Source organism: Thermaerobacter litoralis (assembly GCF_054654595.1).
Genome location: NZ_BAAIES010000004.1, coordinates 1 through 230,686, shown reverse-complemented (window position 1 = coordinate 230,686; position 230,686 = coordinate 1). Strand labels below are relative to the sequence as shown.

The following is a 230,686-nucleotide window of genomic DNA, read 5'->3' as shown; positions in this document are numbered from 1 at the left end:
AGGACCGGCCGGTGGGGATGCCGGGGCGCCAGGAAGGGGCGGGGTTGCGTGGACATCAAGCTGGTCAACATCGGCTTCGGCAACATCGTCTCGGCCCACCGGATCGTGGCCATCGTCAGCCCGGAGTCCGCGCCGATCAAGCGGATGATCAGCGAGGCCCGGGACGACGGCCGCCTCATCGATGCCACCTACGGCCGCCGGACCCGGGCGGTGATCATCGCCGACAGCAACCACATCATCCTCTCGGCGGTCCAGCCCGAGACCGTGGCCCACCGCCTGCTGTCTGCCCGGGAGGGCGAGTGAGGGATCCCATGGACGGTGGACAATCCGAAGCAACCCGTGCGGCCGGCGGGCGCCAGGCCGCGCCGGCGGAGCCGGCGTCCTGGCCGGGTCTGATGATCGTCCTCTCCGCGCCCTCCGGGGCGGGCAAGGGCACCATCCGGGAGCGCCTCCAGCAGCGGCTGCCCCAGCTGGTGTACGCCGTGTCCGTCACGACCCGCCCCCGCCGTCCCCACGAGGTGGACGGGATCGACTACCACTTCGTCTCGCCGGAGGAGTTCCAGCGGCGGGTGGAGGCGGGGGAGCTGGTCGAGTGGGCCCAGGTCTACGGCAACTACTACGGCACCCCCCGGGAGCCCATGGAGACCTGGTTGCGGCAAGGGCGGGACGTGATCTGCGAGAAGGACGTGCAGGGCGCCCTCAAACTCATGGACATCTACCCCGAAGCCGTGTATATCTTTGCCATGCCGCCCTCCCTGGAGGAGCTGCGCAGGCGCCTGGAACGGCGGGGCACCGAGTCGGAGGAGGCCCGCCGCCAGCGGCTGGCCAGCGCCGACTTCGAAATGGCTTGCGTCGACCGTTATGATTACGTGGTGGTGAACGACGACCCCGACCGGGCGGCCGACGACATCGTCGCCATCATCCGGGCGGAGAAGCTGCGGACCCGCCGCCGGCGGCACCTGGTCGAACGGGTGCGGGCCGGCGGGCGCATCGGTGGCTGACGCCGCCGACGGGGGAGAGGCTCAAGGGGGCGAGGCACATGGAGCAGCAGAAGCGGAGCGAGGCGCCGCGGGTCACCCTGGACGTCCTCCTGGACAAGGTCGACAGCAAGTACACCCTGGTCGTGCTGGCCGCCCGCCGGGCCCGCCAGCTGGTCGACGGGGCGGAGCCGGTGATCGAGCCCCGCGCGGCCAAGCCCGTCACCGTGGCCCTGGAGGAGCTGGCGGCGGGCAAGCTGGCCTATGTGCCCGGCAAGGCGGGCATCAAGTGACATGACCCTTGCTCCGACGACGCCGGCCCCGGGCGGCCCCCTGGCGGGCCGCACCGTGATCCTGGGGGTCTCCGGCGGCATCGCCGCATACAAGGCGGCCGAACTGGCCCGCCGCCTGGGGGAGCGGGGGGCCCGGGTGGTGACGATCCTCACCGCCGGGGCCGCCCGCTTCGTCACGCCCCTGACCTTCGCCGCCCTCACCCACCAGCCCGTCTACACCGCCGACGACCTGTGGACGCCCCGGGCCGGCGTCGAGCACATCCGGCTGGCCGACTCGGCGGACCTGGTCGTCCTGGCGCCGGCCACGGCCCACCTGCTGGCGCAACTGGCCGGCGGCCTGGCGGGCGACCTGCTGACCACCGTGGTGCTGGCCACGGGGATGCGGGTGCCGGTGCTGGTGGCCCCGGCCATGAACACCCACATGTGGCGCCACCCGGCGACCCAGGCCAACGTGGCGCGCCTGCGGGGCTGGGGCTACCACGTGCTAGAGCCCGCCACCGGCCCCCTGGCCGAAGGCTACGCCGGGATCGGCCGGCTGCCCGAGCCGGAGGTCATCGCCGCCCGGGCCGAGGCCCTGCTGGCGGGGCGTCACACCCTGGACGGCGTCACCGTGCTGGTCACCGCCGGGCCCACCCGGGAGCCGCTGGACCCCATCCGCTTCCTCAGCAACCGTTCCTCGGGGAAGATGGGCTTCGCCCTGGCCGAGGCGGCCCGCGATCGGGGCGCCCGGGTGGTGCTGGTCACGGGACCGGTCCACCTGCCTGACCCCTTCGGCGTGGAGGTGGTCCGGGTCGAAACGGCCGCGGAGATGCTGGAGGCCGTCCTGCGGCGGGCGGGCGAGGCCCAGGTGGTGATCAAGGCGGCAGCGGTGGCCGACTTCCGCCCCGCCCGGCCGGCGGGCCAGAAGATCAAGAAGGACACCGCCGCGCCGGTGGTGGAACTGGCCCCCACCGTGGACATCCTCCGGGAGCTGGGCCGCCGCAAGCGGCCGGGACAGATCCTGGTGGGCTTCGCCGCCGAAACCCACGACCTCCTGGAGAATGCCCGCCGCAAGATCGAGGAGAAGAACCTGGACTTCATCGTCCTCAACGACGTGACCCAGCCCGGCGCCGGCTTCGAGGTGGACACCAACGTGGTCACCCTGGTCTATCCCGACGGGCGGCGGGAGTCCCTGCCCCCCATGTCCAAGCGGGCGGTGGCGGAGGCCATCCTCGACCGCCTGCCCCTGCCGGGGCTGCCGGGTTCCGCCGGCGCCGCGGCGGAACCGGGCGAGCGGGGGGACCGGGCTGCGGACGAACCGGCCGGGCGGCCGGAGGCCACCGGGCCGGCGGCGCCCTCCCGCCCCCGGGGAGGCGACGGCCTCCACCGCGGGGGCGAGGCCGGATGAGCGGTGGCGGTGCCCGCCGGCCGGGCTCCGGCGGCACCGCCGCCAGGGCCGGCCGCCCCGGCGGGCAACCCGCCGCCCCGCCGGCGGGGCCCTCTGGTCCCCGCGGGGTGCCGGCCGGCCTGCCGCCCGGCGCGTCCGCGGGAGCCGGTCCCGGCGGCCGTGCCGCCGGCCTGCCGGTGGCCGGGGTGATCGTCGACATCGTCGCCCCGGACGTCGACCGGGTCTTCCACTTCCTGGTGCCGCCGGAGCTGGCCGGCCGCCTGCAAGTCGGCCACCGGGTGACCGTCCCCTTCGGACCCCGCCGGGTGGAGGGGACGGTGGTGGAGTTCACCGCCCAGCCCGAGGTGCCGCCCGAGCGGTTGCGGCCCATCCTGGCCCTGCACGACCCCATCCCCGTCCTGACCCCGGCCCTGATCGACCTGGCCCGCTGGATGGAAGAACGCTACCTGTGCCTGTTCGTCCAGGCCCTGCGGGCCATGCTGCCGCCGGGAGCCCGGGGCGGGCGGGTGCGGCCGGCGCCCCGGCGCTGGGTGCGGCTGGCCATCGAACCCGCCGAAGCCCGGCGGCGGGCCGCGGAGGTCGCCCGGCGGGCGCCGCGGCAGGCGGCCCTGCTGGAGCGGCTGTGCCGCCCCGAGGCCCAGGACGGGTTGCCTCAAGCGGTGCTGCTTCACCAGGCGGGGGCGGGGCCCGAGGCCGTCAAGGCCCTCGAGCGCAAGGGATGGATCCGGGTCGAAGAGCGGGGCCCGGCCCTGGACGAACCGGCGGCCACGGCCGAACCGGCCAGCCCCCCGCCGCCCTTGACGCCCGAACAGGCCCGGGTGTGGGAGCGGCTGGAGCGGGTCCTCGGCGACCCGGGTGCCCCGGCTTCCGGCGCGCCGGGGTCCATCCCGGGCGTACCTGCGGCTGAGGCCGTCCCGGGCGGGCCCGCGCCCCGGGCCGTCCCGGGCGCGCCCGCGGCCGGGGCCGTCCTGCGCACGCCCGCGACCGGGGCCGGGGATGCCGTCACCGCGGGTTCCTCCCCGCGGGCCTTCCTGCTCCACGGCGTCACGGGCAGCGGCAAGACGGAGATCTACCTGCGGGCCATCGACGCCGTGCTCCGCCGCGGTCAGGGGGCCATCTGCCTGGTGCCGGAGATCGCCCTCACCCCCCAGACGGTGGCCCGCTTCCGCGCCCGCTTCGGCCACCGGGTCGCGGTGCTGCACAGCGCCATGACCCCGGCCCAGCGCCTGGCCACCTGGCAGGCGATCCGGACGGGCCGGAAGCCGGTGGTGGTGGGGGCCCGCTCGGCCATCTTCGCGCCGGTGCCCCGCCTGGGGCTGATCGTGGTCGACGAGGAGCACGAGACCAGCTACAAGCAGGAGGAGACGCCCCGTTACCACGCCCGGGAGGTGGCCCTGGCCCGGGGCCGGTTGGAAGGGGCGGTGGTCATCCTGGGCAGCGCCACCCCGGCCGTCGAGACCTATCACCGGGCGCTGGAGGGAGCGTTGGGCCTGCTGGAACTGGCCCGGCGGGTGGGGGAGCGGCCCCTGCCGGCGGTGGAGCTGGTCGACATGCGGGAGGAGTTCGAGGCGGGCCACCGCTCCATCTTCAGCCGGCGGCTGCTGGAGCTGATGCGGGGCCGGCTGGAGGCCGGTCAGCAGGTCCTGCTCTTCCTCAACCGGCGCGGCTACCACACCGTGCTGCTGTGCCGGGAGTGCGGGTTCGTCCTGCGCTGTCCCCACTGCGACGTGTCCCTGACCTTCCACCAGCTGGCCTCGGGCCGGCTGGTCTGCCGCTGCCACTATTGCGACCACCGCCAGGTGCCGCCGGCCACCTGCCCGCGGTGCGGCGGCATCGCCCTGTACCCCTTCGGCCTGGGCACCCAGAAGGTGGAGGAGGCGGTGCGGCAGCTCTTCCCCAGCGCCCGGGTCCAGCGCATGGACGCCGACGTCACGGCCCGGCGAGGCGCCCACGAGGCGATCTACCGGCGCTTTGCCGCCGGCGCCATCGACGTGCTGATCGGCACCCAGATGATCGCCAAGGGCTGGGACGTGCCCGGCGTGACCCTGGTCGGCGTGGTCTCCGCCGATACCGCCCTGCACATGCCCGACTTTCGCCGCCAGGAGCGGACCTTCCAGCTGCTGGAGCAGGTGGCGGGCCGGGCGGGCCGCGGGGCGGAGCCGGGCCGGGTGGTGATCCAGACCTACAGCCCGGAGCACCCGTGCCTGCAGGCCGTGGCGGCCCATGACTACCGGGCCCTCTACGACCTGGAGGCCGGCGAGCGGCGGGAGCTGGGCTTCCCCCCCTTCGGCCACCTGATCCGGGCGATCGTGGTGGGGCCGGAACGGCCGCCGGTGGAACGGGCCGCGGCGCGGCTGGCGGCCACCTGGCGGGCGGCCGTGGAGGCGGCCTCCGTGCAGGGCGGGGCCGTGACCCCCGCGGCGCCGGCGCCCATCGAGCGGCTGCGGGGCCGCTGGCGGTGGCATGTGCTGGCGCGGGCCGCCGACGGCGCCGCCCTGCGGGAGGCGACGCGGGCGGCCCTGGCGACCTTGCGCCCCCAGTGGCCCCGGGACGTCCAGGTCCAGGTGGACGTGGACCCCTACGGAATGCTGTAGGGGGTGGCGTGGCCCCAGCCCGGGGTGGCGTAACCCCAGCCAGGCGCGGCGTGGCCCAGGCCCCGGCGGTCCCCGGGCGCCGCCGGCTGCCGCGGGGGGCCGCCGCCCCGGCCCTGCCGGTTCGTCCCCGCGGCGGGCGTCCCGCGGCCGGAGGCGCCGGCGCCGGTCCGGCTGCTGGGCCGCCCGCGGGCCGGTAAAATGGTACATAGGACGACGGGAGGGATGCCGATGGCCGACAACCCCCGGCGGCGAGGCCGCAGAGACCGGTCCTCCCGGGACGCGGCCGAACCGCTGCCCATCGTGAAGGGGGCGGACGAACCGGTCCTGCGCACCCCGGCCCAGCCCGTGGCCCGGGTGACCCGGGAGATCCGGCAGCTGCTGGACCGGATGGCCGCCACCATGTATGCCGCCGATGGGATCGGCCTGGCGGCACCCCAGGTCGGCGTATCGAAGCGGATCATCGTGGTCGACGTGGGCGACGGTCTGATCGAGCTGATCAACCCCGAGATCGTCCGCCGCGGCGAGGAGGTGGAGGCGGCTTACGAGGGATGCCTCTCCCTGCCGCGCCTGCTGGCGGAGGTGGAACGGCCCACGTCGGTGCAGGTCACGGGCCTGGACCGGCGGGGCCGGCGCATCTGGATCGAGGGCGACGGGCTGCTGGCCCGCTGCCTGCAGCACGAGATCGACCATCTCGATGGCGTGCTGATCACCGACCGGGCGCGCAAGGTGGTGGAGCTGCCGCCGGAGAGCGACCTGCGGGTGGTCTTCATGGGCACGCCGGCCTTCGCCGTGCCCAGCCTGGAGGAACTCCTGCAGCGGCAGGTCCGGGTGGTGGGCGTCATCACCCAGCCCGACCGGCCCCAGGGCCGGGGGTTGGAGCCGGCGGCGCCGCCCGTTAAGGCGGTGGCCGCCGAGTACGGCATCCCCGTGCTTCAGCCGGAGCGGCTGGACGAGGCGGTGGTGGAACAGCTGCGGGCCTGGCGGCCCGACCTGCTGGTGGTGGTGGCGTACGGGAAGATCCTGCCCGCCGCCGTGCTCCAGGTGCCGCGGCTGGGCGCCATCAACGTCCACGCCTCCCTGCTGCCCCGCCACCGCGGCGCCGCCCCCATCCAGTGGGCCATCCTGGCGGGCGACGCCGTCACCGGCGTCACCACCATGTGGATGGATGAGGGGCTCGATACCGGCGACATCATCCTCCAGCGGTCGATCCCGCTGGACGACCAGGTCACCGCCGGCCAGCTCCACGACCGGCTGGCCCGGCTGGGCGCCCAGCTGCTGGGCGAGACCCTGCGCCTGGTGGCGGAGGGCAAGGCGCCGCGCCGGCCCCAGGATCCGGCGCAGGCGACCATGGCGCCCAAGCTGTCCCGCGACGACGAGTGGATCGACTGGAGCCGGGACGCCACGGCGGTGGCCCGGCAGATCCGGGCCCTGGATCCGCGACCGGGCGCCCGGACCACCTGGCGGGGCCAGGTGCTCAAGGTCTTTGGCGCCTCCACGACGCCGCCGGCGGCGGACGAACCGGCGGCGGCGGGGGCCGCGGCCGCACCGGGATCGCCGGCTTCGGACGAACCGGCCCGGCCGGCCGCGGCGAAGCCGGTGCCGCCGGGCGGGGAGGCGCCGGCACCGCCGGGGACCGCAGGCGCCGGCCAGGCTGCCCCGGCCGACCCCGGCCCGGCGGGCGAGCCGGCGGCCCGGAGCGCCGCCGGTGCGGCCGCGGCCCCAGAGGAGGCTGGCGGGGCGCCGGTTCCACCGGGGACCGTGGTCGCCGTCACCCGCGGGGCGGTGGCGGTGCGCTGCGGTTCGGGCGTGGTTTGGATCCGCCGGCTGCAGCCGGCGGGGCGGCGGCCCATGACCCCCCTGGAAGTGGTCAACGGCTACCGGCTGGCCGTCGGCGAGCGCCTGGGTACCGGCGCCGGACCGGGTGGGGAGGCTGCCGCGGCCTCGGCGGCCCCCGCGGCCGCCCCGGTGCCGGCCGTCACCCGGGCAGGCGGGCGCCGGGGGGATCCCGGTCCAGCCGGGGCGGACCCGGGACCAGGCGACCCGGGACCGGGTGCCGAAGGATGACGGCTGCACCCGGCAGGATCAGGTCGGCTCCATCCGGAGGGTAGGGCGAAGGGAGGGCGACGCGATGTTCTACATCGACCCGCTGTACCTCTTGTTCGTAGGGCCGGCGCTGCTGCTGGCGCTGTGGGCCCAGAGCAAGGTGAGCGCGGCCTATGCGACCTACTCCCAGGTCCGGGCCGCCAACGGCCTGACGGGGGCCGACGTGGCCCGGCAGATGTTGCGGCAGGCGGGCATCGACGACGTGCGGGTCGAGCCCATCGGCGGGCGGCTGACGGACCACTACGATCCCCGCACCAAGGTGGTGCGCCTGTCCGAGGGCGTCTACTACGGCTCCACGGTGGCGGCCCAGGGGGTGGCGGCCCACGAGGTGGGGCACGCCATCCAGCACGCCACGGGCTACGTCTGGCTGGGACTGCGCAACGCCATCATCCCGGCGACCCAGTTCGGCTCCCAGCTGGCGTTCCCCCTCTTCTTCCTGGGGCTGATCATGAACTGGGCGCCCCTGCAGAACCTGGGCATCCTGCTCTTTAGCCTGGCCGTGCTGTTCCAGGTGATCACCCTGCCGGTGGAGTTCAACGCCTCCAGCCGCGCCCTGGCGACCCTGGCGGGCGGCGGCTACCTCCGCGGGGAGGAGGTGCGGGGCGCCCGGGCGGTCCTGCAGGCGGCGGCCCTGACCTACGTGGCGGCCATGGTCATGGCCGTCATGCAGCTGCTGTACCTGCTGGCCTTGCGCGGGCGCCGGGACTGAGCCCATGGACACGACCGGCGAGCATCCACAGGGGGCGCCGCCGGGGCGCCCCCTTTCGGTTCCGGACCGCAGCGGGGCGGCCGCCGGCCGGCCGCGGGAGCGGCGGGGCCGGGACGGCCGGCCGGGTCGGCCCGGTCATGGCCCCCCGCGGGACGGGCGGGAGGCCGCCTTCCTCGCCCTGCTGGCGGCCGAGACCGGGCCGGTGTACGTCGACCAGGCGTTGGCGCGGCTCCTCGACCGGGCCGCGCTGCCCGCGCGAGAGCGGGCCCTGGCCACCGAGCTGGCCTACGGCGTGGCCCGGCGCCAGGGGACCCTGGACTGGGCCCTCGGCCGGTGGGCCCGGCGGCCTGCCCCGCGGCTCGACCCGCCGGTGCGGGTCGCCCTGCGGCTGGGCGCCTACCAGCTCTGGCACCTGGACCGCATCCCGGCCCACGCCGCGGTGGACCAGTCGGTGGAGCTGGTGCGGCGGCACGGCCCCGGCTACGCCGCCGGGTTCGTCAACGCCGTGCTGCGCCAGGCGGCCCGCCACGGCTTCCCCCACGGGGCCATCCCCGCCGCGGAGGAGGACCTGGCGGAACACCTGGCCCTCACCCATGCCCACCCGCGCTGGCTGGTGGAACGCTGGCTCCGGCGGCTCGGGCCGGAGGAGACCCGCCAGCTTCTCGAGGCGAACAACCGGGTACCGCCCCTGTCCGCCCGCGTCAACCGCTTGCGGGCCGATCCCCAGGCCCTGGCGGCCTCCCTGGCCGCCGCGGGGGTGCCGGTGGAACCCGGCCGGTTCCTCCCGGAAGCCCTGCGGCTGGGCCATGGGGTGAGCCCGGCGGAGCTGACCGCCTTCCAGCAGGGCGCCTTGACCTGGCAGGACGAGAGTTCCATGCTGGCGGTGCACGTGCTGGACCCCCAGCCGGGGGAGCTGGTGCTGGACGTGGCGGCCGCGCCGGGCGGCAAGGCGACCCACATTGCCGAGCGGATGGGCGACCGGGGTCGGGTGGTGGCCTGCGACGTGGACCCAGGCCGGCTGGAGAAGGTGCGGGCGGCAGCCCGGCGGCTGGGTCTGGAGGCGGTGGAGCCGCTGGCCCTGGACGGGCGGCGGCTGCCGGAGCGGTTCGCCGGGCAGGCGGACCGGGTGCTGGCTGACGTGCCCTGCAGCGGGCTGGGGGTCATCGCCCGGAGGCCCGACCTGCGCTGGCGCAAGGAGCCCGGCGACCTGGCTGCCCTGGCCCCGCTGCAGGGGGAGCTGCTGCGGGCGGCGGCGGCCTGCCTCAGGCCCGGCGGGATCCTGGTCTACAGCACCTGCACCACCGAACCCGAGGAGAACCAGGCGGTGGTGGAGGGGTTCCTGCGGGAGGCTGCCGGCGCCTTCGTCCCGGTGGACCTGCGGCCCCGGCTGCCCGCCGGGCTGCGGCAGGAGCCCTCCGCTCCGGACGGGTGGATCCAGCTCTGGCCCCACCGGCATGGGGTCGACGGATTCTTCATCGCGTGCCTGCGGCGCGCCGAGGGGAGGTGAGGGCGGTGGCGGAGGAGCACGAGGGCTTGATGAACCCGGCTGCAGCGCCGGCCGCCGCCGGGCGGGACGAAGGGACCGGTGGCGGGGGCGCCGGTCCCGCCGGGCCGGCCGTGCCAACCCGGGAGTGGGCCGGTCTTCTGCCGGAGGAACTGGCCGCCCAGCTGGCCCCATGGGGTGAGCCGGCCTACCGGGGGCGCCAGATCTTCGCCTGGTTCCACCGGCGCGGGGTGACCCGCTTCAGCGCCATGACGGACCTGCCCCGGGACCTGCGGGAACGGCTGGAGGCCCTGGGCGATCCCATGGTGCCCCAGGTGCGGCGGCTGCAGGTTGATCCCGAGGACGGCACCCGCAAGTACCTGCTGGAGCTGGACGACGGCCAGCTGATCGAGACCGTCCTGATGCGCCATCGCTACGGCCTCAGCCTGTGCGTCTCCAGCCAGGTAGGCTGCGCCATGGGCTGCCGCTTCTGCGCCTCGACCCTGGGCGGGCTGGTGCGGAACCTGACGGCGGCGGAGATGGCGGGCCAGCTGCTGGTGGTCAACCGGGACCTGGCCGCGCGGGGCGAGCGGGTCAGCCACCTGGTCATCATGGGGATCGGCGAGCCCCTGCAGAACCTGGACGCCACCCTGCGCTTTCTGCGGGTCGCCCATCATCCCCAGGGCGCCGGGATCAGCTACCGGCACATGACGGTGTCCACCTCGGGGCTGGTGCCCAAGATCCGCCAGCTGGCCCGGGAGGGGCTGCCCATCACCCTGGCGGTCTCCCTCCACGCCCCCAACGACGCCCTGCGCAGCTGGCTGATGCCCGTCAACCGGCGCTGGCCCATCGCCGAGCTGATGGACGCCTGCCGCGAGTACGTGGCGGAGACGGGCCGCCGCATCACCTTCGAGTACGTCCTGATCGCCGACGTCAACGACCAGCCCGAGCACGCCCGGGAGCTGGCCCAGCTGGTGGCACCCCTGGGGGCCCACGTCAACCTGATCCCGTGGAACCCGGTCAGCGAGCGCCCCTTCCGGGCGCCGTCCCCCGAGCGGGTCCAGGCCTTCGCCGCCCAGCTGCGCAGCCTGGGGGTCAACGTGACGGTGCGCCGGGAGCTGGGCCAGCGGATCGAGGCCGCCTGCGGGCAGCTGCGCCGCCGGGCCCTGGCCGAGGCCGGGGCCGGTCCGGAGTAGGCGCGGGCGGCTGGGGCGGGGCGGCCTGGGTCCGGGGGACGGGGCGGAGCGGCCCGGGTCTGGGGGACGGGCCCGGGCGGGATCGAACCGGCTCGGCCGCCCGGGGCCATCGGCCCCAGGGGCGGTCGCCGGTCGCCCGGACGGCGGCCGCACGACCAGGGAAACCCGCCGGGTCCGGCGAATTCAATCATGTTTTAGATTGGGCGAAAAGGTCGCCGCAGGTCCTGGGATCGACGAGGCCGGCGGAGGGACGGGGCCCCCAAGGCCGCGGGCTTCGCGAGCCGGTGTCGCGGCGCCGCAAGCCATGGGGCCCTGCGGGCCTACCGCCAGGCCCGCGCCCCGCCGGGCGTGGGCCCGGGGCGCCGGATCCGGCCGTGGGCCGGGGCGGACGCCGAGAAGGGGCTGTGCCCGTGGCGATGGCGCTGGCGAGGGCGCCGGCGAGGGCCGGTGCGGCCCCGACCGGGCGGTCGTGCCGGGGGGCCCGCCGGCGGCGCGGAGGGAGAGGAACATGCCGGTCTTGCGCCTGGCCGCCCGCACCCACCCCGGATGGGTGCGGGAGAACAACGAGGATGCCTACCTGGCCGAAGCGCTGCCCGGCGACGGTGGCTGGCTGCTGGCCGTCGCCGACGGCATGGGCGGTCACCGGGCGGGGGAGGTGGCCAGCTGGCTTGCCCTGCGCACCCTGCGGGAGCGGGTGATGGCCGGGGCCCCCCTGGCGGAGGCCGTGGTGGCGGCCAACCAGGAGGTCTTCCGGCGCCAGGCCGGCGACCCCGACCTCAGCGGCATGGGCACCACCCTGACGGTGGCGGTGATCGGCCGGGGTGGCGCGGTGGAGCTCTGCCACGTGGGCGATTCCCGCGCCTACTTGCTGCGCCAGGGGCAACTGGCCCGCCTGACCCAGGACCACTCCCTGGTGGAGGAGTTCGTGCGCAACGGGGCCCTGACCGAACAGGAGGCCCGGCACCACCCCCAGCGCAACCTGCTGACCCGGGCCATCGGCACCGACGTCTCGGTGCCCGTCGATGAGACGACGGTCCAGCTGGAGCCGTCGGACCTGCTGCTGCTCTGCAGCGACGGCCTGAGCGAGGCGCTGCCCGATGCCCGCCTGGCCGACCTGTTGCGGGCCGCCGAGCCGGCCGACGTGGCGGTGCGGGTCGACGAGCTGATCGAGGCGGCCCTGGCGGCGGGCGGCTCGGACAACATCACCGCCGTGCTGGCCTGGTGGGACGGTGGGGCCCCGTGATCGGCACGGTGCTGGCCGGTCGCTACCGGGTCACCGGTCTCCTGGGCGGCGGGGGCATGGCCGTCGTCTACAAGGCCACGGACCAGGTGACGGGTGAGACGGTGGCCGTTAAGGCCCTGCGCTCCGAATACGTGTCCGACGGCGCCTTCCTGCGCCGGCTGCGGCGGGAGGCCGAGGCGGTGCGCCGCCTCTCCCACCCGGGGGTCGTGGCCGTCCTGGACGTGGGAGAGGACGCCGGCCATCCCTTCCTGGTGCTGGAGTACGTGGAGGGGATCACCCTCAAGCAGTACATCCGGGAGAAGGCGCCCCTGCCCTTGCGGGAGGCGGTGCACATCGCCTCGCGGGTGCTGTCGGTGCTCCAGCACGCCCACGAGAACGGCGTGATCCACCGGGACGTCAAGCCCCAGAACATCCTGATCACCCCGGACGCCCGGGTTATGGTGACGGACTTCGGCATCGCCCGGGCCAGCGGTACCACCACCACGGTGGTCGACCAGGGCGCCATGGTGGGCACCGCCCAGTACTTCGCGCCCGAGCAGGCGCGGGGCATGCCGGCCAGCGAGCGGTCGGACGTGTACGCCGTCGGCATCATCCTCTTCGAGATGTTGACGGGCCGGCTGCCCTTCGACGGCGACACCCCGGTGGCCGTCGCCATGCAGCACCTGGGACAGGAGCCGCCCCTACCGTCGGCCCTCAACCCCCGGGTGCCCCGGGCCCTGGAAGCCATCGTCTTGAAGGCCCTGGAGAAGAACCCCGACCGGCGCTACCCGTCGGCCGGGGCGATGCTGGAAGACCTGGAGAACTTCCTGGCGGGGCGACCCGTGGCGGCCCTGGCCCGCCGTCCCCTGGAGGATACCCTGGTGGCGGGTCCCTCCCTGCCCGGTGGCGCGGCGGGCAAGGGCGCCGCCACCAGCCGGAACCGCCCGCGCTCCGCGGCCGGTCCCCGGGATGGGGCCGGGCCTGCCCATCCCGACGGGAGGCGGGGCTCCGGCGTTGGGGCCGGCGGGGTCGCCCCCGCCGGGTCCCTGGCGGCCGGTTCGACGCCTGCGGCGGCGGGCGCCGCCGCGCGGGCCGGGGCCGGAGGGGCGGATCCTGGCGGGATCGTGGCCGGAGGAGCCGCGGCCGGCGCCGGCGGCGGGACGGCCTCCAGGCCGGCGCCAGAAGGGCTCGCCCCGGGCGCCGGCAACGGCCGGGTGCGGCGGCCGGGGTGGCCCGGCCAGCGGGAAGCCAGGCCGGACCCCGGCCGGGACGACCCGTTCCCGGCGCCGGGGACCGCCGGGGACGGCGGGAAGGGGGAGCCGGCGGTCCCCGGCGGGATTCCCGGCCGCCGGGTGGCCTCGCCCGCCGGCGGGACGCTGCCGGTGCCCGTGCAGCGTCCCCGGGGCGCAGCGGCTGAGGGGGAGGCGGTCGTCCTGGCCGGGGCGGCGGTTCCCGCGCCGGCCGGCCCCGCCGGGTGGACGCCCGTCGGGGCCGGCGACGACGACCCGGGTGGGGTGCGGGTGGCCCGGCCGGGCCGGCCCCCGCGCCGGTCCGGGGCGGGGCGGCCCCGGACCGGCGCGGCGGGCGCGGGCGGGCCTGGCCCCGGCGCCGGCGCGACGCCGGGCCGCGGCGTCCCGCCGGCGCCGGTGGCCGGCGAAGGCGGGCCGGAGGGGCCCGCCGCAGGCGCCGGCGCCCGGCGGCGCCGGCGCCTGCGGGTGGCGCTGGCCGTGTTCCTCCTGCTGGTCCTGGCCATGGGGGCGGGGGCGGCGACGCGGCGCTGGCTGCAGCCGCCGGTGGTCACCGTTCCCCCCGTGGAAGGGCTGCCCCTGATCGAGGCCCAGAACCGCCTGGAACAGGCCGGGTTGCAATGGGAGATCCTCGAAGAGCGGTATGACAACAGCGACGTCAACACCGTGATCGAGCAGCGGCCGCCGGCGGGCGAGCAGGTCCGCATGGGGCAGGCCGTCCAGCTGGTGGTCTCCAAGGGGCCCCAGTGGCTGTCGGTGCCCGACGTGCGCGGTCTGGAGGAGCGGGACGCCCGGCTGCGCCTGGAGAACCAGGGCCTGGTGGTGGAGGTCCGCTACCGCCACGCCGACGAGCCCGCGGGGGTGGTGGTCGACCAGGATCCGGGACCGGGGAGCCCGATCCAGGCCGGGATGACCGTCTACCTCACCGTCTCCCAGGGGCCGGAGAGCCGGCCGGTCCTGGTGCCGTCCCTCTTCGGCCTGACGGTGGCCGATGCCCGGGCTGAGCTGGAGGCCGCCGGGCTGGCGGCGGGCCAGGTCCAGGAGGAGTACAGCCCCTATCCCGCCGGCACCGTCATCGGCCAGGACCCGGCGGCGGCGGCCTCGGTGGAGAAGGGAACCGCCGTCAACCTGATCGTCAGCCGGGGGCCCGAGCCCGCCCCGCCCGCGGCGGAGACCTACCAGAAGACCCTGGTCATCCCCGTCCCGGGCGACGGGCCGCACCAGCTGCGGGTCGAGGTGGAGGACCAGGCCGGGCGCCGCGTGGTCTACGAGCAAACCCACCAGGGCGGCGAGCGGGTGGAGGTGCCCGTCACCTGGCAGGGGAATGAGGCCCGGGCGTTGATCTACGTCGACGGCAAGCAGGTCGACGAGCAGCGCCTCAAGGCGCCGGGCGGGCGCGGCAAGGGCAAGGACAGCGGCGGGGACGAACCAGCCCCCGGCGACGGCGCGGGCGGCGGGGAGGCGGGGGGCGAGGGGGACTAGGCGAGGGGCCGCAGTCTCTGATGGCGAGGCGATCCGTCATCCCGGGGCGGAGGTGAGCCCTTCACGCCGATGGCGCTGCGGACGGGAACCGTCGTCAAAGCGCAGACGAACCTCTACGAGGTGCGCCTGGACGGCGACGGGCAGGTGGTCCTGTGCGCCTTGCGGGGACGCCTGCGGCGCCAGGCCGGGGACGTGTTGACGGGGGACCGGGTGGAGGTCACGGTCCAGGAAGGTGGCGCCGCCATCGAGCGGGTGCTGCCCCGGCGCAACCGGCTGATCCGGCCGCCCGTCGCCAACGTCGACCGGGTGTTGCTGGTGCAGTCCCTGCAGGAGCCCGATCCCGTGCCGATCCTCATGGATCGGATCCTGGTCCAGGCCGAGGCGTTGGACCTGCCGGTGGTGATCGCCTTCACCAAGCTGGACCGGCTGGTGGCGGCCGCGGGCGACCCGCTGCCGGGGTGGGCGGCCCGCCTGGTGGAAGGCTATCGGCAGGCGGGCTATCCCGTCCACCGGGTGGCCGCCCCCAAGGGCTGGGGCCTGGAGGCACTGGCCGCTGCCTTGCGGGAGGGCATCACCGTGGTGGCCGGCCCCAGCGGGGCGGGCAAGTCGACCCTGCTCAACGCCCTCAAGCCGGGCCTCAACCTGGCCACGGGCGACGTCAGCCGCAAGCTGGGCCGGGGGCGGCACACCACCCGCTTCGTCGAACTGCTGCCGTTGACCGGCGAGGGCTGGGTGGCCGACACCCCGGGTTTCAGCCGGCTGGAACTGCCCGAGCTGGAGCCGGAGGAGCTGGGTGATCTCTGGCCGGAGATCCGCCGCGAGGCGGCCGGCTGCCGGTTCCGGGGCTGCCTGCACCGCAGCGAGCCCGGGTGCGCGGTGCGGGCGGCGCGGGATGCCGGGCGCATCGCCGCGTGGCGCTACCAGAACTACCTGGTCCTGCTGGCCGAGCTGGAGGAGCGGCTGGCCGAGCGCTATCGCTGATGGGCACGGCGACGACGGGCGGCGAAAGGGGATGAGCATGGGAGCGGGTTCAGCCCAAGGAGCGGTCCAGGGCCCAGGGGCGGTTCAGGGAGCCGCCCACCCCCAGGGCGAACGGTCCGGGCGCGGCAGCGGCGGCGGGAAGGGGGCGCCCAGCCCTACGCCGGCGGCCCCTTCCGGGAGCGGCTCCCGCCCCGGGCCGGCCGGCGCCGGGGGTCCCGGCCGGCCCGCCGGCGGGCCCAGCCGCGGGGGGCGGTCCCTCCCCTGGCCGGCCCCCGGGACCGGACCTGTCGTCCTGCCCTCCCTGCTCTCGGCCGACTTCACCCGCCTGGCCGACGAGGTGCGGGCGGCCGAGGCCGGCGGCGCGGCCGGGTTGCACCTGGACGTGATGGACGGCCGGTTCGTCCCCAACCTGACCTTTGGCCCCATGATCGTGGCGGCCGTGCGGCGGTTGACGCGGCTGCCCCTGGACGTCCACATGATGGTCGAGCGGCCGGAACCGCTGCTGGCGGCGGTGGCCGAGGCGGGCGCCGACGTGATCACCGTCCACGTGGAGGCGACGCCCCACGTCCACCGGGCGGTCCAGATGATCCGGAACCTGGGCTGCCGGGCCGGGGTCGCCCTCAACCCCGGAACGCCGGCGGTGGCGGTGGAGCCCCTGCTGGGGGAGGTCGACCTCATCCTGGTGATGAGCGTCAACCCCGGCTTTGGGGGCCAGGCCTTCTTGCCCCTGGCCCTGGAGAAGCTGCGGGCCGTGCGGGCCATGCTGCCCGCCGCCGGACCCCGGCCGTGGCTGGAGGTCGACGGCGGCATCGACGTCCAGACGGCGCCCCTGGCGGTGGCGGCGGGGGCGGACCTGCTGGTGGCGGGGTCGTCGGTCTTCAACGGCCGGGCCCCGGTGGGGACGAACCTGCACCGGTTGCGCCAGGCCGCGGGAGCGCGGGGGGCCGGGGCGGCGGCCCCAGGGCCGGCGGGGGGCCAGGCACCGGGCGGCCCCGCCGGGGAATAGGCTGGGGCGGGAGGGAACGCCCATGGCCGTCCGTGTCATCGTGGTGCGCCTGCCCGGCTTCCTGGGCCGCATCCTGCGCCTGGGACGGCGGGGCAGCGGGCGCGGGTAATCCGGCAAGCAGCGGCGAGGAAGGGCCGAAGCGGGGCGAGGCGGAGAAAGGGCGAGGATCGGGCCATCGTCGCCGCCCAGACCGGAAGCCGGCCCCCGGTTCGCCGGGGGCCGGCTTCCCTCTTGGGCCCGGTTCCGGCGGCCGGTTGCGGCCGGGCCCTGCCTGGGCAGCGGGGGCCGGCCGGGTCCGGCCGAAAGCCCGGCCGGCTGGGTCCGGGCGAAGGCGTGCCCGAGGGTCCTGCCGCAGGCCCGGCCGGCCGCGTCCGGCCAAATGCCCGCCCGAGGGTCCGGCCGAAGGCGCGGCTGGCCGCGTCCCGCCGAAGGCCCGCCCGAGGGTCCGGCCGCGGGCCCGCCGCCGCGGCGACGGCGTGGCGCCCCAAGCCGCCGTCCAACGGGGTGCCCCGGGGCCGGGGCCGCGCCCATGGGGCCGCCTGCGGTTTCTTGCGCAGGCGGCGGTCGCCGCCGCTCCCCGCTCCTCTGGCGTTGTGGCACGATAGGTAGCGTCGGCGGGATGGGACGCCGGAGGACTTGGCCGGCGGTGCCTGGCGCCGGCTGGCGCGGGTTGCCGGTGCCCGCCGGGCGCCAGCGCGCGTAGCGCATCAGGGCGACAACGCCGGGTCCAGGGCCCGCCGAACCTGAAACCGGGATGGTGGCGATGGAACAGGTTGTGCACCAGGTTTTGCACGCGGACGACGGCCGGCGCCTTGGCCATGACCCCTGCGCCGGGCCCGGTGCCTCCGCCCATGGCCGGGGATCCGCCCATGGCTGGGGGCACGCCGGCGGCGCCGGTCATCCAACCAGCCATGACCAGGGACCGGGAGGGGACGGCGGCCGGGCCGAGGCCGAGGGCGGGGAGGGCGCTCGGGCCGGGACTGTAAGCGGGGGGGATGCCGGGCCCGCAGGGGACGTGGAGGCGCACGGCGAGCCCTGGGCGGAGGGCGGCGACTACCTGGTGCGGGCGGTCGCCGGGGACGGGCTGGTGCGGGTGCTGGCCTGCCGCACCACGCGGCTCGTCGAGGAAGCCCGCCGCCGCCACGACACCTGGCCGACGGCCACGGCGGCCCTGGGCCGGGTCCTGACGGCCACGGCTCTTCTGGCGGCCCAGCTCAAGGACGACGCCACCGTGACCGTGCGGGTGGCGGGCAGCGGCCCCCTCGGGGCCATCCTGGCGACGGGCGAGGCGGGCGGGGCCGTGCGTGGCTACGTGCGCAACCCCCACGTGGACCTGCCCCTGCGCCCCGACGGCAAGCTGGACGTGGGTGGAGCCGTGGGACTGCCCGGCTTCCTGCACGTCACCCGGGACCTGGGCCTGGCCACGCCCTACACGGGCAGCGTGCCGCTGGTGTCCGGGGAGATCGGCGACGACGTCACCGCCTTTCTGGTCCAGTCGGACCAGACCCCTTCGGTGGTGGGCCTGGGCGTGCTGGTCAACCCCTCGGGGGAGGTGCGGGCGGCGGGGGGCTTCATGCTGCAGCTCTTGCCGGGTCATCCCGAGGACTGGGCCCAGGACCTGGAGGCCAACGTCCGCAACCTGCAGGGGATCAGCCGGCTGATCGACGCCGGGCTGACGCCCGAGGCCATGGTGGAACGGGCCCTGGCGGGTTTCGAGCCCCGCATCCTCGACCGGCAGCCCCTGGCCTTCCGCTGCCGCTGCGACCGCCAGCGGGTGGAACGGGCCCTGATCAGCCTGGGGCCGGAGGAACTGGAGACCATCCTGCGGGAGGACGGCGGCGCCGAGTTGCGCTGCCACTTCTGCGGGGAGACCTATCGCCTTTCCGGCGCGGAGCTGGAGGCCCTGGTCGTCGCCGCGCGGCAGGGGAGGGAACCGGGCGATTCGAACGGAGCGTCCTAGGGCCGGTTCCGAGGGCCGGCGGCGAGGGAGAAGAACGCCGCCCGGCTCGGCCTTGCGCACCGGCCCGGGGTGGCCGCGTCTTGGGGCCGGCGGCGATGGCGAAAGACGCCGGGGCCGGCGGCTTGGATGCCGCCGGCCCCGGCGCAGCCGGTTCGTCCCGATGGGCGTTGCAAATCTCGAACGTCCGGATCCTGAGACCTCGTCAGACCGCCCGCACGACGCGGCCCGACTTCAGGCAGGTGGTGCAGACGCGGATGCGGCGCACGCCCTGGGGCGTCACGGCCCGGACGCGCTGCAGGTTGGGCACCCAGATGCGGCGGGACTTGCGGTTCGAGTGGCTCACCTGGTTGCCGTAGTCGACGCCCTTGCCGCAAATCTCACAGCGACGAGCCATGGCGATTCTCCTCCTGATCATCCAGTGGGGCGACTTCCTTTGCGCATCGGTGATGCCGTCCCGGGCATCGTGCATGGGGCGCAAGTCACGCAGCCGATTCTACCACAGGCCCCGGAAGGCGGCAAGGAATGGGGCGGCAGCCGGCGAAGGGGAGAGCCGGAGACCCGGCGGGCCAGGGGTGGCCGGGGGGCCGGGCCGCAGGGACGACCCGGCGGCGCCCGCGCCACGGCCCGCGCCACGCCGGAACGGGGAAGCGGGGGGCTTGGGTTGCTGGAGTTCGACACCGAACACGGCCGGATCGCCATCAGCGAAGACGTCATCGCCGGCATCGCCGGCGCGGCCCTGGCGGGATGCGAGGGCGTGGTGGGCACGGTCCCCCGGGGCTGGCGTCAAGGTCTGGCCGGCCTGCTGGGCACCGAGGCCCACGGCCGGGGGGTCGAGGTGGCGGCCGCCGAGGGCGGCGGCCTGGAGGTGACCGTCCGCATCGTGGTGGCCTACGGGGTGCCGATCCCGGAGGTGGCCCGGACGGTGATGCGGCGGGTCGGGGAGGCCGTGCGCCGCGCCGTCGGCGAGGACCGGGTGCGGGTCCACGTCCACGTGGCCGGGGTCCGGGTGCCGGCGGGTGCCCTGCCGGGGGCGGGAACCGGGCCGGGGACCTCGGGGCAGGTGCCGGGACCGGGCGGCGAAGGCCGGCGGCGGCCCGCCGCGGACCAAGGGCCGGGATCCGAGGGGCTGGGGGCCGGCCGGGAACGCTTCCCGGAGCGCGGGTGAACCATGGCAGGTCGCAGGGGCATGGCCGAACCCGAAGGTTGGGACGGGACGGGGGCACCGCCGGCCGGCCGCGAGGCCGGCTCGGCCTGGGCCGAGCTGCTGGCGGCGCTGCAGAGGGCCGGCGACCTGCCGCCCCTCTTGCCGGCCGGTGAGGCCGCCGCCGCCGTCCGCCGGGCCCTGGAGGCGGTGGCGCACGCCCTCCCCCCCGACGGGCGGGAACCTTTGCGGGAGGCGTACCGGCTGTTCCGGGACTTCGAGCGGCTGTCGCCGGCCCAGCGGGCCGAGCGGGTGCGCCGGGCCCTGGAACTCCTCGGCGCAGCCCCGGCGGCACCGGCCAGCCGCCGGGCGTCCCCGGGGGCGCCGGGTGGCCCGTCCCCGGCGTTCCCGGGGGCGCCGGGTGGCCCGCCTCCAGCGTCGCCGCGCGCACCGGGCCCGGGAACGCCAGCCCGCCTCCCCGGGGCGCCGCCGGGTGTGCCGGGCGGCGCATCGCCCGCCACGCCCGCCCCATCACCGGGGGCCGCATCAACGGCTGCACCCCAGGGGGGCGCATCCAGGGACGGGCCTGGGGCTTCCCCGCCGGCGGTGCCGCAGGGCGTATCGCGGGCCGGGCCCGCGCCTTCGCCGTCAGCCCCAGCCCAGGCCCCAGCGCCGGCCCTGCCGCCCGCCCCGGCTCCGGTGCGCCGCCGCAGCGGGGTGACGGTTCCTCTGACCCCGGATACGCCCCTCAGCCGGCTGCCGGGGGTGGGCCGCCGGCAGGCCCAGCGGCTGGCCCGCCTGGGGCTCCATACCGCCGGCGACCTCCTGTGGCACCTGCCGCGCCGTTACGAAGACCGCTCCACCTGGAAACCCATCGCCCGGCTGGTACCCGGCGAGGTGGCCACGGTGCAGGGGGTGGTGGTGGCGTCCGAGCGGGTGCCCACCCGTACCCACCGGCCGGTGGTGCGGGTGACCGTGAGCGACGGCACCGGGCGCCTGGACGCCGTGTTCTTCAACCAGCCCTTCCGGGTCCAGCAGCTCCCGCCGGGACGGGCGGTGCGGCTCAGCGGCCGGGTCGACCCGGGGTACCGCGGCTGGCAGATGGACCATCCCGAGGTGGAGGTGCTGGACGACGGCGACGACGAGCCCGTCCACACGGCCCGCATCGTTCCCGTCTACCCGGCCACCGAGGGGTTGAACCAGCGCTGGCTGCGCCAGCTGACCTGGCAGGTGGTCGGCGCCCTGGCGGGCCAGGTGCCCGAGATCCTCCCCGACGGGCTGCGCCGGCAACTGGACCTGGTGGAGCGGGGCCAGGCCTTGCGGGACATCCACTTCCCCGCCGACGCCGCCGCCTGGCAGGCGGCCCGCCGCCGGCTGGCCTTCGAGGAGTGGTTCGTCATGCAGGTGGCCCTGGCCCGGGTGCGCAGCCAGCAGGCGCAGGAGCCCGGCCGGGCCCACCGGCCCGACGGCCCCCGGGTGGCCCGCTTCCTGGCCGGACTGCCGTTTGAGCTCACCGCTGCCCAGCGCCGGGTCCTGGACGAGATCCGGGCCGACATGGAAGCGCCCCGGCCCATGCGCCGGCTGGTCCAGGGCGACGTGGGCTCGGGCAAGACGGTGGTGGCCGCCTGGGCCATGGTCAAGGCGGTGGAAAGCGGCGCCCAGGCGGCGCTGATGGCGCCCACGGAGATCCTGGCCGAGCAGCACGCCCGGCGGCTCCAGCAGCTGCTGGCCCCGGCGGGGATCCCGGTGGTCCTGCTGGTGGGCAGCCAGCCCGCCGCCGACCGGGAGCGGGTCCTCAAGGGGCTGGCGACGGGCCAGTGGCCGGTGGTGGTGGGCACCCACGCCCTGATCCAGGAGGGCGTGGCGTTTCGCGACCTGAGCCTGGTGATCATCGACGAGCAGCACCGCTTTGGCGTGCGCCAGCGGGCCCTGCTGCAGGGCAAGGGGCGGGTGCCGGACCTGCTGGTCATGACCGCCACGCCCATCCCCCGGACCCTGGCCCTGACCCTGTACGGCGACCTGGACGTGTCGGTCATCGACCAGCTGCCGCCGGGCCGCCAGCCGGTGCGGACGGTGTGGCTGCGCGCCCGCCAGCGCCGGCGGGCCTACGACCTCCTGGCCGCCCGGGTGGCGGCCGGAGAACAAGGGTACGTGGTCTGCCCGCTGGTGGAGGACCCGGCCGGCGGGACCGAGGGACCGGGCGGCGCAACCAAGGGGCCGGGCGGCGGCGAGGCGGAGGCGAAGGCGGTGACCACCTGGGCTGAGTACGTGGCCCGTCGCTACCCTCGCCTGCGCATCGGCGTCCTCCACGGCCGCATGCCGGGCGCGGAGAAGGAGCGGGTGATGCGGGCCTTCGAGCGGCGGGCCCTGGACGTGCTGGTGGCCACCACGGTGATCGAGGTGGGGGTCGACGTCCCCAACGCCACGGTGATGATCATCGAGGGCGCCGACCGCTTCGGCCTGGCCCAGCTCCACCAGTTGCGCGGCCGGGTGGGTCGGGGCACCCGGGAGTCCCTCTGCATCCTGGTCGCCGATCCGTCCTCCGCCGAGGGGCGGCTGCGGCTGGAAGCCCTGTGCCGCAGCCAGAGCGGGTTCGACATCGCGGAGTTCGACCTGGAGCTGCGGGGGCCGGGGGACTTCTTCGGCACCCGCCAGCACGGCCTGCCCTCCTTGCGCATCGCCGATCCCGTCCGCGACGGGGAGCTGCTGCGCCAGGCCCGGGAGGCCGCCCGCCGGCTGCTGGAGGCCGATCCCTCCCTGGACGAACCGGCCCACCGCGCCCTGCGGCAGGAGGTGGTCGCCCGCTACGGGTCCTTCCTGGCCGAGGCCCAGGCCCTCTGGAGCTGAAGGGAAAAGGAGCCGGCGCTGCCGCCCGGGCGGCCGGGACAGGTACCCGGCGCCCCACGGCGAGCCGGCGTCCGGCGCCCCACGGTGAGACGGCGCCCGGCCGCCCCGGCGCATGGCGCCGGCCCGGCCCGCAGCCCGGCTCGGCGAGCCTGAGCGGCCGAACCGGGCGCTGTCAGGGAGCAAGGACGGTGGCCCGGGCGGCAGGTGCCGGGCCGGCGGACGCCGTCCGGCGGGAGCGGGGGGCGCTCCGCGGCCGCAGGCACGGGGGCGGGCCATGGCCGGCGTGCAGGGTGCCCGGTCAAGTCGCCCGGCGCCGCACGGTAGCCCGCCCGGTGCCCAGGCCCAGGCCGAGCCCGACTAGGCCGGCAACCGCCAGCACCCCGTACATCCCCCCAAAACCCCAGAGTTCCAGGACCCACCCCAGCACGGCCAGCCCGGCGCCCACCCCGAGATCGATGGTGTTGGCCAGCCAGGCGGCGACCACGCCCCGCCGGGAGGCGGGAGCCCCGCCCACGGCGGCGGCGACCAGGGCCGTGTGGGCGATCCCGTACCCGGCGGCCAGGACGACGGCGGCGCCGTAGGCTACGCCCGGGGAGGAGGCCAGGGCCAGCAGGGTCTCGCCGGCGGCCATCAGGCCGAAGCTGGAACCCAAGAGGCCCCGGATGCGGCCGCCCGGGCCGGTGGCCGTTGTCGTGGCGCCGCCCCCGGCCGATGCCGCGGCCCCGCCCCCGGCGCCGCCCGCGGCGGGCCGGTGGCCGTCCCGGTCGATGATCGCGCCTGTGGCGTACCGGGCGGCCATGGCCACCAGGGCGAAGACGGCCAGCCACCCGCCGGCGCGAAAGCCCGCCGCCTGGGCGTGGAGGACGGTCAGGTTGAGGGCGGCACCGAAGATCATCCCCGTCAACGTCCCCAGGATCAAAAAGGGCACGGGAAGCGGCCAGCGGCCCGCCTCCCTTCCGCCCAGGGGCGGTGGCTCGGCCGGTTGGGGCCGGCCGGCGTCGTTGGGCGGCGCCGGGTCTTCCAGGGCCGCGTCCGCCGCACGGGCGATCCGGCGCCGGGGGCCCCGCTCCCCCGCCGGCAGGCGGGGCCAGGGCCGGGCCGCCACCGCCACCAGAAGGGCCAGGCCGACCACGGCCGCCGTGCCGCCGAACAGGCCGGTTCGTCCCAGGTGATTCCAGGCCCACTCGCCCAGGTTGGTCCCGGCCAGGACGCCGCCGGTGTCGGCCAGCCCTTGCAGGGCCAGGGCGCGCCCCCGCCGGGCGGGCGGGGCCAGGGCGGCCATCAGGGCCTGGCTCGACACCACCAGGCCGGCCAGGGACGTGCCTTGCAGGGTGCGGGCCACGAGCTGGGTCAGGGGATGCGGTGCCGCGGCGAAGAGCAGGGCGCCGGCCAGGTTGGCCGCCAGGCTCAGCAGCAGCAGCGGGCCGTGGCCCCGGCGGTCGCCCCATGCGGCCAGCAGGGGGCGCTGGATCATGGCCGCGAGGCCCATCCAGCCCGCCAGGAAGCCAATCCACCCGCCGCCCGCACCGGCGGCGGCCAGGGCCAGGGGCAGCCCGGTGGCCAGCATGTCCAGGGAGACGAAGTAGAGCCAGGCGACGACGGCGACGACGTAGACGGCGACGGGCAAGGTGGCCACCTCCGGCAAACATCCGCCCTGGTTCGCCCCGCCGCGCCCCTCTTCCTGCCGGGCCGATCCGGCGGGGCCGGCGCGGCTTCCTGCAGGGCTGACCCGGCGCGGCCGGCGGCGGGCGGCGGGTGCCGGCTCCGGCCGGCCGTCGCACCGGCGCTGCAGGGCGGGCCGTCCGTCCGCGGGCCCTTCCCGGGACGCCGGTCCGGTGGCAGGGGCGACGACCTACCGGGACTCCAGCTCGGCCAGCCACCGGCGGGCGGCGGCCAGATCCTCCACCAGCCGGGGGAACAGGGCCGGCCGGCGGCGGGCAGCCAGCGGATGGTAGCTGACCAGGGCGGGGGTGCCGAGGGCCCGCAGCCTCTGCCCGCGCAGGGGGCGGACGGCGGCGTGGGGATCGCCCAGCACAGCCCGGACCACCACGTCGCCCAAGAGCACCAGCAGGAGGGGCTGGCCGTCGGCCACCTGGCGGGCCAGGTGGCCGATCCCGGCGCGCTGAGCCCGCTGCCGGTCGTAGGCCCGCCGGGGCCGGCACTTGACGAGGAAGGTCAGGAAGGGGAGCCGGTCCCCCAGGCCGGCGGCCCAGAGGGCCTGGCGCAGCGTGCGGCGGGTCCCGCAAACCCAGGGACGGCCCGCCGGGTCCTCCCGGGCCCCCGGGTTGTCGAGGACGAGCCAGAGGCGGGCGCCAGGATCGCCCTCGCCCCAGACCAGCCGCCCGTGGCCCTCCAGGCCGAACTGGGCGCAGCTGGCGCCCCGGGGGGCGGGCACCTCGGGCCACGGTTCCTCCAGGTCGGGTCCCCCGGTGGGTGCGGGGCCGCACCTGCTGACCACCGCCGGGGCCGGATGGCGCTCCGATCCGGCCCGCGGGGGACCTGGCGTACCCGGGTCCCGGTCGCCCGGCTGGGCGGCAGCGTTGACCTGCCGGTCCCCCGGGAGGGGCCCCCGGGGGGGCCGGTTCGTCCGGGAGAGGGGGCGCGGGCAGCCGGGGCCCGGCGCCCGGCGGATCAGGCGAAGACGGGGGAGAGGTCGATCTCATCGAGCCGCGGGTGGAGGGCGGCGTTGAGGCCGCTGGCCACCACGGTGGCCATCTCTTCCACGAAGACGTCGATCTCCTTGGGGGTCACCATCAAGTCCCCCACCGCCGGCCCCAGGACCTCTTCGATCAGGCGCCGCTTGTCGGGCTCGGGCATCTGGCCCAGGGTGCGGAAGAGGGTCGACTGGGACTGGAGCGAGCGGGTCAAGGCGTCCAGGGTGTCGTAGGCGATGGTATGGGCATGGACCACCGTGGGGACCCCGATGGCGATCACGGGGATGCCCAGGGTTTCCCGGGTCACGGCCGCCCGGTGGTTGCCGACGCCCGATCCCGGGTAGATGCCGGTGTCGGCGATCTGGATGGTGGTCATGATCCGCTCGATGTTGCGGGCGGCCAGGGCATCGACGGCGATCACCATGTCCGGCCGGATCTGCTGGACGATCCCCCGGATCACGTCCCCGGTCTCGATGCCCGTCAGGCCCAGGACGCCGGGCGCCAGGGCCGCCACCGAGCGCAGGCCCCCCTTCAGGTCCTCGGGCACGTAGTCCTGGAGATGGCGGGTGACCAGCAGCCGGTGGACCACCTCGGGCCCCAGGGAGTCGGGCGTGGCGTTCCAGTTGCCCAGCCCGACGACGAAGAACGAGGCGTCGGGCCGGTCGGGCAGCATGGCCGCCAGCTCCCGCGCCAGGACGTTGGCGACCCGCTCCTGCAATTCCCGGTCCCGCTTGCGGAAGCCCGGGGATTCGATGGTGACGTAGCGGCCCGGGGGCTTGCCCAGGCGGCGGGCGGCCTCAGGGCTGGTGACGGTCACCCGGGTGACCACGTACCCCTGGCCCCGTTCCTCCTGGACCTGGACGCCGGGCAGGGGCTGGCTGGTGCCGATGGCCTCCAGGGCCAGGTCCGTGCGCACCAGGCCCGCGGCTCCCGCCGCAGCGGCGGCGGACGCCATGGGCACGGCAGGCCCGTCCTCGGGCGGCGCCGCCGCGCCGCGGGTCCCGGCATCGGCCGCCCGGTGGGGGGCGGCATCGCCCGCGCCGGGGCCGGGCCTGGCCGCCACGGGGGGCGGGCCGCCTCCGGGCCGCAGCGGCTCCCAGCCGCCGAGCCGGACCGGCCGCCGCCCGCCGCGGCGATGCTCATCGGGGAGGCGGCCCAGGTTGCCGCGCGCGCCCATTCCGTCCCGGGTTCCGTCCCGCGGTCCCGTCACCGGCACATCCCTCCGTTTCCGCCTCCTTAAGGTCTCCCGCCCGGCCGCCCGCTTATCCTCGCCGGGGCCCCGCCGCGGCCTTCCGGCCAGGCCAACCGTCCCGCCACCGGCTCCAACGGCCTGCAAGACCGCGGCTTCCCCGGGCCCGGGCGGCGCGAACCCCCGTGGCTTCCCCGTCCCCGGGACATCGGCTTTGCCGCACCGGCTTTGCTGCGCTCGGGACGGCTCGTTCCCCGTTCACCCCAATGTCCAGCGCCCGGGAGATCCCGGCCTGCCGCGCGGGGCTTCCGGCCGGACGCCCTGGTCTTGCCGCCCGGCGCGTCGCGGGCGCCACGGGTGTCCCCCTCTGGACGGGGTGCCAGAGGGTGGCGGGCCGCCGGCTGACGGGGCCGGGCAGACTATGCCCGTTGGCGTGCCGCGGGCGTGGAGGCCCCCGCAGGGAGCGCCTCCGGGACCCCGCAGGGACTTCCTGGGCGGGGCGATGGGGGACGCGGCTCCGCGCGCCGGGGCCGTCGCCGGGAGAACGTGCCGGGGGAAGGGAGGTGGACCGGTGCGGAAGCGACTGGGATTGCCCTTTGCGGTCCTGTGCAGCGTCCCCTTCGTCATGGTCCTCAGCAACTCGATGCTGATCCCCGTGCTGCCGATGATGCGGGCGGCCATGGACCGGACCCTGTTCCAGATCGGCCTGATCATCACGGCCTTCTCGGTGCCGGCGGGCCTGTTCATCCCCATCGGCGGCTATCTCTCCGACCGCTGGGGGCGCAAGCCGGTGATGATCCCCGGCCTTCTGGGCTTCGGCCTGGGGGGGCTGCTGGCGGGCCTGGCGCCCCTGTTCACCCGGGACCCCTACGGGTGGATCCTGGCCGGGCGCGTCCTCCAGGGCCTTTCTGCGGGGGGGATGTACCAGGTCGCCCTGGCGGCGGCCGGCGACATGTTCGAGGGCGGAGCCCGCACCCGGGCCATGGGCATCATGGAGGCCAGCAACGGCCTGGGCAAGATCGCCAGCCCGATCCTGGGATCGGCCCTCGCCATGGTGGCCTGGTACGTGCCCTTCTTCGCCTACCCGGCCCTGGCCGCCCTGTCGGCCCTGGGCCTGTGGCTCCTGGTGCCGGAACCCCGGCGGGAGGCGGAGGCGCCGGCGCCGGGACCGTACCTGCGCCGCATGGGCCGGATCTTCCAGGCCAAGGGCGTGTCGCTGGCCGTCTCCTTCCTGGCCGGCTTCACCGCCCTGTTCATGCTCTTCGGCCTGCTCAGCGTCTACTCCGACCTGTTGGAACGGCCCTTCGGCATCCGGGGCTTCGTCAAGGGCCTGGTGGTGGCGATCCCGGTGGCGGTGGCCACCGTGACCGCCTACCTCAGCGGCATCGTCCTCCAGGAGCGGCTGGCCCGGTACCTCAAGGCGGTGGTGGTGACGGGGCTGGCCATCCTGGCCGCCGGCACCGCCGCCCTGTTCCTGACGCGCCAGCTGGTGCCGATGGTGGTGGCCATCAGCGGCATGGGGCTGGGGTACGGCCTGGCCCTGCCGGCCCTCAACACCCTGATCACCAGTTCGGTGGGATCGGCGGAGCGGGGCGGCGTCACCGCCCTCTACGGCACGGTCCGCTTCTTCGGCGCCGCTCTGGGGCCGCCGGCCTTCGGCCTGCTCCTGCCCCTGGGCCGGGGGGCCATGTACCTGGGGAGCGCGGCAGCGGTGGTGGCCGTCCTCGCCCTGGTGGTGGTCTTCCTCCGGCAGGACGTCCTGCTGCAGCCGGTGCCCGGTGTGGGGGACGAACCGGCGCGCCGGTCCGCGGCCGCGGCGCCCCGGAGGGCCGCGGGAGAGCAACCCGGCGGGCGGCGGGTGCCGGCGCAGGCGGACGCCGGCGGAGCGGGGATGGCAGCGTCCGGGACGGCTGGGGAAGGCCGGGCCCGACCGGCCGGGGCCGCGTGGGCGACGGCGGGTGCGGCGCGGGATGGGACGGTTCCCGCCGGCGGAGCCCTCGGCACCCTGGTGGGCCGGGACGGTGTGGCCGCCTCGTCCCCGCCGCCCGCGCCGGCCGGTTCGCGGCCGGCTGGCGCCGAACGGGAGCGGGCCGGCGGTTGGGGGGAAGGGGGTGGGAGCCCGCTCATCCCCTTGGGGCCGTGGAGCCGGGTGCGCAGTTCCTTCCCGCCCCGGGAGGGGATGAGCCCCGCATCCTAACCGCCGCTCGAATCACGGTCAACGTTCACATCCACGGAGGGATGGTTCCATGCTGAGCCAGAAGGAACTGCTCAACCTGCCCGAGCTCCTGAACGCCCACGCGGCGATGATCGAAAAGGCCGAAGCCGAACAGGCCATGTGCCAGGACGACCAGCTGCGCCAGATCCTGCAGCGGCACGGCCAGGTCTACCGGCGCCACTACGGCCAGCTGCAGTGGATGCTGGACCGGGCCCGGGGGCAGGGGGCCGGCCAGCCTCCCGCCGGCCACTACCACGGCGACGCCACCTGGCGGAACGGCAACTACACCCAGGGGTTCGGGAACTTCGAACCCTACCGGCCGGCGGCGCCCCAGGGCCAGCGGGTGAGCGACCGGGCCCTGGCCGTGGGTTGCCTGGAGATGAACAAGCACGCGTGCCTGACGGCCACCTGGATGGCCCTGGAAGCGGCCCACCCCGAGGTGCGCCGGACCCTGCTGGATGTGGCCCGCGATCACGCCGAGATGGCCTTCGAGCTCTTCCAGTACCTCCAGCAGCGGAACTGGTACGCGGTACCCTCCGCGCCCGCGGACATGGCCCGTCAGGTCGCCCAGGGCTTCCCCGGCGGCTACGCCGGGGCGGCGGCGCCCGGGGCGCTGCAGCCGACCGGCGCCTGGCAGCGCTGAGGCACCGTCATCTACACAAGGGCGGCCCCGGCGATTCACCACCATGCACACGAAAACGAAGGTCGGAGGGTTGGGGGGCGGGCGGGCGATCCCAGCGGTGCCCGCCCCCGGCCCTGACCCGTTCCACGATGGTGTGGGTGGCAACGTAGCCGGTGTCCCGCGGCGCCCGCACCGGTCCCGGCACAAAGCAAACGGCGGGGCGCTGGCGCGTCCCCGCCGCTTGCCGGGAGAGGAGAAACCGGAGGAAGAGCCTTGGGGAGGATCCGTGACGGATTGGCCTCCGCAGCTCTTGCAGTCGATAATATGGAGGAGCCGGGCGGCCCCTATGCGTGGGCGACGGGGGCCCGCCCGTGGTAATTTCAGGGAGGCCCGGCGGTGCGGGTGACGGGAGGCCGGTGGCGGGGCCGGCGGCTCAAGGTGCCGGCGGGGCGGCAGGTTCGTCCCACCACGGACCGGGTGCGCCAGGCCTTGTTCAACATCCTGGGGCCGGCCGTGGAAGGGGCCCGGGTGCTCGACCTGTTTGCAGGCACGGGCAGCCTGGCCATCGAGGCCCTGAGCCGGGGAGCCCGTTCGGTCCTCTGCGTGGAGGCGGACCCGCGGGTGGTGGCCGTCTTGCGGGAGAACCTGCGCACCGTGGGCGCGGGCACCGAGGAGGCCGCCGTGTGGCGGCAGGATGTCTTCGCCGCCGTTGCGAAACTTGCGGGCGGTTCGCGGGTGTTCGACCTGATCCTGGCCGACCCGCCCTATCGCCAGGGTCTCGCCGCCCGGGTGGTGGACGCCGTGGCCGAAAGGGGCCTCCTGGCCCCGGGCGGCTGGCTGGTGGTCGAACACGATCCCCGCGAGGCCCTGCCCGAGCAGGCCGCGGGGCTGGAGCGCCAGGCGCCCCGCCGGTACGGCGACACGGCCCTCAGCCTCTACCTGGCGCCCGCGGTGGAAAGGAGAGTCCCATGACCATCGCCCTTTGTCCGGGGAGCTTCGACCCGATCACCAACGGGCATCTGGACATCATCGAGCGGGCCAGCCGGCTGTTCGACCAGGTGCTGGTGACGGTCTTCGTCAACTCGTCCAAGCAGCCCTGGTTCACCCCGGAGGAACGGGTGGAACTGGCGCGCCGGGCCACGGCCCATCTGCCCAACGTCACCGTCGACGCCTATGACGGCCTCCTGGTGGAGTACGCCCGCCAGAAGGGGGCGCGGGTCATCGTCAAGGGGCTGCGCGCCGTCTCCGACTTCGAGTACGAGTTCCAGATGGCGCAGATCAACAAGCACCTGGCCGGGGAGCTGGAGACCCTGTTCATGATGACCCGGCCCGAGAACGCCTACCTGAGTTCCAGCATCGTCAAGGAGCTGGCCCGTTACGGGGTGGACCCGGCCGGCCTGGTGCCGGAGCCCGTCCGCCCCGCCTTGGCGGCCCGGGCGGCCGAGCGGAGGAGGCGATGACGGTGGCCGAGCACGAGCCCGCCCCGGAACGCGACCTGTACGTGCTGATCCGGGACTTCGAGCAGTTCGTCCACCACGCCAGCCGGGTGCCCCTGACGGGCAAGGTGATCCTGGACGAGGACGACGTCTACTCGTTCCTCGACCACCTGCGCCGCCTGGTGCCGGAGGAGATCGACCGCGCCCGGCGGCTCCTGGCCGACCGGGACCGGCTGCTGGAGCAGGCCCGGGCCGAGGCGGAGGCGATGGTCAAGCAGGCCAGCGGCTACGTGGAGCGCATGGCCCGCGATTCGGAGATCACCCGCAAGGCGGAGGAACAGGCCCGGCGGCTGCTGGCCCAGGCCGAGGCCCGCTCCCGGGAGGTCCGGGCCTCGGCCAACGCCTACGCCGCCGACGTGCTGGACCGGCTGGAGGGCATCCTGCGCAAGGCCCTGGCGACCGTCAGCGAGGGGCGGCAGGAGCTGCAGGCCATCCTCCGGGCGGCGGGCGCCGCGCCGGGCCAGGCCGCAGCGGCCGCCCGGGAGGCGGCCTCCGCCCAGGACGACGAGCCGGGCCCCGGCGGGCCCGGCTCGGAACCGTGGGAGGCGGAGGACGCCGATTGAAGCGGGGTGGCCGGGCCGGGACCGGAGCGGCCCACCGGGACGCCGGCGCCGGCGCCCGGGCCGGGACCGGAACGGCCGGTTCGTCCCGACCGGACTGAACCTACCGGGCGCTCGACGCGGGGCGGGCCCGCAACAGCTGGGTGACCGCCGCTAGGGCCGCCAGCCCGCCCACCGCCACGACGAAGTGCACGGTGCCCGAAAGGAGCCGCGCCAGCCAGGCCCCCGGCCCCGTGGCGGCCCAGGCCAGGGCCGGCAGGAAGGTCGGCGCGGCCACGGGGAACCAGGCCAGCCAGAGGGCGGTGAAGGCGCCGGCGGCCACCGCATGGAACACCCGGGCCGCGATGTAGGGCCCGATGCTCAGGTCGGTGCCCTGGATGATCGCTGCCACCTGGGCGTGCACCGAGAGCCCGCTCCAGGCGATGACGGCGCCGGCGATCACCAGGCGGTCGAACAGCGGGGCCGGCGCCTGGGCCGCCGCCTGGGTGCCCAGGGTGAGCTCGAAGAGGCCGCTGATCAGGGACCGGGTCAGGGACGGGTCCAGGCCCAGCGGGTGCAGGACCAGGAGGAACAGGCCGCCGACGGCCGCCAGGATGCCCGCCCGGTCGAGCACCTGGATGACCACCGACATCAGGATGATCAGCCCGCCGACCAGCAGCAGGGTGTTGATGGAGTCGCGCACCGCATCGCCCAGGACCTGGCCGAAGGGGCGGCCGTCCTGGCGCCGGGCGTCGACCATGGCCCGCCAGGCCCGGGCCAGTAGCCAGCCGTCTTGCTCGCCCAGGGCTTCGCTGCGGTCGGCGCCGCTGCGCCAGAAGCGCAGGACCAGCCCGGTCGCCAGGGCGCCCAGGTAGTGGCCCGCCATGATCGGCCCGCCCACGGCGGCGGTGCCGAACATGCCCACGGCCACGGCGCCGGCCATGAACAGCGGGTCGGCGGTGTTGCTGAAGCTCATGAGGCGCTCGGCCTCGGTCTTGCTGAGCAGCCCCTGCTTGCGCATCCGCGTGGTGATGACCGCGCCCAGGGGATAGCCGCTGGCCAGGCCGACGGCCACGACGAAGGCGCCGGCGCCGGGGACGTTGAACAGCGGGCGCATCAGGGGCTCCATCAGCACGCCCATGAAGTGGACCACGCCCAGGGCCATCAGGATCTGGGCCCCGATGAAGAAGGGGAGCAGGGCGGGAAAGACCACGTCCCACCAGACCTTGAGGCCGGCGACGGCGGCGGAGAAGGCCGTCTCGGGGTAGACGACCATGGCGACCACCAGGCCGACGACGGCCGTCACCAGAAGATGGGTGAGGGGTGACTCGCGCACGGGCACTCCCCCGTAGCGAACCGGCCCCATCCGGGACACCGGATGCGGACCGGCCGGGTCCCGCCGCTCCGGGCCGGTCTCCATGGGTGGGCAGCCGGCGCCGGCGGGTCATCGTCCCGGCGACCGCCCGGCGGGCCGCCATCCCGGCGCGGCCCGGCCCGATGCCGGCCGGTCGCGTGCCGCCCGGCCGGGCGGGCCGGAACACCGGCCCGGCGGGCGGCCCTCGCATGCCCGGTGGTGGGGCGCACCAGCATGTATATGGACGGCCCGGACCCCGTATACCGGCGGCCCAGGGGGAACGGCACCGCACCGGATGCGGGTCGTTGGCCGGGGAGGTGGCAGGCCCCGATGGCGGCGTACGGGGGTAGGGAAGGAGGATCGCCGGCGGGCGCCGCGGGCCCGCGGGATCGGGGCCGGGGCACCGCCACCGTCACCGGCCGCCGTGGCCGCGGGGTCGCCAGACCCTGGCCGGTGGCGTGGCGGGGCCCGGCGTCCTTCCTCCTGGCCCTGACCCTCGCCGCCGCCCTGGGGCTCGGGGCTGCGCGCCTCCCCGTACCCTGGCTGCTGATGGAGCCGGGCGTGGCCCTTCCCGTGCCGGTGCGGGTAACCAGACCGGCCGGCGGGGCCCATCTGGTGGAGACGTCTTTTTGGCTGGTCACCGTGGCCGCGCGGCCGGCCCGGCTGGGCGACGCCTGGTTGGCCTGGCGGGATCCCCGGCGGGCGCTGGTAGCCAGGGCCGCCCTGGGCGGGGAGACCCTGGACCAGGTGGTGGCCGCCCAGCGGGCGGCCCTGGCGGCCAGCAAGGCGGCCGCCGGTCAGGCCGCCGCCAAGCTCCTCGAGATCCGGCCCGCCCCGTCCGTCGACTTCGTGCTGCCGTCCGACGTGGCCGGCCCCTCCGGAGGCCTGGCGCTGGGCCTGGCCGCGGTGGACGCCCTGGCCCCCGGAGACCTGGCGGGCGGCCTGAGGGTCGCGGCCACGGGGACCCTAACCCCACAAGGGGCGGTGGGACCCGTGGAGGGTGTCGAGCTGAAGCGCCTGGCGGCCGCCGAGGAGGGCCTGGACGTCCTCTTCGTCCCCGCGGCTGCGCCCGGCGGCGGCGCGGGCGGCGCGGGACCCATGGTCGTGCGGGTGACGAGCCTGGCGGAGGCCGTTCGGTGGCTGTGCGCGCACGGCGGCCGGGGCGCTCCCTGCCCATGAGCCGGGGACGCGGCCGCCGGGCGTGGCAGCGGGCCGGTCCTGGGCCACCGGCGGGCCGCCCGGCCGGTCGTGGGCCAACCGCCGGGCCGCCCGGCCGGTTCGTCCGCCGGGGCTTTTGACACCCCTGGCGAGCCTTTCTATAATGATCCCGTTGCGTAGCGAGGGACGTGCGAACATGGCCGATCCGCTGGTCATCGACATCGAGCCGCTGACCCGCCAGCGCGGGTTGCAGTCCTCGGGCACGGTGGTGGCGCCCATCGATCCCATCCCCGTGCCGGGTGGGGACATCGCCGCCGAGGGCCCGGTCCGGCTGAAATACCGGCTCACCCACACCGGCGAGGGCCGCATCTGGCTGGAAGCGGACCTGGCCGCCCGGGCGCGGCTCACCTGCGACCGGTGCCTGGAGGCCTTCGAGACGGAGCTGCACACGAGGTACGAGGAGGAATTCCGCCCGCGGCCGGCCGGCGCCGGCGCGGAGGAGGAGCCCGACGACGCGGGGGAGACGCGGGTCGCCTATTACGACGACCACCACGTCGACCTGCGGGAGGGCATCCGGCAGAACCTGATCCTGGCGGTGCCCGCCAAGCAACTTTGCCGGCTGGGCTGCCAGGGCCTGTGTCCCCGCTGCGGCAAGAACCTGAACGAAGGGCCCTGCGACTGCCGGGAGGAGGCGCTGGATCCCCGGCTGGCGGCCCTGGACCAGTGGTTGCGCGAGCACGGCAAGGGGGAGGAAGGGGACCATGGCGGTTCCGAAGCATAAGACGTCCAAGGCCCGCCGGGACAAGCGGCGGACCCACTGGAAGCTGTCGGCGCCGGCGGTGGTCGAGTGCCCGCAGTGCCATCAGCCGAAGCGGCCGCACCGGGTGTGCCCCAACTGCGGCTACTATGACGGGCGGGTGGCGGTGCAGAAGGAGGCCTGAGGCCGGCCGGCGAGCCGGCATCGGGGCCGGCACCGAGGCCGCCGGGTTGGCCGGGCCGCCGGCGGCGCCGGCCGCCATCGCGACGCCATCGGGACATCATCATCATGGCGATCATCATGGCGCCGTCCTGGCGGGCAGACCCCCGGGGCGGCGCCTTCGTATTGGGCCGGCCCGGCACCGGCCTGGCTGGAAGGGTTTTCCCGGCTTGGCACGGGGACCGGGCTCGCGTATACTGGCGGTAGTTTTGCTCGGGTCCTAAGGGCAGCTATTATGACCGGGGGTTATCATCAGGTGACAAATTTCGAGCCTCCCCTTTCCCTGGCCCATCCACAGACCGTGGCCGGGACCGGCGCCGGGGCCGGCCGGAGCGCGCCCGGGACGTCGAACCCGTCGCCTCCCAGCCCGTCGCCGGCTCGCACCGGGGCCGGCGGGGCTCTATCGCCCCGGGACGGCCGCGACTCCCGGGCCACCCGCCAGGCCCGCCTGCTGCAGCTCCTGCAGGAGAACCCCTTCCTCACCGACGAGGAGCTGGCCGAGCGCTTCCGCGTCAGTGTGGCCACCATCCGGCTGGACCGGATGCGCCTCGGCATCCCGGCCGTCCGGGAGCGGGTCCGGGCCGTGGCCGAGCGGGTCCACGGGCGGGTGCGGGCGCTGCCCCTGCGGGAGATCGTCGGCGAGCTGGTTGACCTGGAGCTCGGCCGCTTCGGCATCTCCATCCTGCAGACGACCCCCGAGATGGCCTTTGCCCGGACCCGGATGGTGCGCAGCCAGTACATCCTGGCCCAGGCCGACTCCCTGGCCCTGGCCGTGGTCGACGCCGAGCTGGCCTTCACCTCGGTGGCCAACGTCAAGTACAAGAAGCCCGTCCAGGTGGGCCAGCGCCTGGTGGCCAAGGCCGTGGTGCTGCGCCACCGGCGGGACGGCGCGCCCGTGGTGCTGGTGCAGACTCGGGCCGGCGACGACGTGATCTTCCGCGGCAAGTTCGTCGTGCAGGTGCTGGCGGACGAACCGGCCGCGGCGCCGGTCCCGGCACCCGGGGAGGGACGGCCATGACGGGGATCGAACCCGGCACGGCCCGCCGCTGGCGGATCGCCGTCGACGCCATGGGCGGCGACGGGGCGCCAGCCGTCCCGGTGGCCGCGGGGTTTGAGGCGGCACGCCGCTGGCCGGTGGACATCCTCTGGGTCGGACCCCAGGACCGGGTGGCGGCGGAGCTCCACCGGCAGGGGGCCGGATCGCCGCCGCCGGGCCGGATCGTCCACGCCTCCCAGGTGATCGAGGCCGAGGACGCGCCGGTGGCGGCCCTGCGGCGCAAGCAGGACTCCTCCATCGCCGTGGGGATGCGCCTGGTCCGGGACGGAGAGGCCGATGCCTTCGTCTCCGCCGGCAGCACCGGGGCGGTCATGGCCGCGGGCAAGCTGCTGCTGGGGACCCTGGCCGGCGTCGCCCGCCCGGCGCTGGCGGCCGTGCTTCCCACCTTGGACGGCCGCGGCTTCTTGATGCTCGATCTGGGCGCCAGCGCCGAGGCCGACCCGGAGCAGCTGCTCCAGTACGCCCTGATGGGCGCCGTCTACGCCCGGCAGGTGCTGGACCGCCCCTCCCCCAAGGTCGCCCTGCTCAACATCGGCAGCGAGGCCGGCAAGGGCAACCGGCTCTACCGCGAGACCCATGACCGGCTGGCCCGCAGCGGGCTCGACTTCGTGGGCAACGTGGAGGCCCGCGACCTGCTGGCGGGCGTGGCCGACGTGGTGGTCTGCGACGGCTTCACGGGCAACGTCGCCCTCAAGGCCATGGAAGGAGCCGGCCAGGCCTGCTGGCAGCTGCTCAAGGCCGAGGTGGCGCGCCGGCCCCTCGCCAAGGTGGCCGCCCTGCTGTTGCGCCCCGTGCTGGTGGGCGTGCGCCGGCGGCTGGACTACGGCGAGTACGGAGCGGCGCTCTTCCTGGGCCTTGACGGCCTGGTGTTCAAGTGCCACGGCTCGTCGGACACGCGGGCCTTCGCCAACGGCATCGGCGTGGCGGTGAAGGCGTGCCAGGGACGCCTGCTCCACCGCATCGGCGAGTCCATCGGCAAGGAGGATGGTGAAGCCCTTGGTCGCGGCCGGTAGAGGGGTGACCATCGCCGGCATCGGCGCCTGCGTGCCGCCGGTGGTGGTGACCAACGACCACCTGGCAGAGGTGGTGGACACCGACGACGAGTGGATCCGCACCCGGACGGGCATCCGCCAGCGGCGGGTGGCCGATCCGTCCATCGCCACCTCCGACCTGGCGGAGGTGGCCGCCCGGCGGGCCCTGGAGGAGGCGGGGGTCCGCCCGGACCAGGTGGACCTGATCATCGTCGCCACGGTCACGCCGGACATGCCCTTCCCGTCCACCGCCTGCCTGCTCCAGGACCGCCTGGGGGCGACCCGGGCGGCCGGGTTCGACCTGGAGGCGGCCTGCTCGGGGTTCGTCTACGGGCTGGCGGTGGGCGCCCAGTTCGTCGCCGCCGGCCTCTACGACACCGTGCTGGTCGTGGGCGCCGAGACCCTGTCCAAGATCATCGACTGGAGCGACCGGCGCACCTGCGTGCTGCTGGGTGACGGGGCGGGGGCCGCCGTCTTGCGCCCCGCCGCGCCGGGCGAGGGGATCCTGGGCCTGTACCTGGGGGCCGACGGCTCGGGCGGTGACCTGCTCAAGCAGCCGGCCGGCGGCTCGCGGCTGCCCGCGTCGCCGGAGACGGTCGCCCGGGGCCTGCACTTCGTCCAGATGAACGGGCGGGAGGTCTTCAAGTTCGCCGTCAAGACCATGGGCGATGCGGCCCAGGCGGCCCTGGCCCAGGCCGGGCTGACCTTCGAGGACGTCGACCTGTACATACCCCATCAGGCCAACTACCGCATCATCGAGTCCTCGGCCCGCCGGTTCGACCTGCCCCTAGACCGCGTGGTGGTCAACATCGACCGGTACGGCAACACCTCCGCCGCTTCGATCCCCGTCGCGTTGGACGAAGCCCTGTCTGCGGGGCGGGTCCGGGCCGGCCAGAGGGTGCTGCTGGTGGCCTTCGGCGGCGGGCTCACCTGGGGCGCGGCCGTTCTGCGCTGGGGCTACGACCGGCCGGGCGCCCGCCCCTTGGAGATGCCGGGGCACGAGCCCGAGTACCGCCTGCCGGATTGGATCCGGGAGCAGGCCGCCCGCGGGCGCGCCCGGCAAGAGGGGTCGAACCCGCCCGCCGTCGCCGCTCCGGCTCCGGCCTCGGCCGTGGGGGCGCCGGGCGACGCAGGGGAAGGCGCGGCATCCGCGGACGAGGGGGCGCCGCAAGCGGCCCCGGATCCGGCCGCCGTGGCGGCGACGGGAGCGCCGCGGGGCGGGGCGGCGGGGGGAGGTGAGGTCCGGTGAGCGCGACGGCCGTGGTCTTCCCGGGGCAAGGCGCCCAGTACGTCGGCATGGGTCGGGACCTGTACGAGCGGTTTCCCGAGGCGCGCCAGGTCTTCGCCGAAGCGTCCGAGGCCGCCGGCTTCGACATCGCCCGCCTGTGCTTCGAAGGGCCCGAGGAGCAGCTGCAGCTCACCGAGTACCAGCAGCCGGCCCTTTTGGCCGTCGGGGTGGCGTGCTGGCGGGTGCTGGAGGACCGCGGCCTAGAGCCCGCCATGGCGGCCGGGCTGTCGCTGGGCGAGTACGGCGCCCTGGTGGTGGCCGGCGTCCTGGAGCTGGCCGATGCCGCCCGCGTGGTGCGGCTGCGGGGAAGGTTCATGCAGGAGGCGGTGCCGCCCGGTGAGGGTGCGATGGCGGCCTTGCTGGGGCTGGACGCGGAGGCGGTGGAGGAGCTCTGCCGCCGGCTGATGGAGGCCGGTGCCGGCGTGGTGGAACCGGCCAACTACAACTGCCCGGGCCAGATCGTTGTGGCGGGCCAGCGGGCGGCGGTGGAGGCCGCCGTCCAGCAGGCGCGGGAGGCCGGCGCCCGCAAGGCGGTCCTGCTGCCCGTCAGCGCCCCCTTCCACTGCCGGCTGATGGAACCGGCTGCCCGCCGGCTGGCCGAGGTGCTGGCGGAGGTCCCCTTCCGGCCGGCGCGGATCCCCGTGGTGGCGAACGTGACCGCGGAACCCGTGACCGATCCTGAGCGGATCCGGGAGCTTCTGGTTCAGCAGGTCGACCACCCGGTGCGCTGGGAGCAGTCGGTGCGGCGGATGCAGCAGGAGGGCATCACGCGGCTGGTGGAGATGGGGCCGGGCAAGACCCTGACGGGGTTCGCCCGCCGCATCGACAAGGGCCTGGAGGCCGTCCCCGCTGGCACGGCGGAGGAGGATCCTGACTGCCTAAAGTTTCGGTAGGTGCTGGGAGGTCCAAAAACGAAGGAGAGACCTCACCAGGTTGTCCCACGGGGGACAACGGTTCACCCCGCTCAAGGTGGAGGTGAGGTCTCTCATGTGGGTATTTCGCCAACTGTTTGAGATCACCTTGCGGCTGGCCCAGGTGGTGGAGAAGGCGCTTCGGGAGGCGCCGGACTTTCGGGCGCTGGAATACGAGGTGGCCCAGGGGACGCAGGATGCGGCCCGGCAGCTTCTGGCCACGGCGCTAGAGGCGCTGGATCAGCAGCTGATGGAGCAGCGGGATCGGCAGCGGTGGAAGTCGGTGAACCGGCAGGCACGTAGCCTGCTGACGTGGTTTGGGGAGATCCGGTGGGAGCGGCGGTATTACAAGGACCGGCACAGCGGGGAGCGGCGGTTTTTGCTCGATGAGATGCTGGGGCTGGAGCCGCGCCAGCGGTACTCCCCCCTGGTGCGGGAGTTGGGGACGGAGCTGTGCACCCAGGTGCCGTTTGGGGCCGCGGCGGCATGGCTGGAGCGGGTGACGTGCGGGAGCGTGCGGCTGAGCCCGATGGCCCTGTGGGCGGACGTCCAGGCGGCTGGGGCCCTCGCGGACCGGGAGGCCAAAGCGCAGCGGAACGCGGTTTTTGATCGGGGCGACGTTCCGGCCGGGCGCCGGGCCGCGGCGGCCGTGGACATGGAGTTTGACGAGTTGCTCGTCCGGGGCCGCCGTCGTGGGCCGGATGGGAAGAAAGAGCGGATCGCGCTGATGCATGCCGTGGCGTATGAGGGCAAGGCGACCGATGCGCGCGGGCGGACGGTGCTGAAGAACCGGCGGGTGCACGTGACGGTGGGTGAAGGGACGGCGTCCATCGAGGAGGCGCTGGCGGCCTTTGCAGGGGAGTGGGATTGGTCGCGGGTCGGCCAGTGCACGGTGGGGGGCGACGGGGCACCGTGGATCCGCAAGGTGCTGGAGTACCTTCCGCGGGCTTCGTATCGCCTCGATCCGTTCCACCTGAAACGGGCCATGCGGCGGGGGCTGCGGCACGACGCGGAAGCCCACCAGCAGCTGGCGGAGGCCCTGACCGAGGGCAAGCCGTGGGCCGAGGTGGAGGCGATCCTGAAAGCCGCTGCCCGGCGGGCGCGGGGCGAAGCGCGCGAGCGTGTCCAAGAACTGAAGCAGTACTTGAAGAACCACTGGGACGGCATCGTCGCGAACCCGGAAGCCCGGCGGCTGGGCGCGATCGAGGCGGAGAACTATCACGTGCTCGCTCGGCGGATGAAGCGGCGCGGGGCAGCGTGGAGCGAGCGAGGGGCCCGGCACCTGGCCCGCCTGTTGGCGGCTCGAGCGAACAACGAACTCGACCGCTTTACCCGGCCGGCCTGGCGTCGGCGCCATGGGGGGCCCGCCCCGTCGGCGCCCCAACGCGCGGTCCTCCGCCACCCGCCGTCCCTGGCGGAACTCGAAGAGGCTGCCACGTGGCTGCGAGCCCGGATTCCGGCGCTCTACGGGCCGCACTCGGACCGAGAGTGGGTGCGGGTGCTCCGCCGCCTGGCAAGCCCCTCTGTGGCATAACGGAGAAACCGACCGGGGGATCCGCCTATCGAAGCTTGACGCGGTCGAGATCCTGGCGCTGGTTGCCCGTCCTGAAGGGGGTCTGCTAGCATGAACCTTGATCGCCGGGTGGCCCTGGTCACCGGCGGCTCCCGCGGCATCGGGCGGGCCATCGCCGAGGCCCTGGCGGCGGCGGGGGCCCGGGTGGCCATCAACTACCGAGCCTCGGCGGAGGCCGCCGAGGCGGTGGTGGCCGGGATCCGGGCCCGGGGCGGCGAAGCCGTCGCCTTCCAGGCCGACGTGGCCGACGGCGACCAGGCGACGCGCCTGGTCGAACAAGCGGCCGAGGCCTTCGGCGGCCGCCTGGACATCCTGGTCAACAACGCCGGCATCACCCGGGACGGCCTGATCCTGCGGATGAAGCCGGAACAGTGGGACGAGGTGCTGAACACCAACCTGCGCAGCCTGTTCTTCACCTGCAAGGCGGCGGCGCGGGTGATGTTGCGGCAGCGCTCGGGGCGGATCATCAACATCACGTCGGTGGTGGGCCTGACCGGCAACGCCGGCCAGGCCAATTACGTGGCGGCCAAGGCAGGGGTCGTGGGCCTGACCAAGGCCCTGGCCCGGGAGCTGGGGTCCCGCGGCATCACCGTCAACGCCATCGCCCCGGGCCTGATCGCCACCGACATGACGGGCGAGCTGGCGGCGGAGTACCGCGACGCCCTCGCCCAGCGCATCGCCCTGGGGCGGCTGGGCACGCCGGAAGACGTAGCTCACGCCGCCGTTTTTCTGGCTTCCGACGGGGCCGCCTACATCACCGGCCAGGTGCTGGTGGTGGACGGCGGGCTGTCCCTGGGCTGACCCGGCGGACTCCGGGCACCCCCGGCGGGACCGGCGTCCCGCCGCCGGGACCGGTGGATCCGGCCGCGGCGCCATCCGGCACCGCGGAGGGGGAAAGGAGGTGGCAACATGGCAGACGAGGCCCTTTTCCAGCGGGTCAAGGCCATCATCGTCGAGCAGCTGGGGGTCGATGAGGCCAGCGTCACCCCGGAGGCCCGGTTCATCGAGGACCTGGGGGCCGACTCGCTGGACATCGTGGAGCTGATCATGGCCCTCGAAGAGGAGTTCGACCTGGAGATCCCCGACGAGGATGCGGAGAAGATCGCCACCGTGGGGGATGCGATCCAGTACATCGAGTCCCACAAGTGATCCCGCCGGGTGGCATCCCCGCGGCGGCCGCGGCGCCCCGCCTCCGGGCGGGGCGCCCGCCGGCCGGAAAGGAGTGGAGGAGCCTGTATGCGGCACCGCGTGGTGATCACCGGTGTCGGGGCCGTCACGCCCCTGGGCATCGGCGTGGAGGCCCTCTGGGAAGGGGTGCTGGCCGGCCGCTCGGGCATCCGGCGCATCAGCCGGTTCGACCCGTCGCCGTTCCCGTGCCAGATCGCGGGTGAGGTGCCCGACTTCGACCCCACCGCCTTCATCGACCGCAAGGAAGCGCGGCGGATGGACCGCTTCACCCAGTTCGCCATGGCCAGCGTGGCGATGGCCCTGGCGGACGCCGGGATCGATCCGGCGGCCATGGACGGGCGCCGGCTGGGCGTGCTGATGGGCACCGGCATCGGCGGCATCGAGACCTTCGTCGAGCAGGCCGCCGTGATGGCCGAGCGGGGCCCCGATCGGGTGAGCCCCTTCTTCATCCCGATGATGATCGCCAACATGGCGGCCGGCCAGGTGGCCATCCGTTACGGGGCCCGGGGGCCCAACAGCACCGTGGTGACGGCCTGCGCGGCCTCGGCCCATGCGGTGGGCGAGGCGTTCCGCATCCTCCAGCGGGGCGAGGCCGACGTCATGATCACCGGCGGGGCGGAGGCGGCCATCGTGCCCCTGGGGCTGGCGGGCTTCTGCGCGATGAAGGCCCTCTCGACCCGCAACGACGCCCCCCAGGCGGCCTCGCGGCCCTTCGACCGGGGCCGGGACGGCTTCGTCATGGCGGAGGGGGCCGGGGCGCTGATCCTGGAGACGCTGGAGCATGCTCGCCGGCGGGGGGCCCGGATCTATGCCGAGATCATCGGCTACGGGACGACGGCCGACGCCCACCACATCACCCAGCCGGCGCCGGGCGGGGAGGGCGGGGCCCGGGCCATGGAAGCGGCCATGGCCGACGCCGGCCTCGACCCGGCCGACGTGGACTACATCAACGCCCACGGCACCTCCACGCCCCAGGGGGACGTGGCGGAGACCCAGGCGATCAAGCGGGTCTTCGGTGACCACGCCTACCGCCTGGCGGTCAGCTCGACCAAGTCGATGACCGGCCACCTGCTGGGCGCCGCGGGCGCCGTGGAGTCGATCCTGACCGTCCTGGCCCTGCGGGACGGCGTGCTGCCGCCCACCATCAACCTGGAGGACCCCGACCCGGAGTGCGACCTGGACTACGTGCCCAACCAGGCGCGGCCGCGGGCCATCCGGGTGGCCCTGTCCAACTCCTTCGGCTTCGGCGGGCAGAACGCGTGCCTGGCCTTCCGGCGGTTCGAGGCGGGGGCGGAGGACCGTGGCGGCTGACCGGGCAAGCCGGCCCGCGGGCGGGGTGAACGGCGCCCTGCCCGAGAACGGCGCCGTGGAGGCCGCCGGCCGGGGGGCGCCGGGCGCAGGGGACGATCCGGCGGCGGCGGAGACCGGGCTTGGGCCGGCCTCGCCGGTGGCCGACGGGGGGACGAACCCGCCCGGGGAGGCGCCGGGACCAGCGGCGCCGGCCCCGAGCCGGTTCCCGCGGGCCGGGGAGCCGGGCTGGCTCGAACCCGTGGCCGCCCTGGCGGGGGTGGAACCCGCCCAGCCCGAGCTCTTCCTGGAGGCCCTGACCCACGCCTCCTACCGCGCCGAGCACCCGGACACCGCCGGTTCGGACAACGAGCGGCTGGAGTTCTTAGGGGATGCGGTCCTGAACCTGTGCGTCACCGACCACATCTTCCGCACCTACCCCCAGCGGCCCGAGGGCGAGCTGAGCAAGCTGCGGGCGGCCGTGGTGCGGGCGGAGACCCTGGCGGCCACCGCCCAGCGCCTGGGGCTGGGCGAGCTCCTGCGCCTGGGGCGGGGCGAGGAGGCCACCGGCGGCCGCCAGCGCCCGTCGGTCCTGGCCGACGCCTACGAGGCGATGGTGGCGGCGGTCTACCTCCAGGCGGGGCTGGAAGGGGCCCGCGCCTTCATCCTGCGCACCCTGGGCGACGACATCCGCCGGCTGGCCGAGAGCTCGGGCGCCTGCGACGACCCGAAGACCGCCCTGCAGGAGGCGTCCCGCCGCCTGGGCCTGGGCGAGCCCAGCTACCGGGTGGTCGATGCCGCCGGCCCCGAGCACGACCCCCGTTACACGGTGGAGGTGCGGGTGGGCGGCCGGCCGCTGGCCCAGGCGGTGGGACGCAGCAAGAAGGTGGCCGAGCGGGAGGCCGCGCGGCTGGCCCTGGCCCAGCTGGAGGAACCGGGCGGCGCGGGCCCGGCCCGCGGCCCCGCTGGCGCAGGCCCGGCCGGTGGCCCCGGCGGCACAGGCCCGGCCGGTGATCCCGCCAGCGCGGCTGGCCCCGCTAGCGGGGGTGGCTCCGGTAGCGCCGGTGGCTCGGGCGGCGCCGGGGGTTCCGGCGGCCGGGCGAGCTGCGGCTGAGGCGCGGAACGGAAGGAACCGCATCCCATCCCGCCGAAACATCCCCCGAGACCTGCCTGCGTAGAGGGTCGCCAGCAAAGCCATTGGTTCCACCACAGCCGTTTCCATGGCTCGCTCTGGGGGAGGAGTCGCCGTGGTGCAGGTGCTGAGGGTCTCGGCCAATTCGCGGCCCAAGGCGGTCGCGGGGGCATTGGCCGCCGTGCTGCGGGAAGACGGCACCGCCGAGGTGCAGGCCATCGGCGCCGGGGCGGTCAACCAGGCGGTGAAGGCCATCGCCATCACCCGGGGTTACGTGGCCCCCAACGGCATCGACCTGGTGGTCATCCCGGCCTTCGCCGACATCGAGATCGACGGCCAGCAGCGCACGGCCATCAAGTTCATCGTCGAGCCCCGCTAGCCATCGCCCGGCGCCCCGGGCCGCCCGGGGCCGGGTTCGTCCGACCGACCTGCCCGTTGGACCCCGTGCCACGGCAGGTTTTTTTCTGTCGGGGAGGCCACCATGTACCTCAAACGGCTGGAACTGTACGGGTTCAAGTCTTTCGCCGACCGCACCCGGCTGGAGTTCGGGCCGGGGGTCACGGCCATCGTCGGCCCCAACGGCAGCGGCAAGAGCAACCTGGTCGACGCCGTCCGCTGGGTCCTGGGCGAGCAGAGCGCCCGCCAGCTGCGGGGCAGCAAGATGGAGGACGTGATCTTCGCGGGCACCGCCACCCGCAAGGGCGTCGGCCTGGCCGAGGTCGTCCTGGTCCTGGACAACGAGGACGGCCGGCTGCCCATCGACTACAGCGAGGTGACGGTGGCGCGGCGGGTCGACCGGGCCGGCGGCAGCGACTACCTGCTCAACGGCCAGCGGGTGCGGCTGCGGGATGTGCAGGAACTGCTGTACGACACCGCCATCGGCCGGGAAGCCTATTCGGTGGTCGGGCAGGGCAAGATCGACGAGATCCTCAGTGCCCGGGACGAGGACCGCCGCGGCCTCTTGGAAGAGGCGGCGGGCATCACCCGCTTCAAGATGCGGAAGAAGGAGGCGCTGCGGCGGCTGGAGGACGCCGAGCACCGCCTGCTGCGGCTGGGCGACATCCTGCGGGAACTGGAGGATCGCCTGGACGGCCTGACGGACCAGGCGCGGCGGGCCCACCTCTATCGCCAGTGGCGGGACGAGCTGGCCGAGCTGGAGGCCCGCATGGTCACGGCCCAGGCCGTACAGGCCCAGCGGCGCCTGGACGAACAGGCCCGGCGCCTGGAGGGGGTGCGCCAGCAGCTGGCGGCGGCCCGGGCCCGGCTGGTGACGGCCGAGGCGAGCCGCGACCGGTTGCGGGCGCAGGCCCGCGCCCAGGAGGAGCGGCTGGAGGCGGCCCGGGCGGCCCTGGCCGAGGCCGAGCGGGCCCTGGAGGGGGTCCGTACCCGCCTGGCCGTGCTGGAGGAACGGGCCACCCACCTGGAGGAGCGCCAGCGGCAGCTGGCCCGGCGGGCCACGGAGCTGGCCGGCCAGCGGGCGGCCCGGGTGGCCGGGGCGGAGGAGGCGGCCCGCCGCCACCAGGCCCTGGTCGCCGAGCTGGAGGCGGCGCGCCGGGAGGAGGCCCAGGCCCGAACGGCCGTCGACGAGGCGGCGCGGGCCCTGGAAGCGGCCGAGGCGGCCCTGGCCGCCGCCCGGGAGGCCCACCTGGAGGCCCTGCAGGAGGCCAGCCGGCTGCGCAACGAGCAGCAGGCGCGGCAGCGGGAGCGGGCCCAGGCGGCCCAGCGGGCCCAGCGGCTCAGGGACCGGCTGGCGGGCCTGGAGGCCGAGGCGGCCCGCCTGGCGGAGGCCGAGCGGGCCGCCGGGGCGGAGCTGGAACGGCTGGCCGCCGCCGCTGCCGAGGCCGGGCGCCAGGAGGAGGACGCCCGCCGGGCGCTGGCCGCCGCCCAGGACGAGGCCCGGGCGGCCGCCCGCGAAGCCCAGCAGTTGCGCCAGCAGGCAGGGGAGGCTGGGTCCCGGCTGCGGGTCCTGGAGGAGATGGAGCGGGACCACGAGGGCTTCTTCGCCGGGGTGCGGGCGGTGCTGGCCGGCCGGGATGCGGGCGAGCCGGCCTTCCGTGACGTCGTCGGGGCGGTGGCCGAGCTGATCCGGGTGGAGCCCCACCTGGAGCGGGCGGTGGAGGTCGCCCTGGGACCGGGGCTGCAGAACCTGATCACCCGCACGGCGGCCGGCGCCGAGGCGGCCATCGAGGCCTTGAAGCGGGCCCGGGCCGGGCGGGCCACCTTCTTGCCCCTGGACACCATCCGGCCCGCGGCGCCGGCGGAGGCCGACCGGCACCTGGACCGCCAGCCCGGTGCGGTGGCCTGGGCCATCGACGCCGTCCAGTTCGACCCGTCCCTGCGGCCGGCCCTGGCCCACCTGCTGGGACGGATCCTGATCGCCGAAGACCTGCCCGCAGCGCGGCGCCTGGCGGCGGCCAGCGGCCAGCGCTACCGCATCGTCACCCTGGACGGCGATGTCATTCACCCCGGGGGCGCCATGACCGGCGGCCACGACAACCGCCGCCAGGAGTCGGCGGGGCTGCTGGCCCGGCGCCGCCAGGTGGAGGCCCTGCGGACGCGCATCGAGCAGCTGGCCGCTGCCCTCGCCCAGGCGGAGGAACGCCGCCGGCGGGCGGAGGAAGCGGCGAGCCGGGCGGCGGCCGCCCTCGAAGAGGCCCGCCGGCGGCGGCAGCAAGAGGCCGTGGCCCGGGCCCGGCTGGAACAGCAGCGCCAGGCGGCGGCCCAGCAGCGCCGGCAGGTGGAGGCGACCGCCCTGGACCTGCAGGCCGAGCTGGACGAACTGGCCAGCGCCGCAGGCCCCGAGGAGGCGGCGGCCGGCCAGGTGGAGGCGGCCGAGGAACGGGCCCGGCAGGCGGCCGCGGCCGTGGCCGCTGCTGAGGCTGCGGTGCGGGAGGCCCGGGCCCGGCGGGACGAGGCGGCGGCCGCCCTGGCCCGGGCCACCGCCCGGGTGGAAGGGCTGGCCCGGGAGGGGCGCCTCCTGGCCGAACAGGCCCAGCGGGCGCGCCAGGAGACGGAGCGGCTGGACGCCGAGGCGGCCCGCTGGCAGGAGGAGGCGGGTCGGCTCGAGCGGGAGCGGGCCGAGCTGGGCGACCAGCGGGAGCAGCTGCAGGTGGCGGCTGCCGAGCACGAAGCCCGGGTGGACGCTTGCCGCCAGGACGTGGAGGCGGCGCGCCAGGAACGGGACCGGCTGGCGGCCCAGCTGGAGGCGGTGGAAGGGGAGGTCGTGGCCGCCCGGGCCGAGCTCGACCGCCTGGCCGAGGATTTGCGGCGGCTGGAGGTGGAGGCGGCCCGGCTGGAGACGGAGCGGGACCGCCTGGTGGCGCGGCTGGCCGAGGACTACGGCGTGCAGGAGGTGCCCGACGAGCCGCCACCCGGCTGGCAGGAGGGGGAACGGCGGGCCGCCGAGCTGCGCCGGCGCATGGCCGCCTTGGGCGAGGTCAACCTGGCGGCGGTGGAGGAGCACGAGCGGGTGTGCCAGCGCTACGCCTTCCTCGAGCAGCAGTACCGCGACCTCCAGCAGGCGCGGGAGGCCTTGCGCACCGTGCTGGCCGAGATGGACCGGGAGATGGAGCGGATCTTCCGGGTCACCTACGAGCGGCTGCGGGTGGAGTTCCGGCAGGTCTTCCGCGAGCTCTTCGGCGGCGGCCACGCCGACCTGGTGCTGGGCGAGGGCGACGCCCTGGAGGCCGGCGTCCAGGTGGTGGCCCAGCCCCCGGGCAAGCGGCTGCAACACCTGTCCTTGCTGTCCGGCGGCGAGCGGGCGCTGACGGCCATCGCCCTGCTCCTCGCCCTGATCCGGGTCAAGCCGACGCCCTTCTGCCTGCTGGACGAGATCGACGCGGCCCTGGACGACCGCAACGTGGACCGGTTCGCCCGCTACCTGCGCCGGTTCACCGGCACCCAGTTCATCGTCATCACCCACCAGAAGGGGACGATGGCCGCCGCCGACACCCTCTACGGCGTCACCATGCCGGAGTCGGGTGTCTCCCGGGTGGTGTCGGTGCGCCTGGCCGAGGTGGCGGCCGGGGGTGAGACGCCCGCCCGGCCACCGGGCGACGCCCGGCCAGCGGGGGACGGGGGCGCCGCCCTTTTCGAGGGTCGAGAGGACCGAGAGAGGAAGGTCGCACCATGATCTGGAGCAAGCTCAAGGCGGGCCTGGCCCGGACCCGGGAGCAGCTGGCCGGGCGGATCCGGGCCGTGGTCCAGGGCGCGTCCCTGGATGAGGCCCTGTACGACGACCTGGAGGCCGTGCTGATCACCGCCGACGTGGGGGTGGCGACGACCCAGCGCCTGCTGGAGCGGTTGCGGGAGCGGGTGCGGGCCGCCGGGGTGCGGGATGCGGCGGCGGTGCCGGGGCTCCTGGCCCAGGAGATGCAGGCCATGCTGGAGGCCGTGGCGGCGCCACCCGCCCGGCCGGGCACGGGGGCGGCGCCCCTGGTGATCCTGGTGGTGGGCGTCAACGGCAGCGGCAAGACGACCACCGTGGGCAAGCTGGCCGCCCGCTACCGCCAGGAGGGCTACAAGGTGGTCGTCGGCGCCGCCGATACCTTCCGGGCCGCCGCCATCGACCAGCTGGAGCGCTGGTGCCAGCGGGTGGGGGCCGACCTGGTCCGCCAGCACCCGGGTGCCGACCCCGCGGCCGTCGCCTTCGACGCCCTGCAGGCAGCGCAGGCGCGGGGCGCCGACGTGCTGCTGGTCGACACCGCCGGCCGGCTCCACACCCGGGTCAACCTGATGGAGGAGCTGCGCAAGACCCAGCGGGTCCTGCAGCGCCTGGACCCGACGGCGCCCCACGAGGTGCTGCTGGTCCTGGATGCCACCACCGGCCAGAACGCCCTGGCCCAGGCGCGCCACTTCACCGAGGCCGTCGGGGTGACGGGGATCGTGTTGACCAAGCTGGACGGCACGGCCCGCGGCGGCATGGCCATGGCCATCGCCGACGAGCTGCGCCTGCCGGTGAAGTGGGTGGGGACCGGCGAGGGCGCCGACGACCTGGCGCCCTTCGACCCGGCTGAGTTCATCCGGGCGCTGTTCGAGGGGACGCCCGCCGAGGCGGGGGCTTGACCGTAGCCGCGCCCGTGGCAGCGGCGCCGGTGCCGGGCGCGGCCTCCGCGGGGTTTGTGGCCCAGGTTTCCGGCCCTGGTTTCTGGCCGGAGTTGCCGGGCGGGGTTTCCGGTCGAGGTTTCCGGCACATTGTCAAGGAGTTTTGCTTGACACGCCCTGAGCCGGTGGCGTACCATGGCTGGCGGTGCAGCCGGCCGGGCGGGGGCGCCGGGCTCCGGTTCCGCGGCCATCGTGCCCCCGCCGGGTCTGGGCCGGGGGGCGCGAGCATGGCCAGAGACAAGGGGACCGGCCGCGGCGAGGGAGCCGGCCACGGCCGGCTCGACCGGGGCGGGGACCGGCAGGCCGGCGGAGCCGGTACCGGTCTTCCACCGGCGGGCGAGGCCGTCCCGGCGGCCGCTGGGGCCATCCCGGTGGCCGGTCCCGGGGCCGAGCCGCCCGCCGCGCGGCCGGACGCCCGGACCCGGTCGGGCGGCGACGGCGACGACGGTGGCGATCCCCTGGAGCGAAGCCTGCGCCTGCACGGCCTGTACGACCTGTACCGCGGGCTTTTGACCCCGCGCCAGCAGGACGTCTTCGAGCTCTACCACTGGCAGGACCTCTCGCTGGGGGAGGTGGCCGAACACCTGGGCATCTCCCGCCAGGCGGTCCACGACCTGCTGCGGCGTGGCGAGGCGCTGCTGGAGGAGGCCGAAGGCGCCCTGGGCCTCGGCGCCTGGCGGCAGCGGGCGGCCGGCCAGCTGGAGCGGCTGGAGGCGCTGCTGGCCGATGCGGCGGCCCAGGCCGGCTCCGGGGGCGGAGGCGGTGCGGCCCGGCTGGTGGACCGGCTCGAACAGGCCCTGCGGGTGGTGGACCGGCTGCGGCGGGACCTGCAGGCCGGACCCCAGGGGACCGGCCAGGCCGGGCGGGCCGGGCCGGGGCCCGGGCCGGGGAACCGCCCTGCGGCCGGCCCCCGAGAGGGTGGGCGCGGGCCGGGGAACGAGCAAGGCGAGGTGTGAGCATGGCCTTCGAGGGCCTGGCGGAGAAGCTCCAATCGGTCTTCAAGCGGCTGCGGGGCAAGGGCAAGCTCACCGAGGCCGACGTCGAGGCGGCGCTGCGGGAGGTCCGCCTCGCCTTGCTGGAAGCCGACGTCAACTTCAAGGTCGTCAAGGACTTCATCGCCCGCGTCCGGGAGCGGGCGGTGGGCCAAGAGGTCCTGGAGAGCCTGACCCCCGCCCAGCAGGTCATCAAGATCGTCCACGACGAGCTGACCCAGCTGATGGGCGGGCAGCACGCGCGGCTCGACCTGGGCGGCGAGCTGCCGGCCGTGGTCCTGCTGGTGGGCCTTCAGGGCTCGGGCAAGACGACCACCGCCGCCAAGCTGGCCCGGCTGCTGGCCAAGCAGGGGCGGCAGCCGCTGCTGGTGGCCGCCGACGTCTACCGTCCTGCGGCGGTGGAGCAGCTGGTCGCTCTGGGCCAGCAGGTCCAGGTGCCCGTCTACGCGCCGGGCACCGATCGCGATCCGGTGGACATCGCCCGGGAGGGGGTGGCCGAGGCCCGGCGCCGGGGCCGGGATGTGGTGCTGATCGATACCGCCGGCCGGCTGCACATCGACGACGCCCTGATGGAGGAGCTGGAGCGCATCCGGCAGGCGGTGGTACCGCGGGAGATCCTGCTGGTGGTCGACGCCATGACCGGCCAGGACGCCGTCAACGTGGCCGAGACCTTCCACCGGCGCCTGGGCATCGACGGCGTCATCCTGACCAAGCTGGACGGCGACGCCCGGGGCGGTGCGGCCCTGTCGGTGCGGGCGGTGACGGGGCGGCCGATCAAGTTCGCCGGGCTGGGGGAGCGGGTCGACCAGCTCGAACCCTTCCACCCGGAGCGCATGGCCTCCCGCATCCTGGGCATGGGCGACGTGCTCTCGCTGATCGAGAAGGCCCAGGCGGCCTTCGACGCCCAGCAGGCCCAGCGGCTGGAGCGCAAGCTGCGGGAGCAGGCCTTCGACCTGGAGGACTTTCTCGAGCAGCTGCGCCAGGTGCGCAAGATGGGGCCGCTGGACCAGCTGCTGGCCATGATCCCCGGGCTGGGCAGCCGGCTCAAGGACGTGACGGTGGACGAGCGGGAGCTGCGCCGGATCGAGGCGATCATCCAGTCGATGACGCCCGAGGAGCGCCGCCGGCCGGAGATCATCAACGCCAGCCGGCGGCGGCGCATCGCCCTGGGCAGCGGCACCCGGGTGCAGGACGTCAACCGGCTGCTCAAGCAATTTGCTGAGACCCAGCGGCTGATGAAGCAGATGGCCGGGGCGGCCCGCCGCGGCCGGCGGGGGCTGGGCCAGCTGCCCTTCCCCCGATAGCCCCGTGGGGGCCGTCGCGCCGGCGGTCCCGCCGGGGCGGCGGCCCGCCGGGCCGGCGGTCCCCCGGCGCGATCCCAGCCGGGGGCACGGTGGCGGGAGGCCGCGGGCGTGGAGTCGCCAGCGCGGCCGACCCCGCCTGGGAAGCCGCTGCGGTGAAGTCGCGAGCGACGCTCGAGAAAAGACTGCGAGGTGATGGGGCGTGGCGCTGCGCATGCGCCTGCGCCGGATGGGCGCCAAGAACAACCCCTTCTACCGGGTGGTGGTGGCCGACGCCCGCTCGCCGCGGGACGGCCGGTTCGTCGATGAGATCGGTTACTACAACCCCACGACGGACCCGGCGACCATCAAGATCAACGAGGAGAAGGCCATCGAGTGGCTGCGCAAGGGGGCCCAGCCCACTGACATGGTGCGGGTGCTCCTCAAGCGCACCGGCGTGCTGGAGAAGTGGCAGCAGAAGCGGGCCGGGGCCTGAGCGGCGACCCGTGGGCCCGGACCCGGGACCGGCGACCGGCGCCCCCCGGTCGGCGGTCGGTCGCGGTGCGGCCCGCCTGGGTTCGCGGCCCGGGAGGCGATCGAGGTGACGCGGGATGAAGGACCTGGTGGAGTTCCTGGCCCGCTCGCTGGTGGATCACCCGGACCAGGTGCGGGTCAACGAGGTGGCGGGCGAGCAGACGGTCATCCTCGAGGTGCGGGTGGCGCCCGAGGACGTGGGCAAGATCATCGGCAAGCAGGGCCGCATCGCCCGCGCCATCCGCACGGTGGCCCGGGCCGTGGGCGCCCGCGCCGGCAAGCGGGTCGAGGTGGAGATCCTGGACGGGGCCGGGCGGGGGACGGCCGGCCGGTGACCCTGGCCGCCATCCTGGCGCCTTGGGGCATCCGCGGCGAGGTCAAGGTCGACCTGCTGAGCGACGATCCCCAGCGGCTGCGGCCGGGCCTGGAGGTGCTGGTCGCCCCGCCCGACGGGGCACCGGCCCGGCCCGACCGGGTGGAGTGGGCCCGGCCCCACGGGCGGTTCTGGCGGGTCAAGCTGGCCGGCTGCCCCGACCGAACCGCGGCCGAGGCCCTGCGGGGTGGGGCGCTGCAGGTCCCCGAAGACCGGGTCCCGCCCTTGCCGCCGGGGCAGTACTACGTCTTCCAACTGGTCGGGCTCGAGGTCTTCGACGCCCAGGGCCAGCCGGTGGGCCGGGTGCGCGATGTGCTGCGCTACCCCGCCAACGACGTCATCGTGGTGGAGGGCATGGGTGGGCGGGAGTTCCTGATCCCGGCGATCCGGCAGGCGGTGGCGGCCATCGACCTGGAAGGCGGCCGGTTGCTCTTGGGGGATCTGCCGGGGCTGCTGGACTGAGCCGGAGGGCCGGCAAGGAGGCACGGCGTGCGCATCGACGTCCTCACCCTGTTCCCGGAGATGGTCCGGGCCCCCCTGGAGACCAGCATGATGCGGAAGGCCCGGGAGCGGGGCGCCGTCCGGTTGTACGTCCACAACCTGCGGGATTGGGCCGAGGGCAAGCACCACGTTACCGACGACCGGCCCTTTGGCGGCGGTCCGGGGATGGTGCTGAAGCCCGAGCCCATTTTCCGGGCGGTGGACGAGCTGCTGGGACCCGGGGGTGCCCGGCGGCGCGGGCCTGGGGTGGAGTTCATCCTGCTCGCGCCCCAGGGACGGACCCTGACCCAGCAGGTGGCGGCGGACCTGGCCCGGCGGCACTGGCTGGTGCTGCTCTGTGGCCACTACGAGGGCGTCGACGAGCGGGTGCGGCAGGCCCTGGTGACCGACGAGATCTCCATCGGGGACTACGTGTTGACCGGCGGCGAGCTGGCCGCCCTGGTGCTGATCGACGCCGTGGTGCGGCTGCTGCCGGGGGTCCTGGCGGAGGGGGCGGCCGAGCAGGACTCCTTCAGCAGCGGGCTGCTGGAGGGGCCCCAGTACACCCGGCCCCGGGTTTACCGGGGCATGGCGGTGCCCGACATCTTGCTCAGCGGCGACCACGGGGAAGTCGCCCGCTGGCGCCGCCAGCAGGCCCTCTTGCGCACCCTGGAGCGGCGGCCCGACCTGCTGGAACGGGTGGCCCTGACCCCCGAGGACCGGCGTTTTCTCGCGGAAGCGGCGGCTCGGCTGGGGAGGAACCGGCCGCCGGTGTGATATAATCCCGCCGTGGTTTCAACGGTGGACCGAAGGAGCGGAAGCGGGATGGACCTGATCAAGAGCCTGCAACAGGAGTACATGAAGCAGGACGTGCCCGAGTTCGGCCCCGGCGACACGGTGCGCGTGCACCTCAAGGTCAAGGAGGGCGGCCGGGAGCGCATCCAGGTCTTCGAGGGGACGGTGATCGCCCGGCGGGGCGGTGGCCTGGACGAGACCTTCACCGTCCGGCGGATCGCCTCGGGCGTGGGCGTGGAGCGGGTGTTCCCGTTGCACTCGCCCGCCATCGAGCGCATCGAGGTGACGCGGCGCGGCAAGGTGCGCCGGGCACGGCTGAACTACCTGCGCCAGCTCCGCGGCAAGGCGGCCCGGATCAAGGAGAAGCGGTGACGGTCGCGACGGCGGCCGGTTCGTCCAAGGACTGGGTTTCCAGTCCTTTTTCTCATTTGGCCCCCTGGCGGTGGGGCCGCGCCCGAGAGGGACGGGGCCCGGCTTGCCGGGGAAGGGCGGAGGGGAGTGACCGCTGCGTGGCGTCTCGGGGAAGCGCCGCCCGCGAGGTCGTGCAGACTTTGCTGGTGGCGCTGGTGCTGGCGCTGGTCATCCGCGGGTTCGTCATCGAGTCCTTCCTGGTCGACGGCATCTCCATGGAACCCACCCTGCATGACGGCGAGCGCCTGCTGGTGGACAAGTTGACCTACCGCTGGCATCCGCCCGAGCGCTTCGACATCGTGGTCTTCCGCTACCCCCTCGATCCCTCCCGGGATTTCGTCAAACGGGTGATCGGCCTGCCGGGGGAGACGGTGTCGATCCGGGAGGGCCGGGTCTACGTGGACGGGCGGCCGCTGGAGGAACCCTATCTGAAGGAGCCGGGCGTGGACTTCTACCCGCCCACCACCGTGCCGCCAGGCCACGTGTTCGTCCTCGGGGACAACCGGCCCCACTCCGACGACAGCCGCAGCGGGTGGACGGTGCCGCTGCGCGACGTGATCGGCCGGGCCTGGCTGGTCTACTGGCCGCCGTCGGAGGCGGGGCTGGTGCCCCATCCCTGACCCTCCTGCGGTGGGGGCGCGGGGATGCGGTCCCAGGTCCCGCCGCGGTGGGGGAGGGCAAACGATCCGGGGGTGCCACGACCCGGCGTTTTCCCGGGTCCGGCCGGCGGAGGGCCGGGGGAGGGGTTGGCGGTGGCGGAAGGCGGTGCACTCAAAGGGCACATGGCCCGGGCCTTGCGCCAGGTGCGCCGGTACGTGGCGGCCGTGGACGCGGTGGTCGAGGTGGCCGACGCCCGGGCGCCCTTCACCTCCCGCTCGCCCCAGCTGGCGTCCATGGTGGAGGGGCGGCTCCATCTGCTGGTCCTGTCCCGGGGCGACCTGGCCGATCCCGCCACCACCCGCGCCTGGGTTCGCTGGTTCGAGGCCCAGGGGATCGAGCCCTTCGTCGGCGAGGGGCCGGGCGATGCTCGCCTGATCAGCCGGCTGCGGCGGCGGCTGGAGCGGGCGCCGGCAGCTTTCAAGCCGCGGGTGCTGGTGGCGGGATTGCCCAACGTGGGCAAGTCGACCTTGCTCAACGGGCTGGCCGGCCGGCGGCGGGCCCGGGTGGGGGCCCAGCCCGGCGTCACCCGCGGCAAGCAGTGGGTCGACCTGGGATCCTTTTGGCTGATGGATACCCCCGGCGTGCTGCCGCCCCGGCTGGGAGGAACGCGGCGCCTGGTGCTGGGGGCCCTGGGTCTGGTCGGGCCGGAGCTGGCGGCCCCCGAGGACATCGTGGGCTTCCTCCTCGACCGGCTGGGTGGGGATCCGCGCTTTCGGGCGGCCCTGGCCCGGTGGGGGGTTGACCTGCCGCCGGCCGGCGGCCGGGTGGCGGGGGACCAGGTGGCGGAACCTCGCCCGGCCGTCGCGGAGCCGGACGGAGGGCCGGCGGGTCCGCCGGCAGCGCCGGCCGGTGCGGGGACCGGCACCCCAGCGAAAGGGGAGGGGGCGACCCCGCGGGCCAACATGCGGGATCCGGCTGCCGTGGAGGCGGTGCTGGAGAAGGTCGCCCGTCACCGCGGGCTTCTGGGGCCGGGCGGGCAGCCCGACGGGCACCGGGCGGCGGCGGTGCTGGTGGCGGCCTTCCGCGCCGGGGAGCTCGGCCGCCTCTCCCTGGAACACCCGGCGATGATCGTTCCCCCGCCCGACCGAGGCCTTGCTGGCCACCGGTGACGGATATTCAGGTTCTCCTGCGTTCTTCATCCCACCAGCTTCCGTCGTTCCATCTTGTGGTATAAAAATGGATGTAAGACCCAGTCAGGGATGGAAGGTTCAGGCGGGGCAGCGGGGTCGCCCCAGGCTGGGCGGGTCAGCGGACCCCGGCGACCCGGAACCGTCGACCGTGGTCCAACACGGTGGTCGCGGGGCCGTGGTCTGGGGGCCGCTCCGGATCGGCCGCTGCGAAATCGGCCGGTGGGCGGCGGCGCTGCCGGCCACCCGTAGCGTTGGGGGAGGGAAACCGGCGATGGGGCGGCAGGGGCAGGAGGAAGGTCTTCCAGGGGCGGAGACCGGCGCTGGCGGGCAGCGGCCGCCCCTGGCCCAGCTGGCCGCCCGCCTGGCCGCGGCCGTACCCGAGGAGCTGCCCGATCTGATCCGGCTGCTGGAGGGGGATCCGCGGGTAGGGGCCCGCGGGCTGCTGGCCCGGGCCCGCCGGCGCTGGGCCCGCTGGCAGGGCGCCCGGCGGCGCTGGGCCGAGCTGGCCGCGGCCCAGGAGCAGGCGGCCGGCGGCCTGCTGGCGGCGGGGGTCGACGAGGTGGGCCGGGGTTGCCTGGCGGGACCGGTGGTGGCGGCTGCCGTGATCCTGCCCCGCGGTGCCGACCTGCCCGGGCTCGACGACTCCAAGCGGCTCACCCCCGCCGCCCGGGAGGAACTGGCCGCCCGGGTGCGGCGGCAAGCCCTGGCGTGGGCCGTGGGCCTGGCGACGCCCGCAGAGATCGACGCGCTGAACATCGCCCGGGCCACCCGGCTGGCCATGCGCCGGGCGCTCGACGCCCTGCCCGTCGCGCCCCAGCGGGTCCTGGTGGACGGCCGCCCGCCGGGGGACCTGGGCTACCCGCTGGAGGCGCTGGTGGACGGCGACGCCCGGCTGGCCGCCATCGCCGCCGCCTCGGTGGTGGCCAAGGTGTTCCGCGACGGGTGGATGGCCCGCCTGGATGCGGTCTACCCCGGTTACGGCTTCGCCCAACACAAGGGCTACGCCACGGCGGCCCACCGAGACGCCCTGGCCCGCCTGGGTCCCTGTCCGGAGCACCGGCGGAGCTTCCTGGGAGGGGCGGACCGGTGAGCGATTCCCACCGGCCGCCGGGCCCGGGTGCCGGCGACCGGCAGCCGTCGCCTGGCCGCCGGCCCCCCGACCGACGCCGGCGGGCCGTCCCCGCCGGCGGGCCGGCCCCGGCCGGCAGGCCGGTCCGGGACCGGCAGCGCCGGGGGCGGGAGGCGGAAGAGCTGGCCGCCCGCCACCTGGCGGCCCTGGGTTACCGGGTGGTTGCCCGGAACGTCCGCTGCCCCTGGGGGGAAGCCGACCTGATCTGCCGGGATGGCGACGAGTGGGTGGTCGTCGAGGTGCGCTCCCGCCGCCGCCCACCAGCCGGGCTTCCCCCCTTCGGCACCCCCGAGCAGTCCCTGGACGCCCGCAAGTTTCGCCGGCTGGTCGCCGCCGGGCGGTGGTTCCTGGCGCGGGCGGGTGCGGCCGGAGCGCCCTGGCGGATCGACCTGGTGGCAATCACCTGGCCGGCGGGGCCGGGCCGGCCGGAGGTGAGCCTGTACCGGCGGCTGGAGGGCGGCGCCCAGCGGTAGCCGGGGATCCGGGCTGGCCCGCGCGCCGGGCCGGGACGGCCCGCGGCTCACCGCCGGTTCGTGCCGTGGCTGATGCGGCGTGCCCCGCGGCAGGTTCGTCCGGTTCCGCCGCCGGTGATGATGGCCGATCCGTCCCTCCGCCTCCGCCCGTGCGGTCCGGCCCGCCGCGGAATGGGCGGCACGCCGCGGCCCCGTCCCGCCTACCAGCCCGGTGGAAAGCGGAACTCGGCGGCCAGCTCCAGGTCGTCCACCGTGATCTCGTCGCGGCCTGCCAGGTCGGCGGCCGTGCGCGCCACCCGCAGGACCTTGATCAAGCCGCGGCTGGAGAGCCCCAGCGCCTCATCGCGATACAGGGCGTCGAGCAGGCGCCGGGCCGCCGGGCCCATAGGGCCCCAGCGCCCGGCGTCGCCCGCCTCGAGCCAGCGGTTGACGGGCGGCTGCCCCGGCGGGTGGGCGAGCCCGAGCCGGCGGAAGCGATCGGCCTGGAGCCGGCGGGCGGCCGCCACCCGTTCCCGCACGGTCCGGGAGTCCTCGGCCCGGGCGGCGGCGGTGGGCGGCAGGGCAGCCCGCTTCACCCGCACCTGCAGGTCGATGCGGTCGAGCAGGGGCCCGGAGAGGGCCTGGCGGTACCGGGCCAGCTGCCGCTCGGAACAGCGGCAGCGGCCGCCCGGCTGGCCGCAGGGGCACGGGTTCGCCGTGGCCACCAGCTGGAAGGCGGCCGGGAAGCGTTCGGCGCCGGCCAGGCGAGCGACGGTGACGGCGCCCGATTCCAGCGGTTCGCGCAGGGCCTCCAGGGTCTCCCGCCGGAACTCGGCCAGTTCGTCCAGCAAGAGGACGCCGCGGTGGGCCAGGCTGGCCTCGCCCGGCCGGGGGATCTTGCCCCCGCCCACCATGGCCGCCACCGGGGTGGCATGGTGGGGCGCCCGCAGGGGCGGGCGGGTGATGAGGCCGGCCCCGGGCGGAAGCTGGCCCGCGATGGAGTGGATGGCCGTCACCTCGATGGCCGCTTCGTCATCCAGGGGCGGCAGCAGCCCGGCCAGGCAGGAGGCCAGCAGCGTCTTCCCTGCCCCCGGCGGCCCCAGGAAAAGCAGGTGATGGCCTCCGGCCGCCGCCAGTTCCAGGGCGCGGCGCGCCCATGGCTGTCCTCGCACGGTGGCCAGGTCCGGGACGGGCACCGCGGCCGGGGTGCCGCCGCCTGCAGGGGGGAGGACGGGGCCGGGCACGCCCGCGCCGGGGTCCGCCAGGCGCTCCAGGAGCTCGGCCAGGTGCCGGACGGGCAGGGGGCGGATGCCGGGTAGCAGGGCCACCTCCGGAGCGTTGGAGGCCGGGCAAACCAGGTGGGTCGCGCCCTGCTGGCGGGCCGCCACGGCCATCGACAGAGCCCCCCGCACCGGGCGGACCGAGCCGTCCAGCCCCAGCTCGCCGAACACGGCCCAGCCTGGCGGCGGCTGGGGGCACTGGCCGCTGGCGGCCAGCAACCCGACGGCCACGGCCAGATCGAGGGACGTCCCCTCCTTGGGCAGATCGGCCGGGCTCAGGCTGACGGTGATCCGCTGGAGGGGAAAGGTCCGCCCGGCGGCACGGACGGCAGCCCGCACCCGCTCCCGGGCCTCGCGGACCGCCGCCGAAGGGAGCCCGACGACCACGAAGTTGGGCAGGCCGCGGTCGACCACCGTCTCCACCAGCACGGGGACCCCGCGCCAGCCGCTGCACACCAGGCCGACGACCGTGGAGGCGCGGCTGCTGTGCGGGACCGGCGGGCGGCCGGCCATCACCGCGGGGGTGTTTCCCCCCGGGTCCCCGTCCGCCAGGGCCCACCCGTGCCCGTCCGCCGCTGGCATCGTCACCCCTCCCCAAGGGGATCCCTTCCCGAACCCCTGGCTCACCGCTCCCACCACCGGGGCCGACTTGCAACGTGCAGCCGGCCGGCGATCCGCCGCCCGGACCGGAAGGCGCACGGGAGCCCCTTCGGCTCGCGGTCTCGGCCGCCACCCGGGACGGTGGCGCCGGGCCCCAGCCTTGACGGGGGCCGCCCGGTGATGTAAGGATATGGTGTAGAGGTAAAAGTTGTCAACCCAGTCCGGCGGAAGCGGACCGGGCATGGCCCGGTGGGCGGCGGCGTATAGATGCCCCGGCGGCTCAGCAGGCGGAGGTGGGACGGAATGGCGCCGGGGCGCTGGCGGTGGACACTGGCCTTGGGGGCCGTCCTGCTGTTCGTCCTGGCCCTTTGGACCGGGCGGGCACCCCAATCCCATGGCCAGCGGCCGCCGGGGCGCACCGGCGGGGAGTGGGTCGAGGCCGTTCCGTCGCTGCCGGCGAGCCTGGATCCCGCCCGGGCCCGGTCGGAGGTGGAGGTCCGGGTGGCCGCCCTGCTTTACGAGGGCCTGGTGCGCCTGGCCCCCGACGGGTCCCTGCAACCGGCCCTGGCTCGGCGCTGGGAGGTGCGGGACGGCGGCCGCCGGTACGTGTTTTGGTTGCGTCCGGGCCTCCGCTTTCACAACGGCCGGCCGCTGACGGCGGCGGACGTGGTGTACAGCCTGACGCGCCTGGTCGACCCCCGGGCCCCGGCCCCGCGGGCCTGGGTCCTGGAAGGGGTGGAGGGGGTGGCCGAGTTTCGTTCGGGCCAGACCCCCACCATCGCCGGGATCCGCGCCCTGGGCCCGGAGCGGGTGGAGATCCGTCTGACCGCGCCGCGCCCCAGCTTCCTCTACCGGCTGGCGACGCCGGGGGGTGCGATCCTCGACGCGGAAACCCTGCGGGCCAGTGGAGGCGGCGCCTTCGCCCCGGTGGGGGCCGGACCGTTCCGGCTGGTGGCCCGGAGGGAAGGGGAGCTGGAGCTGGGGGCGTTTACCGGATACTACCGGGGCCGCCCCTACCTGGAACGGGTGCGGTTCGTCGCCGCCGGCCCGCGGTCCCAGACGCTGACCGCCTTCACCGAGGGGCGGCTGACGGCCGTGCGCCTTCTGCCCCATGAGGTGCGGGAGCTGGCGGCCCGGGGCTGGTCGGGTCCCCAGTGGCGGGTCGAGGTGCCGGCCACGGTGGGCATCGTCATCAACGGCGCCCGGCCGCCCCTGTCCCATCCCGCCGCCCGGCGCGCCCTGGCCTACGCCATCGACCGGGAGACCCTGGTGGCAGGGCTGGCGCCAGGTGGCTACCGGCTGGCAGAGGGGTGGCTGCCGCCGGGCCTTCCGGGTGCCCTGGACCGGCCGGTGCTGCCGCCCTACCGGGTCTTGGAGGCTCGCGCGGCGCTGCAGGAAGCGGGGGTCAAGCCCGGGACGCCCTTGCGGTGGCTTCAGCCGGGCGACCCCTTCTGGGCGGCGGTATCTGGGCGCCTTGACTACCTGCTGGGCCGGGTGGGCTTGGAGCTGGACGTGGCCACCGTCAGCGAAGCCGACTTCCCGGTGACCGGCGGGGCGCAGGCACCGTACCACCTGGCTCCCTGGACGGTTTGGGCCGAGTATCCGGACCCCGAGGCGGTGTTCCTCCCCTGGCTGAGCGGTACGGACGGGCTCGTGCTGACCGGGGACGGCGCCGGGGCCGCGGCGCGGAGGGATCTGGCGCGCCTGCTTCTGTCCGCGGGACGCCGCCGGGCCAATGCCGCCGCCCAACTGGACCGCCACCTGCTGGAGGCCGGGGCGGGCCTCCCCCTCTACCACCCCGTGGTCGTCTGGGCGGTGCAGCCGGGGGTGCGCGGGTTCGTCCCCTCGCCCTTCCCCCAGGGACCCGATCTCTGGGCCGTCGCCCTGGATCCGCGGGCGCGGTAGCGCTGCCCGGCGGGGCGAGGGGTCTCCGGTTTGGGGCGGGAGACCGGCAGCCGGCCCGCCGCGGCCGGCCCCGGGTGCCCGGGTCCTGGACAAGCTCTCTTGAGGAAGGCGCCCGATCCGCAGGGAGGATGGGGCAGGGTTCCCCACCGCGGTCCGGCCTGGGGGCGGGCCGAGACCCGGCGGGGGGATGGGGCCGCGGGCCTGGTGCCGCCCGCAAGCCGGCTCCGAAGCCGTGGTGGGGCGGGGCGCCGGCCCGGTGCCAGCCACAACGACCGGCCCGAAGCCCCCTCTAGTGGGGAACCCGGACGGTTCGGGAAGGTCCGTCCCCTGAAGGAGGCGTTTGGATGGTGGTCGAACCCGCCCTCGCCTGGATGGGGCTTCTGGCCTTGCCCGGCCTGGGCCGGCAGCGGGTTCGCCGGCTGGCCGCCGCCCTGGGCGGGCCGGTCCAGGCCTGGACGGCTCCCGACGAAGCGTGGGAGGCGGCGGCGATCGCCCCGGCCGACATCCTGAAGCGGGCCCTGGCGGCGCGGCGGAACGTCGATCCCCAGGGGCTGGCCGGCCGGGCGGCGGCGCTGGGCATCGGCTGGATCGCCTGGGGGGAGGCGGACTACCCGCGGCGGTTGCGGGCCGTGACCGATCCACCGCTCATCCTCTATTACCGGGGGCGCCGGCCACCCGAGGCCGTACCCTGGGTGGCGGTGGTGGGATCGCGCCAGGCGTCGCCCTACGGCACCCAGATGGCCTTTCGCCTGGCGGCGGACATGGCGGCGGCGGGATGGGTCGTCGTGTCGGGACTGGCCGTCGGCATCGACGGCGCGGCCCACCGCGGCGCCCTGGCGGCGGGCGGCGCCACGGTCGCCGTTTTGGGGCACGGTCCCGACCGGGTCTACCCGGAGGAACACCGCCCCCTGGCCGACCGTCTGGTCGCCACGGGCTGGCTGGTCTCCGAATACCCGCCCGGGACGCCGGCGGAGGCCTTCCGCTTCCCCGAGCGGAACCGCATCCTGGCCGGGCTGTGCGACGGCGTGGTGGTGGTGGAGGCCGCCCCGCGGAGTGGCGCCCTGGTCACCGCGGACCTGGCGCTGAACGCCGGCCGGGCGGTGATGGCGGTGCCGGGTCCCGTCACCCGGCGGCAGGGACAGGGCGTCATGGACCTGCTGCGGGCCGGGGCGCCGCCGGTGGCGAACCTGGAGGACGTGGCGGCGGTGCTGGCCGACCACGGGGTGGCGGCCGGCGGGCCCGCCGGCGGGACGCCAGCGGGCGGCTAGCAGGATCTGCCATGGCGCGTTGCCGCCCGTCGCCCGCCAGTGCTACACTAAGGTGCAACGCGCCGTGGCGCCGGAGTGTGATGCCATTGCCGAAGACGCTGATCATCGTCGAGTCGCCGGCCAAGGCGAAGACGATCAAGAAGTTCGTGGGGCGCGACTACACCGTCGAGGCGTCCATGGGCCACGTGCGGGATCTGCCGAAGAGCCAGCTCGGCGTCGACATCGACGACCACTTCACCCCCCATTACATCACCATCCGCGGCAAGGGCAAGCTGATCGAACGGCTCCGGCAGCAGGCACGCCAGGTGGACCGGGTCCTGCTGGCCACCGACCCCGACCGGGAGGGTGAGGCCATCTCCTGGCACCTCTGCCAGCTCCTTGGCATCGACGAGGACTCGCCCTGCCGGATCGTCTTCCACGAGATCACCCGGGACGCGGTGCGCCGGGCCCTGCGGGAACCCCGGCCTATCGATGACAACCTGGTCGACGCCCAGCAGGCGCGCCGGGTGCTGGACCGCCTGGTGGGGTACAAGTTGAGCCCGCTGCTGTGGCGCAAGGTGCGGCGGGGGCTGTCGGCAGGACGGGTCCAGTCGGTCGCGGTGCGCCTGATCGTCGATCGGGAGGAAGAGATCGAGGCCTTCACCCCCCAGGAGTACTGGACCCTGGAGGCCGACCTGGAGCGCATGGCCAGCGGCGAGGCCTTCACCGCCCGTTACTACGGCGACGCTGAGGGCAAGAAGGAACTGCCCGACCGGGAGGCCGTCGATCGCCTGCTGGCCGACCTGGAGGGCCGTCCCTTCGTCGTCCTGGGCGTCGAGCGCAAGGAGCGGCGGAGGAATCCGGCACCGCCCTTCACCACCTCGACCCTGCAGCAGGAGGCCTCGCGCAAGCTGGGCTTCACGGTCCGCCGGACGATGCGCATCGCCCAGGAGCTCTACGAGGGGATCGAGTTGCGGGGTGAGGGAGCGGTCGGTCTGGTCACCTACATCCGTACCGATTCGACCCGCATCGCCGACCAGGCCCTGGACGAGGCGGCGGCCTACATCGCCCGGCGCTTCGGGCCGGAGTTCTCGAACCCCCGCAAGCAGGCGGGGCGACGGGCGGCCCAGGCCCAGGACGCCCACGAGGCGATCCGGCCCACCTCCGTGACCCGGGAGCCCGACGCCATCAAGGACGACCTGACGGCCGACCAGTACAAGCTCTACCGGCTGATCTGGGAGCGGTTCGTCGCCAGCCAGATGGCACCCGCCATCCTGGACACGGTGACCGTCGACATCGGGGCAGGGCCCCACCGCTTCCGGGCGACAGGTTCCACCATCAAGTTCGCCGGGTTCATGCAGCTGTATGTGGAAGGGCGCGACGAGGGGACCGACGGGGATGGCGAGGAGGGCGAGGGGACGCTGCCCGACCTGGCTGAGGGCGACGCCCTGGCCCTGAAGGCGCTGCGGCCGGAGCAGCACTTCACCCAGCCGCCGCCGCGTTACACCGAGGCGATGCTGGTGCGGGCGCTGGAGGAGAAGGGGATCGGCCGGCCCAGCACCTACGCGCCCATCATCGAGACGATCCAGGAGCGGGGTTACGTGGTCAAGGAGGACCGCCGCTTCCGCCCGACCGAGCTGGGGCGGGTGGTGACGGCCCTGCTCAAGGAACACTTCCCGGACATCGTCGACGTGGAATTCACCGCCCGCATGGAGGCCGATCTGGACCGGATCGAAGAAGGCGAGCGGGAGTGGGAGGACGTCATCCGGGAGTTCTACGGACCCTTCAGCGCGACCCTGGAGCGGGCGGAGAAGGCGATCCAGCGGGTCGCCCTGCCGGTCGAGGAGACCGACGAGATCTGCGAGAAGTGCGGGCGACGGATGGTGATCAAGCACGGGCGGTACGGCCGCTTCCTGGCCTGCCCGGGCTTCCCCGAATGCCGGAACACCAAGCCCCTGGTGGAAAAGACCGGCGCCCGCTGCCCGCGCTGCGGCGGCGAGATGGTGCAACGCCGTTCCCGCAAGGGACGGGTGTTTTACGGTTGTAGCAACTATCCCGAATGCGACTTCACCACCTGGGACCGGCCGACGGCGGAGACGTGCCCGGAGTGCGGCACCTTCCTGGTGGAGAAGCGCTCCCGACAGGGGACGCGGCTGGTCTGTGCCAATCCCCAGTGCACCTACCAGCGGGAAGGGGCCGCCGAGACCGCCGGCGCCGGTGCCGGGACGGGGAGGCGTTGACGGTGACCCAGCGCGTGACGGTGATCGGAGGCGGCCTGGCCGGCAGCGAGGCCGCCTGGCAGGTGGCCCGCCGGGGCGTCCCCGTGCGGCTTTATGAGATGCGCCCGGTCCGCACGACCCCGGCCCACCACACGGGACAGCTGGCCGAACTGGTGTGCAGCAACTCCCTGCGCGGCGCCCAGCTCGACCAGGCGCCGGGACTGCTCAAAGAAGAGATGCGGCGGCTGGGGAGCCTGATCATGGCGGCGGCCGACGCCAGCGCGATCCCCGCCGGCAGCGCCCTGGCCGTCGACCGCGAGGAGTTCGCCAGCCGCGTCACCGAGGCCATCGCGAACCACCCGCTGATCGAGGTCGTGCGGGAAGAGGTGACGGAGCCGCCGGCCGAGGGTCCGGTCATCATCGCCACGGGCCCGCTGACCTCCGAAGGCCTTTCCCAGTGGATCCGGTCCTTCACCGGCGAGGAGTACCTGGCCTTCTTCGACGCGGCGGCGCCCATCGTCACCTATGAATCCCTGGACCTGTCCAAGCTCTTCCGGGCCTCCCGCTACGGAAAGGGCAGCGGCGACGACTACCTGAACAGCCCGATGACCCGGGAGGAATACGAAGCCTTCTGGCAGGCCCTGGTCGAGGCGGAGAAGCACGTGCCCCACGACTTCGAACAGGGCTTGTTCTTCGAGGGCTGCCTGCCCATCGAAGAGATGGCCCGGCGGGGGCCGGACACCCTGCGCTACGGTCCCCTCAAGCCCGTGGGGCTCATCGACCCCCGCACGGGGAAGGAGCCCTATGCGGTGGTCCAGCTGCGGCGGGACAACCGCTACGGCACCCTGTACAACCTGGTGGGCTTTCAGACCAGCCTGAAGTGGGGCGAGCAGAAGCGGGTCTTCCGCATGATCCCGGGGCTCGAGAACGCCGAGTTTGCCCGCTACGGGGTGATGCACCGCAACACCTTCATCTGCTCCCCCAAGGTGCTGCGGCCGACGATGCAGACCCGCAAGCGCCCCGACTTGTTCTTCGCCGGCCAGATCACCGGCGTGGAGGGGTACATCGAGTCGGCGGCCACCGGCATCGTGGCGGGCATCAACGCCGCCCGCCTGGTGCGGGGGGAGGAACCGGTGGTCTTCCCCGCCGAGACGGCCCATGGCGCCCTGACCCGGTACATCACCGAGGCCCATCCCGACCACTTCCAGCCGATGAACATCGCCTTCGGCCTTTTGCCGCCGCTGGAGAGGCGGGTGCGGGACCCGCGGCGCCGGAAGCTCTTGATGGCCGAACGGGCGCTGGCCGCCCTGGAGGCCTTCGCGCCGGCCCGCTTGCCCGAGACGGTGCCGGGGGCCGTCCCCGGGGTCGACCCGGCTCCCGTACCGGGCCGGTGAGATCATGGCCCAGCGACCCGCCGGCTGGGACCCGGCGCCCGACGTGGTCCAGGCGTACCTCGACCACCTGCGCCTGGAGCGGGGCCTGGCCCCCCGCACGCTGCAAGCCTATGGGGCCGACCTGGCGGCGTGGTGCGCCTTCATGGGGCTGGAAGCCCCTGTCGGGGTGCCCGCCCTGGCGGCGGTCCGCGGCCGGGACCTGCGCCGCTGGCTGGCCCACCTGGAAGAACGCGGCCTGGCCCGCTCCTCCGTGACCCGCAAGCTGGCGGCCGTGCGGGGCCTCTTCCGGTTCGCGGTCCGGGAGGGCTGGCTCCCGTCGAGCCCCGCCGCCCGCCTGGCCGGCCCGCGGGTGCGGCGCCGCCTGCCCCGGGTCTACACGCCGGAGGAGGCCCTGGCCCTGCTCGAGGCGGCGGCGGTGGGGGCCGGCCCCGCGTCGCTGCGGGACCGGGCCATCGTGGAGATGCTCTACGGCTGCGGGCTACGGGTCGGCGAGCTGAGCGGGCTCGACCTGGAGGACGTGGACCTGGACGGCGGCTGGCTGCGGGTCTACGGCAAGGGGGGCAAGGAGCGGATCGTGCCCCTGGTCGGCCCCGTGGCCGAGGCCCTGCGGGCCTACCTGGAAACCGGTCGGCCCCGGCTGCTGGAGGGACGCCAGCGGCGGCCCTGCCGGCCCGCCGACCGGGCGGCCGTGTTCCTCAACCGGTGGGGCGGTCGCCTGTCGCCCCGCAGCATCCAGGCCATCGTGCGCCGGGTCGGGGCGGCCGTGGCCCGGCTCCAGGCCCATCCCCACCTCCTGCGGCACACCTTCGCCACCCACCTGCTGGATGGCGGGGCCGGGCTGCGGGCGGTGCAGGAGCTGCTGGGGCATGCCAGCCTGGCCGCCACCCAGGTCTACACCCACGTGTCGCGGGCGCGCCTGTGGGCGGTGTACCAGCGGGCCCACCCGCGGGCCCGCGGGGTGCCTCCGGGCGGAGGAACCGGCAGCCTGCCCGGCGGGACGCCGGCGGGGGACCGGGGCACGGGCGTGGCAGGGCCCCTGGGGGCAGCGGGCCACCCGGCGGGCCCGGCGAACCCCGGAGCCGCGCCGGCAGGACGCCCGGCGGTCGCCGTGGGGGACCCGGCGAGCCGGGCGGGGCCCTCTGGGGCGGCCGGGGCCGGAGGCCGTCCCGGCGTGGGCTGATCGGTGAATCCCGGTTGCAGGCGATCCGGTTGCGATGGCGGTGCAGGAAGAGGGGTTTCCCATGGTCCAGGGAGCGGGGCGCCTCCACGGCACGACCATCCTGGCCGTGCGGCGCGACGGGCGGGTGGCCATGGCCGGGGACGGTCAGGTCACCCTGGAGCAACACATGGTGATGAAGCACCGGGCCCGGAAGGTGCGGCGGCTCTACCACGGGCGGGTGCTGGCCGGCTTCGCCGGCAGCGTGGCCGACGCCGTCGCCCTGATGGAGCGGTTCGAGGGCAAGCTGGAGGAACACGCCGGCCAGCTGGTCCGGGCCGCGGTGGAACTGGCCAAGGACTGGCGCACCGACCGGCTGCTGCGCCGCCTGGAGGCGTTGATGGTGGTGGCCGATGCCGACCACCTGCTGCTGCTCTCGGGCTCCGGGGAGGTGCTGGAGCCCGACGACGGCATCGTGGCCGTGGGTTCCGGCGGCGGGTTCGCCCTGGCGGCGGCCCGGGCCCTGGCCCGGCACACGGAGCTGGACGCGGCCGCCATCTGCCGCGAGGCGATGCGCATCGCCGCCGAGCTCTGCGTCTACACCAACGACCAGCTGGTGATCGAGGAGCTCTAAGGGCCCGGGCGCCGGAGGCCGGGTGGCGCCCGGTTCGCCGTCGGAAGGCCCCAAGGCGACGGGAGGCTCTGACCCAGCCGCCAGCGGCCGGCCACCGGCCAGGGGAGGGAAGACCGTGGACCAGGGGACCATCCAGGGGCGCCCATGGGAGCCCGACCGGCTGACGCCCCGCCAGATCGTGGCCGAGTTGGACCGGTACATCGTCGGGCAGGCCGACGCCAAGCGGGCCGTGGCCATCGCCCTGCGCAACCGCTGGCGCCGGCAGCAGCTCCCGCCCCACCTGCGGGACGAGGTGGCGCCGAAGAACATCCTGATGATCGGGCCCACCGGCGTGGGGAAGACGGAGATCGCCCGCCGGCTGGCGCGGCTGACCGGAGCGCCCTTCATCAAGGTCGAGGCGACCAAGTTCACCGAAGTGGGCTATGTCGGCCGGGACGTGGAATCCATCATCCGCGACCTGGTGGAGATGGCCATCCGCATGGTCAAGGCCGAGCGCATGACCCTGGTGCAGGACCGGGCGCGGGCGGCGGCCGACGAGCGGCTGCTGGACGTGCTGGTGCCGCCCCTGCGGCGTCGCGGCCCGCGGCCGGGTTCACCCTGGGAGATGCTCTTCGGTTCGCTGGGGGCGGGGGTGCCCGGGGGCGGCGAGCCGGCCCGGCCGGAGGATGAGGAGGACTGGCGCCGCCGGCGCCAGGAGGTGGCGGCCAAGTTGCGGGCCGGCCAGCTGGAAGAGGAGACCGTCGAGATCGAGGTGGAGGACCAGGCGCCCCCGATGGTCGACATCCTGGGCGGGCCGGGCCTGGAGGAGGTCACCCTGAACGTTCAGGACCTGCTAAAGGACTGGCTGCCCCGCCGCAAGCGGCGGCGCCGGTTGCCGGTGCGGGAAGCCCGGGAGGTCCTGGCCCAGGAAGAGGCCCAGAAACTGATCGACATGGACCAGGTGGTCGCCGAGGCGATCCGGCGGACCGAGCAGGCCGGGATCGTCTTCATCGACGAGATCGACAAGATCGCCGGCCGGGAGCGGGGCCACGGGCCCGACGTCTCCCGCGAGGGGGTCCAGCGGGATATCCTCCCCATCGTCGAGGGGTCGACCGTGATGACCCGCCACGGGCCGGTGCGGACCGACCACATCCTGTTCATCGCCGCGGGGGCCTTCCACATCGCCAAGCCGTCCGACCTCATCCCCGAGCTCCAGGGCCGGTTCCCGATCCGCGTCGAGTTGCAGCCCCTGACCCGGGAGGACTTCAAGCGGATCCTGACCGAACCGGACAACGCCCTGCTCCGCCAGTACCAGGCCCTGCTGGCCACCGACGGCGTCCAGCTGGAGTTCTCCCCCGACGCCGTGGACGAACTGGCCGCCATGGCCGCCCGCGCCAACGAGCAGGCCGAGAACATCGGCGCCCGCCGGCTCCACACCCTGCTGGAGCGCTTGCTGGAACCCCTGGCCTTCGATGCCCCCGACGCCCTCCAGGGCAAGGTGGTGATCGACGCCGCCTTCGTGCGCCAGCGGCTGGAAGGGGTGCTCAAGGACCAGGACCTGAGCCGTTACATCCTCTGACCTGCCGGGACCTGCCGGGACAGGCCGGGACGCCCGCGTCCGGAGTGACCTACCGGGACCTGCCGGGACCCGCCGGGAGCTGCCGGGACGCCCGCGTCCAGAGACGCCCTCAGCCGAAGGCGGCGGCGATGGCGGCTTCCAGGTCGGCCCACAGGTCGTCCGCGTCCTCGATCCCCACGCTCAGGCGCAGCAGCGAGGGGGGCAGGTGTTCCTGCCCCGGGACGGCCGCCCGCCGCTCGATGGTCGACTCCACCCCGCCCAGGCTGGTGGCGTGGCGGATCAGCCGCAGGTGGCGGCAGACGGCATCGGCTTCCGCCGCTCCCCCGTCGAGATCGAAGGCGATCATCGTGCCAAACCCCCGCATCAGCCGCCGGGCCACGGCGTGGCCGGGGTGGGAGGGAAGGCCGGGGTAGCGCACCCGCGTCACCCGGGGGTGCTCCGCCAGGCGGGCGGCCAGCACGGCGGCGTTGTGCTGGGCGCGCTCCAACCGCACGGCCAGGGTGCGGGCGCCCCGCACGGCCAGGAAGGCCTCCAGCGCCCCCGGGGTGGCGCCGTGCAGTTCCCGCGACCGGCGCAGGGCATGCCAGAGGGCCTCGTCCCGGGTGACGGCGACCCCCGCCATCAGGTCGGAGTGGCCTCCGATCAGCTTGGTGGCCGACTGCACCGAGACGGTGACCCCCCACTCCAGGGGACGCTGGTTGAGCGGGGTCGCGAAGGTGTTGTCGACGGCCAGGATGGCGCCCGGCTTGCGGGGCGCGGCGGCAATCACGTCCACCTCGGCCACCGCCAGCAGGGGATTGGACGGCGACTCCAGCCAGAGCAAATCGGCCTCCCGGCACGCCTGAACCCAGCCCGCGGTGTCGGCCACGGCCAGCCGCTCAACCCGCCACCGGCCGAGCCGGGCGCCCTCCGCCGCCAGGGCCGCCACCCCTTGGTAACAATCGTCGGGGATCACCACCCGGGCGCCCGCCGGCAGCTGGTCGAAGATGGCGGCGATGGCCGCCATGCCCGAGGCGAAGGCCACGGCCCGGCCACCCTCCAGTCCCCCGACCAGCTCCTCCAGCGCCGCCCACGTGGGCGTTCCGTCGTCGCGGGCATAGGCGGGGCCCGCTCCCAGGATGAAGTTCGAGGCCAGCACCGGCGGCACGTTGAGGGGCTGGCCGGGTTCCACCGGGCGCCCGGCGGCCACCAGCCAGGTGGCCGTCGACCAGGGACGCCCGTCCGTGCCCGGCGTTCCGGACCCGGCAGCCGCGGTCTCACCCGCCATGGTCTCACCTCCCAAAGAGCTGCCGCCCGGCCACCGGCCGTGCCCTGGCAAATCCCTCCGTCGCGTGGGAGGGGCCCAAAACCAGGACCGGGGTCCCAAAATTTTTGTCGCAGTTAGAAGGAATGACCAGGCCGTTGCAGAATCATGTCGACCAGTGCCGGTGGATGCCCACCGATAACTGAATACTTTTCGGGGGTTGGCCGTTCCTTGTGTCCCCGGGCCCCTGTTGCAGCCGGGCCGAAGCGGCCGAAACGGCCGGCGACGCCCCGGGCCGGTCCGGCCCCAACCGGCGGGTCCGGTCCAAACCGGTGGCGGCCCGGACCTTGGAGGCGGCAACCCCCCGCGGCAGCGACAAAGGCACCCCTGCCGAAAGGCAGGCTCGCAAAGTCACGGGTCTAAGGTCCCGCTCCGGCGGGGCTATGACGGCCGGACTGCCGAACGCTGCGTGGTGGAACTCGCCAGACCCCGGCTTCCGCCCGTGGTGCCGATGCGCGCCGCGGGCGGCTTGTCTTTTTCGGGTTCGTCAAGGCTGGGCCGGTTCTTCCCGCCTACCGGCGGGCGAACGGGCGGGCGGGCCGCCGGCCGGCGGGCGGGCGGCGTGACCAAGGGGGTGGATCCCATGTGGGGAGGCATCAACGACCAGCTGGCGGCAGGCCTGGAGGTCCTGGCCCTGCGCCAGCGGCTCCTGGCGCAGAACGTGGCCAACGCCGAGACGCCCGGTTACAAGCGGTACGACCTGGATTTCGCCCGGGCCCTGGAGGCGGCCCTTCAGGGCACCGGCGGCGCCCCGGGACCCGCGGGCACGGCGCCCGGGAGCGCGGCCCCCGGGGCGCTGCCCCTGGCCGTCACCCATCCCGGCCACCTCCCGGGCCGCCCGGCCGCGTCCGGGCCGGCGGCGGCCGTCTACCGCGAGACGGGTACGGCCTTGCGCAACGACGGCAACAACGTGGACCTGGACGCCGAGATGGCCCGGCTGGCGGAGAACGGCATCCACTACCAGGCCCTGGTCCGGCAGCTCTCCGACCGCATCGCCCTGTTCCGGACCGTGATCGCCGAAGGGAGGCGGTGAGGGTGCCCGGGATGTTCGGCACCTTCGACATCGCAGCCAGCGGGATGACGGCCCAGCGGTTGCGGCTTGACCTGATCGCCAGCAATCTGGCCAACGTCGACAGCACCCGGACGCCCCAGGGCGGCCCCTACCGCCGGCTCGTGCCCGTCTTCCAGGAGCGGGCCGTGCCCTTTGCCCAGCTCTTGCGCGAGCGGGCAGCGGCCGGAACGGGTGGGGTCGAGCCGGCGGTCCCGCCGGCGGCGGCTGGGGGCGCACCCGGCGTCGCGGCGGCAAGGGGCGGGCCCCTGGCCGCGCCGTCCGGGGCCTGGCGGCTCCCGGGACGAACCGGCCCGGGGGAGGCCGGCGTCCCCGGCGGGGTCCAGGTGGCCGCGGTGGTGGCCGACCCCGCCCCGCCCCGCCTGGTCTACGACCCCGGGCACCCGGACGCCGGCCCGGACGGGTACGTGGCCTACCCCAACGTGGACCCGCTGGTGGAGATGGTCAACCTCCTGGCCGCGACCCGGGCCTACGAGGCCAACGTGGCGGTGTTCAGCGCCGCCCGCACCCTGGCCCTGCGGGCGCTGGAGATCGGCCGCGGCTGAGCCGGCCTGGACCAGGGGCCGGCGGTCCGGCGGGCCAGCAGGGCCCAGGGGAACGCGGGCCGGAAGCCGGGGCGCGCCGCCGGGCGCCCAGCGGGGCCGGCCCCGGGGCGGTCCCAGGCGCGGCTGGCGCGGGCGGGCACCGGCCAAGACCGTGATGACCGAGGGAGGAGGCGTGGCGACCCATGGGACCTTGGGGTGTGGAGCCCATCCAGCGGCCGGCGTGGCCGGGCGCCGCAAATCGGGTGGCGGGGGGCAGCGCCAGCGCGAGCCCTGCCGGCCCCCTGGCGCCCGGGGATCCGGCGGGGATCGCCCCCGCGGGAGCCGGTTCGTCCGAGGCGGGAGGGGGCGTGGGGGCCACCTTCCTGCAGGAGCTGGCCCGGGCGCTGGAGCGCCTGGAGGGCGTGGCCGGCCAGGCCGACGCCATGGCCCAGCGCCTGGTCACGGGCCAGGTGGAGGACTTGTCCCAGGTGATGGTGGCCAGCGAGAAGGCGCGGCTGGCCATCGAGCTGGCCGTCCAGCTGCGGAACAAGGCGCTGGAGGCCTACCAGGAGATCATGCGGATGCCGGTCTGACGGGCCCGATGGGGTTGAACGGGTGGGCTCCGGCTTCGTCCGGTTGAATCCCCGGTCCGCGGCGCGGGTCGATGAGGAGGCGGCGGAGGCACCATGCCGGTGGCACAGCTGCGGCAGCTTCCCCAACAATTCCTCGCCTGGTTCCGGCAGCTCAAGGCGCCGGCCCGCTGGGTCGTGGTGGGGACCGCGGTGCTGGTCCTGGGCGGGTTGCTGGCCCTGGCTCTGGCCGGTCGCGGGGGGACCCAGTGGGAGCCCCTCTTCACCCGGCTGGACCCGGCCGATGCGGCGGCCATCGTCGGGCAGCTGGAGGAGCAGGGCGTGCCCTTCCAGCTGGCCGAAGGCGGGCAGGCGATCCTGGTCCCGGCGGAGGCGGTGGACCGGCTGCGGCTGGACCTGGCGGCCCAGGGCCTGCCCCGGGAGGGGACGGTGGGCCTCGAGCTGATGGAGAGGATGCCCATGGGGGCCACCGAGTTCGAGCGCCAGGTCCAGTACCTGCGGGGTCTGCAAGGGGAGCTGGCCCGGACCATCGGCCGCTTGGAGGGGGTCGAAGCCGCCCGTGTCCACGTGGTGCTGCCGGAGGAGAGCCCCTTCGCCGGCGAGCGGCGGCCGGCCACGGCGGCCGTCCTGGTCCAGCTCAAGCCTGGGGCCGAGCTGGGCCCCGAGCAGGTGCGGTCCATCATGCACCTGGTCGCCTCGGCGGTGGAGGGGCTCAAGCCCGAGGACGTGACGGTGGTGGATACCGCCGGCCGGCTGCTCTCGGCGCAGGTGCCCGCCGGGGAGGAGGGGAGCCCGGTGGCCCAGGGCGACCGCTTCGAGATCGAGCGCCGCTTCGAGGAGGAACTGCAGCACCGCCTGCAGACCCTGCTGGAACAGGTGCTGGGGCCGGGCAACGTCATCGCCCGGGTCCGGGCCGAGCTCAACTTCGACCAGCAGGTGGTGGAGCGGCACCTCTTCGAGCCGCCGGCCGACGGCGGCCAGGGCCTCCTGCGGTCGATCCAGGAGCTGCAGGAGACCTTCACCGGCCAGCCGGCACCCGGCGGGGTGCCGGGGGACGCCAACATCCCGACCTATCCCCAGGTGGGTGGCGGCACCGGCGACTACCAGCGCAGCGAGCGCACCGCCAATTACGAGGTGAACGAGGTCATCGACCGGCTGCAGGTGGCGCCCGGCGCGGTGCGGCGGCTCTCGGTGGCGGTGATCGTCAACGGCCAGCTGACCCCGGAGCGCCAGCAGGCCCTGCAGCAGGCGGTGGCGGCCGCCATCGGCAGCGACCCCCAGCGGCAGGACCAGGTGGAGGTCGTGGCGATGCCGTTCGACACGACGGTGGCCGACCGGCTCCAGCAGTCCCTGGAGGCCGAGCGCCAGGCTCGCGAGGCGAACCGGCGCCTGGCCCTCCTGGCCGGTGCAGCGGCCCTGGCCGGGCTGGGGCTGATCCTCCTGATCCTCGGCTGGCGCCGCCGGCGGGCCGCCCGCCGGGCCCTGGTGGGCGAGCCGGCCGCCGGCTTCCCCCTGCCCGCCGGCAAGCCGGGAGCCGTCCCGGTTGCCCCGGCGGCAGAGGGGGTGAGGGCCGGGGCCGGCGGGGCGGTCACCGTCCCGGGTGGCGCCGTGCCGGTCAACGGCCGGGCGGCCGAAGCCGCCGCCCACGAGCAGGTCAGCGAGCTGGTGAAGAACCAGCCCGAACACGTGGCCCAGGTCATCCGCAGCTGGCTGGCCGAGCGGTCCGGCAACTGAGCAGCCCGGAGGGCCTGCGGGGAGGAGGCGAGGGCAATGGCCATGCGGCAAGGAGCGGCGGTGGTGGCGGGCCCCGGAACGGGCCGGCCGGCGGCCCCCGGCGGGCGAGCCGGGGTGGCGATCCCGGACATGCCGGGCCCCCAGGGCGCACCGGCCGAGGCCGGAGCGGTGGCGGCGGGACCGGGGGAGGCGGGGGGCGGCAGCGGCGCCCGCGCCGGCGCCCGCGACGGAGCCCGGGATCTGCCACCCCGCCGGAAGGCGGCGATCCTGATGATCTCCCTGGGTCCCGAGCTGGCCGCCCGCGTCTTCCGCTACCTGCGGGAGGACGAGATCGAGCAGCTCACCCTGGAGATCGCCAACACCGACCGGGTCTCGCCGGAGCAGCGGCTGGCGGTTCTTGAGGAGTGCCGGGACCTGGCCCTGGCCCACGCCTACATCGCCCAGGGCGGCATCGACTACGCCCGGGAGCTCCTGGTCCAGGCCCTGGGCCACCAGCGGGCGGCGGAGGTCCTGAACCGGCTGACCTCCACGCTGCAGGTCCGGCCCTTCGAGTTCGTCCGCCGGGCCGACCCCTTGCAGATCCTGAACTTCATCCAGCAGGAGCACCCCCAGACCATCGCCCTGATCCTGGCCTACCTGCACCCGGAGCAGGCGGCGGTGGTGCTGAGCGGCCTGCCCCCCGAACGCCGGGCTGACGTGGCCCGCCGGCTGGCCCTGATGGAGCGGACCTCGCCGGAGCTGATCCGCGAGGTGGAACGGGTGCTGGAGCGCAAGCTCTCGTCGGTCCTGGGCGAGGAGGGCACGGCCGCCGGCGGGCTGCAGGCCGTCGTCCAGGTGCTCAACAACGTGGACCGCGGCACCGAGCGCAGCATCATGGAGGTCCTGGAGGTCACCGACCCCGAGCTGGCCGAGGAGATCAAGAAGCGGATGTTCGTCTTCGAGGACATCGTGCTCCTGGACGACCGCTCCTTGCAGCGGGTCCTGCGGGAGGTCGACCTCAACGAGGACCTGCCCCTGGCCCTCAAGGCCGTCAGCGAGGACGTCAAGCAGAAGATCTTCCGCAACCTGTCCCAGCGGGCCGTGGAGATCCTGCAGGAGAACCTGTCCTACCTCGGTCCCGTGCGCCTCCGCGACGTGGAAGAGGCCCAGCAGAAGATCGTCAACATCATCCGCCGCCTGGAGGAAGAGGGCGAGATCGTCATCGCGCGGGGTGGTCAGGATGAGGTCGTGGTCTGAGGCGGCGGGCAGCTCCCCCGGGTCCGCCCCGGGCCGGCACCGGGCGCCGGGCGGCGGCCGGGCCGCGGGATCCGGATTCACATGGGCCTCCCCGGCCTGGGGGCCCGTGGCCCGCGCCCCCCAGGGTGAAGGGCTGCCGGAGCCCCGGCCCTGGACCCCGGCCCCCTTGGGCCCCTCAACCCCCCCGCTGCCGAGGAGGGCGGGGGTCTCCCCCGCGCCGGTTCCCCGGCCCCAGCGGCCGGTGGTGGAACCGGCGGCGGCCCCGGGCCGGGGCCGGCCTGGCCCCAGCGGCTCCCTCGCCCCCGTTCCCGGGGGCTTCCCTGGCGGCGACGGCCGGCCGGCCGCCACGCCCGTCCCCGACCCGGCCGTGGCCGCCGCCCGGGCCCGGCGCTGGCTGGCCCGGGCCCGCCGGGCCGCCGCCCGGCACCTGGACCGGGCTCGCCGGGAGGCCGAGGCCTTGCGGCGGCAGGCCTATGAAGAAGGGCTGCGCCGGGGCGAGGCCGAGGGGCGGGCCCGCTGGGAGGCGGCCTGCCGGGAGGCGGAGGACCGGGCCGCCCGCCAGCGGGAGGACCTGGCCACCGCCTACCGCCAGCTCCTGGCGGGATCGGCCGGCCCCGTCCTCGAGCTGGTCCTGGCCCTGGCCCGGCGGGTGGCCGGCGAGCACCTGGCGGCCGATGCCGGCGCCCTGCGGGCCCAAATCGAGGCGGCCCTGGCCCGGCTGGGCAACGACGGCGCCCGGGTGCTCCTCCACCCCGAGAGCCTGGCCCAGCTGGAAGCTGGGCCGCCCCTCCCGCCCGGGGTCGAACAGGTGGCCGACCTTACCCTGGCGCCCGGCGACTTCCGGGTCGAGACCCCCCGGGGCCACATCGACGGCCGTGTAGCCGTTCAGATCGAGCGCCTGGGCCGGGTGCTGGAGAAGGCGATGGACCACGGGCCCGCGGGTCTTGCCGCAGGTGGCAGCCTGCCCGGCGCCGGGGTCCGGGCGAGCCAGCCGGTGGCCGCTGCCGCCGGTCCGGCCGGCGACGCCGCCGGGGACGCCAGCGGCCCCGGCGAGGGGGATCCCGCCGGCGACCCCCCGGGCGCGGTGCCGGCGGCCGGGGCCGGGGAAGGGGCGATCGGTCCATGACGGCCACCGGAGGAAAGAGCGCCACCGGAGGAAGGAGCGTGACCAGGGGGGAGGGGCCGGGAGCCGGTGGGGTTTCGCCGGTTCCGGCAGGGGTGCCGGCGGCACCGCCGGCAGCGGCGAAAGCCGCGGCGGCCGCGCCGGCTCTGGTTCCCCCGGCTCCGGTTCCCCTGGCTCCGGTTCCACCGGCCGCCGGCGCCTTGCCCGGCCTTCTCGACTGGCCGCGGCTGCGGGCCGCGGTGGCCACCGCGGAGCCCCGGCCGTGCCTGGGCTGGGTCGACCAGGTGGTGGGACTGGCCGTGGAAGCCCGGGGCCCCGTCAGCTCCCTGGGAGAGCTCTGCTGGATCCACCGGCCGGGCCAGGCGCCGTTGCCCGCCGAGGTGGTGGGGTTCCGCGGCCCCCGTACCCTGCTGATGCCGCTGGGGGCGGCCCAGGCCATCCGGCCCGGCAGCCTGGTCGAGGCCACCGGCCAGGGCTTCCGGGTGGCCGTGGGGGAGGCCTTGCTGGGCCGGGTGCTGGACGGGCTGGGTCGCCCGCTAGACGGGCTGGGGCCGGTTCGGGCCGAGGCCTGGTATGCGGCCGAGGCCGATCCCCCGCCACCCCTGAGCCGCCGGCCCATCCGGGAGCCCTTGCCCGTCGGAGTCCGGGCCATCGACGCCCTGCTCACCTGCGGCCGCGGCCAGCGGGTCGGCATCTTCGCCGGCAGCGGCGTCGGCAAGAGCACCCTGCTGGCGATGATGACCCGCCACACCGCCGCCGACGTGGTCGTGGTCGCCCTGATCGGCGAGCGCAACCGCGAGGTGCGGGACTTCGTCGACCACCACCTGGCCGGGGCCCGCCGGCGGACGGTGGTGGTGGCGGCCACCGCCGACCGGCCCGCCCTGGTGCGGATCAAAGCGGCCCAGGTGGCGACGGCCATCGCCGAGTTCTTCCGCGACCGGGGCCGGCACGTGCTGCTGGTGATGGATTCGGTCACCCGGTACGCCATGGCCCTGCGGGAGGTGGGCCTGGCGGTGGGGGAGCCGCCGGCCACCCGGGGTTACCCGCCGTCGGTCTTCGCCGCCCTGCCGAAGCTGCTGGAGCGGGCGGGGACCGGGCCCCGGGGCAGCATCACCGGCTTCTACACGGTCCTGGTCGACGGGGACGACTTCAACGAGCCCATCGCCGACGCGGTGCGGGGGACCCTGGACGGTCACATCGTCCTCTCCCGGCAGCTGGCGGAGGAGGGCCAGTTCCCCGCCATCGACGTGCTGGCCAGCGTCAGCCGGCTGATGCCGGAGCTGGTCGAACCGGCCCACTGGGCCGCGGCCCAGCGCCTGCGGCGGTGGCTGGGGGCCTACCGGGAGGCCCGGGATCTGGTGGAGATCGGCGCCTACCAGCGGGGCACCAACCCCGACGTGGACCGGGCGCTGGAGCGGATGCCGGCCATCCGCGCCTTCCTGGCCCAGGGGCGGGACGAGGCGGCGCCCTTCGCCGAGGCGGTGGCCCGGCTGCAAGAGGTGGCCGGCGGCTAGGGCCGGGAGCGGGCGCCGGGGGCTGGGCGGAACGGCAGGACGGGACTCGGGGACGGGGGGCGGACGATCCATGGCCAAGAACGAGCCCTTTCGCCTGGAGCGGGTGTGGACGGTCCGCAGGCTGGAGGCCCTGGCCCGCCTGGGCGAGTGGAGCCGGTGGCAGGCCCGGGCGGATCAGGCCCGGCAGGAAGCGTCGCAACTGGAACACCAGCGCCGGCAGGCGGCCGGTGACCTGATCGCCGCCGGCGCCCGCACGGCCCTGGAGATGGCAGCCCTCTGGCGCCAGGTCGAGCATTTGGGCCGGCGCCAGGAGGCGGCCGCCGGCCGGGCAGAGGTCCTGGAGCGGGAGGCGGCGGCCCGGCGGCAGGTGGCCCTCGAGGCCCGGCGGGAGGAACAGGCCTACCAGCGCCTGTTCGACCGGCACCAGGCCCGCCAGCGCCAGGAGGCGGTCCGCCGGGAACAGGCCCAGATCGACGAAGTGGCCGGCCGGAGGCCGGTGGGGGAAGGGGGGCCGGAGCATGGGATCCGCTGAGTGGGGTCCGCCGGCCACCGCACCCGCCCCGGCGGGTGCGGTGGCCGGAACCGGCGGCGCTGGCGCGGCACCGGGTCCGGGCGGGAGGCGGCCGGTGCGGGACGGCGGCCAGGGGCCGGAGGCGTTCTGGGTCCAGCTGCTGGGGCAGACCCGCCGCCTGGAAGCCGCCGGCAGGGCGCGGGGCGGGTTGGCGGCCGCCCCGTCGGACCCCTCCCGGCCCGGGGACAAGCCGGTCCGGGAGGAGGGCGCGGGCCAGGGGGCCACCGAGGGGCTGGAACCGCCGCTGGCCCTGGTGCCGGCGGTGGGCCTTGGGATCCTGGGGGCGGTGCCGCCGCCGCTCCCGGCCGCCGTGCCCGAACTCCGGCCGGTTCCCGGGAGTGACGGGACATCACCAGACCGGGGGCCCCGCGGCGGCGTGGCCCACCGGGAACCGGTGGCGGCGGCGGTCGCCGGCGGCCACGACGGCCACCGGGCGCGGGCGGACCAGGCCGGGGCGAGCCGGGACCCGGTACCGGGATCGGACGCTGCGGCTCGGCCCGGGGTTGACGCTCCCGCCTCTTCCAAGACCGCGGGCGGCGTCGACAGGGAACGGGGTCCAGCCGGGGCCTCCGAGCCGGGAGGCCGGGGGGCGACCGGTGCGGGCGCTGCGGCCGGCGGGCCGGCCGGCGAGGCCCAGGGGCCGGCAAAGGCGGCGTCGGGTCCCGCCGGGGCCCCTGCGGCCGGCGGGGAAGGTGGCCCGGGCGCCGCCGGGCAACCCGGGGCTGCCCGGGACGGCGGCCCCGGCGCCGGCACCCCGAACCCTGGGGGAGCGGCCCCGGCGGGGGGCGGCCCCGGATCATCCGGGGGTGGCAGCTACTCGATCGCCGCGGCGGGGGCGGCCGGCGGGGCGACACCGCCCCTCCGGGCGGCCGGATCGCCGGCGGAGGGTGCAACGGCCGCCGGCGGTCCGGGTTCGGGCGCCGCCGGGCCCGCCTCGGGCCACGGGACGCCAACGTCGCCTGTTCCCGGCGCCGCCGGCCCGGGCGGGGCGGGGGGTGCCGCCCCCGGCTTGGGAGCCCCTGCAGGGACCGGGGCGGCCGCCGCAACGGCCACCGCCCCGATGGCCGCCACGGGAGCTTGGGCCCCGGCGGCGATGGCCGCCGGGGCCGGGTCCGGGGCCATTCACCCCGGTGCAGGGCCCGGTGCCCCCGTCGCGGCCCCGTCCCCGGCTCCCGCGGGGGGCGCCGCAGGCCCCTTCGATCAGGGGGCGTCGGTGTTGCCGGCCGGTGGCCCGGGCGGGCCCGGCGCCATCCCTGGCGCGGCCCTGGGAGGTGCGGGCTCTACCGCCACTGCGGGCCTTCCCGCCGCAGCCCTTGCGCAAGCCCTGGCGCCGGGCGACGGGGCGGCCCGGGTTGCAGCGGCGGCGGGCGGGTCCCTCCCAGCCGGGGCCAGTGGCATGGCGGGCCCAGCCAACGGCCGGCCGGCCGTGGCCCTGGGCGGGGCGGCCGCCGGTGCGATGGCCGGAGGCCGGGCCGCCGCCGGCGATGCCCCGGTGCCGGTGGCCCTTGCCTCCGGGGGCGCCCTGGGGGTGGGGGTGCCAGGGGCGGGCGCGGCGGGTCTTACGGGCCCAGGGTTTGACGGCAGCGGGCCCGTGCCGGCCGACCACTGGGTCGCCGCCGTCACCCGCTGGATCGAGGGCCTGGAGTGGCACCGGAGCGGCGACCGACACCGGGTGCGCCTGGAGCTGGCGCCGGCCCACCTGGGCCCGATCCACGTGGAGGTGGCGGGTGACGGTAGCCTTCTGGCCGCCCGGATCACCGTCTTCCACCCCGACACCCTGGCCCTGGTCCAGCGGCACCTGGAAGATCTCCGCCAGGCGCTAATGTCGCGGGGCTACACCTTGACGGGGCTGGAGGTCGGCCTGGGGGGCGGCAGCGGAAGCGGCCAGCCCGGGCCGGGCGATCCGGGCCACCACGGCGGCCCCCATCCCCGCTGGGCCGGTGTGGGGGGCCTGGGGGCCGCCGGCGAGGGTGTGGTGGCCGCGTCCCCCGGCGGCGGTCCGGGGCGGGCCGGTCCTGGCTGGGGGCGGCTGGACGTGCGGATCTGAGTCCGGGGCGGATGGGCCCGGGAGGGCGTTCGCCAAGGGCGGCTTCGCCCCGGCGGGATTGGTCGCGAGAAGGGGGGACGGGCATGGACGGTATGGCCGTCACGGGCCGGTGGGAGGGAGCGGGTGGCCGGTTCGGCCTGGCCGCCCGCACCGGGTACTCGGGCCCAAGGGGCACTTCTTCGGGCGCGGGGACCCAGCTGGCGGGAAGCGCGCCGGCGGGGGCCGGTTCCACCGCCCGGCCGGCGGCGGAACCCGGAGGACTGGCACCCGATGCCTTCTTCCGGCTGCTGGCCGCCCAGCTGAGGTACCAGGATCCCCTGCAGCCGATGCAGGACACCGCTTTCGTCGCCCAGCTGGCCCAGCTGACCCAGCTGGAGGAGACCCGGGCCCTGCGGGCCGCCCTGAGCGGCCTCTCGGCCCTGCCCCTGCTGGGCCGGGCGGTGGAGGTCACCACGGCCCAGGGGGTGCGGCTGGGGACGGTGACCGGGGTGCGAATGGATCCGGCGGCCCCGGGCCTGTTGCTCGACGGGCAACCGGTGGCCTGGGCCGACGTCCTGGGCCTCCGGCTGGTGGAGCCGCCGGACGGCGGCGGGGAGGCCACCCAGCAGATGGCCGGTTCCAACCGGGACGAGGACCTTCATCCAGGGGGATGACCTTGAGGGAGGGTGAGGCGCCATGATGCGCTCCCTGTATGCCGGCATCTCGGGGCTGCAGAACCACCAGCTCCGCATGGACGTCATCGGCAACAACATCGCCAACGTCAACACGGTGGGCTTCAAGGCGAGCCGGGTCACCTTCAAGGAGCTGTTCAACCAGACCCTGCGCGGGGCGTCGGCGCCGGCGGGTCCCGCCCGCGGGGGGGCGAACCCGATCCAGATCGGCCTGGGCACCGCCCTGGGCGGCATCGACGTGATCCACCAGGCCGGCAATCCCCAGGTGACGGGCGTCGCCACCGACCTGGCCATCCAGGGCGACGGGTTCTTCGTGGTCCAGGATGCCACCGGCGGGTACGCCTACACGCGGGCGGGCGACTTCCGCCTGGACGCCGAGGGCTACCTGGTCAACGCCGACGGGCTGCGGGTCCTGGGCTGGCAGGCGGCGGGCGGGGTGTTGCCCGCCCGGGACGCCCTGAACCTGGGTCCCATCCGGGTCCCCGTCGACCTGTCCGTCCCGGCCCAGGCCAGCACCCGGGTGACCTGGACGAGCAACCTGGATGCCACGGCGCCCACCTCCGCCGCCCTGACCCAGGCCGTCGACGTGTACGACTCCCTGGGCAACCCCCACACCCTGGTCTTCACCTTCACCCGGACCGGGACGAACCAGTGGTCCTGGAGCGCCGCCGATGCAGCGAATCCCTCCAGCTCGCTGGCGACGGGCACCCTGACCTTCAGCAACGCCGGGGTGCTGACGGCCGGCAGCCCGGCCACGGTGAACTTCGCCCCGGCTGGCGCCGCGCCCATGACCCTGACCGTCGACTTCTCGGCCTTGACCCAGTACGCGGGCCCGTCCACCGTCGAGGCGACCGCCGACGGGTACCCCGCCGGCCAGCTGACCTCCTTCGCCTTCGACCCCTCGGGCACCATCACCGGCACCTTCTCCAACGGGATGACCCAGCCCATCGCCCAGGTGGCCCTGGCCTCCTTCGCGAACCCGGCGGGCCTGCTGCGGGACGGCAACCTCTACTGGGCGTCCAACAACTCGGGGGTCGCCCGGATCGGCGAGGCGGGGACCGGCGGGCGGGGCGCCCTGACGCCGGGCGCCCTGGAGATGTCCAACGTGGACCTGTCCCGGGAGTTCGTCGACATGATCGTCACCCAGCGGGGCTTTCAGGCCAACTCCCGGGTGATCACCACCTCCGACGAGATGCTCCAGGAGCTGGTGAACCTCAAGCGGTGACGCTGCGCGGACGGGCGGAAGGCCCGCCCGCCGCCGGCGGGGTGGTGGCCGCCCCCGGAGGCGCGGCCGGGAGGATGGGAGGGAGAGCCCGGTGGTGCCGGTGACCCGGCTGGACGGCCGGCAGCTGGTGGTCAACGCCGAGTTGATCGAGACCCTGGAGGCCACGCCGGACACGGTGATCACCCTGACCACCGGTCGCCGCCTGGTCGTCAAGGAGCCGGTGGACGTGCTGGTGGAGCGGGTCGTCGCCTACCGGCGCCGGATCCTGGCAGGGGTGGGGCGGGACGAACCGGCCGGGCAGGGCGCCGGGGGTGGCAGCGGGCCGGTGACTGGACACCGGCCGGAGGCCGCCATGGCGCCGGCCGCCGCGGGGAGTGGGGCGGCCGGCCCGCCACCAGCCGCGGGCCCGTCCAGGGCGGATGCCGGGTGGGAGGACGGTGACGCCAGGTGAAAGGCAAGGTGCGGATGCTGCTGATCGTCGTGACCACGGCCCTGGTGGTGGGCGCAGGAACCTGGTGGGCGGCGACCCGGGCGGGGGCGGGCGAGCCGCCGCCTCCGCCGGAGCCGGTGGACGTGGCCCTGGAGCCCTTCACCACCAACCTGCGGGACGGCCGGGTGGTCCAGGTGGCCCTGGTCCTGCGGGTGGCCGGGGAGGAGGCTGCCGCCGAGCTGGAGCACGGCCATACGGCCGAGGTGCGGCACCAGGTGTACCGGGTCCTCCGGGGGATGACGGCCGCCGACCTGGCGGGGGCGGCGGGCATGGACCGGCTGCGGCAGGCGGTCTGGGCCGTCCTGACCGGGAGGGGGGACCCGGCCGCTGGAACCGGTACCCCGGGCGCCGCCGAACCGGGGAGCGGCGCGGCACCGGCCGGTTCGACCGGCGGTGGCGGCGGCCACCCGCCGGCCGGGGGCGGGGCGGCTGGCTCCGGTGGGGCCGGGGCGGCCGGGCCGGGGGCGGCCGGCGCCCTGCCGATCCTGGACGTGCTGATCACCGACCTGATCGTCCAGTGACCGCCGGTGGCGAGGACGGTGGGCAGGTAGGGAGGTCCGCAGGGTGAACCAGGCCATGCGCCGCAAGGGCGGCCGCAGGGCGCCGGTGATCCGCCTCTACGACTTCCGGCGCCCGGACAAGTTCTCCAAGGAACAGCTCCGCACCCTGGCCATGGTCCACGAGAACGTGGCCCGCCTGGCGACGGGCTTCCTCTCGGGGCAGCTGCGCACGGTGGTCGAGGTGGCGGTGCTGGAGGTGGAGGAGACCACCTACGGCGAGTTCATCACCGGGCTCTCCAATCCCACGGTGCTGGCGGTCTTCAACCTGCCGCCCCTGGAGAGCAGCGCCGTCATGGACGTGGAGCCCTCCATCGCCTTCCCCATGGTGGACCGGCTGTTCGGCGGCCCGGGGACGGCCGAGCCCGCCGGCCGGGGGTTGACGGAGATCGAGACGGTGGTGATGCGGGCCATCCTCCAGGGGCTCTTGGGATCCCTGGCCGAGGGATGGAGCCAGCTGGTCCAGGTCCAGGGCGAGCTGGTCACCGTGGCGGCCAACCCCTTGTTCGTCCAGGTCCAGGCGCCCAACGAGATCGCCGTGCGGGTGGTGCTGTCGGTCCGCTTCGGCCAGCAGGCGGGGGCGTGGCGGATCTGCCTGCCCTACCCGCTGCTGGAACCCCTGCTGCCCCGCCTGGCCGTCCACCAGTACTACGCCCGGGAGACCAAGTCCCCGTCCCGGACCCGGGACCGGTGGGAGGAGGGCCTGCGCCAGGTGCCCCTGCCGGTTTCGGTGGTGCTGGGACGAACCCGGCTGACGGTGCGGGAGCTGCTGGACCTGGCGCCCGGCCACGTGCTGCGGCTGGACACCCGGGCCGGGGGGCTGGTCGACGTGCTGGTGGCGGGGCGGCGCAAGTTCCGGGGCGTGCCGGGCCAGGCCGGGCACCACCTGGCGGTGCAAGTGGTGGAACGGGTGGCAGAGGAGGCACAGGGCCATGGGGACGGGCGAATGGGAGATGTTGTCTCAGGAGGAGATTGACGCCCTCCTGCGCAGCCTGGCCGAGGAGGGAGCCGGCGGGGGCCTGCCGGCGGCATCCGGCCAAGACCCGCCGGCGGGTCGCCCGGATGGGGAGCCGGGTCCGGAAGGGGCGGGTCAGGGGGACGGCGGCAGCGGGGGAGGATCCGCCCGGCCCAGCGGCGGCGGGCCCCGGGCCGGGGGCCGCGAGGGGGAGCGAGATCCGGCGGGTGGCGCGGGCGACGCCCCCGATCCCGCGACGGGTGCGGGTGCGGCCGGTGCCAGCGTTCCGGGCGGGGCGTCCCTGGGCCGGTCGCCCGCAGGCGGAAGGTCTGGCCCGCAGGCCGGGGGCATGGCCGGGGGGATGGCCGGCGGTGAGGCTGTCCCCGCCGCGGCGGCGGCCGAGCCGGCCCTGAGCCGGATCCCGGTGGGCCCCGGAGGCCCCGGCGGCCCTGGGGCGCCCGGCGGGGGGCCCAACCCGGCGGGCGGCGTCGAGGCCGGGTTCTTCCCCCTCCACGGGGGGCCCGAGGCCGCCGACCCCTGGGCGGCCGACGCCGGGGACCGGGAGGGGGCTGCCGCCCTGGCCCGCGGCACCTTGGATCTGCTGCTGGACGTGCCGCTGCAGCTGACGGTGGAGCTGGGGCAGACCCAGCGGACGGTGCGGGAGCTGCTGGAGATGGCGCCAGGGACGGTGCTCGAGCTGGACCGCCTGGCGGGCGAGCCGGTGGACCTCCTGGTCAACGGCCGGCTCATCGCCCGGGGCGAGGTGGTGGTGATCGATGAGAACTTCGGCATCCGGATCACCGACATCGTCAGCCCAGGCGAGCGGCTCCGGCGCCTCCGCTGAGGACCCGGCGAGGGGGGCCGCCCCGCCGCCCCAGGGCCGGCCGGTGGTGGCGGTGATCGACCCCTCCGCCTTTGCCCGGGGCCAGATCCGCGCCCTCCTGGTGCCGTGGGGCTGTGAGGTGGTCGAACTGGCCGGCGACGAGCCGCTGCCCTGGCTGGCAGAGCGGCTGGCCCGGGCTCGGGTCCTGGTGGTGGAACCGGCTTCCCACGGGGCCGGGGCGGCCGCCTGGCTGGCCCGGCTCAAGGCGGCCTGTCCCGCGGCGGCCCTGGTGGTCTGCACCGCCCTGACGACCCGGGCGGCGGTGGTGGCCTACCAGAGGGCGGGGGCGGCCGACGTGATCGCCAAGCCCTGGTCGGCGGACCGGCTGGGGGCGGCCATCGGGGAGGCCCTTGGCCGCCGGGCGGGCGGGCTGGCCGCCGGGAGGGCGGGGTCCGCCGCGGCGGCCGGTGGGGGCGACAAGGCGGCTGGCGGCAGCGACGAGACGGCGGGGGGACGGGGGAACCATGTGGACCGGCCTGATCCAATTCCTTCTAGCTTCGCTTCTGGTGATCGTGGCGGCCGCCTGGGGCAGCCGGGCCCTGGCCCGCTGGCTGCGGCCTCGGGCGGGTGAACAGGGGGTCGAGGTGCGGTCCGTGGTCTCCCTGGGCGGGCGGCGGGCCCTCTGCGTCGTCCGCTGGCACGGGGACGAGCTGCTCCTCGGGGTGACGGACCACGGGGTGAGCCTCCTGGACCGGCGTCCAGGGCAGGACCGGGGCGCCCCCGGCGGGGAGGCGGGCCGGCCATGATCCCCCAGGTCAACGTCACCCTGCAGCCCGCCACCGGCCCCGAAGGCCTGGGGGCGGCCCTGCAGATCCTGCTGCTGCTGACCGTCCTGTCCCTGGCCCCGGCGATCCTGGTGATGATGACGGGCTTCACCCGCATCGTCGTCGCCCTCTCCTTCCTGCGGGGGGCCCTGGGGACCCAGCAGGCGCCGCCCAACCAGGTCCTGGTGGGCCTGGCCCTCTTCCTCACCGTGTTCGTCATGGCGCCGGTGTGGCAGCAGGTCTACCAGGACGCCTGGATCCCCTACCGGGACGGCCGGATCGACCAGGTGGAGGCCCTGGACCGGGCCCAGCAGCCCGTGCGGGAGTTCATGTTCCGCTACACCCGGGAGCGGGACCTGGCCCTGTTCCTGGAGCTCTCGGGGCGGGGGCCCGTCGCCTCCCGGGACCAGGTGCCGACCTATGTGCTGATCCCGGCCTTCGCCATCAGCGAGCTGAAGACGGCCTTTCAGATCGGTTTCATCCTCTACGTGCCGTTCCTGGTCATCGACATGGTGGTGGCCAGCACGCTGATGTCCATGGGCATGCTGATGGTTCCGCCCATGCTGGTGTCCTTGCCGTTCAAGATCCTGCTCTTCGTCCTGGTCGACGGGTGGAACCTGGTGGTGCGATCGCTGCTCGCCTCCTTCGGGGCGACGGGCTAGGCAGGGGGGATGGGGCGTGACCGACGCCCTGGTGCTGACGGTGGGACGGGAGGCTTTGTGGACCGGGCTGCTGGTGGCCGCGCCGGTCCTGGTCCTGACGGTGGCGGTCGGGGTCGCCGTCAGCGTCCTGCAGGCGGCGACCCAGGTGACCGAGCAGACCCTGGTCTTCGTGCCCAAGATCCTGGCGGCGGCCGCGGCGCTGCTGCTCTTCGGGCCGTGGATGCTGGCCACCCTGGTGCGGTACACGGTGCAGCTCTACCAGTCGATCCCCGGCGTGCTGGGCTGAGGCCGCGTCAAGCTGGCGGCCGGGGCGGGCGGCTTCCCGGCCCGGCCGGGGCCGGGCGGGCCAGCGGCCCGGCCTGGTGACCACGGGACAGGGGGTGGGTGGAGATGGACCTGGCAGCCATCGCGACGGCGGAGCTCAACCGCTTCCTCCTTTGCCTGGGCCGGACGGCGGGGCTGGTCGTCGCCTCCCCGGCCTTCGGCGGCGGCCTGGTGCCGGCGCCGGCCCGGGCCCTGCTGGCGGTGCTCCTGGCCCTGGTGGTCTTCCCCGTGATGCCGCCGGTCCAGCCGCCCCCCACCGTGCTGGGATATGCCGGCACCCTGCTGGGGGAGGTGGCGGCGGGCCTGGCCCTGGGACTGGTGACCGCCCTGATTTTCGCCGCCGTCCAGATGGCCGGCCAGCTGCTGGACCTGTCCACCGGCTTCGGCCTGAGCGGGGTCTTCGACCCGGTGTCCAGCCAGTCCATGCCGGTGCTGGGCCACTTCCTCTACCTGCTGATGTGGGTGCTCCTCTTGGCAGCCGACGGCCACCACCTGATCCTGCGGGCGCTGGCCGAGAGCTACCGCCACATCCCGCCCGGGGGCGTGGGGCTGGCCGCCGGGGTCCCCGTGATCCTGGACCTGGCCGGCTGGATGTTCCGCACGGCGCTGCTCCTGAGCCTGCCGATCCTGGCGGTTTTGACGGCGGTCATGGTCGCCCTGGGGATGATCTCCCGGGCGGTGCCCCAGCTCAACGTGTTCATCACCGGCCTGCCGGTGCAGGTGGCCGTGGCCCTGGTCGCCCTGCTGGTGGCCCTGCCCGCCTTGGCCGCCGCCCTGAGCGGCCTCGTCGAGCCCCTGGGGGACACCCTGGCCCGACTGGTGGAGGCGATGGGCCGATGACCCGTCCCGCGGCGGTCGCCCGGCACCGGCGCCCGGCCCGGCGGATGAACCTGCAGCTCTTCGCCGGGGAGCGGGTCCTGCCGCCCTCCCCGCGGCGTTTGCGGGAAGCCCGGCGGCGCGGCCAGGTGGCCCGCAGCGCCGACCTGACGGCCGCCCTGGTGCTGGTGGCCGGGGCGGCCCTGGCCGGGACCCTGGTCCCGGCGGCCGCCCGGGCGGTGGCCAACCTGACGCGCCACCTGTGGACGGCGCCACCCCTGGGCGTGCCGGGGGACTGGACGGTTGCCCAGGCGGTGGCGCTGGGGCGGTGGGCCCTGGGGGGCACCCTGGCGGCCGGCGTGCCCCTGGCCCTGGCCGGCTGGGTGGTGGCCGCGGCCGCCGGGTTCGTCCAGTCGGGAGGGCTGTTCCAGCCGGGCCTGGTGGCCCCCCGCTGGGAGCGGGTCAACCCCCTGGCCGGCCTGGGGCGCCTGGTCTCCCGGCGGGCCCTGGTGGAGCTCTTGAAGGCCCCGGTGAAGCTGGCCATCCTGGCGGCGGCCCTGGGGCCGGGCCTGGTCCGGGCGGCGGCGGACCTGCTGGGGGCCATCGGGGCACCGGTTCCGGCGGTGCTGGCCCTGGCGGGGCAGGCCGTCCAGGGCCTCCTGTGGCGCGGTGCCCTGGCCTACCTGCTGGTCGCCCTGGCGGACTACGCCTACCAGTGGTGGGAGCACCAGCAATCCCTGTGGATGACGGTCCAGGAGTGGAAGCAGGACCAGAAGGAGGCCGAGGGCGACCCCGTGCTGCGCCAGCGGGTGCGCCAGCGCCAGCGGCAGCTGGCCCGCCGGCGGATGCTGCAGGAGGTGCCGCGGGCCGACGTGGTGGTGACGAACCCGACCCACGTGGCCGTCGCCCTGCGCTACGACCCGGCCCGCATGGCCGCCCCGGTGGTGGTCGCCAAGGGGCTGGACAGCCTGGCCCTGCGGATCCGGCAACTGGCCGAGGCCCACGGCGTGCCGGTGATGGAGGAACCGGCCCTGGCCCGGGCGCTGTACCGGGCGGTGGAGGTGGGCCGGGAGATCCCGGCGGCCTTCTATGTGGCGGTGGCGGAGGTGCTGGCCTTCGTCTGGCGGCTGCGGGGGACGGCGGCGGCCGCCGGCGGGGGCGCTGCGCCGGCGCCGGCGGGCAGGGCTTCCCGCCCGGGCTCTGGGCCGGGCAGGCCTGCCGGCGGGCCGGTTCGTCCGGGAACGGGGGAGGTGAGCTGAGATGGCCCGCTCCTCGGTGGGCCGGGAGGGGGGCCTGGCCGTGGCGGGGCGGTGGCTGGCCGGGTCGGCCGACGCCGTCGTGGCGGCCCTGGTCGTCACCATCGTGGTGATGATGGTGGTGCCCCTGCCGACGGCCCTGCTGGATGTCATGATCGCGGCCAACCTGACCTTCGCCCTGGTTGTGCTGCTGATGACGATGTACACCCAGGAGCCCCTGGAGATCGCCGTGTTCCCCTCCCTGCTGCTGCTGGCCACCCTGTTCCGGCTGGCGCTCAACGTGTCGTCGACCCGGCTGATCCTGCTGCAGGGCGACGCGGGGGCCATCATCCGGCAGTTCGGGCACTTCGTGGTCGGCGGTGACCTGGTGGTCGGCCTGGTGGTCTTCCTGATCCTGGTGGTGATCCAGTTCGTCGTCATCACCCGCGGCGCCGAGCGGGTGGCGGAGGTGGCCGCCCGCTTCACCCTGGATGCCCTGCCGGGCAAGCAGATGAGCATCGACGCGGACCTCTCGGCCGGCCTGATCGACGAGCAGGAGGCCCGGCGGCGCCGGCAGCAGGTGGCCCGGGAGGCCGACTTCTACGGGGCGATGGACGGCGCCAGCAAGTTCGTCAAGGGGGACGCCATTGCCGGGCTGATCATCACGGCGATCAACCTGGTGGGCGGGGTGCTCATCGGCATGCTGCGGGACGGGCGGCCGGCGGCCGAGGCCCTTCAGACCTACGCCCTGCTGACCGTGGGCGACGGCCTGGTCTCCCAGATCCCGGCCCTGCTCCTGGCCACGGCCACGGGCATCGTGGTCACCCGGGCGGCCAGCGAGGACCACCTGGGCGGCGACCTGCGGCGGCAGGTCTTCTCCAACCCCCGGGTGCTGGCGGTGGCGGCGGTGTTCCTGGCCCTGCTGGCGCTGGTCCCGGGGCTTCCCAAGCTGCCCTTCTTCGTCCTGGCCGGGGTGGCGGCGGGCGGCGCCCGGGGCCTGCAGCTCCAGGCCCGGCGGCGGGCGGAGGAGGAGGCCGCCCGCGCCCAGGCGGAGGCGGCGGCCGCCCGGGCCGAACCGGAGCCGGTGACGGCCGTCCCCGTCGACCCCATCGAGATCGAGCTGGGCTACGGCCTGCTCGGCCTGGCCGACGAGAGCCGCGGCGGCGATTTGCTGGCCCGGATCGCGGCCATCCGCCGCCAGATGGCCCAGGAGCTGGGCGTGGTGGTGCCCCTGGTGCGGGTGCGGGACAACGTGATGCTGGAGAGCCATACCTACGTGATCCGCCTGCGGGGTGCCGAGGCCGGGCGCGGGCGGCTGTTGCCCGACCACTACCTGGCCATGGCCACGGGCCTGGAGACCGAACCGGTGGAAGGCATCGAGACCACCGAGCCGGCCTTCGGCCTGCCCGCCCTGTGGGTGCCGGCCGAGAACCGGCAGCGGGCGGAGCTGGCGGGCTACACCGTGGTCGACCCGGCCTCGGTGCTGGCCACCCACCTCTCGGAGCTGCTGCGCCAGAACGCCTACCGCCTGCTGACCCGGCAGGACACGCGGCAGCTCCTGGACGGGCTGCGCCAGGTGGCGCCGGCCCTGGTCGACGAGCTCCAGCAGAACCTGTCCCTGGGCGAGATCCAGAAGGTGCTGCAGAACCTGCTGCGGGAGGGCGTGGCCATCCGCGACCTGGTGACCATCGGCGAAGCCCTGGCCGACCAGGCCCCCGCCACCCGCGACGCCGACCTGTTGACCGAGTTCGTCCGGCACCGGCTGGCGGCCCAGATCTCCGAGTCCCTGCCGGTGCGGGAGGGCCGGTTGCGGGTCCTGGCCCTGGACCCGGCGGCGGAGCAGGTGATCCGGGAGGCCCTGCAGCAGGCCCCCGCCGGCGGCCATCCGGCCGTGCCCGCCGACTGGCTCGGCCGCCTGTTGCGGGCGGCCCAGGCCGAGGTGCGCCGGGTCGCCGCCCAGGGGGTGGAACCGGTGGTCCTGTGCGCCCCCGTCATCCGGCTGCACCTCTACCGGATGCTGGAGGCGGCGGTCCCCCAGCTGGTGGTGGTCTCCTATAATGAGCTGGTGCCCCACCTGCAGGTGGAGACGGTGGGGGTGATCCGGCCGTGAAGATCAAGCGCTTCCGGGCGCCGGACATGCGGGCGGCGCTGCAGCAGGTGCGGGCCGAGATGGGGCCGGACGCGGTGATCCTGCAGGCCCGGCCGGTGCGGGGGCGGGGCGTGTGGGCCTGGTTCGGCCGGGGGCCCCGCTGGGTGGAGGTGACGGCCGCTTGGGACGGCGACCGGCCGTCTCCGCGGGACCCGGGGCCGGCGGGCCGGGGGGACGGGACGGGCCACAGCCCGCGGCGCCTTGACGTGGCCGTCGGGGACGGGCCCCTGGCCCCACCGGCCGTAACCTCCCCGGCCCGGCCGGCACCGGATTCCCGAACAGCGGGACGAACCGGCCCCGGGCCGGCACCGGGGCTCCAGGCGCTGCCGCCTGCGGTGCCCGCTGCCGGCCCCTTGCAGCCACCCGCGGGGGCGGGGCCGGAGGGCGACCCGGGCGACCGGGCGAGGGCGATCCCCCGGATCCTGCCGCCGCCGGGCCCGCCCCTGGGAGGGGTCGTGGTCCTGGTGGGGCCCACCGGCGCCGGCAAGACGACCACCGTGGCCAAGCTGGCGGCTCGGGCCGTGCTGGACGAAGGGCGCCCCGTCGCCCTGCTGGCCGCCGACACCTACCGCCTGGGGGCCACTGCCGCCCTGGGCGCCTATGCCGAGCTGCTGGGCCTGCCTCTGACCGTCGCCTACGCGCCCGGCGAAGCCGCGGCCTGGCGGGAGGCGCTGGGGGAGGCGGCTCCCGCCGGCCCGCTGGCCCTGGTCGACACCGCGGGGCGGAACCTCTTGCTCCCCGAGGTGGCGGTGGAACTGGCCGCCCTGCTGGCCGCGGTGCGGCCGGCCCGGGTGCTGCTGGTTCTTCCGGCGACCCTAGCCGGGGCCGAGGCGGCCGCCCTGGTGGCTGTGGGGCGCCGCCTGGGGGTGACGGACCTGGTCTTGACCAAGCTGGACGAATGCCTGGACCCGGCGGCCGTCCTGGCCCGGGCGGGCCGGTGGGGGCTGCCCCTGGCCCTGGTGGGGTGCGGCCAGCGGGTGCCCGACGACCTGCTGGCCGGGTCCGCCGAGGCCCTGGAGGCCTGGCTGGCCCGGTCCGGCCGGCCGCAGGCGGGGGGAGGGACGCGCCATGGGTTCGCCGGCGCCGGGGTTGGCTGAGCAGGCCCGGGCGATCCTGGTGGCCAGCGGCAAGGGCGGCGTGGGCAAGAGCAACCTCAGCCTCAACCTGGCCATCGCCGCCCGGGCCCTGGGACGCCGGGTCCTGCTGCTGGATGCCGACGTGGGGCTGGGCAACGCCGAGATCCTGGCCGGTGTCAGCGCCTCCCGGCACCTGGCCGACGTCCTGGCGGGCCGTTGCCGGCTGGAAGAGGCGGTGGTCCCCGGCCCGGGCGGCGTCGACCTCCTGGCCGGTGGCCACGGCCTGGCCGAGCTCCCGCCCGTCGACGGCCTGCGCTGGCGTCACGTCCTGGGCCAGCTGGCGGGCCGGGGCTGGGACCTGGTGGTGATCGACGGCGGGGCTGGCGTGGGCGGGGCGGTGCGGCCCCAGCTGCTGGCCGCCCGGGAGCTGCTGGTCGTGACGACCCCGGAGCCCACGGCCCTGGCCGATGCCTACGCGGTGATCAAGCTGGTGGCGGCCCGCGGCGGAGGGGCCGTCCCCCGGCTGTGGGTGGCGGTCAACCAGGTGCAGCGGCCGGCGGAAGGGGAGACCGCCTTCGCGCGGCTGGCCGGCGTCTGCCGCCGGTTCCTCGGGGTGGAACCCCGGCTCCTGGGCCTGGTGCCGCTGGATCCCCAGGTGCGGGTGGCGGTGCGCCGCCAGGTCCCCCTGCTGCTGGCGGCGCCCCAGAGCCCGGCGGCCCGGGCCGTCGATGCCATGGCCCGCCGGCTGCTGGACTGCCCGCCGCCGGCCACGGGCGGCCTCCTGGCCTACCTGGCCCGGCTGTGGCCGGGACGGGCCGCCCGCACCGGCTGACGGCGGTGGGGACCGGCCCGGATCGCCGCCGGTCCGGGAGGCCGTGCTCGGGGCGCTGGGCGTTCCGGGCCGGGGGAGCAGGGATTTGGGACGGGCTGGATGGGGGAGTGGGGGAAGGAGATGGACCGGATCGAGCCCTTGCCGCTGGAGATCGGCCATCCGGTGGAGCTGACCTTCGTCGACGACGCGCCGCCCGGCCACGGGACGGGGCCCTTCCGCACCCACGTCCTGGGCACGGCGCCGGAAGGCCTGGTCCTGGCCTTGCCCATGGCGCGGCAGCGCTGGGTGGTGCCCCGGCCGGCCCAGGCCGTCAAGGTGGTCTACCGGGATCCCCAGGACCGCGACGGGGCCCGGGGGCTCTTCGGCTTCGTCGCCACCGTGGCCGGCGCCCGCATCGAGCCGGAGCCGGAACTGGTGGTGACCTGGCCCCAGCGGGTGGAGCGGGTCCAGCGGCGCCACTGGGTGCGCCTGGACGTGCGACTGCCCGTCCGGCTCCACCGGCGGGGCGACCCGCCCCAGGTCCTGGAGGGGCGCACCCTGGACGTCAGCGGCGGCGGGTGCCGGGTCCTGCTGGCGGAGGCGGTGCCCCCCGGCGAGCTGGTGCGGGTGGAACTGGCCTTCCCGGGCTGGCAGGCCCAGGCCACCGGCCGGGTCGTCCGGGTGGAGCGGGGCGACGGGTTCACCGCGGCCCTGGAGTTCGTGGAGATCGACCCGCGGGTGCAGGACCGCATCGCCGGGTTCATCCTGGTGGAACAGGCCCGGCGGCGCCGGGTGCTCGGCTAGGGCCCGCCCCCGGCCGGAGGGCCGGGACGGGCCGGCAAGGAGCCGGAGGGGGGAGCGGGGTGTCCGCGGAGCTGAAGCAGCGACAGGAGCGGGCCGAACTGTGGCGCCGGTACCGGACCACGGCCGATCCCGAGAGCTGGGAGGCCCTGATCCGGGAGCACCTGCCCCTGGTCCGCTACCTGGCGGGCCGGATGGTGATCCACCTGCCGCCCCAGGTGGAGATGGACGACCTCATCAGCTACGGCATCTTCGGCCTGATGGAGGCGATCAAGCGCTACGACCCCAGCCGGGGGGTGAAGTTCGAGACCTACGCCTACACCCGCATCCGCGGCGCCATGCTGGACGGCCTGCGGGCGATGGACTGGGTCCCCCAGGGCCTGCGCCGCCGGGCCCGGGAGGTGGAGGCCTGTTACCGGCGGCTGGAGAACCGGCTGGGCCGGCCGGCGGACGACGCGGAGGTGGCGGCGGAACTGGGGCTGGCGCCCGAGGAGTTCGGCGAGCTCTTGAGGGACTTGGCCCGCACCACCGTCGTCTCCCTGGACGACGTCCTGCCCAGCGACTCCGACGACCCGGCGCTGGTGCTGGACCGGCTGGCCGACCCCTCGGCCGCCGACCCCCTGGCGGCCGCCACCCTGGCCGACCTGCGCCGGCGCCTGGCCGAGGCCCTGGCCGCCCTGCCCGAGCGGGAGCGCCTGGTCGTGACCCTTTACTATTATGAAGGCTTGACCGTCAAGGAGATCGCCGAGGTGATGGGCGTGAGCCCCTCCCGGGTCTCCCAGCTCCACACCCGGGCCATCCTGCGCCTGCGGGCCCATCTGGGCGGGGACGGGGGCGACGGGCCGTGAGCATCGGCGGATTGGACGGACCCCACGCCGTCCAGTCGGCGGCCGAGGCGCAGCGGCTGCAGCGCCTGCCGGCCGAGGCGGCCCGGGGGGAGGAACAGGCCCAGCGCTTCGCCGCCCGCCTGGACGAGGCCCGGCGCCGCACCCGGGTCCCCTCTGCGGGCGGGATGGAGGCCGCCGGGCGGCCGGAGGATGCCCCGCGATCGGGCGCCGATGGGGCGCCCCTTCCCTCGCCGGCGGCCGGGGACCGCGGCGGACGGCGAGGCCGGGACGGCGGCCGCCCGAAGGGCCGGGACCCCGGTCACCCGGGTTCGGGGGAGGAACCGGATCCCTCGCCCCGCGGCGAGGAGGCGGCCCTGCCCGGTGGCCGGGGCGCAGCCCCGGCCCCGGCATCGCCACCGGCGGGCGGCCGGGGGCCCGTCCCCCTGCCGGAGGAACTGCCTTTGAAGGGCCGGCGGCTGGACCGGTCGGTCTGAGGCCGGGTGCCGGAGGTGCCCGGACCCTGCCCCGCGCCCCGTCCGCATAGGTGCGGACAAGGCTGGCATACTATGCCAGGCGGGGGTGAGGGCATGCGGGGCTTCGGACTCGGCTTCGCCTGCGGGCTGCTGGTGAGCGCCCTGCTGGCGGGAGCCGCGATCCAGCAGCTGGTCCAGCGGGGCCTGACCGTGGAGGTCGAGGCGGCGCCCCTGGCCGCCGCGGCGGAGGCCGCGGTCCAGGAGGCCGTGGCCCGGCAGCTGCCCGCCGTGGTCGAACCCCTGCGGGAGCGCTTGCCGGCGGCCATCGCCGCCGAGCTGGCGGCCCGGATGCGGGAGGCCGGGATCATCGTCTACGGCGTCCGGCTGGAGCTGCCGCCCGAGGCGGCGGCCGCCCTGGAGCGGCAGCTGCGGGACGAGCTGAGCCGCCAGCTCCAGGTCCAGCTGGATCCCGCCCACTTGGCCGCCTGGTCCGGCCCCTGGAGCCGCCAGCTGGGGCGCCAGCTGGTGGAGGGGCTGGCGACCCGCCTGGCCCAGCAGCCGGTGCCGGTTCGTCCCGTCGACCGGCTGCCCCTGGCGATCCCGGTCTACATCCGCTTGAACACCGGATCCGCCCAGCCCGCCTTCGGCGCGGCGACGGTGCCCCTTTCTCGGCTCCCCACCACCGGGCGGCCCTGACCGTCCCCGGCCCCCGGCTGCCCACCGCTCCACAGCCCCCCACGGCCCCTTTTCGTTGGCGCACCGGAAACCCTGTGATATACTACCGAACGGCTTGTGCACGGTCGCCCGATCGCCGCCGGGCGGGTTCTTCCGCCTTTTCGCGGAGGCCAGCGGCGAGGGACCGGGCGGATCGGCGCGGGCACATCACACGCCTCCGGAGGGGTGCGGCGGTGCCGGCTGGCGGCGCAGCGGCGCGCCGGTTCCGCATCCTGGGGAAGGGGGCGGAGGAACGAACCGCAAGGAGGTGGGGCCGGTGCCGGTCGTGGCCATGAAGCAGCTGCTCGAAGCGGGCGTCCACTTCGGCCATCAGACCCGCCGGTGGAATCCCAAGATGCGCCCCTACATCTTCATGGAGCGCAACGGGATCTACATCATCGATCTGCAGAAGACGGTGCGCCTTCTCGACGAGGCGTACAACTTCGTCCGCGAGCTGGCCGCCCAGGGTGGGCGCGTTCTTTTTGTCGGCACCAAGAAGCAGGCGCGGGAGGCCATCGCCGAGGAGGCCACCCGCTGCGGCGAGTTCTACATCAACGAGCGCTGGCTGGGCGGCACCCTGACCAACTTCGCCACCATCCGCACCCGCATCGATCGCCTGGCCGAGCTTGAGCAGATGGAGGCCGACGGTCATTTCGAACGGCTGCCCAAGAAGGAAGTGGCGCGCCTGCTGCGGGAGAAGGAGAAGCTGGAGAAGTACCTGGGCGGCATCAAGGGGATGAAGGACCTGCCCGACGCCGTCTACGTGGTCGACCCCCGCAAGGAGAAGATCGCCGTCTCCGAGGCGCGCAAGCTGGGCATCCCCGTGGTGGCCATCGTGGACACCAACTGCGATCCCGAAGAGGTCGACTATGTGATCCCCGGCAACGACGACGCCATCCGGGCCGTCCGGCTGATCACCGGCAAGATCGCCGACGCCGTCCTGGAGGGCAAGCAGGGCGTCCAGGTCGTCGAGGCCTGAAGACCCGGCCCGGCGCCGCCGGGGCCCGGGCCGGGTCGCGGCGGCGCCGCGGGGATCGAGGCAGGAAAGGAGGCCGTCCATGGCGGTCAGTGCGAAACAGGTGGCGGAACTGCGGGCGCGGACCGGCGCCGGCATGATGGATTGCAAGAAGGCCCTGGAACAGGCGGGTGGCGACCTGGACAAGGCGGCCGAGCTCCTGCGGGAGTGGGGCATGGCGGCCGCCGCCAAGAAGGCCAGCCGGGAGACGGCGGAGGGCCTGGTCCACGCCTACATCCACGGCCAGGGCCGCATCGGCGTGCTGATCGAGGTCAACTGCGAGACGGACTTCGTCGCCGCGACCGACGACTTCCGGCAGCTGGTCCACGAGCTGGCGATGCAGGTGGCGGCCACCGCTCCCCAGTACGTCCGCCGTGACGATGTGCCGGCGGAGGTGGTGGAGCGGGAGCGGGAGGTCCTGCGCCGCCAGGCCGAGGCCGAGGGCAAGCCCGCCCCCATCGTGGAGAAGATCGTCGAGGGCCGCCTGGACAAGTTCTTCAGCCAGGTCTGCCTGGAGGAGCAGCCCTACATCCGCGACGATTCCATCACCGTGGGCGATTTGATCAAGCAGACCATCGCCAAGCTGGGCGAGAACATCCGGGTGCGCCGCTTCGCCCGGTTCGAGCTGGGCGGCGCCTGAGGGCGGCGTCGGGACCTGCGCCGCCGTAGGATGAGTTGCGGCGTGGGAGCGCGAGGCCCCGGCGCCGGCGCGGCCGGTGCCGGGGCACAGTGGCCCGTCGCGCCGCCGGCCGGTTCGTCCGGAACGGTCCGGCGCGGCGGGGGGAGCGAGGTCGGGAAGCCGTGGAGCGCAGCGAGACCGAGGGGCGGCCGTCGCCGCTGGCGGAGGCTGGTTCGACCGGGACGAACCCGGCTCCCGGCGGGGCCGCGCCGGGCAACGGCATGCCCCGCCCCCGCTACCGGCGGGTCATGCTCAAGCTCTCGGGGGAGATGCTGGCCGGCGGCGGCTACGGCATCGACCCGGAGGTGGTCGACTCCATCGCCCGCCAGGTGCGGGAGGTGGTCGACCTGGGGGTCCAGGTGGCCATCGTGGTCGGCGGGGGCAACATCTGGCGCGGGGTCCAGGGGAGCGCCAAGGGCATCGACCGGGCCACGTCGGACTACATGGGCATGCTGGCGACGGTGATCAACGCCCTGGCCCTGCAGGACGCCCTGGAGAAGCACGGGGTCGACACCCGGGTCCAGACGGCCATCGAGATGAAGGAAGTGGCCGAGCCCTACATCCGGCGCCGGGCGATCCGGCACCTGGAGAAGGGCCGGGTGGTGATCTTCGCCGCCGGCACCGGGAACCCGTACTTCTCCACCGACACCACGGCGGCCCTGCGGGCGGCGGAGATCGAGGCGGAGATCTTCTTCAAGGCGACCAAGGAGGACGGCATCTACGACGCCGATCCCCGCGTGAACCCCAACGCGCGCAAGATCGACGAGATCGACTATCTGGAGATGCTCAACCGCGGCCTGCGGGTGATGGACTCCACCGCCACGTCCCTGTGCATGGAGAACAACATTCCCATCCGGGTGTTCGACCTGAGCGTCCCCGGCAACGTGCGGCGGGCCGTTCTGGGCGAGAACATCGGTACATACGTCAGGGGGGAGCCCCGGTGATCGAGGACATCCTCCGGGAGACCCGGGAGCGGATGGAGGCCCGGGTGGAGAACTTCCGCCGGGAGCTGGCCGGGGTCCGCGCGGGCCGGGCCACCCCGGCGCTCTTGGAGAAGATCCGCGTCGACTACTACGGGACGCCCATGCCGATCAACCAGCTGGCCACCATCACGGCGCCGGAACCGCGGATGCTGGTCGTCCAGCCCTGGGACAAGGGCGCCATGGGCGAGATCGAGCGGGCCATCGCCAAGTCGGACCTGGGCATCAACCCCTCCAGCGACGGCCAGGTCATCCGCATCGTCCTGCCTCCGCTGACGGAGGAGACCCGCAACGAGCTGGTCAAGCGGGTGCGCAAGATGGCGGAGGAGGAGCGGGTGGCGATCCGCAACCTGCGGCGCCAGGCCAACGACGACCTCAAGGACCTGGAAGGGGAAGGGTTCTCCGAGGACGAGATCCGGCGCGCCCAGGAGAAGGTCCAGGAGCTGACGGACCGCTACATCGCCCGGGTCGACGAGCTCCTGGCCGCCAAGGAGAAGGAGATCCGCGAGGTGTGACGTCCTTGTCCGAGCTGGTGGGCCTGCCCCTGGCGGAGGCGCAGCGGCGCCTGGTGGGGGCAGGTCTTTCCGTTACCGTGGCGGTGACCGCCGCGCCGGAGGAACCGGCCCGGCGCCGGGCCCGCCAGGTGGGGCCGCGCCAGACCCTCTGGCGGGTGGTCCGGGTGGAAGGGCCCGATGGCCGGGGGGCGGTGTGCCTGCGGATCGCCGCCTTTCCCCTGCCGCCCTTGCCCCGGGCGGAGCTGGAGGCCGTCCTGGGCGAGGGAGCCGCCGGCAGCTGGGGGCCGCTGGCGGCGCCGGCCGGGGAGGGCGGGCCGGAGGGCGGCGAAGGAGAGGGAGCCGGTGACCGATCCCGTTGAGCGGCAGGGCCGGGCATCGCTCCGGCCGGAGGAGGCCGAGCTGCACCGCCGGATCGACCGGGTGCGCGCCCTGGGCCGGATGCCGCGCCATGTGGCCATCATCATGGACGGCAACGGCCGGTGGGCCCAGCGCCGGGGCTGGCCGCGGGTGGCCGGGCACCGGGCCGGTGTCCAGAGCGTGCGGGAGATCGTGCGCTTCGCCGGGGACATCGGGCTCGAGGTGCTGACCCTGTACGCCTTCTCCACCGAGAACTGGCGGCGCCCGCCGGCCGAGGTGCGGGCCTTGATGGGCCTCCTGGTCGAGCACATCCGGCGCGATCTGGACGAGCTGCACCGCAACGGCGTCCAGATCCGCGTGATCGGCGACCCGGAGGGGCTGCCCCCCCAGCCGCGGCGGGAGGTCCTGCGGGCGGTGGACACCACCCGCCACAACCGGCGCATGGTGCTGGTGCTGGCTTTGAACTACGGTGCGCGCTGGGAGCTGGCCCGCGCCGCCCGGCTCCTGGCCGAACGGGCCGCCCGCGGCGAGATCGACCCGGCGGCCATCGACGAGGCGGCCCTGGCCGCCCACCTGCAAACGGCGGATCTGCCGGATCCCGACCTGTTGATCCGGCCCAGCGGCGAGTGGCGGATCTCCAACTTCCTGCTCTGGCAGATCGCCTACAGCGAGCTCTGGTTCACCCCCGTGGCCTGGCCCGACTTCCGCCCCGTCCACCTGGTCGAGGCCATCGAGGACTTCGCCCGCCGTGAACGGCGCTTCGGCGGCCTGGGGGACGGGGCGGCCCTGGGGGCCGCCGGCGGCACCGCCCCCAGGGGCGGCGGCCCCGGACCGGTCCCGGCCGTTCCCCTGCCGGCTCGGGCCGGAAGGGGCGGGTTCGGCGCCGGCGCAGCCGCCGGTGAGGGGGGGCCGGCCACCGCGGACCAGGCCCCGGGGTCCGGCGAGGCCGGCGGAACGGGCGCATCGGGTGCCAGGGCGGCCGCCACGGGCACGCCGCCAGGGGCCGGGGCGCCCGCGCCCAAGGCCCACCGGCCGGGGGTGGACGGCGAGGGGTCGGCTGCGGGAACCGGCGGCACCCCCGGGTCGCCATGCTGAAGGCGCGGATCCTGACGGCCGCCGTCCTCCTGCCACCGGTTCTCGCGGCTGTGGCGTGGGGCGGCCCCGCCCTCGCCGCCCTCTTGGCCGTGGTGGGCTTCCTGGCGGGATGGGAGGCGGCGGCCCTCCTGGCCCCGGCGGGCCCGCCGGCACGGGCTGCGGGGGCGGGACGGCCGGCTGTGGCGGGACGGGAGGCGGCGCCGCAAGGGGGCAGCGCCGCCGGCGGTCCCGATGCGCCAGGGACGGAGGGAGCCGGCCGGGCTGGGGACCGGCCCGGCTCGCGCCCCTTGCCGCCGGCGGTGCAGGCGGCTTGCGCCCTGGGCGGAGCGCTGCCGGCGGTGGCCGTGGCCCTGGGTCCAGCAGCGCCTCCGGCCGCCATGGCGGCGGGGTGCCTGCTGGCCGGTCTCGCCGCGGCGGCGGTGGCCGTCCTGGCGGGCCTGGGCCGGCGGCCGGGCGGGGGGCGGGACGCCGCCGGCGGTTCCGCTTTTCCCGCGGGACTGGCCAGGCCGGCGGAGCCCGGACGGGCGGCTGGTTCGGCCGTTGCCGGGCCGGCGGAGGGATCGGCGGTTCCGGCGTGGGCGGGCCGGGCCTTCGGCCTGGCCGTGGGCATCGCCTTGTGGGTCGGCGTGCCCCTGGCCCACGCCCTCTGGCTGCGCCGGTCGGGGGTCGCCTGGCTGCTGGTCCCCCTTGTCATCCTCTGGGTTCAGGACATCGCCGCCTTCTTCGTCGGCCGCGCCATCGGCCGCCACCGGCTGGCGCCCCGGATCTCGCCGGGGAAGACCTGGGAGGGGGCTCTGGGGGGCCTGGTGGGGGGACTGCTGGCGGCCGCCGCCCTGGCCCGGCCCCTGGCGGTGGAACCGGCCGCGCTCCTGCCGGCCGCCCTGGGGACCGCCGTGGCCGGCCAGGCCGGCGACCTCTTCGAGTCGTGGTGGAAGCGGCGGGCCGGCCTCAAGGACTCGGGTACCCTGTTGCCCGGCCACGGCGGCATGCTGGACCGGATCGACAGCCTGCTGCCGGCCCTGGTGCTGTTCAGCTGGTGGATGCGCCCGTGGCGGTAGCCGCGGGGCGGGATGCGGTCCGGGGAGCGGGAGTGGGCGGGGAGCGGGATTCAGCGATGGATGGAAGACCGGATGGACCGCCGGCCGGCGAGCCCACGGGCGTGGTGATCCTGGGCAGCACGGGTTCCATCGGGCGCCAGGCCGTGGACGTCATCGCCCGGATGCCGGGCCGCCTGCGGGCCGTGGGCCTGGCGGCGGGGCGGGACGGCGAGCGGCTCTTGGAGCAGGTGCGCCGCCTGCGCCCGGAGGTGGTCGCCCTGGAGGACCCCGAAGCCGGCGCCCGGTGGCGGCCGCTGCTGGAACGGGAAGGGGTGCGGGTGCTGACGGGGCCGGGGTCGGCCGAGGCCCTGGCCACCTGGCCCGGGGCGACCCGCGTGCTCTCGGCCATCACCGGGGCGGCGGGCCTGCGGCCCACCCTGGCCGCCCTGGAGGCCGGCCGGGACGTCGCCCTGGCCAACAAGGAATCCCTGGTCGTCGCCGGCGCCCTGGTCACCCGGACGGCGGCGCGGCGGGGCGTGCGCCTGCTGCCCGTGGACAGCGAGCACTCCGCCCTCTTCCAGTGCCTGCAGGGCCGGTCGCCCGCCGAGGTGGAGCGGCTGGTCCTCACCGCCTCCGGCGGGCCCTTCCGCGGCTGGAGCCGGGACCGCCTGGCCGGCGTCACCCCCGCAGAGGCCGTCCGTCACCCCAACTGGTCCATGGGCGCCAAGATCAGCGTGGATTCCGCCACGTTGATGAACAAGGGGCTGGAGGTCATCGAGGCCCACTGGCTCTTCGGCCTGCCCGCGCCGCGCATCGCCGTGGTGGTCCACCCCCAGAGCATCGTCCACGGCCTGGTCGAACTGGTGGACGGCGCGACGGTGGCCGTGCTGGCCCACCCCGACATGCGCCAGCCGATCCAGTACGCCCTGTGTTATCCTGAACGTGGACCGCGGCTGGTCGAGCGCTTGGATCTGGCCGCCGTGGGCAAGCTGACCTTTGAAGAACCCGACACCCGCACCTTCCCGTGCCTCGCCCTGGCCTATCAGGCCCTGGAGGCGGGCGGGACGGCGCCGGCGGTGCTCAATGCCGCCAACGAGGTGGCGGTGGCCGCCTTCCTGGAGGGGCGGCTGCCCTTCCCGGGCATCGCCGAGACGGTGGCGGCCGTCCTGGACCGGCACCGGCCGCGGCCGGTGGCCCGTCTGGAGGACGTGCTGGAGGCCGATGCCTGGGCCCGGGAGGAAGCCCAGGCCCGGGTGGCGGGCATGTCGGGCGCGGGCCCGGCCCGCTGAGGCCCCAAGGCTCGGGGACCAGGGCCCCCGGCGCCGCCGGTCCCGGCGGGACGGTGCGGCCGCCGCGGGGGGCTGGGCGCCGCCGGGGCACCGGGCGCCCGGGCCGCCGTGCGGGTCGGGTTCGGACCGGTGGGGCAGGTGATCCCCGTGGCGGTGGTCTGGACCGTCGCCGTCTTCGCGCTGCTGATCGTGATCCACGAGCTGGGCCACTTCTGGGCGGCCAAGCGCAGCGGCGTCCTGGTGCACGAGTTCGCCCTGGGTTTCGGACCCCGGCTGGCTGCCGTGCGCCGCGGCGAGACCGAATACAGCCTGCGGCTTTTGCCGCTGGGCGGGTTCGTCCGCATGGCCGGCATGCAGCCCGACGAAGAGGGGCTGGAGGACGTGCCGCCGGCCCGCCGCTTCCTGGGCCGGCCCCTGGGTGACCGGGTGAAGATCATCGCCGCGGGACCGCTGATGAACGTGGCCCTGGCCATCGTCCTCTTCGCCCTGGTGTTCGCCGTCATCGGCATCCCCGTGGCCCGGCCGGTGGTCGGCGAGGTGGTGCCCGGGTATCCCGCCGCCGAGGCGGGGCTGCAGCCGGGGGACCGCATCGTCGCCATCGACGGCCGGCCCGTCACCGGGTGGGAGCAGGTGGTGACGGGGATCCAGCAGGCCGCCGGGCGGCCCGTGGTCCTGACCGTCCAGCGCCAGGGCCAGGAGCTGTCGGTCCGGGTGACCCCCCGGCCCGATCCCGAGCGCCCCGGGGTCGGCGTCATCGGCATCCGCCCGCTGGTGGAGACGGAGCGCACGGGGCTGGTGGAGGCCGTCGCCCGCGGCGCCCAGGCCACCTGGCAGGTGGCGGCCGGCTTCGTCACCGCCCTGGTGCACATGCTGACCGGCCGCGGCGGGTTCGACGTCATCGGCCCGGTGGGCATCGGCCAGCAGATCGGTGAGGCGGCCCAGGTGGGCTTGAGCCAGGTGGTCCTGCTGGCGGCGATCCTCTCGGCCAACCTGGCCCTGGTCAACCTGCTGCCGATCCCGGCCCTGGACGGCGGCCGCCTGGTGTTCCTGGCGGTGGAGGGCGTCCGCGGCCGGCCCGTCGACCCCGAACAGGAGAACCTGATCCACTTTGTCGGCTTTGCCCTGCTGATGCTGTTGGCCATTGTGATTACCTACCGCGACCTCTTGCGACTGAACGCGTCGTGACCGCTCAGGGATGGCCGGCCGGTCGCCAGCGTCCCGGCCGGGCGGCCGCGCACCAGGCGACCGGAGGCCGGCTGCCCGGCTGGGCGGCCGCGCCCGTGCTTGACCGGAGGAAGGAGCCCCATGATGGAACTTGGCCCCAAGCCGCGCCGCCGGACGCCCACCGTCTGGGTGGGCCCGGTGCCCATCGGCGGCGAGCACCCCGTGGTGGTCCAGTCGATGACCAACACCGACACCGCCGACGTGGAGGCCACGGCCGCCCAGGTCATCGAGCTGGCCCGGGCGGGCAGCGAGGTGGTGCGGATCACCGTCAACCGGGAGGAGGCGGCCGCGGCGGTGCCCCGCATCGTCGAGAAGGTGCGGGCCGCCGGCTACGGGACGCCCCTGGTGGGCGACTTCCACTACAACGGCCACGTCCTGCTCACCCGTTACCCGGAGTGTGCCCGGGCCCTGGACAAGTACCGGATCAACCCGGGCAACGTGGGCACCCGGCAGAAGGACCGCAACTTCGCCCAGATCATCGAGGTGGCCCTCAAGTACGACAAGCCGGTACGCATCGGCGTCAACTGGGGCTCCCTGGACCAGGAGCTGCTGACCGAGCTGATGGACGCCAATGCCCGCCGGCCCGAGCCCCGCAGCGCCCGCCACGTGCTGCTCGAGGCCATGGTGGAGAGCGCGCTGCGGTCCGCCCGCATGGCCGAGGAGCTGGGCATGCCCCATGACCGGATCATCCTCAGCGCCAAGGTCTCCGAGGTCCAGGACCTGATCGCCGTCTACCGGGAACTGGCCGCCCGCTGCGATTACCCCCTGCACCTGGGCCTGACCGAGGCCGGCATGGGGATGAAGGGCATCGTGGCCAGCACGGCCGGTCTGGCGGTGCTGCTGCAGGAGGGCATCGGCGACACCATCCGCGTCTCCCTGACGCCCACCCCCGGTGGCGACCGGGCCGAGGAGGTGCGGGTCGCCCAGCAGATCCTCCAGTCCCTGGGGCTCCGCTCCTTCATGCCCCAGGTCAGCTCCTGCCCGGGCTGCGGCCGGACCACCAGCACCTTCTTCCAGGAGATGGCCCGCGACGTCCAGGCCTACATCCAGCAGCGCATGCCCGAGTGGCGCCGCCGCTACCCGGGGGTCGAGAACCTGCGGGTGGCCGTCATGGGCTGCGTGGTCAACGGGCCCGGCGAGAGCCGCCATGCCGACATCGGCATCTCCCTCCCGGGCACCTTTGAAGAGCCGACGGCCCCGGTGTTCGTCGACGGGGAGAAGTACACCACCTTGCGGGGAGACGACATCGTGCCCCGCTTCCTGGAGATCCTGGAGGCCTACGTGGCCCGCCGCTTCGGCCAGGCCGGCGGCCCGCGGGCCGCGGGCGCCGAACCGGCCGGCCCGCCCGGGGCTGACGGGGCGACGGCTGGCGGGGCGGCGACCGGCCGGCGGCCGAATCTTGTCCCGCCCCAGGGGACATGGTAGGAATAAGAGGAGAAAGGTGGCAGGACAGGCCCTGGGACGCTGGGCCGGAGGTTCTCCCAGGTCGAACCCGGCCGTCGCCGTTCCGGGTCCTACACGCCGGCCTTTCGTCCGCTCCGGGCGAAAGGCTTTTTTGACATCGGGCCCTTTCGACGCCGGGCCTGTTGACGTTGCGCGAGGACGGGAGGCGGAGCCCATGCGGTGGACCCGGCTTTTGATTCCCACCCTGCGGGACGACCCCGCCGAGGCCGAGATCGCCAGCCACCGCCTGATGCTGCGGGCGGGGTTGATCCGGCGGGTGACGGCGGGCATCTACGAGTGGCTTCCCCTGGGGCGCCGGGCGGTGATGAAGGTCGAGGCCATCGTCCGGGAGGAGATGAACCGCAAGGGGGGGCTGGAGGTGGGCCTGCCCATCGTCCAGCCGGCGGAGCTGTGGCGCGAGACGGGCCGCTGGGCCGAGTACGGGGAGGAGATGTGGCGGCTCAAGGACCGCCACGGCCGCGAGTACTGCCTGGGCCCGACCCACGAGGAGATCATCACGGACCTGGTGCGGGCCACGGTGACCTCCTACCGGCAGCTGCCCCTGCTGCTCTACCAGATCCAGAACAAGTACCGGGACGAGATCCGGCCCCGCTTCGGGGTGATGCGGGCCCGGGAGTTCGTGATGAAGGACGCCTACTCCTTCGACGTGGACGCCGAGGGCCTCGAGCGCAGCTACCAGGCCATGGACGACGCCTACCGCCGGATTTTCAGCCGCTGCGGCCTGATCTTCCGGCCCGTGGCGGCCGACCCCGGCGCCATCGGCGGCTCCGGCACCCACGAGTTCATGGCCCTGGCGGACTACGGCGAGGCGCTGATCGTATACTGCGATGGCTGTGGCTACGCGGCCAACGTGGAAAAGGCCTCCAGTCGCGTCGCCCCGCCCATGGACGAGGCGCCCCGCCCCCTGGAGAAGCGGCCGACCCCGGGCGTGCGCACCATCGCCCAGCTGGCGGAGGCCGAGGGCATCCCGCCGGAGCGGCAGATCAAGATCCTCTTCTACTGGGCGGTCTACGAGGGCCGCGACCCCCAGCTGGTGGCGGCCCTGGTGCGGGGCGACCGGGAGCTGAACGAGGTCAAGCTCAAGAACGCCACTGGCGCCCTCTTGGTCAAGATGGCGACCCGGGAAGAGGTCCTGGAGGTGGCCGGGGCGCCGACGGGTTCCGCCGGACCCGTCGGGCTCAAGGGCGTGCCGGTCCTGGCCGACGAGGAGGTCATGGGCCTGCGCAACACGGCCTGCGGCGCCAACGAGGAAGGGTACCACTTCTTCAACGTCAATCCGGGGCGCGACTTCACCCCGGACCGGGTGACGGACCTGCGCCTGGTGGGGCCCGGCGACCCGTGCCCCGAGTGCGGCACGCCCATGGCGTCGGCCCGGGGTATCGAGGTCGGCCAGATCTTCAAGCTGTGGACCAAGTACAGCGAGGCGCTGGGCTGCACCTTCAAGGACGCCGACGGCCAGGAGCGGCCCATGGTCATGGGCTGCTACGGCATCGGCGTCACCCGCACGGTGGCCGCCGTCATCGAGCAGCACCACGACGAGAAGGGGATCATCTGGCCGATGTCCGTGGCCCCCTACCACGTGGTGGTGACGCCGGTCAACTATGCCGAACCCGACCAGCGCCAGGCGGCCGAGCGGGTGTACGGGGAGCTGCTGGAGGCGGGCGTGGAGGCCGTGCTGGACGACCGGGACGAGCGGCCGGGCGTCAAGTTCAACGACGCCGACCTGATCGGCTTCCCGTTGCGGGTCACCGTCGGGCCCCGCGGGCTGGCCGAGGGCAAGGTCGAGGTGGTCGAACGGGCCAGCGGCGCGGCCGAGCCGGTGCCCGTGGACCAGGCGGCTGCCGAGGTGGCCCGGCGGGTGCGGGCGGCGCTGGACGAGCTGAACCGCCGGGACGGTTCGGTGGGCCGCCGCTGACCGCGGCGGCGGGGCGATCCCGAGGCACCCGATCCGTCCAGCGGCGGACTGGCACCAGTGCATCAAGGCAGTGCACCAAGGCGGCGGGCCGGGCGGCGGGGCGCTGCCCCCGGCCCGCCGCTCCATGACCGCGGGGCCCCGTTTCCGCGGCCGGCCCCGCGGCGGCGTGACGGGGAGAGGAGGGCGGCCGTGCGGCCCGACGCCAGCTGGTTCGACCTGCAAAACCTGGCGCTGTCCCTGGCCCTGGGCCTGCTGGTCGGTCTCGAGCGCCACCGGGCCGGCAAGGAGCTGGGCATGCGCACCTTTGCCTTCACCGCCCTGGCCGGGACCCTGGCGGCCTCCACCGATCCGCCGTACCGGCTGCCCTTCATGCTGGCCGTCCTGGCCTTCACCGCCCTGGTGGTGGTGATCAACAGCTGGCAGAACCTGCGCGCCCAGGAGAGCGTGGAGATCACCACCTCCGTGGCCCTCTTGCTCACCGCCCTGAACGGCATCCTGGTCGGACGCGGGCAGATCTTCACCCCCGTGGCGGCCACGGTGCTGATGCTGCTCTTGCTGTCCTGGAAGGAGGAGCTGGTGGGCTGGACCGCCCTGATCTCCCGGGACGAGGTCCATGCCGCCATCTACCTGGGCGTCATCTCCTTCGTCATCCTGCCCGTGCTGCCGGAGGAACCCGTCGACCCCTGGGGCCTGTTCGACCTGCGGCGGGTTTGGCTGATGGTCGTGCTGATCTCGGCCATCGGCTTTGCCAACTACGTGCTCCTGCGGGTCTACGGCGCCCGGGGCGTCACCTACACGGGCTTCTTGGGCGGCCTGGTCAACAGCACCGCCACGGTGGCGGAGATGGCCCTCAAGGTCGGCGAGAACCCGCCCCTGGAGCGGTTCGCCTTCCGCGGGGTGATGCTGGCCAAGGCGGCGATGTTCGTCCGCAACGGGCTGATCCTGGGCCTCTTCGCGCCGGCGGCCCTGCCCTATGGCCTGTTGCCCGTCGGGCTCATGCTGGTCCTGGCCCTGGTCCTGGCGGTACGGGCCCGGGTGCCCGCCCGGGAAGAGGCCCCGGAGGTGCGGCTGACGTCCCCCTTCTCCGTGCGGGCGGCCCTGGAGTTCGGCCTGGTCTTCCTGGTGCTCAACGTGATCGCCACCCTGGGCCAGCGGTACCTGGGCACCGCGGGGTTCTACGGCGTCAGCTTCCTCGGCGGCCTGGTCTCCAGCGCCTCCAGCGCGGCCACCGCCGCCAACCTGGCCGCCCAGGGGCGCATCGCCCCGGTCCAGGCGGCCTACGGCACCGTGCTGGCTTCCCTGGCCAGCGCGGTGATCCTGGTCCCCATCGCCCAGCGGGCGGCCCGGGGCACGCCCCTGGGGCGGAAGCTCCTGGTCACCATCGCCGGCATGGTCCTGGCGGGAGGCCTGGGTCTGCTGTTGAACCCGGTCTTTTTGGCCGCCACCGGGCTCGGGCGCTGACGGGATGGCCTCGCGGGGGGCGAGGGCGGCGGCCCCGCGCCCCGGGCCCGGCGGCGGTTCCGCCGCGGCGCCGCCGGGTTCCTTTCCTTGCCGGGCTCGGGCGCCTGTGGTATACTGGCGCCAAAGTAGCGCCCCCTGGGCGCTGGTCTTGCTTCTGGGCAGGTGCGCCCGGCCCCGTGGTCGGGGCGGGCGCCCGCGCGGGGTCCGGCGGGAGGCTGCAGCGCGGCCGGTTCGTCCCCGCCGGGCCGTGCCGCCAACCAGCGATGGTCCCGGAAGAGTGGGTTCCGCGCCCACTCTTTTCGATCGTTATGGGGCGGTGTCGGGTCAAGGGCGGCGCGGGCCGGTGCCGCCCGGGGACCGGTGGAACCGGCCGGCCCGGCCGCCGGCGGGGAGGCGACAGGGTGAGCAACCGCAAGGTGGAGGCCGCCGTGGCCGAGGTGGCCGGACCCCTGGCCGAGGAGCGGGGACTGGTGCTGCTGGATGTGGAGTACCGGCGCGAGGGGGGCCGCTGGTTCCTCCAGTGCGTGGTGGACCGGGAAGGCGGCGTGACCATGGACGAGTGCGCCGCCTTCAGCGAGGCCCTGGATCCCCTCCTGACCGGCCTGGACGGCCTGGCGGAGGACGTGGTGGTGGAGGTCATGTCTCCGGGCCTGGATCGCACCCTGCGCAGCGATCGGGAGTTCACCTGGTTCCGCGGCCGGGAGGTGGAGGTGACCACCTACCGCCCGGTGGAGGGCCGGCGGCGCTTCCAGGGGCGCCTGGAGGGCCTGGAGGACGGCCACGTGGTGGTCACCGACGACGAGGGCACCCACCGCATCCCGCGGGAGGCGGTGGCCAAGACCCAGCTGCACGTGCGCATCTGACCCGCGGACCCGGTGGGCCCGGCAGGCCGGCGGGCGATGCGGGGCGCGGCGACCCGGCCGCCGGCGACCGGCCGCCCGCGGGGGACGAACCGGCCGGGCGACGGGCGCGCCAGGGGACCGGTGGGCCGCGGATGCCGGCGGGCCGGCGGACCCCGGCCGTCGCGAGGGACGCCATGTGCCCTGGCCAGGACGAGGGGATGGGTGGCAGGGGAAAGGAGGCGCCTGGCCGCCAATGAATGCGGAATTCATCGAGGCGCTGGAGGATCTGGAGCGGCAGAAGGGCATCGACAAGGACACCCTGCTGGAGGCCATCGAAGCGGCCCTGGTGGCCGCCTTCCGCCGCCACTTCGGCACGGCCCAGAACGTGGCCGTGCGCATCGACCGGGAGACGGGCGAGATCCGGGTGGTGGCCCGGCGCGACGTGGTCGAGCAGGTGGAGGATCCCTCGACCCAGATCAGCCTGGCCGAGGCCCGGGAGATCGATCCCCGTTACCAGGTGGGGGACGTGGTGGAACAGGAGGTCACCCCCCGGGAGTTCGGGCGCATCGCCGCCCAGACCGCCAAGCAGGTGGTCCTGCAGCGCATCCGGGAGGCGGAGCGGGACCTCATCTATGAGGAGTTCATCACCCGGGAAGGCGACATCGTCACGGGGGTCGTCCAGCGGGTCCAGGGGCGGAACGTGTTCGTCGACCTGGGGCGGACGGAGACGGTTCTCTTCCCGTCCGAGCAGATCCCGGGCGAGCGGTACCGGCCCGGCGACCGCATCAAGGTCTACATCGTCGAGGTGCGCAAGACGCCCAAGGGGCCGCAGATCCTGATCTCCCGCAGCCACCCGAACCTCATCAAGCGCCTCTTCGAGCTGGAGGTGCCGGAGATCCACGACGGCATCGTGGAGATCAAGGAGGCGGTGCGGGAGCCCGGCGTCCGGGCCAAGGTGGCCGTCGACACCCGGGACGACCGGGTCGATCCCGTGGGCGCCTGCGTGGGCCCGCGGGGCGCCCGGGTGCAGGCCGTGGTGGCGGAGCTGCGCGGTGAGCGCATCGACGTGATCCGCTGGGCGGAGGAGCCCGAGCAGTTCGTCGCCAATGCCCTGTCGCCGGCCACGGTCACCCGGGTGATCCTGGAGCCGGAGACCCGGGTGGCCCGGGTCATCGTGCCCGACCACCAGCTGTCGCTGGCCATCGGCAAGGAGGGCCAGAACGCCCGGCTGGCCGCGCGCCTGACGGGGTGGAAGATCGACATCCACGCCGAGTCCCAGGCGGCCGAGTGGCTGGGCCGGGACGACGACTGGGACATCGACGCCGTCCTGGCCGGCGTGGGGCGCGATGGCGAGGAGCGGGACGACGGCGCGGCCGACGACCTGGACGAGCTCTTCGGCGCCGGGACCCGGGGCCACGACGGTGGGGCCGAGACCGGCGAGACCGGCGGGGATTGGGACTGGTGGCCAGAGGACCAGGGCGCATCCCAGACCGGTGATGCGGGGGTGGGCGATGCGGCACCTGCCGGGCCGGCCGGGGACGGCGAGGCCGGCGACTGGGACGAGGACGGGGACTGGGACGAGGACGGCTGGGAGGACGGCGGCGCGGGCGACGAGGAGCCCGGCGGCTGGGAGGACGCGCCGGAGGACGGCGCCTCCCCCGGCTGGGCCGAGGATGACGGGGCCGCCGGTGGGGACCTGGAGGACGGCGACGGCGAGGCCGGGGACGGGGAACGCCCCGGGACGGAACCGAGGTGAGGGGCCGTGGCGCGGCACATTCCCCAGCGGACCTGCATCGGTTGTCGCACGGTCCGGCCCAAACGGGAGCTGTTGCGGGTGGTCCGCACCCCTGAAGGGGCGGTGGTCTTCGACCCCACGGGGCGGCGGGCCGGACGCGGCGCCTACCTGTGCCCCGATCCCGCCTGCCTGGAGCGGGCGCTCAAGGCCCGGGAGCTGGGCCGGGCGCTGAAGACCGAGCTGGACGCGGAGACGGTCGAAGGGTTGCGCCGCCAGCTGCTGGAGCTGGTGACGGGAGCGGATGCCGGTGCCGGGCGGTAAGGGCGATCCCCGCGGACTGATCGGGCTGGCCCGCCGGGCGGGGCGCCTGGCGGCCGGCGACCATGCCGTCCGGTACGCCCTGCAGGAGGGCCGGGCGGCCCTGGTGGTGGTGGCCGTCGACGCGGGGAGCGCCTGCCGCCGGCGCTTCACCCACCTGGCGGCCCAGGAGGCGGTGCCCCTCTGCGTGTGGGGGCAGAAGGGCGAGCTGGGCCGCCTGGTCGGCCGCCCCCAGTGCGCGGTGCTGGCGATCACGGACAAGGGACTGGCGTCTGCCCTGCGGGAGCGGCTTCCCGCCGGGGCCGGAGGAACGGGCGCAGAATCGGGGGGTGAGCCGTTTGTCACGCAGCATTCGCATCTATGAACTGGCTCGCAAGCTGGGTGTGCAGAGCAAGGAGATCCTGCGCATCCTGCACGACGAGCTGAACATCGACATCCAGAACCACATGAGCACCATCAACGACCAGGTGGCGCGCCGGATCACCCAGATTCTGCGCGGCGAGACCGGCTCGGCGGGGCAGGGCCCGCGCAACGGGGACGCGGCGCGGGCTTCAGGCGGCGGGGCAGGTACCCGCAACGGCGCGGGCGGGCCGGCCGCCGGCACGGGAACGGGGATGCCCCGGGCCACCGGCGGTGGGACGAACCGGCCGGCGGCGGGCCCGACCCCAGGGGGCCGGCCGGGTGCCGGTGGCGGCGCTGCGGGGACCGGCGGGGCCGGTGGGGCGGCTGGGCGTCCGGGTGCGGCCGGCAGCGGCGGCCGCCCGGCTCCCGCTGCGGGCGGCGGGCGCCCGGAGGCCCGCCCGGCCGCTTCCGGGGCTGCCGGCGCCGGGGCCGCGGGCCCCCGGCCGGCGGCCGGGGGCCCGGCGGGCGCCGGAGCCCGTCCAAGCGGAACGGCGCCCGCAGCGGGCCGCCCCCAGCCCGTGGGCGGCAACGGCGTCGGCGCCCGCCCCGGCAGCGCAGCCGGTGGCCCGGCCCGGCCGGGGACGCCCGGGTCGGGCCAGGGAGCGGCCGGCGGTGGGCGGCCCGGCATGGAGGCGGGCCGGATCGGTGGATCCGGCGGCGCGGCGGGTCCGCGCCCCGCGGCGGGACCGGGCGGCGGTGGGCGGCCGGAGTCCCCGGCGGAGGCCCGTCCGGGCGGCGCGGCCGCTGCCCCCGGCGGTGCGGCGGGCGGGCGGCCGGCTTCCCAGGGCACCGCGGCGGGCGGCGGGGCAGCCGCTGCGGGCGCGGGGGGCCGTCCCGGTACCGGGGGAACGCCAGGCGCCCCGGGTGCGACGGGCGGACGGCCTGGGGCCGGGCCGGCGGGTGGCGGCGCTGGCGCTGGGGCGGCGGGTCCGCGTCCGGCGGGCGGCCCGGCGGGTGCCGGAGCGGCGCCCCGGGGACCCCAGGCGGCGGGTGCCCCGGGGACCCCGGCCGGGGCGGGTGGCCCCGGCCGGGGTCCGGCCGGCCGGCCCCAGGGCGGAGCGGGGGCTCCGGGCGGTGGCGCCCGGGGTCCCGCCGGTGCGGGCCCGGCGGGGCCGGGCGGAGCTCCCGGTGGACCGGCCCGCGGCGAGCGGCGGGATGACCGCCGGGGCGACCGGGCCGGGCGGCCCGGTCGCCCCGGCGAGGCCCGGCCGGGGCAGGCCCGGGCGGGCGACGGCCGTAGCGGCGGGCCCGCCGGCCGTCCGGCCGGCGGCGGCCGGCCGGACGGCCGCGGGGGCCAGGGCCGGCCGGGCGGGGCCGCCGGGCCCCGCCCGGCCGGCGGGGCCGGGGCACGGCCCGCCGCCGGGCCGCGGCCCGGCGGCGGGCGGCCCGGGGGCGGGCCCCGGCCGGGTGGTGGCCGCCCCGGTGGCGGCTTCGCGCCGCCGCGGCCCGGCGGCGGCCGGCCGGGCATGGCCGGCCGGCCGGGGGCGGGCCGGCCGGGGACGGCCGGCCGGCGGGGCGGCAAGCGCAAGGAGTACGAGCGGGACGAGCGCGAGTTCCTCGACGAGGACGACGACGGGCGCCTGTTCGGAGGCCGCAAGGAGGAGCGGCGGCGCCGCCGGGCCCAGGAGGACGCCACCCGCGAGATCCGGCACGGCTCCCGGGTGGGCGGTGAGGTGACCCTCACGGGCGCCGTCACCGTGGGCGCCTTCGCCGAGCTCTTGGGCCTCACGCCGGCCCAGGTCATCCAGACCCTGATCGGCATGGGCGTCATGGCCGCGATCAACCAGGAGATCGACGCCTCGGTGGCCGCCAAGGTGGCGGAGAAGTTCGGCTTCACGGTCAAGATCCAGGAGCCCGAGCCGGAGCTGGCCAAGAAGGTCGAGCCGGCCGCGGCCGAGGAGGACCCGGCGAAGCTCAAGCCGCGCTGGCCCGTGGTGACGGTGCTGGGCCACGTGGACCACGGCAAGACGTCGCTGCTGGACCGCATCCGCCGCACCCGGGTGACGGCCCAGGAGGCCGGTGGCATCACCCAGCACATCGGTGCCTCGGTGGTGGAGGTCGGCGAGAAGAAGATCGTCTTCCTGGACACGCCGGGCCATGAGGCCTTCACCGCCCTGCGGGCGCGGGGCGCCCAGGTGACCGACGTGGCGGTCCTGGTGGTCGCCGCCGACGACGGCGTGATGCCCCAGACGGTGGAGGCCATCAACCACGCCCGGGCCGCGGGCGTGCCCATCGTGGTGGCCATCACCAAGGTCGACAAGCCCGAGGCGAACCCCAACCGGGTGCGCCAGCAGCTGGTGGAGTACAACCTGGTGCCCGAGGAGTGGGGCGGCGACACGGTGATGGTCGAGGTGTCGGCCCACACCGGCCAGGGCATCCCCGAGCTGCTGGAGATGATCCTGCTGGTGGCCGAGCTGCAGGAGCTCAAGGCCAACCCCGACCGGCCCGCCGTGGGCACGGTCATCGAGGCCAAGCTGGACCGCGGCCGCGGCCCCGTTGCAACGGTGCTGGTGCAGACGGGCACCCTGCGGGTGGGCGATGCCTTCGTCTGCGGGACCACCTACGGCCGGGTCCGGGCCCTGTTCGACGACCGCGGCCGGCCGGTGGAGGAGGCCGGGCCGTCGACCCCGGTGGAGGTCCTGGGCGCCTCGGAGGTGCCCGAGGCCGGCGACCGGCTGGAAGTGGTCGCCGACGAGCGGGAGGCCCGGGAGATCGCCACCCGGCGCCAGGAGGAGCGGCGCCAGGAGGAGCTGCGGGCGGCCCGCGGCCTGACCCTGGAGCAGTTCTCCCAGCAGGCCGCCGGCGAAGCGGGCGAGCGGGAGCTGCGCCTGGTCGTCAAGGCCGACGTGCAGGGCTCCCTGGATGCCCTGATCCCGGCCCTGGAGCGCCTTTCCACCGACGAGGTCTACGTCCGGGTGCTCCACACCGGCCTGGGCGCCATCAGCGAGTCCGACGTCATGCTGGCGGCGGCCTCCCGCGCCATCGTGGTGGGCTTCAACGTGCGGCCCGACGCCAACGCCCGGCGGGCGGCGGACGAGGAGAAGGTGGAGATCCGCACCTACCGGGTCATCTACGAGCTGCTGGACGACGTGAAGAAGGCCCTGCAGGGCCTGCTGAAGCCCGAGATCCGCGAGGTGGTCCTCGGCCAGGCGGAGGTGCGGGCCACCTTCAAGGTGCCGGGCGTCGGCACCGTGGCCGGCTGCTACGTGACCGACGGCAAGATCGCCCGCAACGCCCGGGTCCGGGTAATCCGCGACGGGACGGTGATCTACGAGGGTCGCATCGCCTCCCTGAAGCGGTTCCAGGACGACGTCCGCGAGGTGGCCCAGGGCTACGAGTGCGGCGTGGGCATCGAACGCTTCAACGACATCAAGGAGGGCGACGTCCTGGAGGTCTTCCAGGAGCAGGAGGTGGCCCGGGCCCTTTGATGGCCGGGCCCTCTCTTGCCCGGGCGCTCCGGCGCGGGCGCGGCGGAGAGTGCCGGCGGTTCGAGGCGCGGGACGGGGTGCCCGCCGGGGCCGGCGCCAGGCCGTCTCCTCCGCTGGGGCCAGCGCCGGTCGCCTCTGCCGACGGGGGCCGGGAGGTGGCAGCATGGCGGCCTTCGTGGGCCTTTGCCAGGTGACCCTGGCGGTGCCGGGCAGCACGTCCCTCAAGGACAAGCGCCGGGTCCTGCGCAGCATCGTCGACCGGCTGCGCCAGCGCTACGCCCTGGCGGTGGCGGAGGTGGGGTCCCAGGACGCCTGGCAGCGGGCGGACATCGCCTTCGCCTGCGTCAGCGGGGAGGCCTCGCGCTGCGAGGCCATCCTGGCCGAGTGCCTGCGCTGGCTGGAGACCCGGGCCGACATCGAACTCTTGCACGTGGAGACCGAGATCCTCTGAGACCTGCGGCAGAGGGTCTCCGGGGCAGGTGATGGGTGTGTCGGTGAAGCGTCGCGAACGGGTGGCAGAGGCGGTGCAGGAGGCCCTGGCGGAGATCCTGCGGCGGGTCAAGGACCCCCGGGTGGGCATGGCCGCGGTGACCGGGGTCGAGCTCTCGCCCGACCTGCGCCACGCCCGGGTACGGATCAGCGTCATCGGCGACGACGAGGCGCGCCGGCGCACCATGGAGGGCCTCGAACGGGCCCGCGGCTTCATTCGCTCCGAGCTGGGCCGCGCCATCCGGCTGCGCCACGTCCCGGAGCTGGACTTCCGCCTGGACGACTCGGCCGCTTACAGCGTTCGCATCGCCCAGCTGCTGCGGGAGATCCGGGCCGCCGAGGGGCCGGCCCAAGGCCCGGCGGAGGGGCCGGTGACGGGCGCCGCTCCCGCAGGGGGGCCGGCGGCCGGTCACGGTCCCGCAGGGGAGCCGGCGGCGGGTCCTGCTCCCGCCGGGGAGCCGGCGGGGCAACCCGCCCGCGAGGCCGGTTCCACCGCGGTCCCGGGCCCGGCCGTCCCGGAGCCCGCCACCGGGGACGAGGCCGGCGGGGCGACGGACTCCACGGGGAAGGGGGCGCGTTGATGGCCGGCAGGATGGACGGTCCGGCCGGTCCGGACGAACCCGGCCCGGCGCCGGCCGCCGGCGCGGGCGCCACGGGCGGCCGGCCGGAGGGAGCCGCTCCGGTGCCGGACGGGGAGTGGCACCGGGTGGTGGAGGCCTTGCGGAGCGGGCGGCGGTACGCCCTGTTCCTCCATCTCTCGCCCGACGGCGACAGCATCGGCTCCACCCTGGCCCTGGGGCTCGCCCTGGAGCGCCTGGGCAAGCGGACGGTCTGGGTGGGCGCCGACCTGCCCGGCGACGCCTACCGGTTCTTGCCGCACAGCGAGCGGTTCCGCCTGTGGAACGAGGTGGAGGAGGACTGGTCCCAGTACGATGCGGCGGTCCTTCTGGACTGCGCGGACCTGGACCGGGTGGGACCGGCCCGCACCGCCATCGACCGCATCGGCCGGGTCATCAACGTCGACCACCACCCGTCCAACCGGCGTTACGGCGATGTCAACTACATCGAGCCCGGGGCGGCGGCGGTGGGGGAGATCACGGCGCGGCTGATCGACGCTCTGGGCGTGCCCCTGGACCTGCCCATGGCCTACGGCGTCTACACGGCGATCCTGACCGACACGGGCTCGTTCCAGTATGAGAACACCCGCCCGTCGACCCTGCGGCTGGCCGCGCGCCTGCTGGAACTGGGCGTCGAGCCCCAGCGGGTCTCCCAGTCGGTCTTCGAGCAGCGCCCCCTGCGGGTGCTGCGCCTGCTGCGGGAGGCCCTGGGCACCCTGGAGGTGGGGGCCGGCGGCCGCCTGGCCTGGATGACCGTCTCCCGGGCCATGATGGACCGGGCGGGGGCCCAGCGCGGCGATACCGAGGGGTTCGTCAACTACCCCCGCTCCCTGGCCGGGGTGGAGGTCGCCCTGCTGTTCCTGGAAGAGCCCGACGGCCGGGTCCGGGTCAGCTGGCGGTCCAACCGGGAGGTGGACGTCAGCCGGCTGGCGGCGCGGTTTGGCGGTGGCGGCCACGCCCGGGCGGCCGGGTGCACCCTGGCCGGGCCCCTGGAGCGCGCCCAGGTCCAGGTGCTGCAGGAGGTCGCCCGCCATCTGGAGGAACAGGCCGCCGGGGAGGGTCCCGGGGAGACCCCCGGCGCCCTGGGGCCGGCGGGGGAGGCCCGCCGGTGACGGCCGGTGGGGCTCGGGCCGAGCCGGCCCGCCCCGTCGGCCCGCCGGGCTCCGGAGGCGCCGCCGGCAGCCGGGCGGAGCCCGTCCAGGCCCGCCCCGGTCCCGGAACCGCCCGGCGGCGGCCCGCCCCGCGGGCGGGGGCCGGCCCCGAGCGGGCCGGCGTGATCCCGGTCCTCAAGCCGCCGGGCATGACCTCCCACGACGTGGTCGACGCCTGCCGGCGGTTCTTCGGCCTGCGGCGGGTGGGTCACGCCGGGACCCTGGACCCGGCGGCGGCGGGGGTCCTGGTGGTGTGCCTGGGCGCGGCGACCCGCCTGGCGGAGTACCTGAGCGACGCCCCCAAGGCCTACCGGGCGGAGATCTGGCTGGGCGTCACCACCGACAGCCTGGACAGTGAGGGCCGGGTGGCGGATCTCCCCCCGGCCGGGGCCGCCGGGCTGGGTGGTCCCGGCCCCCAGCCGCCGGGGCCGGGCGGCGGCTCCCAGGCCGTGGGGCTCGACGAGGGCCGGCTGCGCCACGCCCTGGCCCGGCTGACGGGGCCCCAGCTGCAGGTTCCCCCGGCGGTGTCGGCCGTGCGCCAGGGGGGCGAGCGGGCCTACCGCCGGCAGCGCCAGGGCGAGACCGTCGACCTGGCGCCGCGGCCCGTCACCGTCTACCGCTTCGACCTGGTGGCCTGGTGGCCGGGTCCCGTGCCCCGCCTGCTGGTCGACGTGGTGTGCAGCAAGGGCACGTACGTGCGCGCCCTGGCCCGGGACCTGGGGGCGGCCCTGGGGGTGCCGGCGATGCTCGCCGCCCTGATCCGCACCGCCCAGGGGGCCTTTCACCTGGACCACGCGGTGACGTTGGAGGAACTGGCCGCCGGGGCCGGGGGCGACGGCACCGGCCCCAGGCGCGGGCTGGTGGCGCCGGCCGAGGCCCTGGGCTTCCTGCCGGCTTGGGTGCTGGATCCGGCCGAAGCCCGCCGGGTCCTCCACGGCAGCCCGCCGCGGGCCCGGCCGCAGCCCTGGGACGTCCCGCCGGCGCCGCCGCCAGGAACGGGTCCGGGCCCGGCGGGGACCGGTGACGGCGAGGGGCCGCCCGAGCGGGTCCGGTTGCTGGATCCCCAGGGGCGCCTCCTGGCGGTGGCGCAGCTGCGGCGGGACGGGGCCGGCTGGCGGGCCGTACCGGAGAAGGTCCTGCCGCCGGAACCGCGCTGACAGGCGCCGAAGGGGCTTAGAGCCCCGGCCGGGACGGGGCCAGGACGGGCTAGGAGAGTGGGCATGGAGGTCATCCACGGAATCACCAACTGGCGCGGGACGCAACCGACCTGCGTCGCCATCGGCACCTTCGACGGGGTCCACCGGGGCCATCAGGCCCTGTTACGCGGGGCGGTGGCGGCCGCCCGGGCCCAGCAGGCCCAGGCGGTGGCCCTCACCTTCGATCCCCATCCTTTGGCGGTGCTGGCGCCGGAGAAGATGCCGCCCCTGCTGGGCACCCTGGAGGACCGGCTGGCCCTGTTCGCCGCCCTGGGCCTGGACCGGGTGCTGGTGGCCCGGTTCGACCGGGCTCTGGCCCAGACGCCCGCCGAGGAATTCGCCCGGCAGGTGCTGGCGGGCCGCCTGGGGGCCCGGGCCGTGTTCGTCGGTTACAACTTCCGCTTCGGCCGGGGTGGGGCGGGGACGCCGGAGGACCTGGAGCGCTGGGGCCGCCAGTGGGGGTTCTGGACCCACACGGTGCCGCCCGTGCGGGTCGGCGACCAGCTGGTGTCCAGCAGCTGGGTCCGCGGCCTGCTGGAGATGGGGCAGGTGGAGGTGGCGGCGACGGCCCTGGGCCGGCTCTATTCGGTGGCCGGCCGGGTGGTGCGCGGCGAGGGCCGCGGCGCGGGGCTGGGCTTCCCCACCGCCAACCTGGACCTGCCCCCGGGGCTGGCCCTGCCGGCGCCGGGGGTCTACGCCGTCTGGGTCCGCACCCCGCAGGGCCTTTTCCCGGGGGTGGCCAACCTGGGCCGGCGGCCCACCTTCGGCGGGGGAGCGCTGCGGCTGGAGGTCCACCTGCTGGACGGGGGCGGGGACCTGTACGGCCAGACCCTGCGGGTCGGCTTCGCCCGGCGCCTCCGGGAAGAGCGCCGCTTCAACGGGCCCGCGGAGCTGGTGGCCCAGATCGGCCGCGACGTGGCGGCGGCGCGGGAGGCCCTGGGGGAGCCCCCCCAGGGCGATCCCCTCCTGGGCGATCTCCTCCTGGACGCCGGTTCGTCCTGAACCGGGCGGCCGGAGGGGTCGCGGCCACCCGTTCATGCCGCCGGCCCGCGCAAGGCCACGCCGTTTGCCAACGCCCGGCGCCGTTGTTACAATCTTTTCGACCTTTGACATCGCCGGGTCCGACGAGGCCCGGGACGGGCCCGCGGCGGCGATCCCCCGGCGAAGCCGGCCGTTCCTCCGGCGGCGGCCTGGCCGGGCGGGGATGCCCGGGCCCTGGAAAGGGAGGAGCCAGCATGGCGCTGAGCCAGGAGCGCAAGCAGCAGCTGATCAAGGAGTTCGCCCAGCACGAGCAGGACACGGGCTCGCCCGAGGTCCAGGTGGCCATCCTGACCGAGCGGATCAACGAGCTCACCGAGCACCTGCGCCGCCACAAGAAGGACCACCACTCGCGCCGCGGCCTGCTGAAGATGGTGGGCAAGCGCCGCCGGCTGCTGCAGTACCTGAAGAGCCGGGACGCCGAACGGTATCAGGCCGTCATCACACGCCTGGGCCTGAGGCGCTGAGTTTGCCGGCAAGAGCGGGCACCCGCCCGCTCTTGTCCTTTCCTTGGAGGGGAGGGCCCGACGACTTGGACATGGAGACCCCGACAGGCGACATCAAGCAGGTTTTCCGAACGGAGCTGGCCGGGCGGCCGCTGGTGGTGGAGATCGGCCAGCTGGCCCAGCAGGCCAACGGCAGCGCCCTGGTGCGCTACGGCGACACGGTGATCCTGGCGACCGCCACGGCCTCCAAAGAGCCGCGGCAGGGCATCGACTTCTTCCCCCTGCGGGTCGACTGGGAGGAGCGCCTGTACGCCGCGGGCCGCATCCCGGGCTCCTTCTTCCGCCGGGAGGGCAAGCCCAGCGAGCGGGCCATCCTCTCGGGCCGGCTGACGGACCGGCCGCTGCGGCCCCTGTTCCCCAAGGGCTACCGCAACGACGTCCAGATCATCGTCACCACCCTGTCCTACGACGACGACTGCTCGCCGGAGATCGCCGGCATCATCGGCGCCTCGGTGGCCCTGGGGATCTCCGACATCCCGTGGAACGGGCCCGTCGGGGCGGTGGAGGTCGGCCTGCTGGACGGCGAGCTGGTGATCAACCCCACCGCGGCCCAGCGGGAGCACAGCCGGCTCGACCTGACGGTGGCCGGGACCAAGGACGCCATCAACATGGTGGAGGCCGGCGCCCACGAGGTGCCCGAGGCGACGATCCTGGACGCCATCTTCCGCGGCCATGAGGAGATCCGGCGGCTGGTGGCCTTCCAGGAGGAGATCATCGCCCGGTGCGGCAAGCCCAAGGCCGAGCCGGTCCTCTACGAGCCCGATCCGGCCGTGGCCGTGGCGGTGCGCACCCGGTACACCGAGCGGCTGCGGGCGGCCATCAACCACCCGGACAAGCAGGCGCGGGAGGCCGCCGTCGACGAGGTGAAGAAGACGGCCCTGGCCGAGCTGCTCCAGGAGTTCCCCGAGGCGGAGATGGACATCAAGCACGTCCTGGATGACGTGCTCAAGGAGATCGTCCGCCGGCAGATCCTGGAGGAGGGCGTGCGCCCCGACGGCCGCCGGCCCGACGAGATCCGTCCCATCCACGTGGAGGTGGGCCTGCTGCCCCGGGCCCACGGGTCCGGGCTCTTCCAGCGCGGCCAGACCCAGGTGCTCACGGTGGCGTCCCTCGGCGCCCCGGGGGACCGGCAGATGCTGGACACCCTCGGGCAGATCGAGGAGTTCAAGCGCTACATGCACCACTACAACTTCCCGCCCTACAGCACCGGCGAGGTGGCGCCGCTCCGGGCGCCCAGCCGGCGGGAGATCGGCCACGGCGCCCTGGCGGAGCGGGCCCTGGTGCCGGTTCTTCCCGACGAGCTGGAGTTTCCCTACACGATCCGGCTGGTCTCAGAGGTGCTGAGCTCCAACGGGTCCACGTCCATGGCCAGCACCTGCGGCAGCACCCTGGCCCTGATGGACGCGGGCGTGCCGATCCGGGCCCCCGTGGCCGGGGTGGCCATGGGCCTGATCAAGGAGGGCGACCGCTTCGCCGTCCTGACGGACATTCAGGGCATCGAGGACCACCTGGGCGACATGGACTTCAAGGTGGCCGGCACCCGGGAGGGTGTGACGGCGATCCAGATGGACATCAAGATCGCCGGCGTCGACCGGGCGGTGCTGGAGACCGCCCTGGAGCAGGCCCGGGTGGGGCGCCTGTTCATCCTGGACAAGATGCTGGCCGTGATCGACAAGCCGCGTCCGGAACTGTCGCCCTACGCGCCGCGGATCATCATCATGCAGATCCCGGTGGAGAAGATCCGGGAGGTCATCGGCCCCGGCGGCCGCATGGTGAACCGCATCGCCGACGAGTGCGGGGTCAAGATCGACATCGAGGACGACGGCAAGGTCTACATCGCGGCCCAGACCCAGCAGGGCGGCGAGAAGGCGAAGGAGTGGATCGAGCAGATCGTCGCCGACGTGGAGGTGGGCAGCGTCTACCTGGGCAAGGTGACGCGGCTCATGACCTTCGGCGCCTTCGTCGAGATCCTGCCGGGCAAGGAGGGGCTGGTCCACGTCTCCCGCCTGGCGCCCCAGCGGGTGCCCAAGGTGGAGGACATGGTGCGTCCCGGCGACACGGTGCTGGTCAAGGTGGTGGAGATCGACGACCTGGGCCGGGTCAACCTGTCGCGCAAGGACGCCATCGAGGAGCAGCCCGAGAAGAAGCACATGGAGCAGCTCAGCGGGCCGCGGGCCCACGACTTCGACGAGCCGGTGCCCGTGGGTGGAACCGGCGAGCGGCGCGGGCCGGCCGGGCGCAACGGGCGGCCCGGCGGCGGTCCCGGCGGGATGGGCGGCCCCCGCGGCCGGCGGCGGCGGTGAGGGTGCCGCCGGTTCGTCCGAGCCGGCGCCGCCTGGCCCAAGAGGTGAAGCTTCCCCCAGCGGGAAGCTTTTTCTTTGGGGTTGGGGCTTCGTTGGGCCGTGGGGACGGGGCGCAGGACGGTGACGGTGGAACCGGCCGGCCGGCGCCGGCCGGCTGGGGCCGGCGCCGGCCAACAAGCCCAGGGGAGGCGCCCGGCGGCGCGCGCCGGGTCTTGGCCGGGTGAGGGGAAGGAGGCCTGGGATGAACGGACGGCACGGTGCGGCAGGTCGCAGCAGCAGCTGGGCCGGCACCCCCTATCGCATCACCACCCTGCCCAACGGCCTGCGGGTGGTCAGCGAGACGGTGCCGGGAGTCCGTTCGGTGACGGTGGGCGTCTGGTTCCGCACCGGCTCCCGGGATGAGCCGGAGGCCCAGGCGGGGATCGCCCACCTGCTGGAGCACATGGCCTTCAAGGGCACCGAGCGCCGCACCGCCCGGGAACTGGCCGAGGTGGTCGACCGGGTGGGCGGGCAGATGAACGCATATACGTCGAAGGAGGACACGTCGTTCTACATCCGCGTCCTCGACGAGCACTTCGAGCTGGGCATGGAGATCCTGGCCGACATGCTGCTCCGCTCCCGCTTCGACGCCGAGGAGCTGGAGAAGGAGAAGCGGGTCATCCTGGAAGAGATCAAGATGTACGAGGACGACCCGGAGGACGTGGTCCACGACCTGGCCGTGCAGACCCTGTGGCCCGGCCACCCGCTGGGCCGGCCGGTCATCGGCTTCGAGGCGACGGTCTCCGCCGTCGAGCGGGCGACCCTGGTCGACTTCTGGCGCCACCACTACGAGCCGGGGCGGGCGGTGATCGCCGTAGCGGGCCACGTCGAGCATGCCCGGGTGGTGGAGGCGGTCCAGCGCGACTTCGGCGGCTGGACGCCGGCCGGCGCCCCCGGGCGGCAGGAACCGCCCGTGCCCCAGGGCGTCGAGGCGTGGCGGCAGAAGGCCATCGAGCAGGTCCACCTGTGCCTGGTGGCGCCCGCGGCGGCCTACGGCAGCGACGAGCTCTACGCCGAGACGGTGCTGTCCAACATCCTGGGTGGCGCCTCCAGCTCGCGCCTCTTCCAGGTGATCCGGGAGGACCACGGCCTGGCCTACTCGGTCTACACCTTCCACGGGGGCTACTCGGACACCGGCCTCTTTGGCATCTACGCGGCGACCAGCCCCGAGACGGCGCCCCAGGTGCTGGAGCTGATCGGCCGGGAGTGCCGCCGGATCCTCCAGGAGGGCGTCAGCCCCGACGAGCTGGCCCGTACCCGGGACCAGATCAAGGCGAACCTGCTGATGGGCCTGGAGAGCACGGGCAACCGGATGAACCGGCTGGGCCGGTCGCTGTTGATGCTGGACCGGGTCGTCACCGTGGACGAGGTGGTGCGCCGGGTGGAGGCGGTCACGGCCGACGACGTCGCCCAGGCGGCGGCGCGCCTGCTGGATCGCGACCGCTGGGTGCTGGCCGGGGTGGGGCCGGCCGAGTCCATGGCCCTGAGGGAGTGCATCCCATGAGCGGCGCCGGCGCAAGCGGGGCGGGGGTTTCCGGCGGCGCCGGGCCGGGGGAGGTGCCGGTGGCCGTCCGCCGCCTGCACCCCCGGGCCCGGGTGCCCGTCTACGCTACCGAGCTGGCGGCAGGCTGCGATCTGGCGGCGGCCCTGGACCAGCCGGTCGCCATTCCGCCGGGCGGCATCGCGCGGATCCCGACGGGGCTGGCCGTGGCCCTGCCGCCGGGCTATGAGGCCCAGGTGCGGCCGCGCAGCGGCCTGGCGGCGCGGCACGGGCTGACCGTGCTCAACGCGCCGGGCACCGTGGACGCCGACTACCGGGGCGAGATCCAGGTGTTGCTGGTGAACCTGGGACCCGAGCCGGTGACCGTCGCGCCGGGCGACCGCATCGCCCAGCTGGTGGTCGCGCCCGTGGTGCGCGCCCGGTTCGTCGAGGTCGACCAGCTGCCGCCCACCGCGCGGGGCGAGGGCGGCTTCGGCAGCACGGGACGGTGAACGCCGGCGGCCGCCGGCCCGGGCGGGCACCCGGTGCCCAAGGGGCCGCCGGGACCGCGGCGCGCGGGGGCTCCGGCCACGGCCGCCACCGGGGAGCGAGAGAGGGTGCGGTGGACCCACCTGGCCGGCAAGGAGATCATCGACATCACCCATGCCCGGCGTCTGGGCCGGGTCGCCGACGCCGACCTGGTCTTCGACCCGGCCACGGGCCAGATCGTGGAGCTGCGGCTGGCCGGGCCGCCGCGCCCCTTCTGGCGCGGCGGGCGCCGCGTGCTGGTGGTGCCCTGGTCGGCCATCCGCCGCATCGGCGACGACCTGGTCCTGGTCGAGCTGCCGCCGGAAGGGAGCGCGGGGGCGGGCCGGCCGGCGCATTAGCCCGCAGGGGCGGGTGCAGGCTACCACCGGGTGCCCGGAACCGGGCACCGGAAGGGGGTAGCACGGTTGGCCAAGACGGTCATCGGTTCCTTCGACAGCCGGCAGCAGGCGGAAGCCGCCGTCGAAGCCCTCAAGGCGCGCGGCGTCAAGGAACAGGAGATCTCCCTGGTCTCCCGGCGGGAGGGCGGTGCCCGGGAGGGGCGGGATGCGGACCCGTCCTTCACCAACCAGTCCTTGAGCGAGGGCACCGCCTGGGGCGCCGGGATCGGCGCCGGCGCGGGCTTGCTGGCCTCGGCCGGCGCGCTGGCCATCCCCGGCATCGGCCCCCTGGTGGCGGCGGGCCCCCTGGCGGCCACCCTCTCGGGCGCCGCGGCCGGCGGGCTGGCGGGTGGCCTGGTGGACTGGGGCATCCCCGAGGCGGAGGCCCGCGAGTTCGAAAACAAGGTTCGGCAGGGCAAGACCCTTTGCGCCGTCCGCTGCGACGACGCGAAGGTCAACGACGTCGCCCAGGTCCTCCGCCAGCACGGCGCCGCCGACGTCAAGACCCATCCAGCCGCCCGCTGACGCCCGCCGACGTGCGGCGCTTCCCCGCCGTCCCAGGCGTACCGTGGCGCCCCGGGGTTCCCGCCCCGGGGCGCCCCGTTGCGTATAATGGAGAGGATTGGGGAGGGAGCCGCCGGCGCGGCGGTCCCGGTCCCCCGCGCGCCGCCTGGCCGGCCCGCGGGCGGCCGGGCGCGCGCCGGGGCCGCGGAGGGATCGGCGTTGGTGCGCGTGATCGTGTGCGGCGCCACCGGCCAGACGGGCCGCGCCATCACCCGGGGCCTGCTGGCCGAGCCGGACATCCAGCTGGTCGGCGCGGTGGCGTCCCATGCCGCCCCGGACGTGGGGGTCGAGGTGGGGGCGGGCCCGGCCGGCGTGCCCCTGGACACCGACCTGGCCACGGTGCTGGCCCGGACGGCGGCCGACGTGCTGGTCGACTTCACGGTGGCCCCCGTGGCCGAGCGCCACCTGCGGGTGGCGGTGGAGCACGGGGTGGCGCCGGTGGTGGGGACCACGGGCCTCTCCGCCGAAGCGCTCAAGGCCCTGGAGGAGGCGTGCCGGTCCCGCCAGCTGGGGGCGGCGGTGATCGCCAACTTCTCCATCGGGGCGATGCTGCTGGCCCAGCTGGCGGCGGTGGCCGCGGAGCTGATGCCGGATCTGGAGATCGTCGAACTCCACCACGACCGCAAGCGGGATCGCCCGTCGGGCACGGCCCTGCGGCTGCGCCAGCGGCTGAAGGCCGTGACGGGCCGGACCGCCCCCGTCCACAGCGTGCGCCTGCCCGGACTGGTCGCCCATCACCGCGTGCTCTTCGGCGGCCGCGGCGAGGTCCTGACCATCGCCCACGACAGCCTGAGCCGGGATTCCTTCGTCCCGGGGGTCCTGGTGGCCGTGCGCCACGTGCGGGAGCTGGCGGGCCGGGTTGCCTACGACCTGGAGGAACTGGTCGCCCTGTCGGCCCGGCGCGGCGGCGAGCCGGGGCGCCTGGCAGCCCGGCGGCGGCGGGGGTGAGCCCATGGCGGGAGGATCGGCGGCGCCCGTGGTGGCGGTGATCACCACCGACGAGCGCCAGGTCGCCTGCGCCCGGGCCCTGGCCGCCCGGGGGTGGACCGTCCGCTGGTGGGGCCAGCCTGTGGAGGGCCTGCCGGGCGATGGGACCGCCGGTGCGCTGGACGGGGCCGCGGTGGTGGTGGGGCCTGTGACGGGCGGGCCCACGGCGGGCCTGATGACCACCGCCGGCGCCACGTGGGTCGAACCGGCCCGCTGGCCCCTGGCCGCCGGGGTGCTGTACATCGGCGGGCGGCCCGGGCCGGCCGTCGAGGCGGCGGTGGCGGCCGCCGGCGGCCGGGTGTACGACATCCTGACGGACGAGGCTTTTGCCGAGGCCAACGCCTGGCCCACCGCCGAGGGGGCGGTGCTGCAGGCCCAGCAGCTGGACCGGCGGGTGGTCGGCGGGCGGCCGGTGGTGGTGGTGGGCTACGGCCGCTGCGGCCGGGCCCTGGCCCGGCTGCTGCGGGGATTCGGCTGTTCCGTGACGGTGGTGGCCCGGCGGCCCGAGGCCCGGGCCGCAGCCGAGGCGGCCGGCGCGGCGGCCGTGCCCCTGGAAGGGTTGAGGGAGGCCGTGGCTCGGGCCGATCTGGTCTTCAACACCGTGCCGGCCCTGGTCCTGGGCGACCCCGAGCTGGCCGCCCTGCCCCCGGGGGCCCTGGTCATCGACATCGCCTCCCACCCCGGCGGCGTGGACTGGGCGGCGGCCCGGCGGCGGGGCGTCCGGGCCCACCTGGAGCTGGGCCTGCCGGCCCGGTTCTTCCCGGTGACGGCGGGCGAGATCCTGGCCGGCCGGGTCGTGGCCGTGGCCCAGGGGACCGCGGCCCCTTGACCGGTCAAGAAACCTGACAGGGACGAGCCCAAATCCCGGGCGACGGGGTGACCCCACCGCCGTGGGCGCCATAGGGTGCCCATGAACGGCCCGGTTCCGGGCCGGGGCGCGAGATCCGCCTGCGGCGGGGAGGGGTTGGGCAGTGCTCAAGGGACGGCGCGTGGGGTTCGCGCTCTGCGCGTCCCATCACAACCTGGATACGGTCCTGGGTTGGGTGGAACGGTTCGTCGCCGAGGGGGCCGACGTCTACCCCATCGTGTCCCACTCGGTGGCGACCGTGGCCACCCGCCACGGGACGCCGGATCAGTGGCTCTCGCGGCTGGAGGCCATCACCGGCCGCACGCCCTGGCGCACGATCCCGGAGGTCGAGCCCATCGGCCCGCGGCGCCTGCTGGACGTGCTGGTCATCGCCCCCTGCACCGGCACGACCCTGGCCAAGCTGGCCAACGGATTCAGCGACTCGGCGGTGCTGATGGCGGCCAAGGCCCAGCTGCGCAACCAGCGGCCCGTGGTGCTGGCCATCTCGACCAACGACGCGCTGGGGCTCAACGCCCGCAACCTGGCGACGCTGCTGAACACGAAGAACGTCTACTTCGTCCCCTTTGGCCAGGATAATCCTGACGAGAAGCCGAACTCTCTGACGTCGCGCTTCGATTTGCTGCCCGAGACGGTGGCGGCGGCCCTGGAGGGGCGCCAGCTGCAGCCCTTGCTGGTGGTGCCCCGCTAGGGCGCCGCGGCGGGCGGGTTCTTCCATCGATCGAAACCGGTGGCCGGGAGGCCGGCGGCGTCGAGACAGGAGACCGGAAGGCCGCCCGGGACGAACCGGCCGCTGCCGGCCGGCGGCGGCCGGCCGGCGGCTGCCGGCGATTGTGGGGAGGTTGGAGCAGGGCATGGGATACCGGGTAGCCGTGGTGGGGGCGACGGGGCTCGTCGGCCAGCAGGTGCTGCGGATCCTGGAGGAGCGGCGCTTCCCCGTCGACGAGTTGCGGCCGCTGGCCACCTCCCGCTCGGCGGGGCGGGCGGTGGCCTTCGGGGGCGCCGACTGGGAGGTCCGGGAGGCGACGGCCGAGGCCCTGCGGGGGTGCGACTTCGCCTTCTTCGCCGCCAGCGGGGACGTGAGCCGGGAGCTGGCGCCGGTGGCGGCCCGCGCCGGCACCGTGGTCATCGACAAGTCCAACACCTTCCGCATGGACCCGGAGGTCCCCCTGGTCGTGCCGGAGGTCAACGGCCACGCCCTGGCGCGGCACCGGAACCTGATCGCCAGCCCCAACTGCTCCACCATCCAGCTGGTGGTCGCGCTGAAGCCGATCCTCGACCGCTTCGGCCTGGAGCGGGTGGTGGTGTCGACCTACCAGGCCGTCTCGGGCACCGGCGCCGCCGCCCTGGAGGAGCTGGAGGCGGAGGTGCGGGCGGACGGGCAGGGGAGCGGGTTCGAGCCCCAGGTCTACCCCCGGCCCATCGCCTTCAACGTGTTGCCCCATTGCGACCGCTTCGAGGACGAGGGCTACACCCTGGAAGAGTGGAAACTGGTGCGGGAGAGCCGCAAGATCCTGGAGCGGCCCGATCTGGCGGTGACGGCCACGGCTGTGCGGGTGCCGGTGCGGGTCGGCCACAGCGAGGCGGTGTGGCTCCAGACGCGGGAGGACGCCTCGGTCGCTGACCTGCGCCAGGTCCTGTCGTCGGCGCCGGGGGTCGTGCTGGTCGACGACCCGGCCTCCGCGGCCTACCCGACGCCCCTGGAGGTGGCCGGCCACGACGAGGTGTACGTCGGCCGGGTGCGCCGCGATCCCACGGCCCCCCGCGCCTTCTGGCTGTGGATCGTGGCCGACAACCTGCGCAAGGGGGCGGCCACCAACGCCGTCCAGATCGCCGAGGCCCTGGTGGGGGCGGAGACCCCGGCGGGGCGGTAGGCGCCCGGCGGGCGGGCAGGAGGCGGCCCGCGGCCGCCGCGTCCACCCAGGGGCGAAGGACGGACCCGCGACATGCGGAGAGGAAACCCGTAAAGGAACGAGGCGACCGTGCGGATCATCGTGCAGAAGTTCGGCGGCACCTCCCTGCGGGGCGAGGCGGAGCGGGCGGCCGCTGCGCGCCACGTGGTGGCCGCCGTCCAGGACGGCCTGCGCCCGGTGGTGGTGGTCTCCGCCATGGGCCGGCAGGGCGATCCCTATGCCACCGACACCCTGCTGGCGCTGGCGCGGGGCGTTCACCCGCGCCTGGCCCCGCGGGAACAGGATCTTTTGATGGCCTGCGGCGAGATCATCTCGTCGGTGGTGTTCGTCCAGGAGCTGCGGGCCCGGGGAATCCAGGCCGTCGCCCTGACCGGCGGCCAGGCCGGGATCCTCACCGACGACCAGTTCGGCGATGCCCGCATCCTGCGGGTCGACCCGGCCCCCTTGCGCCGCCTGTTGGAACGGGGGCTGGTGCCCGTGGTGGCCGGCTTCCAGGGCATGACCGAGGACGGCCGGGAGTTCACCACCCTGGGCCGGGGCGGCAGCGACACCACCGCCGCCGCCCTGGGCGTCGCCCTGCGGGCCGAGGTGGTGGAGATCTACACCGACGTGGACGGCGTCAAGACCGCCGACCCGCGGCTGGTGCCCGAGGCCCGGACCCTGAGCACCGCCACCTACGACGAGATCGTCCAGATGGCCCATGAGGGCGCCCGGGTGGTCCACCCCCGGGCGGTGGAACTGGCGATGCGGGGCAACGTGCCCCTGCGCATCCGCAGCACCTTCAGCGACGACCCGGGCACGCTGATCACCCGCCACTGGGAGGTCGACCAGGTCTGGCCGGACCTGCGCCAGGCGCGGGCGGTGACGGGCATCACCCACATCCCCGGCCTGACCCAGATCACCCTGCATACCGCGGCTGACGACGACCTGGGCCTGAACGTGCGCCTGTTCCGCAGCCTGGCCGACCGGGGGATCAGCGTCGACATGATCAACGTCTCGCCCCGCCGCAAGTCCTTCGTGGTGCGGGACGACCGGGCCGAGGAGGCCCGCCGCGCCCTGGAGGAGCTGGGGTTGGAGCCGGAGCTGCGGCCGGGCTGTGCCAAGGTGACGGTGGTGGGGGCCGGCATGCACGGCGTGCCCGGGGTCATGGCCCGGGTGGTGGAGGCCCTGAAGGCCGCCGGGGTGTCGATCCTCCTGACCGTCGACTCCCACATGACCATCTCCTGCCTGGTCGACGGGGACGACCTGGGCCGCGCCGTGCGGGCCCTTCACGAGCACTTCGGCCTGGGCGCCGTGGAGCCCCTGCTGGACGGGCCCGAGCGGGCGCCCCGGGACCGGGGAGGGGCCGCGGCGCCGGTGGCGCCGGCGGGCAGCCCATCGGTGAAAGGGGGGCGGGAAGGCGGGCCCGCGGCGGCGGAGGGCCGGCCGTAAGCCCGGCCGTGAGCCCTGCCGGCCCGGGCCGGTTCGTCCAGGACCATGGGGGCTTCTGCTGGGTGGAGCCCGGGAGGATGCGAAGGCGTTGGCGGGTGGCGCGAAGCGGACGAGGAGGGAGGGCCGGTGGCCGATTACGGTTCGGTGATCACCGCCATGGTGACGCCCTTCGACGCGGAGGGGCGTCTCGATGCCCAGCGGGCGGGCGCCCTGGCGCGCCGGCTGGTGGAGGCGGGTTCCGACGGCATCGTGGTGGCGGGCACCACGGGCGAGTCCCCCACCCTGACCGAGGACGAGCGGGCGGCCTTGCTGGCGGCGGTTCTGGACGCCGTCGGGGACCAGGTCTTCGTCTGGATGGGGACGGGGACCAACGACACGGCGACGTCGGTGCGGCTGACCCGGGCGGCGGAGCAGCAGGGGGCCCACGGCGTGATGGTGGTCGCCCCGTACTACAACAAGCCGCCCCAGGCGGGGATGCTGGCCCACTTCCGGGCCGTGGCGGAGGCCACGTCCCTGCCCGTGATGATCTACAACGTGCCCGGGCGGACGGCGTCCAACCTGGAGCCGGCCACCCTGGCGCGGCTGGTGGAGCAGGCGCCCAACGTGGTGGCCGTCAAGGAGGCCAGCGCCAACCTGGACCAGGTGGGCGAGGTGCGCCGGCTGCTGCCGCGCCCCTTCCGCGTCTATTCGGGCGACGACAGCCTCTTGCTGCCCATCCTGGCGGTGGGGGGCGACGGCGTCGTCAGCGTCGCCTCCCACCTGGTGGCAAGGGAACTGCGGCAGCTGGTGGACGCCTTCCGCGCCGGCCGGGTGGAGGAGGCGGCGGCCATCCACCTGCGCCTGCTGCCCCTGTTCAAGGGCCTGTTCTGGACGGCCAACCCGATTCCCGTCAAGACCGCCTTGCGCTGGGTCGGCTTCGACGCCGGCGGCTTCCGGCCGCCCCTGGTCGAGATGCCGGACGAACTGGCCCAGCGCCTGCGCCAGGTCCTGCGCGAGCTGGAGCTGGTGCCGGCCTGACGGGCGCCGCCCTTGGGCCTTCGAGCGCAGCGGCCCCGGGCGGGGTCGCCCCCGCGCAAGACCCGGCGATCCCGGCCGCGCCGGCCGGGATCGCCGGGGGCCGGCGGGTCGCCCTGGCGCCCGCTGCCGGGGCCGGGTATAATACCGGCAGCGGATTCGGGTTCGGGATGCCACCGCGCCGTGGCGCGGGGCATTTCTTTGTGTCTCATCGCAAGGTGGAGCCCCGCCGCCGTCCTGCGGGCCGCCGCGCAGGGCGGGGCGGGGTCGGGCGCGGGCGAGGGAACCCCCTTTGGGGTGCGGAGGCCCGCGGCCGCCGGTGCCCCGTGCACCGGCGGCCGGCCGGTTCGTCCGCAGCCCTCGCCGCCCATGCCGAGGAGGTGGACGAGGATCGCGGCACAGGGTAAGGGATCCGCGGTCACGATGGTGCCGCTGGGCGGGCTGGGCGAGATCGGCAAGAACATGATGGTGCTGGAGACAGAGCAGGACCTGATCGTCATCGATGCGGGTCTGGCCTTTCCCGGCGACGACATGCCCGGCGTCGACGTCGTGATCCCGGACTACAGCTATCTCATCGAGCGCCGGCAGAAGCTTCGCGGCATCTTCCTCACCCACGGGCACGAGGACCACATCGGCGGGATCCCCTACCTGCTGAAGGAGATCCAGGCGCCCATCTACGCCACGCGCCTCACCCTGGGTCTGGTGGAGCGCAAGCTGGAGGAGGACAAGCGGGCCCTGCCGCCCCGGTCCCGGGCCATCCGGCCCGGGGAGCGGGTCAAGGCCGGGGCCTTCACCGTCGAGCCCTTCCTGGTCAACCACAGCATCCCCGACTCGGTGGGCTTCGCCATCCGGACGCCGGTGGGGCTGTTCATCCACACGGGGGACTTCAAGTTCGACCAGACGCCCATCGACGGGCGGGTGGCCGATTACCAGCGACTGGCGGCCTACGGCGCCGAGGGCGTCCACGTGCTGATGATGGACAGCACCAACGCCGAGCGGCCCGGCGTGACGGGCTCCGAGCGCCAGGTGGGCGAGGCCCTGGCCAACGTCTTCCGGCAGGCGCGGGGCCGGATCCTGATCGCCAGCTTCGCCAGCCACCTGCACCGGCTGCAGCAGGTCTTCGACCTGGCGGCCCAGTTCAAGCGGCGGCTGGCGGTGATCGGGCGCAGCATGGAGAACGCCGTGGAGGTGGCGATCAAGCTGGGGTACCTGCGGGACACCGGCGGCGTCCTGACCCCGGCGGACAAGATCGGCGACCTGGCCCCCGAGCGGGTCGTGGTGCTGATGACCGGCAGCCAGGGCGAACCCCTTTCGGCCCTGGCCCGGGCGGCCACGGGCGAGCTGCGCAAGCTGGAGCTGATCCCGGGCGACACGGTGGTCATCGCGGCCAACCCCATCCCGGGCAACGAGAAGCTGGTCCAGCGCACCATCGACAACCTGTTCCGGCGCGGCTGCCAGGTGGTCTACGGCCCCCACGCGGGGGTCCACGTCTCCGGCCACGGCTCCCGGGAGGAGCTGCGGCTCATGCTTAACCTGACGCGGCCGCGGTTCTTCATCCCGGTCCACGGCGAGTACCGGCACCTGCTGCACAACGCCGAGCTGGCCCGGTCCGTGGGGATTCCCGACAACCACATCCTGATCGGCGAGAACGGCACGGTCTTCGAGATCACGGCCTCCAGCGCCCGCATCCGCGGCAAGGTGGCGGCCGGCGCGGTGATGGTGGACGGGCTGGGGGTCGGCGACGTGGGCAACGTGGTGCTGCGCGATCGCCGGCAGCTGGCCCAGGACGGCGTGCTGATCGTGGCCATGGTGCTCCACCGGGAGCAGCGCAAGGTGATCTCGGGACCCGATCTGATCACCCGCGGCTTCGTCTACATGCGGGAGTCGGAGGACCTGCTGGCCGAGGCGCGGGAGCGGGCGGTCAAGGCGCTCAACGGCATCGACGAGCAAGACATCACCGAGTGGTCGAACATCAAGGCGGCGGTGCGCGACGCCCTGGGCAAGTTCCTCTACGAGCGCACGGGGCGGCGCCCGGTGATCCTGCCCATCGTGCTGGAGGTCTGAGGCGGTTTCAGCGGCAGCGGAGATCTCGCAGCGCGCCGGCGGCGGGCCCAGGGCCCGCCGCCGGCGCTTCCGGGGGCCGGTTCGTCCGGGCTGGGCAGGCATCCCGGCGGCCATACTACAGGCCGAGGAGGGATACCCTTGCCTGCACCGGACCAGCGCTTCCGGGCGACCCAGCCGGGGCCGCCCACCACCGTGCCCTATACCCCCGTGCCGGCAACCCCCGGCCGGGGACCGGGGGGCGACGGGGGGCCGGGGGCCGACCACCCACCGATGGGCGAGGCGGCGGCCAACATCAAGGAGATGGGGACCGACCGGGTGCCCCAGTCGCCGCCGGACATCCACGTGCTGACCATCGTCGGGCAGGTGGAGGGCCATCTCCAACTGCCCGCCCAGAACAAGACGACCAAGTACGAGCACATCATCCCCCAGCTGGTGGCGGTGGAGCAGAACCCTGCCATCAAGGGGCTGCTGGTGATCCTCAACACCGTGGGCGGTGACGTGGAGGCGGGCCTCGCCCTGGCGGAGCTGATCCGCTCCCTGTCCAAGCCCAAGGTGTCCATCGTCCTGGGCGGCGGCCACTCCATCGGCGTTCCCATCGCCGTGGCGGCCGACGTCAGCTTCATCGCGCCCACCGCCACCATGACGATCCATCCCATCCGGCTGACGGGCCTGGTCATCGGCGTCCCCCAGAGCTACGAGTACCTGGACAAGATGCAGGAGCGGATCATCCGCTTCGTGGTGGAGAATTCCCGTATCAGCCGCGACCGCTTCCGGGAGCTGATGTTCCGCACCGGCGAGCTGGCCCGGGACATCGGCACCGTCCTGGTCGGGGAGGATGCGGTGCGGGAGGGCCTGATCGACGAGGTGGGCGGTCTGGCCCAGGCCGTGCAGCGGCTGAACCAGCTGATCGCCCAGCAGCGGGAGGGGCGGCCGGCGGCCGCGGCCGGCGGGGGCGGGCCCGCGCCGGCGGCCGTTCCCGGGAACGGGATGGCGGGCGCGGCACCCCTCGGGACGGGTCCAGCGGGTCCAGCGGGCACGGCGGCCTGGCCGGCCTCGCCTTCGCTTCCCGGGACGGCGCCTCTTCCCGCGACGGCGGCTCCCGCGCCGGGCTGGGGCGGGGGGACGGCACCCGGCTGGGGTGGGGGTCTTGGACCAGGGACGAACCCGCCGGGGTGGAACCCGCCCGGGGGCGCAGCCGGCCGGCCGGGCACGCCCTGGCCGCCCGTGACGCCGGCGAGCAACCGGCGCGGGGGCCGGTAAGCCGATCCCCCCGGGCCGGGGCTGGCCGGCAAGGGTGGCGGGGTGGGGGGGATGCCGGGATGGGGAGGTAACGCAAGGGCCCGCGCCGCCCCGCGGGTCGGACGCGGGCCCCGGCCCCGGCAACAACGCCCTCACCCGTTAGGCTGAGTCCGCCGCCGGCCCCTCATTCCACGCCCCGGCGCCAGGCCGGGAGCCGGCCGCGGGCCGGCGGCCGGGACGGCCCTCCGGACCTCCCGCCGTCCCGGGCTGCGGCCCCGGCGGGGTGCCGCCCGGCGGGGCGCCCCGCCGAGTCGAAAGGAGGATGGCCATGCTGCTCTACACCGTCGTCCCCCTCCACCAGGTGCTGGAGGGGTGGGACGCGCCCCGGCCGGAGCCGGTGGAGATGCAATTCAACGGCCGGACGGTGCTGGTGGAACCCGATTCCCCCTACGGCGGCCGCATCGTCCGCCTGCTCTCCAGCGACCCCAACGACTTCCTCGATCCCACCTTCCAACCCGGGCGCCGGTTGTTCTGGTGGGGGCCCCGCTGACGGCGGGGCCCCCGGCCTTTAAAATGGGGAGAGCGCCACGGTGGGGAGGAGTGGGCGTGGAGCTCTCGCTGTGGAAAGCCGTCGTGCTCGGCGTGGTGCAGGGTTTGACCGAATTCTTGCCCGTTTCCAGCAGCGGCCACCTGGCGGTGGCCGAAGACCTCTTGGGCGTGCACCTGCCGGGCCTCGCCTTTGAGGTGATGGTCCACCTGGGGACCCTGGTGGCCGTCCTGGTGGTCTACGGCGCCGACCTCTGGCAGGCGGCGGCCGGGTTCCTCCGCACGGGGGGCGGGCTGGCCGCGGGCCGGCGGGGTTCAGGGCCGGCGGGGTGGTTCGGGTTCGATCCCGGGACCCGGCTGGGGTGGCTGGTGATCCTGGGGACGATCCCGGCGGCCGTCGCGGGCCTCGCCCTGGAGGATCTCATCGAGGCCGCCTTCGATTCGCCGGTGCTGGTGGCCGTCTTCTGGCTCTTCACGGGGGTGCTCCTGTGGTGGGCCGGCCGGCGCCCGCCGGGCGGGCGGCCCCTGGAGCGGGCGACGCCGGCCGACGCCCTGGTGGTCGGGCTCTTCCAGGCCCTGGCGCTCTTGCCCGGCGTCTCCCGTTCGGGCAGCACCCTCGTCGGGGGTCTGGCCAGGGGCCTGGAGCGGGAGGAGGCGGCGCGGCTGTCCTTCCTCCTCTCGGTGCCGGCGATCCTCGGGGCCGCCGTCCTCCAGCTGCCCGACCTGATGGCGGCGGGGCAGGGCGGTGCCTGGGCGCCCTTGCTGGCGGGGGCGCTGGCGGCGGCCGTCACCGGTTATGCGGCCATCCGCTGGCTGCTGCGCTGGCTGGTGGCCGGGCGGCTGGGCTGGTTTGCATACTACCTGTGGACCGTTGCCATCCTGCTGTTGTTCTACGCGGGCTGGCGTGGTTGAGATCGCGCGGTGGGGGCGTAGGAAACGCCCGGCGGCGGCCGAATAGCCTGTCCAGAGAGGGGGCGGGAAGGTGGCACGGCGCAAGGCGCGGCGGAAGCCGCCAGCGGCAGGGGCGGCCTCCGGCGCGGCGGGCCCGCTGCGGGCGGAGGTGGGCGGCATCCTCCTGCTCATCGCTGCGGCGGCCACCGCCCTGGCCCTGGCGGGCGGACCGGCGGCCGGCGGCGTGGTCGGGGGGCAGCTGGCCGCAGGGCTGCGCTGGTTTCTGGGCCGGGCGGCCTGGGTCCTGCCGCCCCTCATGGTCTGGCGCGCCCTGGGGGCCCTGCTGGCGGCGCCGGCCCTGCGGGCCCCGTCCCGGCAGGCCGGGCTCCTGCTCGCCGTGGTCCTGGCCGCCGTGGCCGTGGCCCGGCCGTGCCCGGACCTCTGGTCCGGCGCTTGCTATCGGGCTGGAGGGGGGCTGGTGGGCACGGCGGCGGGCTGGTTGCTGGCACGGGCCTTCGGGGCCACGGGGGCCCTGGTGGCCTGGGCGGCCTTGGCCGTGCTGGCCTTCCGCCTGATCACCGGCGTCCCCCTGGCGACGCTGGCGGCCCTGGCCGGCCGGGGCGTGGCTGCGGTCCTTGTGCAGCTCCGGGACTGGGCGGCCGCCGCCTTCGTCGCCGGGGACGATGAGGAGGGGCCGGCGCCGGCGGCCCCGGCCGCCCTGGGGGGCGGGGCCGCCGGGTCGGTGGCCGCCGCCCGGGACGAGGGATGGCCCCAACGGGTGGGCGGCCGGCTGGCGGCCGCGGACGCCGGGGCCCTGGCCGGCGGCACCCCGGCGAGCGCCGCCGCGGCGCCTGCCCCGGCCGCAGGGGCGGGCCCGAACCCGCCGGCCGCGACCGGGCCCTCGGGGCGCCGGGGCCCCTGGTGGCATCCCCTGCGCTGGTGGCCCGGTCGCCGCGGCCGGAACGGGGTCCGAGACGGGGTCGCGGGGCCTTTGGGCGCTTCCGTCCGCCCCGGGGCGGGCGCCGCCGGGGAGGCCGGCGACGGGGAGATCGTCCTGCCGGGCTTGGAACGGCTTCTGGAGCGCGCCTTCCAGGACGACCCCGGGGACCCAGAGGAGGCCTCCGGCGCCGGGGGTGAGGCCGAGGCGGGCGGTGTCCCGGCGCGGGGCGGCGCGCCAGCCCTAGACCGGGGGGCAGGTTCGTCCCTGGAAGCGGTGGACGGGGCCGCTGCGGCCCGGGGCGGGGTGGCCGGTGCCGGGCGGCGGGCTGCTGCCGGGGCGGCAGGAGCCGGCGGCCATCCCGAGGTAGTCTCCGCTTCCGGGGCGGCGGCGCCCGGCGCCGGCGAAGGGGTCGACGGGCCTCGGCGCCCGGGCGCGGGCGGGGCTGGGGAGGGGGCCACCGGTGCGGCCACGGCCGGTGGATCGTCCCCGAGCCCGGCGGCTGCCGCCGTGCCGCCGTCCTTCCGCCTGCCGCCGCTGGAGCTTTTGAGCCGGGGCCGGCAGGGTTCCACCGCGCGGCGCCAGCGGGAGATCCTGGAGAAGGCGGCGGTCCTCCAGGAGACCCTGGCCAGCTTCGGCGTCCAGGCGCGGATCGTGGACGTGGCCGTGGGGCCGGCCGTCACCCGCTTCGAGATCGAGCCCGCCCGGGGCGTCAAGGTCAGCAAGATCCAGGCCCTGGCCAGCGACATCGCCCTCAGCCTGGCCGCGCCGGACGTGCGCATCGAGGCGCCGATCCCCGGCAAGGCGGCGGTGGGCATCGAGGTGCCGAACCGGGAAGTGGTCCCGGTCCAGTTGCGGGACGTCCTGGAGACGCCGGAGTTCGCCCGCTCCCGGTCCCGGCTGACGGTGGCCCTGGGCCAGGACATCGCGGGCCAGCCGGTGGTCACCTCCCTGGATAAGCTGGTCCACGTGCTGATCGCGGGGGCCACGGGCTCGGGCAAGAGCGTCTGCATCAACGCCCTGATCGCCAGCCTGCTCTTCAAGGCGCGGCCCGACGAGGTCAAGCTGCTGCTGATCGACCCCAAGGTGGTCGAGCTCAGCGCCTACAACGGCATCCCCCACCTGATCGCGCCGGTGATCACCGACGCCCGCAAGGCGGCCGGCGCCCTGCAGTGGGCGGTGCGGGAGATGGAGCGCCGCTACGAGCTCTTCGCCCGCACGGGGGTGCGCGACGTCACCCGCTACAACCTGCGGGCCCTGGAGCAGGGCGAGGAGCCGCTGCCGCTGATGGTGGTCGTCATCGACGAGCTGGCCGACCTGATGATGGTGGCGCCGGTGGAGGTGGAGGACGCCATCCAGCGCCTGGCCCAGATGGCCCGGGCGTCGGGGATCCACCTGGTGGTGGCGACCCAGCGGCCGTCGGTGGACGTGATCACCGGGGTGATCAAGGCCAACATCCCGTCGCGCATCGCCTTTGCCGTCTCGTCCCAGACCGACTCGCGGGTCATCCTGGACCTGGCGGGTGCGGAGAAGCTGGTGGGGCGGGGCGACATGCTCTTCATGCCCGTCGGCGCCACCAAGCCGGTGCGGGTCCAGGGCGCCTACATCTCGGAGAAGGACCTGGAGGCGGTGCTGGCCTTCCTCCGCCGTCAGGCCCAGCCCGCCTACGACCAGGAGGTCCTGCAGGCGGAGGTCCAGGCGGGCGAGAGCCCCGCCGCCGCCGAAGACGACGACCTGTTCGTCCAGGCGGTGCGGGTCGTCCTGGAGGCGGGCCAGGCCTCGGTCTCCCTGATCCAGCGCCGCCTGCGGGTGGGCTACACCCGGGCCGGACGCCTGATCGACATGATGGAGGAACGCGGCTACATCGGTCCCCACCAGGGGGCCAAGCCGCGCGACGTCCTGATCACCTGGGAGGAGTTCCGGCGGCGCCACGGCGACGCCGGCCTGCCACCCAACATGCCGGCGGGTGGCTAGCCGGGTCGCCGCCGCCCGGCCGCCCGGGCAGGGCCGCCCGCGGCCGGCCGCCGGCGCTCAGCCGCCCGCGCAGGGTTGCCCGCGCCAAGCCGCCCGCGCCCGGCCGCCGGCCGGAACCCAGCCGCCGAAGCCGGTGCCAGTCCTGCGAAACAATGCCTGGTATCGTCTGCCGCCGCGCCCCAGCCTCGCGGCCATACTACGGCCGGAAAGCGAGGTGAGGGTCGTGAAGAACCGGGCATGGGTCTGGGTCCTGGTGGCGGTGCTGGTTGGCGTCGGCATCTGGATGGCGGCCGACGGCGGCCGGGACCGGCTGGCCAAGCCGGGCGCCGACCGCTCCAACGACAACCTCCAGGTGCCGGCCAAACCGGCGCCGCGGGCCAAGGTGCCGGGCCAGCTCTTCATCCTGGGTTTCTACGACGAGACGGAAGAGGCCCGCGGCGAGGACATCCTGGCCACGTTGCGCCGTCACCGCAACCAGATCGAATACCTCTCGCCCTTCTGGTACAGCGTGCGGGCCGACGGGTCCATCGTCGACCGGGCCGACCGGGACCTGCAGGACTTCGCCGGCCGCGAGAACATCAAGCTGATGCCGCTGGTCAACAATTACAAGGGCACCGACGCCTTCCTGCAGGATCCGGCGGCGCGCCGCCGGGCCGTCACCAACCTTGCCAACCTGGTGCGGCAGCACGAATACGGCGGCATCCAGATCGACTTCCAACTGCTGGAGCCCCAGAGCCGGCAGGAGCTGACCACCTTCCTGCGCGAGCTGCGCCAGGCCTTGCCGGAGGACAAGGCGATCACGGTGTCGGTGATCCCCCACCGTCACCAGGAGGACGAGACCCAACACAGCAAGGACGCCTACAGCTACAAGGGCCTCGCCCAGTATGCCCGCATCGTCCTCATGGCCTATGACCGCCACGGCGAGATGACGGGCCCGGGTCCGGTGGCCCCCCTGGACTGGGTCGGGGAGGTGGTCGCTGCAGCCCGGGAGGACGGCGTGCCCGCCGACAAGATCTGGTTGGGCATCCCCGCCTACGGCTACGACTGGGCGGAAAACCAGCAGAAGGCCGTGCCCATCTCCCTGCGGGAGGTCCGGACCCTGACGCGGGCGAAGGACATCCAGGTCCAGCGCAACGCCGACGGCATCCCCCACTTCACCTACGTGGACGACCAGGGGGTCCGGCACACCGTCTGGTACGAGGACGAGGTCTCGGTGGCCCGCAAGGTCCGCCTGGCCCGGCGGCACAACCTGTACGGCGTGGCCATCTGGCGGCTGGGCTACGAGGACGAGCCCTACTGGCGGATGCTGCTGCGGGAAACGGGGCGGACGGGCATGGACATGACGCCGGACCGCAACCGGCAGCGGGAGAGCGAGAACCGGGACGCCGACGAGGACGCCGGCGACATCCAGAAGGGACACCCGGGGAACAATCCCGACGGCAACGGGGGCTGAGACGGACGGGGGCCGAGACGACAACGGGGCCTGATGGCGGCCCGTTCCGGTGGGGCGGTGGAACCCCGCCGCCCGGCGGCGGCTGTAAAGGCAACGGGCGGAGCGCTCCCGCGCTCCGCCCGTTCGTCTGCCCGTTCGTCCCGCCCCGGCCGTTTACCACGTGCGCTTGGGCGGCCGGGTCACGCTCCACATCCAGTAGCCGACGAACAAGACAAATCCCCACGGCAGGATCCAATTGCTCAGGATCGAGAGCAGGGTGACCATGGCGGGCCTCCCGTCGTCAGCGTTCCTCCCCATTCTAGCCCTCCCGCGGTCCGGCCCGCAACGCCCTACCGAAACGTTACACGGATAGTGCCCCTCAGGATGGGGAGCGGCCCAGCGTCCCCAGCGCCGGCGGGAAAGCGGGGTGCAGGGGAGGACGGCCGCCCAGGACCCGCACCACGTCCTCGGCCACGGCCCGGGCGATCCGCGCCTGGGCCTGAACGGTCAGGCCCGCGATGTGGGGCGTCAGCACCACGTTGGGCAGGTCCCGCAGCGGGTCACAGGGGCCCGGCGGCTCCAGGGCCCGCACGTCCAGGGCGGCGCCGGCCAGGTGACCCGAGCGCAAGAGTTCGGCCAGGGCCGCCTCGTCGACCACGCCGCCGCGCCCGGTGACCACCAGGCGCGCCCCCGGTTTGAGGGTGGCCAGCAGGGACCGGTTCAGCAGGCCCCGGGTCTCCGGTCGCAGCGGCAGCAGCACCACCAGATAGTCGCACCAGGGTAGCAGGTCCTCCAGCGGCAGCCAGCGCACCCCCAGCTGGGCCCACTGGGGGTCGTCGGGGCCCCGCCGCGGGTGGAAGGTGGCGACGGCCTCCACCAGGGGTCGCAGCAGCGGGACCAGGGCATGACCGATGCGCCCGAGGCCCAGGATGCCTACCCGGGTCCCGGCCAGCTCGTCCCCCAGGAGGGCCTGGCGCTGCCAGACGCCTGCCGCGCCCATGGCGGTGGCCGCGGGCAGGTGGCGGGCCAGGGCCAGCATCTGGGCCAGGACGAACTCGGCCACGGCCCGGGCGTTGCCCCCCGGCGCGTACACCACGGTGACGCCCCGCCGCGCCGTCGCCTCGCCGTCGATGTTGTCCAGGCCGGCGCCCAGCCGCCCCACCACCCGCAACCGGGGCGCGGCGTCCAGGAGGGGGCCGTCGACCCGGACCTGGTTGCGGACCAGGAGGGCGTCGGCCTGGTGGAGCCGGCGCAGCAGCCGAGCCGGCTCCCGGGCCGCCGCCGGGTCGTAGATCACCCGGCACCCCGCCTGCTCGAGGACCTGGAGCCCCACCGCCGGGCAGAACTCCGCCACCACCACCAGCGGCGCCGCTGCGACGGCCATGTCGCCGGCCATGGCCGTCACCCCTGGGGGAAGCGGACCGCCCGCAGGTCGGGCCGGCTCAGCAGGGCGGCGCGCAGGGTGTCCCCGCGCAGGCCGTGGCGCAACGCCTCCAAGGCCAGCACGTCGGCGGGCTGGACGTTGCCCAGGTTCACGGCGGGACCGAAGCGCAGGATCAGGTCCTGCTGCTGGTGGACCTGGGGCGCCTCGAAGATCAACACGTAGGGATCGGGTAGCCCCCGCACCAGGGCCTCCAGCTCATCCTCGTCGACCCGGCCCTGGGCGTCGTAGATCACGATGCCCTTGCCGGACTCCCGCGCCTCGACGATGACCTTCTCGACCCCGGCCTGGAGGTCGTCCAGCACCTGCTGGTGTAGGCGGAGCGTCGACACCCGATCGGCGGGGTGCTTCTTGCCGACCTCGCTGACCACCCCGAACCCCTCGGCCAGGAGGGCGCGGATCACGTCGCGCCGGACCTCCGGCGCCATGTCGACGGTGCCGTCGGAGACCTCCACGTGGGTGAACCCCACCTCCCGGACGGCCTCGACGAAGGCGCGGAACCGCCCCTGGACCAGGGCGACCTCCAGGAAGGTGCCGCCGGGGTAGACGGCGATGCCCGCCGCCCGGATCCGCTGGACCTTCGCCTTGAGGACCGCCGGCGGGTAGCAGGCGGGCGTGCCGAAGGCCAGCTTCCAGTAATCGATGCAGTGGCCCGCCACCTCCAGAAGATCCTGGGTGGCCGCGGGTCCCAGTCCCTTGTCCAGGATCATGGTCAGGCCGCGGTCGCGGGGCTTGGGCGGGCGGCCCGCCACAGGCGGGGAGACCGCCCCATTCCAGGGCGCAGGCAGGCTCATGGGTCCTCCTCCTCTGCCGCCCGGGCCCGTATCCCGAGCGGCCCGGGCCTTTGCCACGGCCATCCTATGGCGGACCCGCCCGGGCCGTGACGACCCCGCGGCAGCGCCGCGCCGCCTCCCGGATCCGGCTCGCCGGCCGGTCGTTAGAACCGGCGGGGCTCGTGCACACTACAGCCGGCAGGCCCAGGGGCGGCCGGCCGGTGGATGCGATGGACGCCACGATGGGCGCGCTGCTCAGCAACCTGTTCTGGCTCCTCCTAATCGCCTGGTCGCTGTTGCCCTTGTTGCGCCAGCGGCGCATCGCCGAGCGCCGGCTGCAGGTGATCCGGCAGCTGGAACGGGAGCGGGGTTCACGGGTGATCACCCTGATCCACCGCCAGGAGTCCTTGAGCCTTCTCGGCATCCCCTTGACCCGCTACATCACCGTGGACGACTCCGAACAGGTGCTGCGCGCCATCCGCTACACGCCGCCCAACATGCCCATCGACCTGATCATCCACACGCCGGGCGGCCTGGTGCTGGCGGCCGAGCAGATCGCCGAGGCCATCCGGCGGCACCGGGGCCGGGTCACGGTGATGGTGCCCCACTACGCCATGAGCGGGGGCACCTTGATCGCCCTGGCGGCCGACGCCATCTGGATGGACGAGAACGCCGTGCTGGGGCCCGTCGACCCCCAGCTGGGCGGTTACCCGGCGGCCAGCATCCTGGCCGCCATCCGCCAGAAGGGCCCCGACAAGGTGGACGACAAGACCCTGATGCTGGGCGACCTGGCGGAGAAGGCCATCGCCCAGGTGCGCCAGACGGTCCAGCGGCTGCTGGAGGACCGCCTCCCGCCCGACGACGCCCGGCGCATCGCGGAGGCGCTGACCGAGGGCCGCTGGACCCACGACTTCCCCATCGGCTGCGACGAGCTCCGGGCCCTGGGGCTGGAGGTGCGCTGCGAGCTGCCGGACCTGGTGTACCGGCTGATGGAGCTCTACCCCCAGCCCGACGGCCGGCGCCCCTCGGTGCAGTTCATCCCGGTGCCCTATGCCGAGCGGCAGACCCGCTGACGGGTGGCGCGGCCAGCGGCCGGCCACCGGCCACCGGGCACCGGGCCACGGCGGGCGGCCAGGCTCGGCACGGCCCGATCACCAATCCCAGCAAGGGAGGCGATGACGTGGCCACGGAAGGACCGCAGCATCCCGGCGGCGGGGCGGGGAACCGTCCCCCCCAAGGCGCGGCGGCAGGCCCTGCTCCCGGGCGGAGCGGGGACCGGCCGGCCGTGTCCTTCGACCGCGGGACCCCACCGGCCGGCGCAGGCGGCGGCGAGCGGGAAGCCCCGGCGGGCCGGCCGCCGGTATCCTTCGACGCCGGCGAGCCGGGGGGTGGAACCGGCCGCGGCCGCCCGGCCGGAAGCCCGGCGTTGGGCAAGGACGGCGGCGCGGCCCACCGCGAGCCGACGGCGGCGGGCGGCGGCCCGGGTGGAACCGGCGGGCCTCGGGCCGGCGGCGGGGGCAATGGCGGGCCCCGGGGCGGCCCCGGAGGCCCGGCCGGCCCCGGTGGCGGGGACGGGGACGGTCCCGGCGCCTGGGCGCGGCGGGCCGGCGCCGGGATCGGCCGCTGGTGGGGGGACGTGGGCGGCTGGAGCGGCGTCTGGAACAAGCTGCGCACCGACCGGCGGTGGCAGGTGGGCGCCGTGGCGGCCGGCCTGTTCCTCCTGATCCTGGCGACCCTGCCCGGTTCCCCGGGACCCCAGGGCCAGCCGCCCCTGCGCAAGCCCGCCGGGGTGACCCGGCCGGAGGTGCTGGGCTTCTTCGAGAACGGGTGGTCGCCCGTCTTCGGCGACTCCTTCCCCTCGGTGAAGAAGCGGCCCGACCTGATCGACAGCATCAGCCCCTTCTGGTACTCCATCCGCAGCGACGGCAGCCTGTGGCCCCAGGAGATCCGCCAGGAGGTCATCGACTTCGCCCGCCAGCACGACATCCGGCTGATCCCCCTGTTCAACCTGCTCCAGAGCGGGGGCAACGAGGCGGGCTTCCTGGTGGACCCGGCCGCCCGCGGGCGGGCCATCGAGGCCATCGTGCGGGAGGTGCAGGCGCGCGACTACGACGGCGTGAACATCGACTTCGAGCTGTTGCCGCCTGAGGCGGAGCCCCTGATGTCGGACTTCATCCGGGAACTGGACCAGGCGCTGCCCGAGGGCAAGCGGCTGGACATCGCCGCCTTCCCCAAGGTGGACGTGGACCCCTCCGTCCACGGGGGGCACAACTGGAGCGTCTTCGCCCGGCACGCCGACCAGGTCATCCTCATGGCCTACGACCGCCACTACCTGGGCAGCCAGCCTGGGCCGGTCTCCCCCGCCGGGTGGGTGGAGGCGAACATCAAGGAGATGCTCAATGCGGGGATCGCCGGCAACAAGATCCTGCTGGGGGTCGGGGCCTACGGCTACGACTGGCCCGCCGGCGCCGGTCCCGGCAACGAGGCCAACTCGACGCCGGTGCCCCTCTGGCAGGTCAAGCGGATCCTGGAGCGCCACGGCATCCGTCCCCAGTGGGATGCCGAGAGCCAGAACCCCCACTTCACCTACACAGGGGAGGGGGGCCAGCAGCGGGAGATCTGGTACCTGGACGAACGGGTCCTCCAGCAGCGGCTAGGGCTGGTGCGCAAGTACAGCCTGGGAGGAATCGCCATCTGGCGGCTGGGCTATGAGGACGACGCCTTCTGGAACGTGATCGAGAAGGCGTACGGGCCCCGGCGATAGACGGCCATATCCCGGCGGGATCGGACGTCTCGGGGCCTCCCCTGCCCCCGGGGCGCGCCAGCGGGCGGCGGCCGCGGGGCCGCGGCAGGACACCCCCGCTCCTTTCCGAAAGTAGGTATGGAATGGGCACGCCGGCGGGCCTTCGGGCCCGCCCGGCGTGTTGCGATGCGCACGGGGGTGTCGCCCTTGGACTTCGAGCTGTCGGAGCAGCAGCGGCTGGTGCGGGAGATGGTGCGGGACTACGTGGCGCGGCGGATCGCGCCGGGGGCGGCGGAGCGGGACCGGACCGGGGCCTTTCCCGCCGAGCAGTTCCGGGAACTGGGGGAGCTGGGGGTCCTGGGCCTGCCCTTCCCCGAGGAGGTGGGCGGCTCCGGCGGCGATACGGTGTCCTTTGCCATCGCCATCGAGGAGATCGCCCGCGCCTGTGCCTCCACCGCCCTCACCGTGGCGGCCCACGTGTCGCTGGGGTGCACCCCCCTGTACCTGTTCGGCAGCGACGAGCAGAAGGCGCGCTGGCTGGCACCGGCCCTGCGGGGCGAGAAGATCGCCGCCTTTGGCTTGACGGAGCCGGAGGCGGGCTCCAACACGGCGGCCATCCGCACCCGGGCGCGGCAGGACGGCGACCACTGGGTCCTGGAGGGGACGAAGGTCTTCATCACCAACGGCAGCTTCGCCGATTACGTGGTGGTGGCGGCCGTCACCGACCCCGAGGCCGGGCGCGACGGCATCAGCAACATCCTGGTGCCCCGGGAGGCCTCGGGCTGGCGGGCCGTGCGGCGGTACGAGAAGATGGGCCTGCACGCGTCGGACACGGCCGAGCTGGTCTTCGACGGTTGCCGGGTCCCCCTCGATCACCTGGTGGGGGAGCGGGGGAAGGGCCACGAGCAGTTCCTCCGCACCCTGGACGGCGGCCGCATCGGGATCGGCGCCCTGTCGGTGGGCATCGCCCAGGCCTGCCTGGACGCGGCGCTGGAGTACGCCCGCTACCGCCGCCAGTTCGGGCGCCCGATCAGCAAGTTCCAGGCGATCCAGTTCAAGCTGGCCGACCTGGCCACCGAACTGGAGGCGGCCCGCTGGCTGGTGTACCGGGCCGCGTGGCTCAGGGATCAGGGCCGGCCCTACCGCCGGGAGGCGGCCATGGCGAAGCTGTTCGCCTCGGAGCTGGCGGTGCGGGCGGCGCTGGAGGCGATCCAGATCCACGGCGGCGCCGGCTACACCCGGGACTACCCGGTGGAGCGCTACCTGCGGGACGCCAAGCTGATGGAGATCGGGGAGGGGACCTCGGAGATCCAGCGCCTGGTGATCGCCCGGGAGCTGGGCTGCTGATGCGGCGCCGTCGCCGCCCCGCGGGCCGGGCAACGCGGGGTTTTCTAGCCAGCCGTTCCGCTCCGGGCGCCGCGGCGGCGCAGGGGGCCGGGCGACGGGCCGGGAGCCCGGGGCCGGGCGCTGCGGCCGATTCGGGGGGGCCGGCGGGGATGGGAGGGGAGGACACCATGGAGTGGCCCGCTGAGGTCACCGTCCGCGAGGTGGGACCCCGGGACGGGCTGCAGGCGGAAGATCGGATCCTGTCGACGGAGCAGAAGGTCGAGCTGATCGACGCCCTGACGGAGGCCGGGTTCCGCCGCATCGAGGTGACGTCCTTCGTCCACCCGGGCGCCATCCCCCAGCTGGCCGACGCGGAGGCGGTGATGGCCCGCATCCGGCGCCGGCCGGGGGTGATCTACAGCGCCCTGGTGCCCAACCTCCGGGGGGCCGAGCGCGCCCTGGCCTGCGGGGTCGACGAGATCAGCCTGTTCGTCTCCGCCAGCGAGACCCACAACCGCCACAACGTCCGGCGCAGCATTGCCGAGTCGCTGGCGGGGTTCGTCCCGGTGGCGGAGCGGGCCGCGGCGGCGGGGGTCCGGCTCAGCGGCTACGTGGTCACCGCCTTTGGCTGCCCCTACGAGGGGGACGTCCCGGAGGAACAGGTCGAACGCATCGTGGCGGCCTACCGCGATCTCGGCGCGGTGGCCGTGTACCTGGGGGACACCACGGGCATGGCGAACCCCGCCCAGGTGGACCGGCTGGTGCGCCGCCTGAAGGCCCGGTTCCCGGACCTGGAGCTCGGCCTGCACTTCCACAATACCCGGGGGGCGGCGCTGGCCAACGTGGTGGCGGGGTTGCTGGCGGGCGTCACCGTGTACGACGGGGCCGTCGGCGGCCTGGGCGGCTGCCCCTATGCCCCGGGGGCCACGGGCAACGTGGCCAGCGAAGACCTGGTGCACATGCTAGAAGAGATGGGGATCGCCACGGGGGTCGACCTGGACCGGCTGCTGGCCGCCGCCCGCCTGGCCCAGCGCCTCATCGGCCGGGAGCTGCCGGGGTTCGTGCTCAAGGCCGGCAAGCGCAGCGACCTGGTCCGGGCGGTGCGGGCCCGGGAGGCCGGAGAGGGCCAGGCCAGCGGAGGCCGGTGAGGGCGAGGCCCGCGGCGGCCGCCGGCGAGCCGCGACGCAAGGGTGTCCACTTGAGGGTGTCTTAAGGAGGCGAAAGGGTTCCCATGGGGTTCGGTCGGTCGGGCGGCGGCTGCGCCCGGGGGCGGAGGGTCGTCCGGGGAGTGGCCGCGCTGGCTTTGGTCATCGCCGTGCTGGCGGGTGCCCAAGGCGCCGCCGTGCGGGCACAGGAGGGAGCTAACCAGGGAGGGGCTGGCGGGCCAGGCCAGGCGGACCTGAACATCCAGGCCCGCTCGGCCCTCCTGGTCGACGCCACCACGGGCCAGGAGCTCTATGCCCAGAATGCGGACGAGCCCATCCCGCCCGCCAGCCTGGCGAAGATCATGACCCTGGATCTGGTCTTCCACGCCCTGGAGAAGGGGCAGATCGCCCTGGACCAGCAGGTGCCCGTCAGCGAGGCGGCCTGGCGCCTGTCGGTCCAGGCGGGGCTGGGTGGCCCCTCGGCCATGTTCCTGGAGGTCGGCGAGCGGGTCCGCATCGAGGACCTGATCCGGGGCGTGGCCGTCGCCTCGGGCAACGACGCCAGCACCGTGCTGGCGGAGGCGGTGGCGGGCAGCGAGGACGCCTTCGTCCGGATGATGAACGACCACGCCCGGGAGATCGGCATGAAGAACTCGGTCTTCAGCAACGCCCACGGCCTGCCCGGCGGCGAGCAGCACGTCACGGCGCGGGACATGGCGCGGCTGGCGCTGCACGTCCTGGAGGTCCACCCGGACATCCTCAAATACACCCGGCTCAAGTACTTCGAGTGGAAGGACTTCGCGTCCCAGCCCAACTACAACCGCCTGCTCTTCCGCGACCCGCGGGTGGACGGCCTGAAGACCGGCCACCTGGCGGAGGCCGGGTACCACCTGGTGGCCACCGCCAAGGAGGGTGACCGGCGGCTGGTGTCGGTGGTCATGGGGGCCAAGAGCGATGCCTTGCGGGTGGGGGAGAGCCAGCGCCTGCTGGATTACGGCTTCCAGCAGTTCACCAACACCCGGGTGGCCTTCGGCGAGCAAGGCCGGCAGGATGTGCCCGTCTACAAGGGCGCCCGGCCCCAGGTGACGGTGGAACCGGCCGCCCCGCCCGTCGTCACGGTGCCGAAGACCGCGGCAGGGGAGGTGCGCAGCCGGGTCGAGTTGAAGGAGCCTCTCGTCGCCCCGCTGGAGCAAGGGCAGCGGGTCGGCACCCTGACCATCGAGGACGCCCAGGGCCGCGTGCTGCGCCAGGTGCCCCTGGTGACGGCCGAGGCGGTGCCGCGGGGCGGGTTCTTCCGGGTCTTGTGGGACAGCCTGCGGCTGCTGTTCCGCAACCTGTTCGCTTGAGCCGAGGGAGACGGGGAAGGCGGAGGGATGGTCGTGAGGGTCAGCGTGGCCCAGGTGGGCCGGTTCGAAGGCCAGGAGGTGGAACTGGCCGGCTGGGTGTACAACCGCCGGTCCAGCGGTCGCATCGCCTTTCTCTTGCTGCGGGACGGGACCGGGGTGATCCAGTGCGTGATCACCCGGGACCGGGCGGGGGAGCAGGGGCTGGAGGTGTTCGAGACCCTGACCCAGGAGTCATCCTGCCGGGTGCGGGGGGTGGTCCGGGCCGACCGGCGCGCCCCCGGAGGCTACGAGCTGGAGGTCACGGGGCTCGAGCCCGTCCACGTGGCCGAGGACTACCCGATCAAGCTCAAGGAGCACGGCGTCGACTTCCTCATGGACCACCGCCACCTGTGGATCCGCACGCCGCGCCAGAACGCCATCCTGCGGGTGCGGGCGGCGGTCATGCAGGCGGCGGCCGAGATCCTGGCGGACGAGGGGTTCGTCCGGGTCGACGCGCCGATCCTGACGCCCTCGGCCCCGGAGGGGACCACCAGCCTCTTCGAGACCGACTACTTTGGGGAGAAGGCTTATCTCTCCCAGAGCGGCCAGCTGTACATGGAGGCCGCCTGCATGGCCCTGGGCAAGGTGTACTGCCTGGGCCCCACCTTCCGCGCCGAGCAGTCCAAGACGCGGCGGCACCTGCTGGAGTTCTGGATGCTGGAGCCGGAGGCCGCCTTCTTCACCCACGAGGACAACGTGGCCTTGCAGGAGCGGCTGGTCCGCGGCGTGGTGCTGCGGGTCCTGGAGCGGTGCGGGCGGGAGCTGGAGACCCTGGGGCGGGATGCCGAAGCCCTGCGGCGGGAGGTGGAGGAGCCCTTCGCCCGCATCACCTATGATGAGGCCCTGCGCATCCTGGACGAACGCGGCCTGGCGCTGCCCTGGGGCGAGGACTTCGGTGCGCCCCACGAGACGGCCCTCAGCGAGCACTTCGGCCGGCCCGTGTTCGTCGAGCGGTTCCCCACCCGGGTCAAGGCCTTCTACATGGAACCCGACCCCCAGCGCCCCGAGGTGGCCCTGTGCGCCGACCTGCTGGCCCCGGAGGGGTACGGGGAGATCATCGGCGGCAGCCAGCGCATCAGCGACCTGGAGCTTTTGCTGCGGCGCATCGACGAGCACGGCCTGAGCCGGGCAGCGTTGGAGTGGTACGTGGACCTGCGGCGGTACGGGTCGGTGCCCCATGCGGGCTTCGGCCTGGGCATCGAGCGGACGGTGGCCTGGATCTGCGGCCTTGAGCACGTCCGGGAGGCGATCCCCTTCCCGCGGCTGTTGAACCGGCTGTATCCCTGACGGGCCGGGGCGACGCGGCCTGCGCCGGGGTGGGCGGCCCGCGCCGGGGCGGGCGGCCCGCGGCGGGGTGGGCGGCCCGCGGCGCCGCCGCGGGCAGGGCGGGGTGAAAGGCGCGGGGCGGGCCGGGTGCCCGGGGCGCGTCCCGTCCCGGGGGTGACGCCGGCGGCGGGCCCGGGGGGACGGGCGGATCGGGCAGGCGGGATGCGAGAGGCCGACGGCCGGATCGTCCGGACGGTCGCGGTACGGGGGTGATGGGGTGACCCTGGAGGAGATCGGGCGCCGGCTGCGGGAGGCCCGGGAGCGCAAGGGGCTGACCCTCCACGACGTTCAGGTGGCCACCAAGATCCGGCGCAAGTACCTGGAGGCCCTGGAACGGGGCGACGACACCGAGCTGCCGCCGGAGGTCTACACGCGGGGCTTCATCCGGGCCTACGCGAGCCTGGTCGACCTGGACGGCATGGAGCTGGCCCGCGCCTACAGTGAATGGAAGCAGGGCCGCGGGGCGGGCGCTGCGGCGGCGGGCGCGCCGGCGGGAGCCGCCGGTCCCGGCGCCGGCGCAGAACCGGCGACGGGGTGGGACGAACCGGCGGGGTGGGGCGAACCCGATGCGGCCCCGGCGGAGGAAGCCGGGCCCCGGGCGCCCGCCGGTCGCCGGCCCGGAGAAGGGGGCACCGAGATCCCGAGCGCCTCCGCCGGGGCCGGGGCTGCCCGGGGAGCCGGTGCCCGGCCTGGACAAGAGCCCCCTGGGCCTGGGCCCTTGCCGCCCGCCGGGCGCCGGGCGGGGGGCGGCAACGGCCGACGCCCAAGCCGGCCCGAGCCGGCTCCGTGGCCTTCGCCGCCGCTGGTGGCCCCTGCCCGCGCGCCCCGGGCCGGCGGCCGGGCGGGGGGCGGCCCCCGGGCCCTGGGCGGCACGGGCCGCCACGAGCGGCGGTGGGGGCGGTGGCTGGCCGGGCTGGCCGGCCTGGCCGCCGTCATCGCCCTGGTCCTGTACCTGGCCGGTGCCCCCGAGGCGCCGCCGGGGGGCCGGCCGCCGGCGGGGACCGGCCTGCAGGGGGAGGCCCCTGGCGGGCAGGCGCCGGCCCCGGGTCCAGGCGGGGGCGGGGCGGGGGCGCCGGGCGGCGCCGGCACCGAACCCCAGCCGCCGGCGGAAGAGCCAGCCGCCGAACCGCCCGCCCCCCAGGTGACGGTGCGCCGGGACGGAGCCGACGTCTACTACGCGATCCGGCTGGCCGCCCCGGGTCCCGGCGGCACCCCCGCGCCCGGGGGTGGCGGCGACGGGACGACCGTCACCCTGGAGGCCCGCGAGCGCGTCTGGGTCCGGGTCCGCGACGCCGGCGGGCAGGTCCTCCTGGAGCGGCTGATGCAGCCCGGCGACCGGGAGCAGGTGCCCCTGGGCGAGGGCCTGGTGATCCGGGCCGGGTATCCCCGGGGCCTTGGCTTGACCCTGGCCGGGACGCCGCTGGAGGTACCGGACGAGGAATCGCCCTTGAACCTGCACCTCGAGCCCGTCACCGGCCCGGCTGCCCCCTGAGGCCGCCCGAGGCCCGCGGGAGCCGGGCCGGGGCCGGTCTAGCGCTGGGCTGGCCCCCATACCCATGGGGCGGGAGCACCCCGTGGGGAGGCGGGCAGCGTGACCCGGATTCCGATCCATCGCGTCGGCGGACGGTGCGGCGGGAGGACCCCGTTCCCGGCCGCGGAGCCGGGGGCCGGCGGGCCGGCGGGCCGCCGGCCCCGAGCCCGCCGGTTCCACCGGCCGGAGGCGGCCAGCCGGTGGGGGCGGCCGCCCGTGGGGCGATCCCGCCGCGCCTGCCGCAGCGGGGGGCCCGGGGCGGCCGGGTGGCCCGGTCGCCGGGTGGTGGCCCTCGGCCTGATGGCGGCCCTGTTGTTCCTATTTGTTCCGGCGGGCACCGCCCGGGGGGCCGGCTTCTGGCCGGGTCCACCGGCCGTCGGGCCCGTCGAACCGGCCCCGGCCCTGCCGCTCTCCATCGCCGGGGCCGGTGCCGCCGTGGAGACGCCCTGGGGCACGGAGCCGGCTCTGGGGCCCGCCGGCGGCGGGGGCCGCCCCGGAACGGCGGGTGGAGCCGCGGCAGCCTTGCCGGCATCCGCTGGCCAGCAGGCCGTTCCGGAAGGGGTGGCTCCCCTGTGGCGCAGCGTGGTGGCGCCTCCCCCGGCCATCGACGCTGCCGCCGCCGTCTTGATGGATGCCGCTAGCGGCCAGGTCCTCTACGCCCACAACCCCCACCAGCGGCGGGCCCCGGCCAGCACGACCAAGATCCTGACGGCCATCGTCGCCCTGGAGTTCGGCAACCTGGACGACGTGGTCACGGTGAGCGAGCACGCCGCCTCCACCGAAGGGTCCACGATGGACCTGGTGGCGGGCGAGCGCTATACCCTGCGGGAGCTGCTGTGGGGCCTGATGCTGGAATCGGGCAACGACGCCGCCGTGGCCATCGCCGAGCACATCTCCGGCAGCGAGGCGGCCTTCGCCCGCCTGATGAACGACACGGCGCGGCGCCTGGGCCTCCGGGACACCCACTTCACCAACCCCCACGGCCTCCACGACCCTGCCCACTACACCACGGCCTACGACCTGGCGGTGATGACCCGCTACGCCCTGGCCAACGACTACTTCGCCCGGCTGGTCTGCCAGCCCGAGAAGGTCCTCTGCCGAGGCGACGGGGACTGGGTGCGCATCCTCGCGTCCACCAACCGGCTGCTCTGGTACCACGAGTGGATCCGGGGCGTGAAGACGGGCACGACCAACGCGGCCGGCCCGTGCCTGGTGAGCTCCGGCGAGCAGGGTGGGCGCCGGCTGATCGCCGTGGTCCTCGACTCGGGTGACCGCTGGGCCGACAGCGAGGCCCTGCTGGAGTGGGGGTTCGACCAGTTCGCCCCGGCCCAGGGCGGCCGCGCAGGGGACGAGGTGGGCCAGGTGGCGGTGGAGGGCGGTCGCCGCCCCCGGGTGGAGGTGGTGCTGGGGGAGGACCTGTCGGCCCTGGTGCCGCCGGCCTTGGTCCCGCGGGTGCAGCGGGTGGTCCAGCTCCCCCGCCGGGTCGAGGCGCCGGTCGCCCCGGGCCAGCGCCTGGGCACCGCCGCCCTGGTGCTGGACGGCGTGCCCCTGGCCCGCACCGCCCTGGTGGCGGCCGCAGGGGTGGACCTGGCCCCCTGGTGGCGCCGCTGGTGGCCCTGGTGAAGGCGGCACCGGAGGAGGAGGGAGGAACCATGTTCATCGCCCTGGGCCGGGCGGGCCGCGCCTGGCTGGTCGCCCTGGCCGGGCTAGCGGCGATCCTCGGTCTGGCCCGGCTCACCCTCCCCTGGGAGCGGTCCCCCATCCCGGGACCCCAGCTCCCCGCCGGCCGGCCGGCGGTCGCGCCACCCGCCGGGACTGCCGGGAAGGCCGTGGTACGGGTCCCCGCGGAGGCCGCCGGCCCGCGGGTGGCCCTGACCTTCGACGTCCTGGAGGGCGATACCGTCGTCGTGCAGGTGCTGGACCTGCTGGCAGGGCGCCGGGTGCCGGCCACCTTCTTCGTCACCGCCCCCTGGGCCCGGGCCCATCCGGACCTGGTGCGGCAGATGGTCGCGGCCGGCCACGAGGTGGCCCTGCGCGAGGCTCCCGGGCCCCAGGCGGGGGCCCTGCTGGACGGGGAGGCGGCGCCCGGCCAGGGGGTCGCGCCCCAGCGCTGGCAGGAAGACGCGGCCGCCCTGGCCCGCCTGACCGGCCGGGCCGTCCGGTTCGTGCGGCCCGCCTGGACCGGCCTCTGGGACCCCGCGGGGGGCGGGCCGGTGCCGGAGGGGCTGGAGGTCGCCGGGGGGCTCCAGCCCGTCCTGTGGAGCCTCGACCTGCAGGACTGGATGAACCCCGGGGTCGACTACGTGGTCCATCGCGCCCGGATGGCGCGGCCGGGCGACATCCTGCTCCTACAGGCCAGCGACTTTGCGCGCCAGACGCCGCGGGCCTTGTTGCGGGTCCTGGACGCCCTGGCCGAGGCGGGCCTTAAGCCCTCACCCCTCGGGGCGCTGCTGGCGCCGGAAGCGCCATGAACCGGCGGCGCCATGGGCGGCGCACCGATCGGGGCTGGGTGCGGGGCGGGCCGCACCCGGCGTGCCGCCCCACCCGCTTACCGGCCCGCCTGGCGGCATGGCAGGCCGGCGGCACGGCCGACCGGTGCCAACCCTGCGGCGGGCGGCGACCGGCGGGTGAGCGGGCGGCTTACAGGGCGCGGGCCTGGCGGTGGCCGCCTGCCGCCAGGCGCCCCTCCAGCTGCTCCATCCGCCGGCCCAGCGGACCCGGGGGAAGGGCCGCTGCCGCCCCGGACGATCCAGCCCCACCGGCCTGCCCGGCCGCCGGACCCGCCTTGGCGGTTGCCGGGGCCACCCGCCACAGCCGGCGTCGCCGCTCCCAGAGCCGCCGGGCTTCGGCCAGGCTGTGGGCCGCCCGCTCCCGGTCGCCCAGCTGGAGCCACAGCTCGGCCAGGTCCAGCCAGGGCTCGATGGGAGCCAGGGGGTGATGGGCGTCGCAGAGGGCCGCCAGCAGGGCAACGGCCTCCGCCCACCGCTTCTGGCGGCGGTAGAGGGGGACGAGGCGCCGGGCGATGGCGCTGACCGCGGCCCGGCCGGAGGCCAGGGCGAGGGCCCGTTCATACCAGGCGACGGCGACCGCGCCGTCCACCCGTTCCCACTCCCGGCCGGCGGCCAGGGCCTCCTCCCACCGGACGGCCCGGGCCGGGCCGCCCGCCAGCCAGCCGCCCACCCGGGCGGTGATCCCCACCAGGGACAACAGGTCCAGGCGGTTGTGCCGGAGGACAGGCGCCAGGATGGACAGGGCCTCCGCCGGCGGGGACCCCGCGGCACCGGAGGCCGCATGCAGGAAGTCGGCGAAGCGGGCGGGGATCTCCGCGCCGGCCACGTCCCCCCGGCGGGTGAAGCCCAGCAGCCGCTGCTCCAGGGCCCGCAGGTTCACCCGCCGGCCCGGTGCCGCCCAGAGCCGCCGGGCCGGGTACAGCAGGTCGAAGTGGGCGCGGAGGGCGGGCGGATCCTCCCGGTTCCACCGCCAGCGGGTCTCCAGCATGGGCCAGTCGAACCCCCGGCCGTTGAAGGTCACCAGCCAGGGCCGTTCCACCACCCGGCGGGCCAGGGCGGCTAGCCAGCCCCGTTCCGTGCCGGGCTCCAGGTCCGGGATCAACAGCTGCTCCACGTGGAGGGCCGGCCGGCCACCGCCCCCGGGCGCGGGCCCGAACCAGGCCAGGCCGGCCAGAAAGGGCCGGTGGCCCGCGGCCACCGCCAGGCCGGTGGTCTCCAGGTCGAGGAAGAGCAGGCTCCCGGGCCCGGGCGGCACCGGCTGGCGCCGCCCGGCGGGCCCGGCCACGGCAGCGAGAAGCGCCAGCGAGCGCTCCAGGGCGGCCCACCAGGTCCCCGGATCCTCCCGCCCATGGACGAAATCCGCCGGGTACACCGTCCGCCACGACCAGGCGGGGCCGGCCCCGGTGGCCACGGGGACGAACGGGCCAGGAGCCCCGTCCCCCGCCTTCGCCGGATCCAGAGGCTCTTCCGTCTCCGGCGGCCCGGCGGGCGCCCCTTCCCGGTCCGGCGGCGCGGAGGCCCGGGCCTTGAGGACCAGCCGCCCTGCGGCCTTGAGGGCCCGCAGCTCCTCGAGCCGGTCCTTGCCCGCGCTCATGCCCGGGCCGCCTCCCCGACCAGCTGCTCCAGCAGCCGGCGGGCGGCCGCCTTGGCCCCCGGCCCGCTCTCCGTCTCGGGCCCGGTGCAGGCGGGACAGCCCGCCTCGCAGGGGCAGGCGTCGATGGCCTCGGCCGCCGCCTGCCAGAGCAGGGGCAGGATGTCGTAGGCCTTGTCGGCCAGGCCGACCCCGCCGGGGTAGGCGTCGTAGAGGAACAAGGTCGGCCGCCCGGTGAAGGGCGAGCGCAGCTGGGCCACGGTCCCCAGGTCCCGGCGGTCGCAAAGCAGGTACAGCGGCGCCAGGTGCCCCAGCAGGTGGGCCAGCCCCTGCAGGCCGGCCTGGAGGACCGACGGGTCCATGCCGGCCGGTTCCTCCGTCAAGGCGACCCAGCAGGCGGCGGTGTGCATCTCCAGCTCCGGCAGGTGGATCCGGCCCCAGCCCACGTTCTCGTGGGTGAAGAGCTTGATCTTCTTGAACAGGGTGGCCCGGGCGATGACGGCCACCTCCCCCCGGGCGGCCTCGCCGCCGGGCACCGGGCGGGCGGCGAAGCAGTCCAGCACCTTCAGGTCGACCGCCAGGTGGGCGTCGGTGTAATAGTCCACCCGCACCGGCCGCACGTAGGCCTTGTTCTCGGCGAAGTCCAGCCGCTCCACCTGATACTGTTGCCCCTCGTGGATGTAGATCGCCTGCTCGTGGACCAGCAGGGGCGCGGAGAAGCGGTCGACCTCCCCGATCACCCGGGCTCCCCGGCTGGTGTCGATGATGACCACGTTCTCCTCCGCGGCGGAGCGCAGGCTGATCTCGTGGGCGGGGAAGGTGTCGCTGATCCAGTGCCACCGGTCGCCGGACCGGTGAACCAGCCCCTGCTCCTCCAGGAAGGTCAAGACGTCGTCCACCGGCTGGTCGCCGAAGCGCTCGCCGCTCTGAAAGGGCAGCTCGAAGGCCGCGCACTGGATGTGGCTGACCAGGATGTACAGGTTGTCGGGATGGATGAACGCGGCCTCCACCGGCTGCTCGAGCAAGAAGCGGGGGTGGCGGGCGATGTACTGGTCGAGGGGGCTCGACGAGGCGACCAGGACCGCCACCGCCCCCTCGTGGCGACGGCCGGCCCGGCCCGCCTGTTGCCAGAAGCTGGCCACGCTGCCGGGATAGCCCGCCAGCACCGCCGCTTGCAGGGCGCCGATGTCGATCCCTAGCTCCAGGGCGTTGGTGGCCACCACGCCCAGGACCTCCCCCGAGCGCAGGCCGCGCTCGATCTCCCGGCGCTGGTTGGGCAGGTAGCCGCCGCGGTAGCCCCGCACCCGGTCGGCCTGGCCGCCCAGGGCATGGCGCAGGTAGGTGAGCAACACCTCCACCGCCAGCCGGCTGCGGGCGAAGACGATGGTGGGGATCCCGTTCTTGAGGAACCGCTCCGCCCAGCGCCGGGCCTCCTGCAGGACGCTGCGGCGGATGCCCAGCTGGGCGTTGACCACCGGCGGGTTGTAGACGATCAGGTGGCGCTCGCCCCGGGGAGCCCCGTTCTCGGCGACGACCCGCACCGGCCGGCCCAGGAGCCGCGTGGCATGGTCGCCCGGATTGCCGATGGTGGCCGAACAGGCGACGATCCGCGGCCGGGCGCCGTAGAAGGCGCAGATGCGGAAGAGCCGGCGCAGGACGTTGGCCACGTGGCTGCCGAAGACCCCCCGGTAGTGGTGGAGCTCATCCACGACGACGTACTCCAGGTTCTCAAAGAGGTTGACCCAGCGTGTATGGTAGGGGAGGATGCCCGCGTGCAGCATGTCGGGATTGGTGATGACCACCTGGCCTGCGGCCCGGATGGCCCGGCGCGCCGCCTCCGGCGTGTCCCCGTCGTAGGTGTAGGCCTTCAGGTCCAGCCCCAGCTGGTCGATGGCCTCTTGCAAGGCCGCGTACTGGTCCTGGGCCAGCGCCTTGGTGGGGAAGAGGAAGAGGGCCCGGGCCGAGGGCCGCTCCAGCATGCGCTGCAAAACGGGCAGGGTGTAGCACAGGGTCTTGCCTGAGGCGGTGGGGGTCACCACCACCACGTCCTCCCCGGCCAGGCTGGCGGCCACGGCCTCCGCCTGGTGGCTGTAAAGCTGCCCGATGCCCCGGTCCTGCAGCCACGCCACCAGCCGCGGGTCGAGGGCGGCGGGCGGCGGTGCGTAACGGCCCGGATGGGCTGGTTCCACCTCCCAGGCCTGGATGCCCTGGACCCAGGCGGGTTCGGTGCGCAACTGGTCCAGCACCTGGCGCAGGTTCAACGGCACGGGGGCCACCTCCAGCGAATACCTGTTCGCTGCCCGAGGCGGCATCCCTGCCTCTGAAAGCCCGGGCCCGGTGCCGGGGCGCGGCCGCAGCCGCCGGGCCGAACACCGGAGGCCCACCGGGGGCCCACCGGGGAGGCCCACCGGCCGGCAGCGAGGTCTGGACCCGGTGGCCCGCCGGCTGGGGGACACCGGGGGCTCGGGCCCCGGCCCCGGGCAGGCTTCCCCCCGCCCCCGGCGAAGAATGGGATGACACCGGGCTGCGGGTGCGGCGGTCCGCTGCGCGGGGCGTCCTGGCCGGAGCCCGGGACCGCGGCCGGCGGCCGGGTGCCCCGTTGCCCGCCGGGCTGCCAGGCGTCGCGATCCGTCCGCCAAGCCCGGGCGGGCGGGGCAGCGAAGCCCCCGGGGCACGACCGTCACCACAGCGCCCGTGAGCGCACGAGCTTGGACGAGGGGAAGGGACCGGCCGGTGCAGATTCAACCCCTGGACCAACTGGAGTGGGTGTACCCCGCCTTCTTCGTCGACTATCAGCGGGACTTCGAGCGGGTTCGGACCTTCTTCAACTACGATCCCCAGGACGCGACGGCCTTCGCCCGGCGGGCCCAGGCCCTGGACCGCCTGCCCCACCAGCCGCCCCGGGAGGAGGTGGCCGGGGCGCTGGCGGCCTACAACGCCGCCTTGGGCGCGGAGGAACCGGCCCTGGAGGCGGCCCGCCGCCTGGCCGACCCCCGCAGCCTGGTCGTCGTGGGCGGGCAGCAGCCCGGGTTGGCCACCGGCCCCCTGTACACCGTCTACAAGGCCCTGGGCATCCTGCGCTGGGCCCGCCAGCTGGCCGATGCCTTGAAGCGCCCCGTCGTCCCCGTCTTCTGGCTGGCCACCGAGGATCACGACCTGGCCGAGTGCAACCAGCTCCACCTGCTGGACGAACGCGGCCGCCTGCAGCGCCTGAGCCTGCCCTTCCCCGCCGCGGTGGCCGGGGGCCAGCCTCCCGTGGGCACCCTGCCCCTGGGGCCGGCGGCCCGCGGCCTCATCGCCGAGATGGCTCGGGTGGCCGGGGTCCCGGCCGATCACCCCATGGTGGAGGTCCTGGAAGACGCCCGCCGCCGCTCGGCCACCCTGGGACAGTGGGTGGGGCGGCTGCTGGTGCGGCTGTTCTCCCGGGACGGGCTGGTGGTCCTGGACCCCATGGATCCGGCGCTGCGCCGGTTGAGCCGGCCGCTGTTCCAGCGGGCCCTGGTGCGCCGGGAGGCGATCCACCGGGAACTGGCGGCGGCCGCCCAGCGCCTCCAGCGGCGGGGGTACCGGCCGGGGCTGGACGTGGACCCGGCCCACGCCAACCTGTTCTACTTCGACGGGAGGCGCCGGGCGGCGCTACTGTGGCAGGACGGCCGGTTCGCCGACCGCCACGGCCGGCTGGCCTTCACCCCCGCCGGCCTGGTGCGGGAGCTGGAGGAGCGGCCCGAGGCCTTCAGCCCCAACGTGGTGCTGCGGCCCCTGGTGCAGGAGTGGCTGCTGCCGGTGGTCGGCTTTGTCGTGGGGCCGGGCGAGGCCCTCTACCTCGCCCAGCTGCGGGACGTGTACCCGCTCTTCGGCCTGGAGATGCCCGTGGTGTTGCCCCGGCCCGGGTTTACGCTGGTGGAACCCGAGGCGGTGGACCGGCTGCGCCGCCATCGCGCCACGGTGGGCGACGTCCTGGGGGACCCGGCGGCCTTGCGCCGGCGGGTGTTGGAGGCCCTGGACCCCCTGGGCATCGACGACCGCTTCGCCACCTTGCGGCAACAGCTGAAGGACCTCTATGCCGCCCTGCTGCCGGATCTGGAGCGGGTCCGCCCGGAGCTGCGCGCCCTTGGCCAGGACAACCTGGGCCGCATCCTGATGCAGGTGGACTACCTCCACCGCAAGACCTGGCAGCACCACCGCCGCCGCCAGCGGGAGGTGGTCCGTGACCTGGACTGGCTGGAGGGCAGCCTGCGGCCGGGCGGCCAGCCCCAGGAACGGGTCCACAACGTGTTCCCGTACCTGATGCGCTATGGCGAGCGCTGGCTGCGGTTCCTCCTCCGGGCGCCGTGGCCCGGCGGCCACCAGCTGGTCTTCCTCGACCCCCCGGCGGCGGCCGGGGCCGGCCTGGAGAAGGGGCCGCAGGCGGCCCTGGCACCGGGCTCGCCGCCGGATCCGGCCGCCCCCGCCGTCCCCGTCTCCGGCAGGGCACCCGCCGCCGGCCCGCGGGGGAGGGCGGCCCTCCGGTGACGGGCGGTGCCGGCGCGCCGCCGGGGACGGAGGCCGGGCCGCCGGTCTGGCCCGCACCGCCGGGCGGCCCGGGGACCTTCCGCTCCGTGGCCCGGGAGGCCGAGGTCACCCTGGAGATCCGCCGCTCCCGGTTCATCGCCCGGGTGGCGCCCGTCGCGGGGCGGGAGGCGGCGGAGGCCTGGCTGGAGGCGGCCCGGGCCCGCCATCCCCGGGCGACCCACAACGTGCCCGCCTTCATCGCCGGTTTCCGCGGGGAGTGGCGCTGGTGCAGCGACGCCGGGGAACCGGCCGGCACCGCGGGCAAGCCGGCCCTGGAGGTGCTGGAGCGGGCGGGCCTGGTGCAGGTCGCTGTGCTCATCACCCGCTACTTCGGCGGCGTCAAGCTGGGGGCGCCGGGGCTGGTCCGCGCCTACGCGGGCGCCTGCACCGCCGCCATCGAGGCGGCGGGGATCGTCACCTTCCACCGTGGCCGGCGGGGCCGCCTCGAGCTGCCCTACCCCGCCTACGGCGCCGTCCGGGCATGGCTGGAGGAACGGGGCGTCGCCGTGCTGGGAGAGACCTACGCCGCCGGCGTCACCCTGGAGCTGTGGGTGCCGGAGGAGCTCGAAGCCGAGGTGCCCCGCCAGGCGGCGGAACGGTCCGCCGGTCGCGCCGCCTGGCACCCGGAGGGATGGGAGTACCGCGCCGCCGGTACCCCCATGGCCAGCGGGTCGTGACCCGGCCGGGCTGCGGCCTGCCCCGCCGCACCCCGCCGTTCGGGCTTCCCCGCCCGTCCGTCCCCGTCGCCCTACGGCCTCGCCGTCCTTCCGTCCCCGCCACCCTTCGGCCTCGCCGCCCTTCCGCCTCCACAGCCCCTCCGTTCGCGTCCACGAAGCCCATCCCCGCCGGTGGTCCCGGTGGCAGGTGGTCCCGGCGGTGCCGGACATTGTGCCGCCGGCGGCGCCGGCGGCCACCGGCCGCGGGCCCCGCCGGATGATATAATTGAACGTGCTTATCGCGGGGCATGTTGAGCGCCTCGCGCGGGTTTCGATCGCTTTGGGACCCTCGCATGCCGGTTTCGTCGTGGTTGAATCCCTTCACGAAGCCATCGCGAAAGGTTGCATCCTCCCGGAGCGGCCGCCGGGCGATTTGGGGTTGAAGCGCATGTTTGGACGACCGCTGCAAATCCGATGGGTGGCCCTGACCGCCGCCATCACCCTGGGGCTGCTGCTTCTGGCGAGCCTGTTCTACCAGGAGCAGGCCAAGGCGGCGCCGCTGGAGCGCGACCTGGCCGGGGTGCCCGGGGTCGCCGGCGTCGCCGTGGAACGGGTCTCGGGGCACTGGCGGGTGCGGGTGGAGCTGGGCGCCGTGGACCTTTTCCCGGCCACCTACCGCGAGCTCAGGGAACGGGCCGACCGCCGGCTGGGCCCAGGCCAGTACGAGCTGGAGCTGGTGGATCGGCGGACCCCGGAGCTGGAAGAGGCCTTCTACCAGGTGAGCTATTACGTCGAGGAAGGTCGCAGCCGCGGCGACTACGCCGACGCCGCCCGCCAGGTGGAGGCGGCCGGCCGGCGGCTGGGGCTCGATCGCGCGCGGCTCTACGTGGACGCCGAGTTCCTCTACCTGGAGCTGGCCCGCGGCGACGGCGTGCTCTATGCCGTCATGCCCTTGCGGCCCGAGCAGGAGGTGACGGCCCGGTGAAGGAGCGCTGGCTGGAGATCGCCGTGGGCGTGGGGGCGGGCGCGCTGGCCTTCGTCCTCCTGCGGCTGCCCGTGGGCCAGTGGCTGCCCCTGGTGGTGCTGGGCGGGCTGGTGCTCTACGTCTTCCGCACTGGCCTGCTGCCGGGCACCGGCCGCGGGCCGGCGGCCCACGCGGTGCAAGCCACGGGCGTCACCTTCGACGACATCGGCGGGCAGGCGGCGGCGAAGCAGGAGCTCAAGGAAGCCCTGGAGTTCCTGCGCCGGCCCCAGGAGGCCCAGCGCTTCGGCATCCGGCCCATCAAGGGCATCCTGCTGGCCGGGCCGCCGGGCACGGGCAAGACCCTGCTGGCCAAGGCCGCGGCCACCTACACCGACTCGGCCTTCCTCGCCACCTCGGGCTCGGCCTTCGTCGAGGTCTACGCGGGGGTCGGCGCCCAGCGGGTACGGGAGGTCTTCGCCGAGGTGCGTCGGCTGGCCCGCCGCCAGGGCAAGCAGAGCGCCATCCTGTTCATCGACGAGATCGAGGTGCTGGCGGGGAAGCGGGGCCGCCACACCTCCCATCTGGAGTACGACCAGACGCTCAACCAGCTCCTGGTCGAGCTGGACGGCATCGGCGGTGACGACGACGTCCAGGTCCTGGTCATGGCCGCCACCAACCGGGTCGACCTGATGGACGACGCCTTGCTGCGGCCCGGCCGGTTCGACCGGATCGTGCGGGTCGAGCTGCCCGACCGGGAGGCGCGCGAGCAGATCCTGCGCATCCACATGCGCGGCAAGCCCCTGGCGGCCGATGTGGACCTGGGGCAGGTGGCCCAGGAGACCTTCGGCTTTTCCGGCGCCCATCTGGAGAGCGTCTGCAACGAGGCGGCCATCCTAGCCATGCGCGCGGGCGCGCCGGCCATCACCATGGACCACCTGCGCGAGGCCATCGAGAAGGTGATGATGGGCGAGCGCCTGGACCGCCGCCCGGGCGAGGAGGAACGGCGGCGCATCGCGGTCCACGAGTGCGGCCACGCCCTGGTGGCGGAGCTGCTGCGGCCGGGTTCCGTGGCCAGCGTGACCATCGCCTCCCGGGGCCAGGCCCTGGGCTACGTGCGCCAGCGGCCCGACGAGGACCGGTTCCTCCAGACCCAGGATCAGATGGAGGACACCATCTGCATCGCCCTGGCTGGGTCCCAGGCCGAGCGGCTCCTGCTGGGACGGCCCAGCACCGGCGCCGCCGCCGACTTCCAACAGGCGGTGGAACTGGCCCGGCGCATGGTGGAAGACGGCATGACGCCCCTGGGCGTGGTCGCCCGGGACGTGTTGCCGCCGGCGGCGTTGCACCGGGCGGTGAGCCGCGTCCTGCGCCGGCAGGAGCTGCGCGCCCGGGCCCTCCTGGGTGAGTTCAGCGACGGCCTGCAGGCGGCGGCCGAGCGGCTGTTGGAGCGGGAGCGGCTGACCTCCAGCGAGTTCCGCCGGCTGGTCGGCCTGCCGCCCCTTCCGGGCGGGACGGGCGGCCGCCCGGGGAGCGACGGCTCGGCCGGCGGGTCCCCGCGCCCCGGGGACGGCGGATCCCAGGACGGCGCCCTGCCGAAGGGGCCGGCGGGCACCGGCGGCGGGGAGGTGCGGCGGGACGAACCCGGCCCCCGCGGGCGGCGCGGCGCGCCGCAGGACCGGGCGGGCGAGTAGGCGTCGGGGATCGGGCAGGGGATCGCAGCGATTGGGGATGGACGGAGGGGTCGTCCTTCCCGTCGACCAGCGGGAGGAGGCGGGACGGTGGGCCAGGCAACCGCCGGCGCGGCCGGGGGCGCAGCCGCCCGCGCCGGGTTGAACGCGGAGATCGTGTGCGTGGGCACGGAGCTCCTCCTGGGGGAGACGGTCAACACCCACGCGGCCTTCCTCTCCCAGCGGCTGGCCGACTACGGCATCGACGTCTACCACCACGTCACCGTGGGCGACAACCCCGCCCGCCTGGAGGCGGCCCTGCGCCAGGCCGCCGCCCGGGCGGGTGTCGTCATCGTGACGGGCGGCCTGGGTCCCACGGAGGACGATCTGACCCGGGAGACCATCGCCCGGGTGACCGGCCGGCCCCTGGAGCTGAACCGCCAGGTCCTGGAGGACCTGGAGCGCTACTTCGCGGCGCGGGGCCGGCCCATGGCGCCCGGCAACCGCAAGCAAGCCCTCTTCCCCGCGGGGAGCGCCGTCCTGCCCAACCCCCACGGCACGGCCCCCGGGTTCGTCCTGGAGTGGGAGCGGGGCCGCTGGTTCGTCGCCCTGCCGGGCCCGCCCCGGGAACTGCGGCCCATGGTGGACGGGCCGCTTACGCCGTACCTGGAGCGCTGGTGGCGGGAGGCCGGCGGGGTGCGCCTGGTCCGGCGCATCTTGCGCGTGGCGGGGCTCGGCGAGAGCGAGGTCGAGCACCGGCTGGCCGATCTGATCGGCCGGCAGGGGCGGGTGACCCTGGCCACCTACGCCAAGGACGGCGAGGTCCACATCCGGGTGGCGGCCAAGGTGCGGCCCGCGGGGCCGGCCGGGCCGGCGACCGGCTGGGCCGCGGGAGGCCCTTCCGCCCCTGGGGGAGGTCCGGGCCCGGACGCCGTCCCCACAACCGCCTCCGGCCCGGAGAAGGCCGTGAAGGATGCCGTGGTGCGTGGAAGGGCCGCGGCTCCGGCGCCGGCGGGGACCGCGGCTCCCTCCGGCGGGATCGCCGGCACCGGTGGGACCGGCGGGACCGCGCCGGATGAACCGGCGGCCGCCGCCGGGAGCACCGGCTCCGCGCCCACGGCCGGTGGGCCGGAGGGGGAGGCCTTGGCCGAGCTGGAGGCCGTGGTCGACGCGGTGCGGCAGCGCCTGGGCCTTCACGTATACGGCCAGGACGACGAGACGCTAGAGGCGGTGGTGGGGCGCCTGCTGCAGGCCCGGGGGGAGACGGTGGCGGTGGCCGAGTCGTGCACGGGCGGCCGGGTCGCCGACCGGCTGACCGCCGTGCCCGGCAGTTCCGCCTACCTGGTGGCCGGGGTCGTCGCCTACGCCAACATGGCGAAGGTCCTGGCCCTGGGCGTCAGCCCCCACGCGCTGACGGCCCACGGGGCCGTCAGCGCGGAGGTCGCCCGGGCGATGGCCAGCGGCGTGCGGCGCATGTTCGGGACCGACTGGGGGGTGGCCACCACGGGGATCGCCGGACCGGGCGGAGGAACCCCGCAAAAGCCCGTGGGCACCGTGTACGTGGCCGTGGACGGCCCGGGCGGCACCCGGGTCGAGCACCACCGCTGGCTGGGCGACCGGGACGCCATCAAGACCCGCTCGACCCAGGCGGCCCTGCTCTTGCTCTATCGCGCCCTGGTGGAGGGTGCCGGCGGCGGTGACGGGGCCGGTGCCGAGACCGGGGCCGGTGCCGGGACCGGGACCAGCGCCGGGACCGGGAGCCGGATCGGGGCCGGGACCGGGACCGGGGCGGATCGCCAGGGTTGACGGCGCCCCCGTCCTGGCTGGCGGCGCGCCCCGGCCGGCGCTCCCGGGCGCCCTCCCGGGCGCCCGCCAAGCCCGTCCCTTGCTCCCTCCCCAGTGATCGCGGCCGCCAGCATCCGCGAACGTCACCGCCCTTCCCTCCGCGCCTGCTGCGCCCCTCCGCGCCCCGGACCGCACCGGCATCGGCCCGCCGGTTTCGCACCCCGAACCCTGCGGGCGGGACCGCGGGGCTGCGGGCGGCGTGCCCCCTCTCTTGGAGCCCCCTACCGGCCCGCGCCCTGGGGCGGCCCAGGCCGCTGGCCGGCGCCCGTGGCGCGCGGGTCCCCGTCCGGCCCCGGTGGCACTGGGTGCCAGGCGCCGCAGCGGGTCACGGTAAGGACGACGGCAAGCGGGTGGAACGGAGCGGAACGGGCACCCGCGCAGGGGGGACGGCCATGGAGGGAGGACGCCTCGCCCGCTGGCGGCGCCGGCTGGTCCTGGCGCTGGCCGCGGCCGCCATGGCCTATGCCGCCATGGTGGCCGGTTCGTCCGCCCGGGTCACCGCCGGTCCCTTCGCCTTCACCCTCTCGGCCCGGCCGTCGTGGCACGGGGTGACCGAGGTGTCGATCCCGCCCCTGGGCCGGGTCCGGGCCTCGACCCACACGGCTCCCTTGGGGCTGGAGGTGCGACTGGATACCGTCGACGTACCGACCCTGGGACGGCTGCTGGAGCGGCGGGGGACGCGGGGACTGGTGGAGGGGTTGCGGCACCAGGCGGAGGGCGTGGCCCGCCGCTTCGCCCTGCGGCTCGTCCTGCTAGGGACCGGGGGTGGGGCCCTGGCCGCCCTCCTGCTGGCCCGGCGGCGCTGGCGCCGGGTCGGGGCCGGCGCGGCGGTCGGCCTGCTGGTCAGCGGCGGCCTGGTGGTGGCCACCCAGCAGACCTTCGACCCGGGCGCCTTCCGCCAGGCGGAGTACAGCGGGGCCATCACCGCCGCCCCCTGGTTGCTGGACGTCTTCACCAACACGCCGGCCAAGGTGGAGGCTTTCAGCCGCCAGATGGAGGTGCTGGTGGGCCGCCTCAACGACCTCTACCAGGGCATCGAGGTCCAGCAGGCGGTGGTTCCCCAGGATGAGAGCCTGCGGCTGCTGATCGTCTCGGACCTGCACAACAACCCCGCCGGGGTGCGCCTGGTGCGGGAGATGGCGGCCAGCTTCCGGCCCGACCTGATCCTGGACGCGGGCGACGTGGCCGACTGGGGGACGGCTCCCGAGGTGCGCCTGGTGGCCGAGCTGGCCGAGTTGGACGTGCCGTACTATCTCGTCCCCGGTAACCACGACTCGCCCCAGTCGCTGGAGGCCCTGGAGGCCCAGACGGGCGTGGAGGTCCTGGGCGACGGGCTCTACAGCCTGCCCGGCGGGCTCCTGGTGGCCAGCAGCCGGGACCCCGCCAGCTACCGGGTGTCGCCCGCCATGGGCCGGCCCCAGGAGATCGAAGCCCAGGTCCAGGCCCTGGATCACCTCCTGGCGGCGGCGCCGCGCCGGCCCGACCTGCTGGTCGTCCACAACCCCGGGGTGGCCGGCCGGTTCCGGGGGCGCGTGCCCGTGCTGGTCAGCGGCCACACCCACGTCCAGCGGGTCGACGACACCCCCCAGGGCCTGTTCCTCAACCCGGGTTCCACCGGCGCCGCCGGCTTGCGGGGGCTGACGGCGCCCCGGGAGATCCCCTACGGCCTGCTGCTCCTCACCCTGGTGCCGGCCCCCGGTGAAGGGGCCGGGTGGGTGCCGGCGACCGTCGATGCGGTGGAGGTCTTCCGCCTGGCGTCCACGGGCTTTACCCTGCAGCGCTACGTGGTCGACGGCCGGCCCGACGCGCCCGTCTCCTTCCGCGAGCGGCCCCCGCTGCCCCTGGAAGAGGTCCCGCCAGGCACCGCCCGCCAGCCCTGACGACCCGTTGCCCGGCCTGCGCGCCGGCCGCTGGGGCGCGGATTGGGGCGGTTCCGGACGCGGCGGCTCCCGCTCACCGCCATCAGCCCACCCTATCAGCCCACCGGGCGCGGGCGATGGACGACCGCGGGGAAAGACGGCCGGGCGCCCGCGACCCCCAGGACGGCAGGGAGGGACCGCCGGGCGCCCGCGACCCCCACGACCGCAGGGAGGGACCGCCGGGCACCCGCCACCCCCACGACCGCAGGAAGGGACCGCCGGGCGCCGGCGACCGCACGCTTGCGGGAAGAAACCGCAGGGCGCAGGCGCCGAAGGCCCCGATGGCCCGCCCTCGCCGCCGGCGCTGGGCCCCTGTGGGGGCGCCGGCCTGCCCTCCGGGGATGCCGGCCCGCCTTCTAGGTCCTCCCTCGCCCCGTCCGTCGCGCCGCCCCGCCCGCAGGATTCGACGCGATCCTGTCAAACTATTGTTCGGTACCCAGCCAGGGGGGTGGCGCGCCATTCGCCGGCATTGGGCGGAGGATCGCTCCTCATCGGGCGTCGAGCCATGGAGGCGGGAGGGGGCGCCCCTGGGAGGACGGGGGGCGGGAGGGCCCGGTCCGGACGGTTCCGATGCCGGGCCTTCCGGGCACCCGGGCGTCCCAGGAGCCGGGTGTGCCGCGGCCACGCCGGGTGTCGCCGGCAACGAGCCCGTCCCCCGGCTGGCACCGCCGGTGCCGGAGGCTGCCGGCCGCCGGGACGGGGTTCCGGAGGAACCCGGCCGCCCGCCGCGCTGGCGCCTCTTCGTCGCCGTCCCGGTGGCCGGTGCGGTGGCCCAGGCCCTGGCGGCCTGGATCGCCGGCGGTCGCCACCAGCGTCCGGGCCTGAAGTGGGTCCGGGCCCAGGACCTGCACATCACCCTGCGCTTCCTGGGCGAGCGGCCCGTGGACGGCATCCCCGCCCTGGTCGCCGCCGGCGCCCGGGCGGCGCGGGCGGCCGCGCCGATGGACCTGGAGGTGCGGGGGGTGGGGGGATTCCCCACGGCGGGGCGTGCCCGCACCGTCTGGGCCGGCGTCGGCCGGGGAGCGGCCGCGCTGGCCGCCCTGGCGGCCGACCTGGAGCGGGAGCTGCTGGCGGCTGCGCCGGATCTGCAGCCCGCGGGACAACCCTTCCGCGCCCACATTACCCTGGCCCGGGTCCGGGGAGGCTGGATCGACCTGGACGGCTGGCCCCACGCGGCGGCGGCCCGGCACCGTCTCTGGGGGCGGTTGCCGGCGACGGAGATGGTCCTCTTCCGCAGCGAGCTGCGGCCCGGCGGCCCGGTGTACACCGCCCTGCATCGCTGGCCCCTGGGCGAGGCGGCAGGCCCGTCCCTTGACGGGCCGGGTTCCCAAGGGTAAGGTAGAAACTGGAAGTTCGGGACGGGATTCGGCAGGCCGTGCCCGTGGGCTCGGGTGCGGTCGGGGACGGAGGCGAAGCCCATGATCGAACGGGAGCGGGCCCTGGAGATGGCCCTGAGCCAGATCGAGAAACAGTTCGGCAAGGGCTCCATCATGCGCATGGGGGAGGCGTCGGCGCGCCTGAACGTGGAGGTCATCCCCACGGGATCCCTGGCGCTGGACATCGCCCTGGGCGTCGGCGGCATGCCCCGCGGCCGCATCATCGAGATCTACGGGCCGGAGGCGTCCGGCAAGACGACCGTGGCCCTGCACGTGGTGGCCTCGGCCCAGCGCGCCGGGGGCGTGGCGGCCTTCATCGACGCGGAGCACGCCCTGGACCCCGTCTACGCCGAGAACCTGGGCGTCGACATCAACAACCTCCTGATCTCCCAGCCCGATACCGGCGAGCAGGCGCTGGAGATCGCCGAGGCCCTGGTGCGGAGCGGGGCGGTGGACGTGATCGTCATCGACTCGGTGGCCGCCCTGGTTCCCCGGGCGGAGATCGAGGGGGAGATGGGCGACGCCCACGTCGGCCTGCAGGCGCGGCTGATGTCCCAGGCCCTGCGCAAGCTGACCGGCGCCATCGCCAAGTCCCGGACCTGCCTGATCTTCATCAACCAGATCCGGGAGAAGGTCGGCGTGATGTTCGGCAACCCCGAGGTGACGCCCGGCGGCCGGGCCCTCAAGTTCTACGCGTCGGTGCGCCTCGACGTCCGGCGGGTCGAGACCCTCAAGCAGGGCGGCGAGATGATCGGCATCCGGGCCCGCGCCAAGGTGGTGAAGAACAAGGTGGCGCCGCCCTTCCGCCAGGCGGAGTTCGACCTGCTCTACGGCAAGGGCATCTCCCGGGAGGGCGACCTGTTGGACATCGCCGTCCAGCACGGCATCATCGAGAAGGCCGGCGCCTGGTATTCCTACGGCGACACCCGCATCGGCCAGGGCCGGGAGAACGCCCGGGAGTACCTGGTCCAGCACCCCGAGGTGGCCGACGCCATCGAGCAGCGGGTCCGGGAGCTCCTGAGCCTGGGCGGCATCCGGGCGGCCACCGCCAGCGAGGACGAGTGAGGCCGTGACGCCCATGCCAGCGCCCGGTGGAACCGGCGACCCGGAGGCCACCCGGGAAGGCCAGGGACGGGGCGAGGGCGGAGCCTGGGGCCCCGGCGGGGGCCCCGGCGACGAACCCGGCGAGGGACCCGGCCTCGATCGTGGCCCCAGCTCCCGGGGGACTGGGACGACGGCGGGCTCCGGGAGGCGTTCTCCCCTTTTGCGGGATCAGGGCCGGGTGGCGGACGAACCGGCCGCGGCCCGGCCGGCGGCGCCTGCCCCGGCGGGCCCGGGGGCCGTGCCCTTGCCGCCGCCCGGCGCCGCCGGCGAAGGCCCGGGCGCAGAGGAGGCGGCGGTGCGGGAGGCCCTGACCCTGGCCCTGCGGTGGCTGGGGCGGCGGGCCCGGACGGCCCGGGAGATCGCCGGCCGGCTGCGGGAGCGGGGGTTTGCGGATCCGGTCATCGGCGCGGCCCTCGCTCGCCTCGCCCGCTGGGGCTACGTGGACGACGGGCGGCTGGCCCGGGACCAGGCCGAAGCGGCACCCGGCCGCCACATCGGGCCGCGCCGCCTGCGGGCCGAGCTGCTGCGGAGGGGCGTGGCCCCGGCCGTGGTCGACGGCGCGGTGGCCGAGGCGTGGCCGCCCGGCCGGGAGCGGGAGCAGGCCCGGCAGCTGGCCCGCCGGCGGTGGGCGCGGATCTGGGGGGAGATGGAGCGCCGGCACCGGTCGTCCCCGGCGGAGCCCGCTCCTTGGCAAGGCGGCGGGGGGGCGGCGGGCGACGGGACGGCGGGGGCGGAGGCCGGCGCGGGCGGGCGGGCCGGCGCCGGCGTCGAGGCCGAGCGGCGCCGGGCGGCGGGCCGGCTCTTCCGGTATCTGGTCGGGCGGGGGTTTAGCGCCCAGGTGGCGGAAGAGGTGGTCCGGGAACTGCTCGAGGAGACCGCGGCCGGAGGATCCGGCCCGGGCCTGCCGGGCGGGGGCGACGGCGGCGGGGCCGGTTGAGCCCCCTAATGGAGGCCGCGGGCCGGTGATGGTGGGGGAATGGATTGAGGCGATCCGGGTTCCGGGACGGGCGTCCTTCCGGCTCAGGGAGGGCCTTCGCCGCCTGGCCGTGGTTCCCTTGACATGGCTTTCCCACAGCCCCTAGAATGAATTATCGGGATGACTCGAAAACGCGACCACAACTCCGCCTTTTGACGAAAATCGGCGATCATCATGAAAGATGTCCGAAATCAGGGCGTAACAACGAACGAATTGCCGGTCCCCGTCCCGGCCCCAGCAGGGTTCGGGGCGTGCGTCGGAGTGGTCAGCGCGCCGAGCCGGGTCCCCGAACTCGGCTTTTTTGTTACAGGGCCCGGGGGACCGCTGGTCGTGGCCCGAGGGAGTGAAAGGGATCATGCCGACAGCCGTCGTGGTGCTCATCGTCCTGGTGGCCGTTCTGGTCGCCGGGGCGGCGGGCTATGTGATCCGGAAGGTGGTGGCCGAGAGCCGGATCGGGTCCGCTGAAGCCCTGGCGCGACAGCTGGTGGAGGAAGGACGCAAGGAAGGCGAGGCGCGCAAGCGCGAGGCGTTGCTGGAGGCCAAGGAAGAGGTCCACAGGCTGCGGACCGACTTCGAACGGGAGACGCGGGAGCGGCGGCAGGAGCTCCAGCAGCTGGAGCGCCGCCTGTTGCAGCGGGAAGAAGCCCTGGAGCGCCGGGCGCGGCAGCTGGACGAGCGCGAGGACATGATGCGCGCCCGGGAGCGGGACCTGGACCGGGCGGAGGAGCTGGTTGAGGAACTGCGGCTGCGCCAGATGACCGAGCTGGAGCGCATCGCCGGCCTCACCCGGGATGAGGCGCGGGAGCTGTTGCTGAGCCAGGTCCAGCAGGAGATGCGGCACGACCTGGCGGTGATGATCCGCCAGATGGAAGAGGAGGCGCGGGCCGAAGCGGACCGGCGGGCCCGGGAGATCATCGCCACCGCGGTCCAGCGCCTGGCGGCCGAGTACGTGCCCGAGCTGACGGTGTCGGTCGTCGAGCTGCCCGGCGACGACATGAAAGGGCGGATCATCGGGCGCGAGGGCCGCAACATCCGCCACTTCGAGGCCTTGACCGGCGTCGACCTGATCATCGACGACACGCCGGAGGCGGTGGTGATCTCCTGCTTCGACCCGATCCGGCGGGAGATCGCCCGCATGACCCTGGAGAAGCTGATCGCCGACGGCCGCATCCATCCGGCCAAGATCGAGGAGATGTACGCCAAGGCCGTCCAGGAGATGGAGCAGCGGATCCAGGAGGAAGGGGAGCGGGCCTGCTACGAGGTGGGGGTCCACAACCTGCACCCCGAGCTGGTCAAGTTGCTGGGCCGGCTGGCGTTCCGGACCAGCTACGGCCAGAACATCCTCCAGCACTCCATCGAGGTCGCCCACCTGTGCGGCTTGATGGCCTACGAGCTGGGCGCCGACGTCAACGTGGCGCGGCGGGCCGGCTTGCTCCACGACATCGGCAAGGCCCTGGATCACGAGATGGAGGGGACCCACCTCACCATTGGCATGGAGATCCTGCAGAAGTATCATGAGTCGGAAGAGGTCATCCATGCCATGTCCTGCCATCACGGCGACTTCGAGGCGAAGACCATCGAGGCCGTGATCGTGACCGCCGCCGACGCCCTGTCGGCGGCGCGGCCGGGGGCCCGCCGGGAGACCCTGGAGGCGTACATCCGGCGGCTGCGGCAGCTGGAGGAGATCGCCAGCAGCTTCCAGGGCGTGGCGAAGGCCTACGCCATCCAGGCCGGCCGCGAGGTGCGCATCATGGTCCACCCCGACCAGGTGGACGACGCCGAGGCGTACCTGCTGGCGCGGCAGATCGCCAAGCGGATCGAGCAGGAGCTGCAGTACCCCGGCCAGATCAAGGTCACGCTGATCCGGGAGACGAGGGTGACGGAGTACGCGCGCTGAAGGTCGGGGCCGCCGGGGGCGGCCAGGGGGACGAAGGGAGCAGCCGGGTCGGCGGATGGGGCGGCCGGTGGCCGCCCCATCCGCCGCGCGGGCGGCCGTGGTGTGAGGAGGCGCGCCGACACGGCGGGCGGGGGCCCGCCGTGTCGGCGCGCCGTCGGCTTCTTCTGGGGCCCCTTGGGGGGCCGGGATCGGGGCGCCCGCCGCGGCTATGGAGCGGGGAGGACCGGGTTCAGGGATAGGGGGCGTCGCCGTGCGGCTTCTGTTCATCGGGGACGTGGTCGGCCGGGCCGGGCGCCGCATGCTGCGGGATCACCTGGAGAGCCTGATCGACCAGCACGCCATCGAGCTCACGGTGGTCAACGGGGAGAATGCCGCCGGGGGGTGGGGCCTCACCCCGGAGACGGCGGAGGAGATCTTCGCCGCGGGGGCGGACGTGATCACCCTGGGGAACCACTGGGCCGACCGGAAGGAGATCTTCCCCTACCTGGATCGGCACCCGCGGGTGCTGCGTCCCTTGAACTGGCCGGGCGACCCGCCGGGGCGGGGGGCTGCCGTGGTGGAGGGGCGCAGCGGCTGCCGGGTGGCGGTGGTCTGCCTGATGGGCCGGGTCTTCGCCGACAGCCTGCTGGACGACCCCTTCGCCGCCGCAGACCGGGCGCTGGCCGAGCTGGAGGGCGAGGCAGCGGCCATCCTGGTGGACTTCCACGGCGACGCCACCTCGGAGAAGCAGGCCATGGCCTGGTACCTGGACGGCCGGGTCTCGGCGGTGGTGGGCACCCACACCCACACCCCCACCGCCGATGAACGGGTGCTGCCGGGCGGGACCGCGGCCATCACCGACGTGGGCATGACGGGGCCCCGGGATTCCATCATCGGCTTCCGGCCAGATCTCGTCATCCAGCGGCTGCGGACCCAGCTTCATGTGACCCTGGAGGTGGCGCCCGGGCCCCGGGTGCTGTGCGGCGTCATCGTCGACGTGGACCGGGACACCGGCCGGGCTCGGGCCATCGAGCGGGTGCGGGTGGAGGACGGCAGCTAGCCTGCGGATCGCCCACCGGTTCGGCCGGCCGGTGCCGTGGGGTGACGAGCCTGCGGGCCCCAACGCGGCAGCGGCCAGCCGGGAACCGCAGGCGACAGGCTGTAGCCTGTAGCCCGTTGCCGCGGCCCGAGGCCGCTGCCGGGACCGTCACCCGCTGCCCCGGCCGCAGGCCGCTGCCGCGGTCGACGCCCGCTGCCGCGGGCGGAGCCGGCTGCCGGGGACCGGCCGCCGGCCGCAGGCCGCCGTACCGCCGGGCCTTCCGAACCGGGTGTGTCCAACGCAGCATCTCCCAACCCAGGAGGCGAGCGCGCCATGCCGTATACGCCCTACGGGCCGATCGTCGATGCCCATGTGGACACCGTCCTCGACCTGGCCGCCGGCCGGCGCCGGCTGGGGGAACGGTCCCCCCAGGGGCATGTCGACCTGCCGCGGCTGGAAGAGGCGGGGGTTGGCGTCCAGGTCTTCGCCCACTATATCGAACCCGTCTACAAGCCCCACGCGGCGCTGATCCGGTTCATGGAGCTGTACGATGTCTTCCTGCGGGAGGTGGCGCAGAACGCCGGCCGCATCGCCGTGGTGACCACCGTGGAGGAACTGGATCGAACGCTGGAAGCCGGCCGGGTGGCCGCGATCATCGGCATCGAAGGGGGAGAGGCCCTGCAGGGGCGGCTGGGCATCCTGCGCCTCCTGCACCGGCTGGGGGTTCGCTTGATCGGCCTGACGTGGAACGAGCGCAACGACCTGGCGGACGGGGCCGGGGACGCCCGCAGCGGCGGCGGCCTCTCCCAGCTGGGCGAACAGGTGGTGCGGGAGATGAACCGGCTCGGCATGGTGGTCGACGTCAGCCACCTGTCGGACGCCAGCTTCTACGACGTGCTGGCCGTCTCGAGCCAGCCCGTGGTGGCCTCCCATTCCAACTGCCGCGCCCTCTGTCCCCACCCGCGCAACCTGACCGACGACCAGATCCGCGCCCTGGCCGCCCGCGGCGGCGTGATGGGCATGAACTTCTTCGCCCGTTTCCTGCGCGCCGACGGCCCGGCGACGGTCGACGACGTGGTTCGACATATCGAACACATCGCCGCCCTGGTGGGGCCCCAGCACATCGGCCTGGGCTCGGACTTCGACGGGATCGGCGAGACGCCCCAGGGGCTGGAGGACGTCACCCGCCTCCCGCGCCTGATCGAGGCGCTCTTGCGCCGCAACTGGAAGGACGAGCACCTGCGCTGGATCCTGGGCGAGAACTTCTTGCGGGTCTTCCGGCAGGTGTGGTCGGCGGGCGAGCCGCCCTATCCGGTGCCGGAGGAACCGGCCGGTGGCGCCGGTGCGGGCGGTGCCGCCGGCGGCCGCCCCGCAGGCGCGTGAGCCTCGCCCCGGGGGATGCCCCCAACCGGCCGGCGGCGCCCAGGGAGGCGTAGGGCGGCGGGGGTCGGGAACGACCCAAGGGGACGATCGCGGGGGACGATGACGATCACCAGGGATGGCCCATCGCGAGGGATGATGGAGAACGGGAGGGATCGCCGTTGGCATTGCCGGACGTGGCCTTTCGCGTGGCGCCGGTGACGGAGGTCGCCGCCGACGCCGTGGTGGTGAACCTCTTTGAAGGGGTGGCCGTGCCGGGCGGGGCGACCGGCGCGGTCGACGAAGCGCTGGGCGGGGCGATTCGGGACGCCATCGCCGCCGGGGCCCTGCGCGGGCGGCTGGGGGAGGTCCTGGTCCTTCCCACCCTGGGGCGCCTGCCGGCCCGCTGGGTGGTGGTGGCGGGGCTTGGACCCCGGGAGGAGTTCGACCGGGTGGCGGCCCGCACGGCGTCGGCGGCTGCCCTGCGCGCCGCTCGCAAGCACGGCTGCCGCGAGGTGGCGACCATCGCCCACGGCGCCGGCATCGGTGGCCTCGACCCGCGCCTGGCCGCCCTGGCCACGGTGGAGGGGGCCTTGCTCGGCCTCTACCGCTACCGGCCCGAAGGGCCGGCGGGCGGGCCTGCGGCGGCCGGCGAGGGCCCTGCCGGTGGCCCGGCGACGCCCGCGGCAGCTTCCCCCGGTGCCTGGGCCGCCGGTCCGGGCGGCAGCACGGCGGGGGGCGGGGACGGCCCCGCCGGTTCCACCGGGACGACGGCCGGGCCGGCCGGAGCGAACCTGCTGGGTGCGGCCATCGACCCCACCGGGCGCCGGGGCGGCAAGCCCCTGGGGCGGCGGGGCCGCGCCGCGGAGGACGCGAGCGAGGGGGCGGTTCAGCGGATCTGGCTGATCGACCGCTCGGCGGAGCGGCAGGCGGATCTGGAGCAGGGCCTGCGGGAGGGCCGCATCCTGGCCGAAGCGGTGATCACCGCCCGGCAGCTGGGCAACCGGCCGGCCAACGACCTGACGCCCGCCCGCCTGGCGGAGGCCGCGGCGCGGCTGGAGGGGCTGCCCGGTGTCAGTGTCACGGTCTTCGACGAGGCGGAACTGCGGCGCCGGGGCTTCGGGGCCATCCTGGCCGTCGGCCAGGGCAGCGCCCAGCCGCCGCGGCTGATCGCCATCGACTACGTGGGTCCCGGCCGGGACATCGCCGAGGCACCCGACGCCGCCTTCGTCGGCAAGGGGGTCACCTTCGACACCGGCGGGATCTCCCTCAAGCCCCGCGAGGGCATGGAAGACATGAAATTCGACATGATGGGCGCAGCCGCCGTCGTCGGCGCCCTGGAGGCCGTGGCCCGGTTGCAGCTGCCGGCCCGGCTGCTGGGCGTGGTGGCGGCGGTGGAGAACATGCCCGGCGGCCGCGCCTTCAAGCCCGGCGACGTGATCACCACCTATGACGGGACGACCGTGGAGGTCAACAACACCGACGCCGAAGGCCGGCTGATCCTGGCCGACGCCCTGGCCTACGCGCGGGAGCGGGGCGCGCGGCGGCTGGTCGACCTGGCCACCCTCACCGGGGCCATGGTCATCGCCCTGGGCAACCACGTGGCCGGCCTCTTCGCCAACGACGACGGCTGGGCCGCCCGGATCCTGCGGGCCGCGGAGGCCGCGGGCGAGCCCTTGTGGCGGCTGCCCCTGGTCGCCGCCTACCGCGAACGGCTGCGCAGCGAGTACGCCGACCTGCGCAACACCGGCGGCCGGCCGGCGGGCTCCATCACCGCCGCCCTGTTCCTCCAGACCTTCGCCGGGGACACCCCGTGGGCCCACCTGGACATCGCCGGCGTCGCCTGGTCCGACAAGGTGGAAGGCGATCACGGCAAGGGAGCCACGGGCTACGGGGTGCGCACCCTGGTCGAACTGGCCCGCAACCTGGCCGCGGGGGGACGGGCATGACGGCAGCGGGTGGGACGGGGGGTGCCGACCTGCACACCCACACCACCGCCTCCGACGGCACCGTCGACCCGGTGGAACGCATCCAGATGGCCCGGGCGGTGGGGCTCGAGTACGTGGGCATCACCGACCACGACACCCTGGACGGGCTGCCGGCAGCCCGGGAGGCGGCCCGGGCTGCCGGCGTCGGCCTGGTGCCCGGGGTGGAGCTCAGCACCGACGTGGATCTGGGCAGCCGGCGGGTGGGCGTCCACATCCTGGGGTACTGGGTGGACGAGGACGACGAACCCCTCACCGCGCTCCTGGCGCGCCGGCGGGCGTCCCGGGAGCAGCGGCTGGCGCGGATGCTCCAGCGCCTGGCCGAGGCCGGCATCGTCCTCGACGAGGCGCGGGTGCGCGCCATCGCCGGGGGCGGGGCGGTGGGGCGGCCCCACGTGGCCCGGGCGCTGGTGGAGGCCGGGGTGGTGGCCACGGTGGCGGAGGCCTTCGACCGGTACCTGACGCCCGGCAAGCCCGGGTACGTGCCCCGGGCGCCCCTGGCGCCGGAAGAGGCCATCGCCGCCATCCGGGCCGCGGGGGGCGTCCCCGTACTGGCCCACCCCGGCCTGCTGCCGGAGCGCCTGATGGCCCTCTGGCCGGCCTGGAAGCAGGTCGGGCTCGAAGGGATCGAGGTCTACCACACCAAGCACAGCCCCGAGCAGGCGGCCACCTTCCTCGCCCGTGCCCAGGAGCTGGGCCTGGTGCCCACCGGTGGCTCCGACTGCCATGGCCCCCAACCCGGCCAGCCGGCGCTGATCGGCCAGGTGCGGGTGCCGCGCCAGTGGGTGGAGCGCCTGGCGGAACGGGCCGGACGGCGGCCCGCCGGGTGAGGGGCGGGCCGCCGGTCCACCCGCTGAGCTCCGCCTGGGGGGGCCGCCAGGGGGCGAGGGGCCGAGGCCGTCACGGCGCCGGTAGGCCCGGGCCATGCATGGTCCCGGCGCGGCGGGCATAATCCTCCTCCAGGGAGGTAAGGCCCGTGCGACGCGAGGCCCGATGGTCCAAGCCCCCGGAGGCGCCGGCGTCGGAACCCGGCGCCAGCGCCGGGGGAACCAGCGACTGGCAGGTCCGCATCCTGCTCCTGGAGCGCCGGGTCGTCACCCTGCGCCGCAGCCGCCGGGTGCTCCTGGAGCTCCTGGCCACGCAACAGGCGCGCTACGAGGCCGAGGTCGACCAGCTCCGGCGCCGGGTCGACGAGCTGGAACGGCAGCGGCAGCGCTTGCTCGCCTTCATCCGCCGGCGCCGGGTCCTGGCTGGAAGGGCGGCGGCAGGCGACGGGCCGCGGCGGTGAACATCGACTCGGGCCCCGAGAAACCGCAGAGCTCGCAGCGGACCGTCAGGTCCGGCTCGCCCCCCGCCGCCACGGCCAGAGCCGGCCCCGCCCGCCACTCCTCCACCTGCCCCGTGCGGGCGTTCTTCCGCACCGACCAGGTCACGGGCCAGAGCAGGGTGAAGGAGGCCCGGTTGCCGGTGCAGCGGGGGCACGCGTAGGGCGGCCGCTGGGTCAAGGTGGGCAGGGCCGCCTGCCAGCCGTCCACCCCGCCGGCGACCCCCGTGGAGACCGGGGAGCCGGCCGGCAGGGCCCCGGCGGCCGGGAGCGCGCCGGCGGCCGGCGGCGTCGCGGCGGCTCCCGCCAGCGGCTGGGGCGCTGCCACGGAACCGGGCTCGGCCATCCCGCCGGCCATCGCGCCTTCCATCCCCAGGCTCGTTTCTCCTTGGCCTCCATCCATCGCGGGATCCCTCCTTGGCCAGGTTCGACCGTTCCTTACCTGTCCATAGGGTGTCCCATTGCCTTCGGGACGCCCCGGCGAGCACCGGGTTCGGGACCGGCGGCCCTTCGTACCCAGCGGGCCCAGCGGGAACCGGCTCCGACCGGCGAGCACCAGCGAGCACCGGCGAGCACCGGCCGGCGGCCGGCGACCGGCCTGGCGCCGGAGGGATCTGGGGAAGACGCCCACGTCGAAGGCTGCGCCACCCGTACCAGCCGCTGCATTGCCCGCTGCTGCGTCCAGCGTCCATAATCAACAAAGGTACGAAGGAGGAAGCGAACCATGGAGACCTTGCCCCTGATCTCCCGGCCGGGGGCGGCCACGGGCGCGGCAGGGACCCTGGCGACCCAGGACTACCGGGCCCTCCAGGCCCAGTGGGCCGCCCGTTACGGCGCCTACCGGGACGAACAGGCCATCTGGCGCCTGCCCGACGGCCGCACCCTGGCGGAGTCGATCTTCGGCAAGCCCCGGCCGGCTTACAAGATCCTGACCTGGGGCTGCCAGATGAACGAGCGGGACAGCGAGATCCTGGCCGGCCAGCTGGAAGAGATGGGGATGGTGCCGGCCGGGCTGCTGGACGAGGCGGATCTCATCCTCCTCAACACCTGCGCCGTCCGGGAGACGGCGGAGGAGAAGGTCTTCGGCACCATCGGCTACCTCAAGGTGCTCAAGCAGCAGAATCCGGACCTGATCCTGGGCCTGTGCGGCTGCATGGCCCAGGAGGAGGCCACCATTCGCCGCATCCAGCGCTACTACCCCCACGTGGACCTGGTCTTCGGCACCCACAACGTCCACCAGCTGCCCCAGCTGATCGAACGGGTGCGGCGGGAGGAGGGGATGGTGGTCGACGTCTGGCAGGCGGCCGAGGGGGTCGTGGAGCACCTGCCGTCGCGCCGCGCGGGCGGCGTGAAGGCGTGGGTCAACATCATCTATGGCTGTGACAAGTTCTGCACCTTCTGCATCGTCCCGACCACCCGGGGCCGGGAGCGGAGCCGCCGGCCGGAGGACGTGATCGCCGAGGTGGAGTACCTGGCCGCCGAGGGGTACAAGGAGGTCACCCTGCTCGGCCAGAACGTCAACTCCTACGGCAAGGACCTGGGGATCGGGTTCGATTTCGCAGACCTGCTGGCGCGGCTGGACCGGGTCCCGGGGATCCGCTGGATCCGGTACACCACCTCCCATCCCCGGGACTTCACCGACAAGCTGATCCGGACCATCGCCGAGTCCGACAAGGTGACCGAGCACTTCCACCTGCCCGTCCAGTCCGGGTCCAACGCCGTGCTGCGCTGGATGAACCGGCGCTACACCCGGGAGCACTACCTGCGGTTGATCGAGAAGATCCGGGAAGCCGTGCCCGACGCCTGCATCACCACGGACATCATCGTCGGGTTCCCCAAGGAGACGGAGGAGGACTTCCGCCAGACCCTGGACCTGGTCCGGGAGGTGGAGTACGACAACGCCTTCACCTTCATCTACTCGCCCCGGGAGGGCACGCCGGCCGCCCGCTGGCCCCAGCTGCCGCGGGAGGTCAAGCAGGAGCGCCTGGAGCGATTGATGGAGGTCCAGTACGCCATCAACCTGCGGAAGAACCAGCGGCTGGTCGGCCAGACGGCCGTGGTGCTGATCGACGGGCCGAGCAAGAAGAACCCGCAGGTGCTGAGCGCCCGGACCCGGACGAACAAGCTGGTCCTGGTGCCGGGCGATGCCAGTTGGGCCGGCCGCTTCGCCCGGGTGGAGATCACGCGGGCCCAGACCTTCACCCTGGAAGGCCGGGTGCTGGAGCTGTTGCCCGACTCGGCCCCGGAGATCGGCCGCCACGGCCAGTTCGCGCCCTATGCCCCGCTCGCCCAGGGGGCCTGAGCGGCCGGAAGGCCCTGGAGCCGGAGCGCCCGCCGGCGGCGGGGCGCCCCGGGGCAGGACCGATGCGCGGGAGGGGAGTCCGGACCGGGCTTTGACCATGGCGGAGAGGGACAAGCCGGAACGCCAGACCCCGATGATGCGCCAGTACCGGGAGTGGAAGGCCCGCTACCCGGACTGCATCCTGTTCTTCCGGCTGGGCGACTTCTACGAGATGTTTGGCGACGACGCCCGCCTGGCCGCGCGGATCCTGGACATCACCCTGACCTCCCGGGAGACGGCCAAGGGCGAGCGGGTCCCCATGTGCGGCGTTCCCTACCACGCCGTGGACCAGTACCTGCCGCGGCTGGTCGAGGCCGGGTACCGGGTGGCCATCTGCGAGCAGGTGGAGGACCCCCGGCTGGCCCGGGGCCTGGTCCGCCGCGAGGTGGTCCGGGTCGTCACCCCCGGCACCCTGTGGACGGCGGCCGGCCAGGACGAGAGCCGGTATGTGGCGGCCCTGGCCCTCGATCCGGGGGCGGGGGAGGGGCCGGCCCGGGAGGGGTTCGACCTGGCAGGCGGCCCGCGGGTGGTGGGCCTGGCCTACGCCGACGTCACCACCGGCGAGTTCGCCCTGGCCCAGCTGGAGGGCGAGCAGGCCCTGCGCCTCGCCCTGGACGAGCTGGCCCGGCTCCAGGTGGCCGAATGCCTGCTGGGGCCGGGGTTGGAGGGTCAAGCGGCGGCGGCGCTGGAACGGGTGCTGCGGGAACGGGGGTGCACACTGACCCGCACGCCGGCCGGCCCCTGGCGCCCCCGCGAGGCGGGCGAGGCCCTCGCCGCCCAGTTTGGGCGGCCCGCCGTCGACCAGGCCCGGGCCGACACCGGCCCCACCGCCCTGAGCGCAGGCGGCGGGCTGCTGGCCTACCTCAAGGACACCCAGAAGGTCGACCTCGATCACCTGCGCCGCCTGCGCACCGACGCCCTGGGGCAGTGGCTGGCCATCGACGCCAACAGCCGCCGCAACCTGGAGCTGGTGCGCCGGTTGCGGGACGGGTCCCGCCAGGGCACCCTGCTGGACGTGCTGGACCTGGCGCAGACGGCCATGGGGCGGCGCCTGCTGCGGCAGTGGATCGAGCGACCCCTGGTGGACGTCGACGCCATCAACGCCCGCCTGGACGCCGTGGAACGGCTGGTCGACGATCCCTTCCTGCGGTCCGGGTTGCGGCGCCAGCTGGAGGGCATGCAGGACCTGCCCCGGTTGCTGGGGCGGGTCGGCTACCAGCAGGCCAACGCCCGCGACCTCTTGGGCATCGCCCGCTGCCTGGAGCGGCTGCCGGCCCTGGTCGCCCTCTTGGAGCAGCAACCCCCGGACCGCCCCTCCGGGCGGCTGGCCGACCTCCGCCGGGCCCTCGACCCCGCCCTGGCCGAGCTGGGGGGCCGGCTGCGGGCGGCCCTGGTGGACGATCCGCCGGCGACCGTGACCGAGGGCGGCCTGATCCGGGAGGGGTTCCACCCGGAGGTGGACGCCCTGCGGCGGGCCGCGGCCGAGGGCCGCGACTGGATCGCCGCCCTGGAGGCCCGGGAGCGGGAGCGGACCGGGATCAAGTCCCTCAAGGTCGGGTTCAACAAGGTCTTCGGCTACTACATCGAAGTCACCCGGGCCAACCGCCACCTGGTGCCCGCCGATTACGAGCGGCGCCAGACCCTGGCCGCGGCGGAGCGCTTCGTCACCCCCGAGCTCAAGGCGATGGAGGACCGGATCCTGGGGGCCGAGGAACGGCTGGCCGCTCTGGAACACCAGCTCTTCCTGGAACTGCGGGGGGAGGTGGCGGCGGCCATCCCGGGCTTGCAGGCGACGGCCGACGCCCTGGCCGAGCTGGACGTGCTGGCCGCCCTGGCCGAGGCGGCCGCCCGTTACGACTACGTGCGGCCTCGGGTCACCACCGGGCGCCGGCTGCGGATCCGGGCGGGGCGGCACCCCGTGCTGGACCGGGCCCTGGCCGGCCGGTTCGTCCCCAACGACATCGACATGGACGGCCAGGAGGAGCGGGTGATGCTGATCACGGGCCCCAACATGGCGGGGAAGAGCACCTTCATGCGCCAGGTGGCCCTGATCGTCATCATGGCCCAGATGGGCAGCTTCGTCCCGGCCCAGGAGGCGGAGATCGGCCTGGTGGACCGGATCTTCTGCCGGGTGGGGGCCAGCGACGACCTGGCCTCGGGCCAGTCCACCTTCATGGTCGAGGTGGCGGAGACGGCCCTGGCCGTCCACAACGCCACCCCCCGCAGCCTGATCCTGCTGGACGAGATCGGCCGCGGGACCAGCACCTTCGACGGCATCGCCATCGCCCGGGCGGTGATCGAATACATCCACGACCGGATCGGCGCCCGCACCTTGGTGTCCACCCACTACCACGAGCTGACGGGCCTGGCCGCGACCCGCTCCGCCATCCGCAACTACCATGCCCGGGTGGTGGAGGAAGGGGACACGGTGCGCTTCCTCTGGCGCATCGTGCCCGGGGGCGCCGACCGCAGCTACGGGATCAACGTGGCCCGGCTGGCGGGCCTGCCGGTGGAGATCGTCGAGCGGGCCAAGGCGATCCTGGCGGAGCTGGACCGCCGGGCCGGCCCGCGGCAGCTGTCCCTGGCCGATCTGATGGCAAGCCCGGTGGCAGGCTCCGGGGCAAGCCCCGGAGCGGGGGCCGCGTCCACCGCGGTGCCTCCGGCCCCCGCGTTCCACGGCCGGGGCCGGGAGGAGGCTGCGGGTCCGGAAGATGGCCGGGAGGGGGACGGCCGGCGCACCGAGACCGGGGCCGCCGCAGGCCGGGGCCGGGGGTTGGACGGGGCCAGGGTCGAGGAGGCCGCTGGCCGGGTGTCCGGGGCGGCACCGGCGGGCGTTCAGGACGGGGTGGAAGCCCAGGCGCAGGTGGCCGCCAGCGGCGAGCCCCTCGCCGGCCAACCCGCCCCCCGGCACCCGCGGGCCCCTGCTCCCGCCGCCCGCGTGTCCGGCCGCGGGCCCGGCGGGGAGGAGGGCGGCACCGATCCCTGGGTGCGGCGGCTCCTCGACGAGCTGGAGCACCTGGACCTGGTGCGGATGACCCCCCTGGAGGCGATGAACCTGCTCTACGCCTGGCAGCGGCGGCTGCGGCAGCGGCGCCAGGAGGCGTAGGGACGCCCGGGCGGCGGCGGCGGAGCGGGGACGCGGCGCGGGGACGGGGCCCCAGGGCCGCCGGCGGGACGGGCCGGCCGGCGGGCCCACCCGACGTCGCGGCCCGGTGCCCGGGCGGAGGGGGCGGGGGTGGCGGGTCCGGCCGGGCGGTCTGCCCGCCGCCGGCCCCCCGGCGACGGGCGGACCTGCCGGGCGGGCGATGGGAGGACGTCCATGGGCAAGATCCGGCGGCTCGATCCCCAGGTGATCAACCAGATCGCCGCGGGCGAGGTGGTGGAGCGGCCCGCCTCGGTGGTCAAGGAGCTCGTCGAGAACAGCCTGGACGCGGGAGCCCGGCGCATCCGGGTCGACGTGGAGCAGGGCGGCCTGCGCGCCGTGGTCGTCACCGACGACGGCTCGGGCATGGACCCCGACGACGCCCTGCTGGCGGTGGAGCGTCACGCCACCAGCAAGATCACCCGCCTCGACGACCTCAGCCGGGCCGGCACCCTGGGCTTCCGCGGCGAGGCCCTGGCCGCCATCGCCGCCGTGGCGCGGCTGGAGCTGATCACCCGGCCCGCCGCCGCCGACGGCGGCTTCCGGCTGGTGGTCGAGGGGGGGGCCCAGCGGGCCGCGGGCCCTTGGCCCAGCCCGCCGGGAACCCGGGTGGCGGTGCGGGACCTGTTCTTCAACACCCCCGCCCGCCGCAAGCACCTGAAGGGCCCGGCCGCGGAGTTCGCCCGCATCGTCGACGTGCTGACGGCCCACGCCCTGGCCCGGCCTGATGTCCGCTTCGAGCTGTGGCACGACGGCCGGGAGATCCTGCGCACCTCCGGCCACGGCGACCGGGCCGCCGTGGTCCTGGAGTGCTTCGGGCCCGACGTGGCCGGGGCATTGATCCCCATCGCCGCCTCCGGCGGGGACTGCCAGGTGGAAGGGTTCGTCGGGGCGCCCCGGATCGCCCGGGCCAGCCGGGCCTGGCAGTTCTTCAGCATCAACCGGCGGCCCGTGCAGGTGGCCAGCCTGCGCTTCAGCCTGGAGAACGCCTACCGGCACCTGCTGCCGGCCCGCCGCTACCCGGTGGCCGTGGTCGAGGTGACGGTCCCCGGCGACCAGGTGGACGTCAACGTCCACCCGGCCAAGCTGGAGGTCCGGCTGGTGCGAGAGCGGGCGGTGGCGGGCTTGCTCTACGGCGCCGTCCAGCAGGCCCTGGCCAGCCGCGACCTGTTGCGGCCGGGTTCCTTGCCCGGGGACGAACGCGGCCCAGCGGGGGCCGCCGGGGCGGCCCCGGGAAGCACGGCAGCCCCGGGAGGTCTGGCACCGGGCGATGGGGCGCCCCAGGGGGAAACGGGCGGTGCGGCGCCTCGGGGGGAAACGGACGATCGGGGAGGCGCGGCATCCCTAGCCTGGCTGGGGCCGGGGGCGCCGGACGCCGGCGAGAGGGCGAGCCCAGGGGCGTGGAGGCAGGGGCCGCCCGGGCCGGGGGAGGCCGTGGGGGAGGGCGAGGTGGGGTGGCCCGGGGAGGGGGGACCGGGCGGTGCCGCAGCGGTGCCCGAAACCGGGTCCGCCGCCGGCCCGGCCGGCCCGGTCCCCGAAAGGGCCGGGGTGCCGCCGGCCTGGACGCGGCCGGGACCCTTCCGGCCCGGTGCCCCCCGGTGGGTGCGGGGCGCCACCTGGACGGCCGCCGGGGCCAGTTCCTACGGGCAGGCTGCGGCGGCAGAACCGCCGCTGGCGGCCGGGACCCCACCGGCCGCGGCAGTATCACCCCTCCACGGCGGGCCGGCGGGAGCCGGACCGGCGGGAGCGGCCAAGGCGGGTGCCGCGCCCGGCACCGCCGCCTGGATCGAGGCCTTCCGCCGGGATCCCGGGCTGGAGGGGCCCGCCGGGGCGGAGCTGCTGCGCCGCCTGCAGCCCCTGGGCCAGGTGGCGGGGACCTACCTGGCCTGCGCCGGCCCGGACGGGCTCTATCTGGTCGACCAGCACGCCGCCCACGAGCGGGTGTACTTCGAGCGGTTCCTGGCCCAGGGCGCGGCCGATGAAGGCATCCCCTCCCAGGGGCTGGCGGTGCCCGTGGTCCTCGACCTGCCGGCGAGCGAACGGGCCTTGCTGGTCGAGCATGCCCCGGCGGTGGCCCGGCTGGGCTTCCAGGTCGAGCCCTTCGGGCCCCGCTCGGTGGTGGTGCGGGCGGTCCCCGCCGGCCTGGCGGGCCGCCCGGCCCCGGACCTCCTGACGGATCTTCTGTCGCGGCTGCTCACCGAGGCGGTCCGGGGCGAGGGGGAGGGGGAGGGCGGCGCCGTCCTGGACACCGACCGGGCAGCCCGCATCCTGGCCGCCTGCAAGGCGGCCATCAAGGCGGGGGACCGGCTCCACCCCCAGGAGATGGCCCAGCTGCTGGCCGATCTGGCCCGCTGCCGGCAACCCTATACCTGCCCCCACGGCCGTCCCACGGTGATCCGGCTGGGGGTGGAGGAGCTGGAGCGCCGCTTTGGCCGCCGCGGAGGCTGAGCGGGGGCGGGACGCGGGAGGAACCGGGCTCCGGGCCGTGGGGGTGAGCCGGCGTGCTGATCGTCATCGTCGGGCCGACGGCGGTGGGGAAAACCGAGCTGTCGCTGTTGCTGGCGGAGCACCTGCCCCTGGAGGTGGTCTCCGCCGACTCCACCCAAGTGTACCGGGGCCTGGACATCGGCACCGACAAGGTGGACCCGGCCGTCCGGCGGCGGATCCCCCACCACCTCATCGACATCCGGGACCCCGACGAGCCCTACAGCGTGGCCGACTTCCGGCGGGATGCGGCCGCGGCCATCGAGGCCATTCGCCGGCGGGGACGCTACCCGGTGCTGGTGGGCGGCACGGGCTACTACGTCACGGCCCTGCTGCGCGGCTACGACTTCGAGCCGGTTCCACCCAATCCCGCCCTGCGGCAGCGACTGGAGGAGGAGTACCGGCGGCTGGGGGCCGAGGCCCTGCACCGGCAGCTGGCGGCCGTGGACCCCGAGCGGGCCCGGGCCATCCATCCCCATGACCGCAAGCGGCTCGTCCGGGCGCTGGAGATCTGGCACCAGACGGGGATCCCGCCCAGCCGGTTCGAACCGCCCCGGCAGGGTCCCCTGGCCTACGACGCCCGTTGCTACGGCCTGACGGCGCCCCGGGAGCAGGTCTACCGGGCCATCGCCCAGCGGGTGGACCGGCAGCTGGCCCGGGGCCTGGTCGAGGAGGTGCGCCGCCTGCTGGAAGCCGGCTACGACCCGGATCTGCCGGCGCTGCAGGCCCTGGGGTACAAGGAGATCGTGGGCTACCTGCGGGGGGAGTACGATCTCGAGGAAGCCCGGCGGCGGCTGATCCGCAACACCCGGCGGTACGCCAAGCGCCAGTGGACCTGGTTCCGCCATCAGCTGCCGGAGGTCCGCTGGTTCGACCGGTCGGTGTGGACCCTGCCCCAGGTGGCCCGCTTCATCGCCGCGGAGGTCACCGGCCGGGGCGAGAGCCCGGCGGGGACCCCGGGCGGGGGGCGGAGCCGGGGTGGGGAGGCAACGCCGGGTCCGGGCGGGGAGGGTCGGTGATCCCCGCCGGGGCTCCAAGGGACGGGGCGATGGCGCCCGGAGTGCCTTCCACGGGGGTGCCTGGCAGGGGGACGCGGTCGAGGGGAGCGCGGTCCGGGGCGGCGCGGTCCGGGGCCTGGGCCGGGAGGTCCCCCGGAGCGGGGTCCGCGGGCCGGGCCGCCCGGTGGTCGCAGACCGGGCAACGGCCCCGCTCCAGGGCCTCCGCCCGCAGGAGGAGCGGCGCCTCCTGGCGCCCCAGGCGGCAGCCCTCCCGGCGGCCCCGGCGGCGCCCCAGGGCGTACCCCACGGCCAGGGCGAAGAGCAGGGCCGCACCGGCCCCCAGGGCCAGGGCGGCCAGGGCGGAGGCGCCCGCCCAGGTAGGGGTGCCGGAAAGGGCCGAGCCCATCACGGGTCCTCCCTCCCTTCGGGCGCTTCGGGCGGGGGCGTCCCCGGAGCCGGCCGGCCCGCCAGCCCGGCGGCCAGGGCCACGGCCCAGCCGGCCACGGCCCGCAGGGGATCCCAGGCGGCGGCCACCAGGGCCAGGCCCAGGCCGGCCAACAGCGCCTCTTCGGGGCCCAGGCGGGCCGCCCAGTTGCGGGCGGGGCCGGCGGCCCGTTCCTCCGGTGCGGCGGTGGGGCGGTGTTGGGCGCTGGCCCGTTCCCGGCGCAGGTCGACCCAGTCGTCCAGCAGCTGGACCGAGCCCACCAGGGCCAGGGCGGCCAGGGTGTCCCCGAGCCCGGCGGCCGTCACCGCCAGGGCCACGGTCAGGGTGGTCTCCTGCCAGGCCTGCAGTCCCGACGGCAGGCGCAGCCGGCCGTCGTGGGCCATACCCCAGGCGTAACTGGCCCAGAACAGCAGCACGGCGTCCCGCAGGGACAGGGCCGCAGCCAGGGCCAGAGCCGCCAGGGCATAGGCGGTGGCGCCGGGTCCCAGGCGGGCGGCCAGGTTGGGGCGGCCGGCCCAGGCGTCCTCCTCCCGATCAAGGACGTCATCCATCAGCTTGACGGCAGCCCCGGTGAGCAGGACGGCGGCGGCCCGGGTCCAGGCCGGCGGCCCGGCGGGCGGCAGCCAGCCCCCAAGAAGCCAGTCCGCCAGGTGCGCGGCCGCCCGGGCGGGGTCGAAGCCGGGATCAGACGTAGCGGGCCACAAAGCGCCGCACCTCCCGGAAGCCGGTCCGTTCCAGAGCCGAGATGGGCAGCACCGTGCGCCCGGCGAAGACCCGGCGGATGGTCAGCAGCCCGCGGGGTGCCGCGGGCAGGTCCATCTTGTTGGCCAGGATGGCGTAGGGAGCGCGCAGCGGCAGGTAGCGGGCGATCTGGACCTCCACCTCGGCGATGGCGCCCCGGCCCTGGCGCCCCACCCGGTCGGCGTCGATGACGTGCAGGACTGCATCGGCCAGGCGGAGGGCCCGCAGGGTCTGGGCCACTGCCAGCCGCACCTGGCGGTCCTCGTCGATGCCGTCCAGCAGGCCGGTCGAGTCCGTCAGCACCACCACCCGGGCCCGCTTGCGGCCGGGCAACGACACCGTCAGGGACTGCAGGCACCGGGTCGTGTGGGGCTCGTCCCCGACCAGCAGCGGGCGATCCCGCTCCAGGTGGCAGGGGCGGGTGAAGGTTCCCCCTTCCGCTGCCTGGACGGTCATCTCCGCCCGTTCCACCCCCAGGTAGCGGGCGAAGTTGAGCAGGAAGAGGGTCTTGCCCGCGTTGGCTTGCCCGATGATCAGCGCCGTCCTCACGGCCATCCCTCCCCCGGGCCTGGGGCCGGGTCGAAATCGGCCGCGGTGAGGCGCATCAGTTCCTCCCGGCCGGCCGACGGGCGGTCCAGCAGCCGGACGGCCTGCCGGCGGATGGCCCGCTCGATCAGGTTCCGCACCGTCCGGGCATTGCCCAACCGCTCGCCGTACCCCGGCGGCAAGGCCAGCAGGATCTCCCGCAGGCGCTGCTCGGCGCCGGGATCCAGCTGGTACTGGCGCTGCCCGGCCAGCTGGTGGGCGATGGCCACCAGTTCGTCCACCGTGTAATCGGGGAAGGTCAGGTGGATGGGGAACCGGGAGCGCAGGCCCGGGTTCACCTGGAGGAACCAGGCCATCTCCTGCCGGTACCCCGCCAGGATCACCACCAGCCGCTGCCGGTGGTCTTCCATCTGCTTGACCAGGGTGTCGATGGCTTCCTTGCCGAAGTCCTTCTCGCCGCCCCGCGCCAGGGAGTAGGCCTCGTCGATGAACAGCACGCCGCCCAGGGCCTGGTGGATCACCTGGCGCGTCTTCTGGGCGGTGTGGCCGATGTACTCGCCCACCAGGTCGGCCCGTTCGACCTCGACCAGGTGGCCCTTTTCCAAGACGCCGAGGGCCCGGAAGAGCCGGGCCAGGATCCGGGCCACGGTGGTCTTGCCGGTGCCCGGGTTGCCGGTGAAGACCATATGCAAGGTCAGGGGTTCGTTGATCAACCCGGCCCGGGCCCGGCGCTCCCGCACCGTGACGTAGGCCCGGATCTCCCGGATCACCCGCTTGACGTGGTGCAGGCCGATCAGGGCGTCCAGCTCGGCCAGGGCCGCCTCGATCTCCCGTTCCCGCTGGCGCTCGTCGTCGCTGGTCTCCGGCGCCGGCTCGCGCTCCAGCTGGTGGAGGTAGGCCACCGCCTGGGGCGGGGCGATGCGGCCGTCCTCGATCCAGCGCAAGACCTCATCGGGGGAGGACGGCTGCAGCGACGGGCGCGGTGCCTGGGACGGTCGCTGGGACGGGGCCCGCCCGTCAAGGGGCGGGCGGGTGACGACGACGCGTTGCATGGAACCACCTCCGGCCCGGCATCGTTCCAGTCTATTCGGGGGGCCGGCCCGCCGTGTTCGTCCCCGTGCGGCGGCGCTGTCGCCGGTCGCCCGGCGCCGGGGTGCCGGTGGGGGGTGTTAGAATGCCGGTAGGGCCGGAGACGGTGGCGGGTCCGGCCCTGGCACCCAGCAGGGAGGGGCGGCATGGACATTCGGGCAGGGAGCAAGGGGAGGGCCGGTTCGTCCGGCACGGGGTTCGCGGAGGGGCGCCCCGGCGGTCCCGAGCGGGCCTTGCTGGTCGGCGTCAGCTGGGAACGGGGCGGCCGCCTCTCCCCGGAGGAGCGGATGGCCGAGCTGCGGGAGCTGGCCCGGTCGGCCGGTGCCCAGGTGGTCGGCGAGGTGCGCCAGCGCCGGGGCCGGCCCGACCCGGCGACCCTGATCGGGCCGGGAAAGGTTCAGGAGGTGGCGGAGGCGCGCCAGCGGCTGGAAGCCGACGTGGTCATCTTCGACCGGGACCTGACCCCGGCCCAGCAGCGCAACCTGGAACGGGCCATCGGGGGCAAGGTGATCGACCGCACCCAGTTGATCCTGGACATCTTCGCGGCCCGGGCCCGTACCCGGGAGGGCCAGCTTCAGGTGGAACTGGCCCAATTGCAGTACCTGTTGCCCCGCCTGGCCGGCATGGGCGAGGCGCTGTCCCGCCTGGGCGGTGGCATCGGCACCCGGGGTCCTGGCGAGACGCGGCTGGAGGTCGACCGGCGGCGCATCCGCCGCCGGATTGCCGAGCTGCGGCGGCTCTTGGCCGAGATCCGCCGGCACCGCCAGACCCAGCGCAAGGGGCGCCAGCGGGCCGGCCTGCCCGTGGTGGCCCTGGTGGGCTACACCAATGCCGGCAAGACGACCCTTCACGCGGCCCTGGTGCGCCGGTTCGGCAACCCCGCCCCAGGGACGGTGACCACCGGCCGCGACCGGCTGTTCGACACCTTGGACCCGACGGTGCGCCGGGTGGAGTGGCCCGGGCTTGGCCCGGTGCTGGTGGCCGACACCGTCGGGTTCATCCACGACCTGCCGCCCCACCTGATCGCCGCCTTCCGCGCCACCCTGGAGGAGGTGCTGGAGGCGGACCTGTTGCTCCACGTGGTCGACGTCTCCCAGCCCCGCTGGCCCGTCGACGCCGAGACCGTGGAGGGCATCCTGCACGACCTGGGCGCGACCCAGCCGCGGCTGCTGGTGATGAACAAGATCGACCGCCTGGCCGCCGGGGACCCGGGGGCACCGGCCGATCACCGGGCCGCGACGGACGGCGCCGGCCCGTCCAACGGCGGGGAGGCGGCGGCCGTCGAGGAAGCAGAGGTCGCGGTCACTGGGGAGGGGGCGAGCCGCCGGACCGCGGTGCGGGTCTCCGCCTTGACGGGCCGGGGCTTCGACCAGCTGGTGGAGGCGGTGGCCGCCAGCCTCAGCCAGGGGCGCCAGCGGGTGGACGTGGAGGTTCCCTACGACCGGCCCGATCTGCGGGCGCGGGTCCATGCCGCCGGTTCCGTCTTCGCCGAGAGGGCCGGGGAGAAGGGATGGCGGCTCAGGGTCCTCTTGCCCGCGGCGGACGTGGGGCGCTTGGAGCGGGCCGGCTGCCGGGTGGAGCCGGGCGGCGAAGGGGGAGCTGGGGAATGATGGCCGCAGCGGTGGGCGGGGAGCCCTGGTGGCTGGCCGTTCTGGCCTCGGCCGGCATCGCCGCCGGGCTCGTCGGGACGGTGGTCCCGGCCTTGCCGGGGATCCCGCTGGTCTTCCTATCCATCGCAGGGTATGCCCTGGCCACCGGCTTCCGGACCATCTCCCTGCCGGCCCTGGCGGTCATGCTGGTGGCCACGGTGGTCGGCCTGGTGCTGGAATACGGTCTCGGGCCGGCTGCAGCCCGGCGCCGGGGGGCCAGCCGGGCCGCCTTCTGGGGAGCCGTGGCGGGCGGGGTGCTGGGGACCGTGATTTTCGGTCCCATCGGCCTGCTCCTGGGGCCCCTGGGCGGCGCCGTCCTCGGGGAGCTTTGGAGCGGCCGTTCCTGGCAGCAGGCGCTGTCCACGGGCTGGACGACGGTCGTGGGTATGATCGTAGGGATCGCCGTCGAGCTGGCCATTGGCCTGGCCATGGCGATCTATTTCTGGGTCCAGGTGTTCTGACCCGGATCCGCTGCGAAGCCGCGGGAGCCCGTGACGCCATTGGGTAAGCGGCTTAACTTTATGGGTGGGCGGCTTGGGTGCTGGCCCCTGAGCGGCTCCCCTGGAGTCACCCGGCGGCCGGGGCGCCGGCCCCGGGCCGAGGTGCCCAGGGGCGGCCGCAGCCCCTCGCCGGCGGGGCTCCGCGGGACCGCCGCCGTTCCCGGCTCTGGGTCTGGGTATCTGGCGCCGCGGGGCCTAGCCGATTCGCCGCAGCAGCGCCACCACCTTGCCCAGGATGCGGGCGCTTCGCACCCGGATGGGTTCCATGGCCGGGTTCTCCGGCTGAAGGCGGATGCCGTCCCGCTCGCGGAAGAAGCGCTTCACCGTCGCCTCGTCGTCCAGCAGGGCCACGACGATGTCGCCATTCTCCGCCGTGTCCTGCCGCCGCACCACCACGTAGTCGCCGTCCAGGATCCCGGCCCCGATCATGCTGTCCCCGCGGATGCGCAGGGCGAAGACCTCCCCCTCGGGCACCAGGTCGGAGGGGAGGGGGAGGACGTCTTCGATGTTCTCGACCGCCAGGATCGGCTGGCCCGCCGTCACCTGGCCGACCAGCGGAACGGGCACCGTGCGCGTCCGGATCCCGGCCTCGTCGAGCACCTCGATGGCCCGCGGCTTGGTGGGATCGCGCCGGATGTAACCCTTGCGCTCCAGTCGCTCCAGGTAGGTATGGACGGTCGACGTGCTCTTCAGGCCCACCGCCTCGCCGATCTCCCGCACCGATGGGGGATAGCCCCGCTCCCGGGTCGACGCCTTGATGAACTCGAGGATCTGCCGCTGCCTGCGGGTAAGCTCTTCCACCTGGGCACCTCCCACCAGCCGCCGGTCACCGGGCCCGGCCCACGACCCCGGCGCCATCCATTGGACCACGCCGGCCGCTTCGTTCGCCCAGGGATCCGTCCCGCCCGGGAACCGGGGCGCGTCAGGCCGCCACGACGATACCGCCCGCACGATTGTACCGCCCGAATGCAGGTTCCGCAAACAGTTGTTCGCCAGGGCGGTGGGATCTCCTGCCGGTCGGCGTGAAATCGCCGGCGATGATTCCCTGTGGCGGGTCCAGCGCCGCCGGTCGGGTGACCCGCGCCCCACGGCTCCCGGCGGCAGGTAACCGGGCGGACCGTGGTCCCACCCCCCTTGACACCGAACGTATGTTTGCATATCGTGGGACCGAGGATGCGAACACCTGTTTGTAGCGGGGGGATCGGCATGGCGCTGGGGGTCCATGAGATCGGCCGGGGGCCGGTGGCATCCAATCGCAATCCGGACCGGCTTGCCGGGAGGAACGGGCCGGCGGGGGCCGGCCGGGGTCGCGGCGTGCCTGCCCGGACCGTTGCCGGTGCTGGGACCGTTGCCGGGCGGCGGTTCGGCCGGTGCCCGCACCCGTGGCCGGCGACTGGGCGCCCGGTGGCCGGCGGGCTGGCGCCGGCACCCACGGTGCCGTCCAGCCGGCCGCGATATCGCTGGGTCCGGCCGGATCGGACCCTGCTGGTCCTGACGGTCGTCGTGGGGATCGGGCTGATGGTGACCTGGCTATCCGGCCGGGGTCCGGTCCGGGCTGCCGCCTGGGACGGCCGGGAGGGCCTGCCGGCCGTGGTGCCCGCCGCAGCGACCCCAACCGAGACGGTGGAGACGGTGGCCGCCGCGGCGACCCCGTCCACGACCCGCGAGAGCGCTCCGGTTACCGGGCCGGGACGGCTCACCGCGGGGGGACCGGCGGTGGCGCCGGCGGTGGCGGAAGAACCCGCGCGGGTCGTCGTTCGCCAGGGTGATACCCTTTGGGGCCTCATCGCCCGGTACGGCCGTCCGGATCGGGATCCGCGGGACCTGGTGGCGGCGGTGATGGCCGCCAACGGCCTGTCGTCCCCGGCCTTGCGACCGGGGATGGTGCTGGTCATCCCGCCGGAGGTACAGGCGGCCCGCTAGCCGCTAGAGGGTCGCGGCGGGGGGCCGCCCGCCAGGGGCGCGGAAGCCAGGGCGCAACGCCAAAGAAACGCCAACGATCCCGATGCTTTCGATCGACGGGGCGTTGCGACCGGCGGCCCTGTTCTTCGGCGGAGCCTGGGGCTGGCCCGATTCCGGTCGCCCCGGTAAGGCGGCGGCAGCGGTAGCCGGCGGTCCCTACTCGAAGCCTAGTTCGCATAAGTAGCATTATGTTAACTAACAGGGAAACGGAGGGCGGCCGTACCCCGGCGGGTGGCGCCGTGACAGGCCTTCGCCTCCCCATCCCGAAGCCGCCGCCCCGGCCCCGCCGGGGTGGGCGTGGTCCGGCCGGCGTCTCCCCACCCCGCGGTCCGGCCGCAACGGCGCGCCGCCCCCGGGGCCAGCCGGAGACTCAAAGGGGCGAGTCCGTCTCGAACCGGGGCGGTCGCTTGGCCCGCAGCGACGCCAGGCCTTCGGCGGCATCCGGCAAGGTGAACCCCAGAAACTCCAGGGCCGTCGACGTGTCGAAGATGGGCCCGGCGATGCGCAGCCAGTTGTTCAGGGCGTACTTGGTCCAGCGGATGGCCGTGGGACTGCCCTGGGCCAGGCGCCGGGCGACCTCCAGGGCCGCCTCCCGTGCCCGGCCGTCATCCACGCACAGGGCCACCAGGCCCATCCGCTCGGCCGCCTCGCCGGTCACGGGCTCATTGAGCAGCAGGTGGTACTTGGCCTTGGCCATGCCGACCAAAAGCGGCCAGATGATGGCCGCATGGTCGCCGGCGGCCACCCCGAGGCGTACGTGCCCGTCCAGCAGCCGGGCGCTTCGCCCGGCCACCGCCACGTCGGCCAGCAGGGCCACGGCCAGGCCCGCCCCCACCGCTGGGCCCTCGATGGCCGAGACGATGGGCTTGGAGCAGTTGATCACGTTGTAGACCAGGTCCCGGGCCTCCTTCCAGACCCGGACCCGGACCTGGGGATCCTGCATGATGGCCTCCACCAGCCGGAAATCCCCGCCGGCGGAAAAGGCCTGCCCTGCCCCGCGCACCAGCACGACCCGTACCTGGCTGTCTCCGTCGATGTCGCGCCACACCCGGGTCAGTTCGGTATGGGTCTCCGCATCCACGGCGTTCAGCGTCCGGGGCTGCTCCAGCACCACCTCGAGGATGCCAGGTTCGGCCCAGGCCAGTTGCAACCGCTGGTATTGCGACCACCACGTCGCCACGCCTTTCGCTCCTTCCCGGTTCCCCATCACCCCCCTCCCCAGGCCCCAGCGGGCTCCCGGCGGAAAGGGACTCAAAAAGGGGCTGAACTGAACTAAAAAAGAGTTCGGGCCGTAAAGGCCCGAACTCCTGCGTCCTACCGCCGTGGCACCGCAGTGGCCTACCGCAGTGGTACGTTGCCTCCCGCGCCGCTCCCGGCACCACCCGCCGGTTCCACCATCCTTCCAGCATGACAGGATCCGGACCCGGGAGCGGGCCGGGAGCGCCGATCATGGCATCCGGACCCGCAGGGCGATCTTCCCGCGGACGCCGCCCTCCTCCAGCCGGCTGTGGGCCTCGGCCACCTGGTTGAGGGGCAGGATGCCGTCCAGGGCGGGCCGCAACCGGCCGCCCTCGATCAGCGTGCGCAGGGCGTCCAGCTTGTACCGGGCCCGCTCTAGGAAGAGGCCGTGGAGGGTCAGGTTCTTCCGCGACAGGGGCCCCAGGTTGACCGAGCCGCCCAGGATGGTGACGACCCGGCCGTGGGGGCGCACCACCTCCAGGCTGCGGGTCAGGACCTCCCCGCCCACCGTGTCCAGGACCAGGTCGACCCCCTGCCCGCCCGTCTCCCGGCGGATGATCTCGACGAAGTCCTGGCTGCGGTACTCGATGACCCGGTCGGCGCCCAGGGACTTGACGAACTCCATGTTGTCCGCCCGGGCGGTGGCGTAGACGAAGGCACCGGCCGCCTTGGCGATCTGGACGGCGAAGTGGCCGACGCCACCGGCGGCGCCGTGGATCAGGACCGTCTCCCCCACCCGCAGCCCGCCGCGGGTGATCAGGCTGTCCCAGGCGGTACCCCCGGCCAGGGGCACCACCGCCGCCTCGGTGTGGGACAAGTTCTCGGGCTTGCGGGCGACGATCTCCTGGCGTGCCACGTGGTATTGGGCATAGCTACCCGGCCGCCCGCCGAAGATCTCCGGCGTATAGAACACCTCATCGCCCGGCCGGAAGTCCGTGACCCCGGGGCCGACGGCGACCACCACCCCGGAGACGTCGTACCCGATGATGGCCGGGGGCTGGACCCCCGCCCACGTCCCGTTGCGGCGGATCTTGTAGTCGACGGGATTGACCGAGCTGGCGTAGACCTCGACCAGGACCTCGCCCGGGCCCGGCTCGGGCACGGGCACCTCCCGGGGTTCGAAGACCTCGGGCCCGCCGAAGGACCGAATGACCATGGCCTTCATCGTCTGGGCCATCGACACTCCCCCACCCCCATGGGATCGAATCCATTTACCGGATTACCCCAACGCTGGCAGGCAGGTCAAGGCATGGCCATCCTGGCAGCGGCCGCCTGAAGGACCTCCGGGACCCGGTGCCCAAACCCCTAGGTCAAGAGCGGCTGGCGTATCTTGGGCGAGAGAGGGCCGGCGCCAGGCCGGCTCCAAAGGGGGGACGATGCCTACGCCAACCCATCCATCCTCATTCCAACCCCAATCGTCATTCCAGCCGTCATCCGGCGGCCTGCGGACCGGCCGAGAACCCGCGATGCCCGGCGGGGCGACCGGCCGGCCGCCCGCGGGACCGCCCCGCCTTCCCGCGGTCGCGGACAGGGGCGCCACCGCGGACAGGGGCGCCGGGGACCCCATCCGGCCGGGCGGAGGGGCCGCCGTGTCCACGGTTCCTGCCCACCGGTGGCTGCTCCTGGCCCTGGCCACCCTCCAGCAGGCCGGCTTGACCGCCATCCGCTTCGGAATCCCCGTGCTGGCCCCCTTCATCCGGGCGGACCTGGGCCTCTCGCTGACCGCCACCGGGCTGGTCCTCGGGGCCTTTGACCTGGGCGCCCTGACCACCTTCTACCTCACCGGCCGGCTCACCGATCGTTTCGGCGACCGGCGGGTCATGGCGGCGGGCGCCATCCTGGCGGGCCTGGTCACCCTGGTGGCGGCCCTGGAGCCTTCCGGCCTGGGGATGCTGCTGGCTTTGCTGGCCCTGGCCGGGATGGGGTTCCCCTCCAGCCAGGTGGCCGGAAGCCATGCGGTCCTCGGCTGGTTTCCCGTCGCCGAGCGCGGCCTGGCCATGGGGATCCGCCAGGCCGGCTTGCCCGCGGGCGGCTTCGCTGCCGCCTGGCTCCTGCCCGGCGTGGCTGCGGCCTGGGGGTGGCGGGCGGCCCTGGCCCTGGCGGCCCTGGCCTGTGCGGCGGCGGGCGTGCTGGTGGGGCTGGTTCTTCCCCGGGACGAACCCGGCCCCGCCGGCACCGGCCGGCCCGGGCAGGCGCCGGCCGCCGGCCCCGAGGGGGGCGACGCCGTCCATCCCGGCTCCCAGCGGCTACGGCCGTGGCCCACCCGGGACGATGGCGCCCTGGCCGTGGCCGGCTGGTTCTTCCGGCAGCGGCCGCTGGTCCTGGTCACGGCGGTGGCGTGCCTTCTGGCGGCCGTCCAGTTCAGCCTCACCGGCTACCTCCCCCTGTTCATGGAGGACGTCTTCGGGTGGTCCGCCCAGGCGGCGGGCCGCTTGCTGCTGGTGGTCCACCTGGGCGGGATGCTGGGCCGGCTGGGGTGGGGCTGGGCGTCCGACAAATGGTTTGGCGGGGAGCGAACGCGGCCCATGGCCGGAGCGGCCCTGCTGGGGATGGGGGCCACCGGCGTGCTGGCCCTGGCCGCCCTGGCTGGCCGGCCCGGCGGGGGCGGGATGGCCGGCGCCATCGCCCTGGTGCTGCTGGCCGGCGTGGCAGGGTTCAGCTGCCTGGGGTGGAACGGGCTCTACACCACCGTGGTGGCCGAAAACGCCGGCAGCCGGTCGGCGCCGGCCCTGGGGCTGAGCATGACGGTGCTCTACGTGTTCACCATGCTGGCGCCGCCCGCCTTCGGCCGGGTGGTCGACGCCGCGGGACACTACGGGGTCGCCTGGGGCCTAGCCGTGGCCTTCCAGATCCTGGGCCTGCAGGCGATCCGGCAGCTGCGCCGGTCCCTGGCGGCCGGTGGCGGCGCCGTTGACGGGAGGGTTGCGGGATGAAGGTGGCGGTGATCAGTGACGTCCACGGCAACGGGCCGGCGCTGGAGGCGGTCCTGGCCGACATCGCCGCCCGCGGGGTGGACGCCGTCTACTGCCTGGGGGACGTGGCCTTCCAAGGGCCCCACGCGGCCCATTGCGTCGACGTCCTGCGCCAGCGGGAGATCCCCACGGTGCGGGGGAACACCGACCGCTATCTGGCCGGCGGCGGCCTGCCGCCCGGTTTGTCGGAGGAACGGGCCGCGGCCCTGCTGCGGCCCTGGCGGGATGCCCTGGGAAGCCAGCGGCTGGAGTGGCTCCAGTCCCGTCCCGATCGCCTCGAGGTGCGCTGGGGACCGGTGACGGCCCTTCTGGTCCACGGTTCGCCCCGTTCCGATGAGGAGCCCCTGCTCCCCTTCGCCCCGGGCGCCGGCGGCAGCCAGGGCGGCGGGGACGCCTCCGACTCTCGGAGCGACCCCTTGGAGGGGGTCACGGCCGACGTGGTCCTCTTCGGCCACCACCACCTGCAGCTGGCGTGGCGCTGGGCCCGGACCGGGCCGTGGATGGTGGGTCCGGGGAGCGTCGGCATGCCCTTCGATGGCGATCCGCGGGCGGCCTACGCCCTGATCGCCGTTGGGGAGGGACCTGGCGCCGCCGTCGACATCACCCTGGTGCGGGTGCCCTACGACGTGGAGGCCGTCGTCGCCGCCCACCGGCAGGCGGGCTTGCTGGAGTATAACCCCCTGTACCCCGCCCAGTTGCGCCAAGCCCGGATGCAGCCGGAGGGGTGAGCCCCACCGGCGGGACGCCATGCGGGAACACCGGCGGGGGCGGGCCCCAACGGCCCCCCCCCCGCCGCGCCCGTTCGTCAGTCGATCTTGACCTCGTCGATCTGGGCCCGCTGGAGCCGGCCGCTGAAGTCGACGTAGATCGCCTTCCACTCGGTGTAGACCTCAAGGGCCGCCTGGCCCGCCTCCCGGTGGCCGTTGCCCGTGGCCCGCATGCCACCGAAGGGCAGGTGGATCTCGGCGCCGATGGTGCCGTGGTTGACGTAGCAGATGCCCGTCGCCAGATCCCGCATGGCGATGAAGGCATTGCGCACGTCCCGGGTGAAGATCGAGCTGGAGAGGCCGTACTGAACGCCGTTGTTGATCTCGATGGCCTCCTCCAGGCTCTTGATCTTGATGATCGACAGCACGGGGCCGAAGATCTCCTCGTTGGCGATCCGCATGTCGGGGGTCACGTCGGCGAAGATGGTCGGCTGGAAGAAGAAGCCCCGCGCCAGGTCGCCCTCGGTGGCCGGCCGGCCGCCCACCACCAGCCGCGCCCCTTCCTCCTGGCCCACGTTGACGTAGTACGCCACCTTCTCCACGGCCCGGGCGTTGATGAGGGGCCCCACGTCGGTCTGGGGATCGAGCCCGTTCCCCAGCCGCAGCGCGGCCGCCCGGGCGGCCAGGCGCTCCACCACCTCGTCGTAGACGGCCTCATGGACCAGCAGGCGGCTGGTGGCCGTGCAGCGCTGGCCGGTGGTGCCGAAGGCGCTCCAGATCACCGCCTGTTCCACCAGGTCCAGGTCGGCGTCGTCCATGACGATGACGGCGTTCTTGCCGCCCAGCTCCAGGTGGACCCGCTTGAGCTGGGCGCCGGCCACCTGGTTGACGTGCTTGCCGGATTCCACCGAGCCCGTGAAGGAGATCAGGTGGACGTCGGGGTGGTGCAGCAGCGCCTCCCCCACCGTGCCCCCGGGGCCGTAGACCAGGTTCAGCACGCCCGGCGGCAGCCCGGCCTCCTCGAAGATCCGGACCAGCTCGTAGGCCAGCCAGGGCGTGTCGGTGGCGGGCTTGAAGACCACCGTGTTCCCCGCCACCAGGGCGGGCATGATCTTCCACGTGGGGATCGCCAGCGGGAAGTTCCACGGGGTGATGGCGGCCACCACGCCGATGGGTTCCCGGACCGCCATGGCGAACTTGTCCGGCATCTCCGCCGGGGTGGTGTGGCCCAGCAGCCGGCGCCCCTCCCCGGCCATGTAGTAGGCCATGTCGATACCTTCCTGGACATCGCCGCGGGCCTCGGGAAGGACCTTGCCCATCTCCTGGGTCATCTTGCGGGCCAGGTCTTCCTTCCGCTCCCGCAGGAGCTCGCCCACCCGGTAGAGGATCTCGGCCCGCCGCGGCGCCGGCACCTTCCGCCACTTGGCAAAGGCGGCCTTGGCGGCGGCGACGGCTTCGGCCACATCCTCCTCGGTGCCCAGGGCCGCCCGGCCCAGGACCTCCCCCGTCGCCGGGTTGATGTTGTCGGTGTAACGCCCCGAACGGGGTTCGGTCCAGCGGCCGTTGATGTAGTTCAGGTAGACGGTCACGCCGCTCCCCCCTTCCCCCGATGCTTCGCGAGGGGCGAAGCCCAATCCTGCGGAAGGGACCGGAAACCGTCGCGCCGCGGAAGCCCCTGGGTCCCGGCGGTCCCAGCTGGTCAACCGCTGTCCCCTGCGGCCGCGGCACCGGCCTGGCCACCCGCCGCCGCTGGCGACGCCGGGCCGGCCCGGGAGGCATCCCCCGTCCCCGGAGCCTGCCCGGCCCCGGCCCCCTCGGGGGCCGCCGGAGCCGCCGCCTGGAGGGCCTCGAGCAGCCGGTCCACCGTCACCGGGCGCAATCCCCTGGCCTCCAGCCGCTGGAGGATGGCCGGCAAGGCCTGGATCGTCGCCGGCTGGGTGGCATGGAGCATCAGGATGGCCCCGTTGTAGGCGCTGGCCGCTACCCGGGCCGCCAGTTCCTCCGGCGGCTGGGGCGGCGCGTCCTGGGCGCCGATGTTGGTCCACAGGAGGATGCGGTGACCCTCCTCCCGGGCCCAGGTGAACACGGCCGGATCCCGGAGGTCGCCCGGGGGCCGGTAGTAGATGGGCCGGCGGCCGGTCAGGCGACCCAGGAGGGCGGCCGTTCGCCGGATCTCGGCCCGGGTCGCCGCCTCCCCGAGGATTTGGGGGCTGCGGTGGCTCCAGCCGTGATTCTCCACCTGGTGGCCCCGGCGAGCCAGCTCCTGGACCAGCTCGGGGTGCGCCTGGGCCCGGGCCCCTTCCAGGAAGAAGGTGGCCTTGACGCCGTGACCGTCGAGCACCCGCAGCAGGTCCGGCCAGGTGGCCGGATCGGGGCCGTCGTTGAAGGTCAGGGCGACCACGCCACCGGCTGGACCGCGCCCGTCCTCGCCGCCCGCCCCGCCGCCCCCGGAGCTCCCGCGGGGCGCCTCCGCCCCGCTTGGCGAGCCCTGGGAGGCCTGCGCTCCCGTGGCGGACGAACCGGCGGCGCCGGCCCCGGCGCCGGCCTCGCCCTCCGGGCCGGGGGAATCCCCCGCCCGGGCGCCTCCCTTCGCCGCCGCGTTCCCCGGCGCGGGCCCCGTATCCGGCGCCGCACCGTCCCCAGCGCCCGCGGCGGTGGTGGCGCCCGCCCCACCCGTCCCCGGCGGGATCCTCAGCCGCTGGCCGGCCTCGATGTGGGTGGGGTCGTCCAGCCCGTTGTACCGGGCCAGTTTCTCCACAGGAACGCCGTAGCGGCGGGCGATCCGGTAGAGGGTTTCGCCCTTCTGGACCACGTGGATCCGGGGTTCGGCGGCCATGACGGTTTGCGCCGGCAAACCCGCCGTCGTCGCGCCGGCGGGGTTCAAACCGACACCCGGCGCCGGCCGCCCGTGCGGACGGGGCCCGGAAGCCGAGGGGGTTGGGATCGCGAACCCCTCGCTCCACAGGCGGCCGGCTCCCCACCCCACCAGGGCGGCCACGAAACAGGCCACCAGCAGGGACGCGGCCTGCCAGCGCGGCGCCCGGGGGCCGGGCCTCCGGGCGCCCGGGCCGCCCGCTGTCGACGGGGCCGGTTCGTCCGTGGATGCGGCGGCACCGGTCGCGGTAGGCGCCTTTCCTGGATCGAAGGCAGGTTCCGCCGTGGCCGCTCCCTGGGCCAGGGACCCCAGAGGCGGCGGGGTCTCGTCGCCGCGCCGGGGAAAGGAGGCGATCACCCGGAAGCCGGCCCGGCGGGGGTCCCGGGAAGGCTGCAGGCCGGCCCGGCGGCGGGCGGGCGAGGCCGGCTCGTCCCGGCCCAGGCCCGGGAGCCGGGGCCGCCCCACGGCCCCCTGGCCGGTGGGCACGCCCGCCGCTGGCCGGACCGGGAGGGCAGCGGGCGGCGGTGAGGGCCGGCCCTGCCGCCGGGGATCATGGGCATCCTCCGGGCGAAGAAGGCGGCTGGTCGAAGGCATGTCCTTTTCCGGCGCGGGCGCGCCGTGCCGGGAGGCATCGTTCACCACGGCTGGCCTCCATGGTCATGACGAATGGTCGGCCCCCTGGGAAGGGATCGGGCCCTGGGGCCGCCGCCGGCCTTTACAGCAACATCCCCACGGCGCCACCGATGGCGCCCAGGATGAAGCCCAGCAACATCCGGGGGCCGAGCTGGGCCAGCGGCGTCGGCTGGTCGGGGAAGAGCCAGTGGCCCAGGGCGCTGCCGATGAGCACGTAGAGGAGCCCCGCGGCACCGCCGTGCAGCCATCCCTTGTGGTCCGCCGCCCGGGCGGCCACCAGGCCGCCGGCGGCGGTGGCCAGCATGCCGAGGTAGTACAAGATGGCGTTCAACTGGTACTCGTGCAGGGCGGTGAAGTAGACCGCCACGGCCAGGACCCCCGACACCAGCAAGACCAGCACCAGGGAGACAGCCGCGCCGGTGATCACCGCCCGGGCGTGGAACGGGGGCGGCGTGCGGTAGCGCTCCCGGACATCGGCTCCCTGCAAGGTCCGACCCCCCCTGTGGTGGCGCGGGGCGCCATCGGCCCCTTCCGGCAGATGTGTATGTGCCGGTCCCAAGGGGTAGAACGCGGCCCGGCCGGGCCGCGGGATCCTTCGCTGCGAGATCCTTCAAAGGAAGGGAAGGCGCGGGCCGGCGCCGGCGGTGCCGTCGGTGCCGGCGGACCCTGGACGGCCGCCGGGTGGGCGTCCGGGTCGATGGGGATGTCTCGCCACCTCGAGTGCCGGGCGCAGGCCCCGGGGTTCCGCAAAGGCGGCGGAATGCGGCCGGGCCGGTGCGCGCGCTGCGCGCACCGGCCCGTGAGGCCGTGGCCCGGGGATCGGAGGCATGGGGCGATCGGCGTACGACCGCGACGACGGGGTCCGTGGCCGCGGTTCCGGCGAACCGGCCGGGGTGCTGGGGCCGGCCGATCCGCCCGTCGCTGAACCGCGACCCGTTCCTATGGTGGGCCGGGGGTGGGGTTCGTACCCTAGAAAAAACCGGCCCCGCCGACAGGAGGCCGAGGACCCTTCCGGGCGCGGGCCCGAGGTGACGCCGCCGGTCCCGCGCGATCGGGGCGGATACGCCGCAGGCCGGTCGCCCCGCCGGCGGCCGCCCATCCCGTCGGGCCCCCGCGCGCCACCGGCAGGGCCGCGGCAACGCCCCGCGAGGCGCCCGGCGACATCGTTCCGCCCAGGCGCGGCCCGTACCTTGGGCCCGCTCCGTGGGACCGACCGGTCAGGTCTGGGGCCGGACCTGGACCTGGGCCGGCTGCGCCTGGGCTTCTGCGTCGTCGGTCCCTGCCGCCGGTCGCCGCGACGAGCCCAGGCCGGCCTCCAGCTGGGGCCGCCAGGCTTCCAGCCGGGCCATCGCCTCGCGATCCGAGAGCTGCAGGTGCAAGGGGGTGATGGAGATGTAGCCGGCCCGCACCGCCCCGACGTCGGTCTCCACCGAGGGCGGCTCCTGGACCGGCTCCCCGGCCAGCCAGTAATAGGGCCGTCCCCGCGGGTCGAGCCGCTTTTCGAAGCGATCGCGGTACATGCGCCGGCTCAGCACGGTCAGCACCACCCCGGCGATGCGCTCCTCCGGCAGCGGCGGCACGTTCACGTTGAGGAGCACGCCGGGTGGCAGGCCTTCCCGCGCCACCAGCTCGGCCAGCCGCGCGGTGAACCGGGCCGCCGGGCCGTAATCCGGCTCCTGCCACGCCGCCAGGCTGACGGCGATGGCGGGTACGCCCATGATGACGCCTTCGATGGCAGCGGAGACGGTGCCCGAGTACAACACGTCGAACCCCAGGTTCCCGCCCCGGTTGATGCCGGAGATCACCAGGTCGCAGGGTCCGGGCAAAACGGCCAGCAGGCCGATCTTGGTGCAGTCCGCCGGCGTCCCGCTGACGGCATAGACCGGCGACCGGGCACCGGGGATCTCAACGGGGTCGAGGTAGAGGGGCTTATGGAGGGTGATGGCGTGTCCCGAGGCGCTGCGCTGCCGGTCGGGGGCCACCACGTAGACCTCCCACCCCGTGCGTTCTTCCAGGGCGGCCCGCAGCGTCTGGATGCCCGGGCTGTAGACGCCGTCGTCGTTGACCAGTAGAACGCGCAACGCTCCTGCCTCCTGAAACGGGTTCGCGACCGCGCGGGCGCGCGGGATTACTGGGATGGTACCACGAACCAGGCCGGGGAGCCAGCCCGCCCCGTGCGGTTCCATCCGGCCGGGGAGCCAGCTCGCCCCGCCTGGTTCCATCAGGCCGAGGAGCCAGCTCGCCCCGCGCGGTTCTCATCCAGCGGGGGTGCGGCCTGCCGCCCGCCGGTCGCGCCAGTCTCCCCAGTCGCGCCCGCCCGGGGAGCCGTTCCACGGCCCCACCGGTGCGCCCCTACCGCTGACGCCCCCACGGCGATCCGGCCCGCCGTCCGGCGCCCAAGCCAGCCGGCGTCACGCGTCAACCTCCGCGAACCACCGGGCCACCACGTCGACGACCTGGGTCGCCGATCCCACCCAGCGGGTGGCCGGCGGCAGGCTGTCTAAGAGCTGCGTCGCATACCGGGACGAACCCGGCGCCAGGCGCGGGTCCAGGACGACCACGACCCCCCGGTCGGCCGGGCTGCGGATCAGGCGGCCGAAGCCCTGCTTTAATTTGACGGCGGCACGCGGCAGCTGATACTGGAAGAAGGCCGAGCCGCCGCCTTGCTCGATGGCTTCGCAGCGCGCCGCGGTCAGCGGATCCCCCGGGGCGTCGAAGGGGATCCGCGTCAGGATGACCCCTTCCAGGTGCCGCCCCGGCACGTCGATCCCCTCCCAGAGGCTATCCACGCCCATCAGCACGTCGAGGCGGCCGGCGGCCAGGTCCGCCACCAGCTGCGCCCGGGGACCGTCCCGATCCTGCAGGGCCGGCCGCCGGCCCATGGCCCGCAGGGCCGGGCGCAGCCGTTCGCCCACCGCCTCCAGCGCCCAGCGCGCGGTGAAGAGGACCAGGACGCCGCCGGGGATGGCCCCGATCAAGGGCAGCAGCTGCCGGGCCAGGGCCGCGGCGTAGACCTCGTCCCGCCGGCTGGGCGGCCGGGGGGCATCGGTCACCACCGCCAGCAGGGCTTGACGGGCCAGGTTGAAGGGCGACGGGATGGACCGGCGCTCCACGGCCTCCAGGCCCAGCCGCTTCAACCAGTGGTCGTCCCGGGGCAAGGTGGCCGAGGCCAGCACCGTCGGAACGCGGTCAAAGAGGGGCTCGAGGGCTCCGGCGGCCACCACGGGTGCGGCGGCCAGCTGGAGCCCACCCCCGGGCTGGGGTTCGACCCACGCGCACAAGCCCGCATCCTCCAAAAGCCGCTGGATCGCCGCCCCGGCCTCCTGAACCCCTTGGCGCAGGCGGCGGAAGGCCAGGTGGGCCCGTTCGTCCACCGGCGGCAGGGACTGGTCCAGGGCTTCACGCAGATCGGCCAGGGCCTCCCCGGCCCGTTCCAGGGCCCGGGTGAGGCCCTTGAACCCGGCGTCCACCGGCCGCCGGTTCCAGCCGGCCGGCAGGCGGACGGGGCCGCCCGGCGCCGTTCCCGCCACCGTCTCCAGGGCGACAGCCACGTCCTCCAGGGCGTGGCGGGCCCGGGTGGCCGCCTCGCCCGAGGCGCCGGCGTCGGCCGCGGGTGGGCTGGAGCCGCCGTCCCCACCCCCGGAGGCCCCCGTCGGGTGCGGGTGCGGGCCGCGGGTTCGCTTGATCGAACCGGTGCGCTTGGGTCCCTCGGCGGGCCCCAGGGCGCGGATCAACTCGGCGGGGTTCAACCGACACCCCAGCTGCTGGGCGGCCACGTCCTCCAGGTGATGGGCCTCGTCCAGGATGAGGGCGTCGTAGTCCGGCAGCAGGTGGCCGCCGCCGGCCCAGTCCGCCAGGACCAGGGCGTGGTTCGTCACGATCAAGGCGGCCTGGTGGGCTTGCTCCCGGGCCAGCAGCGGGAAGCAGCGCCGCAGGGCCGGGCAGGCGCTGCCCAGGCAGGCCCGGGCGTCGACGGCCAGGCGGGGCGCCAGGCGCGCCAAACCGGGTTCGGTCAGCTCGGCCAGCTCGCCGGTCGGGGTCGATTCCAGCCACGCCGCCAGGGCCGGGAAGGGGTCGGCCGGCATCGCCGTGGCCGCCGGGTCGGTCCCCGCCGGTGCCCCATCCAGGGCCCGGGCGGTCCGCGGCCCGCCGGTCCCGGGGGCCGTCCCTGGCGCCACCGGGGTCGGGGGGGACGAGGTCTCCGCCGCCGGCGGGTCTTCCAGGGACCAGAGGCTGGGACCCTGGGCCGCCCGCTGCTCCAGCAGGGCGGCCGCCTGCAAGCGGCAGGCGTACTGGCCGAAGCCCTTGAGCACCGCCACCGGGACGGGCACGATCTGCTCGAGGACGGGAAGGTCCCGTTCCCGCAGCTGGTCTTGCAGGGTGAGGGTGTGGGTCGCGACCACCACCCGCGCCTTGTGGCGGTGGGCCCAGAGGGCGGCGGGCACCAGGTAGGCCAGGCTCTTGCCGATCCCCGTGGCGGCCTCCACGGCCAGGTGCCGGCCCTCCTCCAGGGCCGCGGCGACGGCCAGGGCCATCTCCACCTGGCCCGGGCGGTGCTGGTAGCCGGGAAGCAGCCGCTCCAGGATTCCCCCCGGCGCGAAGATGCCCCGGACGGCCTCGGCCAGGGACGCCGCCGGCTCGGGCCCCCCGGCGGCCACGGTCCCGCCTACCGGCACCGCCTGGCGGGACGGCGCCATTCCCCGGGGACGACCGGCCGGCCGATCCTCCGGTGCAGCTCCCCCGGCCTGGGGTTGACCGCCGACCACGGGCCGCCCTCCCTCCCTTCGGGTGCCATCCGCACCCCCGTCGCTCCCCACCGGACGAACCGGCTTGCCCACCTGGCGCTGGCTCAGCGCACCTGGCGCAGGTGGCAGGTATCGTTGAGATACCGCAGCAGGGGCGCCCGTCCCTCCCGGATCTCCAGGGCGGTGACGCTGGCGTTGTCGATCAACATCCGGGTGCGCATGGCCGGCGGCAACTCCAGCAGGCGGCAGAGCAGGGCCTTGACCGTCCCCCCGTGGGCGACCACCGCCAGCCGACGCAGTCCCGGCCGCTCGAGGCGCTCGGCGACGGCGGCCCAGGCGCGCTCGCCCAATTCCCGGAAGGTCTCGCCCCCCGTGGGCCGCCCTTCGAAGGGATCGGCCTGGTAGGCCGCGTAATCGTCGGCGTACCGGGCGCGGATCTCGGCGACGGCCAGCCCCTCCCATTCCCCGAAGGACATCTCCCGCAACCGCGGGTCGGTCTCCAGGGGCACGGGGGGACGGCGGCTGGCGGCGACCGCCTGGGCCGTCGCCAGGGCCCGCCGCAGGTCGCTGGCCAGCACCAGGTCGGGGGGGCGGCGGACGAACCGGCGCCCCAAGGCCCGCACCTGCTGCCGGCCGCGGGCGGACAGGTCCACGTCCCGCTGCCCCTGGTAGAGACCGGCCCGGTTCCACTCGGTTTCCCCATGGCGGATCAGATACAGGGTGACGCCCATTCCCGGCCTCCTTCGGACCCAGGGCCGCACCTTAGCCGGCCGCGCCGGCGGCGCCGCTTCGCGGCCTCGCCAGGGAAAGGGCAGCGCGGTGGGGAATGACCGCAGCAGTCCACCCTGGGAGGTCGAACCAACGTGGCCCTGGAGATCCTCTGCACCGTTCCCCTGAACGACGATCAGGCGGCCCGGCTGGCCGCGGCGGCGCCCGACGCCCGCCTGCACCTGCTTCCCGGCCGCGTTCCACCGGAAGAGCTGGACCGGGCCTTTGCCGTGGCCGAGGTCGCCTTCCTCTTCGGCCGCGAGCTGACCCCGGCGCGGCTCGAGGCGGCCCGGCACCTGCGCTGGATCCAGTGTGCCTACGCGGGGGTCGATGCCATGCTGGCGGCCGTGCCCCAGCTGCGGGAGCACCCGGTGATCCTCACCAACGCCCGGGGGATGCACGCCGCCACCATCGCCGATCACGTGTTCATGTTCATGCTGGCCTGGGCCCGCAACCTGCCGGGGTATCTGGACCAGCAGCGCCGGGCCCAGTGGCGGCGCCTGCCCACCCGCCAGCTGGCCGGCGAGACCCTGGCCGTGGTCGGCCTGGGGGCCATCGGCCGGGAGGTGGCCCGCCGCGCCCGGACCTTTGGGATGCGGGTCCTGGCCTGCCGCCGCCACCCCCAGCCCGAGGAGGGCCTGGACCTGGTGGTTGGCCCGGGCGATCTGCGGCGCATCCTGGAGCCGGCCCAGTGGGTGGTGGTCAGCGCCGCCCTGACCCCGGAGACCCGGCACCTCATCGGCCGGGAGGAACTGGCCGCCCTCCGGCCCGACGCCTTCCTCATCAACATCGCCCGCGGCGCCGTGGTCGACGAGGCGGCCCTGGTCGAAGCCCTTCGGGAACGGCGGATCGCCGGTGCCGGCCTGGACGTGTTCGAGGAGGAACCCCTGCCCCCCGACCATCCCCTGTGGACCCTGGACAACGTCCTCATCACGCCCCACAACGCGGGGGCCATGCGGGATTACACCGGGGCGGCGCTGGAGCTCTTCCTCGACAACCTCCGCCGGTTTCGACAGGGGCAGCCCCTGCGCAACGTGGTGGACAAGGTCCGCGGCTATTGAGGCCCGCGGCCGTCGCTCCCGCGACCCGCAGCCATCGCCCCCGCGACCCGCGGCCGTTGCGCCCGCTACCCGCGGCCGGCCCGGCCCAGGCGGGCCAGGCGCTCCGCCCGCTGCTGGGCCTCGTGCTCCACCCGCTCCAGGTCGATGGTGAGGAGCTCGCCGCCGTCGACCAGCACCTTTCCGTGGACCAGCACCGTGTCCACGTCGGCCGCCTTGGCGGAGTAGACCACCAGGCTGGTCAGGTCGTGGCGCGGCCACAGGTGGGGCGCCCGCAGGTCGACGACGATCACGTCGGCCAGGTAACCGGGGGCCAGGCACCCCAGCCGCTCGAAGCCGAGGGCCCGGGCGCCGCCGCTGGTGGCCATCCGGAGCACCTGCCAGGCCGGCAGGGCGGTGGCGTCGTAGCGGCTGACCTTCTGCAGGTTGGCGGCCAGGCGCATCTCCTCAAAGAGGTCCAGGTGGTTCGTGCTGGCGGCGCCGTCGGAGGCCAGGCCCACCGTCACCCCGGCCGCCAGCATGTCGGGCACGGGCGCGATGCCGCTGGCCAGCTTGCAATTGGAGATGGGGTTGTGGGCCACCCGCACCCCATATTGGGCCAGCAGGGCGATGTCGTCGGCGTCGACGTGGACGCAGTGGGCGGCCAGGGTCTCGTGCTGGAAGACGCCCAGGTCGGCGAAGTGGCGGATGGGGCTTTTGCCGTACTGGGCCCGGATCTGCTCGATCTCCGCCCGGGTTTCCGCCAGGTGGGTGTGGATCGGGCAACCCAGGGCCGCCGCCGCCTCCAGCACCCGCGCCACGTAGGCGGGCGGGCAGGTGTAGGGCGCGTGGGGCGCCAGGGCACAGCGGATGCGGCCGTCACCGGCACCGTGGAACTCGCGCACCAGCCCTTCACCCTCAGCCAGGGCGCGGTCGGCCCCCGGGGCCACCCCGATCAGGCCGCGGGAGAGGTGGGCGCGCACCCCCGTCTCCAGCACCGCCTGGGCCACCCGGTCCATGAAGAAGTACATGTCGGCGAAGGTGGTCACCCCGGCCAGCAAGGACTCGGCGATCGCCAGGAGGGTGCCCCAGTAGACGTCGTCCCCCGTCAGGTGGGCTTCCGCCGGCCAGATGTGCTCCTCCAGCCAGGGCATCAACGGAACGTCGTCGGCGTAACCCCGCAGGAGGGACATGGCGTGGTGGGTGTGGGCGTTGACCAGGCCCGGCAGGACGGCCTTGCCCCGCGCGTCGATGCGGCGGGTGGGCTGCCAGCGGGGATCCAACCCCGTCCGGGGGCCGGCGTACACGATGCGCTCGCCCTCGACGGCGACGACTCCGTCCTCCACCACGTCGAAGGGCCCGTCGCCCTCCCCGGTGAAGACCCAGCCCCCTTCGATCAGCACCCGTGACGGCATCGCCCGTCCTCCTTTCCCCCAACCGCGGCGGGCAGCCCCCCGTGGGCCCCGGCCGCCGGCCGGGTTGTGCTCATGCGGTCCCTTCCCGCCACCCTGCCAGGTAGGCGGCCTGCTCGGGGCTCAGGGTGTCGATGGCGACGCCCAGCGCGGCCAGCCGCAAGGCGGCCACCTCCCGGTCCAGCTCCTCGGGCAGGGGGAAGACCCCCGGTCCCAGCCGGTCCGCCTCCCGGTCGACCCAGGCCAGGGCCAGCAGCTGCAGGCCAAAGGAAAGGTCCATGATCTCGGCCGGGTGGCCATCGCCACCGGCCAGGTTGACTAGCCGGCCGTCGGCCAGCAGGTGCAGCCGCCGGCCGTCCTCCAGGACGTAGGTGCGCACGCCCGGGCGCCCGTCCTCCACCCGCCGGGCCAGGGCCTCCAGATCCGGCTTGGCGATCTCGACGTCGAAGTGGCCGGCGTTGGCCAGGAGGGCGCCGTCCCGCATCCGCCGGAAGTGGCGGGCCACCAGCACATCCCGGCAGCCGGTGACGGTGACGAACACGTCGCCCAGGGCGGCGGCTTCCTCCGAGGGCATGACCTGGTGACCGTCCATCAAGGCTTCGTTGGCGCGGATGGGGTCGACCTCGCAGACGATGACCCGGGCCCCCAACCCCCGGGCCCGCTCGGCGACCCCCTTGCCGCACCAGCCGTACCCGCAGACGACCACGGTCTTGCCCGCCACCACCAGGTTCGTCAGGCGCATGATCCCGTCCCAGACGGACTGGCCGGTGCCATAGCGGTTGTCGAACCGGTGCTTCATGGCCGCGTTGTTGGTGGCGACCATGGGGAAGCGCAGCACGCCCTCCCGGGCCATGGCCCGCAGCCGCAGCACGCCGGTGGTCGTCTCCTCGGACCCGCCGCGGACGCCGCCGAGCCGGTCCGTCCGGCGGGTGTGCAGGTGGGTCACCAGGTCGCCGCCGTCGTCCAGCACCAGGTGGGGGCCGAAGGCGACCGTCTGGTCGATGAACTCCACGTACTCGCCGGCGCTGGCGCCGTGCCAGGCGTAGACCGCCACCCCGGCCTCGGCCAGGGCGGCGGCCACGTCATCCTGGGTCGAGAGGGGGTTCGACCCGCAAAGGGCCACCTGGGCGCCCGCCCGCTGGAGCGCCAGGGCCATCCGGGCCGTCTTGGCCTCCAGGTGCAGGCAGATGGCGATGCGGCGGCCCGCCAGGTCGCCCCCTTCGGCCAGCCGCCGCTCCAGGGCGGCGACCACGGGCATGCGCGCCTCGACCCAGCGGATCTTCTGCCAGCCCGAGGGAGCGAGGCGAGGGTCCCGGATCCGGCTGGGGGCGGTGCCGGCGCTCACGGGCGGGGCTCCTCCCCCTGGGTAGCCCCCGGCGTGGTGGCCGGTACCTGTAGGGGCGCGGGCCGGGCGACGCAGGGGCATGCGGGTTCCTCCGCCAGGCGCGGCAGGGCCTCCAGGATCAGGCGCCGCAGGTTGGTCCCGTTGGCCGCCATGATCTCCAGGACCTCTTCGTGGGTCAGGGGCTGGCCGGAGATGCCCGCGGCGTAGTTGGTCACCATGGCGATGGTGGCGTAGCAGAGCCCGGCTTCCCGGGCCAGGACCACCTCGGGCACGCTGGTCATGCCCACCAGGTCGCCGCCCAGCCGCTCGAACATGCGGATCTCGGCGGGCGTCTCGAAGCGCGGGCCTTCGGTGCAGACGTAGACGCCGCCGTTGGAGACGGGCAAGCCCAGGGCCCGGCCGGCCTCCTCCAGGTGACGCCGCATCTCGGGGCAGTAGGGTTCGGTCACGTCGATGTGGACGACCCCGGCCTCGCCGCCCTCGAAGAAGGTGGACACCCGGTTCTTCGTGAAGTCCAGGAACTGGTCGACCAGGACGAAGTGACCGGGCCCGAAGGCCTGGCGCAGGGACCCGACGGCGGCGGTGGCGACGACCCGCCGGACGCCCAGGGCGGCCAGGGCGTAGATGTTGGCCCGGTAGTTGATCTTGTGGGGCGGCACGGTGTGGCCGGCGCCGTGGCGGGCCAGGAACACGACCTCCAGGCCGCGGAACGTGCCGATGCGCACGGTGGCCCGGCCGTAGGGCGTGACCACCGTCTCCTCCCGCACGTCGTCCAGGATCTCGGGGTCGTAGACCCCTGTCCCTCCGATGATGGCCAGTCGCACGGGCCTGCTCCTCCCTTCCCCGCCCACCCGGGTTCCCGGCCCGGGGGCGGGTTCCTCCATCCCGGCCGTCCCGGACCCGGCGGCGCCCGCTTCCCCGCGGGGCCGGTGGCCTGCCGCGGCGCCCTCACCCGCCGGCAGGGGGCCCGGCCCGTCGCCCTCCCGGCGGATGGCGTCCACCAGGCGCTCCAGCGAGCGCAGCAGCACCCGCCGGTCCACCGGATCCAGATGGGCCAGGACACGGGCCAGGTAGGCGCGCCGCGCCTCCAGCACGGCATCCAGCAGCTCCCGGGCCCGGGGCAGCAGCCGGAGCCGGATCACCCGCCGGTCCTCAGGATCCCGGACCCGCTGCACCAGCTGTTGCCGCTCCAGCCGGTCGACCAGGTCGGTGACGGTGCTGGAGGCCAGGTAGAGGTGCTGGCACAATTCGCCCATGGTGAGCTCGGGATGGCGCATGAGGACGAGCAGCGCGTCGAACTGGGGCGGGGTGATGTCGAACTGCCCCAGGATGGCGCGACCGTGATGGCGAATCAGGGTGGCCACCGCCCGCAGGTGCTGCTCGGCGGCGGCCACCACCAGCCCATCGCCTTGCGGTTCCATGCCCCGGGTCATGGACGGCCTCCCCGGGCCCGGCGGCCGCCGGGCCGGTTCTACCTCTCGCGCAGGCTGGCCGGCGCCGGCGACGCCGCGCCGGTCCCGGCCGGCTCAGCCGCGATCGTACAGCCAGGCCTCCCTATGATTTTCCCAGTCGAGGAGCTCATCCTGCCGGAACCAGAGGGCGATCTCCTGCTGGGCGCTCTCCACCGAGTCGCTGCCGTGGACCAGGTTGAAGCCGATGTCGTTGGCCAGATCGCCCCGGATGGTCCCCGGCGCGGCCTTGGCCCCGTCGGTGGGGCCCAGGAGGTTGCGCACCACGGCCACGGCTTCGCGGCCTTCCCAGACCATGGCCACCACGGGCGCGGAGGTGATGAAGCGGATCAACCCGGGGAAGAAGGGCTTGCCCTCATGGGCCGCGTAGTGGCGGCGGGCCAGGTCTTCGCTGACGCGGACCATCTTCAGCCCGACCAGCTTGAGGCCCTTGCGCTCCAGGCGGGCGATGACCTCCCCCACCAGGCCGCGCTGGACGCCGTCGGGCTTGACCATGACGAAGGTGCGTTCCACCAGGACTCCTCCTTTGGTGCAGGGTGGTCCCGGATGGCAGGATGCGCGCCGGGTGGAACCGGCCATTCCCGGCCGGTTCCACCCGCGGGCCTCTGCCCGGGATCAAAGGCAAGGCAAAAAAAGAAGTGCGGGTTGCCCGCACTTCCACCGCCCCGTCCGGGGTCCGCCGGTCACCAGTCAACCGGCCGCGTCCCGGCGCAGGGCCACCGGCTGCAGCTTGGGATTGTCGTGTTCGTCCAGGATGCCGCGCTGGGTCTCCGACGCCGCCACGCGGCCTGCCCGCAGGTGCTCGAAGATGTAATGGCAGGCATCCCACGGGTCCACGTGGTCGCCACAGGTGAAGACGTCGATGGCGGCGTAGCCAAGTTCCGGCCACGTGTGGATCGTCAGGTGGGATTCCGAGATCACCACGACCCCACTGACGCCCTGGGGGGCGAACTTGTGGAAGGCGACCTGACGAATCTCGGCCCCGGCGGCCAGCGCCGCCTCAACCATGATCGACTCCACCAGATTCACGTCATCCAGCACCGCCGGGTCGCAATCGTATGCCTCGGCCAAGATGTGCCGCCCGAGCGCCCGCATGCGCCTCGCCCCCTTTTCGTGACCGAATTTCACAACCTTTCCGCCGCCTCACGGCGTCAGATTCGGGAATCCCGCCCGAGAAAAGCGGATTCCCCGGCCTGGCTCGTGCGAACCAGGATTCATTGTAGCAACCTCCCCCGCCGTGTCAACAACATAGCGGGACCGATCTTCACCGGGGGTGGCGGTTCGGGGATGGGCTGCCGGCGGCTGGCGGTTGCCCGCGCCCCCGTTTGTCGGTCGCGGGCGAGCCGGCGGCAGGCCCGAGCCGGCGGCGGGCCCGGTGGCTCGCCAGGCGGCCGGGCGGGAGCCGGGCGGACGAACGGGCTCCGACCTTCTCTCAAGGGTGGCCGGTTGCGGGACCGGCGGGTCCGCGCGCGGGCGCTGCCGGGCCGCGCCGCCCCGGCGGCGCCTCCGCAGGGCCGTCGAGGCCGGCGGCCAGGGCCAGGAGCAACGTCGCGCCGTAGACCAGGGTCGTGGCGGCCGCGACGATCCCGCTGTCGTTGAGCAACAGGGCGGCCAGGCTGCCGGCGGCCACCGCCGCCAGGCCGCGCACCGCCTCGGGCTGGCGCCGTTCCAGTTCCCGCACCACCGCCGCCCGGCGATAGATCACGAAGGCGTAGGCGAAGACCAGCATCACAAATAGGTAGCTCCAGTTGGTATACCGCATCAGGCGCAGGTTCATCGTGACCTTGCGCACCACCACGTCGAGCAGGGCCTGCGGTCCCACCCCCTGCACCTGCTCCCACGTGGCCATGACGTGGGTGGCGCTGGCCCCCAGTTGCCGGTCCCAGACCGCCATGGCCAGGCCGACGGCCATGGGCGCCCCCAACAGGAGGAGCGCCGCCCCCACCCGCCAGCGCAGGGAATGGCGCCGGGCGGCGATGGCGACGGCCAGCACGGGCCCGCAGGCGGCCACCGCGGCGGAGAGCGCGCCCCCGAAGTTGCTGCCCAGGCTGGGGTCGGCCAGCACCAGGGCGACTAGGCCCAGGGCCAGGGGGACCCCGACCAGGGCGGGCAGGGGCCGGCGGCCGCCGGCGGTCGCCCACGCCCGGATGCGGCCGAGGCCGGGCCACCGCGGGCTCGGCGCCGGTGCTCCGGATGCGGGTGGTGGCTGGAGCCGCTGCGGGCTGCCCCCCGGCGCCCCGGGTGCGGGTCTGGGCTGGCGCCGCCCCGGGCCACCCGCCGGCACCCCGGGTGCGGGTCGTAGCTGGGACCGTTCCGGGCCACCCGCCGGCCCGTCCGGGCTGGAGGGGCCCTGGGGCCGGGCCTGGTACCGCGCGCGCCGCCGGCGCAGTTCGGCCCAGGCCGCGGCAGCCACTGCCGTCGAGCCGATGAGGACGCCCATGTACTCGTTGCCGATGCCGTAAAAGCGCGCTCCCCCGATGGGAGAGTAGCCAAAGGGGGTGAGCTGGGCGAGCCAGGCTCCCGCCAGGACGTCCACCACCGTGACGGTGGCCGTCCACAGGCCGATGGCGCCGAAGGCCCCCAGGGTGGACCCCGCCAGCTGCCGGGCCCCTAGGGCGAGGGCCACGGCCAGCACCGCCGCCAGCAGGACGGACGGGGTCCCCGACCACCAGCGCCAGCCGGGGCCGGCGGGCCAGGCGGGCAGCAGGAGGTTGGCCAGGGGGAAGGCAGCCAGGGCCGTCAGGGGCAGGATCCAGCGCTCCAGGCGGCGGCCCCGGCGCCACAGGGCCAGCAGCGGCCCAGCGGTCAGCACCAGGCCGGCCCCGACGAACAGGCGGATGAAGGCGGCCCGGCGCTGGTAGTTGGCCACCAGGCTGGCATGGAGCCGCTCCAGAGCGGCCAGGGCCTCCCGACGGCCGGCCTCCGCCCCCCCGCGCGCCGGGGCCGCGCCGCCGCCGGCATGGGCTTGGCCACCGCCGGCCAGGATGGCGTCGCCCCACTGGCGGCCGCTCGCCGGCACGACGACCCAGGGCCGGCCGATCCAGGCGGGATGGGGCGGCGCGCCCAGGTGGGCGGCCACCATAGGAGCCAGGTCCGTGTTGGCCACCACGCCCGCGCGGCGGGTGGAGGGACTGGCCAGCAGCCCCGGCCCCGCCCCCCAGCTGACCACCGGCATCAGCGTCTCCCCGCTGGCCCGGGCCTCGCTCCCGGGCGCCGGGTTGAGCAGGACCAGGCGGTCCTCGGGACCCAGGCCGGCCGCCATGACGGCCAGGGCCCGGCCCAGCCGGCGGCCCGCCTCCAGGCGGGCGGCGCGCAGGGTCTCCTCCGGCAGGGCCGGGGCCAGGTCTTCCAGGCGACCCAGATCGCCGGCTTCGACGACCACCAGGGCCGCGCGCCGCCGCGCCGCCGCCCAGGCTTCCAGAACTGCGTCCCAGCGGGTCCGCCACCCGCCCGGAAAGGCGGGATCGGGCTGCAACACCCGGCCGTCAACCAGCCCCATGTCGATCCAGCCGCGGCCGTCGGCGGCCAGCAGGGCAGCGCCCGGCCGGGCCGCCGCCCAGGGGCCCGAGGGCAGGTCGGCATTGCCGATGGCGGCCACCTCCAGGCCGGCCTGGTGCAGGGCGGTGGCCAGGGACCCCAGCGGCACCGGGTGGTCCAGGGCTTCGTTGGCCCGCTGGAGCGCCTCCCATCCCCAGTGGACCACGGGCGGGAGGTCGGCGCCTGCGCCGGCCATGGCCGGCTGGGTCTGCGGCGGCAGCTCCTGGGGGCCGGCCAGGGGGGCGCCGGCCGGAACCGGCCCGCCGGGCCACCAGCGGTTGAACAGGGCCAGGGCGGTACCGGGTTCCAGCACCTGGTCGCCGGGAAGGATCCACCCGGCGGTGGGGCCGCTGACGGCGCGGGCTCCCGCGCCCAGGGTGAGATAGCCGGCCTCCCGGCCGTAGTAGCCGCCGGTATGGGCGGTCATCAAGCCCACGGCGGCCTGCCGGAGCAGGCGGGCCCACGTCGGGTCCGTGGCTTCAAGGCGGCGCAAGAGGTCAAGATCGAGCCCCGGCGCCGTGACGACGGTGACCACCCGGCGGGTGAAGCCCTCCCCGGGCAGGGAGGCCGGCGCCACCCAGGGCCGGCCCTCGTCCAGGACGATGCGGCCCGCGCCGCCGAGGGCCCGGTTCAAGGCCACGCCGGCGGCCGCCGTGGCCAGGGCCAGCCCCAAGGCCAGGATGAGGATGGCCGCCACCCGCCCGCCCACCGGCCGGGGGATGCGGCGGCGGCGCCCCCGCCCCCGCGGCGGGCGCGCAGCGCCGGTTCCACCGGTTCCGGTTTTCGGTGGGGTGCCGGACGAGGCCGCGCCGGGCGGCGCGGTCCCGTTGGGGTCCGTCGAGCGAGGGGGGAACGGCACGGTCATCGCCTCTCCTGGGCCCGGTGGATCCGCTGCCGGCGCCGCGGCGGGACCGGCGCGGCGACCAGCTGGGCGTAGAGCTGGAGGTGCTGGCGTGCCACCTGGGCGGCGTCGGGACAGCGGCGGGCCCGCGCGGCGGCCGCCTGGGCGAGCCGGCGGCGGGCCGGTTCGTCCCGCAGGAGGGACGCCAGGACCCGGGCCAGGGCGGCCGGTTCGTCCGGCGGGACCAGGCGCCCGTCCACGCCGTCGCGGATCAGCTCCTCCAGGCCCCCGGTGCGGCTGGCCACCACCGGCCGGCCGGCCGCCATCGCCTCCACGACGGCCAGGCCGTAGGCCTCCTGGCGGGAGGGCTGGACGTAGACGTCCACGGCGCGCAGCCAGCGGGCCGCCTGGGGGCGGTGACCGGCCCAGCGCACCCAGGCGCCGATGCCCAGGCGGCCGGCCAGCCGGCGCAGGGCGGGTTCGTCCGGTCCCGCGCCGACGACCAGGCAGGTGACGGGAAGGCCGTGGCGGTGCAGCAGGGCGACCGCCCGCAACAGGACGTCGACGCCCTTCTCCCGGCTGAGGCGGGCCACGGTGCCCACCACGGGGCCGACGTCGGGCAGCCCCAGCTCGCGGCGGGCTCGCTGGCGCGGCACGGCCGGCGGCCCTGGACGCCGCAGGGGCGGGACCAGGACGTGGACCTGGGACGGCCGGCCCGGCGCCGGCGGGGGCACCACACCGGCCAGGGCGGCCCACGTCGCCAGGGCGCGGGAGACGGCCACCACCGCCTGGCAGCGCCGGGCAACCCAGCGGGCCACCTGGCGTTGCCACCAGCCCTGGGGATAGGTGTGCAGGGTCAGGACCAGGGGAACCCTGGGGAAGGCCACGGCCGCCACCACGGCGGCCTTGAGGCCGTGGGCGTGGATGAGCCGCGGCGGCTCCGGCTCCGGGTCCCGCACCTGGGCACGCAGGTGGGCGAGCTTGCGCCAGGGCGAGCGGCCCGCCGCCAGGAGGATCCGGCACGGCGCGCCCGCCGCCTGGAGCTGGGCCCCCACCGCTTCGACGTAGGCGCGCAACCCGCCAGCCGCGGGGCCCGCCACCCACCAGATGGGCCCGGCCGGAGGTGGGGCCGGTTTGTCCGGAAATTGGTGCAGGTGCATTCGACTGGCCCTCCCTGCCAGAAGGTGCCCGCAGCGAGGCTTCCCTATACCGCTGCGGCCACCGCTCGGGCCGGCGCGGGCAGTATTTCGGGATTTCGGTCGCGGGGGTGTGCGGGTCCCCCGTGCAGGCGCGGCGGTCCCGGTGGGGGGTGCGCGAATCTCCGGTGCGGGGTGCGGCGCCCCGGTGCCAGTGTGCGAGCCGCCGGTCCGTGGCGCGGCGGTCCGGGTGCGGGGTGCGAGTCTCTACGTGGGTCCCGGTGCGCGGTGCGGCGGCGGCGGTGTGGGGTGCGGGTCTCTGCGGGCGTCCCGGTGCGCGGTGCGGTGGCGCTGTTGCGGGATCGGGGATGCCGTGCTAGAATGGCGTCGAGTTCGCGGCGGGCTGTGGCGCAGCTTGGTTAGCGCGCTACCTTGGGGTGGTAGAGGTCCCCGGTTCAAATCCGGGCAGCCCGACCGGCACGACCCCGCGGTTCCTCCCGCGGGGTCGTGGGCTTTTATGGCCGCCATGGCCGCGGCCGCCATCGCCGCAAGGCTTCATCGCCACAACGCCGCAAGCTTCATGACATTCATGACGCCGCAAATATTTAGGAAGGTGGCGGCGGGCCCCGCCCGGCGAGGCTTCCCTTGCCTGCCGAAATCCATGTATAGTACTCAGTGAGGTTGAATTTTGGCGGCCGCTGCCGCCGAGGCCCCCACACAGGGTGAGGTGTTGCGCGTGGTCGAGGTCTACATCCCCACGCCGTACCGGTCCATCACCGGGGAGGCGCGCTTGAAGGTCGAGGCGGCCACGGTCCAGGAGCTCTTGGAGACCCTGGCCCAGCGCTACCCCGACCTGCGCCCGCGGCTGTTCGAGGGGGATTCCATCGCCCATCATCTGAACGTCTACGTCAACAAGCGGGAGATCCGCACGCTGCAGGGCGCCGCCACGCCGCTGCAGGACGGCGACGAGGTGGCGTTGATCCCGGCCATGGCGGGCGGATCGGGGGACGACGCGGCGGGTCCCCTGCTGACCGAGCAGCAGATGGTGCGCTATTCCCGCCATGTCCGGCTGCCGGAGGTGGGTGTGGAGGGCCAGCGCAAGCTGCTGGACAGCAAGGTGGCCATCGTCGGCGCCGGCGCCCTGGGCTCGCCGGCGGCGATCTACCTGGCCGCGGCGGGTGTGGGCACCATCGGCATCATCGACGGCGACCGGGTCGAGGTGTCGAACCTGCACCGGCAGATCCTCTACTTCGACCATGACCAGGGCCGGCCCAAGACCCAGGCGGCACGCCGCCACTTGGAGGACATCAACCCCGACGTCCGGGTCATCGAACACCGGGAGTTCCTGAACTCCCAGAACGCCCTGGAGATCCTCAAGGACTACGACGTCGTCATCAACGGCAGCGACAACTTCGCCACCCGGTATCTGGTCAACGACGCTTGCGTGCTGCTGGGCAAGCCGCTGGTCGACGCCAGCATCCTGCGCTTCGAAGCCCAGGCCACGGTCTTCATGCCCGGCCGCGGCTGCTACCGCTGCCTGTTCCCCGCGCCGCCCCCGCCGGGCATGGTGCCCAGCTGCGCGGAGGCGGGGGTGCTGGGGGCCCTGGCGGGCCACATGGGCACCCTCCAGGCCCTGGAGGCCATCAAGATCCTGCTGGGCATCGGCGAGACGCTGGCGGAAAAGCTGCTGATCTACGACGCCCTGAGCGCCAGCTACCAGATCCTGCACTGGCAGCGCAACCCCAATTGCCCGGTGTGCGGCGACCACCCGACCATCACCGAGCTCATCGACTACGAGGCCTTCTGCGGGGTGCCGCTGCCGGGCAGCGCCAGCCGCCAGGCCAACGGGCGGGCCACCCTCCCTGCGGCCCGGCCGGGCGACGGCGCGGCGGGACGGGCGGCCCAGCCGGCCGGCGGAGCCCCGGCGGAGGAACCGGCGGCCCCGGCCACCCAGGGCACGGCCGAGCGGGCCTCCGGCGACCCGGCCGGAGGTGTGGCAGGCCCCGGTGGGGCGGGCGATGAGGAGGCCCTGCCCGATACCAGCGGCGGACCGGCGGAGCTCTCGCCCGTGGAGGCGCGGCGGCTGGTCGAAGGCGGGCGGGTCCAGGTCATCGACGTGCGCGAGCCCTGGGAATACGACCGGGACCACATCCCCGGCGCCCGGCTGATGCCCCTGGCCCAGCTGGGGGCGCGGCTGGAGGAGATCGACCCCGAGCAGCCCCTGCTGATGGTCTGCGAGGTGGGCGAGCGCAGCCGCCTGGCGGCCGAGTTCCTCCATGAGGCGGGGTTCCCCGCCGTCTACAACCTCAAGGGCGGCATGATCGCCTGGCGGAACTACCGGCTGCCGGTGGAGGCGGGATCGGCGCGATGAGGGACGTGCCCGCAGGCGGCGGGGGCGTTCCGGCGGAGGCGGGGGCGGGCGGCCCGCCCCCGCTGGTTCTTCCCCGGGCGCTGGTGACGGCCATGCTGGACCATGCCCGGGCCGAGGCGCCACTGGAGGCGTGCGGCATCGTCGGGGGCAAGGACGGCCGGCCGGTGACCTTCTACCCGGCGCGGAACGCGGACCGGTCGCCGGTGCGATACACCGTGGACCCGGAGGACCAGCTGCGCATCTTCACCACGATGGACGAACGGGGCGAGGCGCTCTGGGCCATCTTCCACAGCCACCCCCACTCCCCCGCCTACCCGTCGCCCACCGATGTGCGCTATGCCTACTATCCCGAGGCCTACTACCTGATCGCCTCCCTGGCCGCGGAACCCCCGGTGCTGCGGGCGTTCCGCATCGTCGACGGGGCCATCGTCGAGCACCCCCTGGCGGTGGACGACGGGGCCGCCGGGCCGCCGCCGCCCCCCGTCTCAAGAGGCTGAGCCCACCCCGCGACAATGCCGCCGGCCCTAGCTGCGGGGCCGGCGGTAGTACTTCACGCCGCTGTAGAGGCCCATGCTGCCCAGGCCCAGGGCCAGCCCCTGGATCAGCGCCTCGAACCACAGGGACTGGCCGGCCACCGCGTAACCGAAGGAAAGGGCCAGGCCGAGGACAAGCGCCACGGGCGGCGCCCATCGCGTGGGCATGCCCTGGCGCTTGAGGAGTTCCACCAATCCGGTGATCAGGGGGACGGCCACCACGATGCCGGTGGAATCGGGATCCACCCGCCCCACCCCCTTGGCGCCTCAGATGATGATGCAGATCAGGTTGCCGCTGCCCTCGTTGGCGATGCGCTCCAGCGCCTCCCGGATCTTGCCCTGGGCGTTCTCCGGCATCGAGCGGATCTTGTCCTCGATGCCCTCCTTGAGCAGTTCATCCAGCGACTTGCCGAAGATGTCGGACTCCCAGATCTTGCGCGGGTCGTCCTCGAACTTCTCCATCAGGTAGTTGACCAGTTGCTGGGACTGCTTCTCCGAACCGATCATCGGCGCCACCTCGGTGCTGACCACCGTGCGGAACAGGTGGAGGGTCGGGGCGCTGGCCCGCAGCCGCACGCCGAACTGGCCGCCCTTGCGCACCAGTTCGGGCTCCTCGAAGACCAGGTCGTCCAGGGCCGGCATGACCACGGCGTAGCCGCGCTCGTCGGCCTCCTCCAGGCTGCGGCCGATGCGGTCGTAGACGGCCTTGGCCTTGCTGAGCTCCCGGATCAAGCGCACCAGGGTCTCCTTGCCCCGGATCTCCATCCCGCTGATCTCGCCCAAGACCTGCCAGAAGAGCTCCTCCGGCACCGTCACGTCGACGGTGGCGACGCCGGTGCCCAGATCCAGCTCCTGGAGCTCGACCTTCTCGATGTGCTGGTACTCCCCTAGCTGGTCGATGGCCCGTTCCACGTCCCGCAGCCGCTCCACGTTCTGGACGGTGGCCTGGATCGCTTCGGCGTAGTGGCGCCGGAGCCAGAAGTCCTCATCCAGCTCCTCCACCCAGGCCGGAAGCTGGACCACCAGCTCCCGCACCGGGAACTCCAGGAGCAGTTGCTCCAAGACGACCAGCAGGTCGCGCTCGCCCACCCGGTTGAGGGCGATGGGGATCACCTGGACGTCGTAGTCGAAGGCCAGGGTCTCCGCCAGCTGGGCCGTCTCCGGCGACAGGGGGTCGGCGGTGTTGAGCAGGACCACGAAGGGCTTGCCGAGCTCCTTGAGCTCGCGGATCACCTGCTGCTCCGCCTCGACGAAGTTCTCCCGGGGGATCTCGCCGAAGCTGCCGTCGGTGGTCACCACGATGCCCAGGGTGGAATGTTCGTTGATGATCTTGCGGGTGCCCACCACCGCGGCCTCTTCGAAGGGGATGTCCTGCTCGAACCAGGGGGTGGTCACCATGCGCGGCCCGTCGGCCTCGGTATAGCCGATGGCGCCCGGGACGGGGAAGCCGACGGAGTCGACCAGCCGCACCCGCACCGTGAGCCCTTCCTTGACCTGGATCTCCACCGCCTCGTCGGGGATGAACTTGGGCTCCGCCGTCATGATGGTGCGGCCGGCCCCGCTCTGGGGAATGGCGTCCTGGGTGCGCTGCCGGTCGTGCTCGTTGGCGATGTTGGGGAGGACCAGCAGCTCCACGAACTTCTTGACGAAGGTGGACTTCCCCGCCCGCACCGGACCGACCACGCCAATGTAGAGGTCGCCGCCGGTGCGCTCGGCAATGTCCTGAAAGATGTCAAAACGCTCCACGCGCCTTCCCTCCCGATGCTGCCGCCGTGCCCGCGGCTCCGGCTGGTCGGTCAGACAGCGGCCAGCCCCTGTCCGAGGCCAGTACCATGTATATGAGGGGTGGGAGGGGATATGTCGCGGGGTGGGACGAACCGGCCGGCCCGTCCGCCGGCCTTTTGGGCGCCGGCCCCGTGCGGGGAGGGCGGCCGTCCTGAGGAAGGGGGGGCCGGCGCCGGGCGCCGGCCGCGATGGCCCGCCCCGGCCCGGGAGGGGGCATCCGGAGGGGGCATCCGGTCCCCGGGCCCCTCAGCCGCCGGCCGGCCAGGCCCCGTGCTGCCGCAGGGCCGCCAGCAGGTGGTCGGGACGGTCGCGGAACCAGGCCCGGCGGGCCGGATCGGCGGCGGCCTCGTCCACCAGGCGGGCCAGGGCCGCGCACACCGGAGCCGGGCACCCCAGGGCGGCGCCCACCCGGGCGACGGCGCCGTGCAGGGCTTGGATCTCGGTGGGATGGCGGCCGGCCGCCACGTCCAGGGCGACGGACGGCAGCTTGCCGCCCCGTCCTCCCGCCGCCCGGGGGCCCACGGTGCGGCGGAACAGGGGCGCCGGCAGGAGGCGGACCAGGCGGGTGAAGAGGCGGACGGGGTAACCCGGCAGGTCGACCAGGTCCGGTGCGGCCCGGCGGGCGACGGCGACCGCCTCCCGCAGGCTGCGGTGCTCGACGGCCGCCGCCACCGGGTCGTGGAAGACCCGGCCCACGTCCCACTGGAGCAGGGCGCCGACGGCGTTGCCCACCAGGTTGAGCAGCACCTTGGACCACTTCAGGGTGGCCGCGTCAGGCGCCGTCACCACCGGCACCGGCAGGGTGGCCTGCAGCTGGTGGGCCAGGGCCCGAAAGGCGAGGACCGCCGCCCGGCGGGCCCCCTCGGGCGGCGGGCTGCTGGCGGGCAGAGGCCGGAAGGGTTCCCCGGCGCCCGCCGCGCCGGCCAGGCCGGCGGGGGGAGACGACGGTTCGCCGGGATCGGCACCGGCACCTGGCAGGGCGGCCGTTCCACCCGGCCCCACACCCGTCACCGGGGCCAGGCCCAGGCCGCCCCGGCCGGCGTTGTAGACCCGGACCCGGTGGCCCTCCAGGGCCGCGCTCAGGGTCACGGTGCCGGCGACCACCCGGCCGACGCCCAGGCGGGAGACGGCCTGTTCCTCCGCCCCGAGGCCGTTTTGGAAGGTGACCACCACGGGGGGCCGGCCGCCCCGCCCGGCGGGCCAGGTGGCGGCCACCTGGGCCAGGGCCCGGGGAAGGGCGGGCGCCTTCACCGTCACCAGCACGGCGTCGGGCTCCGTCAGGGCCGCCGCCTCCCAGGTCGACCCGGCCACCGCCACCCGCCAGGGGCCGGAGGGGCCGCTCGGCTGGCCGGTGCCGCTCCGAGCCGGCCGGGCGGCTGGTCCCGGATCGAGCAGCAGCCCCTCCCGCGCCACCGGCGCCAGCCGCTCGGGCCGCCCCACCAGGACGACCGGATGCCCGCCGGCGGCCAGCAGGCCGCCCAACAGGCAACCGATGGCCCCGGCCCCCACCACCACGACCCGCATCTCAGTCCCCCCGCGGGTCGATCTTCAGCGTGATGGGCAGTTCCTCCCCGCGCAGCAGGCGGCCGATGTTGGCCCGGTGCCGGACCAGGACGACCAGGGCCGCCACCCCACCGAAGATCAGGTGCGCCGTGGGGGCGTGCCAGAGGAGCATCCACAAGGGTACGCTGACGGCGGCGGACATGGAGCCCAGCGAGGAATAGCGGCTCAGGGCGACCACCCCGATCCAGACGGCGAAGGCTGCCAGGGCGACCCGTGCGTCCAGCCCCAGCAGGACCCCGAGGCCGGTGGCCACCCCCTTGCCGCCCTTGCCGCGGAGCCAGATCGACCAGCTATGCCCGGCCATGGCCGCCACGCCGGCCAGCACTGCCGCCGGCTCGCCGAGACCGGCGGCCCGCGCCACCACCACGGGCAGCCAGCCCTTGGCCGCGTCGGCCAAGAGGACCGCCGCCGCCACTCGCGGTCCCGCCACCCGCAGCACGTTGGTCGTGCCGATGTTGCCGCTTCCGTACCGGCGGATGTCGACCCCGCGGGTCGCCTTGACGAGCCCGAGCCCGAAGGGCAGCGAGCCCAGGAGGTAACCCAGGATCACCACGCCGGCCAAACCGGGTCCCCAATCCATCCGTCCCATTCCCTCACTCGGGCAGCCCCCTCATTCCTCGCCGGCCGTCCCCTTGCCCCGGGAGGGCGCCCGGAAGATCAGCCGCAGGGGGGTGCCCGTGAAGTCGAAGGCTTTGCGCAGGACGTTCTCGAGGAAGCGCTGGAAGGAGAAGTGCACCAGCTCCGGGTCGTTGACCAGGAAGAGCAGGGTCGGCGGCCGGTCCGCCACCTGCCGCACCCGGTGGATCCGCAGGCGACGCCCCTTCCGGGAGGGCGGCTCGTGGACCAGCAGGGCATCGTCCAGCACCTTGCGTAGCACCGGCTCCGGCACCCGGCGGCGGTGGTTGTCGGCGGCGGTGGCCAGCGCCTCGACGAGCCGTTCCACCCGCTGCCCCGTCAGCGCCGAGATGAAGACGATGGGCGCGAACTGGAGGAAGTCGTACTCCCGGTACAGGGCCTCGCGGTACTGGTCGGCCGTGTCGGGCCCCCGGGTTACCAGGTCCCACTTGTTGACCGCCAGCACACACGCCTTGCCTTCCTCGAGGATCATGCCCGCGATGCGCTTGTCCTGCTCGGTGGCCGGGTCCCGGGCGTCCAGCACCAGGCAGGCCACGTCGGCCCGGGCCAGGGCCCGCTGGGTCCGTAGGGTGCTGTAGAACTCCACGTCCTCCTTGACCCGGCTCTTGCGCCGCAGGCCGGCGGTGTCGATGAAGCGGAAGACCCGCTCGCCCCTCCGCCACAGGACGTCCACGGCGTCGCGGGTGGTCCCGGGGATGTCGCTGACCACCACCCGCTCCTCGCCCAACAGCCGGTTGACCAGGGACGACTTGCCCACGTTGGGCCGGCCGACGATGGCCACGGCGATCTCGGCCGTTTCGCCCCAGGCCCCCCGTTCCCCCCCGTCCGGGCCGGGTTCATCCGCCGGGGAGGGAGCGGGAAGACCGCGCACCACGGCATCCAGCAGATCGCCCACGTTGCGGCCCGGGCCCGCCGCCACGGGAATCGGCTCGCCCAGGCCGAGGCGGTAGAAGTCGAACTGCACGCCGTCCCAGCGGGCGTCGTCGACCTTGTTGACCGCCAGGATGGTGGGCTTGCGGGACTGGCGCAGCAGGCGGGCCACCTCTTCGTCGGCCGGGGTCACGCCGGCCTGGCCGTCGACCACCATGATCAAGAGGTCCGCCTCCCGCACCGCCGCCTCCACCTGCCGGCGGACCTGGACGGTCAGGGGGTCGTCGCCCTCGGCCAGGCCGCCCGTGTCGACCAGGGTGAACTCCCGGCCCGCCCAGTCGGTGTCAGCATAGAGGCGGTCCCGGGTGACGCCGGGGACGTCGTCCTCGATGGCCAGGCGGCGCTCGATGATGCGGTTGAACAGGGTGGACTTGCCCACGTTGGGCCGGCCGACGATGGCCACCACGGGTTTCACGGCTGCCCTCCCCTCCCGCCCGTTCCATCATGCCAGGGGCCTGCCAGCAGCGTCAACGCGAAGGATGGCGGTCGCCGTCGCCCGCCACGGCGGCCACCAGTGCCGCCAGCTCCGGCCAGCGCCGCGTCCAGGCCCGCACCGCCCATGCCCACCGCCATCCCCCAACATCCAACGCCCGGGGCCCCTGGGCCGAGGCGCGTCCCGGCCCACCTTCATCCCCGGTGGGGTGACCACCGGTCTCAGTCCCATGGCCCCGGGGCTTGGCCGGGCGGAGACCGTCCCCATCGGGATCGCCCTTCGCCCGGCGGGTGGGGCCCAGGGCCCCCGCCGGCCCGGGGGCGTGGGGCCACGGTGCCAGCCGTGCCCACCAGGGGGTGCTGTCGCCCACGGGGATGAACCGCCACCCCCGGGCGCCCTGCTCCCCCGCTGCGGAGGCCCCCGCCGGCCGGTTGCCATCGCCCGGCGGCCGGCCGGCGGCCTCGACCGGCAAATACCCCAGGGTGCGCAGGGCGTGGGCCGCCCGCAGGGCCAGGACGTCCGGACCGCCGGCGCCCGCGGCCAGGACCACCTGGCCTGAGGGGTCCGTCCCCACCCGGAAGATCCGGCCCTCGTCCAGGGGCGACAGGCGGTCGAAGCCGGGCAGGGCGGCCACTTCCCGGGGGCCCGGCGGTCTTGCGGGGGACAGCCGGCCCAGGTGGAGGTAGGCCGCGAGCAGGGCCCGGTGGGCCGACCCGCCCGAAACGTAGAACACCGCCCGCTGCGGGAACCGCTGCGGGAACGGAGGGGCCGGGGGCCCGGCCGCCGCCGGACCGGGCGGGCCGGGGTGCGAGGCCGTCGCCGGCGGGCTGGCGCGACCGCCGGGGCGGGCCTCCTGGTAGGCCGCGACGGCCTGGCGGGCCGCCTCCACCCGCTGCACCAGGTGGGGGAAGGCGGCCTGAACCCCCCGAACCAGCAGGGGGCGGGCTAGCCGGCGCCAGCCCAGGCGGCGGGAGGCGAAGCCCGCCACCTTCATCGCCAGGTTGACCTCCGTCAGCACGTTGACGAAGAGCCAGCGGTCGGCGCCGCCGGCCAGGGCCAGCAGCCCCAGGCACCAGCGGGCCAGGGCATCCCCGGCCCCCTCGGCCCCCAGGATGAAGAGGCCGTCGCAGCCCGGGCCGTGGCCCATGGGCAGCAGCCGGCCGTGTTCCTCCCGCTCGTTGCGGTCGAAGAAGTCGAGCCGGGCCAGCTCGGACGCCGCCGGCGGGCGGTGGGGGTCCAGCAGTCCCTGGTGCAGCGCCGCCGAGACCACCGAGGCGA

The 230,686-nt window shown here is 75.1% G+C and carries 194 protein-coding genes, 1 tRNA gene, 4 pseudogenes and 1 riboswitch; of the genes and pseudogenes, 160 read left to right on the top strand and 39 right to left on the bottom strand.

Annotated elements, in window-relative coordinates; genetic code table 11:
• Positions 1–48 precede the first annotated feature (48 nt).
• From remA to hslO, 14 genes are all read left to right on the top strand, one after another.
• A complete protein-coding gene (gene remA, locus ACYQ02_RS02815) occupies positions 49–303 on the top strand; it encodes an extracellular matrix/biofilm regulator RemA (protein ID WP_460038917.1) in 255 nt (84 codons plus the stop codon).
• Positions 304–311: 8 nt separating this feature from the next.
• On the top strand, positions 312–1,001 hold the full coding sequence (gmk, locus tag ACYQ02_RS02810; RefSeq protein ID WP_460038916.1) for a guanylate kinase: 690 nt from the start codon (positions 312–314) through the stop codon (positions 999–1,001).
• 38 nt (positions 1,002–1,039) lie between these two features.
• Positions 1,040–1,270 carry a DNA-directed RNA polymerase subunit omega gene (rpoZ, locus tag ACYQ02_RS02805; RefSeq protein WP_460038915.1) on the top strand — a complete coding sequence of 77 codons (231 nt, stop codon included), beginning with the start codon at positions 1,040–1,042 and terminating at the stop codon, positions 1,268–1,270.
• A gap of 1 nt (position 1,271) precedes the next feature.
• The gene (gene coaBC / locus ACYQ02_RS02800; RefSeq protein ID WP_460038914.1) at positions 1,272–2,657 is read left to right on the top strand and encodes a bifunctional phosphopantothenoylcysteine decarboxylase/phosphopantothenate--cysteine ligase CoaBC; all 1,386 of its coding nucleotides are present in this window, start codon (positions 1,272–1,274) and stop codon (positions 2,655–2,657) included.
• Positions 2,654–5,251: a replication restart helicase PriA gene (gene priA, locus ACYQ02_RS02795; RefSeq protein WP_460038913.1), complete on the top strand. Its 2,598-nt coding sequence runs from the start codon at positions 2,654–2,656 to the stop codon at positions 5,249–5,251. Before coaBC ends, priA begins: the two co-directional genes overlap by 4 nt.
• A gap of 228 nt (positions 5,252–5,479) precedes the next feature.
• The gene (gene fmt / locus ACYQ02_RS02790; protein WP_460038912.1) at positions 5,480–7,315 is read left to right on the top strand and encodes a methionyl-tRNA formyltransferase; all 1,836 of its coding nucleotides are present in this window, start codon (positions 5,480–5,482) and stop codon (positions 7,313–7,315) included.
• 64 nt (positions 7,316–7,379) lie between these two features.
• Positions 7,380–8,063, top strand: coding sequence for a zinc metallopeptidase (locus ACYQ02_RS02785; protein WP_460038911.1), 684 nt, complete (start codon positions 7,380–7,382; stop codon positions 8,061–8,063).
• Between the two features lie 4 nt (positions 8,064–8,067).
• Positions 8,068–9,570, top strand: coding sequence for a 16S rRNA (cytosine(967)-C(5))-methyltransferase RsmB (gene rsmB, locus ACYQ02_RS02780; RefSeq protein ID WP_460038910.1), 1,503 nt, complete (start codon positions 8,068–8,070; stop codon positions 9,568–9,570).
• Positions 9,571–9,680: 110 nt separating this feature from the next.
• Positions 9,681–10,742 (top strand): dual-specificity RNA methyltransferase RlmN, encoded by a 1,062-nt coding sequence (rlmN, locus tag ACYQ02_RS02775; RefSeq protein WP_460039034.1) that lies wholly within the window; start codon positions 9,681–9,683, stop codon positions 10,740–10,742.
• 508 nt (positions 10,743–11,250) lie between these two features.
• Positions 11,251–11,985 (top strand): Stp1/IreP family PP2C-type Ser/Thr phosphatase, encoded by a 735-nt coding sequence (locus ACYQ02_RS02770; RefSeq protein WP_460038909.1) that lies wholly within the window; start codon positions 11,251–11,253, stop codon positions 11,983–11,985.
• A complete protein-coding gene (locus tag ACYQ02_RS02765) occupies positions 11,982–14,693 on the top strand; it encodes a protein kinase domain-containing protein (protein WP_460038908.1) in 2,712 nt (903 codons plus the stop codon). The genes ACYQ02_RS02770 and ACYQ02_RS02765 overlap by 4 nt, the downstream gene beginning before the upstream one ends.
• Before the next feature lie 69 nt (positions 14,694–14,762).
• Positions 14,763–15,674: a ribosome small subunit-dependent GTPase A gene (gene rsgA, locus ACYQ02_RS02760; RefSeq protein WP_460038907.1), complete on the top strand. Its 912-nt coding sequence runs from the start codon at positions 14,763–14,765 to the stop codon at positions 15,672–15,674.
• A 31-nt stretch (positions 15,675–15,705) separates the two neighbouring features.
• A complete protein-coding gene (gene rpe, locus ACYQ02_RS02755; protein ID WP_460038906.1) occupies positions 15,706–16,680 on the top strand; it encodes a ribulose-phosphate 3-epimerase in 975 nt (324 codons plus the stop codon).
• A gap of 1,015 nt (positions 16,681–17,695) precedes the next feature.
• Complete coding sequence (hslO, locus tag ACYQ02_RS02750) at positions 17,696–18,640, top strand: Hsp33 family molecular chaperone HslO (protein WP_460038905.1); 945 nt, start codon at positions 17,696–17,698, stop codon at positions 18,638–18,640.
• Between the two features lie 202 nt (positions 18,641–18,842).
• On the opposite strand, the gene rpmB is transcribed toward hslO, so the two are convergent.
• A complete protein-coding gene (gene rpmB / locus ACYQ02_RS02745; protein ID WP_460038904.1) occupies positions 18,843–19,034 on the bottom strand; it encodes a 50S ribosomal protein L28 in 192 nt (63 codons plus the stop codon).
• Positions 19,035–19,301: 267 nt separating this feature from the next.
• Here rpmB and ACYQ02_RS02740 point away from each other — a divergent pair, with 267 nt between their 5' ends.
• Both ACYQ02_RS02740 and recG read left to right on the top strand, forming a co-directional pair.
• Positions 19,302–19,805 (top strand): Asp23/Gls24 family envelope stress response protein, encoded by a 504-nt coding sequence (locus tag ACYQ02_RS02740; protein WP_460038903.1) that lies wholly within the window; start codon positions 19,302–19,304, stop codon positions 19,803–19,805.
• A gap of 21 nt (positions 19,806–19,826) precedes the next feature.
• Positions 19,827–22,628, top strand: coding sequence for an ATP-dependent DNA helicase RecG (recG, locus tag ACYQ02_RS02735; RefSeq protein WP_460038902.1), 2,802 nt, complete (start codon positions 19,827–19,829; stop codon positions 22,626–22,628).
• 298 nt (positions 22,629–22,926) lie between these two features.
• On the opposite strand, the gene ACYQ02_RS02730 is transcribed toward recG, so the two are convergent.
• The 3 genes from ACYQ02_RS02730 to gpr form a co-directional block, all read right to left on the bottom strand.
• Positions 22,927–24,264: an MFS transporter gene (locus tag ACYQ02_RS02730; RefSeq protein WP_460038901.1), complete on the bottom strand. Its 1,338-nt coding sequence runs from the start codon at positions 24,262–24,264 to the stop codon at positions 22,927–22,929.
• Positions 24,265–24,480: 216 nt separating this feature from the next.
• Complete coding sequence (locus ACYQ02_RS02725; protein WP_460038900.1) at positions 24,481–25,023, bottom strand: uracil-DNA glycosylase family protein; 543 nt, start codon at positions 25,021–25,023, stop codon at positions 24,481–24,483.
• A 236-nt stretch (positions 25,024–25,259) separates the two neighbouring features.
• Positions 25,260–26,492 (bottom strand): GPR endopeptidase, encoded by a 1,233-nt coding sequence (gene gpr, locus ACYQ02_RS02720; RefSeq protein WP_460038899.1) that lies wholly within the window; start codon positions 26,490–26,492, stop codon positions 25,260–25,262.
• A gap of 550 nt (positions 26,493–27,042) precedes the next feature.
• Between gpr and ACYQ02_RS02715 the strand changes: the two genes are divergently transcribed.
• The 5 genes from ACYQ02_RS02715 (at position 27,043) to ACYQ02_RS02695 (ending at position 31,367) form a co-directional block, all read left to right on the top strand.
• Positions 27,043–28,668: an MFS transporter gene (locus tag ACYQ02_RS02715; RefSeq protein WP_460038898.1), complete on the top strand. Its 1,626-nt coding sequence runs from the start codon at positions 27,043–27,045 to the stop codon at positions 28,666–28,668.
• Positions 28,669–28,717: 49 nt separating this feature from the next.
• Positions 28,718–29,329 carry a spore coat protein gene (locus ACYQ02_RS02710; RefSeq protein ID WP_460038897.1) on the top strand — a complete coding sequence of 204 codons (612 nt, stop codon included), beginning with the start codon at positions 28,718–28,720 and terminating at the stop codon, positions 29,327–29,329.
• Positions 29,330–29,704: 375 nt separating this feature from the next.
• Positions 29,705–30,280 carry a 16S rRNA (guanine(966)-N(2))-methyltransferase RsmD gene (rsmD, locus tag ACYQ02_RS02705; protein WP_460038896.1) on the top strand — a complete coding sequence of 192 codons (576 nt, stop codon included), beginning with the start codon at positions 29,705–29,707 and terminating at the stop codon, positions 30,278–30,280.
• Positions 30,277–30,768 carry a pantetheine-phosphate adenylyltransferase gene (coaD, locus tag ACYQ02_RS02700; RefSeq protein ID WP_460038895.1) on the top strand — a complete coding sequence of 164 codons (492 nt, stop codon included), beginning with the start codon at positions 30,277–30,279 and terminating at the stop codon, positions 30,766–30,768. Before rsmD ends, coaD begins: the two co-directional genes overlap by 4 nt.
• Entirely contained in the window at positions 30,765–31,367 is a 603-nt protein-coding gene (locus ACYQ02_RS02695; RefSeq protein WP_460038894.1) for an ATP synthase subunit B family protein, read from the top strand. The genes coaD and ACYQ02_RS02695 overlap by 4 nt, the downstream gene beginning before the upstream one ends.
• 100 nt (positions 31,368–31,467) lie before the next feature.
• Here the strand turns inward: ACYQ02_RS02695 and ylbJ are convergent, their stop codons facing one another.
• On the bottom strand, positions 31,468–32,679 hold the full coding sequence (ylbJ, locus tag ACYQ02_RS02690; RefSeq protein WP_460038893.1) for a sporulation integral membrane protein YlbJ: 1,212 nt from the start codon (positions 32,677–32,679) through the stop codon (positions 31,468–31,470).
• 348 nt (positions 32,680–33,027) lie between these two features.
• Between ylbJ and ACYQ02_RS02685 the strand changes: the two genes are divergently transcribed.
• From ACYQ02_RS02685 to ACYQ02_RS02560, 26 genes are all read left to right on the top strand, one after another.
• The gene (locus tag ACYQ02_RS02685; RefSeq protein ID WP_460038892.1) at positions 33,028–33,876 is read left to right on the top strand and encodes a S16 family serine protease; all 849 of its coding nucleotides are present in this window, start codon (positions 33,028–33,030) and stop codon (positions 33,874–33,876) included.
• A 175-nt stretch (positions 33,877–34,051) separates the two neighbouring features.
• Positions 34,052–34,636 (top strand): YceD family protein, encoded by a 585-nt coding sequence (locus ACYQ02_RS02680; RefSeq protein WP_460038891.1) that lies wholly within the window; start codon positions 34,052–34,054, stop codon positions 34,634–34,636.
• Positions 34,617–34,796, top strand: a complete 180-nt coding sequence (gene rpmF, locus ACYQ02_RS02675; RefSeq protein WP_460038890.1) for a 50S ribosomal protein L32 — start codon at positions 34,617–34,619, stop codon at positions 34,794–34,796. Before ACYQ02_RS02680 ends, rpmF begins: the two co-directional genes overlap by 20 nt.
• A gap of 291 nt (positions 34,797–35,087) precedes the next feature.
• A complete protein-coding gene (gene fapR, locus ACYQ02_RS02670) occupies positions 35,088–35,849 on the top strand; it encodes a transcription factor FapR (RefSeq protein ID WP_460038889.1) in 762 nt (253 codons plus the stop codon).
• Entirely contained in the window at positions 35,846–36,901 is a 1,056-nt protein-coding gene (gene plsX, locus ACYQ02_RS02665; RefSeq protein WP_460038888.1) for a phosphate acyltransferase PlsX, read from the top strand. The genes fapR and plsX overlap by 4 nt, the downstream gene beginning before the upstream one ends.
• Entirely contained in the window at positions 36,873–38,168 is a 1,296-nt protein-coding gene (locus ACYQ02_RS02660; RefSeq protein ID WP_460038887.1) for a beta-ketoacyl-ACP synthase III, read from the top strand. Before plsX ends, ACYQ02_RS02660 begins: the two co-directional genes overlap by 29 nt.
• A complete protein-coding gene (gene fabD / locus ACYQ02_RS02655) occupies positions 38,165–39,100 on the top strand; it encodes an ACP S-malonyltransferase (RefSeq protein ID WP_460038886.1) in 936 nt (311 codons plus the stop codon). Before ACYQ02_RS02660 ends, fabD begins: the two co-directional genes overlap by 4 nt.
• 94 nt (positions 39,101–39,194) lie before the next feature.
• Positions 39,195–40,652: an ISLre2 family transposase gene (locus ACYQ02_RS02650; RefSeq protein ID WP_460038723.1), complete on the top strand. Its 1,458-nt coding sequence runs from the start codon at positions 39,195–39,197 to the stop codon at positions 40,650–40,652.
• 90 nt (positions 40,653–40,742) lie between these two features.
• On the top strand, positions 40,743–41,492 hold the full coding sequence (fabG, locus tag ACYQ02_RS02645) for a 3-oxoacyl-[acyl-carrier-protein] reductase (protein ID WP_460038885.1): 750 nt from the start codon (positions 40,743–40,745) through the stop codon (positions 41,490–41,492).
• Positions 41,493–41,600: 108 nt separating this feature from the next.
• Positions 41,601–41,840 carry an acyl carrier protein gene (gene acpP, locus ACYQ02_RS02640; RefSeq protein WP_006905001.1) on the top strand — a complete coding sequence of 80 codons (240 nt, stop codon included), beginning with the start codon at positions 41,601–41,603 and terminating at the stop codon, positions 41,838–41,840.
• A gap of 87 nt (positions 41,841–41,927) precedes the next feature.
• Entirely contained in the window at positions 41,928–43,190 is a 1,263-nt protein-coding gene (gene fabF / locus ACYQ02_RS02635) for a beta-ketoacyl-ACP synthase II (protein ID WP_460038884.1), read from the top strand.
• Positions 43,180–44,280, top strand: coding sequence for a ribonuclease III (gene rnc / locus ACYQ02_RS02630; protein WP_460038883.1), 1,101 nt, complete (start codon positions 43,180–43,182; stop codon positions 44,278–44,280). Before fabF ends, rnc begins: the two co-directional genes overlap by 11 nt.
• A gap of 136 nt (positions 44,281–44,416) precedes the next feature.
• Positions 44,417–44,677: a stage V sporulation protein S gene (locus ACYQ02_RS02625; protein WP_460039033.1), complete on the top strand. Its 261-nt coding sequence runs from the start codon at positions 44,417–44,419 to the stop codon at positions 44,675–44,677.
• Positions 44,678–44,779: 102 nt separating this feature from the next.
• On the top strand, positions 44,780–48,430 hold the full coding sequence (smc, locus tag ACYQ02_RS02620; RefSeq protein WP_460038882.1) for a chromosome segregation protein SMC: 3,651 nt from the start codon (positions 44,780–44,782) through the stop codon (positions 48,428–48,430).
• Positions 48,427–49,362 carry a signal recognition particle-docking protein FtsY gene (ftsY, locus tag ACYQ02_RS02615; protein ID WP_460038881.1) on the top strand — a complete coding sequence of 312 codons (936 nt, stop codon included), beginning with the start codon at positions 48,427–48,429 and terminating at the stop codon, positions 49,360–49,362. Before smc ends, ftsY begins: the two co-directional genes overlap by 4 nt.
• Before the next feature lie 266 nt (positions 49,363–49,628).
• Entirely contained in the window at positions 49,629–50,357 is a 729-nt protein-coding gene (locus tag ACYQ02_RS02610) for a sigma factor-like helix-turn-helix DNA-binding protein (RefSeq protein WP_460038880.1), read from the top strand.
• Positions 50,358–50,359: 2 nt separating this feature from the next.
• Entirely contained in the window at positions 50,360–51,697 is a 1,338-nt protein-coding gene (ffh, locus tag ACYQ02_RS02605) for a signal recognition particle protein (RefSeq protein ID WP_460038879.1), read from the top strand.
• 199 nt (positions 51,698–51,896) lie between these two features.
• Positions 51,897–52,169, top strand: coding sequence for a 30S ribosomal protein S16 (gene rpsP, locus ACYQ02_RS02600; protein WP_460038878.1), 273 nt, complete (start codon positions 51,897–51,899; stop codon positions 52,167–52,169).
• Positions 52,170–52,284: 115 nt separating this feature from the next.
• Positions 52,285–52,542 (top strand): KH domain-containing protein, encoded by a 258-nt coding sequence (locus tag ACYQ02_RS02595; protein ID WP_460038877.1) that lies wholly within the window; start codon positions 52,285–52,287, stop codon positions 52,540–52,542.
• Positions 52,539–53,042, top strand: coding sequence for a ribosome maturation factor RimM (rimM, locus tag ACYQ02_RS02590; protein ID WP_460038876.1), 504 nt, complete (start codon positions 52,539–52,541; stop codon positions 53,040–53,042). The genes ACYQ02_RS02595 and rimM overlap by 4 nt, the downstream gene beginning before the upstream one ends.
• 27 nt (positions 53,043–53,069) lie before the next feature.
• The gene (gene trmD / locus ACYQ02_RS02585) at positions 53,070–53,837 is read left to right on the top strand and encodes a tRNA (guanosine(37)-N1)-methyltransferase TrmD (RefSeq protein WP_460038875.1); all 768 of its coding nucleotides are present in this window, start codon (positions 53,070–53,072) and stop codon (positions 53,835–53,837) included.
• Positions 53,838–53,885: 48 nt separating this feature from the next.
• On the top strand, positions 53,886–54,227 hold the full coding sequence (gene rplS / locus ACYQ02_RS02580) for a 50S ribosomal protein L19 (protein ID WP_460038874.1): 342 nt from the start codon (positions 53,886–53,888) through the stop codon (positions 54,225–54,227).
• A 170-nt stretch (positions 54,228–54,397) separates the two neighbouring features.
• Positions 54,398–54,886: a signal peptidase I gene (lepB, locus tag ACYQ02_RS02575; protein WP_460038873.1), complete on the top strand. Its 489-nt coding sequence runs from the start codon at positions 54,398–54,400 to the stop codon at positions 54,884–54,886.
• Between the two features lie 132 nt (positions 54,887–55,018).
• A complete protein-coding gene (locus ACYQ02_RS02570; protein WP_460038872.1) occupies positions 55,019–56,035 on the top strand; it encodes a GTPase in 1,017 nt (338 codons plus the stop codon).
• A gap of 292 nt (positions 56,036–56,327) precedes the next feature.
• On the top strand, positions 56,328–57,146 hold the full coding sequence (locus ACYQ02_RS02565) for a ribonuclease HII (protein ID WP_460038871.1): 819 nt from the start codon (positions 56,328–56,330) through the stop codon (positions 57,144–57,146).
• Positions 57,143–57,658 (top strand): YraN family protein, encoded by a 516-nt coding sequence (locus ACYQ02_RS02560; protein WP_460038870.1) that lies wholly within the window; start codon positions 57,143–57,145, stop codon positions 57,656–57,658. The genes ACYQ02_RS02565 and ACYQ02_RS02560 overlap by 4 nt, the downstream gene beginning before the upstream one ends.
• A gap of 200 nt (positions 57,659–57,858) precedes the next feature.
• Here the strand turns inward: ACYQ02_RS02560 and ACYQ02_RS02555 are convergent, their stop codons facing one another.
• A complete protein-coding gene (locus tag ACYQ02_RS02555; RefSeq protein ID WP_460038869.1) occupies positions 57,859–59,499 on the bottom strand; it encodes a YifB family Mg chelatase-like AAA ATPase in 1,641 nt (546 codons plus the stop codon).
• A gap of 321 nt (positions 59,500–59,820) precedes the next feature.
• On the opposite strand from ACYQ02_RS02555, the gene ACYQ02_RS02550 reads away from it, so the two are divergent.
• The 7 genes from ACYQ02_RS02550 (at position 59,821) to hslU (ending at position 69,630) form a co-directional block, all read left to right on the top strand.
• Positions 59,821–61,422 carry an ABC transporter substrate-binding protein gene (locus ACYQ02_RS02550; protein ID WP_460038868.1) on the top strand — a complete coding sequence of 534 codons (1,602 nt, stop codon included), beginning with the start codon at positions 59,821–59,823 and terminating at the stop codon, positions 61,420–61,422.
• A 344-nt stretch (positions 61,423–61,766) separates the two neighbouring features.
• On the top strand, positions 61,767–62,690 hold the full coding sequence (dprA, locus tag ACYQ02_RS02545) for a DNA-processing protein DprA (RefSeq protein WP_460038867.1): 924 nt from the start codon (positions 61,767–61,769) through the stop codon (positions 62,688–62,690).
• Between the two features lie 86 nt (positions 62,691–62,776).
• Complete coding sequence (topA, locus tag ACYQ02_RS02540) at positions 62,777–64,909, top strand: type I DNA topoisomerase (RefSeq protein ID WP_460038866.1); 2,133 nt, start codon at positions 62,777–62,779, stop codon at positions 64,907–64,909.
• A gap of 2 nt (positions 64,910–64,911) precedes the next feature.
• Positions 64,912–66,282: an FADH(2)-oxidizing methylenetetrahydrofolate--tRNA-(uracil(54)-C(5))-methyltransferase TrmFO gene (gene trmFO, locus ACYQ02_RS02535; RefSeq protein ID WP_460038865.1), complete on the top strand. Its 1,371-nt coding sequence runs from the start codon at positions 64,912–64,914 to the stop codon at positions 66,280–66,282.
• A gap of 4 nt (positions 66,283–66,286) precedes the next feature.
• Positions 66,287–67,462: a tyrosine recombinase gene (locus ACYQ02_RS02530; RefSeq protein ID WP_460038864.1), complete on the top strand. Its 1,176-nt coding sequence runs from the start codon at positions 66,287–66,289 to the stop codon at positions 67,460–67,462.
• Between the two features lie 61 nt (positions 67,463–67,523).
• Positions 67,524–68,072, top strand: a complete 549-nt coding sequence (gene hslV / locus ACYQ02_RS02525) for an ATP-dependent protease subunit HslV (RefSeq protein WP_460038863.1) — start codon at positions 67,524–67,526, stop codon at positions 68,070–68,072.
• A gap of 115 nt (positions 68,073–68,187) precedes the next feature.
• The gene (gene hslU, locus ACYQ02_RS02520) at positions 68,188–69,630 is read left to right on the top strand and encodes an ATP-dependent protease ATPase subunit HslU (RefSeq protein ID WP_460038862.1); all 1,443 of its coding nucleotides are present in this window, start codon (positions 68,188–68,190) and stop codon (positions 69,628–69,630) included.
• Between the two features lie 109 nt (positions 69,631–69,739).
• Here hslU and ACYQ02_RS02515 read toward each other — a convergent pair whose 3' ends face one another.
• The gene (locus ACYQ02_RS02515) at positions 69,740–70,897 is read right to left on the bottom strand and encodes a trans-sulfuration enzyme family protein (protein WP_460038861.1); all 1,158 of its coding nucleotides are present in this window, start codon (positions 70,895–70,897) and stop codon (positions 69,740–69,742) included.
• 346 nt (positions 70,898–71,243) lie between these two features.
• A riboswitch (cyclic di-GMP riboswitch) is annotated at positions 71,244–71,336 on the top strand.
• 180 nt (positions 71,337–71,516) lie between these two features.
• Here ACYQ02_RS02515 and ACYQ02_RS02510 point away from each other — a divergent pair.
• The 69 genes and pseudogenes from ACYQ02_RS02510 (at position 71,517) to ACYQ02_RS02170 (ending at position 142,153) form a co-directional block, all read left to right on the top strand.
• Positions 71,517–71,966 (top strand): flagellar basal body rod protein FlgB, encoded by a 450-nt coding sequence (locus tag ACYQ02_RS02510; RefSeq protein WP_460038860.1) that lies wholly within the window; start codon positions 71,517–71,519, stop codon positions 71,964–71,966.
• 11 nt (positions 71,967–71,977) lie between these two features.
• Positions 71,978–72,547: a flagellar basal body rod protein FlgC gene (locus ACYQ02_RS02505; RefSeq protein WP_460039032.1), complete on the top strand. Its 570-nt coding sequence runs from the start codon at positions 71,978–71,980 to the stop codon at positions 72,545–72,547.
• A gap of 182 nt (positions 72,548–72,729) precedes the next feature.
• Positions 72,730–73,119 carry a flagellar hook-basal body complex protein FliE gene (gene fliE, locus ACYQ02_RS02500; RefSeq protein ID WP_460038859.1) on the top strand — a complete coding sequence of 130 codons (390 nt, stop codon included), beginning with the start codon at positions 72,730–72,732 and terminating at the stop codon, positions 73,117–73,119.
• A gap of 93 nt (positions 73,120–73,212) precedes the next feature.
• Positions 73,213–74,850 (top strand): flagellar basal-body MS-ring/collar protein FliF, encoded by a 1,638-nt coding sequence (gene fliF, locus ACYQ02_RS02495; RefSeq protein WP_460038858.1) that lies wholly within the window; start codon positions 73,213–73,215, stop codon positions 74,848–74,850.
• 36 nt (positions 74,851–74,886) lie between these two features.
• Positions 74,887–76,086: a flagellar motor switch protein FliG gene (fliG, locus tag ACYQ02_RS02490; RefSeq protein ID WP_460038857.1), complete on the top strand. Its 1,200-nt coding sequence runs from the start codon at positions 74,887–74,889 to the stop codon at positions 76,084–76,086.
• A gap of 166 nt (positions 76,087–76,252) precedes the next feature.
• Positions 76,253–77,212 carry a FliH/SctL family protein gene (locus ACYQ02_RS02485; protein WP_460038856.1) on the top strand — a complete coding sequence of 320 codons (960 nt, stop codon included), beginning with the start codon at positions 76,253–76,255 and terminating at the stop codon, positions 77,210–77,212.
• 197 nt (positions 77,213–77,409) lie between these two features.
• Complete coding sequence (locus ACYQ02_RS02480) at positions 77,410–78,723, top strand: FliI/YscN family ATPase (RefSeq protein ID WP_460039031.1); 1,314 nt, start codon at positions 77,410–77,412, stop codon at positions 78,721–78,723.
• A gap of 70 nt (positions 78,724–78,793) precedes the next feature.
• Positions 78,794–79,255, top strand: coding sequence for a flagellar export protein FliJ (locus ACYQ02_RS02475; RefSeq protein WP_460038855.1), 462 nt, complete (start codon positions 78,794–78,796; stop codon positions 79,253–79,255).
• Positions 79,256–80,690: 1,435 nt separating this feature from the next.
• Positions 80,691–81,341 carry a flagellar hook-length control protein FliK gene (locus tag ACYQ02_RS02470; RefSeq protein WP_460038854.1) on the top strand — a complete coding sequence of 217 codons (651 nt, stop codon included), beginning with the start codon at positions 80,691–80,693 and terminating at the stop codon, positions 81,339–81,341.
• Positions 81,342–81,424: 83 nt separating this feature from the next.
• Positions 81,425–81,994: a flagellar hook assembly protein FlgD gene (locus ACYQ02_RS02465; RefSeq protein WP_460038853.1), complete on the top strand. Its 570-nt coding sequence runs from the start codon at positions 81,425–81,427 to the stop codon at positions 81,992–81,994.
• A gap of 22 nt (positions 81,995–82,016) precedes the next feature.
• Positions 82,017–83,237 carry a flagellar hook protein FlgE gene (locus tag ACYQ02_RS02460; RefSeq protein ID WP_460038852.1) on the top strand — a complete coding sequence of 407 codons (1,221 nt, stop codon included), beginning with the start codon at positions 82,017–82,019 and terminating at the stop codon, positions 83,235–83,237.
• 91 nt (positions 83,238–83,328) lie between these two features.
• The gene (locus tag ACYQ02_RS02455) at positions 83,329–83,688 is read left to right on the top strand and encodes a flagellar FlbD family protein (protein WP_460038851.1); all 360 of its coding nucleotides are present in this window, start codon (positions 83,329–83,331) and stop codon (positions 83,686–83,688) included.
• Positions 83,685–84,248 carry a flagellar basal body-associated FliL family protein gene (locus tag ACYQ02_RS02450; protein WP_460038850.1) on the top strand — a complete coding sequence of 188 codons (564 nt, stop codon included), beginning with the start codon at positions 83,685–83,687 and terminating at the stop codon, positions 84,246–84,248. The genes ACYQ02_RS02455 and ACYQ02_RS02450 overlap by 4 nt, the downstream gene beginning before the upstream one ends.
• 43 nt (positions 84,249–84,291) lie before the next feature.
• Complete coding sequence (gene fliM / locus ACYQ02_RS02445) at positions 84,292–85,260, top strand: flagellar motor switch protein FliM (RefSeq protein ID WP_460038849.1); 969 nt, start codon at positions 84,292–84,294, stop codon at positions 85,258–85,260.
• 571 nt (positions 85,261–85,831) lie between these two features.
• A pseudogene (gene fliN / locus ACYQ02_RS02440) lies at positions 85,832–86,083 on the top strand (flagellar motor switch protein FliN); the annotation flags it as partial.
• Positions 86,084–86,129: 46 nt separating this feature from the next.
• A complete protein-coding gene (locus ACYQ02_RS02435; protein WP_460038848.1) occupies positions 86,130–86,693 on the top strand; it encodes a DNA-binding transcriptional response regulator in 564 nt (187 codons plus the stop codon).
• Between the two features lie 13 nt (positions 86,694–86,706).
• Positions 86,707–86,868 carry a flagellar biosynthetic protein FliO gene (locus ACYQ02_RS02430; protein WP_460038847.1) on the top strand — a complete coding sequence of 54 codons (162 nt, stop codon included), beginning with the start codon at positions 86,707–86,709 and terminating at the stop codon, positions 86,866–86,868.
• The gene (fliP, locus tag ACYQ02_RS02425) at positions 86,865–87,548 is read left to right on the top strand and encodes a flagellar type III secretion system pore protein FliP (protein WP_460038846.1); all 684 of its coding nucleotides are present in this window, start codon (positions 86,865–86,867) and stop codon (positions 87,546–87,548) included. The genes ACYQ02_RS02430 and fliP overlap by 4 nt, the downstream gene beginning before the upstream one ends.
• A 16-nt stretch (positions 87,549–87,564) precedes the next feature.
• On the top strand, positions 87,565–87,834 hold the full coding sequence (fliQ, locus tag ACYQ02_RS02420; protein WP_460038845.1) for a flagellar biosynthesis protein FliQ: 270 nt from the start codon (positions 87,565–87,567) through the stop codon (positions 87,832–87,834).
• 104 nt (positions 87,835–87,938) lie between these two features.
• The gene (fliR, locus tag ACYQ02_RS02415) at positions 87,939–88,712 is read left to right on the top strand and encodes a flagellar biosynthetic protein FliR (protein WP_460038844.1); all 774 of its coding nucleotides are present in this window, start codon (positions 87,939–87,941) and stop codon (positions 88,710–88,712) included.
• Positions 88,709–89,947, top strand: a complete 1,239-nt coding sequence (locus ACYQ02_RS02410; protein WP_460038843.1) for an EscU/YscU/HrcU family type III secretion system export apparatus switch protein — start codon at positions 88,709–88,711, stop codon at positions 89,945–89,947. The genes fliR and ACYQ02_RS02410 overlap by 4 nt, the downstream gene beginning before the upstream one ends.
• Before the next feature lies 1 nt (position 89,948).
• On the top strand, positions 89,949–92,033 hold the full coding sequence (gene flhA / locus ACYQ02_RS02405) for a flagellar biosynthesis protein FlhA (protein ID WP_460038842.1): 2,085 nt from the start codon (positions 89,949–89,951) through the stop codon (positions 92,031–92,033).
• Positions 92,030–93,169, top strand: coding sequence for a flagellar biosynthesis protein FlhF (locus ACYQ02_RS02400; protein ID WP_460038841.1), 1,140 nt, complete (start codon positions 92,030–92,032; stop codon positions 93,167–93,169). Before flhA ends, ACYQ02_RS02400 begins: the two co-directional genes overlap by 4 nt.
• Complete coding sequence (locus ACYQ02_RS02395) at positions 93,141–93,980, top strand: MinD/ParA family protein (protein WP_460038840.1); 840 nt, start codon at positions 93,141–93,143, stop codon at positions 93,978–93,980. The genes ACYQ02_RS02400 and ACYQ02_RS02395 overlap by 29 nt, the downstream gene beginning before the upstream one ends.
• 99 nt (positions 93,981–94,079) lie before the next feature.
• Positions 94,080–94,763: a flagellar brake protein gene (locus ACYQ02_RS02390; protein WP_460038839.1), complete on the top strand. Its 684-nt coding sequence runs from the start codon at positions 94,080–94,082 to the stop codon at positions 94,761–94,763.
• 59 nt (positions 94,764–94,822) lie between these two features.
• Positions 94,823–95,608: a FliA/WhiG family RNA polymerase sigma factor gene (locus tag ACYQ02_RS02385; protein ID WP_460038838.1), complete on the top strand. Its 786-nt coding sequence runs from the start codon at positions 94,823–94,825 to the stop codon at positions 95,606–95,608.
• Positions 95,605–96,081: a hypothetical protein gene (locus ACYQ02_RS02380; RefSeq protein ID WP_460038837.1), complete on the top strand. Its 477-nt coding sequence runs from the start codon at positions 95,605–95,607 to the stop codon at positions 96,079–96,081. Before ACYQ02_RS02385 ends, ACYQ02_RS02380 begins: the two co-directional genes overlap by 4 nt.
• Positions 96,082–96,174: 93 nt before the next feature.
• Positions 96,175–96,756, top strand: coding sequence for a hypothetical protein (locus ACYQ02_RS02375; RefSeq protein WP_460038836.1), 582 nt, complete (start codon positions 96,175–96,177; stop codon positions 96,754–96,756).
• 295 nt (positions 96,757–97,051) lie between these two features.
• Positions 97,052–97,753 (top strand): 30S ribosomal protein S2, encoded by a 702-nt coding sequence (gene rpsB, locus ACYQ02_RS02370; protein ID WP_460038835.1) that lies wholly within the window; start codon positions 97,052–97,054, stop codon positions 97,751–97,753.
• Between the two features lie 79 nt (positions 97,754–97,832).
• Complete coding sequence (tsf, locus tag ACYQ02_RS02365; protein ID WP_460038834.1) at positions 97,833–98,429, top strand: translation elongation factor Ts; 597 nt, start codon at positions 97,833–97,835, stop codon at positions 98,427–98,429.
• A 260-nt stretch (positions 98,430–98,689) separates the two neighbouring features.
• The gene (pyrH, locus tag ACYQ02_RS02360; protein ID WP_460039030.1) at positions 98,690–99,412 is read left to right on the top strand and encodes a UMP kinase; all 723 of its coding nucleotides are present in this window, start codon (positions 98,690–98,692) and stop codon (positions 99,410–99,412) included.
• Positions 99,409–99,963, top strand: a complete 555-nt coding sequence (gene frr, locus ACYQ02_RS02355) for a ribosome recycling factor (protein ID WP_460038833.1) — start codon at positions 99,409–99,411, stop codon at positions 99,961–99,963. The genes pyrH and frr overlap by 4 nt, the downstream gene beginning before the upstream one ends.
• A complete protein-coding gene (locus ACYQ02_RS02350) occupies positions 99,960–100,322 on the top strand; it encodes a hypothetical protein (protein ID WP_460038832.1) in 363 nt (120 codons plus the stop codon). Before frr ends, ACYQ02_RS02350 begins: the two co-directional genes overlap by 4 nt.
• Complete coding sequence (uppS, locus tag ACYQ02_RS02345; protein ID WP_460038831.1) at positions 100,306–101,415, top strand: undecaprenyl pyrophosphate synthase; 1,110 nt, start codon at positions 100,306–100,308, stop codon at positions 101,413–101,415. Before ACYQ02_RS02350 ends, uppS begins: the two co-directional genes overlap by 17 nt.
• Entirely contained in the window at positions 101,409–102,473 is a 1,065-nt protein-coding gene (locus tag ACYQ02_RS02340) for a phosphatidate cytidylyltransferase (protein ID WP_460038830.1), read from the top strand. The genes uppS and ACYQ02_RS02340 overlap by 7 nt, the downstream gene beginning before the upstream one ends.
• A 56-nt stretch (positions 102,474–102,529) precedes the next feature.
• Positions 102,530–103,741: a 1-deoxy-D-xylulose-5-phosphate reductoisomerase gene (locus ACYQ02_RS02335; RefSeq protein ID WP_460038829.1), complete on the top strand. Its 1,212-nt coding sequence runs from the start codon at positions 102,530–102,532 to the stop codon at positions 103,739–103,741.
• 147 nt (positions 103,742–103,888) lie between these two features.
• On the top strand, positions 103,889–104,926 hold the full coding sequence (rseP, locus tag ACYQ02_RS02330; RefSeq protein WP_460038828.1) for an RIP metalloprotease RseP: 1,038 nt from the start codon (positions 103,889–103,891) through the stop codon (positions 104,924–104,926).
• A gap of 120 nt (positions 104,927–105,046) precedes the next feature.
• Positions 105,047–106,390 carry a flavodoxin-dependent (E)-4-hydroxy-3-methylbut-2-enyl-diphosphate synthase gene (gene ispG / locus ACYQ02_RS02325; RefSeq protein WP_460038827.1) on the top strand — a complete coding sequence of 448 codons (1,344 nt, stop codon included), beginning with the start codon at positions 105,047–105,049 and terminating at the stop codon, positions 106,388–106,390.
• A 193-nt stretch (positions 106,391–106,583) separates the two neighbouring features.
• On the top strand, positions 106,584–108,344 hold the full coding sequence (locus ACYQ02_RS02320; protein ID WP_460038826.1) for a proline--tRNA ligase: 1,761 nt from the start codon (positions 106,584–106,586) through the stop codon (positions 108,342–108,344).
• 189 nt (positions 108,345–108,533) lie between these two features.
• On the top strand, positions 108,534–109,805 hold the full coding sequence (locus ACYQ02_RS02315) for an MgtC/SapB family protein (RefSeq protein ID WP_460038825.1): 1,272 nt from the start codon (positions 108,534–108,536) through the stop codon (positions 109,803–109,805).
• Between the two features lie 401 nt (positions 109,806–110,206).
• Positions 110,207–110,668, top strand: coding sequence for a ribosome maturation factor RimP (locus tag ACYQ02_RS02310; RefSeq protein ID WP_460038824.1), 462 nt, complete (start codon positions 110,207–110,209; stop codon positions 110,666–110,668).
• A 232-nt stretch (positions 110,669–110,900) separates the two neighbouring features.
• Positions 110,901–112,403, top strand: a complete 1,503-nt coding sequence (nusA, locus tag ACYQ02_RS02305) for a transcription termination factor NusA (protein WP_460038823.1) — start codon at positions 110,901–110,903, stop codon at positions 112,401–112,403.
• A gap of 6 nt (positions 112,404–112,409) precedes the next feature.
• Positions 112,410–112,703, top strand: coding sequence for an RNase P modulator RnpM (rnpM, locus tag ACYQ02_RS02300; protein WP_460038822.1), 294 nt, complete (start codon positions 112,410–112,412; stop codon positions 112,701–112,703).
• A complete protein-coding gene (locus tag ACYQ02_RS02295; RefSeq protein ID WP_460038821.1) occupies positions 112,690–113,064 on the top strand; it encodes a L7Ae/L30e/S12e/Gadd45 family ribosomal protein in 375 nt (124 codons plus the stop codon). Before rnpM ends, ACYQ02_RS02295 begins: the two co-directional genes overlap by 14 nt.
• Positions 113,030–113,134: pseudogene (locus ACYQ02_RS02290) on the top strand (translation initiation factor IF-2 N-terminal domain-containing protein); the annotation flags it as partial. The gene ACYQ02_RS02295 and the pseudogene ACYQ02_RS02290, both read left to right, overlap by 35 nt.
• Before the next feature lie 1,410 nt (positions 113,135–114,544).
• A pseudogene (gene infB / locus ACYQ02_RS02285) lies at positions 114,545–116,530 on the top strand (translation initiation factor IF-2); the annotation flags it as partial.
• A gap of 163 nt (positions 116,531–116,693) precedes the next feature.
• Entirely contained in the window at positions 116,694–116,981 is a 288-nt protein-coding gene (locus ACYQ02_RS02280) for a DUF503 domain-containing protein (protein ID WP_460038820.1), read from the top strand.
• A gap of 43 nt (positions 116,982–117,024) precedes the next feature.
• A complete protein-coding gene (gene rbfA, locus ACYQ02_RS02275) occupies positions 117,025–117,600 on the top strand; it encodes a 30S ribosome-binding factor RbfA (protein ID WP_460038819.1) in 576 nt (191 codons plus the stop codon).
• Positions 117,600–118,748 (top strand): DHH family phosphoesterase, encoded by a 1,149-nt coding sequence (locus ACYQ02_RS02270; RefSeq protein WP_460038818.1) that lies wholly within the window; start codon positions 117,600–117,602, stop codon positions 118,746–118,748. The genes rbfA and ACYQ02_RS02270 overlap by 1 nt, the downstream gene beginning before the upstream one ends.
• On the top strand, positions 118,745–119,944 hold the full coding sequence (locus ACYQ02_RS02265) for a tRNA pseudouridine synthase B (RefSeq protein WP_460038817.1): 1,200 nt from the start codon (positions 118,745–118,747) through the stop codon (positions 119,942–119,944). Before ACYQ02_RS02270 ends, ACYQ02_RS02265 begins: the two co-directional genes overlap by 4 nt.
• A gap of 63 nt (positions 119,945–120,007) precedes the next feature.
• A complete protein-coding gene (locus ACYQ02_RS02260; RefSeq protein WP_460038816.1) occupies positions 120,008–120,985 on the top strand; it encodes a bifunctional riboflavin kinase/FAD synthetase in 978 nt (325 codons plus the stop codon).
• Between the two features lie 233 nt (positions 120,986–121,218).
• Positions 121,219–121,488 (top strand): 30S ribosomal protein S15, encoded by a 270-nt coding sequence (gene rpsO, locus ACYQ02_RS02255; protein ID WP_006904927.1) that lies wholly within the window; start codon positions 121,219–121,221, stop codon positions 121,486–121,488.
• A gap of 71 nt (positions 121,489–121,559) precedes the next feature.
• Positions 121,560–123,830, top strand: a complete 2,271-nt coding sequence (locus ACYQ02_RS02250; protein ID WP_460039029.1) for a polyribonucleotide nucleotidyltransferase — start codon at positions 121,560–121,562, stop codon at positions 123,828–123,830.
• A gap of 241 nt (positions 123,831–124,071) precedes the next feature.
• Positions 124,072–125,373, top strand: a complete 1,302-nt coding sequence (locus tag ACYQ02_RS02245; protein WP_460038815.1) for a M16 family metallopeptidase — start codon at positions 124,072–124,074, stop codon at positions 125,371–125,373.
• Positions 125,370–125,861: a dUTP diphosphatase gene (dut, locus tag ACYQ02_RS02240; protein ID WP_460038814.1), complete on the top strand. Its 492-nt coding sequence runs from the start codon at positions 125,370–125,372 to the stop codon at positions 125,859–125,861. The genes ACYQ02_RS02245 and dut overlap by 4 nt, the downstream gene beginning before the upstream one ends.
• Before the next feature lie 105 nt (positions 125,862–125,966).
• The gene (locus ACYQ02_RS02235; RefSeq protein WP_460038813.1) at positions 125,967–126,236 is read left to right on the top strand and encodes a YlmC/YmxH family sporulation protein; all 270 of its coding nucleotides are present in this window, start codon (positions 125,967–125,969) and stop codon (positions 126,234–126,236) included.
• A gap of 66 nt (positions 126,237–126,302) precedes the next feature.
• Positions 126,303–126,800: a DUF1269 domain-containing protein gene (locus tag ACYQ02_RS02230; RefSeq protein ID WP_460038812.1), complete on the top strand. Its 498-nt coding sequence runs from the start codon at positions 126,303–126,305 to the stop codon at positions 126,798–126,800.
• A 201-nt stretch (positions 126,801–127,001) separates the two neighbouring features.
• Positions 127,002–127,787: a 4-hydroxy-tetrahydrodipicolinate reductase gene (gene dapB, locus ACYQ02_RS02225; RefSeq protein WP_460039028.1), complete on the top strand. Its 786-nt coding sequence runs from the start codon at positions 127,002–127,004 to the stop codon at positions 127,785–127,787.
• Between the two features lie 4 nt (positions 127,788–127,791).
• Positions 127,792–128,655: an NAD(P)-dependent oxidoreductase gene (locus ACYQ02_RS02220; protein WP_460038811.1), complete on the top strand. Its 864-nt coding sequence runs from the start codon at positions 127,792–127,794 to the stop codon at positions 128,653–128,655.
• A 142-nt stretch (positions 128,656–128,797) separates the two neighbouring features.
• Complete coding sequence (locus tag ACYQ02_RS02215; protein WP_460038810.1) at positions 128,798–129,382, top strand: dipicolinate synthase subunit B; 585 nt, start codon at positions 128,798–128,800, stop codon at positions 129,380–129,382.
• A gap of 163 nt (positions 129,383–129,545) precedes the next feature.
• A complete protein-coding gene (locus tag ACYQ02_RS02210; RefSeq protein WP_460038809.1) occupies positions 129,546–130,565 on the top strand; it encodes an aspartate-semialdehyde dehydrogenase in 1,020 nt (339 codons plus the stop codon).
• 108 nt (positions 130,566–130,673) lie between these two features.
• Positions 130,674–132,035 (top strand): aspartate kinase, encoded by a 1,362-nt coding sequence (gene dapG, locus ACYQ02_RS02205; protein ID WP_460038808.1) that lies wholly within the window; start codon positions 130,674–130,676, stop codon positions 132,033–132,035.
• A 126-nt stretch (positions 132,036–132,161) separates the two neighbouring features.
• A complete protein-coding gene (gene dapA, locus ACYQ02_RS02200; RefSeq protein WP_460038807.1) occupies positions 132,162–133,052 on the top strand; it encodes a 4-hydroxy-tetrahydrodipicolinate synthase in 891 nt (296 codons plus the stop codon).
• A 420-nt stretch (positions 133,053–133,472) separates the two neighbouring features.
• Entirely contained in the window at positions 133,473–135,113 is a 1,641-nt protein-coding gene (locus tag ACYQ02_RS02195) for a ribonuclease J (RefSeq protein WP_460038806.1), read from the top strand.
• A 138-nt stretch (positions 135,114–135,251) separates the two neighbouring features.
• Positions 135,252–136,373 (top strand): ClpP family protease, encoded by a 1,122-nt coding sequence (locus ACYQ02_RS02190; protein WP_460038805.1) that lies wholly within the window; start codon positions 135,252–135,254, stop codon positions 136,371–136,373.
• Positions 136,374–136,680: 307 nt separating this feature from the next.
• A complete protein-coding gene (locus tag ACYQ02_RS02185; protein WP_460038804.1) occupies positions 136,681–136,902 on the top strand; it encodes a YlzJ-like family protein in 222 nt (73 codons plus the stop codon).
• Between the two features lie 56 nt (positions 136,903–136,958).
• A complete protein-coding gene (locus tag ACYQ02_RS02180) occupies positions 136,959–137,810 on the top strand; it encodes an undecaprenyl-diphosphate phosphatase (RefSeq protein ID WP_460038803.1) in 852 nt (283 codons plus the stop codon).
• A gap of 70 nt (positions 137,811–137,880) precedes the next feature.
• Entirely contained in the window at positions 137,881–140,700 is a 2,820-nt protein-coding gene (locus ACYQ02_RS02175; RefSeq protein ID WP_460038802.1) for a DNA translocase FtsK, read from the top strand.
• A gap of 223 nt (positions 140,701–140,923) precedes the next feature.
• Positions 140,924–142,153, top strand: coding sequence for a glycosyl hydrolase family 18 protein (locus ACYQ02_RS02170; protein WP_460038801.1), 1,230 nt, complete (start codon positions 140,924–140,926; stop codon positions 142,151–142,153).
• Between the two features lie 153 nt (positions 142,154–142,306).
• On the opposite strand, the gene ACYQ02_RS02165 is transcribed toward ACYQ02_RS02170, so the two are convergent.
• From ACYQ02_RS02165 to comA, 3 genes are all read right to left on the bottom strand, one after another.
• Positions 142,307–142,450, bottom strand: a complete 144-nt coding sequence (locus tag ACYQ02_RS02165; RefSeq protein ID WP_460038800.1) for a hypothetical protein — start codon at positions 142,448–142,450, stop codon at positions 142,307–142,309.
• A gap of 61 nt (positions 142,451–142,511) precedes the next feature.
• Positions 142,512–143,528 carry a hydroxyacid dehydrogenase gene (locus tag ACYQ02_RS02160; protein WP_460038799.1) on the bottom strand — a complete coding sequence of 339 codons (1,017 nt, stop codon included), beginning with the start codon at positions 143,526–143,528 and terminating at the stop codon, positions 142,512–142,514.
• 5 nt (positions 143,529–143,533) lie between these two features.
• Complete coding sequence (gene comA / locus ACYQ02_RS02155) at positions 143,534–144,367, bottom strand: phosphosulfolactate synthase (RefSeq protein WP_460038798.1); 834 nt, start codon at positions 144,365–144,367, stop codon at positions 143,534–143,536.
• 209 nt (positions 144,368–144,576) lie between these two features.
• Between comA and ACYQ02_RS02150 the strand changes: the two genes are divergently transcribed.
• The 9 genes from ACYQ02_RS02150 (at position 144,577) to ACYQ02_RS02110 (ending at position 156,273) form a co-directional block, all read left to right on the top strand.
• Complete coding sequence (locus ACYQ02_RS02150) at positions 144,577–145,419, top strand: SDH family Clp fold serine proteinase (RefSeq protein ID WP_460039027.1); 843 nt, start codon at positions 144,577–144,579, stop codon at positions 145,417–145,419.
• A 107-nt stretch (positions 145,420–145,526) separates the two neighbouring features.
• Entirely contained in the window at positions 145,527–147,110 is a 1,584-nt protein-coding gene (locus ACYQ02_RS02145; protein WP_460038797.1) for a glycosyl hydrolase family 18 protein, read from the top strand.
• A gap of 186 nt (positions 147,111–147,296) precedes the next feature.
• Positions 147,297–148,436, top strand: a complete 1,140-nt coding sequence (locus ACYQ02_RS02140) for an acyl-CoA dehydrogenase family protein (protein WP_460038796.1) — start codon at positions 147,297–147,299, stop codon at positions 148,434–148,436.
• 167 nt (positions 148,437–148,603) lie between these two features.
• Positions 148,604–149,563, top strand: a complete 960-nt coding sequence (locus ACYQ02_RS02135) for a hydroxymethylglutaryl-CoA lyase (protein WP_460038795.1) — start codon at positions 148,604–148,606, stop codon at positions 149,561–149,563.
• Positions 149,564–149,646: 83 nt separating this feature from the next.
• Positions 149,647–150,906, top strand: a complete 1,260-nt coding sequence (locus ACYQ02_RS02130; RefSeq protein WP_460038794.1) for a D-alanyl-D-alanine carboxypeptidase family protein — start codon at positions 149,647–149,649, stop codon at positions 150,904–150,906.
• A gap of 33 nt (positions 150,907–150,939) precedes the next feature.
• Positions 150,940–152,232 (top strand): asparagine--tRNA ligase, encoded by a 1,293-nt coding sequence (gene asnS, locus ACYQ02_RS02125; RefSeq protein ID WP_460038793.1) that lies wholly within the window; start codon positions 150,940–150,942, stop codon positions 152,230–152,232.
• Positions 152,233–152,488: 256 nt separating this feature from the next.
• Positions 152,489–153,763, top strand: a complete 1,275-nt coding sequence (locus ACYQ02_RS02120; protein WP_460038792.1) for a helix-turn-helix domain-containing protein — start codon at positions 152,489–152,491, stop codon at positions 153,761–153,763.
• Between the two features lie 255 nt (positions 153,764–154,018).
• Positions 154,019–155,425: a D-alanyl-D-alanine carboxypeptidase family protein gene (locus ACYQ02_RS02115; RefSeq protein WP_460038791.1), complete on the top strand. Its 1,407-nt coding sequence runs from the start codon at positions 154,019–154,021 to the stop codon at positions 155,423–155,425.
• The gene (locus ACYQ02_RS02110) at positions 155,413–156,273 is read left to right on the top strand and encodes a polysaccharide deacetylase family protein (RefSeq protein ID WP_460038790.1); all 861 of its coding nucleotides are present in this window, start codon (positions 155,413–155,415) and stop codon (positions 156,271–156,273) included. Before ACYQ02_RS02115 ends, ACYQ02_RS02110 begins: the two co-directional genes overlap by 13 nt.
• 169 nt (positions 156,274–156,442) lie before the next feature.
• Here the strand turns inward: ACYQ02_RS02110 and ACYQ02_RS02105 are convergent, their stop codons facing one another.
• The gene (locus ACYQ02_RS02105) at positions 156,443–157,906 is read right to left on the bottom strand and encodes a ribonuclease H-like domain-containing protein (RefSeq protein WP_460038789.1); all 1,464 of its coding nucleotides are present in this window, start codon (positions 157,904–157,906) and stop codon (positions 156,443–156,445) included.
• Positions 157,903–160,170, bottom strand: a complete 2,268-nt coding sequence (locus tag ACYQ02_RS02100; protein WP_460038788.1) for a DEAD/DEAH box helicase — start codon at positions 160,168–160,170, stop codon at positions 157,903–157,905. The genes ACYQ02_RS02105 and ACYQ02_RS02100 overlap by 4 nt, the downstream gene beginning before the upstream one ends.
• Positions 160,171–160,636: 466 nt before the next feature.
• Here ACYQ02_RS02100 and bshC point away from each other — a divergent pair, with 466 nt between their 5' ends.
• The 15 genes from bshC to ACYQ02_RS02025 all read left to right on the top strand — a co-directional run bounded on the left by bshC (position 160,637) and on the right by ACYQ02_RS02025 (position 180,508).
• On the top strand, positions 160,637–162,415 hold the full coding sequence (bshC, locus tag ACYQ02_RS02095) for a bacillithiol biosynthesis cysteine-adding enzyme BshC (protein ID WP_460038787.1): 1,779 nt from the start codon (positions 160,637–160,639) through the stop codon (positions 162,413–162,415).
• Positions 162,412–163,131, top strand: coding sequence for an IMPACT family protein (locus ACYQ02_RS02090; RefSeq protein ID WP_460038786.1), 720 nt, complete (start codon positions 162,412–162,414; stop codon positions 163,129–163,131). Before bshC ends, ACYQ02_RS02090 begins: the two co-directional genes overlap by 4 nt.
• Before the next feature lie 427 nt (positions 163,132–163,558).
• Entirely contained in the window at positions 163,559–164,095 is a 537-nt protein-coding gene (locus ACYQ02_RS02085) for a hypothetical protein (RefSeq protein WP_460038785.1), read from the top strand.
• Positions 164,092–165,765 carry an AAA family ATPase gene (locus ACYQ02_RS02080; protein ID WP_460038784.1) on the top strand — a complete coding sequence of 558 codons (1,674 nt, stop codon included), beginning with the start codon at positions 164,092–164,094 and terminating at the stop codon, positions 165,763–165,765. The genes ACYQ02_RS02085 and ACYQ02_RS02080 overlap by 4 nt, the downstream gene beginning before the upstream one ends.
• Before the next feature lie 87 nt (positions 165,766–165,852).
• On the top strand, positions 165,853–167,547 hold the full coding sequence (locus ACYQ02_RS02075) for a competence/damage-inducible protein A (RefSeq protein ID WP_460038783.1): 1,695 nt from the start codon (positions 165,853–165,855) through the stop codon (positions 167,545–167,547).
• 431 nt (positions 167,548–167,978) lie between these two features.
• On the top strand, positions 167,979–169,466 hold the full coding sequence (locus ACYQ02_RS02070) for a metallophosphoesterase family protein (protein WP_460038782.1): 1,488 nt from the start codon (positions 167,979–167,981) through the stop codon (positions 169,464–169,466).
• A 710-nt stretch (positions 169,467–170,176) separates the two neighbouring features.
• Complete coding sequence (thpR, locus tag ACYQ02_RS02065; protein WP_460038781.1) at positions 170,177–170,842, top strand: RNA 2',3'-cyclic phosphodiesterase; 666 nt, start codon at positions 170,177–170,179, stop codon at positions 170,840–170,842.
• Positions 170,843–170,923: 81 nt separating this feature from the next.
• Entirely contained in the window at positions 170,924–171,946 is a 1,023-nt protein-coding gene (gene recA / locus ACYQ02_RS02060; RefSeq protein ID WP_460038780.1) for a recombinase RecA, read from the top strand.
• A gap of 13 nt (positions 171,947–171,959) precedes the next feature.
• A complete protein-coding gene (locus ACYQ02_RS02055) occupies positions 171,960–172,922 on the top strand; it encodes a regulatory protein RecX (protein WP_460039026.1) in 963 nt (320 codons plus the stop codon).
• 394 nt (positions 172,923–173,316) lie between these two features.
• Positions 173,317–174,858: a ribonuclease Y gene (rny, locus tag ACYQ02_RS02050; RefSeq protein ID WP_460038779.1), complete on the top strand. Its 1,542-nt coding sequence runs from the start codon at positions 173,317–173,319 to the stop codon at positions 174,856–174,858.
• 250 nt (positions 174,859–175,108) lie between these two features.
• Positions 175,109–175,897, top strand: coding sequence for a TIGR00282 family metallophosphoesterase (locus tag ACYQ02_RS02045; RefSeq protein ID WP_460038778.1), 789 nt, complete (start codon positions 175,109–175,111; stop codon positions 175,895–175,897).
• Between the two features lie 312 nt (positions 175,898–176,209).
• Positions 176,210–177,259 carry a dipeptidase gene (locus ACYQ02_RS02040; protein WP_460038777.1) on the top strand — a complete coding sequence of 350 codons (1,050 nt, stop codon included), beginning with the start codon at positions 176,210–176,212 and terminating at the stop codon, positions 177,257–177,259.
• A 158-nt stretch (positions 177,260–177,417) separates the two neighbouring features.
• Positions 177,418–179,184: a leucyl aminopeptidase gene (locus ACYQ02_RS02035; RefSeq protein ID WP_460038776.1), complete on the top strand. Its 1,767-nt coding sequence runs from the start codon at positions 177,418–177,420 to the stop codon at positions 179,182–179,184.
• A complete protein-coding gene (locus ACYQ02_RS02030) occupies positions 179,181–180,050 on the top strand; it encodes a PHP domain-containing protein (protein WP_460038775.1) in 870 nt (289 codons plus the stop codon). The genes ACYQ02_RS02035 and ACYQ02_RS02030 overlap by 4 nt, the downstream gene beginning before the upstream one ends.
• 146 nt (positions 180,051–180,196) lie before the next feature.
• Positions 180,197–180,508, top strand: coding sequence for a hypothetical protein (locus tag ACYQ02_RS02025; protein ID WP_460038774.1), 312 nt, complete (start codon positions 180,197–180,199; stop codon positions 180,506–180,508).
• On the opposite strand, the gene ACYQ02_RS02020 is transcribed toward ACYQ02_RS02025, so the two are convergent.
• Positions 180,447–180,947: an acyl transferase gene (locus tag ACYQ02_RS02020; protein WP_460038773.1), complete on the bottom strand. Its 501-nt coding sequence runs from the start codon at positions 180,945–180,947 to the stop codon at positions 180,447–180,449. The genes ACYQ02_RS02025 and ACYQ02_RS02020 overlap by 62 nt on opposite strands.
• Before the next feature lie 321 nt (positions 180,948–181,268).
• On the opposite strand from ACYQ02_RS02020, the gene miaB reads away from it, so the two are divergent.
• The 4 genes from miaB (at position 181,269) to miaA (ending at position 189,530) form a co-directional block, all read left to right on the top strand.
• Positions 181,269–182,846 carry a tRNA (N6-isopentenyl adenosine(37)-C2)-methylthiotransferase MiaB gene (gene miaB / locus ACYQ02_RS02015; protein ID WP_460038772.1) on the top strand — a complete coding sequence of 526 codons (1,578 nt, stop codon included), beginning with the start codon at positions 181,269–181,271 and terminating at the stop codon, positions 182,844–182,846.
• Between the two features lie 97 nt (positions 182,847–182,943).
• Complete coding sequence (gene mutS / locus ACYQ02_RS02010; RefSeq protein ID WP_460038771.1) at positions 182,944–185,991, top strand: DNA mismatch repair protein MutS; 3,048 nt, start codon at positions 182,944–182,946, stop codon at positions 185,989–185,991.
• Positions 185,992–186,204: 213 nt separating this feature from the next.
• Positions 186,205–188,475: a DNA mismatch repair endonuclease MutL gene (mutL, locus tag ACYQ02_RS02005; protein ID WP_460038770.1), complete on the top strand. Its 2,271-nt coding sequence runs from the start codon at positions 186,205–186,207 to the stop codon at positions 188,473–188,475.
• Between the two features lie 53 nt (positions 188,476–188,528).
• Entirely contained in the window at positions 188,529–189,530 is a 1,002-nt protein-coding gene (miaA, locus tag ACYQ02_RS02000; RefSeq protein ID WP_460038769.1) for a tRNA (adenosine(37)-N6)-dimethylallyltransferase MiaA, read from the top strand.
• A gap of 384 nt (positions 189,531–189,914) precedes the next feature.
• Here the strand turns inward: miaA and ACYQ02_RS01995 are convergent, their stop codons facing one another.
• Genes ACYQ02_RS01995 through ACYQ02_RS01985 form a run of 3 tightly spaced genes read right to left on the bottom strand, consistent with a single transcriptional unit; the run spans position 189,915 to position 192,293 of the window.
• Positions 189,915–190,658, bottom strand: coding sequence for a hypothetical protein (locus tag ACYQ02_RS01995; protein WP_460038768.1), 744 nt, complete (start codon positions 190,656–190,658; stop codon positions 189,915–189,917).
• A complete protein-coding gene (locus ACYQ02_RS01990; RefSeq protein WP_460038767.1) occupies positions 190,639–191,250 on the bottom strand; it encodes a GTPase in 612 nt (203 codons plus the stop codon). Before ACYQ02_RS01990 ends, ACYQ02_RS01995 begins: the two co-directional genes overlap by 20 nt.
• Positions 191,241–192,293: an AAA family ATPase gene (locus ACYQ02_RS01985; RefSeq protein WP_460038766.1), complete on the bottom strand. Its 1,053-nt coding sequence runs from the start codon at positions 192,291–192,293 to the stop codon at positions 191,241–191,243. Before ACYQ02_RS01985 ends, ACYQ02_RS01990 begins: the two co-directional genes overlap by 10 nt.
• 183 nt (positions 192,294–192,476) lie before the next feature.
• Here ACYQ02_RS01985 and hflX point away from each other — a divergent pair, with 183 nt between their 5' ends.
• Together hflX and ACYQ02_RS01975 are read left to right on the top strand one after the other, a co-directional pair.
• Positions 192,477–193,940: a GTPase HflX gene (gene hflX, locus ACYQ02_RS01980; RefSeq protein WP_460038765.1), complete on the top strand. Its 1,464-nt coding sequence runs from the start codon at positions 192,477–192,479 to the stop codon at positions 193,938–193,940.
• Positions 193,937–194,440, top strand: coding sequence for a DUF456 domain-containing protein (locus ACYQ02_RS01975; RefSeq protein WP_460038764.1), 504 nt, complete (start codon positions 193,937–193,939; stop codon positions 194,438–194,440). The genes hflX and ACYQ02_RS01975 overlap by 4 nt, the downstream gene beginning before the upstream one ends.
• 234 nt (positions 194,441–194,674) lie before the next feature.
• Here the strand turns inward: ACYQ02_RS01975 and lexA are convergent, their stop codons facing one another.
• Positions 194,675–195,280: a transcriptional repressor LexA gene (gene lexA, locus ACYQ02_RS01970; protein ID WP_460038763.1), complete on the bottom strand. Its 606-nt coding sequence runs from the start codon at positions 195,278–195,280 to the stop codon at positions 194,675–194,677.
• Between the two features lie 603 nt (positions 195,281–195,883).
• Here lexA and ACYQ02_RS01965 point away from each other — a divergent pair.
• On the top strand, positions 195,884–196,402 hold the full coding sequence (locus tag ACYQ02_RS01965) for a LysM peptidoglycan-binding domain-containing protein (protein ID WP_460038762.1): 519 nt from the start codon (positions 195,884–195,886) through the stop codon (positions 196,400–196,402).
• 409 nt (positions 196,403–196,811) lie between these two features.
• Here ACYQ02_RS01965 and ACYQ02_RS01960 read toward each other — a convergent pair whose 3' ends face one another.
• Together ACYQ02_RS01960 and ACYQ02_RS01955 are read right to left on the bottom strand one after the other, a co-directional pair.
• Positions 196,812–197,621 (bottom strand): enoyl-CoA hydratase/isomerase family protein, encoded by an 810-nt coding sequence (locus ACYQ02_RS01960; RefSeq protein WP_460038761.1) that lies wholly within the window; start codon positions 197,619–197,621, stop codon positions 196,812–196,814.
• A 267-nt stretch (positions 197,622–197,888) separates the two neighbouring features.
• Positions 197,889–198,857, bottom strand: coding sequence for a zinc-dependent alcohol dehydrogenase family protein (locus ACYQ02_RS01955; RefSeq protein ID WP_460038760.1), 969 nt, complete (start codon positions 198,855–198,857; stop codon positions 197,889–197,891).
• Positions 198,858–199,269: 412 nt separating this feature from the next.
• Between ACYQ02_RS01955 and ACYQ02_RS01950 the strand changes: the two genes are divergently transcribed.
• Together ACYQ02_RS01950 and ACYQ02_RS01945 are read left to right on the top strand one after the other, a co-directional pair.
• Positions 199,270–200,613, top strand: a complete 1,344-nt coding sequence (locus ACYQ02_RS01950; protein WP_460038759.1) for an MFS transporter — start codon at positions 199,270–199,272, stop codon at positions 200,611–200,613.
• A complete protein-coding gene (locus ACYQ02_RS01945) occupies positions 200,610–201,380 on the top strand; it encodes a metallophosphoesterase family protein (RefSeq protein ID WP_460038758.1) in 771 nt (256 codons plus the stop codon). The genes ACYQ02_RS01950 and ACYQ02_RS01945 overlap by 4 nt, the downstream gene beginning before the upstream one ends.
• 77 nt (positions 201,381–201,457) lie before the next feature.
• Here ACYQ02_RS01945 and ACYQ02_RS01940 read toward each other — a convergent pair whose 3' ends face one another.
• The 6 genes from ACYQ02_RS01940 to ACYQ02_RS01915 all read right to left on the bottom strand — a co-directional run bounded on the left by ACYQ02_RS01940 (position 201,458) and on the right by ACYQ02_RS01915 (position 210,343).
• Positions 201,458–202,948, bottom strand: a complete 1,491-nt coding sequence (locus ACYQ02_RS01940; RefSeq protein WP_460038757.1) for an aldehyde dehydrogenase family protein — start codon at positions 202,946–202,948, stop codon at positions 201,458–201,460.
• A gap of 110 nt (positions 202,949–203,058) precedes the next feature.
• Positions 203,059–204,699: a polysaccharide deacetylase family protein gene (locus ACYQ02_RS01935; RefSeq protein ID WP_460038756.1), complete on the bottom strand. Its 1,641-nt coding sequence runs from the start codon at positions 204,697–204,699 to the stop codon at positions 203,059–203,061.
• A 250-nt stretch (positions 204,700–204,949) separates the two neighbouring features.
• A complete protein-coding gene (locus tag ACYQ02_RS01930) occupies positions 204,950–205,354 on the bottom strand; it encodes a TIGR04086 family membrane protein (RefSeq protein ID WP_460038755.1) in 405 nt (134 codons plus the stop codon).
• Between the two features lie 730 nt (positions 205,355–206,084).
• Entirely contained in the window at positions 206,085–206,948 is an 864-nt protein-coding gene (gene surE, locus ACYQ02_RS01925) for a 5'/3'-nucleotidase SurE (protein WP_460038754.1), read from the bottom strand.
• A gap of 330 nt (positions 206,949–207,278) precedes the next feature.
• On the bottom strand, positions 207,279–209,633 hold the full coding sequence (locus ACYQ02_RS01920; protein WP_460038753.1) for an ATP-dependent DNA helicase: 2,355 nt from the start codon (positions 209,631–209,633) through the stop codon (positions 207,279–207,281).
• Positions 209,634–209,716: 83 nt separating this feature from the next.
• On the bottom strand, positions 209,717–210,343 hold the full coding sequence (locus ACYQ02_RS01915; protein ID WP_460038752.1) for a histidine phosphatase family protein: 627 nt from the start codon (positions 210,341–210,343) through the stop codon (positions 209,717–209,719).
• A 132-nt stretch (positions 210,344–210,475) separates the two neighbouring features.
• Here ACYQ02_RS01915 and ACYQ02_RS01910 point away from each other — a divergent pair, with 132 nt between their 5' ends.
• A complete protein-coding gene (locus ACYQ02_RS01910; protein ID WP_460038751.1) occupies positions 210,476–211,441 on the top strand; it encodes a D-2-hydroxyacid dehydrogenase in 966 nt (321 codons plus the stop codon).
• A 65-nt stretch (positions 211,442–211,506) separates the two neighbouring features.
• Here the strand turns inward: ACYQ02_RS01910 and ACYQ02_RS01905 are convergent, their stop codons facing one another.
• From ACYQ02_RS01905 to ACYQ02_RS01870, 8 genes and pseudogenes are all read right to left on the bottom strand, one after another.
• Positions 211,507–212,832, bottom strand: coding sequence for an amidohydrolase (locus tag ACYQ02_RS01905; protein ID WP_460038750.1), 1,326 nt, complete (start codon positions 212,830–212,832; stop codon positions 211,507–211,509).
• A gap of 70 nt (positions 212,833–212,902) precedes the next feature.
• Positions 212,903–214,174, bottom strand: coding sequence for an adenosylhomocysteinase (locus ACYQ02_RS01900; protein ID WP_460038749.1), 1,272 nt, complete (start codon positions 214,172–214,174; stop codon positions 212,903–212,905).
• Positions 214,171–215,058: an S-methyl-5'-thioadenosine phosphorylase gene (mtnP, locus tag ACYQ02_RS01895; protein WP_460039025.1), complete on the bottom strand. Its 888-nt coding sequence runs from the start codon at positions 215,056–215,058 to the stop codon at positions 214,171–214,173. The genes ACYQ02_RS01900 and mtnP overlap by 4 nt, the downstream gene beginning before the upstream one ends.
• Positions 215,059–215,310: 252 nt before the next feature.
• A pseudogene (locus ACYQ02_RS01890) lies at positions 215,311–215,595 on the bottom strand (MarR family winged helix-turn-helix transcriptional regulator); the annotation flags it as partial.
• A gap of 105 nt (positions 215,596–215,700) precedes the next feature.
• The gene (gene ndk, locus ACYQ02_RS01885; protein WP_460038748.1) at positions 215,701–216,156 is read right to left on the bottom strand and encodes a nucleoside-diphosphate kinase; all 456 of its coding nucleotides are present in this window, start codon (positions 216,154–216,156) and stop codon (positions 215,701–215,703) included.
• A 177-nt stretch (positions 216,157–216,333) separates the two neighbouring features.
• Positions 216,334–216,738: an adenosylmethionine decarboxylase gene (gene speD / locus ACYQ02_RS01880; protein ID WP_460038747.1), complete on the bottom strand. Its 405-nt coding sequence runs from the start codon at positions 216,736–216,738 to the stop codon at positions 216,334–216,336.
• 337 nt (positions 216,739–217,075) lie between these two features.
• Positions 217,076–219,877, bottom strand: a complete 2,802-nt coding sequence (locus ACYQ02_RS01875) for a hypothetical protein (protein WP_460038746.1) — start codon at positions 219,875–219,877, stop codon at positions 217,076–217,078.
• A gap of 164 nt (positions 219,878–220,041) precedes the next feature.
• Positions 220,042–221,181: a glycosyltransferase gene (locus tag ACYQ02_RS01870; RefSeq protein ID WP_460038745.1), complete on the bottom strand. Its 1,140-nt coding sequence runs from the start codon at positions 221,179–221,181 to the stop codon at positions 220,042–220,044.
• Between the two features lie 375 nt (positions 221,182–221,556).
• On the opposite strand from ACYQ02_RS01870, the gene ACYQ02_RS01865 reads away from it, so the two are divergent.
• The 3 genes from ACYQ02_RS01865 (at position 221,557) to ACYQ02_RS01855 (ending at position 224,025) form a co-directional block, all read left to right on the top strand.
• Positions 221,557–221,631: transfer RNA gene (locus tag ACYQ02_RS01865), tRNA-Pro, on the top strand.
• A gap of 214 nt (positions 221,632–221,845) precedes the next feature.
• Positions 221,846–223,528, top strand: a complete 1,683-nt coding sequence (gene moeB / locus ACYQ02_RS01860; RefSeq protein ID WP_460038744.1) for a molybdopterin-synthase adenylyltransferase MoeB — start codon at positions 221,846–221,848, stop codon at positions 223,526–223,528.
• Positions 223,525–224,025: a M67 family metallopeptidase gene (locus ACYQ02_RS01855; protein WP_460038743.1), complete on the top strand. Its 501-nt coding sequence runs from the start codon at positions 223,525–223,527 to the stop codon at positions 224,023–224,025. The genes moeB and ACYQ02_RS01855 overlap by 4 nt, the downstream gene beginning before the upstream one ends.
• Before the next feature lie 27 nt (positions 224,026–224,052).
• Here ACYQ02_RS01855 and ACYQ02_RS01850 read toward each other — a convergent pair whose 3' ends face one another.
• The 6 genes from ACYQ02_RS01850 to ACYQ02_RS01825 form a co-directional block, all read right to left on the bottom strand.
• On the bottom strand, positions 224,053–224,307 hold the full coding sequence (locus tag ACYQ02_RS01850; RefSeq protein ID WP_460038742.1) for a hypothetical protein: 255 nt from the start codon (positions 224,305–224,307) through the stop codon (positions 224,053–224,055).
• A gap of 21 nt (positions 224,308–224,328) precedes the next feature.
• Positions 224,329–225,807, bottom strand: a complete 1,479-nt coding sequence (gene spoIVA / locus ACYQ02_RS01845; RefSeq protein ID WP_460038741.1) for a stage IV sporulation protein A — start codon at positions 225,805–225,807, stop codon at positions 224,329–224,331.
• A 285-nt stretch (positions 225,808–226,092) separates the two neighbouring features.
• On the bottom strand, positions 226,093–227,370 hold the full coding sequence (locus ACYQ02_RS01840; protein ID WP_460038740.1) for a ketopantoate reductase family protein: 1,278 nt from the start codon (positions 227,368–227,370) through the stop codon (positions 226,093–226,095).
• A gap of 1 nt (position 227,371) precedes the next feature.
• Positions 227,372–227,989 (bottom strand): glycerol-3-phosphate 1-O-acyltransferase PlsY, encoded by a 618-nt coding sequence (plsY, locus tag ACYQ02_RS01835; protein ID WP_460038739.1) that lies wholly within the window; start codon positions 227,987–227,989, stop codon positions 227,372–227,374.
• Between the two features lie 30 nt (positions 227,990–228,019).
• Positions 228,020–229,390, bottom strand: coding sequence for a ribosome biogenesis GTPase Der (gene der / locus ACYQ02_RS01830; RefSeq protein WP_460038738.1), 1,371 nt, complete (start codon positions 229,388–229,390; stop codon positions 228,020–228,022).
• A 52-nt stretch (positions 229,391–229,442) separates the two neighbouring features.
• Positions 229,443–230,686, bottom strand: a 1,244-nt coding sequence (locus ACYQ02_RS01825) for a DUF3189 family protein (RefSeq protein ID WP_460038737.1), incomplete at its 5' end; no start/stop codon positions are given.

What these genes read in the sequence shown, in the direction of transcription:
- gmk (WP_460038916.1), top strand. Translation starts at nt 312, where the DNA reads ATGGACGGTGGACAATCCGAAGCAACCCGTGCGGCCGGCGGGCGCCAG.
- rpoZ (WP_460038915.1), top strand. Translation starts at nt 1,040, where the DNA reads ATGGAGCAGCAGAAGCGGAGCGAGGCGCCGCGGGTCACCCTGGACGTC.
- coaBC (WP_460038914.1), top strand. Translation starts at nt 1,272, where the DNA reads ATGACCCTTGCTCCGACGACGCCGGCCCCGGGCGGCCCCCTGGCGGGC.
- priA (WP_460038913.1), top strand. Translation starts at nt 2,654, where the DNA reads ATGAGCGGTGGCGGTGCCCGCCGGCCGGGCTCCGGCGGCACCGCCGCC.
- fmt (WP_460038912.1), top strand. Translation starts at nt 5,480, where the DNA reads ATGGCCGACAACCCCCGGCGGCGAGGCCGCAGAGACCGGTCCTCCCGG.
- ACYQ02_RS02785 (WP_460038911.1), top strand. Translation starts at nt 7,380, where the DNA reads ATGTTCTACATCGACCCGCTGTACCTCTTGTTCGTAGGGCCGGCGCTG.
- rsmB (WP_460038910.1), top strand. Translation starts at nt 8,068, where the DNA reads ATGGACACGACCGGCGAGCATCCACAGGGGGCGCCGCCGGGGCGCCCC.
- ACYQ02_RS02770 (WP_460038909.1), top strand. Translation starts at nt 11,251, where the DNA reads ATGCCGGTCTTGCGCCTGGCCGCCCGCACCCACCCCGGATGGGTGCGG.
- rsgA (WP_460038907.1), top strand. Translation starts at nt 14,763, where the DNA reads ATGGCGCTGCGGACGGGAACCGTCGTCAAAGCGCAGACGAACCTCTAC.
- rpe (WP_460038906.1), top strand. Translation starts at nt 15,706, where the DNA reads ATGAGCATGGGAGCGGGTTCAGCCCAAGGAGCGGTCCAGGGCCCAGGG.
- rpmB (WP_460038904.1), bottom strand. Translation starts at nt 19,034, where the DNA reads ATGGCTCGTCGCTGTGAGATTTGCGGCAAGGGCGTCGACTACGGCAAC.
- recG (WP_460038902.1), top strand. Translation starts at nt 19,827, where the DNA reads ATGGCCGAACCCGAAGGTTGGGACGGGACGGGGGCACCGCCGGCCGGC.
- ACYQ02_RS02710 (WP_460038897.1), top strand. Translation starts at nt 28,718, where the DNA reads ATGCTGAGCCAGAAGGAACTGCTCAACCTGCCCGAGCTCCTGAACGCC.
- coaD (WP_460038895.1), top strand. Translation starts at nt 30,277, where the DNA reads ATGACCATCGCCCTTTGTCCGGGGAGCTTCGACCCGATCACCAACGGG.
- ACYQ02_RS02695 (WP_460038894.1), top strand. Translation starts at nt 30,765, where the DNA reads ATGACGGTGGCCGAGCACGAGCCCGCCCCGGAACGCGACCTGTACGTG.
- ACYQ02_RS02685 (WP_460038892.1), top strand. Translation starts at nt 33,028, where the DNA reads ATGGCGGCGTACGGGGGTAGGGAAGGAGGATCGCCGGCGGGCGCCGCG.
- ACYQ02_RS02680 (WP_460038891.1), top strand. Translation starts at nt 34,052, where the DNA reads ATGGCCGATCCGCTGGTCATCGACATCGAGCCGCTGACCCGCCAGCGC.
- rpmF (WP_460038890.1), top strand. Translation starts at nt 34,617, where the DNA reads ATGGCGGTTCCGAAGCATAAGACGTCCAAGGCCCGCCGGGACAAGCGG.
- plsX (WP_460038888.1), top strand. Translation starts at nt 35,846, where the DNA reads ATGACGGGGATCGAACCCGGCACGGCCCGCCGCTGGCGGATCGCCGTC.
- ACYQ02_RS02660 (WP_460038887.1), top strand. Translation starts at nt 36,873, where the DNA reads ATGGTGAAGCCCTTGGTCGCGGCCGGTAGAGGGGTGACCATCGCCGGC.
- ACYQ02_RS02650 (WP_460038723.1), top strand. Translation starts at nt 39,195, where the DNA reads ATGTGGGTATTTCGCCAACTGTTTGAGATCACCTTGCGGCTGGCCCAG.
- fabG (WP_460038885.1), top strand. Translation starts at nt 40,743, where the DNA reads ATGAACCTTGATCGCCGGGTGGCCCTGGTCACCGGCGGCTCCCGCGGC.
- acpP (WP_006905001.1), top strand. Translation starts at nt 41,601, where the DNA reads ATGGCAGACGAGGCCCTTTTCCAGCGGGTCAAGGCCATCATCGTCGAG.
- fabF (WP_460038884.1), top strand. Translation starts at nt 41,928, where the DNA reads ATGCGGCACCGCGTGGTGATCACCGGTGTCGGGGCCGTCACGCCCCTG.
- smc (WP_460038882.1), top strand. Translation starts at nt 44,780, where the DNA reads ATGTACCTCAAACGGCTGGAACTGTACGGGTTCAAGTCTTTCGCCGAC.
- ftsY (WP_460038881.1), top strand. Translation starts at nt 48,427, where the DNA reads ATGATCTGGAGCAAGCTCAAGGCGGGCCTGGCCCGGACCCGGGAGCAG.
- ACYQ02_RS02610 (WP_460038880.1), top strand. Translation starts at nt 49,629, where the DNA reads ATGGCCAGAGACAAGGGGACCGGCCGCGGCGAGGGAGCCGGCCACGGC.
- ffh (WP_460038879.1), top strand. Translation starts at nt 50,360, where the DNA reads ATGGCCTTCGAGGGCCTGGCGGAGAAGCTCCAATCGGTCTTCAAGCGG.
- ACYQ02_RS02595 (WP_460038877.1), top strand. Translation starts at nt 52,285, where the DNA reads ATGAAGGACCTGGTGGAGTTCCTGGCCCGCTCGCTGGTGGATCACCCG.
- rplS (WP_460038874.1), top strand. Translation starts at nt 53,886, where the DNA reads ATGGACCTGATCAAGAGCCTGCAACAGGAGTACATGAAGCAGGACGTG.
- ACYQ02_RS02565 (WP_460038871.1), top strand. Translation starts at nt 56,328, where the DNA reads ATGGGGCGGCAGGGGCAGGAGGAAGGTCTTCCAGGGGCGGAGACCGGC.
- ACYQ02_RS02555 (WP_460038869.1), bottom strand. Translation starts at nt 59,499, where the DNA reads ATGCCAGCGGCGGACGGGCACGGGTGGGCCCTGGCGGACGGGGACCCG.
- ACYQ02_RS02550 (WP_460038868.1), top strand. Translation starts at nt 59,821, where the DNA reads ATGGCGCCGGGGCGCTGGCGGTGGACACTGGCCTTGGGGGCCGTCCTG.
- dprA (WP_460038867.1), top strand. Translation starts at nt 61,767, where the DNA reads ATGGTGGTCGAACCCGCCCTCGCCTGGATGGGGCTTCTGGCCTTGCCC.
- ACYQ02_RS02530 (WP_460038864.1), top strand. Translation starts at nt 66,287, where the DNA reads ATGGCCCAGCGACCCGCCGGCTGGGACCCGGCGCCCGACGTGGTCCAG.
- hslV (WP_460038863.1), top strand. Translation starts at nt 67,524, where the DNA reads ATGGTCCAGGGAGCGGGGCGCCTCCACGGCACGACCATCCTGGCCGTG.
- ACYQ02_RS02515 (WP_460038861.1), bottom strand. Translation starts at nt 70,897, where the DNA reads ATGGCGGGTGAGACCGCGGCTGCCGGGTCCGGAACGCCGGGCACGGAC.
- ACYQ02_RS02510 (WP_460038860.1), top strand. Translation starts at nt 71,517, where the DNA reads ATGTGGGGAGGCATCAACGACCAGCTGGCGGCAGGCCTGGAGGTCCTG.
- ACYQ02_RS02505 (WP_460039032.1), top strand. Translation starts at nt 71,978, where the DNA reads ATGTTCGGCACCTTCGACATCGCAGCCAGCGGGATGACGGCCCAGCGG.
- fliE (WP_460038859.1), top strand. Translation starts at nt 72,730, where the DNA reads ATGGGACCTTGGGGTGTGGAGCCCATCCAGCGGCCGGCGTGGCCGGGC.
- fliF (WP_460038858.1), top strand. Translation starts at nt 73,213, where the DNA reads ATGCCGGTGGCACAGCTGCGGCAGCTTCCCCAACAATTCCTCGCCTGG.
- fliG (WP_460038857.1), top strand. Translation starts at nt 74,887, where the DNA reads ATGGCCATGCGGCAAGGAGCGGCGGTGGTGGCGGGCCCCGGAACGGGC.
- ACYQ02_RS02475 (WP_460038855.1), top strand. Translation starts at nt 78,794, where the DNA reads ATGGCCAAGAACGAGCCCTTTCGCCTGGAGCGGGTGTGGACGGTCCGC.
- ACYQ02_RS02470 (WP_460038854.1), top strand. Translation starts at nt 80,691, where the DNA reads ATGGCGGGCCCAGCCAACGGCCGGCCGGCCGTGGCCCTGGGCGGGGCG.
- ACYQ02_RS02465 (WP_460038853.1), top strand. Translation starts at nt 81,425, where the DNA reads ATGGACGGTATGGCCGTCACGGGCCGGTGGGAGGGAGCGGGTGGCCGG.
- ACYQ02_RS02460 (WP_460038852.1), top strand. Translation starts at nt 82,017, where the DNA reads ATGATGCGCTCCCTGTATGCCGGCATCTCGGGGCTGCAGAACCACCAG.
- fliP (WP_460038846.1), top strand. Translation starts at nt 86,865, where the DNA reads ATGATCCCCCAGGTCAACGTCACCCTGCAGCCCGCCACCGGCCCCGAA.
- fliR (WP_460038844.1), top strand. Translation starts at nt 87,939, where the DNA reads ATGGACCTGGCAGCCATCGCGACGGCGGAGCTCAACCGCTTCCTCCTT.
- ACYQ02_RS02410 (WP_460038843.1), top strand. Translation starts at nt 88,709, where the DNA reads ATGACCCGTCCCGCGGCGGTCGCCCGGCACCGGCGCCCGGCCCGGCGG.
- flhA (WP_460038842.1), top strand. Translation starts at nt 89,949, where the DNA reads ATGGCCCGCTCCTCGGTGGGCCGGGAGGGGGGCCTGGCCGTGGCGGGG.
- ACYQ02_RS02395 (WP_460038840.1), top strand. Translation starts at nt 93,141, where the DNA reads ATGGGTTCGCCGGCGCCGGGGTTGGCTGAGCAGGCCCGGGCGATCCTG.
- ACYQ02_RS02390 (WP_460038839.1), top strand. Translation starts at nt 94,080, where the DNA reads ATGGGGGAGTGGGGGAAGGAGATGGACCGGATCGAGCCCTTGCCGCTG.
- ACYQ02_RS02375 (WP_460038836.1), top strand. Translation starts at nt 96,175, where the DNA reads ATGCGGGGCTTCGGACTCGGCTTCGCCTGCGGGCTGCTGGTGAGCGCC.
- tsf (WP_460038834.1), top strand. Translation starts at nt 97,833, where the DNA reads ATGGCGGTCAGTGCGAAACAGGTGGCGGAACTGCGGGCGCGGACCGGC.
- pyrH (WP_460039030.1), top strand. Translation starts at nt 98,690, where the DNA reads ATGCCCCGCCCCCGCTACCGGCGGGTCATGCTCAAGCTCTCGGGGGAG.
- ACYQ02_RS02340 (WP_460038830.1), top strand. Translation starts at nt 101,409, where the DNA reads ATGCTGAAGGCGCGGATCCTGACGGCCGCCGTCCTCCTGCCACCGGTT.
- ACYQ02_RS02335 (WP_460038829.1), top strand. Translation starts at nt 102,530, where the DNA reads ATGGATGGAAGACCGGATGGACCGCCGGCCGGCGAGCCCACGGGCGTG.
- ispG (WP_460038827.1), top strand. Translation starts at nt 105,047, where the DNA reads ATGATGGAACTTGGCCCCAAGCCGCGCCGCCGGACGCCCACCGTCTGG.
- ACYQ02_RS02320 (WP_460038826.1), top strand. Translation starts at nt 106,584, where the DNA reads ATGCGGTGGACCCGGCTTTTGATTCCCACCCTGCGGGACGACCCCGCC.
- nusA (WP_460038823.1), top strand. Translation starts at nt 110,901, where the DNA reads ATGAATGCGGAATTCATCGAGGCGCTGGAGGATCTGGAGCGGCAGAAG.
- ACYQ02_RS02280 (WP_460038820.1), top strand. Translation starts at nt 116,694, where the DNA reads ATGGCGGCCTTCGTGGGCCTTTGCCAGGTGACCCTGGCGGTGCCGGGC.
- ACYQ02_RS02270 (WP_460038818.1), top strand. Translation starts at nt 117,600, where the DNA reads ATGGCCGGCAGGATGGACGGTCCGGCCGGTCCGGACGAACCCGGCCCG.
- ACYQ02_RS02260 (WP_460038816.1), top strand. Translation starts at nt 120,008, where the DNA reads ATGGAGGTCATCCACGGAATCACCAACTGGCGCGGGACGCAACCGACC.
- rpsO (WP_006904927.1), top strand. Translation starts at nt 121,219, where the DNA reads ATGGCGCTGAGCCAGGAGCGCAAGCAGCAGCTGATCAAGGAGTTCGCC.
- ACYQ02_RS02250 (WP_460039029.1), top strand. Translation starts at nt 121,560, where the DNA reads ATGGAGACCCCGACAGGCGACATCAAGCAGGTTTTCCGAACGGAGCTG.
- ACYQ02_RS02245 (WP_460038815.1), top strand. Translation starts at nt 124,072, where the DNA reads ATGAACGGACGGCACGGTGCGGCAGGTCGCAGCAGCAGCTGGGCCGGC.
- dut (WP_460038814.1), top strand. Translation starts at nt 125,370, where the DNA reads ATGAGCGGCGCCGGCGCAAGCGGGGCGGGGGTTTCCGGCGGCGCCGGG.
- ACYQ02_RS02220 (WP_460038811.1), top strand. Translation starts at nt 127,792, where the DNA reads ATGGCGGGAGGATCGGCGGCGCCCGTGGTGGCGGTGATCACCACCGAC.
- ACYQ02_RS02210 (WP_460038809.1), top strand. Translation starts at nt 129,546, where the DNA reads ATGGGATACCGGGTAGCCGTGGTGGGGGCGACGGGGCTCGTCGGCCAG.
- ACYQ02_RS02195 (WP_460038806.1), top strand. Translation starts at nt 133,473, where the DNA reads ATGGTGCCGCTGGGCGGGCTGGGCGAGATCGGCAAGAACATGATGGTG.
- ACYQ02_RS02185 (WP_460038804.1), top strand. Translation starts at nt 136,681, where the DNA reads ATGCTGCTCTACACCGTCGTCCCCCTCCACCAGGTGCTGGAGGGGTGG.
- ACYQ02_RS02165 (WP_460038800.1), bottom strand. Translation starts at nt 142,450, where the DNA reads ATGGGGAGGAACGCTGACGACGGGAGGCCCGCCATGGTCACCCTGCTC.
- ACYQ02_RS02160 (WP_460038799.1), bottom strand. Translation starts at nt 143,528, where the DNA reads ATGGCCGGCGACATGGCCGTCGCAGCGGCGCCGCTGGTGGTGGTGGCG.
- comA (WP_460038798.1), bottom strand. Translation starts at nt 144,367, where the DNA reads ATGAGCCTGCCTGCGCCCTGGAATGGGGCGGTCTCCCCGCCTGTGGCG.
- ACYQ02_RS02150 (WP_460039027.1), top strand. Translation starts at nt 144,577, where the DNA reads ATGGACGCCACGATGGGCGCGCTGCTCAGCAACCTGTTCTGGCTCCTC.
- ACYQ02_RS02135 (WP_460038795.1), top strand. Translation starts at nt 148,604, where the DNA reads ATGGAGTGGCCCGCTGAGGTCACCGTCCGCGAGGTGGGACCCCGGGAC.
- ACYQ02_RS02130 (WP_460038794.1), top strand. Translation starts at nt 149,647, where the DNA reads ATGGGGTTCGGTCGGTCGGGCGGCGGCTGCGCCCGGGGGCGGAGGGTC.
- ACYQ02_RS02105 (WP_460038789.1), bottom strand. Translation starts at nt 157,906, where the DNA reads ATGAGCGCGGGCAAGGACCGGCTCGAGGAGCTGCGGGCCCTCAAGGCC.
- ACYQ02_RS02085 (WP_460038785.1), top strand. Translation starts at nt 163,559, where the DNA reads ATGTTTGGACGACCGCTGCAAATCCGATGGGTGGCCCTGACCGCCGCC.
- ACYQ02_RS02070 (WP_460038782.1), top strand. Translation starts at nt 167,979, where the DNA reads ATGGAGGGAGGACGCCTCGCCCGCTGGCGGCGCCGGCTGGTCCTGGCG.
- recA (WP_460038780.1), top strand. Translation starts at nt 170,924, where the DNA reads ATGATCGAACGGGAGCGGGCCCTGGAGATGGCCCTGAGCCAGATCGAG.
- ACYQ02_RS02055 (WP_460039026.1), top strand. Translation starts at nt 171,960, where the DNA reads ATGCCAGCGCCCGGTGGAACCGGCGACCCGGAGGCCACCCGGGAAGGC.
- rny (WP_460038779.1), top strand. Translation starts at nt 173,317, where the DNA reads ATGCCGACAGCCGTCGTGGTGCTCATCGTCCTGGTGGCCGTTCTGGTC.
- ACYQ02_RS02040 (WP_460038777.1), top strand. Translation starts at nt 176,210, where the DNA reads ATGCCGTATACGCCCTACGGGCCGATCGTCGATGCCCATGTGGACACC.
- ACYQ02_RS02030 (WP_460038775.1), top strand. Translation starts at nt 179,181, where the DNA reads ATGACGGCAGCGGGTGGGACGGGGGGTGCCGACCTGCACACCCACACC.
- ACYQ02_RS02020 (WP_460038773.1), bottom strand. Translation starts at nt 180,947, where the DNA reads ATGGATGGAGGCCAAGGAGAAACGAGCCTGGGGATGGAAGGCGCGATG.
- miaB (WP_460038772.1), top strand. Translation starts at nt 181,269, where the DNA reads ATGGAGACCTTGCCCCTGATCTCCCGGCCGGGGGCGGCCACGGGCGCG.
- mutS (WP_460038771.1), top strand. Translation starts at nt 182,944, where the DNA reads ATGGCGGAGAGGGACAAGCCGGAACGCCAGACCCCGATGATGCGCCAG.
- mutL (WP_460038770.1), top strand. Translation starts at nt 186,205, where the DNA reads ATGGGCAAGATCCGGCGGCTCGATCCCCAGGTGATCAACCAGATCGCC.
- ACYQ02_RS01990 (WP_460038767.1), bottom strand. Translation starts at nt 191,250, where the DNA reads ATGGCCGTGAGGACGGCGCTGATCATCGGGCAAGCCAACGCGGGCAAG.
- ACYQ02_RS01985 (WP_460038766.1), bottom strand. Translation starts at nt 192,293, where the DNA reads ATGCAACGCGTCGTCGTCACCCGCCCGCCCCTTGACGGGCGGGCCCCG.
- hflX (WP_460038765.1), top strand. Translation starts at nt 192,477, where the DNA reads ATGGACATTCGGGCAGGGAGCAAGGGGAGGGCCGGTTCGTCCGGCACG.
- ACYQ02_RS01975 (WP_460038764.1), top strand. Translation starts at nt 193,937, where the DNA reads ATGATGGCCGCAGCGGTGGGCGGGGAGCCCTGGTGGCTGGCCGTTCTG.
- ACYQ02_RS01955 (WP_460038760.1), bottom strand. Translation starts at nt 198,857, where the DNA reads ATGGCCCAGACGATGAAGGCCATGGTCATTCGGTCCTTCGGCGGGCCC.
- ACYQ02_RS01945 (WP_460038758.1), top strand. Translation starts at nt 200,610, where the DNA reads ATGAAGGTGGCGGTGATCAGTGACGTCCACGGCAACGGGCCGGCGCTG.
- ACYQ02_RS01915 (WP_460038752.1), bottom strand. Translation starts at nt 210,343, where the DNA reads ATGGGCGTCACCCTGTATCTGATCCGCCATGGGGAAACCGAGTGGAAC.
- ACYQ02_RS01905 (WP_460038750.1), bottom strand. Translation starts at nt 212,832, where the DNA reads ATGCCGTCACGGGTGCTGATCGAAGGGGGCTGGGTCTTCACCGGGGAG.
- mtnP (WP_460039025.1), bottom strand. Translation starts at nt 215,058, where the DNA reads ATGGAGGAACCCGCCCCCGGGCCGGGAACCCGGGTGGGCGGGGAAGGG.
- speD (WP_460038747.1), bottom strand. Translation starts at nt 216,738, where the DNA reads ATGCGGGCGCTCGGGCGGCACATCTTGGCCGAGGCATACGATTGCGAC.
- ACYQ02_RS01870 (WP_460038745.1), bottom strand. Translation starts at nt 221,181, where the DNA reads ATGCACCTGCACCAATTTCCGGACAAACCGGCCCCACCTCCGGCCGGG.
- ACYQ02_RS01855 (WP_460038743.1), top strand. Translation starts at nt 223,525, where the DNA reads ATGAGGGACGTGCCCGCAGGCGGCGGGGGCGTTCCGGCGGAGGCGGGG.
- ACYQ02_RS01840 (WP_460038740.1), bottom strand. Translation starts at nt 227,370, where the DNA reads ATGCGGGTCGTGGTGGTGGGGGCCGGGGCCATCGGTTGCCTGTTGGGC.
- plsY (WP_460038739.1), bottom strand. Translation starts at nt 227,989, where the DNA reads ATGGATTGGGGACCCGGTTTGGCCGGCGTGGTGATCCTGGGTTACCTC.